Annotated in this window: 185 protein-coding genes, 2 pseudogenes and 3 riboswitches (1 of these 190 cut by a window edge); of the genes and pseudogenes, 72 read left to right on the top strand and 115 right to left on the bottom strand. The window is 63.0% G+C overall.

What is annotated here, in order from left to right; genetic code table 11:
• Positions 1 to 131: 131 nt before the first annotated feature.
• Both HV796_RS08500 and HV796_RS08495 read right to left on the bottom strand, forming a co-directional pair.
• Entirely contained in the window at positions 132 to 1,208 is a 1,077-nt protein-coding gene (locus tag HV796_RS08500) for an acyltransferase family protein (RefSeq protein ID WP_175226013.1), read from the bottom strand.
• 340 nt (positions 1,209 to 1,548) lie between these two features.
• A complete protein-coding gene (locus HV796_RS08495; RefSeq protein WP_175226012.1) occupies positions 1,549 to 2,523 on the bottom strand; it encodes a helix-turn-helix domain-containing protein in 975 nt (324 codons plus the stop codon).
• A 187-nt stretch (positions 2,524 to 2,710) separates the two neighbouring features.
• Here HV796_RS08495 and HV796_RS43360 point away from each other — a divergent pair, with 187 nt between their 5' ends.
• Complete coding sequence (locus HV796_RS43360; RefSeq protein WP_217477862.1) at positions 2,711 to 2,968, top strand: hypothetical protein; 258 nt, start codon at positions 2,711 to 2,713, stop codon at positions 2,966 to 2,968.
• Here HV796_RS43360 and HV796_RS08490 read toward each other — a convergent pair.
• Positions 2,929 to 4,200 (bottom strand): hypothetical protein, encoded by a 1,272-nt coding sequence (locus HV796_RS08490; RefSeq protein ID WP_175226011.1) that lies wholly within the window; start codon positions 4,198 to 4,200, stop codon positions 2,929 to 2,931. The two genes, HV796_RS43360 and HV796_RS08490, sit on opposite strands and share 40 nt — an antisense overlap.
• 224 nt (positions 4,201 to 4,424) lie before the next feature.
• On the opposite strand from HV796_RS08490, the gene HV796_RS08485 reads away from it, so the two are divergent.
• A complete protein-coding gene (locus HV796_RS08485; RefSeq protein ID WP_175226010.1) occupies positions 4,425 to 5,873 on the top strand; it encodes a flagellin N-terminal helical domain-containing protein in 1,449 nt (482 codons plus the stop codon).
• A 156-nt stretch (positions 5,874 to 6,029) separates the two neighbouring features.
• Here HV796_RS08485 and HV796_RS08480 read toward each other — a convergent pair whose 3' ends face one another.
• Entirely contained in the window at positions 6,030 to 6,851 is an 822-nt protein-coding gene (locus tag HV796_RS08480) for a class I SAM-dependent methyltransferase (RefSeq protein WP_175226009.1), read from the bottom strand.
• Positions 6,852 to 7,261: 410 nt separating this feature from the next.
• Here HV796_RS08480 and HV796_RS08475 point away from each other — a divergent pair, with 410 nt between their 5' ends.
• Positions 7,262 to 7,735, top strand: a complete 474-nt coding sequence (locus tag HV796_RS08475) for a hypothetical protein (protein WP_175226008.1) — start codon at positions 7,262 to 7,264, stop codon at positions 7,733 to 7,735.
• A 12-nt stretch (positions 7,736 to 7,747) separates the two neighbouring features.
• Here the strand turns inward: HV796_RS08475 and HV796_RS08470 are convergent, their stop codons facing one another.
• The 3 genes from HV796_RS08470 to HV796_RS08460 form a co-directional block, all read right to left on the bottom strand.
• Positions 7,748 to 9,220, bottom strand: coding sequence for an alpha/beta hydrolase (locus HV796_RS08470; RefSeq protein WP_246355760.1), 1,473 nt, complete (start codon positions 9,218 to 9,220; stop codon positions 7,748 to 7,750).
• Between the two features lie 44 nt (positions 9,221 to 9,264).
• Positions 9,265 to 11,097: an SLC13 family permease gene (locus tag HV796_RS08465; RefSeq protein WP_175226007.1), complete on the bottom strand. Its 1,833-nt coding sequence runs from the start codon at positions 11,095 to 11,097 to the stop codon at positions 9,265 to 9,267.
• 232 nt (positions 11,098 to 11,329) lie between these two features.
• On the bottom strand, positions 11,330 to 12,085 hold the full coding sequence (locus tag HV796_RS08460) for an aldolase (RefSeq protein WP_175226006.1): 756 nt from the start codon (positions 12,083 to 12,085) through the stop codon (positions 11,330 to 11,332).
• A 348-nt stretch (positions 12,086 to 12,433) separates the two neighbouring features.
• On the opposite strand from HV796_RS08460, the gene hpxZ reads away from it, so the two are divergent.
• The 5 genes from hpxZ to HV796_RS08435 all read left to right on the top strand — a co-directional run bounded on the left by hpxZ (position 12,434) and on the right by HV796_RS08435 (position 16,986).
• The gene (gene hpxZ / locus HV796_RS08455; protein ID WP_175226005.1) at positions 12,434 to 12,844 is read left to right on the top strand and encodes an oxalurate catabolism protein HpxZ; all 411 of its coding nucleotides are present in this window, start codon (positions 12,434 to 12,436) and stop codon (positions 12,842 to 12,844) included.
• Between the two features lie 298 nt (positions 12,845 to 13,142).
• Positions 13,143 to 13,562 (top strand): DUF4148 domain-containing protein, encoded by a 420-nt coding sequence (locus HV796_RS08450; RefSeq protein ID WP_246355759.1) that lies wholly within the window; start codon positions 13,143 to 13,145, stop codon positions 13,560 to 13,562.
• A gap of 516 nt (positions 13,563 to 14,078) precedes the next feature.
• Complete coding sequence (locus tag HV796_RS08445) at positions 14,079 to 15,005, top strand: pirin family protein (protein WP_246355758.1); 927 nt, start codon at positions 14,079 to 14,081, stop codon at positions 15,003 to 15,005.
• Between the two features lie 152 nt (positions 15,006 to 15,157).
• Complete coding sequence (locus HV796_RS08440; protein ID WP_175226003.1) at positions 15,158 to 15,862, top strand: HAD hydrolase-like protein; 705 nt, start codon at positions 15,158 to 15,160, stop codon at positions 15,860 to 15,862.
• A gap of 188 nt (positions 15,863 to 16,050) precedes the next feature.
• Complete coding sequence (locus HV796_RS08435) at positions 16,051 to 16,986, top strand: LysR family transcriptional regulator (RefSeq protein WP_175226002.1); 936 nt, start codon at positions 16,051 to 16,053, stop codon at positions 16,984 to 16,986.
• Positions 16,987 to 17,011: 25 nt separating this feature from the next.
• On the opposite strand, the gene HV796_RS08430 is transcribed toward HV796_RS08435, so the two are convergent.
• The 3 genes from HV796_RS08430 to HV796_RS08420 are packed head-to-tail and all read right to left on the bottom strand — an operon-like array spanning position 17,012 to position 20,963.
• Complete coding sequence (locus tag HV796_RS08430) at positions 17,012 to 19,255, bottom strand: xanthine dehydrogenase family protein molybdopterin-binding subunit (protein WP_175226001.1); 2,244 nt, start codon at positions 19,253 to 19,255, stop codon at positions 17,012 to 17,014.
• Positions 19,256 to 19,288: 33 nt separating this feature from the next.
• Entirely contained in the window at positions 19,289 to 20,269 is a 981-nt protein-coding gene (locus HV796_RS08425; RefSeq protein WP_175226000.1) for an FAD binding domain-containing protein, read from the bottom strand.
• Position 20,270: 1 nt separating this feature from the next.
• Positions 20,271 to 20,963 (bottom strand): (2Fe-2S)-binding protein, encoded by a 693-nt coding sequence (locus HV796_RS08420; RefSeq protein ID WP_175225999.1) that lies wholly within the window; start codon positions 20,961 to 20,963, stop codon positions 20,271 to 20,273.
• 301 nt (positions 20,964 to 21,264) lie between these two features.
• On the opposite strand from HV796_RS08420, the gene HV796_RS08415 reads away from it, so the two are divergent.
• Positions 21,265 to 21,972 (top strand): glutathione S-transferase family protein, encoded by a 708-nt coding sequence (locus HV796_RS08415; protein ID WP_175225998.1) that lies wholly within the window; start codon positions 21,265 to 21,267, stop codon positions 21,970 to 21,972.
• 104 nt (positions 21,973 to 22,076) lie between these two features.
• On the opposite strand, the gene HV796_RS08410 is transcribed toward HV796_RS08415, so the two are convergent.
• A complete protein-coding gene (locus HV796_RS08410) occupies positions 22,077 to 22,781 on the bottom strand; it encodes a helix-turn-helix transcriptional regulator (RefSeq protein ID WP_175225997.1) in 705 nt (234 codons plus the stop codon).
• Between the two features lie 40 nt (positions 22,782 to 22,821).
• Entirely contained in the window at positions 22,822 to 23,760 is a 939-nt protein-coding gene (locus tag HV796_RS08405) for a S1C family serine protease (protein ID WP_175225996.1), read from the bottom strand.
• Positions 23,761 to 23,960: 200 nt separating this feature from the next.
• Between HV796_RS08405 and HV796_RS08400 the strand changes: the two genes are divergently transcribed.
• Entirely contained in the window at positions 23,961 to 24,455 is a 495-nt protein-coding gene (locus HV796_RS08400; protein WP_175225995.1) for a hypothetical protein, read from the top strand.
• A gap of 52 nt (positions 24,456 to 24,507) precedes the next feature.
• On the opposite strand, the gene HV796_RS08395 is transcribed toward HV796_RS08400, so the two are convergent.
• Both HV796_RS08395 and HV796_RS08390 read right to left on the bottom strand, forming a co-directional pair.
• Positions 24,508 to 25,512: a PTS sugar transporter subunit IIA gene (locus HV796_RS08395; RefSeq protein WP_246355757.1), complete on the bottom strand. Its 1,005-nt coding sequence runs from the start codon at positions 25,510 to 25,512 to the stop codon at positions 24,508 to 24,510.
• A gap of 126 nt (positions 25,513 to 25,638) precedes the next feature.
• Positions 25,639 to 26,055: a universal stress protein gene (locus HV796_RS08390; protein WP_175225994.1), complete on the bottom strand. Its 417-nt coding sequence runs from the start codon at positions 26,053 to 26,055 to the stop codon at positions 25,639 to 25,641.
• Positions 26,056 to 26,420: 365 nt separating this feature from the next.
• Here HV796_RS08390 and HV796_RS08385 point away from each other — a divergent pair, with 365 nt between their 5' ends.
• The gene (locus HV796_RS08385; protein ID WP_175225993.1) at positions 26,421 to 27,413 is read left to right on the top strand and encodes a zinc-dependent alcohol dehydrogenase family protein; all 993 of its coding nucleotides are present in this window, start codon (positions 26,421 to 26,423) and stop codon (positions 27,411 to 27,413) included.
• Between the two features lie 24 nt (positions 27,414 to 27,437).
• Here HV796_RS08385 and HV796_RS08380 read toward each other — a convergent pair whose 3' ends face one another.
• The 7 genes from HV796_RS08380 to HV796_RS08350 all read right to left on the bottom strand — a co-directional run bounded on the left by HV796_RS08380 (position 27,438) and on the right by HV796_RS08350 (position 35,328).
• On the bottom strand, positions 27,438 to 28,292 hold the full coding sequence (locus tag HV796_RS08380; protein WP_175225992.1) for an oxidoreductase: 855 nt from the start codon (positions 28,290 to 28,292) through the stop codon (positions 27,438 to 27,440).
• A gap of 198 nt (positions 28,293 to 28,490) precedes the next feature.
• The gene (locus HV796_RS08375) at positions 28,491 to 29,558 is read right to left on the bottom strand and encodes a hypothetical protein (protein WP_246355756.1); all 1,068 of its coding nucleotides are present in this window, start codon (positions 29,556 to 29,558) and stop codon (positions 28,491 to 28,493) included.
• 18 nt (positions 29,559 to 29,576) lie between these two features.
• Positions 29,577 to 29,834: an RNA recognition motif domain-containing protein gene (locus HV796_RS08370; RefSeq protein WP_175225991.1), complete on the bottom strand. Its 258-nt coding sequence runs from the start codon at positions 29,832 to 29,834 to the stop codon at positions 29,577 to 29,579.
• 38 nt (positions 29,835 to 29,872) lie between these two features.
• Positions 29,873 to 30,655, bottom strand: a complete 783-nt coding sequence (fabI, locus tag HV796_RS08365) for an enoyl-ACP reductase FabI (RefSeq protein ID WP_175225990.1) — start codon at positions 30,653 to 30,655, stop codon at positions 29,873 to 29,875.
• 25 nt (positions 30,656 to 30,680) lie between these two features.
• Positions 30,681 to 31,865: an acetate/propionate family kinase gene (locus HV796_RS08360; RefSeq protein WP_175225989.1), complete on the bottom strand. Its 1,185-nt coding sequence runs from the start codon at positions 31,863 to 31,865 to the stop codon at positions 30,681 to 30,683.
• Positions 31,866 to 31,869: 4 nt separating this feature from the next.
• Positions 31,870 to 32,808, bottom strand: a complete 939-nt coding sequence (locus tag HV796_RS08355; protein ID WP_175225988.1) for a phosphate acetyltransferase — start codon at positions 32,806 to 32,808, stop codon at positions 31,870 to 31,872.
• An 84-nt stretch (positions 32,809 to 32,892) separates the two neighbouring features.
• Positions 32,893 to 35,328: a DUF3141 domain-containing protein gene (locus tag HV796_RS08350; protein WP_175225987.1), complete on the bottom strand. Its 2,436-nt coding sequence runs from the start codon at positions 35,326 to 35,328 to the stop codon at positions 32,893 to 32,895.
• 723 nt (positions 35,329 to 36,051) lie between these two features.
• Here HV796_RS08350 and ppk2 point away from each other — a divergent pair.
• Together ppk2 and HV796_RS08340 are read left to right on the top strand one after the other, a co-directional pair.
• Positions 36,052 to 36,897, top strand: a complete 846-nt coding sequence (gene ppk2 / locus HV796_RS08345) for a polyphosphate kinase 2 (protein WP_175225986.1) — start codon at positions 36,052 to 36,054, stop codon at positions 36,895 to 36,897.
• 88 nt (positions 36,898 to 36,985) lie between these two features.
• On the top strand, positions 36,986 to 38,725 hold the full coding sequence (locus HV796_RS08340; protein WP_175225985.1) for a SulP family inorganic anion transporter: 1,740 nt from the start codon (positions 36,986 to 36,988) through the stop codon (positions 38,723 to 38,725).
• Between the two features lie 45 nt (positions 38,726 to 38,770).
• Here the strand turns inward: HV796_RS08340 and HV796_RS08335 are convergent, their stop codons facing one another.
• From HV796_RS08335 to HV796_RS08265, 15 genes are all read right to left on the bottom strand, one after another.
• Complete coding sequence (locus HV796_RS08335) at positions 38,771 to 39,472, bottom strand: response regulator (RefSeq protein WP_175225984.1); 702 nt, start codon at positions 39,470 to 39,472, stop codon at positions 38,771 to 38,773.
• Entirely contained in the window at positions 39,469 to 42,147 is a 2,679-nt protein-coding gene (locus HV796_RS08330; protein WP_175225983.1) for a sensor histidine kinase, read from the bottom strand. The genes HV796_RS08335 and HV796_RS08330 overlap by 4 nt, the downstream gene beginning before the upstream one ends.
• A gap of 72 nt (positions 42,148 to 42,219) precedes the next feature.
• Positions 42,220 to 44,259 carry a potassium-transporting ATPase subunit KdpB gene (gene kdpB / locus HV796_RS08325; RefSeq protein WP_175226037.1) on the bottom strand — a complete coding sequence of 680 codons (2,040 nt, stop codon included), beginning with the start codon at positions 44,257 to 44,259 and terminating at the stop codon, positions 42,220 to 42,222.
• A gap of 83 nt (positions 44,260 to 44,342) precedes the next feature.
• Positions 44,343 to 45,041, bottom strand: a complete 699-nt coding sequence (kdpC, locus tag HV796_RS08320) for a potassium-transporting ATPase subunit KdpC (RefSeq protein ID WP_175225982.1) — start codon at positions 45,039 to 45,041, stop codon at positions 44,343 to 44,345.
• A gap of 12 nt (positions 45,042 to 45,053) precedes the next feature.
• Complete coding sequence (gene kdpA, locus HV796_RS08315; RefSeq protein WP_175225981.1) at positions 45,054 to 46,760, bottom strand: potassium-transporting ATPase subunit KdpA; 1,707 nt, start codon at positions 46,758 to 46,760, stop codon at positions 45,054 to 45,056.
• Between the two features lie 138 nt (positions 46,761 to 46,898).
• Positions 46,899 to 47,027, bottom strand: a complete 129-nt coding sequence (kdpF, locus tag HV796_RS43355) for a K(+)-transporting ATPase subunit F (protein WP_217477861.1) — start codon at positions 47,025 to 47,027, stop codon at positions 46,899 to 46,901.
• Positions 47,028 to 47,216: 189 nt separating this feature from the next.
• Positions 47,217 to 47,951: an SGNH/GDSL hydrolase family protein gene (locus tag HV796_RS08305; RefSeq protein WP_175225980.1), complete on the bottom strand. Its 735-nt coding sequence runs from the start codon at positions 47,949 to 47,951 to the stop codon at positions 47,217 to 47,219.
• A gap of 150 nt (positions 47,952 to 48,101) precedes the next feature.
• Complete coding sequence (locus HV796_RS08300) at positions 48,102 to 48,530, bottom strand: pyridoxal-phosphate dependent enzyme (protein ID WP_175225979.1); 429 nt, start codon at positions 48,528 to 48,530, stop codon at positions 48,102 to 48,104.
• Positions 48,416 to 49,372: an MFS transporter gene (locus HV796_RS08295; RefSeq protein ID WP_175225809.1), complete on the bottom strand. Its 957-nt coding sequence runs from the start codon at positions 49,370 to 49,372 to the stop codon at positions 48,416 to 48,418. Before HV796_RS08295 ends, HV796_RS08300 begins: the two co-directional genes overlap by 115 nt.
• Positions 49,373 to 49,376: 4 nt before the next feature.
• Entirely contained in the window at positions 49,377 to 50,195 is an 819-nt protein-coding gene (locus tag HV796_RS08290; protein WP_246355755.1) for an alanyl-tRNA editing protein, read from the bottom strand.
• The gene (locus HV796_RS08285; protein WP_246355754.1) at positions 50,155 to 50,517 is read right to left on the bottom strand and encodes a serine O-acetyltransferase; all 363 of its coding nucleotides are present in this window, start codon (positions 50,515 to 50,517) and stop codon (positions 50,155 to 50,157) included. Before HV796_RS08285 ends, HV796_RS08290 begins: the two co-directional genes overlap by 41 nt.
• Before the next feature lie 279 nt (positions 50,518 to 50,796).
• Positions 50,797 to 50,934, bottom strand: a complete 138-nt coding sequence (locus HV796_RS08280; RefSeq protein ID WP_175225977.1) for a hypothetical protein — start codon at positions 50,932 to 50,934, stop codon at positions 50,797 to 50,799.
• A gap of 15 nt (positions 50,935 to 50,949) precedes the next feature.
• Positions 50,950 to 51,858 carry an NUDIX domain-containing protein gene (locus HV796_RS08275; RefSeq protein WP_175225976.1) on the bottom strand — a complete coding sequence of 303 codons (909 nt, stop codon included), beginning with the start codon at positions 51,856 to 51,858 and terminating at the stop codon, positions 50,950 to 50,952.
• A gap of 83 nt (positions 51,859 to 51,941) precedes the next feature.
• Entirely contained in the window at positions 51,942 to 54,296 is a 2,355-nt protein-coding gene (locus HV796_RS08270) for a putative bifunctional diguanylate cyclase/phosphodiesterase (protein WP_175225975.1), read from the bottom strand.
• 101 nt (positions 54,297 to 54,397) lie between these two features.
• Positions 54,398 to 55,069 (bottom strand): MarC family protein, encoded by a 672-nt coding sequence (locus HV796_RS08265; protein ID WP_175225974.1) that lies wholly within the window; start codon positions 55,067 to 55,069, stop codon positions 54,398 to 54,400.
• A 330-nt stretch (positions 55,070 to 55,399) separates the two neighbouring features.
• On the opposite strand from HV796_RS08265, the gene HV796_RS08260 reads away from it, so the two are divergent.
• The 3 genes from HV796_RS08260 to HV796_RS08250 all read left to right on the top strand — a co-directional run bounded on the left by HV796_RS08260 (position 55,400) and on the right by HV796_RS08250 (position 57,812).
• Positions 55,400 to 55,627 carry a DUF3311 domain-containing protein gene (locus HV796_RS08260; RefSeq protein ID WP_175225973.1) on the top strand — a complete coding sequence of 76 codons (228 nt, stop codon included), beginning with the start codon at positions 55,400 to 55,402 and terminating at the stop codon, positions 55,625 to 55,627.
• The gene (locus HV796_RS08255) at positions 55,624 to 57,108 is read left to right on the top strand and encodes a sodium:solute symporter family protein (RefSeq protein ID WP_175225972.1); all 1,485 of its coding nucleotides are present in this window, start codon (positions 55,624 to 55,626) and stop codon (positions 57,106 to 57,108) included. Before HV796_RS08260 ends, HV796_RS08255 begins: the two co-directional genes overlap by 4 nt.
• 347 nt (positions 57,109 to 57,455) lie before the next feature.
• Entirely contained in the window at positions 57,456 to 57,812 is a 357-nt protein-coding gene (locus HV796_RS08250; RefSeq protein WP_175225971.1) for a hypothetical protein, read from the top strand.
• A 167-nt stretch (positions 57,813 to 57,979) separates the two neighbouring features.
• On the opposite strand, the gene cobM is transcribed toward HV796_RS08250, so the two are convergent.
• The 5 genes from cobM to HV796_RS08225 all read right to left on the bottom strand — a co-directional run bounded on the left by cobM (position 57,980) and on the right by HV796_RS08225 (position 62,890).
• Positions 57,980 to 58,723 (bottom strand): precorrin-4 C(11)-methyltransferase, encoded by a 744-nt coding sequence (gene cobM / locus HV796_RS08245; RefSeq protein ID WP_175225970.1) that lies wholly within the window; start codon positions 58,721 to 58,723, stop codon positions 57,980 to 57,982.
• A 77-nt stretch (positions 58,724 to 58,800) separates the two neighbouring features.
• On the bottom strand, positions 58,801 to 59,544 hold the full coding sequence (locus HV796_RS08240) for a cobalt-precorrin-6A reductase (RefSeq protein WP_175225969.1): 744 nt from the start codon (positions 59,542 to 59,544) through the stop codon (positions 58,801 to 58,803).
• A complete protein-coding gene (locus HV796_RS08235; protein WP_175226034.1) occupies positions 59,541 to 60,629 on the bottom strand; it encodes a cobalt-precorrin-5B (C(1))-methyltransferase in 1,089 nt (362 codons plus the stop codon). The genes HV796_RS08240 and HV796_RS08235 overlap by 4 nt, the downstream gene beginning before the upstream one ends.
• Positions 60,629 to 62,020, bottom strand: coding sequence for a precorrin-6y C5,15-methyltransferase (decarboxylating) subunit CbiE (cbiE, locus tag HV796_RS08230; RefSeq protein ID WP_281369765.1), 1,392 nt, complete (start codon positions 62,018 to 62,020; stop codon positions 60,629 to 60,631). The genes HV796_RS08235 and cbiE overlap by 1 nt, the downstream gene beginning before the upstream one ends.
• 78 nt (positions 62,021 to 62,098) lie before the next feature.
• Positions 62,099 to 62,890 carry a hypothetical protein gene (locus tag HV796_RS08225; RefSeq protein WP_175225967.1) on the bottom strand — a complete coding sequence of 264 codons (792 nt, stop codon included), beginning with the start codon at positions 62,888 to 62,890 and terminating at the stop codon, positions 62,099 to 62,101.
• Between the two features lie 194 nt (positions 62,891 to 63,084).
• Positions 63,085 to 63,262: riboswitch (cobalamin riboswitch) on the top strand.
• A gap of 98 nt (positions 63,263 to 63,360) precedes the next feature.
• Between HV796_RS08225 and cobG the strand changes: the two genes are divergently transcribed.
• From cobG to HV796_RS08195, 6 genes and pseudogenes are all read left to right on the top strand, one after another.
• Positions 63,361 to 64,794, top strand: a complete 1,434-nt coding sequence (gene cobG, locus HV796_RS08220) for a precorrin-3B synthase (protein ID WP_175225966.1) — start codon at positions 63,361 to 63,363, stop codon at positions 64,792 to 64,794.
• Complete coding sequence (locus tag HV796_RS08215; RefSeq protein ID WP_175225965.1) at positions 64,787 to 65,413, top strand: precorrin-8X methylmutase; 627 nt, start codon at positions 64,787 to 64,789, stop codon at positions 65,411 to 65,413. The genes cobG and HV796_RS08215 overlap by 8 nt, the downstream gene beginning before the upstream one ends.
• Positions 65,414 to 66,160 carry a precorrin-2 C(20)-methyltransferase gene (locus tag HV796_RS08210; RefSeq protein WP_175225964.1) on the top strand — a complete coding sequence of 249 codons (747 nt, stop codon included), beginning with the start codon at positions 65,414 to 65,416 and terminating at the stop codon, positions 66,158 to 66,160.
• Positions 66,148 to 67,884 carry a precorrin-3B C(17)-methyltransferase gene (gene cobJ, locus HV796_RS08205; protein WP_175225963.1) on the top strand — a complete coding sequence of 579 codons (1,737 nt, stop codon included), beginning with the start codon at positions 66,148 to 66,150 and terminating at the stop codon, positions 67,882 to 67,884. Before HV796_RS08210 ends, cobJ begins: the two co-directional genes overlap by 13 nt.
• Positions 67,885 to 68,043: 159 nt before the next feature.
• Positions 68,044 to 68,985, top strand: a complete 942-nt coding sequence (locus tag HV796_RS08200; protein WP_175225962.1) for a flagellar brake protein — start codon at positions 68,044 to 68,046, stop codon at positions 68,983 to 68,985.
• 165 nt (positions 68,986 to 69,150) lie between these two features.
• A pseudogene (locus HV796_RS08195) lies at positions 69,151 to 69,258 on the top strand (helix-turn-helix domain-containing protein); the annotation flags it as partial.
• A gap of 49 nt (positions 69,259 to 69,307) precedes the next feature.
• Here HV796_RS08195 and HV796_RS08190 read toward each other — a convergent pair.
• The 6 genes from HV796_RS08190 to HV796_RS44070 all read right to left on the bottom strand — a co-directional run bounded on the left by HV796_RS08190 (position 69,308) and on the right by HV796_RS44070 (position 77,206).
• Positions 69,308 to 69,952 carry a vWA domain-containing protein gene (locus tag HV796_RS08190; RefSeq protein ID WP_175225960.1) on the bottom strand — a complete coding sequence of 215 codons (645 nt, stop codon included), beginning with the start codon at positions 69,950 to 69,952 and terminating at the stop codon, positions 69,308 to 69,310.
• 26 nt (positions 69,953 to 69,978) lie between these two features.
• Positions 69,979 to 71,037 carry a magnesium chelatase ATPase subunit I gene (locus HV796_RS08185; RefSeq protein WP_175226033.1) on the bottom strand — a complete coding sequence of 353 codons (1,059 nt, stop codon included), beginning with the start codon at positions 71,035 to 71,037 and terminating at the stop codon, positions 69,979 to 69,981.
• Between the two features lie 20 nt (positions 71,038 to 71,057).
• Positions 71,058 to 74,873 (bottom strand): cobaltochelatase subunit CobN, encoded by a 3,816-nt coding sequence (gene cobN, locus HV796_RS08180; protein WP_175225959.1) that lies wholly within the window; start codon positions 74,871 to 74,873, stop codon positions 71,058 to 71,060.
• 61 nt (positions 74,874 to 74,934) lie between these two features.
• Positions 74,935 to 76,044, bottom strand: coding sequence for a cobalamin biosynthesis protein CobW (gene cobW / locus HV796_RS08175; protein WP_175225958.1), 1,110 nt, complete (start codon positions 76,042 to 76,044; stop codon positions 74,935 to 74,937).
• Positions 76,045 to 76,106: 62 nt separating this feature from the next.
• Positions 76,107 to 76,413, bottom strand: a riboswitch (cobalamin riboswitch).
• A gap of 20 nt (positions 76,414 to 76,433) precedes the next feature.
• Positions 76,434 to 76,880: a Fic family protein gene (locus HV796_RS44075; RefSeq protein WP_246355753.1), complete on the bottom strand. Its 447-nt coding sequence runs from the start codon at positions 76,878 to 76,880 to the stop codon at positions 76,434 to 76,436.
• Positions 76,823 to 77,206, bottom strand: a complete 384-nt coding sequence (locus tag HV796_RS44070) for a Fic family protein (protein WP_246355752.1) — start codon at positions 77,204 to 77,206, stop codon at positions 76,823 to 76,825. The genes HV796_RS44075 and HV796_RS44070 overlap by 58 nt, the downstream gene beginning before the upstream one ends.
• A gap of 77 nt (positions 77,207 to 77,283) precedes the next feature.
• Positions 77,284 to 77,519: riboswitch (cobalamin riboswitch) on the top strand.
• 161 nt (positions 77,520 to 77,680) lie between these two features.
• On the opposite strand from HV796_RS44070, the gene HV796_RS08165 reads away from it, so the two are divergent.
• The 4 genes from HV796_RS08165 to bluB are packed head-to-tail and all read left to right on the top strand — an operon-like array spanning position 77,681 to position 80,752.
• Positions 77,681 to 78,112, top strand: a complete 432-nt coding sequence (locus HV796_RS08165) for a cobalamin biosynthesis protein (RefSeq protein ID WP_175225957.1) — start codon at positions 77,681 to 77,683, stop codon at positions 78,110 to 78,112.
• The gene (gene cobO / locus HV796_RS08160; RefSeq protein WP_175225956.1) at positions 78,109 to 78,711 is read left to right on the top strand and encodes a cob(I)yrinic acid a,c-diamide adenosyltransferase; all 603 of its coding nucleotides are present in this window, start codon (positions 78,109 to 78,111) and stop codon (positions 78,709 to 78,711) included. The genes HV796_RS08165 and cobO overlap by 4 nt, the downstream gene beginning before the upstream one ends.
• A 3-nt stretch (positions 78,712 to 78,714) precedes the next feature.
• On the top strand, positions 78,715 to 80,028 hold the full coding sequence (locus HV796_RS08155) for a cobyrinic acid a,c-diamide synthase CobB (RefSeq protein WP_175225955.1): 1,314 nt from the start codon (positions 78,715 to 78,717) through the stop codon (positions 80,026 to 80,028).
• Entirely contained in the window at positions 80,012 to 80,752 is a 741-nt protein-coding gene (gene bluB, locus HV796_RS08150; protein ID WP_175225954.1) for a 5,6-dimethylbenzimidazole synthase, read from the top strand. The genes HV796_RS08155 and bluB overlap by 17 nt, the downstream gene beginning before the upstream one ends.
• Before the next feature lie 378 nt (positions 80,753 to 81,130).
• On the opposite strand, the gene HV796_RS08145 is transcribed toward bluB, so the two are convergent.
• Positions 81,131 to 82,063, bottom strand: a complete 933-nt coding sequence (locus HV796_RS08145) for an RHS repeat-associated core domain-containing protein (protein ID WP_175225953.1) — start codon at positions 82,061 to 82,063, stop codon at positions 81,131 to 81,133.
• Between the two features lie 169 nt (positions 82,064 to 82,232).
• Positions 82,233 to 82,880 (bottom strand): GTP cyclohydrolase II, encoded by a 648-nt coding sequence (gene ribA, locus HV796_RS08140; RefSeq protein WP_175225952.1) that lies wholly within the window; start codon positions 82,878 to 82,880, stop codon positions 82,233 to 82,235.
• Positions 82,881 to 83,112: 232 nt separating this feature from the next.
• Between ribA and HV796_RS08135 the strand changes: the two genes are divergently transcribed.
• Positions 83,113 to 83,550, top strand: coding sequence for a CBS domain-containing protein (locus HV796_RS08135; RefSeq protein WP_175225951.1), 438 nt, complete (start codon positions 83,113 to 83,115; stop codon positions 83,548 to 83,550).
• Positions 83,551 to 83,819: 269 nt separating this feature from the next.
• On the opposite strand, the gene HV796_RS08130 is transcribed toward HV796_RS08135, so the two are convergent.
• On the bottom strand, positions 83,820 to 84,158 hold the full coding sequence (locus tag HV796_RS08130; protein WP_175225950.1) for a DUF4148 domain-containing protein: 339 nt from the start codon (positions 84,156 to 84,158) through the stop codon (positions 83,820 to 83,822).
• A 185-nt stretch (positions 84,159 to 84,343) separates the two neighbouring features.
• A complete protein-coding gene (locus HV796_RS08125) occupies positions 84,344 to 84,994 on the bottom strand; it encodes a DNA-3-methyladenine glycosylase (protein WP_175225949.1) in 651 nt (216 codons plus the stop codon).
• Positions 84,995 to 85,333: 339 nt separating this feature from the next.
• Between HV796_RS08125 and HV796_RS08120 the strand changes: the two genes are divergently transcribed.
• Positions 85,334 to 85,705, top strand: a complete 372-nt coding sequence (locus tag HV796_RS08120; RefSeq protein ID WP_175225948.1) for a BON domain-containing protein — start codon at positions 85,334 to 85,336, stop codon at positions 85,703 to 85,705.
• A gap of 106 nt (positions 85,706 to 85,811) precedes the next feature.
• Here the strand turns inward: HV796_RS08120 and HV796_RS08115 are convergent, their stop codons facing one another.
• Entirely contained in the window at positions 85,812 to 86,966 is a 1,155-nt protein-coding gene (locus tag HV796_RS08115; protein ID WP_175225947.1) for an acyl-CoA dehydrogenase family protein, read from the bottom strand.
• 131 nt (positions 86,967 to 87,097) lie between these two features.
• On the opposite strand from HV796_RS08115, the gene HV796_RS08110 reads away from it, so the two are divergent.
• Positions 87,098 to 88,180: a calcium:cation antiporter gene (locus HV796_RS08110; protein ID WP_175225946.1), complete on the top strand. Its 1,083-nt coding sequence runs from the start codon at positions 87,098 to 87,100 to the stop codon at positions 88,178 to 88,180.
• A gap of 84 nt (positions 88,181 to 88,264) precedes the next feature.
• On the opposite strand, the gene HV796_RS08105 is transcribed toward HV796_RS08110, so the two are convergent.
• From HV796_RS08105 to bcsD, 8 genes are all read right to left on the bottom strand, one after another.
• Positions 88,265 to 89,143, bottom strand: a complete 879-nt coding sequence (locus HV796_RS08105; protein ID WP_175225945.1) for a LysR substrate-binding domain-containing protein — start codon at positions 89,141 to 89,143, stop codon at positions 88,265 to 88,267.
• 153 nt (positions 89,144 to 89,296) lie between these two features.
• Positions 89,297 to 94,153: a cellulose synthase subunit BcsC-related outer membrane protein gene (locus HV796_RS08100; protein ID WP_175225944.1), complete on the bottom strand. Its 4,857-nt coding sequence runs from the start codon at positions 94,151 to 94,153 to the stop codon at positions 89,297 to 89,299.
• On the bottom strand, positions 94,126 to 95,391 hold the full coding sequence (gene bcsZ / locus HV796_RS08095) for a cellulose synthase complex periplasmic endoglucanase BcsZ (RefSeq protein WP_175225943.1): 1,266 nt from the start codon (positions 95,389 to 95,391) through the stop codon (positions 94,126 to 94,128). Before bcsZ ends, HV796_RS08100 begins: the two co-directional genes overlap by 28 nt.
• A gap of 1 nt (position 95,392) precedes the next feature.
• Positions 95,393 to 98,077 carry a cellulose biosynthesis cyclic di-GMP-binding regulatory protein BcsB gene (gene bcsB / locus HV796_RS08090; protein WP_246355751.1) on the bottom strand — a complete coding sequence of 895 codons (2,685 nt, stop codon included), beginning with the start codon at positions 98,075 to 98,077 and terminating at the stop codon, positions 95,393 to 95,395.
• A 4-nt stretch (positions 98,078 to 98,081) separates the two neighbouring features.
• Positions 98,082 to 100,316, bottom strand: coding sequence for a UDP-forming cellulose synthase catalytic subunit (gene bcsA / locus HV796_RS08085; protein WP_175225942.1), 2,235 nt, complete (start codon positions 100,314 to 100,316; stop codon positions 98,082 to 98,084).
• A complete protein-coding gene (gene bcsQ / locus HV796_RS08080; RefSeq protein WP_175225941.1) occupies positions 100,313 to 101,101 on the bottom strand; it encodes a cellulose biosynthesis protein BcsQ in 789 nt (262 codons plus the stop codon). Before bcsQ ends, bcsA begins: the two co-directional genes overlap by 4 nt.
• Positions 101,098 to 101,916, bottom strand: a complete 819-nt coding sequence (bcsP, locus tag HV796_RS08075; RefSeq protein WP_175225940.1) for a cellulose biosynthesis protein BcsP — start codon at positions 101,914 to 101,916, stop codon at positions 101,098 to 101,100. The genes bcsQ and bcsP overlap by 4 nt, the downstream gene beginning before the upstream one ends.
• 109 nt (positions 101,917 to 102,025) lie before the next feature.
• Positions 102,026 to 102,490 carry a cellulose biosynthesis protein BcsD gene (bcsD, locus tag HV796_RS08070; protein WP_175225939.1) on the bottom strand — a complete coding sequence of 155 codons (465 nt, stop codon included), beginning with the start codon at positions 102,488 to 102,490 and terminating at the stop codon, positions 102,026 to 102,028.
• A gap of 280 nt (positions 102,491 to 102,770) precedes the next feature.
• On the opposite strand from bcsD, the gene HV796_RS08065 reads away from it, so the two are divergent.
• The gene (locus tag HV796_RS08065; protein ID WP_175226031.1) at positions 102,771 to 103,166 is read left to right on the top strand and encodes a hypothetical protein; all 396 of its coding nucleotides are present in this window, start codon (positions 102,771 to 102,773) and stop codon (positions 103,164 to 103,166) included.
• A gap of 248 nt (positions 103,167 to 103,414) precedes the next feature.
• On the opposite strand, the gene prpR is transcribed toward HV796_RS08065, so the two are convergent.
• The 3 genes from prpR to HV796_RS08050 form a co-directional block, all read right to left on the bottom strand.
• On the bottom strand, positions 103,415 to 105,367 hold the full coding sequence (prpR, locus tag HV796_RS08060) for a propionate catabolism operon regulatory protein PrpR (protein ID WP_175225938.1): 1,953 nt from the start codon (positions 105,365 to 105,367) through the stop codon (positions 103,415 to 103,417).
• A gap of 137 nt (positions 105,368 to 105,504) precedes the next feature.
• On the bottom strand, positions 105,505 to 106,440 hold the full coding sequence (locus HV796_RS08055; RefSeq protein WP_175225937.1) for a peptidoglycan DD-metalloendopeptidase family protein: 936 nt from the start codon (positions 106,438 to 106,440) through the stop codon (positions 105,505 to 105,507).
• Positions 106,441 to 106,904: 464 nt separating this feature from the next.
• A complete protein-coding gene (locus HV796_RS08050) occupies positions 106,905 to 107,909 on the bottom strand; it encodes an aldo/keto reductase (RefSeq protein WP_175226030.1) in 1,005 nt (334 codons plus the stop codon).
• 154 nt (positions 107,910 to 108,063) lie between these two features.
• On the opposite strand from HV796_RS08050, the gene HV796_RS08045 reads away from it, so the two are divergent.
• The 3 genes from HV796_RS08045 to HV796_RS08035 all read left to right on the top strand — a co-directional run bounded on the left by HV796_RS08045 (position 108,064) and on the right by HV796_RS08035 (position 111,740).
• Complete coding sequence (locus HV796_RS08045) at positions 108,064 to 108,993, top strand: LysR family transcriptional regulator (protein WP_175225936.1); 930 nt, start codon at positions 108,064 to 108,066, stop codon at positions 108,991 to 108,993.
• A gap of 331 nt (positions 108,994 to 109,324) precedes the next feature.
• Positions 109,325 to 110,248, top strand: a complete 924-nt coding sequence (locus HV796_RS08040; protein WP_175225935.1) for a GlxA family transcriptional regulator — start codon at positions 109,325 to 109,327, stop codon at positions 110,246 to 110,248.
• A 121-nt stretch (positions 110,249 to 110,369) separates the two neighbouring features.
• Positions 110,370 to 111,740, top strand: coding sequence for an undecaprenyl-phosphate glucose phosphotransferase (locus tag HV796_RS08035; RefSeq protein ID WP_175225934.1), 1,371 nt, complete (start codon positions 110,370 to 110,372; stop codon positions 111,738 to 111,740).
• A gap of 42 nt (positions 111,741 to 111,782) precedes the next feature.
• On the opposite strand, the gene HV796_RS08030 is transcribed toward HV796_RS08035, so the two are convergent.
• The 11 genes from HV796_RS08030 to HV796_RS07980 are packed head-to-tail and all read right to left on the bottom strand — an operon-like array spanning position 111,783 to position 123,852.
• Positions 111,783 to 112,217: a serine O-acetyltransferase gene (locus tag HV796_RS08030; RefSeq protein ID WP_175225933.1), complete on the bottom strand. Its 435-nt coding sequence runs from the start codon at positions 112,215 to 112,217 to the stop codon at positions 111,783 to 111,785.
• A 7-nt stretch (positions 112,218 to 112,224) separates the two neighbouring features.
• Positions 112,225 to 113,436 (bottom strand): oligosaccharide repeat unit polymerase, encoded by a 1,212-nt coding sequence (locus HV796_RS08025; RefSeq protein WP_175225932.1) that lies wholly within the window; start codon positions 113,434 to 113,436, stop codon positions 112,225 to 112,227.
• 11 nt (positions 113,437 to 113,447) lie between these two features.
• Positions 113,448 to 114,188: a WecB/TagA/CpsF family glycosyltransferase gene (locus HV796_RS08020; protein ID WP_175225931.1), complete on the bottom strand. Its 741-nt coding sequence runs from the start codon at positions 114,186 to 114,188 to the stop codon at positions 113,448 to 113,450.
• A gap of 60 nt (positions 114,189 to 114,248) precedes the next feature.
• Positions 114,249 to 115,049 (bottom strand): heparin lyase I family protein, encoded by an 801-nt coding sequence (locus HV796_RS08015; protein WP_246355750.1) that lies wholly within the window; start codon positions 115,047 to 115,049, stop codon positions 114,249 to 114,251.
• Positions 115,046 to 116,215, bottom strand: coding sequence for a glycosyltransferase family 4 protein (locus tag HV796_RS08010; RefSeq protein ID WP_246355749.1), 1,170 nt, complete (start codon positions 116,213 to 116,215; stop codon positions 115,046 to 115,048). The genes HV796_RS08015 and HV796_RS08010 overlap by 4 nt, the downstream gene beginning before the upstream one ends.
• Entirely contained in the window at positions 116,215 to 117,552 is a 1,338-nt protein-coding gene (locus HV796_RS08005; protein WP_246355748.1) for a flippase, read from the bottom strand. The genes HV796_RS08010 and HV796_RS08005 overlap by 1 nt, the downstream gene beginning before the upstream one ends.
• The gene (wecC, locus tag HV796_RS08000) at positions 117,545 to 118,789 is read right to left on the bottom strand and encodes a UDP-N-acetyl-D-mannosamine dehydrogenase (RefSeq protein WP_175225930.1); all 1,245 of its coding nucleotides are present in this window, start codon (positions 118,787 to 118,789) and stop codon (positions 117,545 to 117,547) included. Before wecC ends, HV796_RS08005 begins: the two co-directional genes overlap by 8 nt.
• A 59-nt stretch (positions 118,790 to 118,848) precedes the next feature.
• A complete protein-coding gene (gene wecB, locus HV796_RS07995; protein ID WP_175225929.1) occupies positions 118,849 to 120,006 on the bottom strand; it encodes a non-hydrolyzing UDP-N-acetylglucosamine 2-epimerase in 1,158 nt (385 codons plus the stop codon).
• Positions 120,007 to 120,034: 28 nt separating this feature from the next.
• Positions 120,035 to 122,239 carry a polysaccharide biosynthesis tyrosine autokinase gene (locus tag HV796_RS07990; RefSeq protein WP_175225928.1) on the bottom strand — a complete coding sequence of 735 codons (2,205 nt, stop codon included), beginning with the start codon at positions 122,237 to 122,239 and terminating at the stop codon, positions 120,035 to 120,037.
• A 3-nt stretch (positions 122,240 to 122,242) separates the two neighbouring features.
• Positions 122,243 to 122,683: an arsenate reductase/protein-tyrosine-phosphatase family protein gene (locus HV796_RS07985; RefSeq protein ID WP_175225927.1), complete on the bottom strand. Its 441-nt coding sequence runs from the start codon at positions 122,681 to 122,683 to the stop codon at positions 122,243 to 122,245.
• Positions 122,680 to 123,852 (bottom strand): polysaccharide biosynthesis/export family protein, encoded by a 1,173-nt coding sequence (locus tag HV796_RS07980; RefSeq protein ID WP_175225926.1) that lies wholly within the window; start codon positions 123,850 to 123,852, stop codon positions 122,680 to 122,682. The genes HV796_RS07985 and HV796_RS07980 overlap by 4 nt, the downstream gene beginning before the upstream one ends.
• Before the next feature lie 378 nt (positions 123,853 to 124,230).
• Here HV796_RS07980 and HV796_RS07975 point away from each other — a divergent pair, with 378 nt between their 5' ends.
• A complete protein-coding gene (locus HV796_RS07975) occupies positions 124,231 to 125,331 on the top strand; it encodes an OpgC domain-containing protein (protein ID WP_175225925.1) in 1,101 nt (366 codons plus the stop codon).
• Positions 125,332 to 125,376: 45 nt separating this feature from the next.
• Entirely contained in the window at positions 125,377 to 126,279 is a 903-nt protein-coding gene (locus HV796_RS07970; RefSeq protein ID WP_175225924.1) for an alpha/beta hydrolase, read from the top strand.
• 44 nt (positions 126,280 to 126,323) lie between these two features.
• Here the strand turns inward: HV796_RS07970 and HV796_RS07965 are convergent, their stop codons facing one another.
• The gene (locus HV796_RS07965) at positions 126,324 to 127,430 is read right to left on the bottom strand and encodes an AI-2E family transporter (protein WP_175225923.1); all 1,107 of its coding nucleotides are present in this window, start codon (positions 127,428 to 127,430) and stop codon (positions 126,324 to 126,326) included.
• 331 nt (positions 127,431 to 127,761) lie between these two features.
• Between HV796_RS07965 and HV796_RS07960 the strand changes: the two genes are divergently transcribed.
• From HV796_RS07960 to HV796_RS07915, 10 genes are all read left to right on the top strand, one after another.
• Positions 127,762 to 128,052, top strand: coding sequence for a DUF3331 domain-containing protein (locus tag HV796_RS07960; RefSeq protein ID WP_175225922.1), 291 nt, complete (start codon positions 127,762 to 127,764; stop codon positions 128,050 to 128,052).
• Between the two features lie 612 nt (positions 128,053 to 128,664).
• Positions 128,665 to 129,879, top strand: coding sequence for a sulfotransferase family protein (locus tag HV796_RS07955; protein ID WP_175225921.1), 1,215 nt, complete (start codon positions 128,665 to 128,667; stop codon positions 129,877 to 129,879).
• 440 nt (positions 129,880 to 130,319) lie between these two features.
• Positions 130,320 to 130,652: a DUF4148 domain-containing protein gene (locus HV796_RS07950; RefSeq protein WP_175225920.1), complete on the top strand. Its 333-nt coding sequence runs from the start codon at positions 130,320 to 130,322 to the stop codon at positions 130,650 to 130,652.
• A gap of 293 nt (positions 130,653 to 130,945) precedes the next feature.
• Positions 130,946 to 133,492 carry an adenosylcobalamin-dependent ribonucleoside-diphosphate reductase gene (locus HV796_RS07945; RefSeq protein WP_175225919.1) on the top strand — a complete coding sequence of 849 codons (2,547 nt, stop codon included), beginning with the start codon at positions 130,946 to 130,948 and terminating at the stop codon, positions 133,490 to 133,492.
• A gap of 457 nt (positions 133,493 to 133,949) precedes the next feature.
• Positions 133,950 to 134,909 (top strand): AraC family transcriptional regulator, encoded by a 960-nt coding sequence (locus HV796_RS07940; RefSeq protein WP_175225918.1) that lies wholly within the window; start codon positions 133,950 to 133,952, stop codon positions 134,907 to 134,909.
• Positions 134,910 to 135,048: 139 nt separating this feature from the next.
• The gene (locus tag HV796_RS07935; RefSeq protein WP_175225917.1) at positions 135,049 to 135,516 is read left to right on the top strand and encodes a DUF4440 domain-containing protein; all 468 of its coding nucleotides are present in this window, start codon (positions 135,049 to 135,051) and stop codon (positions 135,514 to 135,516) included.
• Between the two features lie 527 nt (positions 135,517 to 136,043).
• Positions 136,044 to 136,382, top strand: a complete 339-nt coding sequence (locus HV796_RS07930) for a copper-binding protein (protein WP_175225916.1) — start codon at positions 136,044 to 136,046, stop codon at positions 136,380 to 136,382.
• A 136-nt stretch (positions 136,383 to 136,518) separates the two neighbouring features.
• A complete protein-coding gene (locus tag HV796_RS07925; RefSeq protein WP_175225915.1) occupies positions 136,519 to 137,418 on the top strand; it encodes an aldehyde dehydrogenase family protein in 900 nt (299 codons plus the stop codon).
• A 148-nt stretch (positions 137,419 to 137,566) separates the two neighbouring features.
• On the top strand, positions 137,567 to 139,186 hold the full coding sequence (locus tag HV796_RS07920) for an EAL domain-containing protein (protein ID WP_175225914.1): 1,620 nt from the start codon (positions 137,567 to 137,569) through the stop codon (positions 139,184 to 139,186).
• A 126-nt stretch (positions 139,187 to 139,312) separates the two neighbouring features.
• On the top strand, positions 139,313 to 140,284 hold the full coding sequence (locus tag HV796_RS07915; protein ID WP_175225913.1) for an alpha/beta fold hydrolase: 972 nt from the start codon (positions 139,313 to 139,315) through the stop codon (positions 140,282 to 140,284).
• A 78-nt stretch (positions 140,285 to 140,362) separates the two neighbouring features.
• On the opposite strand, the gene HV796_RS07910 is transcribed toward HV796_RS07915, so the two are convergent.
• Positions 140,363 to 140,692: a DUF4148 domain-containing protein gene (locus HV796_RS07910; protein ID WP_175225912.1), complete on the bottom strand. Its 330-nt coding sequence runs from the start codon at positions 140,690 to 140,692 to the stop codon at positions 140,363 to 140,365.
• A 297-nt stretch (positions 140,693 to 140,989) separates the two neighbouring features.
• Here HV796_RS07910 and HV796_RS07905 point away from each other — a divergent pair, with 297 nt between their 5' ends.
• Entirely contained in the window at positions 140,990 to 141,568 is a 579-nt protein-coding gene (locus HV796_RS07905) for a DUF4337 domain-containing protein (RefSeq protein ID WP_175225911.1), read from the top strand.
• A gap of 21 nt (positions 141,569 to 141,589) precedes the next feature.
• Here HV796_RS07905 and treF read toward each other — a convergent pair whose 3' ends face one another.
• Entirely contained in the window at positions 141,590 to 143,470 is a 1,881-nt protein-coding gene (treF, locus tag HV796_RS07900; RefSeq protein ID WP_246355747.1) for an alpha,alpha-trehalase TreF, read from the bottom strand.
• A 251-nt stretch (positions 143,471 to 143,721) separates the two neighbouring features.
• On the opposite strand from treF, the gene HV796_RS07895 reads away from it, so the two are divergent.
• Entirely contained in the window at positions 143,722 to 144,840 is a 1,119-nt protein-coding gene (locus tag HV796_RS07895; RefSeq protein ID WP_175225910.1) for an aromatic ring-hydroxylating oxygenase subunit alpha, read from the top strand.
• A gap of 47 nt (positions 144,841 to 144,887) precedes the next feature.
• Here HV796_RS07895 and hyi read toward each other — a convergent pair whose 3' ends face one another.
• The 4 genes from hyi to HV796_RS07875 form a co-directional block, all read right to left on the bottom strand.
• Complete coding sequence (hyi, locus tag HV796_RS07890) at positions 144,888 to 145,655, bottom strand: hydroxypyruvate isomerase (protein ID WP_175225909.1); 768 nt, start codon at positions 145,653 to 145,655, stop codon at positions 144,888 to 144,890.
• A gap of 69 nt (positions 145,656 to 145,724) precedes the next feature.
• Entirely contained in the window at positions 145,725 to 147,800 is a 2,076-nt protein-coding gene (locus tag HV796_RS07885; RefSeq protein ID WP_175225908.1) for a M3 family metallopeptidase, read from the bottom strand.
• Positions 147,801 to 147,991: 191 nt separating this feature from the next.
• The gene (locus HV796_RS07880) at positions 147,992 to 149,560 is read right to left on the bottom strand and encodes a serine hydrolase (protein ID WP_175225907.1); all 1,569 of its coding nucleotides are present in this window, start codon (positions 149,558 to 149,560) and stop codon (positions 147,992 to 147,994) included.
• A gap of 119 nt (positions 149,561 to 149,679) precedes the next feature.
• The gene (locus tag HV796_RS07875; RefSeq protein ID WP_175225906.1) at positions 149,680 to 150,474 is read right to left on the bottom strand and encodes a GNAT family N-acetyltransferase; all 795 of its coding nucleotides are present in this window, start codon (positions 150,472 to 150,474) and stop codon (positions 149,680 to 149,682) included.
• A 393-nt stretch (positions 150,475 to 150,867) separates the two neighbouring features.
• Here HV796_RS07875 and HV796_RS07870 point away from each other — a divergent pair, with 393 nt between their 5' ends.
• On the top strand, positions 150,868 to 151,503 hold the full coding sequence (locus tag HV796_RS07870; protein ID WP_175225905.1) for a LysE family transporter: 636 nt from the start codon (positions 150,868 to 150,870) through the stop codon (positions 151,501 to 151,503).
• Positions 151,504 to 151,566: 63 nt separating this feature from the next.
• Here HV796_RS07870 and HV796_RS45380 read toward each other — a convergent pair whose 3' ends face one another.
• Complete coding sequence (locus HV796_RS45380; protein WP_175225904.1) at positions 151,567 to 153,243, bottom strand: sigma-54 interaction domain-containing protein; 1,677 nt, start codon at positions 153,241 to 153,243, stop codon at positions 151,567 to 151,569.
• A 262-nt stretch (positions 153,244 to 153,505) separates the two neighbouring features.
• On the opposite strand from HV796_RS45380, the gene HV796_RS07860 reads away from it, so the two are divergent.
• Both HV796_RS07860 and HV796_RS07855 read left to right on the top strand, forming a co-directional pair.
• A complete protein-coding gene (locus HV796_RS07860) occupies positions 153,506 to 154,189 on the top strand; it encodes a haloacid dehalogenase type II (protein ID WP_175225903.1) in 684 nt (227 codons plus the stop codon).
• Between the two features lie 115 nt (positions 154,190 to 154,304).
• Positions 154,305 to 156,170 (top strand): PAS domain-containing sensor histidine kinase, encoded by a 1,866-nt coding sequence (locus HV796_RS07855; RefSeq protein ID WP_175225902.1) that lies wholly within the window; start codon positions 154,305 to 154,307, stop codon positions 156,168 to 156,170.
• A 54-nt stretch (positions 156,171 to 156,224) separates the two neighbouring features.
• On the opposite strand, the gene HV796_RS07850 is transcribed toward HV796_RS07855, so the two are convergent.
• From HV796_RS07850 to HV796_RS07840, 3 genes are all read right to left on the bottom strand, one after another.
• Positions 156,225 to 156,647 carry a hypothetical protein gene (locus HV796_RS07850; RefSeq protein WP_246355746.1) on the bottom strand — a complete coding sequence of 141 codons (423 nt, stop codon included), beginning with the start codon at positions 156,645 to 156,647 and terminating at the stop codon, positions 156,225 to 156,227.
• Positions 156,648 to 156,774: 127 nt separating this feature from the next.
• Positions 156,775 to 157,971 (bottom strand): cytochrome P450, encoded by a 1,197-nt coding sequence (locus tag HV796_RS07845; protein ID WP_175225901.1) that lies wholly within the window; start codon positions 157,969 to 157,971, stop codon positions 156,775 to 156,777.
• 122 nt (positions 157,972 to 158,093) lie between these two features.
• Complete coding sequence (locus tag HV796_RS07840) at positions 158,094 to 159,029, bottom strand: 2-hydroxyacid dehydrogenase (protein ID WP_175225900.1); 936 nt, start codon at positions 159,027 to 159,029, stop codon at positions 158,094 to 158,096.
• Positions 159,030 to 159,420: 391 nt separating this feature from the next.
• Between HV796_RS07840 and HV796_RS07835 the strand changes: the two genes are divergently transcribed.
• The 8 genes from HV796_RS07835 to HV796_RS07800 all read left to right on the top strand — a co-directional run bounded on the left by HV796_RS07835 (position 159,421) and on the right by HV796_RS07800 (position 166,325).
• Positions 159,421 to 160,308 carry an isocitrate lyase/PEP mutase family protein gene (locus tag HV796_RS07835; protein WP_175225899.1) on the top strand — a complete coding sequence of 296 codons (888 nt, stop codon included), beginning with the start codon at positions 159,421 to 159,423 and terminating at the stop codon, positions 160,306 to 160,308.
• 246 nt (positions 160,309 to 160,554) lie between these two features.
• Positions 160,555 to 161,469, top strand: a complete 915-nt coding sequence (locus HV796_RS07830) for an ABC transporter ATP-binding protein (protein ID WP_246355745.1) — start codon at positions 160,555 to 160,557, stop codon at positions 161,467 to 161,469.
• Positions 161,466 to 162,281: an ABC transporter permease gene (locus HV796_RS07825; RefSeq protein ID WP_175225898.1), complete on the top strand. Its 816-nt coding sequence runs from the start codon at positions 161,466 to 161,468 to the stop codon at positions 162,279 to 162,281. Before HV796_RS07830 ends, HV796_RS07825 begins: the two co-directional genes overlap by 4 nt.
• Positions 162,263 to 163,246 (top strand): ABC transporter substrate-binding protein, encoded by a 984-nt coding sequence (locus tag HV796_RS07820; protein WP_175225897.1) that lies wholly within the window; start codon positions 162,263 to 162,265, stop codon positions 163,244 to 163,246. Before HV796_RS07825 ends, HV796_RS07820 begins: the two co-directional genes overlap by 19 nt.
• Before the next feature lie 98 nt (positions 163,247 to 163,344).
• The gene (locus HV796_RS07815; protein WP_175225896.1) at positions 163,345 to 164,637 is read left to right on the top strand and encodes an amidase; all 1,293 of its coding nucleotides are present in this window, start codon (positions 163,345 to 163,347) and stop codon (positions 164,635 to 164,637) included.
• A gap of 26 nt (positions 164,638 to 164,663) precedes the next feature.
• The gene (locus HV796_RS07810; protein ID WP_175225895.1) at positions 164,664 to 165,332 is read left to right on the top strand and encodes a GntR family transcriptional regulator; all 669 of its coding nucleotides are present in this window, start codon (positions 164,664 to 164,666) and stop codon (positions 165,330 to 165,332) included.
• Between the two features lie 351 nt (positions 165,333 to 165,683).
• Positions 165,684 to 166,016 carry a hypothetical protein gene (locus HV796_RS07805; protein WP_175225894.1) on the top strand — a complete coding sequence of 111 codons (333 nt, stop codon included), beginning with the start codon at positions 165,684 to 165,686 and terminating at the stop codon, positions 166,014 to 166,016.
• Between the two features lie 42 nt (positions 166,017 to 166,058).
• Positions 166,059 to 166,325, top strand: coding sequence for a hypothetical protein (locus HV796_RS07800; protein ID WP_175225893.1), 267 nt, complete (start codon positions 166,059 to 166,061; stop codon positions 166,323 to 166,325).
• Positions 166,326 to 166,337: 12 nt separating this feature from the next.
• On the opposite strand, the pseudogene HV796_RS07795 reads toward HV796_RS07800, so the two are convergent.
• The 5 genes and pseudogenes from HV796_RS07795 to HV796_RS07775 all read right to left on the bottom strand — a co-directional run bounded on the left by HV796_RS07795 (position 166,338) and on the right by HV796_RS07775 (position 177,752).
• Positions 166,338 to 168,092: pseudogene (locus HV796_RS07795) on the bottom strand (ShlB/FhaC/HecB family hemolysin secretion/activation protein).
• A 113-nt stretch (positions 168,093 to 168,205) separates the two neighbouring features.
• Positions 168,206 to 168,520: an outer membrane protein assembly factor BamE domain-containing protein gene (bamE, locus tag HV796_RS07790; protein ID WP_246355744.1), complete on the bottom strand. Its 315-nt coding sequence runs from the start codon at positions 168,518 to 168,520 to the stop codon at positions 168,206 to 168,208.
• A gap of 263 nt (positions 168,521 to 168,783) precedes the next feature.
• A complete protein-coding gene (locus HV796_RS07785; RefSeq protein ID WP_246355743.1) occupies positions 168,784 to 169,047 on the bottom strand; it encodes a colicin immunity protein in 264 nt (87 codons plus the stop codon).
• Between the two features lie 181 nt (positions 169,048 to 169,228).
• Positions 169,229 to 169,519 carry a hypothetical protein gene (locus tag HV796_RS07780; RefSeq protein WP_175225891.1) on the bottom strand — a complete coding sequence of 97 codons (291 nt, stop codon included), beginning with the start codon at positions 169,517 to 169,519 and terminating at the stop codon, positions 169,229 to 169,231.
• Between the two features lies 1 nt (position 169,520).
• Positions 169,521 to 177,752: a hemagglutinin repeat-containing protein gene (locus tag HV796_RS07775; protein ID WP_175225890.1), complete on the bottom strand. Its 8,232-nt coding sequence runs from the start codon at positions 177,750 to 177,752 to the stop codon at positions 169,521 to 169,523.
• Positions 177,753 to 178,105: 353 nt separating this feature from the next.
• Here HV796_RS07775 and HV796_RS07770 point away from each other — a divergent pair, with 353 nt between their 5' ends.
• Together HV796_RS07770 and HV796_RS07765 are read left to right on the top strand one after the other, a co-directional pair.
• Positions 178,106 to 178,498, top strand: a complete 393-nt coding sequence (locus HV796_RS07770) for a hypothetical protein (protein ID WP_175225889.1) — start codon at positions 178,106 to 178,108, stop codon at positions 178,496 to 178,498.
• Positions 178,499 to 178,641: 143 nt separating this feature from the next.
• Positions 178,642 to 179,697: a hypothetical protein gene (locus tag HV796_RS07765; RefSeq protein WP_175225888.1), complete on the top strand. Its 1,056-nt coding sequence runs from the start codon at positions 178,642 to 178,644 to the stop codon at positions 179,695 to 179,697.
• A 95-nt stretch (positions 179,698 to 179,792) separates the two neighbouring features.
• On the opposite strand, the gene HV796_RS07760 is transcribed toward HV796_RS07765, so the two are convergent.
• Genes HV796_RS07760 through HV796_RS07745 form a run of 4 tightly spaced genes read right to left on the bottom strand, consistent with a single transcriptional unit; the run spans position 179,793 to position 183,740 of the window.
• On the bottom strand, positions 179,793 to 180,896 hold the full coding sequence (locus HV796_RS07760) for a pyridoxal-phosphate-dependent aminotransferase family protein (protein WP_175225887.1): 1,104 nt from the start codon (positions 180,894 to 180,896) through the stop codon (positions 179,793 to 179,795).
• Positions 180,897 to 180,922: 26 nt separating this feature from the next.
• Entirely contained in the window at positions 180,923 to 181,792 is an 870-nt protein-coding gene (locus HV796_RS07755) for an ABC transporter permease (RefSeq protein ID WP_175225886.1), read from the bottom strand.
• Positions 181,789 to 182,628 carry an ABC transporter permease gene (locus HV796_RS07750; protein WP_175225885.1) on the bottom strand — a complete coding sequence of 280 codons (840 nt, stop codon included), beginning with the start codon at positions 182,626 to 182,628 and terminating at the stop codon, positions 181,789 to 181,791. The genes HV796_RS07755 and HV796_RS07750 overlap by 4 nt, the downstream gene beginning before the upstream one ends.
• 14 nt (positions 182,629 to 182,642) lie before the next feature.
• Entirely contained in the window at positions 182,643 to 183,740 is a 1,098-nt protein-coding gene (locus HV796_RS07745) for an ABC transporter substrate-binding protein (protein WP_175225884.1), read from the bottom strand.
• A gap of 223 nt (positions 183,741 to 183,963) precedes the next feature.
• Here HV796_RS07745 and HV796_RS07740 point away from each other — a divergent pair, with 223 nt between their 5' ends.
• Positions 183,964 to 184,905, top strand: coding sequence for a LysR substrate-binding domain-containing protein (locus HV796_RS07740; RefSeq protein WP_175225883.1), 942 nt, complete (start codon positions 183,964 to 183,966; stop codon positions 184,903 to 184,905).
• Positions 184,906 to 185,003: 98 nt separating this feature from the next.
• The gene (locus tag HV796_RS07735; RefSeq protein WP_175225882.1) at positions 185,004 to 186,275 is read left to right on the top strand and encodes an MFS transporter; all 1,272 of its coding nucleotides are present in this window, start codon (positions 185,004 to 185,006) and stop codon (positions 186,273 to 186,275) included.
• Positions 186,276 to 186,301: 26 nt separating this feature from the next.
• On the opposite strand, the gene HV796_RS07730 is transcribed toward HV796_RS07735, so the two are convergent.
• Complete coding sequence (locus tag HV796_RS07730) at positions 186,302 to 187,036, bottom strand: amino acid ABC transporter ATP-binding protein (RefSeq protein ID WP_175225881.1); 735 nt, start codon at positions 187,034 to 187,036, stop codon at positions 186,302 to 186,304.
• 74 nt (positions 187,037 to 187,110) lie between these two features.
• On the bottom strand, positions 187,111 to 188,499 hold the full coding sequence (locus HV796_RS07725; RefSeq protein WP_175225880.1) for an FAD-binding oxidoreductase: 1,389 nt from the start codon (positions 188,497 to 188,499) through the stop codon (positions 187,111 to 187,113).
• Positions 188,500 to 188,948: 449 nt separating this feature from the next.
• Between HV796_RS07725 and HV796_RS07720 the strand changes: the two genes are divergently transcribed.
• Positions 188,949 to 190,553, top strand: coding sequence for an FAD-dependent monooxygenase (locus tag HV796_RS07720; protein ID WP_175225879.1), 1,605 nt, complete (start codon positions 188,949 to 188,951; stop codon positions 190,551 to 190,553).
• Positions 190,554 to 190,674: 121 nt separating this feature from the next.
• Here the strand turns inward: HV796_RS07720 and HV796_RS07715 are convergent, their stop codons facing one another.
• Both HV796_RS07715 and HV796_RS07710 read right to left on the bottom strand, forming a co-directional pair.
• Entirely contained in the window at positions 190,675 to 191,025 is a 351-nt protein-coding gene (locus HV796_RS07715; RefSeq protein ID WP_175225878.1) for a hypothetical protein, read from the bottom strand.
• Positions 191,026 to 191,034: 9 nt separating this feature from the next.
• On the bottom strand, positions 191,035 to 191,628 hold the full coding sequence (locus HV796_RS07710; RefSeq protein ID WP_246355742.1) for a hypothetical protein: 594 nt from the start codon (positions 191,626 to 191,628) through the stop codon (positions 191,035 to 191,037).
• Positions 191,629 to 192,252: 624 nt separating this feature from the next.
• On the opposite strand from HV796_RS07710, the gene HV796_RS07705 reads away from it, so the two are divergent.
• Positions 192,253 to 193,059, top strand: coding sequence for a hypothetical protein (locus HV796_RS07705; protein WP_175225876.1), 807 nt, complete (start codon positions 192,253 to 192,255; stop codon positions 193,057 to 193,059).
• A 24-nt stretch (positions 193,060 to 193,083) separates the two neighbouring features.
• Here the strand turns inward: HV796_RS07705 and HV796_RS07700 are convergent, their stop codons facing one another.
• From HV796_RS07700 to HV796_RS07675, 6 genes are all read right to left on the bottom strand, one after another.
• The gene (locus tag HV796_RS07700) at positions 193,084 to 194,109 is read right to left on the bottom strand and encodes a substrate-binding domain-containing protein (protein WP_175225875.1); all 1,026 of its coding nucleotides are present in this window, start codon (positions 194,107 to 194,109) and stop codon (positions 193,084 to 193,086) included.
• A 26-nt stretch (positions 194,110 to 194,135) separates the two neighbouring features.
• Entirely contained in the window at positions 194,136 to 195,257 is a 1,122-nt protein-coding gene (locus tag HV796_RS07695; RefSeq protein ID WP_175225874.1) for an ABC transporter ATP-binding protein, read from the bottom strand.
• Positions 195,258 to 195,259: 2 nt separating this feature from the next.
• Positions 195,260 to 196,216 carry a carbohydrate ABC transporter permease gene (locus HV796_RS07690; RefSeq protein WP_175225873.1) on the bottom strand — a complete coding sequence of 319 codons (957 nt, stop codon included), beginning with the start codon at positions 196,214 to 196,216 and terminating at the stop codon, positions 195,260 to 195,262.
• Complete coding sequence (locus HV796_RS07685) at positions 196,216 to 197,049, bottom strand: carbohydrate ABC transporter permease (RefSeq protein WP_377692050.1); 834 nt, start codon at positions 197,047 to 197,049, stop codon at positions 196,216 to 196,218. The genes HV796_RS07690 and HV796_RS07685 overlap by 1 nt, the downstream gene beginning before the upstream one ends.
• Positions 197,050 to 197,200: 151 nt before the next feature.
• A complete protein-coding gene (locus HV796_RS07680; RefSeq protein ID WP_175225871.1) occupies positions 197,201 to 198,457 on the bottom strand; it encodes an ABC transporter substrate-binding protein in 1,257 nt (418 codons plus the stop codon).
• 101 nt (positions 198,458 to 198,558) lie between these two features.
• Entirely contained in the window at positions 198,559 to 199,962 is a 1,404-nt protein-coding gene (locus tag HV796_RS07675) for a GH1 family beta-glucosidase (RefSeq protein WP_175225870.1), read from the bottom strand.
• Between the two features lie 523 nt (positions 199,963 to 200,485).
• Here HV796_RS07675 and HV796_RS07670 point away from each other — a divergent pair.
• Complete coding sequence (locus HV796_RS07670; RefSeq protein ID WP_175225869.1) at positions 200,486 to 201,478, top strand: AraC family transcriptional regulator; 993 nt, start codon at positions 200,486 to 200,488, stop codon at positions 201,476 to 201,478.
• A 111-nt stretch (positions 201,479 to 201,589) separates the two neighbouring features.
• Here HV796_RS07670 and HV796_RS07665 read toward each other — a convergent pair whose 3' ends face one another.
• Together HV796_RS07665 and HV796_RS07660 are read right to left on the bottom strand one after the other, a co-directional pair.
• A complete protein-coding gene (locus HV796_RS07665; protein WP_175225868.1) occupies positions 201,590 to 202,270 on the bottom strand; it encodes an alpha/beta hydrolase in 681 nt (226 codons plus the stop codon).
• A 32-nt stretch (positions 202,271 to 202,302) separates the two neighbouring features.
• Positions 202,303 to 202,692 (bottom strand): MAPEG family protein, encoded by a 390-nt coding sequence (locus tag HV796_RS07660; protein WP_175225867.1) that lies wholly within the window; start codon positions 202,690 to 202,692, stop codon positions 202,303 to 202,305.
• A gap of 146 nt (positions 202,693 to 202,838) precedes the next feature.
• On the opposite strand from HV796_RS07660, the gene HV796_RS07655 reads away from it, so the two are divergent.
• Positions 202,839 to 204,329 (top strand): sensor domain-containing diguanylate cyclase, encoded by a 1,491-nt coding sequence (locus tag HV796_RS07655; RefSeq protein ID WP_246355741.1) that lies wholly within the window; start codon positions 202,839 to 202,841, stop codon positions 204,327 to 204,329.
• An 18-nt stretch (positions 204,330 to 204,347) separates the two neighbouring features.
• On the opposite strand, the gene HV796_RS07650 is transcribed toward HV796_RS07655, so the two are convergent.
• From HV796_RS07650 to HV796_RS07640, 3 genes are all read right to left on the bottom strand, one after another.
• Positions 204,348 to 204,650, bottom strand: a complete 303-nt coding sequence (locus HV796_RS07650) for a putative quinol monooxygenase (RefSeq protein WP_175226023.1) — start codon at positions 204,648 to 204,650, stop codon at positions 204,348 to 204,350.
• 108 nt (positions 204,651 to 204,758) lie between these two features.
• Positions 204,759 to 205,073, bottom strand: coding sequence for a VOC family protein (locus HV796_RS07645; protein ID WP_175225866.1), 315 nt, complete (start codon positions 205,071 to 205,073; stop codon positions 204,759 to 204,761).
• Between the two features lie 165 nt (positions 205,074 to 205,238).
• A complete protein-coding gene (locus HV796_RS07640) occupies positions 205,239 to 206,153 on the bottom strand; it encodes an AraC family transcriptional regulator (protein WP_175226021.1) in 915 nt (304 codons plus the stop codon).
• Between the two features lie 614 nt (positions 206,154 to 206,767).
• Here HV796_RS07640 and HV796_RS07635 point away from each other — a divergent pair.
• A complete protein-coding gene (locus HV796_RS07635) occupies positions 206,768 to 207,730 on the top strand; it encodes a LysR substrate-binding domain-containing protein (RefSeq protein WP_175225865.1) in 963 nt (320 codons plus the stop codon).
• Between the two features lie 92 nt (positions 207,731 to 207,822).
• Here the strand turns inward: HV796_RS07635 and HV796_RS07630 are convergent, their stop codons facing one another.
• From HV796_RS07630 to HV796_RS07620, 3 genes are all read right to left on the bottom strand, one after another.
• A complete protein-coding gene (locus HV796_RS07630; RefSeq protein WP_217477859.1) occupies positions 207,823 to 208,605 on the bottom strand; it encodes an STAS-like domain-containing protein in 783 nt (260 codons plus the stop codon).
• Positions 208,606 to 209,003: 398 nt separating this feature from the next.
• Positions 209,004 to 210,488, bottom strand: coding sequence for a glucose-6-phosphate dehydrogenase (gene zwf, locus HV796_RS07625; RefSeq protein ID WP_175225864.1), 1,485 nt, complete (start codon positions 210,486 to 210,488; stop codon positions 209,004 to 209,006).
• Positions 210,489 to 210,500: 12 nt separating this feature from the next.
• Positions 210,501 to 210,713 (bottom strand): hypothetical protein, encoded by a 213-nt coding sequence (locus tag HV796_RS07620; protein ID WP_175225863.1) that lies wholly within the window; start codon positions 210,711 to 210,713, stop codon positions 210,501 to 210,503.
• A 309-nt stretch (positions 210,714 to 211,022) separates the two neighbouring features.
• On the opposite strand from HV796_RS07620, the gene HV796_RS07615 reads away from it, so the two are divergent.
• The 3 genes from HV796_RS07615 (at position 211,023) to HV796_RS07605 (ending at position 218,527) form a co-directional block, all read left to right on the top strand.
• Positions 211,023 to 213,572, top strand: coding sequence for a hypothetical protein (locus HV796_RS07615; RefSeq protein ID WP_175225862.1), 2,550 nt, complete (start codon positions 211,023 to 211,025; stop codon positions 213,570 to 213,572).
• A 54-nt stretch (positions 213,573 to 213,626) separates the two neighbouring features.
• Entirely contained in the window at positions 213,627 to 217,439 is a 3,813-nt protein-coding gene (locus HV796_RS07610) for an RHS repeat domain-containing protein (RefSeq protein WP_175225861.1), read from the top strand.
• Positions 217,440 to 217,510: 71 nt separating this feature from the next.
• Complete coding sequence (locus HV796_RS07605; protein WP_175225860.1) at positions 217,511 to 218,527, top strand: RHS repeat-associated core domain-containing protein; 1,017 nt, start codon at positions 217,511 to 217,513, stop codon at positions 218,525 to 218,527.
• Between the two features lie 63 nt (positions 218,528 to 218,590).
• Here HV796_RS07605 and lhpI read toward each other — a convergent pair whose 3' ends face one another.
• On the bottom strand, positions 218,591 to 219,511 hold the full coding sequence (lhpI, locus tag HV796_RS07600) for a bifunctional Delta(1)-pyrroline-2-carboxylate/Delta(1)-piperideine-2-carboxylate reductase (RefSeq protein WP_175225859.1): 921 nt from the start codon (positions 219,509 to 219,511) through the stop codon (positions 218,591 to 218,593).
• An 86-nt stretch (positions 219,512 to 219,597) separates the two neighbouring features.
• On the bottom strand, positions 219,598 to 220,605 hold the full coding sequence (gene lhpH, locus HV796_RS07595) for a trans-3-hydroxy-L-proline dehydratase (protein WP_175225858.1): 1,008 nt from the start codon (positions 220,603 to 220,605) through the stop codon (positions 219,598 to 219,600).
• A 195-nt stretch (positions 220,606 to 220,800) separates the two neighbouring features.
• Between lhpH and HV796_RS07590 the strand changes: the two genes are divergently transcribed.
• Together HV796_RS07590 and HV796_RS07585 are read left to right on the top strand one after the other, a co-directional pair.
• A complete protein-coding gene (locus HV796_RS07590; RefSeq protein ID WP_175225857.1) occupies positions 220,801 to 221,532 on the top strand; it encodes a FadR/GntR family transcriptional regulator in 732 nt (243 codons plus the stop codon).
• A gap of 215 nt (positions 221,533 to 221,747) precedes the next feature.
• Positions 221,748 to 222,602 carry a helix-turn-helix domain-containing protein gene (locus tag HV796_RS07585; RefSeq protein ID WP_175225856.1) on the top strand — a complete coding sequence of 285 codons (855 nt, stop codon included), beginning with the start codon at positions 221,748 to 221,750 and terminating at the stop codon, positions 222,600 to 222,602.
• A 20-nt stretch (positions 222,603 to 222,622) separates the two neighbouring features.
• On the opposite strand, the gene HV796_RS07580 is transcribed toward HV796_RS07585, so the two are convergent.
• Positions 222,623 to 224,172: the 3' portion of an ATP-binding response regulator gene (locus HV796_RS07580; protein WP_175225855.1), read on the bottom strand. Its footprint extends 388 nt past the window's final position; only the last 1,550 of its 1,938 coding nucleotides appear in the window; its start codon lies off the right edge, out of view; the stop codon is at positions 222,623 to 222,625.

Genomic DNA, 224,172 nt, shown 5'->3' with positions numbered 1-224,172 from the left:
ACCGTCGCTCGCAACAAGCTCAAAAGCGCTCAGCACCGACCTTCGATCATCGCCGCGTGCTGGATTCAGGCAACCTTGTGGTGACGTCATGATTTATGGAAAGGTCAATAATGCGACGTCACGCACGCAAATTATGTACCGGACGAGAGTCCTGTTCTCGTCGTTCTGTTCTTCAATCCTGCAAGCAGGTTTGAAAGAACCCGTCTAGCTGGTTCGTCGTAGTACCTGTCAAGAATTGACACAAAGACCAGCATCGCAGCGAGAAAGATCAAGAGAGCGACAGCTCCATGTACATGTCCTGCATTGATGGGCAATTTGGCGATCGTCAACAAAACCGGCACATGGATGATGTAAAGCCCGTAGGAAATCCGCCCGAGCTGCTCGAATGCGGGTGCGATGAAGGACGGAGGTTCAAATGAAGTCGCCAAGTAGACGACTGACGGAACGACCAGGATAACCTCTACGGCAGTGACGATGCCCGCCCAGCCGACGGGGACCTGAACGCAAAGCAGGAGGATGACGGCAGTCAACGTCAAGACGGACCGCGCGGCACTTTCACGTCGGGCCGACACCCTTGCACGATAAAGAAGGATACCGATGGAAAAAGAAAACGTCACGCGTCCAAGTGCAACATACCAGACGGAAAGGTTCCAGCCGGCGTCTATACCGTTGTGAGTCACTGAGTATAGGGTAATGACAACGGCCGAGATGGAAATAGCTGCGACCCAACAGCCGATAGACCTGTTTTTAACGGCTTTCGCGTACACGGAATTGGCAATGATCTCGTAGAACAGAGACCATGCGGGGTTGTTGACCGGATACAAAGGTTTGGCTCTCGACGGCAACATCAGCAGTGGCAGCAGCGCAAATGATGCCGTGCCGATGGCTGATCGCAGGTTCTCGTGGTCGGAGGCGGCTTCTAACACGAAATGTTCAAAGATGCCAACGAGAGCCCCCAACAGGTACAGAGGGAACAGCCGAATTAGCCTGAGTTTCAGGAAAGACCAGAAGGAAAGCGCCCCGGATAACAGCCTCTCTTCATAAGCATTCGCCACCACGAAGCCGCTCATCGTAAAAAAAAGGTCAACGGCAAGATAACTCTGCGCGAATTGCGGCGAAATAAACAGAACCGGAGCGTGACGAAAAAAAATCAAAATCGCTGCTATGCCCCGAATTGCATCCAGGTTGGCGTACTTGCGTTTGCTCATGTGGAATCGTTTATGTCCGTAACGGCTTCTTGCCGGCAGCCATTCTGCAAGAGGCGTGATCCGTGACGCCCGTTTAAGCCGCTCGCCGCTAAGGCCTGTCTTCAGCGTGGCAGGCACGTGTGAAGCAGGTGGTGTGGGCGCAAGGGACTAAATGATTTTTAAGGCAACTTATCGTGAAGTCCGGCTCCCCCGGTCACGCACTTGAGTGTCATTGGTGTCCGGGGGGATCATGCGGCTCGGGATTACTACCGGCGAACTGTTGTGGGAGTGGCGCGAGCGCAGGTAGAGCCCGCTCATACCCAACCGGTAACGAAGCTGGGCTTCATTTGCGCCGGCGCACTCATCGATTCTGCCTGCCGTCGACCGGCTCAACGTGCCCTGCTCCCCCCGTCGCCGGATAGAGACAGGTCTCACGTTCCTCCGCGGGGGATGTTTGACGATCCATTCCCTCGTCAGTATCGCCCGTGCCGCCATTCTGAAAAATCGTCGGGCTTCTGCCGTATTGCTTCTTGAAGGCCCGACTGAAGTGCGCCGCGCTGACAAACCCGCATTGCCACGCGACATCGCTTACCCGAATGCGATCGCCGCCGCCCGTCAACATCTTCTTCGCCCTTTCGAGCCGCTTTTGCAACAGATAGCGCATCACTGACGACCCATCACGTTCAAACAACCTCGTCAGATAGCGCCTTGAAATCCCCATCGCGCTAGCGATCATGTCGGGGCCGAGATCCTCATTCCCAACGTTACGCTCGATGAAGCGTTTGACTTTTCTCAGCGTCACATCGGAACTCAGCACGCGTTTCGGTGCCGTCAGATCGTCGGTGATGATCTCCATCAGGTCAGTCAGATGCTCGGCCACGAGCGTGGCGCCGTATGAACTGCACCGCTCGCCATTGGCTGCCGCAGCAGCCAGCAGCGATCTCAGCAACGCGACGTCAGGCGAAGTCGAATCCAGAACGAACATCTCGCGACCCGACAACGCCTTCGCTCTCCCCTCAAGGGAAGACTTCGGCACACGTAAGATCATCCCTCGGGCATGTTCAGCCGACGTCTGCGTATAGGGAATGCTAGCGTCGAAAAGAAGCATTGAAGCTTCGTTAAGCCGCACGCTCGCGCCCTCCTGCTCTATCTCAATGGCGCCGCTCTCGATCATAAAAATGACGAGTGTGTTCTTCCGCCAATTGTCGAGTCCTGGGCCGGGACGCCAGGTCCATCGCTGTCGAGAAAGATCCGTGGTTTCAAACCTCAGATCGCCCATGAACCACGAAGTCGTGAGAAGCTCGCGCCCATCGCCGCCGGCGAATTCGCATTCCATACTCCAGTTACTTCTTACCAGTTCGCGCCATTCCTCCTCGGTTCTGGCGTTCTTAAGTCTGAGAGCGTACGTGGCGAAATGCATAAGTTTTGATAACGGCTGGCGTATCCCTCACATAACACGGAACAGATATCAGGCTAAAGGTTGTTTGCAAGGACATCCCCGTGGAAGTGCTATGCAATCCTAGATGATGCACCCGCTGATGGCCGTTTATAAACGGACGCGTCTGCAACCCTTCGCTTTCTCCAACGCGCGTTCGTCCGTCGTGCTGGCGCCCGATGTTCACGCGCACTTTTTGCACAATGGAAAACAACAGACGAATGACAAGCTTGAGATTGCGTTGGCGAGATTGCATCAAACGCGTGACAACGGACCTGAATTTCATTGGGCTTCTTTGACGTGCGCTCAAGCCGTCAATGAAACGGGTGTCTTCACATTGACGTGACCAAGGACGCTCCGACGGTCTTGCAATAGCTGGTCAAGACTCGCCCTCGCACGGTCGCAGACATGCTGCGAACCCCACGCAGAGAGAGCCGTTGAACATTTAATGACCTGCTGATCATCGAGACTGTCGCATAGTGCCTTGTCCGTGAGAATTCGCTGTGAAATCCGTATCACCGCGGGCCGACAGGCACTTTCACCGGTTAGCTTGCTCAACGCTTCAAGGCAGTTTGCAACGTGCTTTGCGGTAAGTCGATCGCAAATCGACGAATCTGACGCGAGTCGCCTGGCCAAATGAGCGGCCGCTTTTCTGCACATTTCATTCGTATGCCAATTGGCTAAAGCATCGAGGCAGACAGCCACGTGCCGTCCATTGAGATGATGTCGTAACGGGCCGTCGTCCGAAATTCGCTTCGCGAGCCTTAAGGCTGCGGCGCGACATGACTCGTCAGCGCTCCATTGTCCTAATGCACCAAGACAGTTCGCGACACGCACGCCATTCAGCTGCTTCACGAGCATGTCATCTGTTGCGATGCGACTCGACAGGCGCCTTCCCGCATCTGAACATATGGGTGCATGACTCCATTTTCCGAGTGCACTCAGACAATGTGCAACCGCGTGCCCGTTGAGGCCGTAAAGCAAATTCTGATCGGCAACGAGCCGTCGCGCCAATTGCATGCCCGCTTTTGCGCATTCACTCTCTTCATGCCATCTGCCTAGCGCGTTCAGACAGCCCGGAATGACTTCGCTATTCAGTTCATCCGTCAGTACCGGGTCACTCGCGATTCTGTTCGCAAGGCGTATGCCTGCGGCCCGGCACAAGGGTTCTCTATCCCACTTCGACAGCGCAGTTAAACAGATACCGATGTGTTGGGCATCGAGCGACTCGACCAACTGTTCGTCGTTCGCAAGTCGCGCGGCCAGAGCAAGTGCGGCATTCCGACAAGCTTCGTCCTTGTCGTATTTCGCCAGTACGTTCAGACAGTCCGTTACCTGCTGGCGTTTCAGTGCATCGCATAGCGTCTTATCGAGCGCGAGTTCCTTAACAAAGACCTGGGCGTCGTGCGGGAGGCCGTTTTCGGCGCTAAGGCGAGTAAATGCCGTTAGGAACACTTCCAAATCGCGGCGAAACACACCCGACCCGCGATGCGTTAGCGATTCTCGGGCTATACCAGTAGGTGCGTTGCGATATTCCGGGGACGACATTTGAAGAAGAGTTTGGGCGCCGTCATTCATCCAATACCTCTGCAAGGTGTGGCGACGGTATCTTGTGCCAACGTATTGGACGCCGCTTGACTGCCACTCCACATTCTCTTGTCCTGGCGGGCCAACAGGTCATTCGTGCCTTAATCAATTCCCGTCACTGCCGTCAACGTGGCTGAGGCGGCCAGCAATGAACGAGTGTCACGCCGATCTCTACACTTCGATGTTCCGAGCTTAACGCGTCTACGGAGAACCTCATGCTCAGCATTAACACCAATCTTGCGTCACAGATCGCTCAAGACAACCTGCTTCAATCCAGCAATGCGCTGTCGCAGGCAATCACCCGTCTGTCGTCGGGTAAGCGCATCAACAGCGCGGCCGACGACGCAGCCGGTCTCGCCGTCTCGACCACCCTGCAAACGCAGATCACCGGCCTGACTCAAGGTGTTGCGAACGCCAACGACGGCGTGTCGCTGGTGCAAACGGCCGGCTCGGCCCTGTCGCAGATCACGAACAACCTGCAGCGTATTCGCCAGTTGGCTGGCCAGGCGGCCGGCGGCACGCTGACGCCGGAAAACCAGGCGGCACTGCAACAGGAAGTGGCGCAGCGAATTCAGGAAGTGAACCGTATTGCTTCGCAGACACAGTTCAACGGCCTCAACCTGCTGGATGGTTCGGCTGGGATGATCAACGTTCAGGTTGGCGCAAACGTCGGTCAGACCGTTTCACTCGATCTGAGCCAGGGCGTTTCGGCGGCTTCGCTTGGCAGCGGCTTCGTTCAGGCAGGTAATACGCTTGGCACGATCACGGGCCTGAACCTGAATGCGGACGGCACCGAAGCGACCACGGCAAACGGCGCGATCAAGCAGATCAACGTCGTCTCGAACGGCACCGGTGGCTTCACGTTCACCGACCAGAACGGCATCGCGATCTCAACGGCCGCATCGTCTGCCCTCTTCTCGATCACGACGACCAATGGTGTCTCGTCGCTGTCGCTGAGCAGCAGCGGAAACAGCGCGCTGGACCCGGCGAACCAACTGGCTGCGATTGCGGGCGCATTTAGCACTGGCGCGGCCGCCGGTACGGTGTTCGGCGTGATCTCGGGCATCAACGTTGATAGCGCGACGGGCGTGGACGCTACCGCGGGCACCCCGAACACAGTTACGTCGATCAGGATCGAAGCGGACGGCAAGGGCGGTGTGCAGTACGTCGACCAGAACAACGTCGCGCTCAGCGCAACTGCGCAAACGGCGTTGTTCGGCGCGGCGAGCAACACCACGGTACCGGCCACGTTCGCCGGCGCCGCACCGGCCAGCACGATTGGTTCGAGCGCCGCAGGCACGCAGCCGGCAGGCAGCGCGCTGGCAAGCATCAACACGCTGAACCAGCCGACCTCGGTTGCACAGATCGATATCAGCACGACGCAAGGCGCGAACAACGCGATGGAATCGATCGACATCGCGCTAAGCAAGATCTCCAGCATCCAGGCTACGCTCGGCGCCGCGCAAAACCGCTTCACGGGAATCGTGCAGTCGCAGCAGAACGAGTCGACCAACCTGACGGCCGCGCAATCGCAAATCACGGACGCTGATTTTGCCGCGGAAACGGCGAACCTGAGCAACGCGCAAGTGCTGCAACAAGCGGGTATCTCGGTGATCGCACAAGCGAACTCGCAACCCCAGCAAGTGCTGAAGCTTCTGCAGTAAGTTCGGAAGTCAACCGGTAGCGGGTCAAATTCCGCTACCGGTTTTTTAGTCTCTTCAGAAGCCCATCCAGGCGGATCCGCGCAAACAGGCTAGTACCAGGACCGCGTCACTACCCGACCCAGTGCCCGCACTACGCTGCTAACAAAGATCGATACCTCACGGCTTTATAGCAGACGCCAGCACACAAGGCATTGGCACCCGAATCTCATCCCCATCCCGATACGGCGCACAATCCGCGAGCACCGACTTCTCGATCGAGTCCCGAGCCTGCGGCGTCTGTGCCCGCAACAATGCGCTAATTCGCACCGCGCCGTGCAACATCACGTGGAAGGACGTTTCTGGCGCGCGTGTATGAAGCGTCTGCCCGACCTCGACGACTTGAGGTTCAATGAATCCGGCCGCGCGCAACGTACGTTCGCACTCGCTCCAGTCGCTAAAGCGCGTAAACGGTGGGCCGGGCGGCAGCGGTACGTCCATGCGTCCATAGGTCTCGACAGCCTTCAGAACGATGCCGAAACCCACCGCTCGCTCAGGCGTCGCCCACACAGTGAAAGCGACCTTTCCGCCGCTTCGCAGCACGCGAAATACTTCGGCCAATGCCTTTTCCGGCTGCGCGAAATGCAGGATTCCAAAGCTGATGCCTACCGCGTCGAAGCTCCCATCCGGAAATGGCAACGCTTCCGCGCTGCCGTGGTGGAACTCGATGTCGGAATAGGTGCGCCTGGCCTCGTCGACCATACCTTGCGCAAAATCAATCCCTGCTGAGTGTGCGCCGCGACGCGCGGCAACGGCCGCGACATAGCCGGGGCCGGTCGCCACATCGAGAAATCGTGTGCCTGCACCAACTCCGAGCACATCGAGCAACGCGTCATTGGACTGCTGCGTTAGTTCACCGAACTTCGCTTTGTAGGAGGAGACGATTCTCTCCCATGCTTCATGCTCGAAGGCTGTGAAGCCATCTTGTTGAACTGAGGTCATACCCTTGGGTCATTTGTTTCATGGTTAGGTGGAACACCCGAAGGCGTCCCGCGGCGCGCCAAATGTCATCGATGGAGAACACAGGCCGCACTGCGTTATTCTACTTTTTCGTGCTTGTCGTTTTTGCAGGCCGATTTGCGTGAAGAACGAATACCTTTACGCGATACGCGAATTTCGATGGTTGATGTCGGCAAATCTTTCCAGCCGTGTTAACGAGGATCGGAATTCCTTTCTAGCGCGTGACCGTGCGGGCCGCCGAAAGCGCTGATGGACGGAACCCGATCCGCGCGCACGTGTCGCACTAAACGCCTGCGCAGGTCGTTTCGCGTTTCGCGCATGACGCATTCACGAGACACCGGCCCGTTTATCCACCTGCAATGAAAATGCGCTCATCGCCCGCGGGAGCATGCATGCGACGCCTGACGTTTCCCTTTGTCCTTCTTTTAACAACGTTAACAGCCTGTGGCGAGTTCAGAACTCACGAAGCGCGTGATCCGCAAGGCGCGTTGATCGGCTCGAACATTCTCGATCTGGTGCAGTCCGTTGGCATTCCCGACAAAACCATGAAGCTTGTCGACACCGGCGGTCCGAATGACCGCATGGAAGCGCAATGGAATTTTTCCAATTCCGATGCCGCGCTGGATATGAACGCACTGGTGCTCGACGTGAAAATAGGCGGCGCGGGCAAATGCAGCATGACGGCGACGGTCGAACGCTGGGGCGGCAAGGTGCTGGCCGTGAACTTCCCGCAAGCGCATAGCGACAGCGTCGGTTCCGACTATGGCGCGTGTGAGCCGCTGGTCGAAGAAGCGCTGACGCACAACCCGCACACGCCGGCCGATCCGAAGTGGGATGCGTTCGCGCTGGTCGGCGCCGCCAAGTGACCCGTGTGTCGATTACTGCGGTGCACCCGTCAACTGGTCGATGCGCGCAGCGATATACGGATAGAACGGGTTCCACGACAGTCGCGTCAAGACGCCTGCCCCCACGATAAGCGCACCCGTTTCGCCCCGTATCGATTGCGCGCCGAGGTGCACGCCGAGGTCATCACTGGGGTCCGGCGTGCGGCCGTACAACGAATCGGTCTCAGGAAACGGCAGCGCCACATGCGACAGCGAGTAAACGTCGGTCGGATAATCAAGACCCGTCGGTGCCACGGTGGCTGTCGTCGCGTTCGCTTCGATCGACCGCTCGACGACCTGCGGTGACGTGGTCGATGCATTGGTGAGCACCGTAAACCGATAGCGCAGCGGCGGCGACGGCGTGAGACGGCGCAACGCATCGCGCATCGCCGCGCGCAGCAGCGGGCTCCATTGCGCGGTCCGGTTGATGTCGAACAGAACGAGCTCGCTGCCGTTGGGCGGCAGTTGCGCATACAGCGAACTGATGATCGCGCTGGTGCTGACGGTGAAATCGATCACGGACTGAAACGTCAATATCGGCGGCAACGATGCGAGTTGTCCGCGGGCGCTCGCTTGTGCCACTTCCTGGCGGATCGTTTGAGTCAAGCGCCACGACTGCCGCGCGCCATTCACCGGGAACGAGTTGTACTTGAACGGATTGAATTCAGGCACGATATCGAGCCACGCGGCTTTCGCGAACGACGGCAGCACCGCGGGCCATGCGGCCACGCCCGCAAAACGCGCGAACTGCGTAATACCGATCATCGGTGAGAGCAGGATAAGACGGTTCGCCTGCGGCAGGCGCGGGTCCTGCAGCGCTTCGAGCGAGTATTCGAGCGCGAGCGCGCCACCGTTGGAAAAGCCCACGAGATGCAGCGGCGCAGGCGCCGGCACGCGGCGGCGCGCTTCGCGCACGGCGAGCCGCGTGGCGGCCTCCCAGTCGTCCGCGGTGACATCGGTCAGGCTTGACGGGACGGTGCCATGTCCCGGCAGACGGATCGCCAGCACGACAAAGCCGGCGCGCTGATAGCGCAGTGCGAGGTGGCGCAAGCTGAACGGGGAATCGGTCAAACCATGGAGCATCACGGCCACGCCACGCGGCGGCCCTTCTGGCGTGAGCGTGTACGACCGGTTCCAGTCCGTCCTGAAGCGCTCCGGAAAGACCGGACTCCCGGCAAAATAGCGATTCGCGGGGACTTGCTCGTTAGGCGGCAACTGGTCGGTAACGTTTTTTCTGACCGCATCGAACAGCCGGTTCTCGTGAGCGATGTAATCATCCCAGCTCGCGCGATCCAGCTCGTGCGCGTGCATTTCCTCCGGCACGTAGGTGTGCCACAAGGACAAAGGCGGCTTGCGCTGCGTGTCCACCATCCGCACGCCGACCACGCTCGCAACGATCAGCAGCATGACAATCGACAGCCGCTTGATCCAGCGTACAACCCATGCTTTCATCGTGATGTTTGTCATGTCCGGTCGTTGCCTCGCGAACGGTTCACCCGCCAGGCGGGAAGCTAGTGGAGATAGGCCGGCCAAAACCACGGCACGAGCACGATGGTGATCACAAGCGCCGCCATCGCTGCCGGCAAGCCGATCTTGAAGAACTCCTGGAATCGATAGCCGCCCGCGGTGTTGACCAGCGCATTCACGGCCGTCGAGATCGGCGACATATAAGCCGCGGATGCCGCGATTGCGGTCGTCATCGCAAACGGATAAGGCGACGCGTGCAGATGTTCGGCAATCGCGATCACCACCGGCGCCATCAGTACCGCCGTCGCCGTGCTGGAAATAACGAGCCCGACGACCAGTGTCATCGCGAACACGGCGGCTAGCAAGCCGTGCGGTCCCCAATCGCCTGCGAGGCGAAGCACCGCATCGGCAACGATGTCGATGCCACCCGTACGCCGCAGCGCGATCGAGAAAGGCAGCATCCCGACGATCAGCACGAGACTGCGCCAATGAATGGCCCGGTATCCGCTATCGAGGCTCACACAACCAAGCAGGCCCATCAAGAGACAGCCAATCAGGCCCGCGAGCACGTTCGGCACTTGCGGGATAAGCATCAGAATAATGACAAGCGCCATGCAGCCGATCGCGTATACAGCCTTATGCGGAACAGGCACGTAAGCTTCACTTTCGATCGGCATCGCGAGGCAAACGATGTCGTGCTCCACCGACTGCATCGTGAAGATATTGATCCATGGACCGACTACGAGCAGCGTATCGCCCACTTTGAGGCGCGTGTTCTGCAAATCGTGCTCGACAGCGGCGTCCGCACGACGCAAGCCCACTACCGTGACGCCGTGGCGTCTCAACGTCACCGAGCTGCGCGCGACGTTGCCGATCAGACTCGAGTCCGGCGGCACGATCACCTCAGCCATGCCCACATCGTGTCGCTGATCGGTGAAGTAAGCCCCCGACATTCTGAGCACAATGAGCGAGAAGCGCTCGCAAAACGATTGCACATTGAAGGCGGTGACGTCCGCGTCGAGCAGCAACACATCGTCGGGCGCAATGTTGCTTTCCGATGTCGCCAGCAGCAGCGTCGTCCCCATACCCGCGCGCCGTTCGATCGCGACCACGTGTGCGTCGGGGTGGTCACCGAGTCCGCCGCGTCCGAGCGTCTTTCCCACGAGCGGAGAATGGCCCGCGACCCGCAGGCGGAACGCGCGGCCCTGCAGCGAATATCGCGCGACCCAATCGTTCACTGAAGGCCGGTTCGATGCCTCGCTGCGCCCCGAGCCCTTCAGGAAGCGGCTCGCGAAAGTCATGTAGACAATGACCATTGCGAGGATCGGCACGCCAATCGGCGTAAACGAAAAAAATGGCAGGCCTCGGAAACCGCGGTAGATCAGCGCGCTGTTGATCACGAGATTCGATGATGTGGCGACCAGCGTCAGCATGCCGCTCGTCAGTGCCGCCATGCTCATCGGCATAAGCAGGCGCGCACGAGGGATGTCGGATTGGCGCGCGATGCGGATCACGATCGGAATGAAGATCGCGACCACGGCGGTCGAACTCATCCACGCCCCCATCATGCCGACAACGGACATGACCAACGTGAGAAGGCGGCGCTCGCTCGAGCCGCCGCGCGCAATCAGATAGTCGCCGACGCGCTGCGCGACCCCCGTGCGCGCGAGCCCATCGCCGAGTACGAACAACGCCGCGATGAGAATGATATTTGCGTCCGAGAAGCCGGCCAACGCTTCCTTGACGGTGATGACACCCGACAACGGCAGCGCAACGATCATGATGAGCGCGACCGCGTCCGCGCGAGGTCGCCCGATCAGAAACATCGCCACCGCGCAGGCCAGGCAGGCAACGGTAATCAGAAGGTCGAAAGACATGATTTCGCTTCGCCATTCGATTGGCCATAGGTGCCACACGTACCGCGGATGCTGCCGGACTTCGAAGACCGAATAATTCGTCTATTTGTAAGTCAATGTTTTTGAAGAGTCTACCAGGACATGCGTGCGGAAGTTCGGAATATTTCATCGGTCACGTCGAGATCGACGCCGATTGGGCTGCAATCGGGCCGTGATCGGGTCGTGAAATGACATGGACAGTAGCCTCCGGCGCTCAAAGCCGATCAGCCTGACGACACCAATAATCGAACGTAGCCCTTACAATAGATGGCTTGAGCAGATAATCATGCGCCTGCGCCGCGAGCGCGTCCGACACGGGAATCATCGGCCCAAACGCTCTTGCCCGCACTTGCATCCGGGCTGCACGTTCGAGGTACACCGCCAGATAAGCCGCCTCCTCGACATATTCGCCCGTGGTCAACTGACCGTGATGCGCGAGCAGAATCGCTCGCCTGTCGCCCAGCGCTTGGGCGATGATCTCGCCTTCCTGGTCCGCAATCGGTACCCCGGGCCAATCCGCGAGAAAGGCACAGTCGTCGTGAAGCGGCGTCATGTCCATCTGTGAAATGATCAGCGGCTGACGGGCCGCGACCAGCGCCGATACGTACGGCGAATGAGTGTGGATAATCGCGTGGCTCTGTGGGCGCGCGTTATACACCCAAAGGTGGAAACGCGTGGCGGGATTCGCCATCCCCTGCCCGCTGATCGTATTCAGGTCTGCGTCGACCTCGATAAGGTCGTCCGGTGTCGCTTCGTCGAAGCCCAATCCAAATCGCAACGTCCAGTAGCACCCCGGCTTGTCCGAACGTGCGCTGATCTGCCCCGCAAGCCCTGCCTCCTGGCCGGTCATCGCGAGAATCCGGCATGCATACGCAAGCGTTTCGCGTAGCGTCCGCTCCTTCGGCTTCAGATTTTCCTGCATTTCCCGCGTGGCGCGATCGTCGAAATATTGCCTGGCTCGCAACTTCATCTTAGCCTCCATTTCCAATGAACAACCCACGCTGGCGTAAGCGCTGCACTGACTCGACATACAACGGGTCGCGCATCGCGTGGGGTTACTGGAAGTATTGGCAACCTGGTGTGCTCAAGCCATCAAGCGTGGTTCATAGCTGTTATGCGCTATCGGGATCGACCGGCGCGCCGTCTTCGCAAAACGCGAACTCGCTTCGCATCGGTCAAATGGCCGTTTGCGCCGATTGCAGGGCGACGGGACACCCGGATCCGGAATAAACAACCTTCACCAACTGTCATCACGATCAACCGCCAGCGCGCTGCGCGGTACGCCGGTATGCCCTTCAATCCGTGAGGACCCTTCGCGATGCAACTCAATCTCCCCCATGTCGTAGCAGAGGTTTCCGCTGCTTTTAGCGCGTATGAACGCGCGCTTGCCGATCACGACAACTTCATGATCAACGCGCTGTTCTGGCAGCGTCCCGAGACCGTGCGTTATGGCGTTGGCGACATCCAGCACGGTTGCGACCAGATCCGCGCTTTTCGCAAAACCTGTCCGCCGGTGCCGCAATCGCGCCGGCTGCAACGCACGGTGATCACGACGTTCGGCACGGATTTCGCGACTGTCAGCACTGAATTCATCAGCATGGAGACCGATCAGATCGGCCGCCAGATGCAAACCTGGGCGAAGGTCGGCCCCGATTCGCAGCCGGAAGCCGGCCTGCACGGCGGATGGCGCATCGTCGCCGCGCACGTGAGCCAGATCGACAAGCCGTAAACGCCCGTTGCGCCGCGCCGGCCGCGCCGCCCTCAGCGGAACCGGCGGGCGCACAAGAAACCGTTACGGCCCCGCCACCTGTTGCGCATGCAACGATTTGATGGATGACGGCAAGCGCGCAACTGCCTTTGATGCAAGTGGCCCGACTCGAACCGATTGCGCGTCCGCAACGGACTATTGCAGTTTCAATAATAGAGATTCACAGGAATAGGTAGAAATTATCAGGTGTTCTAGTAATCGAATACATTGCGATCCGCACGGTCATCGATGCCCGCGCGTCAACAATGCAATGACATCGATGTCATCGATCAACGTGTCTGTGGCGAGTAGTCTGATTCACAAGGTGACGCTGCATCATTTTGATTCGACGCATCCCAATCAGGAGAACACCACCATGAAGTTCGCTCGCTCAACTGCCCTTGTTGCCGCCCTTTTCGCCGTTTGTGCGCCGCTTGCGGCGCAAGCGCAATCGTCCAATGCACCGGTGACGCGTGCAGAAGTGCAAGCCGACCTCGTCCGCGTGGAACAGGCCGGCTACGATCCGCACAAAGTCGGCCCGAACTATCCGGCGGACATAGAGGCTGCGGAAAACAGGCTGCATCCTCAAGACGCGAACATCAGCAGCGACTACGGCCCGGGCGTGGGCGGCACCGCGGCAAGCGGCAACCGCGCAATGCCGATCTCAGTGCAGAACAACGGCATCTATCAGCATCATTGATTGCCACGCTTGACAAGAAACCGGCGTGCAGACGCCGGTTTCGCGTCCTCCCCGTTCTACCTTCTGCATACCGAAACAGCGCACATGGCATCATTGCGCAGATCGAAACCCTCCGCCCGCCCGCGTTTATTTGCCTGTAAGCGACGTTTTATTGCCTGACACGGTCGTCAGGAAGCATCGGCTTGACGCATGGTGAAGCCCGGCGCGGCTCGCGCCGATTGGGCGCCGCGCCCCATTTCCTGCTTTGCGTGACCGCCAACGCCTTCGTACGCAAGGCGCGAAGCCTTGGCCGCTTGCGGCCGGGCATTCAGCACGATCTGTGAATGATCCCGCGCTACGCTTATCGAATGCGATTCAAGCCAATCCGACGAGATTCATCGTGTTTTTCACAGAATAGAACGCTCCGATCAAGTGTTTTGATTCTCAACTGACTCTCACATGGGTCCGTCGTGCCGCGCGATTCTCCAAGGACCTCGCCGCGGAACCATTCGTTAAACGTTTCGAACTGGAGGGCTTATGGGGGCAACACCCAAAAGGGCCATGATGGATGCGCAGACAACAACAACAACAACCGGCCGACAAGCGGCCCGCACGATCTTTCTGCGGACGAAAGGTCGGACCGACGGCCCGTCGACGCGGCTCGCGAGTCCATCCGACATCGGCCAGTCAATCAAGCCATTCGTGCTGGTCGATCGCATCGAGCTGAACTCGCTGACGCCGCTCAATTTCCAGCCGCATCCGCATTCGGGCATCGCTACGTTGACCGCGCTGCTCGACGGCGGTCTGCAAATCGTAAACAGCAAAGGCAAACCGCAGATGTTGACGCCCGGCGCGATCGAATGGATGCAGGCGGGCCGCGGCACCTGGCACGGCGGGCCGGTCACGCCGACGGGCGTTGTGCGCGGCTACCAGCTGTGGATCGCGCTGCCGCCGGAGCTGGAGCTGTCTGAACCGTATGAGACGTTTTTGCCCGCTGACCAGATACCGCTCGAAGGTCCCGCGCGCGTGCTGCTCGGGCAATACAACGGCGTCGAAAGCCCGCTACCCATCTCGATGCCGATGACCTATCTGCACGTCGAGTTGAACGCCGGCGAACACTGGCGTTACGATCCGCCGCAAGGGCATGACGTGCTGTGGATCGCGGTCTATTCGGGCGCGCTCCACGCCGGCGAACGCGTTGAAGCGGGCGAAATGATCGTCTTTAGCGCATCGGAACACGGCGTCGACTTTGTCGCCGACGACAACTGCGGGTTTATGCTCGGATCGGCGCAACGCAGCCCGTTCGACGTCGTCGAGGGCTACTACTCCGTGCACACGAACGCCGCCGCGCTTCAGTTCGGCGAACTCGAGATCGCGCGCGTTGGGGCGCAAATGCGCATCGAGGGCCGGCTCGATGCGGAACAGGCGTCCTGCATCGCGCGAAAGATGCGCTCGGGCGTCTGAACGATGCGCCGGCACCGCGCCAGCAGCGGTCGCCGGCTTCCTCCGGTTCACGCGCCGGTTCACTGGTCGCGCGATACCGGATGGCCTCGCTCCGACCCCGTCATAATGGCGGACCTTGCTCCCTTGGCGCCCGGCATGACCCGCACAGAACGATGACGATCAAACTCGCAATCTTCGATTTCGACGGAACGCTGGCCAATACATTTGCGGTATTCGGCGAGTCGCTGAATACGCTCGCGCTCAAACACCGGTTTCGCCAGGTCATGCCGGAAGACGAATCGCGCATGCGCTCGATGAGCGCGGCGGAAATATTGCGCGAGCTCCGCCTGCCGTTGTGGCGCGTGCCTGCGGTCCTGTCCGACTACCGGAAGATGATGCGCAAGCGTATCGATGAGGTCCAGCCGTTCCCCGGCATCGTCACGCAGCTGGAAGCGCTGCTCGATAACGGCGTCGCGCTCGCGGTCGCCACATCCAATACGGCCGATAACGTGCACGCGGTGCTCGGCCACGAACGGGTCGAGCGGTTTGCGGCGCTCGAATGCGGGTCGACGCTGTTCGGCAAGTCGCACCGCTTGCGCCGTATCCTCAATCAGACCTCGATCGCCCCCGAGCATGCGATCTACATCGGCGACGAGTTGCGTGACGCAGAAGCCGCGCAACGCGTCGGCGTGAAGTTCGGCGCCGTCGCGTGGGGCTACACGCGCTTTGACGCACTGCTGCAAAAGAATCCTGACATGGGCTTTCGCGCACCCTCCGAGCTGGCGATGTTGCATGCGACGGCTGCTGACACGCTGCCGCCAACTGATCTCGCCGTCGCCGAACCCGTCCCGCTGCTGCGCAGGAACGACCCGAACTGACCGCCGCATGCGGTCACCCATGGCAGACGGGGTGCCACGCGTCATCCCTGCGTTCGATGGATCGACCGGCGGCGCTGGTCAGGACGCCGCGAGCCATTTCATGCCCAGCCTGGTATGATCCGTCCTTGGCAGTGGAATAGCGGTGTCGCACCCCGCGCGCGCTGCCGCATGCCTGGAGGAATCAACGCTTGCGTCAGGACCAACTGGACGGCATCGTCACGTTCATCATCGTCGCGGAGGAACAGGGCTTTTCCGCGGCTGCGGTGCGGCTGGGCGTCTCGCCATCGGCGGTCAGCCAGACGATCCGCAATCTCGAGGCCCGCGTCGGCCTCGCGCTTTTCAACCGCAACACGCGTGGCGTGAGCCTCACCGAAGCGGGCGCGACCTATTTCGACCGCGTGCTGCCGGCGGTGCGCGAGTTAACGGCCGCATCGGAAGAACTGGGCGCGGCGCTCGACCGGCCGGCTGGCGTGCTGCGCATCAGCGTCGCGCGCGCGGGCTACCTGACGGTGCTGCAGCCGATCATGCGCCGCTTTCTCGACGCTTACCCGGATATCCGGCTCGACGTGTCGATCGAACCGGGGCTCACCGATATCGTCGGCGAGCGTTACGACGCGGGCATCCGCTTCGGCGATATGGTCGAGCGGGATATGGTCGCGGTGAACATCGGTCCGCCGATCACCGCGCAGATTGTCGCATCGGCGGATTACCTTGCGATGCATGGCAGCCCGCAGCATCCGCGCGATCTGCTGTCACATGCTTGCGTGTGCTTCCGGCGCCCGACCAGCGGGCAGATCGAGCGATGGCTGTTTTCCAAAGGCGGGGAAACGCTGGAACTCGCGGTCAACGGCCGGTTGATTGTCAACGACTCGTCTGCCGCGGTGCAGGCGGCGCTCGACGGCATCGGCATCGTATACATGATCAACGGCTTTATCGACCCGCTGCTCGAGTCCGGCCGCCTGGTGCGTGTGCTCGCCGACTGGAGCCCCGCGCTGCCGGGTTTCGCGCTCTACTACACCGACCGCAAGCGCGTGCCGCCGAAGCTGCGCGCGCTGATCGATTTCCTGAAGGAAGAGCAGGCAGCCGGCATGCCGGCGCCGCGGACCGACGCGATTTTGCGCTAGGCGCCGCGGCGCCGGCTACCGTCCATTACGCGTTGAGTGGCGCCGACGGCGAGGTGGACGGCTCCATCAACTTGTCCATCGTGATCGGCAACTCGCGCACCCGCTTGCCGATCGCGTGATACGTCGCGTTCGCCACCGCCGCCGCGAGCCCCGTCACACCGATTTCGCCAATCCCGCGCACGCCGAACTCATTGAGCTCATAGTCCGGGTAGTCGAGCAGGATCACGTCGATCTGCGGCTGGTCCGCATGCACGGGCACCACGTACTCCGCGTAGTTGTTGTTCGACGGCAAGCCGCTGCGCGCGTCGTACTCGGTCCCTTCGAAGAGCGCCATGCCGATGCCCATCACAATCGCGCCTTCCACCTGGTTGCGCGCGGTCATCGGATTGACCACGCGGCCGACGTCGATCGCGCTGACCACACGCGCGACGCGCAGATGCGAAATGCCCGGGTCCCAGCGCACTTCGACGTAATGCACGCCAAACGAACGGAACGAGAACTTGCCGGACGGCGCGCCCGGCGTATGCGCCTGCCCTTCCGCGCTCGCGAGGCGCTGCGCCTTGAGCACCGTCGCGAAGTCGACCGAGCGCTCGCCGTTCACCAGCTTGCCGTTCTCGAACTTCAGCGCATCGGGCTTGGCGCCGTCGAAAATCGCGCCGTTCTGTGTCGCGAACCCCTTCAGCTGCGCGATCGCATTGCGCGTCGCTTCGGCGATCGCCGGCATCACGCTCGCGGTCGCCCACGAGCCGCCCGACACCGGCGCATCCGGGAAAGACGAGTCGCCGAGCTTCACGTCGATACGCTCGACCGGCACGCCGGTGATGCTGCTGACCGTCTGCGCGGCAATCGTATACGTGCCGGTGCCGATATCCTGCACCGCGCAAATCACGCACACGGAGCCGTCCGCGCGCAGCTCGACGCGCGCCTGCGCGGGCGTGCGGTAAGCGTCCCAGTTGCAGGCGGCCATCCCGTAGCCGATGATCTCGTGCCCGTCGCGCATCGAGCCGACGCCCGGCGTGCGTTGCTGCCAGCCGAAGCGGTCGCCCGCCTTGAGGATCGCCTCACGCAGGTGATTGCTCGACCACGGCAAGTCCACGCTTTCATCACGCGTCGAAAGATTGCGCAGACGGAATTCGCGCGGGTCCATATTCGCTTGCAGCGCGAGTTCGTCGATCGCCGATTCGAGCGCGAACAGGCCGGGCGCCGCACCGGGCGCGCGCATCGACGTCGGTGAGCCTTGATTCACGCGTGTCACCGCGTGACTCACGAGCACGTTCGGACACGAGTAAAGACTCTTCGACACGCCGCCGCAGTTCTCGACGTACTGATCGGTCAACGACGTCGTATTCACCGATTCGTGCCGCAGCGACATCAGCTGTCCGCTTGCGTCCGCGGCAAGACGCACGTGCTGCCGTGTTTCCGGCCGATGGCCGGTGGTCGTGAACATCTGCGCGCGCGGCACGACCAGCTTGACCGGCCGCCCGACCGCGCGCGACGCGGCACTTGCCGCAACCGAATGCGGCCACATCCACAACTTGCTGCCAAAGCCCGAACCGATAAACGGCGCTTCGACTGTCACCTGGTCCGGCGACAGCCCGAACACACGTGCAATCGTGTTCCGATGCACGGTGACGCCCTGCGACGCCTCGAACAGATGCAACTCATCGCCCTCCCAATGCGCGACCGTGGCGTGCATTTCCATCGGGTTATGCGTCTCGACCGGCGTGCGATACACCGCGTCGATCTGATGCGGCGCGCGCTCGAACGCCGCCGCCGCGTCGCCGCGCGTATGGCCGCGGCCGCCGTCGTGCGTGCCGCCGGCGGCGACGCCCTGCTCAAGGCTCGCGATCGGCTTGTTGGTCGCATACGTCACGTTGACCTTGTACGCGGCTTCACGCGCATGCTCGAACGTGTCGGCCACGACCAGCGCGACGAATTGCCCCGCGTAGTTCACGGTCGCGTCTTCGAACGGCAGACGGCGTTCGTCAGTCACCGACGCGCTCAGGATGTCGTTGAACGAGCTGATCGTGCGCGGCGCGCGGTACAGACGCGGAAACTGCTCGTGACTGAAGATCTCGAGCACGCCCGGCGTGCGGCGCGCATCGGCGGTGTCGATGCGCAGCACGCGACCGCTCGAAATCGTACTGAAGACGCCGTACGCGTAGACCATGCCCGGCAGGCTCTGATCGGCCGTGTAATGCGCGGCGCCGGTCACTTTCAGGCGCCCGTCCACCCGGCGCATCGAGTCGCCGATGATGTCATTGTTCATTCGTTCCTCACAATCGGATAGGCAAGCCGCGCTTTATGCGACGAGGGTGCTCAGATTACGGACGATCGCCTGCTGACCGAGCATGATCTTGAAGCCGTTCTGCCCATATGAGCGCGCGCCCTGCATCGCGGCGGCCGCCGCTTGCTGAAAGGTTGCCAGCGTCGCGGGCTGCCCCTTGAGCAGGGTTTCCGCGTGCTGTGCGCGCCACGGCTTCGTGCCGACGCCGCCCAGCGCAATCCGCGCGTCGCGAATCGTATGACCGTCGAGCACGACGATCACCGCGCTCGACGCGAGCGCGAACTGATACGACGCGCGATCGCGCAGTTTCAGATACGCGGAGCGGCTGTGCGGCAGCGGCGCATCGAGCGTCACGTGCGTGATCATTTCGCCGTCGTTGAGCGCATGTTCTTTCCACGGCGTGTCGCCCGGCAGCAGATGAAAATCGACGAAGTCGATGTCGCGCGCGCCGTTGGGCCCCTGCACGTGGACCGTTGCGCCGATCGCAGCCATCGCGACGCACATGTCGGACGGATGCGCGGCGATGCACTGGTCACTGCCGCCCAGCACCGCATGCACATTACGGTTGTTGCCGGCGATCGCCGCGCAGCCCGACCCCGGTTCGCGCTTGTTGCACGCGGACACGCCGTCGCGGAAATACCCGCAGCGCACGCGCTGCATCACGTTGCCGGCGGTGGTCGCCTTGTTACGCAGTTGCGTGCTCGCGCCCGACAACAGGGCCTGCGACAGCACCGGGTAGCGCGTACGGATCACCTCATGGCGCGCGAGATCGGTGTTGCTGACCATTGCGCCGACGCGCACGCGACCGTCGTCCAGCACGTCGATCTGCGTCAGCGCAAGCTTGTGAATATCGACGACGCGCGCCGGGCGCATCACATCGAGCTTCATCAGATCGAGCAGCGTCGTGCCGCCGGCGAGAAAGACGGTATTCGTCTGCGCGCGTGCCGCAATCGCATCGTCGACATTCGCAGCGCGGGTGTAGTCGAATGAGCGCATCTCAGGCCCTCCGCAGCTTGCCGCGCGCGTCCTGGATCGCGGCGACGATGTTCTTGTAGGCGCCGCAGCGGCAGATATTGCCGCTCATCGCTTCACGCAGCGAATGATCGTCGGCCGGCACGCGTGCGTCGTGCAGCAGCGCGACCGCGCTCATCATCTGCCCCGACGTGCAGTAACCGCATTGATACGCATCGTGATCCCAGAACGCCTGCTGCACCGGATGCAGTGTGCCGTTCTTCGCGATGCCTTCGACGGTCGTGATCTGATCGCCGTCGTGCATCACCGCGAGCGACAGGCACGAGTTGACCGACACGCCGTTCACATGCACCGTGCACGCGCCGCATTGACCGTGATCGCAGCCCTTCTTCGTGCCGGTCAACTGCAGCCGGTCGCGCAGCACGTCGAGCAGCACGGCGTTCGATTCGACGTTCAGCTGGTGCGCGACGCCGTTCACCGTGAACTGCACCGTGTACGGACCGCCGTCGGGTCCCGTGGCCGGCGCCGGCACAGCAGCGGGGGCTTCGTCGGCGAGCACCGCGACCGAGACCATCGACGTGCCCGCGGCGGCGAGACCCGATGCGCCGACCGATTTCAGAAAGCCGCGGCGTGTCACGCCGGCAGGACCTGGCGCACCGCTGCCCGCCTCGCCCGAAAGCGGATCGCGATGCGTGGCGTCCTCGTTATACGCTGTCATTTGCATTCCCCGGTTGCTGATGGATCAGAGATTCAGTGAGGACCTGACAAACCATCCGATGGCTTATCGTGCGTCATCATCGAGCCAGACATTGCCATAGTGGTTTTCACTAGGCCATTGGTCAGCGCTTCATACCGCTTGAACCAAAACTGAACAATGCTCACCCGTTTGCCGGCGAGCGGGCGGTGTGCGGGACGCGTGCGCACCGCCGTGAGGTGCCGAATACGAGCCTGCGCGGCATAGAATTCTGTTTGCCGCAGCACGACCGGTCGTGCTGCCTCCAGGCGTGAGGAGCACACGGATGATCACCCTGTATTCGTATCCGCAGCTGTACGGCCTCGAAGACAACAACCCCTACGGGCTGAAAGTGTTCGCGTTCCTGCGGCTATGCGGACTGTCGTTCGACCATCGGCACGTGCTCGATACGAAAGCCGCGCCGCGCGGTCAGCTACCGTATTTAGTCGACGATGGGCAAACAATCGGCGATAGCGACGCGATTCTGTGTTACCTGAAACGCCAATACGCGCTGCCGATCGATGCCGCGCTGACCGATGCGCAGCGCGATCTCGATCTGATGCTGCGGCGTACGCTCGACGACCTGTACTGGGTGATGTCGTATTCGCGCTGGCGCGACGAACGCTTCTGGCCGACCTTTCGCGCGGCGCTGCTCGCGCAGCATCCGGAGCTGAACGCAGAAGCGCTGGAAGCCGCGCGCGAGTACAACTTCAACCGTTATCACTTTCAGGGCATCGGCCGCTATGAGCCGGACCAGGTCTATGCGCGCGGGATGGCGGACCTGCAGGTGATCACGAATCTGATTCACGACGACGGTTTTCTGTTCGGCGAGCGGCCGTCGAGTATCGATGCAGCCGTGTACGGCTTTGTCGCGAACATCTATTTCTATGACATCGATACGCCGCTCAAGCAGTTCGTCGTGTCGCGGCCGCACCTGGTGGCGTACTGCGTCGCGTTGCGAGAGGCGGTCGCGCGAGGCGGCGCGGCAAGCTAACCGATCGATGACGATAGCCGCCGAGGCCCGCTGGGTCCCGTTAAGTCCCGCCGAGGTCCGTTGATGCCTGTTAATGCCGGTTAATGCGGGCCCGTCACACCCTGTCATACCATCACGTAGCCGCGCCGCATGCCCAGCATCACCGCCTCGGTGCGGCTCGTCGCGCCAAGCTTGCCGAAAATCGACGACAGGTGAAACTTCACGGTGTTGTCCGAGATGTCGAGCCGGCGCGCGATGTCCTTGTTGCCGAGGCCTTCGGCAAGCATCGACAGCACGTCGATTTCACGGGACGTGAGCGCATCGGGCGGATTGCGCGGAGGGTGCGCATCGTCCGCTCTCGACGCGAGTCCCGATGCGCGCGGGTGCGGTGTGGACCGTCCATCCGGTGTCCGTGCAGCCCATTCCGGCGCGAGCACGCACAATCCCGCCGCGACGGCTTCGACTGCCGCGGCAATCTGCTGCGCAGGGGCATCGTGCGGCAGCAGTGCAATCGCAACCGCCGTAGCAAAGTCTCCCAGCGCACCCGCGACACGTTCGCCGTCCGCATCGTCGACCAGCAACACCAGCGGCGGCGCAAACCCTTCCGCCAGACTCGCGAGCACCTCGCGGGCCGCATCCGGTGCGATATCGGCGACGATCACGTCCGGTGCGTCGTCGGCGCAGCTATCGGCGAGCGCGTCGGCATCGGCCGCGCTGCCGGCGAACCGCCATGTCGGATGCGCATCGACGATCGCTTGCAGGCTCGCACGCACATCCGGCTGATCGGCGATCACCGCGACCGCGATGCCGATGCCGTCCGTCGCGCACATGGCGGCCGCCGTGGCGCCTGGCGGCAACGCGCGGGGCTGTTCAGCGGCACCCATGCTGCTGCGGCCGCTCAGCGACGACCACCGTGCATTCGCTGCGCGCGCCGCCGCGGATCAGGTCGAGCTTGAGCGGCTGTCCGACGCGCGCCGTGCTGAGTGCCGCGTGCAGATCGTCCACGTCGCGGCAAGGCTGGCCATCCAGCGCGGTCACGATATCGCCGACGAACACGCCCGCCTGTTCGGCCGGCCCGCCGCGCGCGAGCGACACGACGAGCAGCCCGCGATCCGTCGAAAGCTTCAGTGCGTCGATCCAGGTGTCGCGCAAGCTCACCTGTTGCGTGCCGATACCGACGTACGCACGCGACACGCGTCCTTTCGCCAGCAACTCGTCGGCGACACGCGTGACGGTCGATGCGGGAATCACCATCCCGGCGCCGCGCGCGAGCGCCGACGTGCATAGGCCGACGACCGTGCCGCGCATATCGGCGAGCGGCGCGCCCGAGAAGCCCGGATACAGGCCGCCGTCGAGCCGCACGAACGCGTCGAGCTGGCCGCCCCGCCACGTGCGCCAAGGTCCGCCGACGCCACCGATAACGCCGAAATCCGCACTGGCGCCGAGGCTGTCGAGCCGCGCGACCGCGAGCACCAGGTGGCCCGGCTTCAGTGCGCTTGCGTCGCCGGTGGCGACTGCGGGGAGTGACGCGCCGTCGAGCTTGAGCACCGCGACGTCGGTCCCCGGATCGCGGCCCGCGAAGTTTGCCGCGACTGTGCTGCCATCCGGCAAGGTCACATCGATGCCGTCGTCGCGCCGCAGCGTATGCGCGGCCGTCACCACCACGCCATCACGCCATATCACGCCACTCGACGCGACGCGTTGCCGCCCGTGCACCGCGACCACGCTCTGCGCGATCTGCCCGACGATCTGCGCCATCTGATCGGACAGCGCCTGCAACGGCTGTCCATTTGAAGTTGAGAGTTCCATCTGCGTCGCCTCCCGCGGTTCGAATTCGAACTCAGCATGACAGAGGCAACGCATGCGTGCACCACCCGAACAGGTGGTATTGCGTGCGACGAGGTAACCCTGCACCACCCTGCCTCGGCCGGCAGACAGTGAAATTGACGCGCAGACCGAACCATCGTGTTCGAGCGCTGCGCCGTCTTTCATTCACTGGGAGAACCGACATGTTTGCTCGCTCTGCACACGTTTCTACCTTCGTCGCGCCGAATCCCTCGGTCATTCGATGGGGAGGGTTTCACACGGAACCCGGACATTTCACGCCGGAGCGCACGACGCCGTTCACGCCAGCCGACGTGCCGCGACCCGAACACGATCAACCAGTCCAACACGCCGGCGCGGTGATACGAGACGGTCTGCCGCGCTCCGGCGCGCGGAGCCTCATCGGTCTGAGGGGCGGCGGCGGAGATGCGGGAGCGAGCGGCAATGTACGTGAACTGCAGGCAGATCGGCGGCGCGAACTGGAGGGCAAGCGCAACTCATTACGCTCACGTGAAAGTGAACTGCTGCAGCGGATAAATCAGTTTCCTCAGCCGGCATTGGACGCGCAGCATCCGCCCGTGGCGCACGTGTATTTGCGGAACATCGCCGAAAATGAACTGCGGCACGTCCGCCATCTGCTTCAGTCCGTCGAGCAGGAACTGCGGCACTTGCCCCAATAAAGGAGTTTGCGCGGCCAACGCGTTTATACGATGCGCCACTGCGACCGCGCGCTCAGGTCAGGCGCCGGTCACCCCGTGCAGCGTGCTCCAGCGTTGCGCGGCCGTTGAACAGCCGGCACACGGCGTCGGCGTCCGCGCACTCGTGCAGGCGGTCGCGGAACTGATGGTCGCAGAAGCATTCCGCGACCTCCGCGAGCAGATGCAGATGCGCACTATCGGCCCATTGCGGCACCAGCAGCGCGACGATGTCGCTAACCGGCTGCCCGTCGGGCGCGTCGAACGCGATCGGTTCGGCGAGGCGCGCATAGATCGCGACGGGCCGTGCAAGGTCTTCGATGTGTCCGTGCGGCACCGCCACGCCTTGCCCCAGTCCGGTCGACCCAAGCGCTTCGCGCGACGTAAGCCCGGCGGTCACGGTGCCCGCCGGCACGTCGCACAGCGTTTCAAATGTATGACTCAATTGGGTGAATAACTGCTCGCGGTCGTCGACACGCAAGCTGAGCAGCACGTGGCTCGCCGGCAGGAGTTGCGCGAGACTCGGCTGTGCGGGGATGAGGGTTTCGATCGAGGGTTCGGCCGCCGCGCCGGCTTGCGCAGCGGTTACGCGCGAGCCACCGTTGCGTTGACCTGCGGGCGCATCGGCGCGACGTGTGGCCGCCTGCTTCGGCCGGGACCCATTGCCTTGCGCGTCCGCTTGCATCAGGCTGCGCCACGCGTCGCTCGGCGCATCGGGAATCTCGACCACCTGCCCCACTTCGGCGTCAGGCGTCAGTTGCGACAGACGGTGCATCGCGTCACCGACATCCGCTTTCGGCAGGTAGAGCGACAGTCGCACGCGTCCGCTATCGCGTAGCGGCGCGACACGCAGTGTCCATTGCTGGTTGCCGCAATCGCGAATCAGTGCTTCGCGAAATGGCGTCGTATGCTGCGCATCGACGGTCACATGCAGCATCACATTGCGCCCGGGCTCCCGGCCCGATCGTGTGAGATGTTCCGCGCGGTTTTCCGCCCTGCTGCGCTTGATCAGCGCTCGCAGGCCCGCCAATGGGTGCGCCATGTCGCCCTCACGGTTCGTTGCTTGCTGAAAGGATATCCGACGCCGTGCAAAAGCCGCGTAAAAGCCGCTTTCACGGGCATAAAAAGGAGATCGTAAAGAATCAGGGTATGCGTGGGCGTCGCGCCGTTAGTGCAGCATCGTGACGGGCGCTCGGGTGAGCCGCCATAGCCTCGCGATGATCCACCAGCGGGTCAGGAACCCGAGCTGGCTTGCGTCGACGATCACCGCATCGGACTGCTGCAATGCCGCACGCGCGGCGATTGTCTCCGCGACCGGGCCGAATGCGCGGCTCCAGCGGTACGGCACGCCCGCGTCGTCCAGAATCGCGCGCGTATTCATCAGCGCACTCAGCATCACACGCTTTTCGTGCAGCCGCAGCGCGCTCTGCGAATGGAAGGCAGCAGTGCGTCCCCAGTCCAGCGGCTCGAGCACTTCGACAATCTCGACTTCGGACACGCAACGCTCCGCGTGCAGAAACGCCGCGTGGCGCGCCGCTTGCAGCGCGCCATCGTGATGGATCACAGGAATCAGCAGCCGTAGCATGGGACATCCGTTCGACAGTGAAAAACCTACAACTGTATTTGAGCAACTGGCGCGTCAACGCACAGCAAAATATCGGCGTCGAGATATATAAATCCCATTAATTTTGTCGCGTACAGTCAGGCGTCGGCGCGCGGTTCCAACGTCAGTCGGGCGAACGTGCGCGGCGCGTCGCCTATCGCGGGGCATGCCGCGCTGTGTGCCATTAAGGCAGCGTTAATTCCGGATCGGCGCAGTGCTGCGTCGGAGGAAAGCCGATGAACTATCTGAAGAATGAAGAAACACCTGGTATTGCGCGACGTAGCGTTGGCACAGACAATGGCGCCAATGCTCGGCCATACGGCCTGAGCCCCTCCCAGGAAGGTTATATGACCCGTGTTGTGCGCTTTCATGAATATGGCGACGCGAACGTGCTGCGTATCGAAAACGTGGTTGTTCCGGCACCTGCCGCGGACGAAGTGCAAATCGCTGTGAAGGCAATTGGCCTGAATCGCGCCGAGGTGATGTTTCGCACGGGCCGCTATCTTCAGGAAGCGGTATTCCCTTCGCAGCTTGGTTATGAGGCCGCGGGCCTTGTCAGGACGCTGGGCGCAAACGTGACGGGCTTCGCTGAAAACGATGCGGTTAGCGTCATTCCGACCCTGGACATGGCGCGTTGGCCCACTTACGGCGAACTCATCAACATTCCCGCCCGATACGTCGTCAAGCACCCGAAGCGGCTGACGTTCGAACAGGCCGCCGCAGCGTGGATGCAATATGTGACCGCGTGGGGTGCGCTGATCGCGCAGGCGAAGCTCAGCGCCGACGATTGTGTGATCGTTTCAGCGGCCTCGAGCAGTGTTGGCATCGCCGCGATTCAAATTGCACGAAGCGTCGGCGCGACCGTTATCGCAACCACCCGCACAAGCGCGAAGGCCCAACCGCTGCGCGATGCCGGCGCCCATCATGTGATCGCCACGGCCGAAGACGACCTCGCGGCCCGGGTGAAGGCGATCACGCAAGGCAACGGGGCTCGCGTGGTGTTCGATCCCATCGGCGGGCCTGCCATCGCGCAACTCGCCCAGTGCATGTCGTTTGGCGGCATCCTGCTCGAGTATGGCGCGCTCAGCCCGGACGAAGGGACATTCCCGCAGTTTGCGCTACTCGGTAAGTGCCTGACCTTCAAAGGTTATCTCTACATCGAGATCACGGACAACGACGCACTTCTCGAACGCGCCAAGGCGTTCATTAACGAAGGTCTCGAATCGGGTGCGCTTGTGCCGCTTATCTCGCGGACTTTCGAATTCGATCAGATTCAGGAAGCCACGCGCTTTCTCGAATCCAACGAGCAAGTCGGCAAGATCGTCGTCACGGTTGGCTAAACGAGGCCCCGGCAGCCGTTCGCGCTATTTCCCGCTCGCCGGAAAATCCGCCCCGAGGGTCACGTCGCGCCACTTTTCCATATCGGCCAGCAACGCGCGCAGCCGTTCGGTGCCGCCATTGAGCGCTGCCGCACCCAGCACCAGATTGCGCGGCGGATCGCTCACTTCGGTAATCTTCAGCATCGCCTGCGCGGCGCGCACTGGGTCGCCCTGTTGCCCACCGCTGCTTTGCGCGGTGGACTGCATCCGCTTGCCGGCTGTTTCCGCGTAGTCCGCGATCCGGTTCGGCGTCTGCTTGAGCGAGCGGCCGGCCCAGTCGGTGCGGAACGGCCCCGGCTCGATGCAGATGACCTTGATGCCGAGCGGCCCGACTTCCACCGCCAGCGAATCCGACCAGCCTTCGACCGCGTGCTTGCTCGCCGCGTAATAACCGGACCCCGCGTAGCCCGCCAGGCCCGCGAGCGACGTGATATTCAGCACATGGCCCTTGCGGCGCGCGCGCATCGTCGGCAACACGGCCCGCGTCATCGCGAACAGGCCGAACACGTTCACGTCGAACTGCGCGCGAATCTCGGCCTCGACGCCCTCCTCGATAGCCGTCTGATACCCATAGCCCGCACTGTTGACCAGCACGTCGATCGCGCCAAACCGCTTGAGCGCCGCGTCGACACTGGCGCCAATCTGCATCGCGTCGGTTACGTCGAGATCGAGCGTCAACAGCCTGTCGCTCGCATCGTCCGCAAGATCCGCAAGCGAAGCCTTGTTACGCGCAGTCGCCACGCAACGCCAGCCACGCGCGAGCACCGCGCGCGCCAGTTCGCGGCCGAACCCGGTTGAACAACCGGTGATGAACCAGACAGGCGTCGTGGATGAAGTCATGATGAGGTCTCCGGAAATGAAGGAAGGCAAGCCAGGGAAGCGATATTACCTAAGCCTGCGACCTTTCTTCAAATCGTAAGCCTATGCGGAACGATTAGCGAAAAGCGTTCCCGGCTTGCGCGGTTTGGCCTGTTTACGTTCATCGAATCGATTCGGCCACGCGTGCGTCGCGTTGCAGGCTTCGCGCCAATCGACGCGTCAGACGATCACCCGGTTCGTATCGCCGAACAGACCGCCTGCGGGCGGCAGGTCCGCGCGCTTGAAGCGCACGATCGCGAACGCACGCATTTCGGACGGGCTCGCGGGAATGCGCGCGATACGCAGTTCGAGATCCGCGGCCGGCCGCGCGGACGGCGCGTCGACGACCACATTCATGCGGTCGAGTCGCAACTGTTTGACCGTCACGTAGGTGTGCGCCGCCGGGTCTGCGTAGATGCCCTGAACCTTATCGAACTGACGTTCGATCGCCTCGGTCTTAAAGCCCAGTTCAGCCAGATTGCGTTCGTTTTCCTCGATCTCCCGCTGAAGGCGGGCGACCTCGGCCAGTTCGACCGGCGCGGACCCGGCCACCGCGTGCATCCCGGCGCCCTGGCGCTGAAACAACTGGAGCCGCGTCTTCAGCAACGCACGCTCCTGTTCGAGTGCGTCCCGGCGCGACTTGTCGTCCGCGATCTGCTCGAGCGCTTCAAGCGCCAGTTGATCGACCAGACGCCGCACGATCTCGTCGTGCAGATCCGCTTCGCTGCGCCCGCAGATTCGCACCCGATGATCGCTAAAGCTGATGGTTATCTGCCGCACGTCGGTGCGCGTTTTGCCGTCCTGCTGAGCAACTCCGAGCACACTGCGCTCAGTCATGTCCATGCCGAGCACCGCGTACACTTCGCCGCAATCGATATGATCGTCGAACCATTCGCGCAATTCGTGCGAACGGCCGAACGCGACGCATACATCGTCGGAGGTCGCGAAGAATGCGTGAATATATGGGTCGCTCGACCACGTGCTCGCGGCCGCATCGCGCGGCGCAGGCAGCGCCGCGACGATATCGCTCGCGTAGTCGAGCGTGCGGCGCACCGCCGGTGCAAGACGCGACTCGTATTGCCGCGCGAGTTGCAGTTGCGGAATCGCGCCTGTGATGCGCGCGATCGTTTGCGTCACTTCGGCTGCGCTATGTTTCGATTTCTGTGAATCGCCGCGCTCGGTCCCGCTGGCGCGGCGCCAGAGCCGGCTTAAAAAGCCCATGTCGGCCTCCCCGCCCGTCGAGCTCATTTGTCGCTCATTTGTCGCTCAGTTATCGCTGCGTTCCTGCATGATCACAACGTTGATCCGGCGATTTTTCCAGAACAGATTGTGAATCCGCGGTTGCAGCATCCGCAAAGCAGCCGGTTCGGTCCCTTCGAAACTCAGCAGCACCGCCGGGCGCGAGCCGTCGCCGGGCACATGTTGAATCTGGTCATAGACCGGAAAGCCATATTTGACGAGCAACGCCTGAATTTCTTCATCCGACGTGCCGTCTTCGATATTGCCAATCACCATGTCAGCCATTGCCGATCTCCTTCTTTAAAACAACGACGCTCGCCCCACTAACCCATGATGTGCACGCCGCCGTCGACGTACACTGTCTCGCCCGACAGGCGCCGCGCATACGGCGTCGCAAGAAACGCGCACGTGAAGCCGACGTCCATGATGTCGACGAGCTCGCCAAGCGGCGCGCGCTCGGCGGCTTCGGTCAGCAGCAGATCGAAGTCCTTGAGGCCCGACGCCGCACGCGTCTTGAGCGGCCCCGGCGAAATCGGATGCACGCGAATGCGCTGCGGACCCAGTTCGTAGGCGAGATATCGTGCGCTCGCCTCGAGCGCGGCCTTGACCGGGCCCATCACGTTGTAGTTCGGCACGACCTTGTTCGCACCGTAGTAGCTCATCGTGAATATCGAGCCGCCGTCTTTCATCAACGGTGCCGCAAGGCGGGCCATCCGGATAAACGAATGGCACGAGATATTCATGGCGGCCGAAAAGCCCTCCGCGGAACAGTTGAGCAGGCCGCCCTGCAGATCGTCCTTCGGCGCCCATGCGATCGAATGCACGAGGATGTCGAGCTTGCCCCATTCAGATCGAATGCGCGAGAAAACCGCGTCGAAATCGTCCTCTTTGGTGGCGTTGAGCGGCATGAAAATCGGCGCCTCCAATTCGCGCGCAACCGGCTCGACATAGGGCTTGGCCTTGTCGTCCGGATAGGTGATCGCAAGTTCGGCGCCCAATTCGCGAAACGCTTTTGCGCATCCATATGCGATCGAATGCTCGTTGGCGATGCCGGTGACGAGCGCCTTCATGTCCTTCAGGATCGGGCGTGAAGCGTCTTGCGTCATGGTCGAGCTCCTTTTGTCCGCGAGGTCACAATGCATCGACGACCGCGCGCGTGTGACGCGCGATCATCAGTTCTTCATCGGTGGGAATGGTCCACACTTCGACCTTGCTCGACGGCGTGCTGATGCACGGCCCGCCGGCCTCGTTCGCGGCCGCGTCCAGCTCGATGCCGAGCCACGCGGCCTGTTCAGCCGCACGCCGACGGATTTCGGCAGAGTTCTCGCCGATGCCCGCCGTCAACACGAGCGCATCGAGGCCCTGCAACGAGGCCGCGAGCGAACCGATCTCGCGTCCGATCCGGTACGTGTACAGATCGATCGCGAAACGTGCGCGCGGCGCGGCGCTCGCCAGCAGCTTGCGCATATCGCCCGACACACCGGACACGCCGAGCAACCCCGATTCCTTGTAGATCAGGTCTTCGATTGCCTGTGGGGTCATCTTCAGCTCTTCGAGCAGATAGAGGATCACGCCCGGATCGAGACTGCCGCAGCGGGTGCCCATCGGCAAGCCGTCGACCGCGGTGAAGCCCATCGTGCTAGCAACGCTGCGCCCCGCGTGCATCGCGCACAGACTCGCGCCATTGCCGAGATGCGCGACGATCGTGCGTCCTTGCGCGGCGCGCTTCGAGAAGTTCGGCAGTGCCTGCGCGATATATTCGTACGACAGCCCGTGGAAACCGTAGCGCCGCACGCCGCGCGCGGTGATCGATTCGGGCAGCGCGAACGCTTGCGCGAGTTCGGTTTGCGAGCGATGAAACGCGGTGTCGAAGCACGCGACCTGCGGCAGATGCGGATGCATCGCCGCGACTATCCGGATCGGCTTCAGATTGTGCGGCTGATGCAGCGGCGCGAGCGGCGTCAGCTTGTCGAGCTCGTCGACGACGTCGGGTGTCGCAAGCACCGCTTTCGCAAACTTCTCGCCACCATGCACGACACGATGGCCGACCGCGACCAGACGGTTGTCGCCGCGATGGCTGGTCAGAAACTGCGAGATAAACTGAATGCCTTCTTCATGCGACAGTTTGGCGCCGTCTCCCCAGCGCTTCTCGCCGGCTGCTTCGCCATGGCGGTCATGGGCAATAAAGTGCGGCGCACTGAAAAGCCCTTCGACCTGCCCATGCAACCCGAGGCCCAGTTCGCCGCCTTCGATATAGTAAGCACGGAACTTGATGCTCGACGAGCCGGCGTTCAATACGAGAATGACATCGGTCATTGCGTTACCCCATCACTTTCGTCGTCTGAGCGCGCGCCTGGGCAACCAGCGCCGCGACCGCGCACGACGCAAGCCGCGTCATCACGGAATCGGCGCGACTCGTCAGGATGATCGGCACGCGTGCGCCCAGCACGACGCCTGCCGCATCCGCGCCGGCGAGAAACGACAGGCTCTTCGCGAGCATATTGCCCGCTTCGAGGTCCGGCACCATCAGCACGTTCGCACGGCCCGCCACCGGTGAATCGATCTTCTTGATGCGTGCGGCTTCGAGATCGATCGCGTTATCGAGCGCAAGCGGTCCATCGACCAGCGCGCCGGTGATCTGATGGCGGTCCACCATCTTGCACAGCGCGGCCGCCTCGATCGTCGATGGCACCTTCGGGTTGACCGTCTCCATCGCGGACAGGATCGCCACGCGCACCTGCTCGAACTTCAGCGCATGGCCTAGATCGATCGCGTTCTGCAGGATGTCGATTTTCGCTTCGAGGGTCGGCGCAATATTGACCGCCGCATCGGTAATGATCAGCGGATCGGCGTAGCCCGGCACGTCCATGATGAAGCAATGGCTTACGCGCCGCGCGGTGCGCAGCCCTGCGTCGCGACTCACCACCGCGCTCATCAGTTCGTCGGTATGCAGGCTGCCCTTCATTAGCGCGTGCGCACCGCCCTCGCGCACCACCTGAACCGCGGCGGTTGCGGCCGCATGACTGAACGGTGCATCGACAATCGGATACGCCGCGATGTCGATGCCGTGCTCGTCGGCGACGGCAATGATCCGCTCGCGCGGGCCGACCAGAATGGGCGCGATCAGACCCATCTGCGCCGCTTCGACCGCGCCCTGCAGCGAACTTTGATCGCATGGGTGAGCGACGGCGGTCGGCGTCGGCGACAGCGATTTGCAATAGCTGATCAGCCGTTCATATTTTTCGTGCTGGCGTTCCATAAGCCTATCCTCGCAGGCGGCCGGCGCAGCGTGCCGGCATGTCGATCCGGTCAAAATCCCGATGCACGGACTTCGCGCCCTGACTCAATGCACCGACGATGACGCCGGTCGTGCGCCGCGACTCGCCTTCACCGGCAGCAGCGAGCGGATACGCTCGACCATCTCGAGCTGCGCGGCGCTGGGCGCGAGACCCTGCACGCGCTCGTCTTCCGCGAGTTTCTCGACGAGCGTGAGGAAACGCTTGCGGTCGCCGGGTTCGGCGAGCAGCGTCGGCAGCGACGCGAGCGCGCGCTCGGGCTCATAACGCACGATGATTTCCTGCTCCCCGCGAATACGGCGCCACTGGTCGTGTTCGAGCGCGGGCAGATAGTCCGCGTATTCTTCCGCGAGCTCTTTGCGTATCGCGAGGCGCGTAAGCGGCAGCGGCTCGCCGTGACGCGCGAGCAGGCACGCAGTGCGCGCAATCGCTTCGGTATAGCCGCCTTCCGCAATCGACGAAAGCGCCGCTTTGACGAACGGCAACTCTTTCGGGTCCGCGACGGGCACGGCCAGCGGTCCGTCCAGATCGACCTTCTGCGTCGAATGCGCGGTAAACAGGTTGCCGTAGATGCCGAAAAAGAGGCTCTCGGTCGCCGCATCGCGCATCGCGCGGTAAAAATCGAGCGACGCGCTGACCAGTTCCGCGCCACGCCGCTCCGCTTGACGCAGCGGATTCGGGCCGTCCTTGTCACCGTGCACGCGGTTCGCTTTCACCGCGCTCGCCGCCGGTCCGAGCCACGCGAGCCACGGATTCAGATCGGAAAACATCCAGCGCTGCGCACGCAATGGATGAAACTGGCGCAACAGGCCGCCCGTCGCTTCGTTCGAGCATGCTTGCACGAACGGTTGTGCGAATAGTTCGTACGCGCGCTGATTGAACTCTGACACCTGTTCGACCGCCTTGAACGGCAGCTCGTCGACACGCTTGAAGCGGTTGAACTTCGCCGCGATATCTTCGAGACGGTGCTCGTGAAAGTTCACCTCGTATTCAGGCTTGCCGTCCGCGCCCTTGTGCTCGGTGATTTCCATCCCATAGAGGCCCGGCGGAAACGCTTCGATCGCTTCGAGCACCGAGACGATCTGCGTATGTTCCTTCTTCGCAACCTTGCCCGACACGAAAATGCCCAGATGGCCGATGCTCTGATGCATCAGGCCGATAATCACCTGCCCGCGCGCCTTGATTTCCGCGGTGCTGCCGTAGATATCCGCGACCCAGTTGAACGCCTGCTGCGGCGGCGTGATGTTGTCGCCGAGCGACGCGAACAGGATGATCGGCGACTTGATGTCGCGCAGGTCGAACGCGGCGCCGCCGGCGCCACGCACTTCGCCGGCCCATAGCTTGTTGCCGACAAACAGGTTGCGCGTGATCCATTCGATCTCGTCGCGGTTCATCAGGTAGTAGCCACCCCACCAGCGTTCGAAATCGAGAAAGCGCGGCGGTTCGGTGTCGACGTTGTCGAACACGTGGTAGTACTTGTCCCACAGGCTGTTCGCAGGGTTCAGGTTCTCGAAGTTCTGAACGAGGTGTGCGCCGTCGAACTTGCCGTTGCCGAGGTCTGCCGCAAACGACGCGAGCCACGTGCCGCCGAGCATGCCACCCGCATAGCGCATCGGGTTGTCACCCTCGCCCTCGCTCCATGCGCCGCTCCAGTACGACATCGGTGCGCCGTTGATCACGATCGGTCCGGTGTCGTCCGGGTCGGATGTCGCCAGCATCATCGCGGCCCAGCCGCCCTGGCAATTGCCGACGATCGCCGGCTTCGGACTGTCCGCGTGCAGTTCGCGCACCTTCCTGACGAAACACTGTTCGGCCGCGCAGACGTCAAGCATCGTCTGGCCCGGCTCCGGGTCGCGGAAAAACACCACGAAATACACCGGGCTTCCGGCTCGCAATGCGACGCCGACCTGCGAATCGTCCTTGAAACCACCAATGCCGGGACCGTGCCCGGCGCGCGGATCGATGACCACGTACGGACGCTTGCGCGCATCGATCGTCACGCCCTCCGGCGGACGAATGCGCAACAACGCGTAGTTCACCGGATGGTCGAACGTGCGGCCATCGAGCACCGTTTCATAGTCGAAATGCAGCACCGGCTTCAGACCCTGGGCGGTCTGATCGACGAACTGGTTGCCGCGCTGGCGCAGCGTGTCCCAGAAGAGCACGGTGCGCTGCGCGAGATCGGTTGCATACCGGAAGGCAGAAAGCGGGTCGAACGCCGCCGCGCTGGCAACGCCGGAGAAAGGTGCAGTGAATGGCGCGGTAAAGGGGGGTGTCCATGCGGCGGTAAATGGGCCGGAAAGCGGCGTGCCCGATGCCTGCGGTGCCGTGCCGGGCGCGGCGCTGTTGTCGTTTTGGGTGTTGAGTGCTTCATGCACCCGTTCGTTGAAGTTCTGCTGCGCGATCTGCGCGCGCTTCTGGAAAATCCGGGCGACCTTTGCGCCAATCTGTTGACTCTGCGCGAACTGGGTACCTGCGTTCATAACGTGGACCTCATAGTCGAAGAACGGCATGGCCGTGGGCGACGGCAAACCGAGGCCGGCTCGTGACCGACGCCTCGTTTGGAAACACGCATAACCGCATATGTGAACGTATAAGACGCGGGTGTCGTCGCGATGTCAATCGAGAAACAATTGGGCATCGCGCGGGAGAGACGCACTGCGTTGACGCACAGCGCCCGTCCGGTGCTTACGCATTCTGGCGAGCCGGCGCCGCTTGCGTCAATTGGACCAAGGTCTCACACCGGCGAGCAATGACGCCGCGGTTGCGCCGCGGTTCCGCGTTCGCATGCAGTATTTCATGGGGTAAGGTATGACGCACCGAAAATCTCCGGAAAAATAGTGGAAAAACGGGTATTCGTTGACGTAAGTCGAACTAAGCGTCACGCTTTCAAAATGGAGTAATCGATAACCGTTTCCTATATGCCCGGTATGCGGCCCAAACGTGCGCTATGCGTGCCCTGTACATGCCCAATACGCTTTTCATTTAGCTGATCCACGCCGTCACACACCAGCGCCGTGCGGCCCTATGCATAACGCGTTGCGCATGCATGGACGGGTGTTCTTCCGGCTTTTCCATTGCCGTTCCAGGCGGGCGACAGCAAGCGCCTGCATTGGACCAAAGTCCAGTTGCGACGCGGTCGGCGCGCGACCATACTCGATATGGCACTTCATTGTGCGTCCGTATGACCGTGCGAGGACCCAGCCATGGCTCAGAGCAAAAAGGCCGCGAAAGAGGCGGACAAAGTTAGCAGCGACCCCAGCGTCGCCAGCCCACCCGCGAAGCTCGCGAACAAGGAATACGAAAAGGAGCTCGCCCGCCTGCACATCGAACTGGTCAAGCTGCAGGAGTGGGCCGTGCAGACCGGCGCGAAAATCTGCATCGTCTTCGAAGGGCGCGACGGCGCAGGCAAAGGCGGCACGATCAAGGCCATCACCGAGCGTGTGAGCCCGCGCGTATTTCGCGTGGTCGCGCTGCCCGCGCCAACCGATCGCGAAAAATCGCAGATGTACCTGCAGCGCTATCTGCCGTACTTACCCGCGGCCGGCGAAATCGTGATATTCGACCGCAGCTGGTACAACCGCGCGGGCGTCGAGCGCGTGATGGGTTTTTGCACTGACGAGCAGTCGCGGCAGTTTCTGAAAAGCGTGCCGCTCGTCGAACGCGCGATTATCCAGTCCGGTGTGATTCTTCTGAAATACTGGCTCGAAGTCAGCGAGGAGGAGCAGACGCGCCGGCTCGAAGCGCGCATCCACGACGGCCGCAAGCTGTGGAAGCTGTCACCGATGGACTTGCGCTCGTATGAGCGCTGGTACGACTATTCGCGCGCCCGCGACGAGATGTTCATCGAAACGGACACCGGCGTCGCGCCGTGGCACGTGGTTCGCTCGGACGACAAAAAGCGCGCGCGGCTCAACCTGATCAGCCATCTGCTGTCGACCATCCCATACAAAGAGATGCCGCGTGCGAAAATCACGCTGCCGAAACGGCAGAAGCGCGGCGACTATCGCGAGCCCGACTATTCTTTCAAATACGTGCCCGAGAAGTTCTGAAGCAAGCGCCGCGCGCTGCACTGACCGGCATTGGTGCCGCGCGCGCGACTGGCGCGCGGCTGCTCGGCTTTCTTTTCTCCCGCTCCCCATGCCGCCGTCCGATCCGCCTTCCGCACAGCCTCCCCGACACGCCCGCCAAAGCGCAATACCCCTGCCGGAATGGCTGCTCCACTATCGTACGCATTGGGTCAAAGGCGATCTGATCGCCGGCCTGACGTCGGCGGCGGTGGTCATTCCGAACGCGCTTGCCTACGCGACGCTCGCCGGGCTGCCCGTCGAAGCCGGCCTCTATACCGCATTCTTCCCGATGATGATCTATGCACTCTTCGGCACATCGCGGGTGCTTAGCGTCAGCACGACCACCACGCTGGCGATCCTGACCACGTCGGCGCTCGCGCGCGTCGCGCCCGGCAGCGGCCAGACGGAGCTGCTCACCGCCGCGGCAACGCTCGGCGTGCTGGTCGGCGCCATGCTGATGATCGCGTCGCTGCTGCGTCTGGGCTTCGTCGCGAACTTCATTTCCGCGCCGGTGCTGGTCGGCTTCAAGGCTGGCATCGCGGTCGTGATCTTCGTCGACCAGTTGCCGAAGCTGCTTGGCATTCACGTCGTCAAGGGCGAGTTCTTTTACAACGTGCTGCGGATTATCGAGGGCATTCCGCGAGCGACGCCGCCGACCGTTGTCGTCGCGGCGGTCGCGCTCGTGGCGCTGGTCCTGCTGCGGCGCTTCGTGCCGCGTGTGCCGGCGCCGCTTATCGTCGTGGCTTGCGCAATCGTCGCGTCGAAGCTGCTCGACCTGCATGCGCTCGGCGTGGATACGGTCGGCACGGTGCCAGCCGGCCTGCCCGCACCGAGGCTGCCGGTGCTGGCGCTGGTGGATACCCTGTGGCCGATCGCGCTCGGCATGGCGCTGATGAGCTTCACCGAAACGGTCGCGGCGGGCCGCGCGTTCGCGCGCCACGGCGAGCCGGTGCCGCGCGCGAACCGCGAGCTGTTCGCGACCGGCCTTGCGAATCTGGTCGGCGCGCTGTTCGGCGCGATGCCAGGCGGCGGCGGCACCACGCAGACGGCGGTGAATCGCCGTGCCGGCGCGTGCAGCCAGGCGGCGGCGCTCGTGACCGCGGCGGTCGCGCTCGCGGCGATGCTGCTGCTGTCGCCGCTGATCGGGCCGATCCCGCAAGCGGTGCTGGCCGCCGTCGTCATCGTGTATTCGATTGGATTGTTCGATCCGATCGAATTTCGCGCGATCGCGCGCGTGCGGCGCATGGAATTCGTCTGGGCCCTCGTCGCGCTGGCCGGCGTGGTCGTGGTCGGCACGCTGCAAGGCATTCTGGTCGCGATTGTCGTGTCGCTCGCGGCGCTCGCGCATCAGCTGTCCGATCCGCCGGTCTATGTGCTTGCGCGCAAGCGCAACACCGATGTGTTCCGGCCGGTGTCCCATGCGCATCCGAACGACGAAACGTGGCCGGGCCTGCTGATGCTGCTGCCGGAAGGACGCATCTACTTCGCGAACGTCGAGCAGATCGGACAGAAGATACTCAGGCTGATCGCGGCGGCCGCGCCGCAAACAGTGATTGTCGACCTGAGCGGCGTATTCGACATCGAATACACCGCGCTTAAGATGTTCGCCGATTCCGAACAGCGTTTGCGTGCGCGCGGCATCACGCTATGGCTCGCCGCCATGAATCCGGAAGTGCTCGCACTCGTGCAGCGCTCGCCGCTTGGCGAAGCGCTCGGCCGCGAGCGGATGTTCCACAATCTCGAACAGGCGGTCAGCCACTATCGGACCGCAGTGCTTGGCGAGACGAGCGAGACAGGCAGCGCACGTTGAATGCACGCGGTTGTGCCTATACGTGGCGGGCCGGGTCGCGCAGGCTCACGTCGCGAGCCCGGCAAGACGGTAGCCGACCTGCAGTTCGGTCATCAAATGCCGCGGTTGCGTCGGATCGTCCTCGAGCTTCTGCCGTAAGGTCACCATATACACGCGCAGATACTGCGGACGGTCCGCGTATCCGGGTCCCCACACGTCGAGCAACAACTGCCGGTAGGTGATCACCTTGCCGTAACCCCGAATCAACGCAGCGAGCAACCGGAACTCGGTCGGCGTCAAATGGACCGGCGTGCCGTTGCGGGTCACTTCGTAGGTCGCGAGGTCGACGCACACATCGCCGAAATGCACGGTCGACGCAGTCGGCCCGTCGTTCGCGACGAGACTCGCGCGGCGCAGTTGCGCGCGCACGCGCGCGATCAGTTCGGGCACTCCGAATGGCTTGGTCAGGTAATCGTCGGCGCCGATGTTCAGCGCTTCCACTTTTTCCGTCTCACGGTCGCGCGCCGACAACACCAGCACCGGCGCACGCGACCAGCTACGCAAGTCGCGAATCAGCACCTTGCCGTCTTCGTCCGGCAGGCCCAGATCGACAATCAGCAATTCCGGCTGCCGGCTCGCGCTTTCGATGCGCGCCTGCGCAGCCGTATTGGCTTCGAAGACAGTCATCCCGTCACGCTCGAGCGCCATCCGGATAAAACGCCGGATGTCGGACTCGTCCTCGACCAGCAGAATGCGCGGCTTCTTCATGAGGCCCTCTCCTCTTCGATAACAGGCGGCGCGCCGAGCGGCAGACGGATCTCGAAACGCGTGCCCTGCGGCAGACGCCGCTCGACGTCGATCGCGCCTTCATGCGCATCGACAATCGTGCGGCATAGCGCGAGTCCGAGGCCGACCCCGGAAATCGCGGACTCACGCACGCCGCGCGTGAATGCTTCAAAGATGAGCTCGGGGTTCACGTTCGGCAGGCCGGGGCCATCGTCCTCGATAAACAGATGCATCGTGTCTCCCACCGCACGCGCGCGTATCTGGATCGTCGAACCGGGCGGCGTATATTTGACCGCGTTGTCGATCAGATTGACGAGCACGCGCTCGAATGCGATTGCGTCGATCTCGATCAGCGGCAAATCGGCCGGCAACTCGGTACGCACACGATGCGCGGCAAGCGTGGTGCCCAGACGCGCCAGCGCGCTGCCGGCAATCTCGCCGAACGCGTGCCATTCCTTGTTGAGCCGCACGCCTTCGCTTTGCATGCGCGCGAGATCGAGCAGATTCGTCACGAGCCGGTGCAGCTCTTCGGTTTGCAGACGGATCGAGCGCGATACGGCCGTGCGCTCGGTATCGGGCAGATCGCCGACCTGCTCGAGTGTTTCCGCCAGGCCGCGAATCGCGGTGAGCGGCGTCTTCAGGTCATGCGACACCGCGGCAAGCAGCGCATTGCGCAGCCGTTCGCCTTCCATGCGGACCTGCGTGTCCTGCGCGATCTCGATGAAATGCGTGCGTTCGAGTGCAAGCGCAATCAGCACACAGCACGCATCCAGCAGACGCCGGTCGTCCGCGTTGTTCGAGAGCTCGCCCTGCTGCGCGCAGATCGCGAGCACGCCGCGCGTGCAGATCGGCCCTTTCAACGGCAGATACAGCGCGCGCGTGCCGCTTAGCGTCTGCGTGCCGGCACCCGCGGCTTCCGCGTGGTCGTAGGTCCACTGCGCGACCGACGTATCGACGAATTCATCGGACGCATCTCGCAGCGTCGTCTCTTTGGGATCGGGTAGCACGAGCGCGACTTGCGCGTCGAACAGCGGCGCGATGGTCTGCCGGCACACCGCGGCGATCTGGGCCGGGCGAATCGCGCTCGACAGATCGCGTGCGACGCGCGCGACCGCGGTCGCGCGGCGCTCGCCGGCCGTCGCGACTCTCGCCTTGTAGCGCAGCCGCGACGCGAGCTGGCTTGTGACCAGCGCAACCGTCAGCATCAGCACGAACGTGAACAGATATTGCGTATCGGACACGGCGAACGAAAAGCGTGGTTCGACGAAAAAGAAATCGAAGCTACCGACCGAGAGCAGCGCCGCCCACGCGCCCGCCAGACGCCCCAGCCGCAGCGATAGCAGGACGACGTTCAGCATGAACAGCATCACGACGTTCGGGGTTGCGAAGAAATGCAGCAGCACGCTCGCGATCAGCGTGGTGAATGCACAGGCGATCACCGCGAGGATCAGGCCGTTCAACGGTGTTTCGGCGGTGCGCTGCGCCTGCGCCTTCGCAGGTGCTGCGTGCACGTCGGCTGTACCGACCACGACAAGTCCGAGCCGCGGATGCGCCCGGACGACCCGTTCGGCAATGCGTGCTCCCCAACACGCGGCACTGAGTGCGCGCCAGCGCGCGCGCGGCGGATCGCTGCCCAGCACGAGCCGGGTTGCGCTGCGCTCATGCGCATAGCCGACGAGTGTGGCCGCGACGTCTTCGCCGGGCAGATTCGCAAACTCGGCGCCGAGGCTATCGGCGAGGTTCGCGAGCGCGAGCAACGTCTCCCGTCCATGCGGGTCGCGCGCGTCGGCGGACTGGTCGACATGCACGACGATCCATTCCGCGCGCAGATGCTGGGCCAGACGCGCGCCCTCGTGTATCAGCCGTTCGTGCGATGCTTCGGCGCGGATGCCGACGAGAATCCGCTCACGCGTCGCACCTGCGGTACGCAAACGTCCTTTCAGACGCTGCCCATGCACGTCCGCATTCGCGCGATCGGCGACGCAGCGCAACGCCAGTTCGCGCAACGCGAGCAGATTCGCGCGCACGAGGTAGCTGCGCGCGCTCTCGGCGGCGGCCGTGAGGCGCGCGCTACCCGACAGCAGCCGCGCGAGCAGATCGTCGGGCGGCAGATCGATCAGCACAACATCGGCCGCATCGAAAAAGAACCGGTCGGGCACGCTCTCGCGCACGCGTAGGCCGATCATATTGCTGACCGTGTCACCGAGGCTTTCGAGTTGCGCGACGTCCAGCGTCGCATAGACATCGATACCGGCCGCGAGCAGTTCGTCGACATCCTGCCAGCGTTTCGCGTGGCGCCCGCCCGGCACGTTAGCGCAGGCCAGTTCGTCCACCGCGATCAGTCGCGGGCGCGCCGCGAGTGCCCCGTCGATATCGAACGCGCGCAACATCCGTTCATGATGATGCACATGCTTCGGCGGCAGCGCCGGCAATCCTTCGATTAGCCGGCGCAGCGTTTCACTGCCGTGCGTGTCGATCTCGCCGATCGCGACGTCGACGCCGCCGTCGCGCTGCCGACGGACCGCCTGCAGCATCGCCCATGTCTTGCCGACGCCGGGACAGGCGCCGAAGAAAATTTTTAGCCTGCCCCGTTCAACATCGGTCGATTGATATTGCTTTTCCGTTCCCTGAACGCTGGGCTCGGAAGTGGTTTCCATTACCTTCACAACGGTCCATAAAAATGCTGTAAAGACTTTCGCCAGAACCGTAAAAAGGACATGCCGAAAGCTCTACAAAAGCAGTGTGATGACCAGATCGATCAGCTTGATCCCAATGAATGGCGCGATCACACCTCCCACCCCGTAGATTAACAAGTTACGCGACAAGAGGCGCGACGCCGGTTCGGCGCGATAACGCACTCCCTTCAGCGCGAGCGGGATCAACGCGATGATGATGAGCGCATTGAAAATCACCGCCGACAGGATAGCCGTTTGCGGGCTATGCAGATGCATCACGTTCAGCGCGGCAAGCGCGGGCCACGTACTGACGAACGCGGCGGGAATGATCGCGAAGTACTTCGCCAGATCGTTCGCCACACTAAACGTAGTCAGCGCGCCGCGCGTCATGATCATCTGCTTGCCCACTTCGACCACGCGCAGCAGCTTGGTCGGATTGCTGTCGAGATCGACCATGTTGCCGGCTTCCTTCGCCGCCTGCGTGCCGCTGTTCATCGCAACCGCGACGTCGGCCTGCGCGAGTGCCGGCGCATCGTTGGTGCCGTCGCCGGTCATCGCGACGAGCCGGCCTTCCGCCTGGTAACGGCGGATCAGCGTGAGCTTGTCCTCGGGCGTGGCTTCCGCGAGATAGTCGTCGACGCCTGCTTCAGCCGCGATGGCCGCGGCCGTGAGCCGGTTGTCGCCGGTCACCATCACGGTCTTGATGCCCATGCGGCGCAGTTCCGCGAAGCGCTCGTTGATGCCGCCCTTCACAATGTCCTTCAGCTCGATCACACCCATCACCCGCTCGCCGTCGGCGACCACGAGCGGTGTGCCACCGTGCCGCGCGATCTCTTCGACCGCGCGCTCGGTGCCGGCCGGAAACACGCCGCCCAGTTCGCGCACGTGCGCACGAATGGCCTGCGCGGAGCCTTTGCGGATTTGCCGTGCGCCGAGATCGACGCCGCTCATCCGTGTTTGCGCGCTGAACGGCACCGGTTTGCTGTGGTGCAGATCGCGGCCGCGCAGACTGAAACGTAGCTTCGCGAGCACGACGATCGAGCGCCCTTCCGGCGTTTCGTCGGCCAGCGACGCGAGCTGCGCGACATCGGCAAGCGTGCGTTCGTCGACGCCTTCGGCCGGCACGAAGCGGCTCGCCTGGCGATTGCCGAGCGTGATCGTGCCGGTCTTGTCGAGCAGCAGGACGTCGACGTCACCGGCCGCTTCGATCGCGCGCCCGGACATCGCGATTACATTCGCGCGCAGCATACGGCTCATGCCGGCCACGCCGATCGCGGAAAGCAACGCGCCAATCGTGGTCGGAATCAGGCAGACGAGCAGCGCGATCAGTACGGTAAGACTCACCTCGTGACCGCTTTGGGTCAGCATCACGCTAAAGGCCGAGTACGGCAGCAGCGTCACGCAGACAAGCAGGAACACGATGGTCAACGCGACGAGCAGAATGATCAGCGCGACTTCGTTCGGCGTCTTGCCGCGCTTCGCGCCTTCGATCATCGCGATCATCCGGTCGAGAAACGCTTCGCCCGGGTTGGCGGTGACCCGCATGATCAGCCAGTCCGACAGCACGCGCGTGCCGCCGGTCACCGACGAAAAATCGCCGCCCGATTCGCGGATGACCGGCGCGGACTCGCCGGTAATCGACGATTCGTCGACCGACGCGACGCCTTCGATCACTTCGCCGTCGGCCGGAATCATATCGCCGGCTTCGACGAGCACGTACTTGCCGGCCATCAGCTCATCGCTCGGCAGCGGGTAGACCGCGGCGCCGTACCGCGGCACGTCGAGCACCTTCGCGAACACGCGTCGGCGCGCACCGCGCAGCGCCGCCGCCTGCGCCTTGCCGCGCCCTTCGGCGAGCGCTTCGGCGCCGTTCGCGAACAGCACCGTGAACCACAACCACACTGCAATCGCGAAGATAAAACCCGCGGGCGCCTCGCCTTGGGAAAAGACGGCCTGCAGCCACAACAAGGTCGTCACGATGCTGCCGATATAGACGACGAACATCACCGGGTTCTGCCATTGCGCGCGCGGCGACAGCTTGCGCAACGCATCCGCGATCACCATTCGCCAGACCACTTGCGCCGCGCGCGACATCGGCGCGGCGGACGCCGCGGTACCGGCGGGCGTCAACGACTCGTTTTGAACATTCATGAAGCTTCTCGCAAAGAACTTTGCTATCAGTGAGTTTCGCGCGCCGACGCGGGCTGCGACGGCCTGTTGGCCGCGGCTGCGGCCGCATCGAGCGCGAGGTTCAGTTTCAGCACATCGACGCGCGCATCGCCGAGCACGCCGAACTGCCGGGGCGTCGTGTTCTGTGCGATCAACGCGCGCATCGCATGGGTCGACATGCGACGCGCCTGCGCGACGCGGGCGGCTTGCAGCAGCGCGTTACCAAGCGAGATGTCCGGGTCGAGTCCGGAGCCGGACGCGGTGACCGCATCGACCGGCACAGGCGCATCCGGCGCGAGACCGTTTTCATTGCGATACGCGATCGCGCGTGCCTTCACCTGATCGATCAGCGACTTGCTGGTCGGCCCGAGATTACTCGCGCCACTCGATTCCGCGTTGTACGGCTGCGCGATCGTTTGATCCGGATGGGCCGGGTCGGTGCCCGTCGTCGCGCTCGGGCGTGGGTGAAAGTACCGCGGCTGCGTGACGTTCTGGCCGATCAGCAGCGAGCCGACCGGCACGCCGCCGCGTTCGACGATGCTGCCATTCGCTCGCGCCGGCATCGCGAGTTGCGCGACGCCCGTCGTGACAAGCGGGTACACCAGCCCGGTGACCAGCATAAAGAACACCGCGGACGCGACCGCCGAGCGTGCGACGCCATGCAGCAGCGGTACGCTGTGCGGCTGGGATTGACTGATTGTGCTCATGACTGTCGATCCTTAGAACAGTTGACCGCTCGCGAGCATCAGGTGCTCGACGATCGGGCCCAGCGCAAGCGCCGGGAAGAAGGTCAGCCCGCCGACCAGAAGCACGACGAACACCAGCAGCGCGGTAAACAGCGGCGTAGCGGTCGGCAGCGTGCCCGGACCTTCGGGCACGCTTTTCTTCGCGGCGAGCGATCCCGCGGCAGCAAGCATCGGTAGCAGCGTGAAGAAGCGGCCGAACAGCATCGCAAAGCCGATCGTGGTGTTGAAGAACGGCGTGTTCGCATTGAGGCCGGCGAATGCGGAGCCGTTGTTCGCGGTGCCGGACGTGTACGCGTACAGCACTTCGCTAAAGCCGTGCGGGCCGAGATTGTTGAGGCTCGCGGGCGTCGCGGGCCACGCGACGGCCAGCGCGGTCAGGCCGAGAATGCAGAGCGGATGGGCGAGCACCGCGAGCATCACGAATTTCATTTCACGCGCTTCGATCTTCTTGCCGAGAAACTCCGGCGTGCGCCCAATCATCATGCCGACGATAAACACGGTCAGAATCGCGAACGTGACCAGGTTGATAAAGCCGACGCCATCGCCGCCGAACACGTTGTTCAGCATCATCTCGCCGATCGGCACGAAGCCGCCCATCGGCGTCAGCGAGTCGTGCATCGCGTCGACCGAACCGGTGGTCGCGGCGGTCGTCACCGCGATAAACAGGCTCGTCTGGCCGATGCCGAAGCGCGTTTCCTTACCTTCCATATTGCCGCCCGCCTGCAGTGCGGACGGCTGCTGGTCGATATGCAGCGACGCAAAATTCACGTTGCCATGCTGCTCGGCCGTGTAGACGATCGCGAGCGCGCCGACAAACATGACCAGGAACGCGGCGAAAAACGCCCAACCCTGGCGGCGGCGCATCAGCATGCTGCCTGCCGTGTAGGTGAGCGCCGCGGGAATCAGCAGCATGCTCAGGATGTGCAGCGTGTTCGTGAACGGCGTCGGGTTCTCGTACGGATGCGCGGCGTTCATGCTGAAGAAGCCGCCGCCGTTGGTGCCCAGGTGCTTGATCGATTCCATGCTCGCGACCGGACCCAGCACGATGGGCTGCTTGAGCCCTTCGAGCGTGGTCGCGACCGTCTCGCTCGTGAGCGTCTGCGGCATGCCCTGCCACACGTAGACGAGCGCCATCACGAACGACAGCGGCAGCAGCACGCGATACATCACACGCGTAAAGTCGACCCAATAGTTGCCGATGTCGTGCGCGCTCTTGCGGCACAACGCGCGGATAAAGCCGCCGCACGCCGCCACGCCGGTCGCGGCGCTCACCATCATCAGAAACGTGATGACGGCCATCTGCGAGAAATTGGACAGACTCGATTCGCCTGAGTACGACTGCCAGTTCGTATTGGTGACGAACGACGCCGCCGTGTTGAAGGCGAGGTCAGGCGTTTGCGCGGCACGTTGCAGCGAGTCGAACGCCGGCAGCAGCCCTTGCACACGTAACAGCAGATAACCGAGCAGCATCATCGCCGCGTTGCCGAGGACGAGCACCATCGCATAGCGGGTCCACGGCATGCGTTCAGCCGGGTCCGCACCGAGCACCGAATAGGTCCAGCGCTCGATGCGCAAGTGCCGTTCATCGGTGAAAACGTGGGCGAGCCACTTGCCCATCGCGACCGTCAAACCGGTCATGGCGATGAGTACCAGCGCAAATTGAACAAGATCGTCGAACATGATGGGCTCCCTGTCAGATCCGGTTCAGTCCGACAATGAAGCCTGCGCCAAGCGCGAAAAAGGCTACCGATACGACTACGAATAACAGGTCGTTCATGATGGGGATGAGTGAGTAAAATAACGCGCGGCGGCGCCGAATCAGAACCGTTCGGGCTTGATCAGCGCGTAGAACAGGTAGACGAACAGTGCGGCGGCAAGCAGACCGGCGAGCGCGATCATGACTGCGCTCCGGTTGTTGAACGGCACGAGCGCGTGAGAACCGCGCATTGCGCAATCGCTGCGCCGGCGCGTTGAAAAGCGGAGTGGTCGGAGACGGGAAACGGTGGCTGCATATCGACAGACTCAGTGGTGGAAATCTGTCGGTACTGTAGATAAAGCGGCGTCAAAAGCGTGCTGAGTTTCGCAGGCCGATGTAAAGGTCGGGTTAAGGCTGGCGGACGTTTCCTGCTACGACGATCAGATGCGCTCACCCTCGCGCGCTAATAGCGCCACGATTCGTTCGGCGACAAGCTCGGCCCAGAAGCGATATTGTCCGTGCCCTGGGTGAAAGCGGTCTCGCGCCATCTCGTTGGGCTTCGCGGCCCATTCCAGCGATACATAACGGGCCGACGCGTCCAGACCGACCCACGTTTCCAGCAGGCGGTCCAGGCGGGCGGCATAGCGGCCGAGATACCAGCGCAAAGGATGAGGCGCGGCAGGCAGGATACGCAGTGGCGGCAACCCCGTGACCACCAGGCCGAGCGCACCGGTGCGGCGGCGTAGATCCTCTACCAGGCGGACGTAGTCCGCGAGGAACCGCGCCGGTGCTCGTTGGGAGGTGACGTCGTTGGTTCCCAACGCTGTCACCAGAAAGTCAGCCGAGCCGAGCTCTGCGTGGGACAGAAGGTCCAGCGCCTCACTCGTATTGATGCCCGACTTCGCGACCAGTTGCCAGGCCACCGGGCGGCCCGTACGCATTGCCAGTAGCCGTGCGACGGGCTGTGCCAGTGCCTCGCTCTGCTCGTCCACCCCAACGCCTGCCGCGGACGAATCGCCGACCACAAGAATTCGTAACGGAGGAGACTGTGCCGCCCCTGCCTCTATCCCGCTGCGCGGGCCGGCCGCTTCCGGAAGACGCAACGCAGTGCGTCTTAACCAGCGGGCCTGGAGCAGAAGAACAGGGCTAAGAAGAACTTTGTACAGCGTGAGCATCAGGGGTTGGTGATGGGTTCAGGGTTGTGCCGAAAGCGCCTTGGATTCGCTCAGGAAGGCAACCGCTGCGCTGATCCCGCTCTTGTCGCGCAGGATTTTGCGGTGGCCCAGACCCTTTCCCACTGTCGGCGTTAGACGCGGTCGCTCCTGTCATCGCCGCGATGTGAGGGAGAAGTACCATAGGCCGTGGTCATATAGCAGTACGAGAATCTTCGTCGCGTCTCCGGCCTTTGCCATCTGCGCTCCGACGCACAAGCATGCGGCAGCCGTATTGCCCACGAAGTGGCCATGGCTGCGGGCAAATTCGCGCTGACATTCGACGACGTCGTCATAGCTGACTCGCCTGACCGCCGAGACCGTGGTCCAGTCGACGAACGGCGGGCGGACACCGACCGCCATGCCTTCCAGCCGGTGATTTACAAATACGCCATTTTGGCTGTCGCATCCCTCCGGCTCCACGAGGATCACACGCACGTCGTAACCCGCTTTCCGGAGCGATCTGGCCACACCCGTGAGCGTCGCGCCAGTGCCCGTGCACGAAACGAACACGAGTTCCTTGACGTCCGGCCACGCCGACAACTGCGCAACAATCTCGGGTCCAGTTTCGGTTTCGTGAGCGACGGTGCAAACATGGCGAGAACGTGTGCCTGAATCGCCCGAGACGAAGCCTCGAAGCTGCAAAGGCTCGCCATCACCAGTGAGGCCTGGACCATTAACAGATTCATTGCGAAGTAGCCGCAGGCCGACGCGGCAATCGCGGCGGGGATCGCCCAGTTGAGCCGCTCGTTCGACCGATTGACGATCACGCCGCTCGGTACGCGTGAGTCGAACGTTCTCCTGGGACGCCAGATTGCAATCAGGGAAAGTGTAAGGACGCCGAGCAAAGACAGGATGCCGTAGAAAAGCGAAAAATCCGCGAAACCTCGAACATGCCTCAACCCGTCGGCAACCGCGGGACCCAATACGGCTGCGAGTACGCCACCCGCGACGACAAGCGAGATTGCCTTTGCCCTGGAGGACGAGGGTAGACCGTCGATTGCCGCAAAGCGATAGAAATTGGCACAAGCGACGAAGCAACCAAGCAGCACGTGCGCAAGAATGAGCAGACCGAAGCTTTCCCGGGAAATCGCGAGATAACCGGACGCACCCGCGGCGACCAGCATCATCCCTCCGACGCCAAAGACCAGCCGTCGGCCGATTTTGCGCATTAGCATCGAGACGGGATAGGTGCATAACATCACCGACGCGAACTGCGCGCCATAGGGGACGGTTCCGAGTGCTGGTGAACGCGCGAGGCGTGTCCCGACCAATGCAGCAATCGCAACCGATATCACCGCTGCCGTGAGGTTGATCGCTTGTGCGAGCGACAGAATGTATGTGCTGGGCGGCAGCTTGTCGAGCTTACCTTTGTCCAATCGCATGGCGTTATTCGTGATATAGGTCTGTCTGGACGTGTGCGTGAGGGAAATCACACGAAATGCGTTCCTTGCCGATCCCGAGACTCTTTCTTCGAACCGTGACTTGGCCGATCAAGCCCGTGCGTTCGATATGCGTACCCCCGCACGGAATCGCGTAATCTTCGCAGTGCCAACTCCGCGCGTCGGGAACGTCTGGATGGGCGCGGAGATGGATCGCGAGATCGCGCAGCACCCGTTCGTTCACTGTCTCCTGGATCTTGCTCAGGTCCTCCGCAGTGAAGCGTTGGTCGACCCCGAAGTCAAATCGCGCCCCACCGATTTTAATGTGGCAGCCCAACGTGCTCGCGACCGCATCTGGCCGGTGCAAACCGACCGCGAGATAAAGCAGATGCGACGCCGAATGGCTGAGAGACAGTGCCGCTCGACGCATAACGTCGATTGAGACAGTCACGCCCGCTTCGGGTACCAGGTGCTCGAGCAGGAGCTGATCGTCCGCGTGAATCCGATGCAGCACGATGCCATCTACCTGGATATCGGGGAAGCCGGGTATGCCGGCCGTGTGTCCGTACATTTTCTTGACGTCAATGAATCTCAGCGCCCTCCCGTCTTGCAAGGTGAGCCGGCCGTGGTCCGCATCCTGTCCGCCGCCTTCCGGATACGCGACAGTGTCCGCCAGCTCCACCCAATCTCCATCGATCTTGATTACGACCGTCTCGCAGGCAGCAAGGTAGGGATCGCGGTAGAAGAGCTTTGTCGTGCGTCGATTAAGCTTCATGCTTAAATCCTCAAAAACGTTCCGCCGACGTCGCAACGGCTTCGATGCCACGCGTGATCTGAACGGACGTCCGTACAGTCACGATGCTTCCTGATGGAACATCCTGGGTGATAACGCAATGTGGTCCAATGAAAACTTCATCGCCGATTTCGACACGCCCCAGGATTCGTGTAAACGCGCCCACTTCGACCCGATCGCCAAGGACCGGGTGGCGCTTTCCCGGCGGATTGCCCGCAATCCCCACAGCACCTAACGTGACCCCGCCAAGAATGTAGCAATCGTCACCGATAACGGCGGTTTCGCCGACAACGGTTCCTACACCGTGATCCAGGATGAAACGCTTACCGATCGTGCACCGGCTATTGGTCGCCAAACGCGGAATCGGTCCTCGGCATGCTTTAGGAGCCACGGCCGAGGCTCATTCGCCGCTCATACAAAGGACGCAATGTTACTTCGGTTTTTCCAAATTATCTTTAATTTAGATATGCTATCTAAATAGGTTGTAAAGAGATATCAATGTGTTAAGGCGGAATAGACACACTGCCCGCTCGATGAGGTGCACGTGCTGCCGCTGACCGTTCAGACGCGACCGACAACGATCTCACCCATGCGCGGTTGGACTGGTTACCTGACAAATGGGAGAAAGCGTCTTTCAGGACGGGAGCGATAAGCCGCCGTGCTGCATCGACGATTCTTCGGCCTGTGCGTGTTCCGCCAGATCATGCGCGAGTCCCATTCGGGCAATCTCTATGTAAAGGGCAGCGATCGCTTCGACGATTACCGTATCCATCGGATATCGCCCCTTTCAACGAATAAAGACACCCCGATTCTCGCGCCACGCAAGCACATCCTGTATCCGGCGCACCTGTGAAGCGACCATCGGCAAGCGCATAACCTCTTCGAGCTCGACCCACTGCACGTCGGTGGATTCATCGTCATGCGAAAGATTTTCGCTCGTCGCCGATGCCGCAAGCAGAATCGAGAATTCGCGTCGCACTTCGCCGTCCGAATACGCGATGATCGTCTCCGGGTCCGTATACGTGCCGACCATCCCGGCGATCATGATTTCGATGCCGGTTTCCTCGCGCACCTCGCGGCGCGCGCAGCCTTCGAGTGAGTCGGTCACTTCCATCGTGCCGCCGGGCATGGCCCAATAGCCGCTATCGCGCCGCTTGACGAGCAGCAGCCGGTGCGCCGCATCGAACACCGCGACCGCTACCGCGGGCTTCAGCGAATTCGCGGCCGGCACCGGCTGCGCGCCGCGCCCTTCCCGTGCGTTCAGATCGAGTCGCGTAACGTGCAGCGTTTCACGCGCCCACGTGCCGACGGCCTGCGTCATCGGCACGCTTTCCTTGTCATTGCCACCCGGATATTTGAAAAACAGAATACGTGTGTCGCGCTTGATGCGCTGAACGTAGGCGGTGCCCGGGTCGATCACATAGAAGTCGCCGGCGCGAAAACGGTGGATCTCGCCGGTATCGAGGTCCTGGTATTCCGTCATGCCGCGCAGCACGTACTGGTATTCTTTCGCGCGCGCATGACGATGCGCCGGTTCGAACCCGCTTTGCGGATAATCGGATAGCCCGACCTCGATATCCGCGTCGTGAATATGAGAAAGCGGCTGCGGCTGCTTCAGCGCGCCAGTCAGATACTGACGGGTCTGCCCGCTCAGCGATGCTTCGATTGCGGCGGCGTCCAGCGATTTGAACGGCATGTCGTGCTCCGCTCCGGTGTGGGTCGAACCCTACGCATGTTACGACACACCGCCAGCACCACGGACACATTCGCCCTAAAACGCTAAACCGGCGCGGCATTCCCACCGCGCCCGACCACTTCGGTCAGACGCCGCGTGTATTCGCCAGGCGCCACCGGCCGGCCGAACAGGTAGCCCTGTTGCCGGTCGCATCCTATCGAGCGCAGGAACGCCGACTGCGCCGACGTTTCAACACCCTCGGCCGTGACATTCATCCCAAGCGAATGCGCCATCGCGACCACCGCGTGCGTAATCGCGACCGCGTCGCGATGATCGGGCAAGCCAGCGACGAAGGAGCGATCAACCTTCAGGTTATGCAGCGGAAAGCGCTTCAGATACGACAGCGACGAGTAGCCGGTGCCGAAGTCGTCCACGGAAATACGCACGCCCATCCGCGACAATGAATTGAGCATCGGCATCACCGGCGCGCGCTCGCTCATCAGCAGGCCCTCGGTAATCTCGAGTTCGAGCGCGGCAGGGTCGAGCCCGGCCGTCGCGAGACACTGCGCGACCTCCTGCACAAGTCCATCGTTGAACTGGCGCGGCGACAGGTTCACCGCGATCGTCAGATCCGGCGCGATCGTCTTGCGCCATTCGGCCGCCTGCGCGCATGCGCGCTCGAGCAGCCAGCGGCCCAGCGTGACAATCAGGCCGGTATCCTCAGCGACCGGAATGAATTCGATCGGCGAGACATCGCCAAGCGCCTCGTTGTGCCAGCGCATCAGCGCTTCCGCGCCGATCGTGCGGCCGCTCACGCCATCGACGATCGGCTGGTACACGAGGCGCAGCTCGTCGGCGGCCAATGCACGCCGCAGCGATTGCTCGATCGAGAAGCGCCGCTGCAATTGCCGGCTCAGCTCCTTCGTGAAGAATTCGAAGCCGTTGCGGCCGCGCTGCTTCGCCTGATACATCGCCGAATCCGCATTGCGCATCAGCGTCGTCGCATCGCGGCCGTCTTCCGGGCATACGCTGATGCCAATCGACGCGCCCAGATAGTATTCGTTGTCCGCGACCGCAAACGGCATCGCAATTGTTTCCAGCACCTGGCGCGCGAGCGCGGTCAGGTGCGCAGCACTCTCATAGCCGCTCACGACGATCACAAACTCGTCGCCGCCGACGCGCGCGAGCGTATCGCCCTTGTGCACGCATGTGGCCAGGCGCCGCGCGACGCTGCACAGCAGCGCGTCACCGGCTTCGTGGCCGGCCGTATCGTTGACCTTCTTGAAGCCGTCGAGATCGACGAACAGCACCGCGACACGCGGCACTTCGCGCGCGCGGCCGCCTCCCGCGGCCGGTTCCAGCAGCTCGCGCATCCGGTCGGACAGATACGCGCGGTTATACAGCCCCGTCAGCGGATCGCGTGTCGCCAGATACTTCAGCTGCCGCTGTGCGGCACGGACCGGACCGATATCGTTGAACGAGACCAGCACCGCGGTCGGCTCGGGTTCGCCGGGCTTGAAGATCGGCACGAAGTTCGCAATGACCCAGATCGTTTCGCCGATCGCCAGCTCGACCGACATCGTGACGCCGAGCACCGGCTTGCCGGTGGACAGCACCTTGAGCGTCGGCCGGTCCGGCGTTTCGATTACCGAACCGTCGTCTCGCCGTGCATGCACCATCACGGTATAGATGTTGGCGCCGATAATCCCCGGCGTCGCGCGCAGCATACGCATCGCGCTCGGATTGCACGCGAGCACTTCGCCGTCGCGCGATTGCACGACGATGCCTTCATTCAGGTGATCGACGACCAGCCGGTGATGCTCCTCGCTTTGCGCAAGGCGCTGGCGAATCCGGTCCTGGTGAATCGCCAGCCCGACGCAGCGGCCGATGTCGCGCAGAACGGTTTCCTCGACGTCGGTCGGCCGGCGCGGCACGGTGTGATAAACCGCGAACGCCCCTAACACGCCGCCGGTTTCGTCCTCGAACGGAATTGACCAGCAGGCACGTAGCCCATACGGCGTGGCGAGATGCTTGTAATCGGCCCACAGCGGATCGCTTTCGATATCTTCCGCGACCACCATGCGCCGCTCGAACATCGCGGTGCCGCATGACCCCGCGCGCGGGCCGATTTCAAATCCGGCGAGCGCGTCGCAATACGCCTGTGGCAGCGACGGCGCGGCGCCGACTTTCGCGTGCCGCCCGTCGGCGTCGAGCACCAGCACCGAGCAGGCCGCGCCGTCGCCAAGCAACGCCTCGGCGCGGCGGCACACCTCGGCCAGCAGTTCGGGCAGCGGCGCGCTGCGGGTAAGCAGGCGCAGCACGGCGCGCTCCGACTCGAGCACCTGCGCCGCGACGGTCGGCCGATAGCCGCCGTTGCCATGCGCGGAGTCGGCCTCGCGGTCGGACCTGCTGTCAGGCTGGCTGTCGGTCATCCGGTCTGCGGTATCCTGGCGGTTCATCGATCTTTGCGCTCCCCAACGCGACAACGGCAAACGAACGCGATTCGAACACCCGGGTTTACGCTAACGACGATGCGGATTGAATATCGGCAACACGCCGCTCATGGAGCAGGCGTATTTCCCGCAAGCGGCGCGAGAAACTCGGAAAACCCGGTCAACATGATCTGTACACCAATGCAAAGCAGCAGGAAGGCCGACACGCGCAGCGCAACCTTGGTGCCCTCCTTGCCGAGAAAGTGCGCGATATACGCAGAGCGACTGTACGTGAAATAGATGACCAGCACGACAAGGACGGAGATCGCCACCGACGCGATCGACGACAGCAGGAACTCGGACAGCTTGTGCGTGCGGTTTGCATTGAGCGCAATCGCGGTCGCGATCGTGCCGGGGCCGGTGGTGAGCGGCATCGTCAATGGAAAGAAGGCCTTGGAGGTCGCATGGTCCGGATCGACCGGCTTCGCGGTCGTGACGTCGGTGCGCGTTTCGGGCGCATTCAGCATGTTCCACGCGCTCACCGCGACGGCGAGTCCGCCGCCGATGCGCAGCGCCTCGATCGAAATGCCGAAGAAATGCAGCACCGGCGTGCCGACAAAGAACACGACGATCAGCACGAAGAACGCGTTGATCGACACGCGCTTGGCGAGCGCCGCGCGCTCTTCGACGGTGAGCGTCTCGGTGCGGTCGAGAAACACGAACGCAATGGCAAACGGATTGATGATGCTGATCAACCCGGTGAAGCCGAACAGGATTTCGGAGACGAGGCCGCCTATCATTTTTTTCAGCTCCGTGTTCAGTGCGCATGCGGTTCACGTCCGGTGGTCCGCGCGCACGCGCCGCGCACAGTGTAACCTCAGCTGGACCGCATCGACCCCGCAGCGCGGCATCGCAGGGTTACCCCGCGAGCGCATGAATGCGTCATCGCACGCGCGATCGGTGCAGGCATCGGGTATGCGCACCTTCATCTGCGTCGCATAGCTTTCAATTTTCATTCATATTTTTGATCGCTTGGCTTAAGCGAACAAGGCGGCATACAGTCGGACCCGCAGGCCCGCCTTCCGAAGACGTATCGACCCGCAACGCACTTATCGTTCGTGGAGATGCCTATGTCCTTTCGTCTGCTCGCTGTGCTGCCGTTTATCGGCATTCTGCTCGGCGTTCCGTTCGTCAACCGTGTCGAACCGCTGGTGCTCGGCATGCCGCTGGTGCTGGCGTGGATCGTGATGTGGGTAGTGCTAAGCGCGGTGATCATGGCAATCATCTACCGGCTCGACCCGGTCAACCGTGAGCCGGTCGAGCACGGCACGGCCTCCGCCGCGGAGGATCGCCGATGAGCACGGCCCTGGTGATCATTGCCGCGGTGACGCTGTTTGCGCTGTATCTGGGCGTGCGGGCACGCCACGGCCACGATATGAACCTCGAGCAGTGGACGGTCGGCGGACGCAGCTTCGGCACCGCGTTCGTGTTCCTGCTGATGGCCGGCGAGATCTACACCACGTTCACGTTCCTTGGCGGCAGCGGATTCGCGTATGGCAAGGGTGCGCCTGTCTATTACATCCTTGCGTATGCAACGCTCGCGTATGTGCTGTCGTACTGGCTTCTACCGCCTGTATGGCGCTTTGCGAAAACGCACAGGCTCGTGTCGCAGCCCCACTTTTTCGCGCGCAAATACGATAGCCACGCGCTCGGCGTGCTGGTCGCGGTCGTCGACGTTGCAGCGCTGATTCCGTACCTCGTGCTGCAGCTAAAGGGTCTCGGCATTATTGTTGCGACCACATCCTATGGCGCGATATCGTCGACGACCGCAATCTGGATCGGCGCGGTGGTCGTCGCGATCTATGTGATCGCATCGGGGGTGCGCGGCTCCGCGTGGAACTCGGTAATGAAAGATCTGCTGATTCTCGGGGTGGTGCTGTTTCTCGGCATCTATCTGCCGATCCATCATTACGGCGGCCTCGGCGAGATGTTCCGTGCGATCGATGCGGCGCGGCCCGGCTTCCTGACGCTCGCGGACAAGGGCGCAGGCACGAGCCTCGTGTGGTTCCAGTCGACCGTGCTGCTCACCGCGCTCGGCTTTTTCATGTGGCCGCATACGTTCGGCTCCGTATTCACCGCGAAGAACGAACGGATCTTCCGGCGCAACGCGATGGTGCTGCCGATCTATCAGCTGATTCTGCTGTTCGTGTTTTTTGTCGGCTTCGCCGCGACGCTCAGGGTGCCGGGGCTCAAAGGCGGCGATATCGACCTGTCGCTGTTCCGGCTGACGCTTCAGACCTTCGACCCGTGGTTCGTCGGCGTGGTCGGCGCGGCCGGCGTGCTGACCGCGCTCGTGCCCGGCTCGATGATTCTGACCACCGCGTCGACTTTGCTTGCCAACGATATCTACCGCGGCGCGCTCGCACGCCATGCGTCGGATGCGGTCGTCGCCAGGCTCGCACGGTTCATGGTGCCGGTGGTCGCGCTCGTCGCGGTGCTGTTCACGCTGCACGGCGGCGAGACGATCGTCGCACTGCTGCTGATGGGGTACAACTTCGTCACGCAGTTGTTCCCGGCCCTGGTGTGCAGCCTCGCGCCGCGCAACCGGGTGACGAAACAAGGGGCGTTTTGCGGGATCGCAGTCGGTGTGCTGGTCGTGACCGTGACGACGGTGATGCATCTGAGTGTCGGCCAGTTGCTGCCGTTCCTGCCGGATACGTTAAAGGATGTGAATATCGGCTTTGTCGCGCTCACGTTGAATGTGATCGTGCTGGCGATCGTCAGCGCGGTGACGCAACCGCATCTGCGCGCGGAGCAGTCCGGCGCGCAAACGCACTAACCTCCGCGGTCTTCGCCGACCCGCTTCTTCTTTGCGCTTCATGCGCCCGCTTGCTTGCGGACGCGTGAAGTGCAGGGTCAGTCGTTCTTTCCGTTCTGACTGGCAACGACCATAACCGGCTCGAATGGCGTCGGCCGTACGATGGTTTACGGTCCCAAGTGAGCGTGTCCTGATACCACCTGTTGCGCGGTTGCCGGATAAAGAATGGAAACGCGTCGATAAACTGGAGAGCCCATCTCGCGTTAGACGATCGATCGGTTTCTGATCGCCGCAGTTTCCTGAATCCGGATTTATTGCCCTTCTATGAGGATGCAAACATGCAAGTGACTTCGCAATCGAACCATGCAATGCGGGTGGGTACGCAATTCAAGGACGCCGGCGCGTTATTCAATTCGCGGATTTCCGAATCGCCCGACGAAGCTTTCAGGCTCGAAAAAGCGCGGCTCCACGCGGAGGATTCAACATGGAGCGGAGCATCCGATCGGGCAAAGGTGCGTGACGTAATCCGGCTCAAATCACACAACGAAGTCTTCGATAGCCGGGACGACACCCGGGTCACCATCAACGGAAACAGAGCCACGGTTGACATCAATCGGGACGGCAAGCATTGGCACCTCACCGGTTACTCCACCCGTGACGGCGATGCGGACTACCGTCCCCGCTTCGGGCACGTCGGCCGTTTCGATCTCACTCACATGGCGTAAATCGGACGACATCTGGCGCCTCAAACTGAACCCGTTGATCGATTGCGGCCACACGATCGCTCCGGGCGCTACGCAGTAGAGGCAAGTCGCCGGCATCCGACTCAGGCGCCGGCATCCTGTTGCCGGCCAGGTGTCGGCCATCGCGAGACAGCCCGTTCCGAACCCGATCACTCGTCAGGTGCAGCCGGCCCCTTCGCGTAAAGCGTCGAGTCCGCGAAGTGCGTGGCGGTCAGCACATGTCCCACGAGAATCAGCGCGGTCCGCTCGATATCGGTGTCCTGCACCCTGGCGGCGATATCGGCCAGGGTGCCGGCGATTTTCTCCTCGTCGGGCCAACTGGCGCGATACACGACCGCCACCGGGCAATCCGCTCCGTAGTGCGGAATCAGTTCTTCGGCGATGCGCGCGATATGCCGCACCCCGAGGTGAATCGCCATCGTCGCGCGGTGCCGCGCCAGATCGGCCAGTTCCTCGCCTTCCGGCATCGATGTCTTGCGCGCATAGCGTGTCAGGATCAGCGTCTGCGAAACATCGGGTAGCGTCAGTTCACAGCCTAGCGTGGCCGCGCAGGCGGCAGTCGCCGTCACGCCGGGCACGATCTCATACGGAATGCCCAACTCGCGCAGACGCCGGATCTGCTCGCCGATCGCGCCGTATAACGACGGATCGCCCGAATGCACGCGTGCGACATCCTCGCCTCTCGCATGTGCGTCAGCGAGCAGCGCGACGATCTCGTCGAGGTCGAGCTCGGCGGTGTTCACGATCACTTCAGCCACGTTTCCCTCGAGCACCGCGTCTGGCACCAGCGACCCCGCATAGAGAATCACCCGGCACGTTCGCACAAGGCGCTGCCCCTTGACCGTGATCAATTCGGGGTCGCCCGGCCCCGCGCCGATAAAAAATACTGTCATGAATCTGAACTCCAGAAGTGTCGTTCCAACTGCGATGGCCTCGCTGCGTGGTCCGCTATCAACGACGCTCGGGCCGACTAGCGCGCGGCTCGGTAATGCGGCTTCAGCTCCCGCAATACCTGCAATAGCGCGGCTGGACCGTCGAATTCGCGGTCGGCTGGCGGCAATTCCGGGCGCCGCGTCATCACGACCGGCAAGCCGCGTTCGCGCGCGACGTCGAGCTTGGCCGCCGTCGCGCTGCCACCGCTGTTTTTCGTGACAATGACATCGATGTCATACCTGTCAAACAACGCGCGCTCGCCGTCGATCGTAAACGGCCCGCGCGCGCCGATCACCGATGCGCGCGCATCGCCCGCGTGGGCTTCGAGGCAACGCACAACCCAGTATTGATCAGAGGGAATCTCGTCGAGATGCGCGAGCGGCTCGCGGCCAAGCGTGAAGAGCGGACGCCGGTACAACGTCAGCGCCGCGACGATCTGCTGCCAGCTATCGACCATCTGCCAGCGGTCGTCCGCCTGCGGCTGCCACGGCGCGCGTCGCAGCGCCCAATAGGGTATCGCCGCATCGCGACAGGCCTGCGCGGCGTTCGCGCTGATGCGTGCCGCGAACGGGTGCGTCGCGTCGATCAGCAACCCGATGCGCTGATGCGCAAGGTACGCCTGCAGCCCTTGCGCGCCGCCGAAACCGCCGACACGCACCGCACAAGTCAGATCGACCGGCACCTTGCCGATGCCTGCGAGACTGTATACATCGACGGCGTGAAGCGCACGCGCAACCTGCAACGCGTCCCCCGTCCCGCCTAGCAGCAGAATGCGCGTCATCGTGCGGTCCCGACGAGGTGTCCCACGCGATCGATCGCGAACACTTCCACGCTAACCTCGTTCGGCACGATCTCGCGCGCCACCCCGAGCGCACGAGCGCAAACGATGTCGCCGAGCGGCACGCCGGCTTCGTGCGCGAGCGCGAGTGCCTGCTGGCTGGTGTTCGCGTCGCGCATCGCCTGTTGCAAAGCCGGTGTTGCGCCCTGCCCGGTCGCCCAGCTCGCGAGTTGCGATAAATCGATGCTCGAATTCCGGCTATGCAGATCCAGATGTCCGGCGGCCAGCTTGCTGAGTTTTCCGAAACCACCGCACAGGCTAAGGCGTTCGACCGGCGCGCGTCGTAGATGCTTGAGCACCGCGCCGGCGAAATCACCCATTTCGATCAGCGCGATATCCGGCAAGCCATAGTGTTTGCGCATCGCATCCTCGCTCGCATTGCCCGTACAGGCCGCGATATGGCGGTAGCCATTTGCGCGCGCGACGTCGATGCCCTGATGAATCGAGGCGATATAGGCGGAGCACGAAAACGGCCGCACGATGCCCGTGGTACCGAGAATCGATAATCCGCCGACGATGCCAAGCCGCGGGTTCATCGTCTTCAATGCGAGCGCCTCGCCGCCTTCGACGCCAATGGCCACGTCGAAGCCGCCCGCATAACCGTGCTCCGCGGCGAGCGCGGCCAGGTGGTCGGTGATCATCCGGCGCGGCACGGGGTTGATCGCCGGTTCACCGACCGGCAGTGTCAAACCCGCGCGCGTGACGGTGCCGACCCCCGGCCCCGCATGAAAAACGACACCGGGTTGCGCCCGCAACGTCACGCGCGCGAACACGACGGCGCCATGCGTCACGTCCGGGTCGTCGCCTGCGTCCTTGGTCGTGCCGGCCTGCGCACCCTCGCCACTCAGGTGGCAGAACGTCAGCGCCATCGCGACGCGCTGTCCTTTCGGCAACACGATGTCGACCACGTCGCTCGTCGTGCCGGTGAGCAGCAGCCGCGCGGCCGCCAGCGACGTTGCCGTCGCGCAACTGCCGGTGGTGTAGCCGCTGCGCAGTGGCGCCGGCCGTTCGGGCGTTTCGTCGCGCATCACGATTTGACGGTTTCGTACAACGTGATCGGCAAGGCCGGGCGCCACGTTTCGAAGCCGCCCAATGGTTGCGCATCGGCAAGCGCGATGCGTGTGAGTGTGCCGCCATGCCGCTTGCGGCATTCGGCAAGCACGGCCTCGCCCTCTAGCGTCACGGCATTCGCGATCAGCCGGCCGCCGCATCTCAACGCGCTCCAGCACGCGTCGAATACGCCCGGCACGGTCACGCCGCCGCCGATAAAGACCGCATCGGGTAAGGTCAGGCCCGCCAGCGCCGCAGGCGCCGCACCTGCGACGAGCTGCAACGCGGGCACGCCGAGCGCGTCGCGATTGCGCTCGATAAAACGCTGGCGCTCAGCGTGTGCTTCGATCGCAATCGCCCGACATGATGGATGCGCGCGCATCCATTCGATGCCGATCGAGCCGCAACCCGCGCCGACATCCCATAACAGTTCGCGCGGCGCGGGAGCGAGCCGCGCGAGCGTCAGCGCGCGCACATCGCGTTTGGTCAACTGGCCGTCGTGGAGGAACGCATCGTCGGGTAAGCCTGGCGTCAACGCGACGCGCGGTCCGTCGCCGCTCGTCTTGCAATCGAGCGCGATCAGATTCAGTGCGGCGCATTGTGCGGTATGCCACGCATAGGCGAGCCCATCGATACGGCGTTCGAGCGAGCCACCGAGATGCTCGAAGACCGTCATCTTCGTTGCGCCGAACCCTCGCGCGGTAACGCACGCGGCAATCGCGGCCGGCGTCGCGCCGTCGTTGCTCAACACCAGCAGTCGCGCACCATCGTGCAGTGAGGCGAGAATTGCGGCAAGCGGACGGCCGACCACAGACACTGCCACCACGTCCTGCAGCGGCCAGCCCAGCCGGGCGGCGGCAAGCGAAAGCGAAGATGGCGCGGGCAGCACGCGCATCCGCTCCGCGCCGATATGGCGTGCCAGCGTTGCGCCGATGCCGAACTGCATCGGGTCGCCGCTCGCCAGCACACAGACCGGTGCGTCTTGTTCGCGCAGCAGCGGTTCAATATCGAACGGGGTCGGCCAGCGCTCCCGGCGCGCGCGCAGCCGGGCCGGCAGCATGGCCAGATGACGCGCTCCGCCGTAGATTACCGACGCGTCGAAAAGCGCGCGGCGCGCGGCGCGCGTGAGGCCGGCAAAGCCATCGTCGCCGATGCCCACGACGGTGAGCCAGACCGGCGCGCGGCCGTTTGGGTCGCAAGGAATCAATTCCGGATCGGGTTGCTGCAATGAATTCGTCGACATCGAAACGAAGCGAAACCGCCTGTAGAACAGCAATGATACAGCGCTAGCGGCACGCGCCGGTTGCGCTTCGACGGCAGGCGCCGTGGCTGTCGACGCAAGCGCGGCCGCGCAAGCCGCGGATTTCAAGCAGCGGTCGAAGGGCTGCTAGCGGCCGCCTGCGGGCGCAAACGTGCGCCCGCGCGTTGCTTCCGTCGAAAAGGCCGGTTATGCGGTCACAGGTGCCGGCCGGGTCGCGTTTGTCGTAGCGCCCGGATTCGCACTGTGCCTGCTGCCGCAGCATTCCTGAACCGCGGTGTCGATCTTGTCGAGCCTCGTGCCGATGCCGGCCAGCGCCTGCTGGCCCTGCCCGGCCTGGTTCTCCAGCGTATCGATGTTCTTGTTGATCTGTCCGATGTCTTTGGCCACACCGGCGAATTTGCCTTCGATATTGGTCACACCGCCGCGCACGTCCGCGACCTGCGCCGACACATTCGCGACGTCATCCTTCACGCCGCTCACGTCCGCCGCGACATTGGTCACACCGCCGCGCACGTCCGCGACCTGCGCCGACACATTCGCGACGTCATCCTTCACGCCGTTCACGTCCGCCGCGACATTGGTCACACCGTTGCGCACGTCCGCGACCTGCGACGACACATTCGCGACGTCATCCTTCACGCCCTTCACGTCCGCTGCGACATTGGTCACACCGGTGCGTACGTCGGCGACCTGCGCCGACACGTTCGCGACGTCGCCTTTCACGCCATTCACCGCCGCCGCGACACCGGATATCTGCCCGGATAGCGCGTTGTACCGGTTCAGGAGACGGGTTGGAGAAGAAAAATCCTTGAGGATTCGGGATTGGTCGCCGTCATCGCGCTGTACGCCGCCGGACACGGGATTGCGGGCAATCGTCGTCCCATTCTGCGGCGCCTGCGCGACCTGACCTGCGCCGGCATCGTTGTTGTAGTTGTAAAACTGAACTTGCTGATTGCTATAGGCGTTAAAGGTTTGCATGTTCGATTCCTTCAAAGTTCAAATCGTTCGGTGAACAGACACTTGATACTGAAGACGCAATCGAATATCCGGGTGGATGCACCTCCTTGCGAATGGACGATGAGCACATTCTCGTCGTGCATCCGTCGTGCAGGCGCTATCCGCGTACTACACCGCCCGTGCCGTTGGCGTGATTGCGCGTACCGAATCAGGGCATAATACGGAGCGTCGCCGGTGCCCTTCGGGGCCGAACAGGGAACACGCTTCACACCGTGGCTGCCCCCGCAACTGTATGCAGCGAGTCCGCATCTCACCCGCCACTGGATCAACCGGGAAGGCCGATGCGGACAGCGACCTGCGAGCCAGGAGACCTGCCGGCCAGACTGTTCGTGCCAGCCAACATCGGGCGGGGTGTACCGATGCCGAGCTCGCTCCCGCTTCCGCGGCGAGAGACGCCCGGGCCGTCGCGCGACGCTAACCCGGTGATCGATTTGAACCACGCCCCCGCCGTTACCGCGAACTCCGCCAGCCAGCCGCCGCGCGGGTCCGCCTGCCCGGGCCTGCTGCGGATCGTCGCGGCTCGTGATGGCGGTATCTGCCGCGTCAAACTGCCGGGCGGCGCGCTGAGCGCCGCTCACGCGCACGCGATCGCCGATGCGGCCGAAACGCACGCGTGCGGCGTCATTGAAATGACGAACCGCGCGAACCTGCAAATACGCGGTGTACGCGCGGGCGAAGAACATGCGTTGATCGAGCGTCTGCTCGCGGCCGGTTTGGGCCCGCATGCGCCAGCGGCGGAAGGAACAAGCGCCGCGCGATTTGCCAACCCGGCAGCCGACGACGTGCGCAATCTGATGATCAGTCCCACCGCCGGCCGCGACCCCGCCGCGCTGATCGACACCAGCGGTCTCGCCGCACAGATTCTCACGTTGCTGCAAAGCGAAGCGCGCTTCGCCGCGCTCTCGCCGAAATTCGCCTTGCTGCTCGACGGCGGCGAACAGCTGGCGATGCTGACCCATCCGCATGACATCTGGCTCGCCGCGCTGCAAGACGAGGTTGGCGACGGCGTGCGTTTCGCGTTCGGCCTGGCGGGCTGTCCACCGGTCGCGCCGAACGATCCGGCCGCGCTGGCGGCGGTGCGGCCCGAGCACGTCGTCGCGCTGATCGACGCGCTATTGCACACCTTTCTCGATCTTGCCGCGCCGGATGAAATGCGCATGCGCGATCTGCTCGCGCGGCAATCGGCCGCCTCGGTGCTCGCGCGGATCGACGCGCGTGCAGGTTTTCCGCTGCTGCGCGATGCGCAAATCAGTGCGTGGCGCCGCCCGCGCGCGCAACCTGCGCTGCGCTTCGGCGTCCGTCCGCAGCGCGAGCCCGGTATGTCGCATGTCGGCGGCTCACCGCCGCTCGGACGTATCGACGCGCCGACGTTGCGCGCGCTCGCCGCGCTGTCGCAAGAGGCCGGCAAGGGGATACTGCGCATGACCCCATGGCAAAGCGTGCTGTTGCCCGACGTCCCAGCGCAAGCCGCGCCGGCCGCCCTCGCGCGCCTCACGTCGCTCGGCTTCGCCTGCGACCGCGCGCAGCCGTTCGCGCGGCTGATCGCGTGCGCGGGTTCGCCCGGCTGCGCGAAGGCGCACGCCGATACGAAGGCCGATGCGCAGCAGCTTGCGCGGCGGCTGCCAGCCGATGCCGAAGTCCATCTGAGCGGCTGCACGCGCTCATGCGCGGCCGCGCATCCGGTGCCGTTTACGCTGCTCGCGGTTGCGCCCGGCCGCTACGACCTGTACCAGCACGACCCGGCGAACGCCGTCGCCGTCGCCGACCTCGCCCCCCGATTTGGCCACTGCATCGCCCAACATCTGACCATCGAACACGCAGCCGATCGACTCGATCGACTGTCGAGGAGTGCCCCTGATGCTTGACTACACCCGCGACGGCAACGAGATTTACCGCCAGTCGTTCGCGACGATTCGCGCGGAGGCCGACTTGTCGTCCATCCCTGCTGACCTGGAAAAACTCGCGGTCCGCGTGATTCACGCATCCGGTATGGTCGACGTCGCCGACAGCCTGCGCTTCTCGGACGGTGCGGGCCGCGCGGGGCGTGACGCGTTGAGAAACGGCGCGCCGGTTCTGTGCGACGCGCGGATGGTCGCCGAAGGCATCACGCGCGCGAGGCTGCCCGCCGCGAACGACGTGATCTGCACGCTCGGCGACGCCGCTGTGCCGACGCTGGCGCGCGAACTCCGCAACACGCGCTCGGCGGCTGCGCTCGAGTTATGGCGACCGCGCCTTGCGGGCAGCGTGGTCGCGATCGGCAACGCGCCGACTGCGCTGTTCTACCTGCTCGAAATGCTGGATGCGGGCGCACCCCGTCCCGCGCTGATTCTCGGCTTCCCGGTCGGCTTCGTCGGTGCCGCGGAATCGAAAGCGGCGCTGGCCGCCGACAGCCGCGGCGTGCCGTACGTGGTGGTCGACGGCAGACGCGGCGGCAGCGCGATGGCCGCCGCCGCGGTCAATGCGCTCGCCTCGGAGGAAGAATAAATGGCCGATCGACCCACCGCTGCGCGCGGCCGGCTGCTCGGTCTCGGCGTCGGGCCCGGCGACCCCGAACTGATCACCGTGAAAGCGCTACGCCTGCTGAAGTCGGCGCCGGTGGTAGCGTACTTTGTCGCGAAAGGGAAAAAGGGCAACGCGTTCGGCATCATTGAAGGGCATCTGTCGGACGCGCAGGTGCGCCTGCCGCTGGTCTACCCGGTGACGACCGAGGCGCTCGAGCCTCCGCTGTCGTACGAAGCGATCATCGCGGACTTCTACGACACCGCGGCCGAAGTCATCGCCAGCCATCTGGATGCGGGCCGCGACGTCGCGGTGATCTGCGAAGGCGACCCGTTCTTCTACGGGTCGTATATGTATCTGCATGACCGCCTTGCGCCGCGCTTCGAAGCCGAGGTCGTACCCGGCGTGTGCTCGATGCTCGGCGGCGCCGCGGTGCTCGGCGCCCCGCTCGTCTATCGCAATCAGACGCTGTCGGTGCTGTCGGGCGTATTGCCCGAAGCCGAATTGAAACGGCGCCTCGCGGATGCCGACGCCGCGGTCATCATGAAGCTCGGCCGCAATTTCGACAAGGTGCGCCGCGTGCTCGACGCGCTCGGCCTCGCGAAGCGCGCGCTCTACGTCGAACGCGCGACGATGACGAATCAGCGGATCGTCCCGCTCGCCGACGTGGATCCGATGGCGTCGCCCTATTTTTCGCTGCTCGTCGTGCCGGGGGAAAAATGGCAAGGCTAACGCCGCCCGCGCTTGTGATGCTCGGCAGCGGCGCGCTGGCAACCGCGCGCCGCTTGCAGGCGTGCTATCCCGATGCGCGCGTGCATGGGCTGCGCGGCCGCGTCGAAGCGCAAGCGTGCAACATCGTCTACGACGAACTTGGCGCGCATCTGCGCGAGCTCTATACGAGCGGCACACCGATCATCGCGCTATGCGCGGCGGGCATCGTGATCCGCTGCGTCGCGCCGCTGCTCGCGAACAAAGGCGCGGAGCCGCCGGTGCTGGCGGTGGCCGAGGACGGCAGCGCGGTGGTGCCGCTGCTCGGCGGCCTCACCGGCGTGAACGTCATGGCCCGCGAGATCGCGGCGGCGCTCGGCGTGCCGCCCGCGATCACGACCAGCGGCGAGCTGCGCTTTGGCACCTGTGTGCTGAATCCGCCGGAAGGCTATGCGCTGGCGAGTCTCGCGCAAGGCAAGCGCTTCGTGTCCGATCTGCTGGCCGGTGAAAGCACACGGGTCGAAGGCGACGCCCATTGGCTCGACGACGCGCAACTGCCACGTGCGGAGCATGCGCAGCGCGCGATCCGCATCACGCCACGCGTATGGAACGGTAATACCGATGAACTGGTGATTCATCCGCGCAGCGTCGTCGTTGCGCTGGCCGACGGCGAAGATACGGTGCAACGCGTGCGCGAAGCGCTCGCAGCACACGGGCTGTCGCCCCTGGCACTCGCGGCGATCGTTGCACCCGCCACCTGCATAGGCGACGAAACGTTGGCCCACGCCGCCGAAACGCTAGACGCGCCGTTACGCTTTGCACCGGTCGTACCCGGCGGCGACGACCTCCCGGCTCGGCCAACCCCGCGCGCGCTGCTAGGTGCCGCGTTGCAGTCGAACTGCGCGATCGTCGATGCCGCATCGGGCCTCGCACTGGCGATCGCGGACCAGCCCATCGATGCGCACACCGTCGGCCGCGCGCGCGGCCAGCTGACCGTGATCGGACTGGGCCCCGGCAGCGCGGACCTGATGGTGCCAGCTGCGCGCGCCGCGCTGGCGCAAGCGACCGACATCCTCGGCTACGCGACCTACGTCGAGATGGCGGGCCCGTTCCGCGCCGACCAGCGGGTCCATCCGACCGACAATCGCGAGGAGATGCAGCGCGCCCGCCACGCGTTCGAGCTCGCCAGCGGCGGGCGGCGCGTGGTGATGGTGTCGTCCGGCGACCCCGGCGTGTTCGCGATGGCGTCCGCAGTGCTCGAAGCGCTCGAGACATCCGACGGGCGGGACTGGGCCGACGTCGAACTCGCTATCGTGCCAGGCGTGTCCGCGGCGCTGGCGACCGCCGCGCAAGCCGGCGCGCCGCTTGGTCACGACTTCTGCGTGCTGTCGCTATCGGACAATCTGAAGCCGTGGTCGATCATCGAAACACGCATCGCGCACGCGGCACAGGCCGATCTGGTGATGGCCTTTTATAACCCGGTGTCACGCGCGCGGCCCTGGCAGCTCGACAAGGCGCTCGATATCGTGCGTACAGCGCGGGCACCGGAAACGAAAGTCGTGTTGGGACGCGATATCGGCCGGCCCGGGGCGTCGCTTGTCACAACGACGCTCGGCGAACTCCGGTCCGCCGATGTCGATATGCGCACGATGGTGATCATCGGTTCTTCGACTACGCGTGGCTTTGCACGCCCGTCCGCACGCGGCACGCAGCGGGAATGGGTTTATACGCCGCGCTGGTATCGATAACGCTTGATCGCGGTGCGCGGCATTGACCGCCGTCCTTGCAGGCCCCCCGCTGCAAAACCATTGCGCGCGCAATCAGCCAGGGATTCCCCCTACCTCAACTTTATCCAGTGAAGGACGTTAACCACGGATAACCGTTGATCCTTGGGTATTCATGCCGCCATGCAAACTGACGAACACGTCGCCGCGCCGGCTATAGCCGTACCGTCCGCCATCCTGAACGCCGAAGCCGTGCCGATCGGCACGCCGCTCGAGTGGCCAATCGTGGATGCCGACGGCTCGCTGCTGTTCGAGCGCGGCGCGGTCGTGATCGGTCCCGAAGAGCGCCGCTTTCTGTTCGAGCACTTCAAGCCGCGCCGCGGCGATCTCGCCGAAGCGGCGGATGCGTTGTGCGCCGCGGCCGAAGCGGGCAGCGGCGATGGCGAAGATGCGCCGCTGTCGCTGAAAGACACGCATCTGTCGATCGGCGCGTTGATCGGCGTGCGCCCGCAAAACGCGAGCGGCCCGATGCAGCCGAGCCGGATCATCGGCTTTGCGCCGAATCAGTCGGTGTTCGTGATGCCGCCGCTCGTCGACGGCCGCCCGTTATCGCTGACGGTTGGCGAAAACGTCGAGATCGTCGCGATTGCGAGCCAGGCGGTGTTCCGTTTCGTTTGTACGGTCGACGCGGTCTGCCACCTGCCGTTCGATTACGTCGTGCTGTCCAGGCCGGGCGTGATCCGGCGGCTGCGCGAACGCAAGTCGATTCGCGTGCGCGCGCGGTTTCCGGTGCGCTTCGGGCTGAACCCGGACGGCAATGGGTATGAGGGCCTCGGTCTGATGCAGACGATCAGCGCGCTGGGCATGTCGTTCGGCACGCCGTGGCTGGTCGGCAAGGTCGGGCAGCGGGTGCGGCTGTCATTCCGGCTGCAATCGAAAGACAGCGATACGCTGATCGAAACCATCGCGATTGTTCGTAACGCACAGGCCGCATTGGCGGAGGACGGTCTCGCGTCGCATGGGCTGGAGTTCGAACATCTCGACGCGGCGCAGCAGCTTGCGTTGAAATCGTTCGTGTTCGACCGGATCGACGATATTTCGCACTGGTCGAATGGCGTGCGCTAACGCGCCTGCCCATGTTGGGGTCGCCCCGGAAAATCGGATCGTAAAGTACGCTGAGCCGGTTGCGGCGGGCGTAGCGGCTTGAACTCGCGCGCGCCGATCCGGCCGCGACCTTGTTCAGACGCTACTCGGCGTCCACGTCGATCTACTGACCCCGGCCGATCTGCCGCCAAGCAGCTGCTGGCCAGCGGCGTCCCGCCCAAGGACGTGGCCAGAAACCTTGGCGTGTCCGTCCCTACGCTGTATCGCTGGGTGCCCGCTTCAGCGCAGGCTTAGCGCACTTTGCGATCCGTTTCCGCGACGCTCCGATGTTCTGTCCAACCGGTTACGAACGCGCGATCAGTTGAGCAGGCGTCACACATTCGCCGCCCCAGGTTTGGGCAAGCTGCTCGCATCGGTTCAGCGGCACTGCGTGGCTTTCGAAGTCGACAACGACGACGCGGTCCACCTTGTCAGGCCGCGCCGGCGTACCGCCGCTGCGCCCATCCGACAACACCCATAACCAGCGCTCCTGTGCCGGCTTGCGCGTCGCGGCGTGCGCGAGCAACTGCGTCGCGCGTTCGATCGCGGGTATGAACGGCGTTCCTCCGCCACCGCCGATCGGCTGCAGCCAGCGTTCGCTCCAGCCGCGCGGGATGGCCGGGCCGAAGCGCAGATCGGCGCTGACACCGCCGAAACAGATCAACGCGATCTCGTGCCGGTCCGCACGCGCGCGCCCGAACAGCGCGGCGAGCAGGCCTTTCGCCAGCGCGAGCTGCGCGCCGGCCAGCATCGAAGCGGAGCAATCCAGCACGAAACAGTGCAGTACGCCGCGCGGCTGCGCGGCACGCGCGACGCGCAGATGCTCGGCACGCAGCCGTTGCGGGCCTTTAGCCGCAAGCGTGCGCGGCCATTCGATGCGCGCGCCCGATTGGCCGCGGGCCGCGGTCGCGCCGTTGCCTGCCGGCCATCGAAAACCGCTGCGCGACACGCCAGCGGCGGCGTTCTTTCGATGGCTCAGCGTTTTTTTGACGGCAGTCGGATCACGTCCTTCACGTGCTCGGTGCCGGTCGGCTCGGGCGGCAGATAACCCCAGTCGGATTCGGATTCGCTGGACGCCTCGCGTTGCTGCGTGCCAGCGGCTGCAGCCGCCGCGCCGCGAGGCTGCGCGTGGCTTGCCGGCTGCTCGCCGGGTTGCGCGAGCGCACCGCCATCACGCTGCCGATGCAGCAACACCGCTTGCACGACACGATCGACATGCGCGATCGTCACCGCGCTCGCCGCTTCCAGAGCGGCAAGCGCTCGCGCGGCGCGCAGCATCACGAGGTCGGCACGCATTCCATCGACGTGCGCCGCGATGCACAGCGCGCTGACGTGCCGATGCACCGCATCGTCGAACGCGAGCTGGGGCACCACAGCCCGCGCGGCGAGGATGCGACGCATCTGGTCGTCCTGCTGCTGCGCATGGCTCGCGCGAAACGCCTGCGGGTCGGTATCGAACGCGAGCCGTGCCTTGACGATCTGCTGCCGCACCTGCGGATCGAAGCAGTTCTGCAGCGCGACCATCAGGCCGAAGCGGTCCGTCAGTTGCGGGCGCAGTTCGCCCTCTTCCGGGTTCATCGTGCCAATCAGCACGAAGCTGGCCGCGTGGCTGTGCGACACGCCATCGCGTTCAACCGTGTTGACGCCGCTCGCCGCCGCATCGAGTAACGCATCGACGAGCGCATCCGGCAGCAGGTTCACTTCGTCGACGTACAGCACGCCGCGATGCGCATTTGCGAGCAGACCCGGTGAAAAGCGCACCGCACCGTGGCGCAGCACGGTTTCGATATCGAGCGTGCCGACGAGCCGCTCTTCGCTCGCGTTCAGCGGCAGCGTCACGAACTGGCCATCCGGCAGGAGTTCGGCGAGCGCGCGGGCCGCCGTCGACTTCGCGGTGCCGCGCGGGCCGCTCACCAGCACGCCGCCGATGCCCGGATCGACCGCGGCCAGCAATAGCGCCTGCTGTAATTCGCTTTGGCCAAGCAACGCCGCGAACGGAAACACCGGAGCGCGGCCGGCTGCGGCAATATCCATCGTCGCGTGGTGGGTTGCATTCATCGTCGCGTTCCTTCGATCTGTTGTTCGCTCGCCAGCAGGTGCTGCTCGATCTGTTCGCGATAACCGCCCGGCTCCTGCCACAGGCCACGCTGCATCGCTTCCAGCAGCCGCTCGCAGATTCCATGCAGCGCGTGCGGGTTGTGCGCTTGCAGGAACGCGCGCGTGTCCGCGTCGTTCAGGTACGCATCCGCAACGAGCGCGTATTGGTGATCGGCAATCACTCGCGCGGTCGCATCGTAGCCGTACAGATAGTCAACCGTCGCGGCGATCTCGGCCGCGCCTTTGTAGCCGTGTCGCTTCACACCGTCGAGCCATTTCGGGTTGACCACCCGCGAACGGATCACACGCGCAATCTCTTCGTTCAGCGTGCGCACGCGTGGCGCGTTCGGATTGCTGTGATCGGCGTGATACAGCTGAGGCTGGCCGCCGGACAGATGCCGGACCGCCGCGGCCATGCCACCCTGGAACTGGTAGTAATCGTTCGAGTCGAGCACGTCGTGTTCGCGATTGTCCTGGTTCTGCAGCACCACGTCGAGCGTCGCAAGCCGCGTGCCGAATGCGTGGCGGGCGTCCTCGCCGTCGCGCTTCTGCGAGTACGCGTAGCCACCGTGCGCCAGATACGCATTCGCGAGGTCGGCGTCGGTCTGCCATTGGCGCGTATCGATCATTTCCTGTAAGCCTGCGCCATAGGCGCCGGGCCGCGAGCTGAACACGCGCCAGCCGGCGCGCCTGCGCGCTTCCTGTGCATCGAGCCCGCGCGCGATCCATGCGTCGCGCTCACGCAGCACGCGCGCGCGGATCGGATTCAGATGCTCGGGTTCGTCTTCGAGCTCGGCCACCGCCTGCACGGCCGCATCGAACAGATGCATCACGTTCGGAAAGGCATCGCGGAAAAAACCCGACACGCGCAGCGTCACGTCGATGCGCGGCCGGTCGAACGCGGCGATCGGCATGATCTCGAAGTCGGTCACGCGATGACTGCCCGGCGCCCACTTCGGGCGCACACCGATTAACGCCAGCGCCTGCGCAATATCGTCGCCGCCGGTGCGCATCGTCGCGGTGCCCCACACCGACAGGCCGATCGCACGCGGATAATCGCCGTGCTCCTGCAGATGACGTTCGAGCAATTGCTGCGCCGATTTCAGTCCAAGCGCCCATGCCGCTTGTGTCGGAATCGCGCGCGTGTCGATCGAGTAGAAATTGCGGCCGGTCGGCAGCACGTCCGGCCGTCCGCGCGACGGCGATCCGCTCGGCCCCGGCGGCACAAAACGTCCTTCGAGGCCGCGCCGCAATTGCCGCATTTCCTGCTCGCCGCATGCATCGAGCCGCGGTAACACGTCGTCACGCAGTCGCTGCAATACCTGTTCGGTCTGCGGCAATTCGTCGGCGCGCGGCAGCGGCATGGCCGGCGCGGCCGCGCGAACATCGCAGAGGTCGGCGATCAGCGCGCCCGCGAGCAATTCGAGACGTTCGCGCGCATCGCCGTTATGCCGCCACGGCTCATCACTCACCTGCTGCAACCACGCAGGCCGTGCGCCTTGCCACGGCGCGGACCAATCCGCGGTCAGCGGATCGAACAGATGATCGATGCGCAGGTCGCGCGCGAGCGCGTCGATCAGCCCGGCATGCGCGCCCTGCCCACCGCCGACCGGATAGCGGCCGAGCGCAAGCAGCGTATCGCGCCGCTGCACGCCGCGTGGCGACTGGCCGAACGTGTGCAATCCGTCGCGAATCTGCGCTTCCTTCAACTCGCACAACCACGCATCGACGCGTGTGAGCAGCGCGTCTTCCGCATCCTGGCCAGCCGGCTTCGCGATGCTCAATTCGTCGTGCAGCCGGTGTTCGATGATCGTCGCCAGGATCGTGCGCCTTAGCAGCTTCGATCGGCGTGGATCGACCATCAGCGCTTCGTAGTATTCGTCGACCTGCCGCTCGAGGTCTTGCAGCGGCCCATACGTTTCGGCGCGCGTGAGCGGCGGCATCAGATGATCGACGATCACCGCCTGCGCGCGCCGCTTCGCCTGGCTGCCTTCGCCGGGATCGTTGACGATGAACGGGTAGAGATGCGGCATCGGCCCCAGGATCGCATCGGGCCAGCAGGCATCGCTGAGCGCGACGCTCTTGCCCGGCAGCCACTCGAGATTGCCGTGCTTGCCGACATGCACGACCGCATCGATACCGAACTGATCGCGCAGCCAGAAGTAGAACGCGAGATACGCGTGCGGCGGCACGAGTTCCGCGTCGTGATAGCTCGCATAGTCGTTCTGCTCGCGGGAGCGCGACGGCTGAATGCCGACGAACACATTGCCGCAGCGCCAGCCGGCGATCATGAAGCGGCCGCGTCGCACCGTTGGGTCTTGCTCAGGCGCGCCCCAGCGCGCGTTCAATGCATCGCGCAATGAAGCGGGCAAGCGCGCGAAGCGCTGTTCATAGTCGGCGACGGCAAGGCTTTGCAGCGCCGGCCTCAGGTCGCGCACCATCGGGTCGTTCGTCACACCTTGGGTGAGCAGGTCCAGCAGCGCGTCGCCGTTGGCGGGCAAGTCCGCCGCGACACGATAACCTTCGTCGCGCAGCATGTTCAGAATGCCGACCACCGACGCCGGTGTATCGAGCCCGACGCCGTTGCCGATACGCCCCTCGCTGACCGGATAATTCGCGAGAATCAGCGCGAGCCGCTTGTCCGCATTGCCGACGCGGCGCAGCCGGCACCAGCGTTCACTCAGTTCCGCGACGAATGCGACACGCTCCGGGTCCGGCTGATAGCGAACCACGTCCACTTCGGTATGCGGACAGCGATACGCAAGCCCTTTGAAGCTGATTGCACGCGTGATGATGCGGCCGTCGACTTCCGGCAGCGCGACGTGCATCGCGATGTCGCGCGAGTTGAGGCCGTGATTGTCTTTCAGCCAGTCTTCGCGGTTGCCGCCGCTCAGGATCACCTGCAGCACCGGCGCGTCGCCGGCCACCGCGAGCGGCGCGGGGTCGTCGATCGCACTGGCCGCGAACGCGGTCGTGTTCAGCACCAGCGCGGCATGATGTTGCTCGCACAACGTTTCGACGACGTCGCGACTCAGCGCGTCTTTCAACGATGTGATCGCGATCGGCAGCGGATTCATCTGCCGTGCTTCGAGCGCGTCGATCAGCGCATCGAACACCGCCGTGTTCGCGGCCTGCAGATGCGCCTTATAGAACAGGATCGCGACCACCGGCGCAGCGGCGCGCCAGCGGGCTTGCCAGTCGGCAATGGTCGGTGTGTCGCAGGTCGGGTGATAAAGCGCGGCGGCGGGCAGCGGCACCGGTAACGCCGGCTCATGCCCAAAGCCGAGCGCGCGCCACGCGATGCAGCGCAGAAATGCCTCGGCGTTTTGCGGGCCGCCTTCGCGCAGATAGCGCCACAGCTGATGGCACAGTGGCGCGTCCGCGGTGCTGCGCGCGGTGAGGTTCGGGTCTTCCTGCAGGTCGCCGGAGAACATCGCGAGCGTCTGCTGCTTGCGCTCCGCCAGCGCGACCACCTGTTCGATGCCATACGGCCAGTACGCTTCGCCACCCAGATGATCGACGACGACGACGCGTGCATGCTGCAGCACGTCTTCGATATAAAAGTCGACCGATGCGGGCTGCCGCAGATACGTGACGTTAGCAAGGCGCACACTCGGAAAACCTGCAGGCAGGCGCGACACGACGCTCGCGAGCAGCGACAGCGTCGTATCGGCGGAGCTCAGCACGACGATATCCGCGGGACGCTGGTCGATCCGGATCACGCCCTTCGTATCGTCGACGAAGCCGCCCGGCGTGGTGCGCAGCAAATGCATGGTTGTGCCGCCTTTGGGTGGGGGCGCTCGAGCGTCGTGCTCGGGCTGGTCTATCGCCGTTTCAGGTCCGTTGCGCGTGCGCGCGCAGCGCTTCGTCCAGCGCGCGCTGCAGAACCGGTTGTTCGAGGTCCTCGCCGATCATCACGAAGCGGCTCGCCCGCGCTTCGCGCTGCTGTTCGTCCGCACGCCAGCGCCGATCGAAGTAGCTGTCGAAGCGCCGTCCTACGCCCTGGATGACCAGACGCATCGGCGCGTCAGGCAATGCCGCGAAGCCTTTGACGCGATAGATCGTGTGCTGTTCGACCACCCGTTGCAGCGCCGCGATCATCGCTTCACGCGACGGCGCCTGCGCGGTCACCACGACGGAATCGAAATCATCGTGGTGGTGATCGTGATGGTCGGGATCGTCGGAACCCTCGGCCGAGCCGTGGTGATCGTGGCGCAGGTGAATCGTTTCTTCCGACGCGGACTCGAGGCCCAGCAGCGCGTGCAGATCGAGCCGCGCATTCTGGGCACGCACCACCTTCACCTGAGCCGGAATGTCTTCGCGGATTGTCGCTTCGACCGCAGCCTGACGTGCGTCGTCGAGCAAATCGGTCTTGTTCAGAATAACGAGATCCGCCGCCGACAGCTGATCTTCGAACAGTTCGTGCAGCGGCGACTCATGATCGAGGTTGGGATCGGCCTTGCGCATCGCGTCGACCGCGACGGGGTTTTCAGCGAACTGCCCGCTGGCGACTGCCGGGCCATCGACGACGGTCACCACCGCGTCGACGGTAAAGCTGTTCTTGATCGCCGGCCAGTTGAACGCCTGCACGAGCGGCTTCGGCAAAGCAAGGCCGGAGGTTTCGATCAGTACGTGGTCGATCTGCTCGCGCCGTTCGACCAGCGCTTCCATCACAGGAAAGAACTCCTCCTGCACGGTGCAGCACAGACACCCGTTCGAGAGTTCGTACAGTTGGCCTTCGGTTTCGCGGCCTTCGTCGTCGCAGCCGATCCCGCAGCCTTTGAGGATTTCGCCGTCAATGCCGAGTTCACCGAACTCGTTGACGATCACCGCGACCCGCAAGCCGCCGGCGTGCTGAAGAATGTGGCGCAACAGAGTGGTCTTGCCGCTGCCGAGAAAGCCCGTGACGACCGTCACCGGGATCTTGCGCATCTGGGTTTGCATGACGAATGAGCGCGATATCAGGCGCGCGAAGGAGTGGTGGACGGAACGCCGCGCCCCGCGGCGTCAACCCTGCTCTTCTGGCCGGTATCCGGGCTGGCGAGAGCGCCGCTTCACCTTCCCACACGAGTGAACGATTTCCCGTGCAGTGGTTAGTGACCCGCGCGGCCTTGCGCGCGGACCTCGAAGCCGGCTCTGCATCGCGATCACCGCGATGCGCTCGCCTTCCGTTGCGGGGGCAGCACAGGTTGACCCGAAGCCTTCATCCGGCGGCATTGAATGGCCGAATGTCGGGGCTTGCGAGCCCGCTGTTTCCCGTTTAACTGCGCACGCGGGAACGCGCGCGCGAGCACCAGAAGTGGGTGCGAGTGTAGGCGCGGGGCGCGGGGGCGTCAAGGCCGCGCCGCTCCTCCCAGGCCGCCGGTGATCAGGCCGAGATACAACGCGAGGGTGCGTTGCACGGCTTGCGCGACCAGCATGCTGATACCGTCGTATAGACCCGTTACGCGGGCTTCGTCGAGAACACGGTAGTAGGTCTGCCGGTCTTGCGTCCGAATAACGGCCGGCGGATACCCGGACTTCATTAATTCGAAGTTCAACAGTAACCGGCCGGTGCGGCCATTGCCGTCGATAAACGGGAGAATTTTCACGAAGCGCGTATGCGGTTCAGCCGCCCGTTCGACGGGATGCATGTCGCCGGAACGCTCGTACCATTCGATCAGTGCGTGCATTTCTTGCGGCAGATGAACGGCATCCGGCGCAATGGTGCTCGCGCCGCCGATCAGCACGTTTCCTTGCCGGTACCGGCCTGCGTCCTTATCCGAGATTCCCCGCAGCACAAGCGAATGGATGTTCTTGATCTGCCATTCCGTGAGCGGCTCCCGCGTCGCGACGACCTCCTCGACGTATCCGATTGCATCGCGGTGTTCGTCGCCTCCAGATGCTCGCGCAGGGTCTTGCCGCCGACGGTGATGCCTTCGAGCAGCACCTTCGTCTCCTGCAACGTTAGCGTGTTGCCCTCGATCGCGTTTGAGTTGTAGGTCCAGTCGAGCGTGAGGACCTCGCGCAATGATGCGACGGTTTCTTCCGGAAGCGGTCGCGCGGCATCGAGCTGCGCCTTCTGGCGGTCGATCGCGGCGAGGAGGTTCGAAAGCGTTGGGTTCACTGGCGTGTGAGCATTGGGCGGCGATCGGTCAAATATACAGATGGGCCAGTCGTCTGGCGACGACCGGCGCGTATGCTATCGTATCCCCCGCGTCCGGTGCCGCATTGGCGTGTTGTGCATGCCCATGCGGTTAAACGGGAAACAGGAAGCGCGGCCACCCGCGCCCAACCTGTGCTGTCCCCGCCAACGGTAAGCGGCCCGCGGGCATGTTGTCCGCGCATGCCTTTCGATGCCACTGTCGGCCATCCGCCGATGGGAAGGCGAAGCGCATGTGGCCGTCAGCCCGGATACCGGCCGGACGCGAGGGGGCGAACGTCACGGTCGCCAGTCGCCGGTTCCGCGGGGGACGGACACGGGCGCCCACGCATGACGCGCGGAGCTTGCCGCGGTCGCGCACGCTATGTGGCATCGCATGACACGTCTTTACTCCGCGCCCGCCGGCGCGGCTTCCCCCGCGTTTCGCGGCGGCCTGCGATGAAGCGGCTCGCCGTCGGCATCGGCTGCCGGCGCGGCGCGAGCGTCGAACAGATCGACGCGGCGGTACGCGACGCGCTCCGCCCGCATTCGATCGACGAAGTCCGCGCGGTCGCCACGATCGACATCAAGGCGAACGAACCCGGCATCGTCGAGTTCTGCGCGCGCTACGCGCTGCCGCTGCACACTTTTTCGCGCGAACAGATAGCAGCCGTCGCCATTGCCGCACGGACGACGCCTTCGGCCGCCGTCCGCGCGCATCTCGGCGTCGACGGCGTGTGCGAACCCTGCGCGCTGCTTGCCGCGCCCGATGGCCGGCTCGTGATACCGAAACACACCTTCAACGGCGTCGCTGTCGCGCTCGCCGATACCGTTGCGCCTGCAACCGTCGCGCACGTACCACCGTTACCTCACCAACAGGACCCTCAATGAAAACCGATCCCGAATCGCATCTGCGCATGACCCAGCGCCGTCGCGAAGGCCATGAGAAAAAACAGGCGGAAGCCACCCTCGAAAAGGGCCTGCTGATTGTCAACACCGGCACCGGCAAAGGCAAGAGCACCGCCGCGTTCGGCATGGCCGTACGCGTGCTGGGCCATGGCCTGCGCCTTGGCGTCGTGCAATTCATCAAGGGCGCGCTGCATACGGCGGAGCGCGATTTCCTCGGCGGCCAGCCGAACTGTGAGTTCGTCACGATGGGCGACGGCTACACGTGGAACACGCAGAATCGCGACGCGGACATCGCGACTGCGCGCAAAGGCTGGGCCGAAGCGCAGCGGATGATCGAAAGCGGCGACTATCAGATGGTGATTCTCGACGAACTGAACACCGTACTGAAGTACGAATACCTGCCGCTCGACGAAGTGCTGTCGGTGCTCACCGCGCGGCCCGACATGCTGCATGTGGTCATCACGGGCCGTCACGCGCCCGATGCGCTCGTCGATGCAGCCGATCTCGTCACCGAAATGCGCGTGGTCAAGCATCCTTACCGCGAGCAGCATGTGAAGGCGCAGCGCGGCGTGGAGTTCTGAACGATGCCGGATTGCCCCGCCCAGTTCATCAGCGCACCCGCGTCCGGACAAGGCAAAACCACGATCACCGCGGGCCTCGCGCGCCATCACCGGCGGCAAGGCCGGCGTGTGCGTGTGTTCAAGACCGGCCCGGACTTTCTCGACCCGATGATTCTCGAGCGCGCGAGCGGCGCGCCGGTGCTGTCGCTCGACCTGTGGATGGTCGGCGAGTCGGCGTGCCGCGAACTGCTCGCGCAGGCCGCGCAGCAAGCGGATCTAATCCTGATCGAAGGCGTGATGGGCCTCTACGACGGTACGCCAAGCAGCGCCGATCTCGCGGCCGCGTTCGGTGTGCCGGTGGTCGCGGTGATTTCCGCGAAAGCCATGGCGCAGACGTTCGGCGCGGTTGCATTCGGCCTCGCGCACTACCGTGCGGACGTGCCGGTGCGAGGCGTGTTCGCGAACCGCGTCGGTTCCACGCGGCATGCGCGGATGCTCGAAGAAGCGCTGCCGCCGGAATTGAAGTGGATGGGCTCGATTGCGAGCACGGCGGACATCGAATTGCCGGACCGGCATCTCGGTCTTCATCAGGCTGCGGAAATTGCGGACCTCGACCGGCGTCTCGAGCGGGCCGCCGACGCGCTCGCCTCGACGCCGCTCGCCGAATTGCCGCCGACAGTACGGTTCCTGCCATCATCGAGCTCGTCGAAATCCGCCGCACCGCTGCCGCGCCTGCTTGACGGCGCGCACATCGCGGTCGCGCGCGATGCCGCGTTCTCGTTCATCTACCCGGCGAATCTCGCGTTGCTCGACGCGCTCGGCGCGCGCGTCAGTTTCTTCTCGCCGCTCGCGGACGAACCCGTGCCGGATGCCGCGACGGCGCTTTACTTACCGGGCGGCTATCCGGAATTGCATGCGGCGGCGCTCGCGCGCCATGCACGCGCGGCCGCGTCGGTGCGCGCGCATGCGGCCGCGGGCAAGCCGGTCTTCGCCGAATGCGGCGGCATGCTGTACCTGCTCGACAGCCTGACGACAACCGACGGCACCACCACGCCGATGCTGGGCCTGTTGCCTGGCCAGGTGCGCATGCAGACGCGCTTCGCGGCACTCGGCATGCAGCAGCTCGACGGCCCGCTCGGCACCTTGACCGGCCACACGTTCCACTACTCGCACGTGAGCACACCGCTCACGCCCGTGCTGCACGCGACGCGCGCGCAATCGGAAGCCGCCGGCGAAGCGGTCTACCGTTGCGGCTCGATCGTCGCGACTTATATGCACAGTTACTGGCCGTCGAATCCGGCCTTCACCGCGGCTCTCTTCCATGGCAACGCCTTTTAACGATGCCGATCGCGCGGCGGTCTACCGCGCCATTTACGAACGCCGCGATATGCGTCATTTCGTGCGCGGCCCCGTCGACGAGGCGGTGTTGCGACGGCTGCTCGACGCCGCGCATCATGCGCCGAGCGTCGGCTATATGCAGCCGTGGCGCATTGCGCGCATCACCGATCCGGCGCTGCGCACCGCGTTGCATGAGGCGGTCGAGCGCGAGCGGCTGCAGACCGCCGACGCGCTCGGCAAGCGGCGCGACGAGTTTATGAAGCTGAAGGTCGAAGGGATGCGCGATTGCGCGGAGGTGCTGGTCGTCGCGCTGATGGATGGACGGGAAGCGCATATTTTCGGCCGCCGCACATTGCCCGAGATGGACCTCGCGTCCGTCGCCTGCGCGATCCAGAACATGTGGCTGGCGGCACGCGCGGAAGGGATCGGCATCGGCTGGGTGTCGCTGTTCGATCCCGCAGAGGTGCGCGCGCTGCTGCACATGCCTGACGGCGCACAGCCAGTTGCGATACTCTGCGTGGGGCAGATCGACGACTACTATCCGGAACCGATGCTTGAAACGGAACGTTGGGCCGCGCGCGCGCCGCTGGAAGGTTGCGTATTTGAAAACCGGTGGCCGGCTGGGCAGTCGGGGGAAACGTCTGCGCCCTCGCTGGACTCAACGTCGCTGCATGACACGGACGCACTTCAACCGCCGTCGGTAAAGACAAGACCATCGGAATAACGAAGATGAAAGAGCCGCGAAAGATATCGGCAGCACAATTAATCTGGCTGGTCTGCTTTTTGTTGCTGTGTCTCTACCCGCCGACCTTGTTCGGGAAAGTGCTGGGATTAGTCATCTGTGCGGTACTGGTGAAGTGGTATCTGTGCGGCCCGCCGCGTCCGTAGCCCGTTGCGAGGACTCGATTACAGGCGAGGGAGGGTTTGGTGGTCGCCAGGACATGATGTTCGCGCCCACCGGACCTGATTATGTTAGGTGCTCCCGCTCCGGCTAGCCCGTTTCGCGCAGAAGCGCGGGTGATCCATCAGCGTGGACATGGAGATACAGCGCATGCACGGCACGGAGAAAGTCGCCTCGACACCAAGGGCGAGTCGCCCGATGTCAGGGTCTCTCCTTGGGGAAGGGTAACCACGCGCCCTCACCTTTGCGGTAGGACACAATGTAATCCCTTTCAATTGGAGTCCCAAACGTAACCTCCAGTTTGCTTTTTGCGGCACGCACAGTCGACTCCGATGCAGTTGGAGCATTTAAGATCAGTTTTGGAGTAAACGCATTGACCTTTTTTGGTTTAACACCCAAAACCTCCTCAGACGGCATAACCTGCCGAACATTAGGGATTACCATTTTGTACATGAATTTTTTAACGAATCCTCCCGTTTCTTCCGTTATACCCGTTGAAACCAGACGGCGATTCGGTGAACGAATGTGGCTTTCGATAAATGTGAAAGAGTCCGCCATGTTCTTAATAAAGTCAGGAGACGTCGGCGACCGTGGGAAAAATCCCCCCGCGTCAAATATTGTCCTTGGGGATCGATCGTCGGAGCGATAAACGGTCAAACTGGAACCCGCCTCATCGTCTACCGTTGTTGAAGACGCTTTGGATGCCGCCTCGGCCTCCTTGGCTGCCTTGGAAGCAGCACGTTCCATCTCAGCCGCTTCTTCGGTGCGTCGAATCTCCCGCGCTGCAATCGTGCTTCCGACAATCGCCTTGATTCCAAACATGTGGCCATCCGGGTCGACGGAATTTACCGGATCGTTCCCACAATATGCATAGCAATTTATTCCCCCAACTCCAAATGGGCTTTCACTGTCGGGACACATAAAACGCATCAATACCGGACTAAATGCTCGATAACCATTGCCCAGATGAAATACCGCTGTCAGTGGATCCGGCCGCTCACCATTGAAGCCAAGGGACGTACCTTGATCGAGCGTTGCACCGAACGGCGAATAGCTGAAAAGCTGTGGTGTCGTTCCGGTAAAAGAATACCGCAAGCTGCCGGAAGAATCGACACCTGTGAGTTGCAGTCCCATTATTGCATCCCATCAAGACGATTCACAACTTCAACGATCTGTCGAAACGATCGCCTCCGGCTTTATTAAAGGATAAAACGTATTTATTTCAAATTTAAACGCACCTTGAATCGCCCGCGCATCCTAAATACTCTTGCCGGAAGTTAAGCATCAACCCCTTTCCGACCGGTTACTCATTTTCGTCGAAATAGTGCCCAAACTTCGACTGCTTGGTGCGGATATATCGTTCGTTTTCTTCACGCATCGGAATCGCCAGCCCGACGCGTTCGCATACCGGAATGCCATGGTTGGCGAGCGAGTCGAACTTCTTCGGGTTGTTGCTCATCAACCGCACCGACGTCACCTTCAGCACGCGCAAAATGCCCGCGGCCGAATCGTATTCCCGTGAATCATCGGGCAAGCCGAGATCGAGATTCGCCTCCACCGTGTCGCGCCCCTGCTCCTGCAGCGCATACGCGCGAATCTTGTTCGTCAGGCCAATGCCGCGCCCTTCGTGACCCCGAAGATAAAGCAGCACACCACACCCTTCGGCAGCGATATAGCGCAACGCCAGGTCCAGCTGTTCGCCGCAATCGCAGCGGTACGAACCGAGCACGTCGCCGGTCAGACACTCGGAATGCAAGCGGGTCAGCACCGACTGTTTGTTCGCGACATCGCCCATCACGAGCGCGACGTGTTCGGCATCGCCATCGGCCACCCGGAAAACATACGCGGTAAACGTGCCGTAGCGGGTGGGAAGCGTGGCTTGCGCGTCGAGCACGACGCATTCTCGGGTGGGCTGACCGACGGCTAGCGACGGATCGTGAGGCGTGGGCATGGCGTTAAGCGGATGGCAGACATGAGCCGGTGAACAACCGGGGATAAAGTTCGGAACTGGAGTTTACCGCTAAACGTGATCGCCCATCTGTCGCCCAATCAGGATGGACGGTTGCGCGCGGTGCCGCACCGAGCCTGCGTCGCCGCGTTCGCCGGCGCCGCCTATACTGCATTGACCAGTCCCCGACGACGGCATGCCGCCCGGCGTGCTGCACTGCGAAAGGAGCCGCTCTATGACCAGCGTTGCACAGGTACTCAAATCGAAACAGGACCAGACGGTCTATACGATCACTGCGTCGGATTCGGTCTACAACGCACTCAAACTGATGGCCGACAAGCAGATCGGCGCATTGCTCGTCACCGAGGGGGACGCGATCGCCGGCATCGTGACCGAGCGCGACTATGCGCGCAAGGTGGTGCTGATGGATCGTTCATCGAAGTCGACACCGGTGCGCGACATCATGAGCAAGGCCGTCCGCTTCGTTCGCCCTGAGCAGACGACCGACGAGTGCATGGCGTTGATGACCGAGCGCCGCATGCGGCACCTGCCTGTGCTCGATCACGACAAGCTGATCGGCATGGTGTCGATCGGGGATCTTGTGAAGAACATCATCGCCGAGCAGCAGTTCACCATCCAGCAACTCGAACACTACATCACAGGAGCGGGTTGACCCCGGCATCCTGCAATACGCATGCGGAAGCCGAAAAAGAGCCCAGTCCGATCGGCTTGGGCGAAAGCCGCCAATCCGGCGGCGGAGGTTTCCTTCGGGTTCTCAACGGAAAGCCGGCCCGCGTCCTTGTACGACGCAGGCCGGCTTGTCTTCTTGCGCGACCGCTTGGTGATCGGACTCAGTGGTCAAACTTAGTGGTCAAACTTAGTGGTCAAACTTAGTGGTCAAACCTAGTGGCCTAACTTAGTGGCCTAACTTAGTGGCCAAACTCAGTGCCCAAAATAAACCGATTGCGACCGGTCGATCTGCACCGGCGCGCCAGCTTGCGAAGTACCACCCGCCACCGCGCCGTAGCCGGTATCCGCAGTCGCCTGCTGCGCCACGCCTTGCGCGGCGTTTTCCGCCTGCACACGGCGTTCCGCGGCCTGGATATCAGCCGGATACGTCGCGTCGTTCGACATCGCCGGGTTGTAACCCGCCTTTTCCAACTGGACCAGTTCGGCGCGAACCTGAGCGCGCGTGACGGGCGACTGGTTCGACTGCGCAAACGACACAATCGGAGCAGCCAGCACAGCAGCAATAGCAACAGCCTTGATGAGCGATTTCATGACCTGTACCTCCAACATTTTTTTTGCTTGACTTCTCGCCCTATGCGAGAGCCAGTGATTGCAGTCTACGCAGCCGCTTCCCAAGGGAAAACCCCTATTAGGAAGATTCTTAATTGCAGTTCCTGCAAAGATACGGACTCCGGCACGAGCGCGCCGCGCGTCATTTGATCAATCAATCGCATCGCTTATTTTTCGCTATCGATATCGATGGCCAACCCACCCGGCATCAACAGCTTGCGCGGACCGCTGACGAACGCGCTATCCGGCTCGTAGAAGCGCAACGGCCGATGCATCTCGCGCGACAGCCCGATACGCGTCGTGGTCGCGACCGGCACAGCCTTCGCGCGCGCGATCGCGCCGAGCCAAAGCCCGCTGCCGGTGCATAGATCCACGCCATTGAGCGACGGCCCGACGCCAAAGGCGAGCGTCAGCCGTCCGGGCCCACGAGCGAGATCGCGCAGCTTGATGCCGGGCCGGCGCACCTGCATCCGCGCGATCCCTTCAAGCGGCTCGATCGCGCGCAACAGCACACCGGCGCCGGTGCCTTCCGCCTCACTCGACACGTTCAACATGTAGGACAGGCCATAGGTAAGCCGCACATACGCATGCCCGCGCGCGAGAAAGAGCGATTCGTTGTAGTGGCGACGCCCGATAAATGCATACCCGGTCGAGTCGCCGACCGGATAGGCCTCCGTCTCGACGATACGGCCGCTGATGCGCCCTTCCGGCAGGTCGTGCACGAGACACTTGCCGATCAGATAGCGCGCCAGTTCGATCGTGTCGACGGGCAACGCGGCGCGCGCGAGCGAAACGATGCGGGGTTGTTTGTCACTCATTGGACTGCCTCTCGAGGCGAACCGCGTGAACCGTCTGGCGCGTCCGAAAGCAAGGCAGATCGCGCGTCTACGCCAAATCCGTTGTGCCAAAACCTCATTCGCTTTCCTTAAGCGATCACTGTGGAACCAATTGCGGTATCTTTACACTCCGACAGACATTCGCATGGCCGCCGTAACAGCTGGCCTTCACGGGTTGTCGTCAGGTCGCGTTCGGGGTTTACACCGTAAGACCTCAGCACCGTTCCACGCGTTTTCATCCCAGAAGTACAGAAGTTGGCAGTGCAGTGGTCCCCATTCAGGGGCTGACCGTCGCTTAAGCATGACAACAGGAGAAAGTGAATGAAGGCGATCCAGGCAGTCAAGGTGGTAGGTGGCGCACTTATCGTGCTCGCGTCGATCAATGCGTACGCCCAGGCGAGCGATGCCGCGAGTGCGGATTTGAGCACGCAGCCGAGCGCGAAGCAGCAGCACAAGGCCATGAAGAAAGCGGACCGTGCGCTCGCTCACAAGGTGCGCGCCAAGCTTGCGAAGGCGGAGGGTATCAGTGCCGCGAACATCGTCGTCCGTGCGAACGCAAACACCGGCGACGTATGGCTGGAAGGTTCGGTGCCGGAGCAACCGCAGGTCGACAAGGCCACGCAACTTGCGCAGGGCGTGTCCGGCGTGAAGAACGTCAAGAACGACTTGACGATTCGCCCGGTCGGTCAGTAACGCGTCCGGTATCAAGGCACGCGCCGCTCTTCTTCGGGAAGAGCGGTGCCAACACCGATAGGCCGCGTCCGCGGTCTCTTCCGGTGCCATCCGTTTCATCCCCGCCTCAGTTTTCAAACTCCCGCCGCATCTCGCGCGCAATCACGATCTGCTGGATCTGCGTCGTTCCTTCGTAGATGCGAAAAAGCCGCACGTCGCGATAGAAGCGCTCGATCCCGTACTCGGCCATATAGCCCGCGCCACCGAAAATCTGTACCGCGCGGTCCGCGACCCGGCCGCACATCTCCGTCGCGAACATCTTCGCGCATGACGCCTCGATCGTGACCCGATCGCCAGCATCGCGCCGCCGCGCCGCATCGACGATCATGCAACGCGACGCATAGATATCCGCGCGGCTGTCGGCGAGCATCGCCTGAATCAGCTGGAACTCGACAATCGGCTTGCCGAACTGCTTGCGCTCGATCGCATAACGCAGCGCGTCGGCCAGCATGCGCTCGGCGGCGCCCGTCGCAATCGCGGCAATGTGCAACCGCCCTTTGTCGAGGACCTTCATCGCGGTCTTGAAGCCGACCCCCTCGCGCTCGCCGATCAGATTCGCGGCGCTCACGCGGCAATTGTCGAAGATCACATCGCAGGTATGCGCGCCCTTCTGTCCCATCTTCTGATCGATCTTGCCGAGCGACAGCCCGGGCGTGCCCGCCTCGACGACAAACGCCGAGATCGCGCCCGCGCCTTTCGCCGCTGGATCGGTGCGCGCCATCACCGTGAAGAGACCGGCTTCAGGCGCATTCGTGATAAAGCGTTTGGTGCCGTTGAGCACATAGTGATCACCGTCACGCACGGCGGTCGTGCGCAGCGAAGCCGCATCGGAACCCGCTTCCGGCTCGGTCAGACAGAACGAGCCGATCAGTTCGCCACTCGCAAGACGCGGCAAATACTTCTGCTTCTGCGTAGGCGTGCCGTCGAGCACGAGGCCGGTCGAGCCGATCCCATTGTTGCTGCCGATCGCCGAGCGAAACGCCGGCGAGGTTTTACCGAGTTCGAATGCGACGCGCACTTCCTCTTCCGTCGTCAGGCCCAAGCCGCCGTATGCTTCGGGAAGGCACAGGCCGAACAGCCCGAGCGCCTTCATTTCCTGCAGCAACCCGGCCGGAATCTGATCGGTCTGCGCGACGATTTCCTCATTCGGCACGAGCCGTTCACGAACGAAGCGTGTAATGCTGTCGAGCAGCAGGTTCAATGTTTCCTGGTTTCTGATCATCTTGAGGCGCCTCTGGAAAGCCGTTTCAATACCACAGAATTTCCTTACAGTTTAGTAGGTTACAGCATATTCTTAAACTAATATGTGAACCGTCGTGTGCCGACTCGCTGCATAACAAAAGGAATGAACGAATGGCCACCTCTTCGTCCGTGCTGCCCCGTTGGACCATTGGCACCCCGTTTGCCGCCTGGGTCGTGTTCGTCGCAGGGCTGATGCTGCCCGGACATCCGGTACTGATCGCGCTGACCGGCATCGCGCTGGCCGGCTCCGTGTTCGCGGGCGTCCACCATGCGGAGGTCGTCGCGCACAAGGTCGGTGAGCCATTCGGCACGCTCGTGCTGGCGGTCGCGGTGACCGTCATCGAAGTGGCGCTGATCGTCTCGGTGATGCTGTCATCCGGCCCGGAAAAAGCAGGGCTCGCGCGCGATACCGTGTTCGCCGCGGTGATGCTCGTCTGCAACGGCATTGTCGGCCTTTGTCTACTGGTGGGCGGGCTGCGGCATCGCGAGCAGGATTTCCAGACCCGCGGCGCGAGTGCGACGCTCGCGGTGCTCGCGTCGCTGTCGGTGCTCTCGCTGGTAATCCCGAACTACACGCGCACCGTTCCCGGCCCGGTGCTGTCCACGTCGCAGCTCGCGTTTGCCGGCGTCTCGTCGCTGGTGTTATACGGCGTGTTCGTGTTCGTGCAGACCATCCGGCATCGCGACTATTTCCTCGCGAACACGCACGATGAAGACGTCCATGCGGCGCCGCCAAGCGTCCCGATCGCGCTGCTGAGCCTGTTGCTGCTGTTCGTGTCGCTGGTTGCGGTCGTGCTGCTCGCCAAGCAGATGTCGCCGTCGATCGAACGCGCAGTGGCCGGCGCTGGCGCGCCGCCGGCCGCGGTGGGCGTCGTGATCGCCGCGCTCGTGCTGCTGCCGGAAGGCTTTGCCGCGGTACGCGCCGCGCGTGCAGACCGCCTGCAGACCAGTCTGAACCTCGCGCTCGGTTCGGCGCTTGCCAGTATCGGCCTGACCATTCCGACGGTCGCGGTCGTGATTCTGTGGACGGGCCAGTCGCTTATGCTCGGCCTCGACGGCAAGGACTCGGTACTGCTGTTCCTGACGCTGATCGTCTGTACGCTGACGCTCAGCACCGGGCGCACGACGATCCTGCAAGGCGCGGTGCATCTGTCGCTGCTCGCCGCGTATCTGTTTCTGTCGGTCGTGCCTTGACGACAGGCCAGGCCGCGACAGGCCGGGCCGCACACGGTTACGCGTGCGGCTGCGTCCGCCAGAACGCGGCGCCGCCAATCCGCGCTATGACGCGCCATGCGTTGCAAGCCACGCGCGAAACAGTTCGACCTTCTGCTGGTGCGCGACGCTGTCCGGGAACACGAAGTAATAGCGCGCGCCGGTCGTGAGGACCGCGTCGAACGGCCGCACGAGCCGCTGCGCCGCGACGTCTTCCTCGATCAGCACGAGGTCGCTGATCGCCACGCCGAAACCTTGCAGTGCCGCGTTGGTCGCGAGATCGAGCGTATCGAAGCTCGGCCCGCGCGCCGCGTCGACGTCGCGTGCCGCATCGACGTGTTCGAGCCACCTCGTCCAGTCGCGGTGATCGCGTGTCGGATGCAGCAGCGTGTGCCGCGCGAGATCGGCGGCGTGCGCGAGCGGCTTGTCGTTGAGCAACTGCGGGGCACACACCGGCGTCAAGCGTTCGTCGAACAGCGGCAACGATTGCACGCCGGCGCCCGGCGACATGCCGTAGACGATCGCCGCATCGAACGGCTCGGCCTCGAAATCGACGTCGTGTTGCCAGGTCGTCGTGATCTGCACGTGCAGATCCGCATACTCGGTCTGGAACTGCATGATCTTCGGCAGCATCCAGCGCATCACACAGGTCGGGACTTTCAACGCGAGGTCGGTTCGCTGGCGCGTGAGCCGCAGCGACACTTCCTCGATGCGCGCAAAGCTTTCCTTGACCGCCGGCAGCAACTGCTCGGCCTCGGCGGTCAGCGTGAGCCCCTTCGCATGCCGCTTGAAGAGCGCAAACCGGTAGTACTCCTCGAGCGCGAGGATCTGCCGGCTCACCGCGCCTTGCGTGAGGCACAGGTGGTCCGCGGCCCGCGTGAAGCTGCGATAGCGCGCCACGGTCTCGAAAATTTGCAGCGCGTTGAGCGGCGGAAGTCGGCGCATGGTCGGACGGCGGAGCGAGGGGTGGCGGGAGCGGGGTCGGGCGCCGGACCGCATGACGGCATCGCAACGGCCATCGCGGCGACCCGGCCACGCAAGGATACGCGTTTCCGTCATCGCCTGAGCGCGTCGCGGTTGCGCGAAGCGCGACGCCGCTCAGTAGTTCGTCGGCAAATACGGCGACGTCAATGGTGTCGGCGGGAACGTCGTTGCGAAGCCGGTCTGCTTCGTGAACGCGTAGCGCACGTAGACGGCGGCGAGGAACTCGCGATACTGGTACGCGTTGCTGAACGACGCCGACGCCCCCACCGTCAACTGCGGTGCGAGCTGATACTCGCCGACCGCATCGAACGAGTACGACACACCGGTGTGGCTTTGCGACGGATACACGGCGCCCGGGTCCGGCGCGAGATTCTGGCTCGCGGCCGATGCCTGCTCGCCGGCGTTCGTCGGGTAATACAGCGAGCTGTCCTGCCGATAGTGCTGCACGCCCAGCGAACCGCCGAGGTCGTATGAGAAGTGGCCGTTCTTGCCGGTCCAGCGGATCGGCACATTCAGAATCACATACTGCTGCGGACTGAAGTAGCCGCCCTGACCGAGCGTGAAGAACGACAGGTTGTTCGCATAGTGCATCAGCGTCGTGTTGACGCCGGCGGTCAAAGTCTGGTCTTCGTCCTTGTAGACGCGCGTATAGAACCCGCCGCCGCCCTTGCCCGCGGTGTTGCTCTTCACATTGGTGCCTTCCAGATACTGGAACTCGCCATTCAGATAGACGCCGCTCGTGCCATCGTCCCACGCGAGATCGCCGCGCACCCCATTCGATGTCACGCCCCCCCACTCCTGCCCGGTCGCGTCGTCCTTCGTGCCGGCATACGACAGCAGACTATCAGTGACCGGACGCCGCCCGGCGGTCAGCTTGTAGGTCACCTTATCGCTCAAGCCGCCGCTGTATTGCAGCCCGCCAACGACGTTCTGCTCGCGAAAGCCGAATGGCGTCGCGCCGACGTCCGCTGTCAGGCCGCCGATCTCGTAGCCGATCGACGCGCCGACACCGGCCGCGTGCTGCGAGCCCGACGGCGTGGTGTTGCGCTGGAATGCGCCGGAGCCGAAGCGCGCGAGGGTGTTCGGGGACGCGTCCGACGTGCCGGCATCGAGCAGCACTGGCGTCGCGGTGATCACCACGTGACCGTCGCCGGCGTGAATTCGTCCTTGCAGCGGCGCTTCGATGTCGTTCAGATTCGACAGTCCGTCTTCGCCGTTGCGATTGCGAAACAGAATGCCGCCACTGATCGTGCTGGTCTGCTCGCGGTTGATCTGCGCCAGTTCCTCCTCGACCGTCATGGTCTGTTGCGCGGCCGCTGACGGCGGTTGAGCCGCGGCGCCCTGCGGCTGGTACGGCGCGTACGGGTTCTGCGCGCTCATGCGCGGCGCCGGTGGCTGCGGCACATATGGCACGAGGCCGTAGCCCTGGTTCGTATAGCCCTGCGGTCCCGGCGGTGGCGGCGCGTACGGTTGCGGTTGATAGCCTTGAGCCGCGTACTGCGGCTGATACGGCTGCTGCGGATAGCCCTGCTGTGCGTAAGTTTGCTGCTGCGGTGGATAAGCCGGTTGCGGATAGGCCTGCTGCTGCGGATTACGCTGAGCGTAGCCAGCCGCGTATCCCGCCGCATACGCGTCCTGCGCCTGCGTCGTCTGCGTCGTACCGCGTGCGTTCTTGCCAGAGGTCCGCCGCTTCGCGGCGCCAGCGTTATTCTGGGCATAGGCGCCGGTTTGCGCGGCTTGCGTCGCTTGAGCCGCCTGCGGCGACATCGGCCACGGCGTGCTGACGTACGCATCGGCCGGTTGCGGTGCATAAGCGCCAGCCTGCGCATACCCGGCAGGCGGCTGCGCGTAGGGCTGCGCATACCCGGCAGGCGGCTGCGCGTAGGGCTGCGTCGGCGGAGTACCGCCCTGCGGATACACCGGCTGCGTGGGATACGCCGGCTGCACGGGATACGGTTGCCCCGCATCCGCACTGGCCGGATAAGGCTGCGCCGGATACGCTTGCCCCGGCGCCAGCCCGCTGCCGGCCTGTATCGAGCCGTACTGATCTGGGCCATATCCTCCGGCATCCGCGGGTGCGGCGTACCGCGGGTCCGCATACGCGGCACCGCCCGCACCGCCCGAAGGCGCCGCCGGCAGCGCAGGCGCGAGCGAATTCATCGGCATGCCAGGCCCGGGAGCGACATACGGCACCGCTTGGGCCGGCGGCATCGGCGGTAGATAAGCAGGCATGTCAGGCATCGGATCCGGTTGAGACACAGCGAGACGGACGGGCGCACTGCGTGGCATGCTGCTCGCCGCGCGGTACGCCGGGTCGAACGAGCCCGCAACGGGCATCGCCGGAAAACCACTCGTGCCGCCCGTTACCTTGTTCGAAAAAGGATTCATACCGGGTGGCGGAATCGGCCCCGACGGGCGCGGCGGTACATTCCAGCCGCTCGCCGCGTTCGGTCGGCCCAACGCGCCAGCGGGCGCAAGCGCCGCGTTCTGCGCATACAGCGCGCGCTGCAGGTACTGCGCGGCAAGGGTGTTTTTGCCTTGTGCACGATACATCCGGCCGGCCGTGGCCAGCACGTCCGGATCGTTCGGCGCCGCGGCAAGCGCCTGGGTGATGGTCGCCTCGGCAAAACTGAAGTCGCGCGTCGACGTTGCGGCGCCGGCCGCCGCGGTCAGCAAACCGACGTCGGCTGGCTTTTGCGCCAGCGCGAGACGGTAAGTCGCGAGCGCGTTCGCGTTGTCCTTCGCCGCGGTATAAAGGCGCGCGAGCGCCGCGAGAATGTCCGGGTCGTCGGGACGCGCGGCGAGCCACGGCCCGAGCACGTCATAGGCGCTCGCGAGATCACCCGCCTGGCGCAACGTGTCAGTGCGCTTCACGACGATCGCCACGTTGAGCCGCTCGAAATCCTGCCTCTGCTGCGCCGAGAGAGGCGTCGACGCAAGCCGGCGCATCACGGCGCCCAGTTCCGCGTCCTGGCCGGTGTTCAACAGAATGCCGGCAGCCGTGAGCTGCAGACCCACATCGCCCGGTGCGCGAGCAAGCGCGTTGCGCACGATCATCAGCGCGCGGCCCGGGTCGCCGGTGTTCACGTAGCCCGTTGCGATCACACCGATCAGTTCGGGATCCTGTCCCGCGATCGGCTCAGCCGCCTGTAACAGCGCGCGTCCCTGCGCGGCACGCCCGGCGCGCGCGAGCGCGGTCGCATCATCAGCCTGCTGATGCACCCATAGCCGGTGCTGCAGCACCGTCATCGGCTGCGTGCGTTTGTCGGCGGGAATCCGGTCGAGCTGGCTGAGCCCATAACGCCAGTCCTGCATGTCGGCGGCCAGCAGCGCACTGGCGTACAGGGCATCCGGCATATCCGGATGCAGCGCGACGAGGCCGTCCATCATGCTCTTCGCAGTCGCGTACGCGCCCTGCTTCGCGTAGATGCGCGCCAGGTCGAGCCGCAGCCACGGATCGTCCGGGTCGTTCTGCAATGCGTCTTCGAACAGCGTGCGTGCGCTGCCGAGATCGCCGCGCGCTTCAGCCGCGCGCGCCTGCGCCGCCTGCGCGGCGCCGCGCAGCTTGTCCGCGCCGCCCACTTTGGCGCGCTGCTCATCGGTCAACTGGTTCGCGAAGGCGAGCGCTTCGTCGCCGCGCCCTTGCGCGGCCAGCGCGCCGACCAGCCCGCGAATCGCGTCCGGATTGTCCGCCTGGCGCCGCAGCGCCATCCGGAAGGCCGCTTCGGCGCCACGTGGGTCACCGGTTTGCAGCAGCAGATCGCCGAGCGCCGCCTGCGCGGTCACATCGCCGGGACTCACGGTAATCGCACGCTCGAATGACGCGCGTGCCTGCGCGTAGTTGCCGTTGCTCTGCGCGCCGAGCCCTTCGCTCGTGTACATCCAGTAGGTCGCGCTATTGAGCGCCTCGCGCCAGCGCGCGGCGTCGCCCGCCTGCGACGCACGCTCCAGGTAATCGTGCGCTTCCTTGAACTGCTCCTGCTTCAGATACGCGACGCCCATGCCGCCCAACGCGTCCGCATCGTTCGGCGAACTGGCCAGCACCGACGAAAAGCGCGCCTTGGCGACGACCAGATCGCCGCGGTCGAGTGCGGCAAAGCCTTCAGCGATGGTTCGGCCGCGCGCATCGACTTCCGCATTCTGCTGCGCGCGCTCGCGCGCCCGGCGGTCCTGATCGGCAATCGAGTCGGCGCGCGCCTTGACCGCCGCGTCGTCGGGCACGACGTTCAGATACGCCTGGAAAAGCGCGGTATCCGATGAGCGCACGCCGAGCCATAGCAGCGCCTGCCGCCAGCTCGCCTTCGCCTGCGCGCCGACCGTCGGATCGTTCGCGAGTTGCGCGAGCCGGTTGATGCCGTCACGCCGGTTCGCTTCGCGGTAAGTCAGATGCTGTGCGTACGCAAGCGCGTAGCGGGGGTCTTGCGGATGCTCGCGCGCGAGCTGCTCAAGCCCGCGGCGCGCTTCATCCCACCCTTGCTCCGTACCGCCGAGCGTCTGGTAATACTCCATCGCGAGCTGCGGGTCGGTCGGCTTCGAGCCGAGCGCCTGCCGGTAAACCTGCGCGGCGGACGCGGCCTGGCCGCCTTGCGCGAGCTGCCGCGCCTGGTTGACCGCCTGATCGGTCGGACTCGTCTCGCCCAGGCGGCGCGCGAGTTCGCCGATCGATGGGTAGTTCGGCGCCACTTCGCGCAGACGCGCGAGATATTGCTGCGCACCGTTGCGGTCCTTGCGGTCGGCCAGCACGATGCCCATCCCATACAGCGCGTCGGGCTGCTTCGGATCGACGCGCAGCACCTTCTGCCATGACTGCTCGGCCAGATCGCCGCGCCGGTGCGCCTGCCAGTACTTGCCCTCTTCGATCAGCACCTTGAGCGCGTCGTTCGCGGGCGCTTGCGCGTCGACCGCAACGGGAACCGCTGCGCTAAACGCGAGCAGAACACCGACTACGAGTGCGCGTGGGCAGGTTCGCATAGCTTTCCCCAACGCGGCACGAGCTGGCCGGTTGCGTCGAAACGGTAGCGGCCATCGGCGGAGCCGGTGCCGAAGAGCATCAGAACCTCGTCGTAGTAGACAGGCGGGGGGGTGCTGTTGCCGGGCGTCGTTGAACCGGACGCCGCGTTTTGCTGTGCGGCAGCGGCCCACGCCGCCAGGTGCGTTTGCGCGAGATTCGCCGCGCGCGCGTCGTTGAGCGCACGAAAGTACGGCAGCAGCGCGCCCCAGAAGCCGATCGGCGCTTCGCCCTGCGCAACGCCGCTGGTGGTCGCGACGCGCTCCGGCGGTACACCCGTCTGCGCGACCCGCTCACGCATCCCGCCGATCGCATCGAGCCAGGGTTTCGCGAGTGGATCGGTCGGGTCGGTCAGACCGGCCCACAGGTACACGCGAATCGCGTCGTAACTGCCGACATCGCCTTTTTTCGGATCGACGATAAAACGGCCGTCGCGCCACGCCGCCCAATCGGGCGAGAAACCGAGCGGCGCGGTGGTTTTCACGAGCGTGTACGCATTCGCAGCGAGGCTCGCCCACGGTCCTGACGGCGCTTGCGCGGCAAGCGCGCGCAGCACCGGCAACGGCAGATAGCTCGGATTCACACGCGTCGTGCCACCGGTCTGGAAACCTTGCGGGCCAGGCAGCAACATCGGCCCTAAACCGGCGAGCGTCGCCACTTCCTGTTTCTCGATCTGCGTCACGAGCGCCCAGGCGAGTTTCGCGTACGACGGCTCGTGCCACAAGCGGGTGGCCTCGAACAGGTCGTAGGCAATCCACAGGTCCGAATCGGACGCGGAGTTCGCATCGAGCACGCCATAGGAACCGTCCGGCTTACGGCCCCATTGCCATGCCGGGAGCTTCAGGTCGGCAGCGTCGAAGCGGCCGGCGGACAGGTTCGCGCGAGTCCACGCGAGCAACTTGTCGAAGGTCGCGCGGTCATTGGCAACCAGCGCGAAAAACATCCCGTATGACTGCCCTTCGGACGTGCTTTGCTGCACCGCCGTCGAAAAATCGACGATGCGGCCGTCCTGCTGCATGAAGTGCGCGATGAATTGCCGGTATGCACTCCAGTCGTCGCAACGCGCGGGCTGCGCCGCCTGCGCGGCGCACCCGATGCACGCGAGCGCGCCGGTCAGCGTCAGCCTTAGCGCCGACGCCCACGCGAACCGGAGCGTCAGTCGCGCGGCCGCGCGGAGACTGGGGTCATGGGCGGCCCGCATGTCAGTCCAGCAGCCGGCGCGCCGCGATCGCGCGCAGCAGCCGGTAGAAGAGTGCCGCGATAATCAGCGCCGCGATCACGCCGCCGAATAGCAGCAGCAACGGATGCTCGGACAGCGCCCAGTGCAGGTATTGAATCGGCGACAAACGGCCGACGTAGTACACGTCGCCGTTCGACACCACTTCGAGCGCGCGGCCGCGCACGACGGTCAGACCGCCCTGAATCTGACTAACGAGGTCCGGATCGAGCAGCGCGCTCATCAGGTCGGCATCCGACTGGCCCGGCGCGGCAATCAGCGCGACCACGCTGCGCCCGTTGCGCAACGGCGACGCGAACCCGGTCAGAATCGCGTCCCCCGACGCGTTGACCAGCGACAGGTCCGCGCGGCCCGCGGTCCGCACGCCGCCGCGATTGCCGTACCACCAGTCGGCAATCCGGAACGACGCATTCGACAGTTGCCAGCGACGGGCATCTTTATCGGATGAGAACGGCATCGACTTTTCCCACGTCGTCAGCAACGGTTGCTGGGCCGGCGCGCCGAGTATCAGCAGATCCTTGTCCGCGAAACGGGAAATATCGTCCGGTGCGCCGACCGTCACGCCCGTGACCGGATAGCCGGTGGACGCGCCCATGCGTCCCATCACCATCAGATACAGGCTGACGTCGGCGAGGCCCGGCTGGGCCGGCAGAATGACCGCGGTCTCCGACAGGTCCGCCAGCCGTGTGAACGGGAAACCGCTGTTCGCGAACGCGGCGAGATTCGGCAGCGCCATGAAATGCGGGAACGACGACAGGTCGATGGTCGAGTTCGGATCGATCTCGCCGCGCACGTTGTCGATCACCTGTCCCTGGCATTCGCCGGTCTTCGGCATGTCGTAGTAGAAATGGAAGCGCAACTGCGCCTGCGAGGTGAGCAGATGCGACGGGATATAGATCTCCCGCTCTGCGGGCGCGGTGTGATCGGGCAGCAGCCGGTTCAGATAGCGGCCGAGATCGAGCATCGACGACGGCTGCGCCGGAATGCGCAGTGACTGCACGAACGTGTTGTCGACGTTGATATTGAGCGTCGAGCGGTCGGGCGCCGGCCGCGCGGTGAAGCGATAGCGCAGATCGATCGGAATGCCCTTCGAGCGCCACGTGAACAGGTCCGGCGCGACGCGCAGGTTCACGCGTATCACGTCCGGGTTATAGCCGGACACCGAGAGTTCGCCGGGCTGCGTCAGTTCGCCGAAGCTCACGGGCCGGTCGGTCGGCAGCCAGGCCGGCGCGTCGTACGGCTCGCGGGCGCGCGGCGCATCGATGTGCGTGATGGTCTGCACGGCGCCGGCCAGCGCCGTTTCGCCGAGCGCCAGCGCGGTCGCGGCGATCTTCAGCTCGCGCGTATCGCGGCCCAGCACAAGCAGCAGCTTGCCGCGCGCCGGCGCCGCGCGCTCGACAATGGCGAGCATCGGGCCGTCGATGGTCGGCAGCGTGACGCCGGCCGGGTGTTCATCACTGGTGGCAAACACCACCGCATTGCCCGACTGCGGCGGATTATCGATCTGCGCGGGGAACAGCGCGCCGCGATAGCGCGCGAGCGAGCCGAACCACGACGCGACGATGCCGGCCGCCTCGAGCGTCTGCGCATTCGGTTTCGCGGCGAACACAAACGGCAGTTCGAGCCGGCGGATATCGCGGCGGTCGAAGAACGGCAACGGTAGCAGACCCAGGTCGGGCGGCGTGGCAAGCGGGCTGAACGTGAGATCGAGCGTGCTCGCGTTGCTGACGGTGCCCCACAATGCGCTGCTCGCCGGGTCTTCACAGCCTTGTGTGTAATGCGCGATCAGCTGCACGTTCAGGTTGTTGAACTCGGTAATCAGCCGCGGGTCGAGCGGGATGTCGCGCGCGACCAGCATGCCGGCCTGCTCGCGCGGCAACGGCAGCGTCGCGGCGACTTCGCCGTTCACCAGCACTTTCAGATGCGACAGGTTCGTGAGCAGCGACGGTGAATAGCTGTAGATCAGATGCAGCGTCGCGGCGGTCACCACTTCGTCGGCGCGCACCGAGAACGGCACACCGTTCTGGCTGTCGACGCCGTGCAGTTGCAGCGGGTCCAGCGCGCCCAATTGCTCGAACGTGAACACCTGGCGGCGCACGCCGTTCGTCAGCGTGCCGTTATCGGCGGTGGTCGACATCGTGTCGCGCCCGGCGCGCACGGCGCCCAAGCTTGGCGCGACCGGTTCCGCGAGCGGCGGCTGCGCAGTGGCGCCGGGAAGCGGCGCGGGTGCGGCGCTCGCCGCATTCACGCTCGCCGCCCCGGACGAGCGGCCAGCCGATTGCGTGGCGGACGACGTCGAACCGGTCGACGAACCTGGTGGCGTACCGGTCGGCAGCGCGGTGACCGGCGCCTCTTGCCGCACGCCCGCCTGGGCACCGAGCGGTGCGGCCGCCGCCTGCTGCGCTTCGGGCTGCGCGGCCGGACCCGCAGCCTGCGCCACGGACAATGCGCCGCCCAGACCGAGTATCGCGAAGCTGCTCAGCAGCGCGCGCCACGCGCCTGCCGCACGCGACACGCGGCATGGCGCATGGCGCCGCAAGCCTGACGCCGTGCTCTCGAACCCGCCGCACCGTCTGCTGTCGCGCGAGCCATGTCGTATCGATTCAAACGAGTCACTGCGCGCGTCGTCGTCACGTCGCATGTTCCTCATAGGCTTATTTTCCGGTCCTGGGGTCGTGTGTCACCGTCTTGTGTTTGCCCGCGATCAGCGCGCGCAAGTCGCCGCGGAGATGCTCGAAAAGCCCGGCAATGCCGCTTACGCCGACACTCATCACATGCCCGAGGCTGCGCAGCGGCGTATCGACTTCGCGCCCTTCCGCCCAGCCGGTCCACGCATCGGCGCGCGCAAACGTGCTCTCCACGAATTCGAGTTCCTGCGCGCGCGTGAGCGGCTCGAACTGCAAGCCGACGCGGCCCGGCACCGAGTACGTGACGTCCGCGGGAAACACGAACTCATCATTGCCGCGAAAGAGCGACACGACGACGCTCTCGTGCAACGGCACATGGACTTCGCTGGGCAGCTTCAACGCGACGCCGCCCTCCCCATAGTCGACGGTCTCGCACGCGAGCGTGCGGCCGGTCGCGAAACGCAGCGATGCCGGGAAGCGCATCGCGACGCGCGGCGTGCTGCGCACCTGCCGCTGCTCGCGCGCGGCGGCGACGCTCGCACCGAGAATCAGCATGTTGTAGCCGGTCCACGCGAGGTTCAGGATGGTCGTTTCGACTTCGCTGTGCGAGTTCCAGTTCGTTGCGATATGCCAGCCGCCGGCCACAAAACCAAGCAGGTTCAGGATCAGCAGGATCAGATAAGGCCGCGAGATGCTCCAGTCGAAGTACTGCTCCTCGATGCGCCCGCCTTTTGCGGTCACGTTGAACTTGCCGAGCTTCGGGTTGATCAGCGCAAGCAAGGTCGGTGCGGTGATATAAGACGCGAGCACCGACTCGTACACCTCGGACCAGAACGAATGGCGGAACTGCCGCTGCATCCGCGAGTTCGTGATGCTCGCGTGGAACATGTGCGGCAGCGCGTAGACCGCGATCGTGCCGGCCAGCGCCTCGATGATGTGCGCATTGAAGAACAGATACGCGAGCGGAGCGGTCAGAAACACGAGCCGCGGGACGCCGTAAAAGAAGTGCATCATCGCGTTCAGATAACAGAGCCGCTGCCCGAGCGACAGCCCGTGCCCGGACAACGGATTGTCGATGCGGAAAATCTGCGTCATCCCGCGCGCCCAGCGGATGCGCTGGCCGATGTGACCGCCGAGGTTCTCGGTTGCGAGGCCCGCGGCCTGCGGAATCGCGAGGTACGCGGTGGTGTAGCCGCGCCGGTGCAGTTTCAATGCGGTATGTGCATCCTCGGTCACGGTTTCCACCGCGATACCGCCGATCTCCTCGACCATCGAGCGGCGCAACAGCGCGCACGAGCCGCAGAAGAACGTCGCGTTCCACAGGTCGTTGCCGTCCTGTACGAGCCCATAGAACAGCTCGCCTTCGTTCGGCACCTTGCGGAAGGTGCCGAGATTTTTCTCGAACGGGTCCGCCGAGAAGAAATGGTGCGGCGTCTGCAGCATCGACAAGCGCTTGTCGCGCAGGAACCAGCCGAGTCCGATCTGCAGGAACGAGCGCGTCGGAATGTGGTCGCAGTCGAAGATCGCAAGATACTCGCCATCGGTAATCTTCAACGCCTCGTTGATGTTGCCCGCCTTCGCATGGAGGTTGTTCGAACGAGTGGTCCAGGCCACGCCCACTTCTTCGCAGAACGCCTTGAATTCGGGACGGCGGCCGTCGTCGAGCACGTGGATCGACAGCTTGTCTTTCGGATAGTCGAGCGCGAGCGCCGCATAGACGGTCGGCTTCACCACCGACAGCGGCTCGTTGTACGTCGGAATAAACACGTCGACGGTCGGCCATTCGCTGCGGTCCACGGGCAGTGGCAGCGGCTTGCGCTTTAGCGGCCACGCGGTCTGGAAGTAGCCAAGCAGTAGCACGAGCGCCGCATACACTTCGGCGCTGACGAGCAGCAAGCCCCATGCCGCATCGAGCGGATGCTGCCAGTGCGTCGTCTCGGTCAGGCGCCAGTACATATAGCGGCCCGTCGCGATCACCGACAGCATGATCATCACGAGCGTCACGTAGTGCCCTTCCGCGCGGCGGAACAACAACGCGCAGATGAAACAGCAGACGGCGAACACCAGCTGCTGGACGGGCTCGAGCGGCACCGTCCACACGAAGTACAGCACGGCGAGCGCGAAGATCCCGAGCAGGACCGCCACCACCCGGGTGCCGAGCATGCGACCGTCGATCAGAGGCGACGCGAAGCGGTCGAAGCGCGAACGGCGCTGCGCTTGCGCGTTGGTGTCGACCAGCGGGTCTTCAGGGGTGGTGCTCATGCGACGCTCCTTGGCAGCGTGGCCCGCCCGTTCAGCCTCGTGTCGAGCCAGTCGCCGCACGCGCGCAGGTCGGCGCACGCCTGCGACAGCGGGTCGTAGTGAATCACCGTGGTGTCGTACGCGAGCGCCTCGCTGACGCCCTGGTCCAGATGCACGACACCCGGAAACAGCTTGGGCGCAAGCGCGTCGCGCAGCACCTTCAGCACATCCTTGGTCAGATCGCGCCCGACGTCGACCTGATTGATCACGTAGCCTTCGCCGAGAAAATCGGCGCGCGGCGTCGCGTAGGTCTGGACAAGCCTTTCCATATGCGGGATCGCCGCATACGACGCGGCATCCGCAATCACGACGTTGAGCACGAAGCTGGCGGCGATCAACGCCGCGCGCGTATACGCGGTCGCGCCCGGCGGCGTGTCGATCAGCACGATGTCGGACGGCCCGAGCGCCAGCGCTTCGAGCGACTCACGCACGAGATGCGGGTCCTTGTCGAGGCGCGCTTCGAACGCGCGGCGGTCGTCTTCATTCAACGCGCCGTGCGGCAGCACGGTGACGCCATCGATACCGTCGAACATCACGCTGCGCCATGCGTTGCCGCTGACTGTCGCGCGCGCGATGCCGTCGAAATCGTCGACCGGCACGCCGAAATGGAGGCGCAATGCATTTTGCGGATCGAAGTCGACCGCAATCACACGATGCCCGGTCGAGCCGAGCACCGACGCGAGATTCGCGGCCAGCGTCGTCTTGCCGACGCCGCCCTTGGCGGACACCACAGCGATGACTTTCATGGCTGCCCACCGCCTGTTTTTTTCCGGTCGGCGCCCGGCACGCCGGCCAGTCTGGCGAACACGCTCGCGAGCTCGCGCGGCGCAGGCTGCGCGGACGGCTCACGCGCCGCTATCGCGAACATGCCCGACAGAATCGAGTCCGTGGCCGCCGCGCGCGGAGCCGGTTGCGGCTGCGCGGCAGGCACAGCGCCTGGACCCGGCGCTTGGGCAAACGTTTGCTTTCGACCGGTAAGGATGCCTGGTTGAAGCTGACGTGACTCGTCACGGATCGGCGCCGCAGTTGCTGGCACGTCGGTAATCGGTGCAGCAGGCGAAGGCCCTCCCTGCGGGGCGCTCGTCATCGACGCAGGCACGGTGCCAGCTCGCACCGAACCCGACGCGGCTTCAGTGCCGCTTGCGGCGGCCCGCGCGTCACGCGCTGTACTGAAACGCGCCGATGCCGCTCGCGCGGGTTCGACCGGCGGCGGCGTCGTCGCAAACAGGTGACCGCGCGCGAAGAACGGCCCGCGCGACGCATCGAGCGTTGCACGGTTAGCCGCGACGGCACCCGCCGTGGGCGCGTTCGCGGCCGGCGCTCCGGCCAGCGGCTGCGTGGAGGACTTTGCCTGCGCGGACTTTGCCTGCACGGCCGATGGGCGCGACAACGGCTGTCCCGCACCCGGCACCGGTGCCGGGTGCGCGATGTCGAGTGCCGTCAGCAGCGGCCAGCGCGAAGCGGCATACTTCACGTCGTCGTCGCGTGAGACTTCCTGATAGCGATCGGGGTCGCCACCGAATCGCTGGAACAGATTGCCGATGTCGTCTGAAACACTCATGTTCGTCTACCTCCAGGTCCTGCCAGACCTGCTCACCCATTCATTCTGGCTGGCTTGATCGTCGCCCGGATCTCGACCCACGCAGAGGACACTACGCGGATCGTTTTGCTCACGCGGTCCTGACGAGCCGGAATTCCAATGCGTGGCGATCGCCGCTTTCGACGTGTTGCAAAGCCAGCGCGCCCGCCCCGAGTCCCTGCAGCCAATGCCGGTATGCGCCTTCGAGAAACGCGGGCGCCCACGTTCCGGCCGCCTCGCCGAATGCGCCAAGCGGCGCACCGAAATGTTCGATTGCCAGGTAGTCGTCCTGCTCGACGAGATTCACAAAGCCCCAGTCGAGGGAAGACCATGTGTTGTTGAAGAAGGACGTGAGATCGTCAAGCGTCGCGCACGCACCCGCTGGATGCGCATCGGCAAATCTGACACCGATACGCGCCATCAGCTCGCGCAATTGCGCCGTTTCCAGTTGCGTTTCGAATTCTTCGGCGAGCGCGGTCAGGAAAGCGCGCCATTGCGTTGAAGCATGATGTCTCGTGTAATAGTCGAGCAAGGTGGCCGTGTGTTCGTCTCGCATGTCCGGAAAATTCTTCAGGTTTCGTTGACTGCACTGGCACCGGCTGACGCCGGCTTGAGGCGGCGTTGAACAGCTTTCGCGAACGCCCAAAACGGCGTTGCAAGCATAGCATCGTTCGCTACGCGCAAAAATGCAAACATCGATGCGAAGCGCATCTTGCCTGCGTGGTGTTTGCGATGAACGACCTTGTGTTTCGCAGTTCAAGCGAGCCTTGACTTTGTTTTTGCGCGTTGTTACGGACGCGCTTTCACCTGATCGACAGGATGACCGGAGCCGCATGATGAACGATCACGAAGCCACTCAATTCCTTGCTGATGTTCGCAAACCGCTGCTCGCGTTGCACAAGGCGATCCTTGAACATGAGCGCGCCGCGTATGAAAAGGAGTTCGGCGCCGTCACGCCCGCTGCGTTTTTGCAAGCGTTGATCAATAGCCCGGACTTCAGGTGGCTTGCCCCCTTGTCGACAATCATCGCGAACGTCGACGAGATGCTCGATGCCGATGACGCGACACCGCAGGAGCGGATCGGCGCCGCACAAGGTGTCGTTGCGCTGTTCTCGCAAGACAGGCCGGACAATGGATTCCTGCCGCGCTATCGGCAACTTTTACAGTCGAGCGCCGACGTATTGCACGAACATGGACGGGTCGCGCAGGTGTTGCGGCAAGGCCAGACGTAACCCGGCAATGCGCGTTTTACCTGTGGCGTGTCCTGAACTTCCTCACCTTCGGGAGCAACGGCGTTCGCCGCGGAACATGCAGGCGCAAGCCATCCGGACACCGGCGACGCACCGTGGCACCGCGGTGACGCCGCATCATCCATTACCTGGCAATGCTTTCTATTGAATGCGGTGTCGTTCAAAGGTGAGACTTTGCGGGATGCCTTTTGCGCCCTTCGATGCGTCCTTCTTCGCCCCCCTTTGATGCACTACGCCGCCGCATTCAGCTTGCGCCATAGCGTCGTCTTGCTGATGCCGAGCATCTTGCATACGCGGTCGCGATCGCCGCCGCAGGCTTCGAGCGCCGCGCGTATCTCGTCGGCTTCGACCCGGCGGCTGCGCTGACGCAAGGTCAATGCGCGTGCAACAGGCGTTGCATCGTCGAACACTTCCGGCGCGATCGTCCGCAACACGTCGACCGTCAGCACCGGTGCGCCGCGCGCGCCGCTCTCGCCGCTGTCCGCCAGTTCGACCGCGACCCGCTCGATCACGTTCTGCACTTCACGCACATTGCCCGGCCACGCGTGCCGGCAAAGCGGCTCGCGCACGCCGGCCAGCACACGCGCGGCCTGATCCACCGTGCCGACATGCGCAGCCAGACGCGGCTCGCGCCGCGCGGCCTGATACAGCAGTTCCGCGGCAAGCGGCACGATGTCCGCTTGCCGCTCGCGCAGCGGCGGCAATGCGATATTCAGGATATTGAGCCGGTAGAACAGATCCGCGCGAAATTCCGCAGTGTCGACCGCTTCGGTCAGCGAACGATGCGTTGCAGCGACGATCCGCACGTCGATGCGGGTGGGCTCGGTTGAGCCGAGCCGCACCACCTCGCGCTCCTGCAACACGCGCAGCAGCCGGCTTTGCAGCGGCAGCGGCATCTCGCCGATCTCGTCGAGGAACAGCGTGCCGCGATGCGCGGCTTCGATCAGCCCCGCCTTGCCGCCGCGCCGCGCGCCGGTAAAAGCGCCCTCTTCGTAGCCGAACAGTTCGCTTTCCAGCAACGCCTCGGGAAACGCACCGCAGTTGATCGCGACAAACGGAAAGTCGCGCCGCGCACTAAGCTGATGCAGACTCTGCGCGATCATTTCCTTGCCGGTGCCGCTCTCGCCGCGGACCAGCACGGTCGCATCCGACTTTGCATAGCGGCGCACCAGCTTGCGCACATGATCGATCGCGTCGCACTCGCCGATCAGATCATCGAGCCGGTAACGCGCGGTAAATTGCTGCGCGCGCTGGCGCGAACGCAAGGTTCGATCGAGCCGTTCGACCGCACGCGATTCCTGAAACGTCAACACCATGCCGCTTGTCACGCCGCGCTCGACGAGCGGCCCACGATGCACCACGTAGCTGACGCCGCGCACGCTTTCGAGCGATTCGCCTTCGGTATCGAGCGCGCTTTGTGCGAGGTCCGGCGCAAGTTCCGCGAGCGGCCGGCCGACCGCCGCGGCCGGCTCAATGCCGAGCGCCGCCGCCAGACGCTGATTGATCGCTTCGACGCGCCCTTGCGCATCGAGCGCCGCCACACCGTCGCGCAAATGCTGCAGCACGTTGTCAACACGTTGCCGGCGCGAGATCTCGCTCCATGTGGCCTGCGCGACTTCGAGCGCGGTATCGACCGCGGCCCGCACCGATGCGCGCGAGTAAAGAAATACGGCTGCCATGCCGACGCGCGCCGCAATATCGGTGACAAGCCCGGGACCCACGACCGCATCGACGCCACGATCGCGCAGATCGAGCACACAGGCTTCCGCGTCCTGGGCGGAACGGTACGACGCGAATAGCAGGTCAAGACCAAATGCGGCGGCGAAACGGCGCGCCTCGGGCGGCGTTTCGCCGTAGGTCACGAGGGCGACCGACGCCGCATCGCGCCGGGCGCGCGCGAGCGCATGCATCACGTCGAAGCCGGTCGGGCTGACCAGCACCACGGGTACGTCGACGCGCGCCTTCAGATAGGTGCCGTTCGAGCCAGCGGCGACCACCACGTCCGGCCGCTGCGGGCCGGCGGCCTGGAGCTCGCGGACGGCGTCCTCATAACCCAGCGACACCAGTTGCAGATCGGCGCGGCCGTCGTATTCACCGACGATGTCGCGAAACAGGTCGCGCAACTTGCTGATGCCGATGGCCCAGACGCGTGGACGGGAATGCGGATCGGGAAGGCGGTTCATAGGCGCAAGCGGGCAACAGACAGGCTGATGGGCTCGATTATGCGCGCGATTCCGATTCTGAAATGAAATCGTTCGAAATTGAGATGCCACCGCGAACCACCGCGAATCACCACTATCACACCGCTATTCGGCGCGATTTATCCCCGATCGCTAGGCAAATAAGGCATGGGGTCGACTGGCTTGCCGTCGCGCCGAACCTCGAAGCCCACCGACACTCGCGTGTTGTTTTCGCTGCCCATCTCCGCGATCTGCTGCCCTTTGCGGACGATGTCGCCCGTCCTCACCAGCAGCTTGCGGTTGTGCGAATACGCGGTCAGGAAGTCCTTGTTGTGCTGCACGATGATCAGGCTGCCGTACTCATTCAGACCGGTGCCCGCGTACATCACCTTGCCGTCGGCCGCCGCGCGCACCGGGTCGCCGGGCTTGCCGCCGATCTCGATGCCGCGCGTTTCGCCGGGCTGGAAGGTCTCGACGACGCTACCCTGCGCCGGCCATGCGAGCGACACACCGTTCGCGTGGCGCGACAACGCGGTGGCCACATCACGCGCTTGCGCGGGCGTGGGCGGCTCGACGGTTGAATCATCGGTCGGCGTTTGCTGCGCGTCGGCAGACGCTGTATCCGCAGCCGGCGCGGTCGCGGCCTCGGTGGTCGCATTGCGTGCTGCGTCGGGCGACGAAACGATCAGCGTCTGCCCCGGCTTCACGCGCGCCGACGCCTTCAACCGGTTCCACGCGAGCAGTTGCTTGACGGTGATGTGGTGCTTCTGCGCGATCCGTTTGACTGTATCGCCGCGGCGCACCTTGTAGCTAGCGGGCTTCACGGCCTGAGGCGGCACGGCCGCTTTCGCGGCGGCCGCTGGCGCGGACGCGGCCTGCGCAACGACGACCGTAGTGCCAGAGGCTGCGGCGGCCGGCGCGGACGCGACCGGCACACCCGAGGCCGGCGCATCCGCACCGACGCCCTGCTGGGCCACGTTCACACAGCCACCGAGCGCGATGGCGAGCGTCAGTGCAGCCAGCCCCGCCCGTGCTGCCGGGACCGCGACGCTTCTGTCGAAACGACGATTCGACATGTTTTACTCCAGGTTCGTCGGCCGACGCGACGTCCGCGGCGATGCCAGCGTGACCATCGGCGTCTGCCGTGCTTGACAAAGCCGCGGCGCGATGCAGCGATCCTTCGTCAAAGGGCCAGATTGGCGATGAAAATTCAAGCAGAATTGTAAAGGCAGCGCACGGCCAAACTGGCCTTTGCCGAACAATTCGATACAACTGTTTAATCGATGTATTGTTGGGCGCCGGTGGCGCCAACACGGTCGGCGGACCGATGCGCAGCGGCGGCGCAACGGCGCCGCGCCGCTGCTTGACGTTCCTAACGGCAAATCGCCGTAAAACTTAAGCGGCAAGCGGGTTTCGGACCGATGGCGAGGCGCAGGTCGCCGGAAGGAAAGAAGGATGGGCGGATCGTGGAGCGGCAGGCCGACGTGCAGCCCGCCGTCAATGCAGAGGTCGCGAGCGCGGCGCGGCGGCCGCACACTATCTAGTGAGCCGGGTGCGGCTCGCTGTCGAGATGCCGCATGCCGATTTCGTTGTAGCGCTGGCCCGCGACCGCCCCGGCCGGCACGGCCGCCTCGATCTGCGCGAGCTCATCGGCGCTCAGCGCGACATTGAGCGCGGATACCGCATCGTCCAACTGCGGGCGGCGCCGCGCGCCGATCAGCGGCACAATATCGTCGCCGCGCGTGAGCACCCATGCGAGCGCCAGCTGCGCCGGGCTGCTGCGATGCGCGTGCGCCACTTCGCGCAGTTGCTCGACCAGTTGCAGATTGCGCTCGAGGTTCTCGCCCTGGAAGCGCGGGCTGGTACTGCGGAAATCGCGCTCGAGCTTACGGTCCTTCGACCAGCTGCCGCTCAGCAGCCCGCGCGACAGCACGCCGTACGCGGTCACGCCGATGCCGAGCTCGCGGCAGGTCTGCAGGATGCCGCGCTCGATGCCGCGCGACATCAACGAATACTCGATCTGCAAGTCGCTGATGGGTGTAACCGCGTGGGCGCGGCGCAGCGTCTCTTCGCCCACTTCGGACAAGCCGACATGCCGCACATACCCCTGCTGGACGAGATCCGCGATTGCGCCGACGGTGTCCTCGATCGGCACCGCCGGGTCCAGTCGCGAAGGACGATAGATGTCGATATAGTCGGTTCCCAACCGCTTCAGCGAATACGCGAGAAAATTGCGCACCGACGCCGGCCGGCCGTCGTTGCCGATCCAATTGCCGCTGGGATCGCGCAGCGCGCCGAACTTCACGCTGACCAGCACGTTTTCGCGTTGACGGCCGCGTAGCGCATCGCCAATCAGCATTTCGTTGTGGCCCATGCCGTAGAAGTCGCCCGTGTCGAGCAAGGTGACGCCGGAATCGAGCGCGGCGTGCAGCGTCGCGATGCTTTCGTCGCGATCGGAGGGGCCGTACAGGTCGGACATGCCCATGCAGCCGAGACCGATGGTGGATACTTGCGGGCCTTGCCGGCCGAGTCGACGGGTGTTCATCATGTGTGCTCCGAAAGAATGGCTTGCGGTGGTGTCGTAGCGAATTCTGCAGCGCGCCCGCCCGGTAATAAACGCCGTGCACTCGACCAGTCTGGTCGAAGCGCGCTAACAATCAAGCTGTAAAGCAAGCTGTGAACTCAAAGGAGTCCCGGTGATGGACCACTTGCAGGCGATGCGAATGTTCGTGCGCGTTGCGCAGCTTGGCAGCTTCACGAAAGCCGCCGAGCAGATGCAATCACCGCGCCCGACGGTCAGCAATGCGATTCAATATCTCGAAACGCATCTGCGGGTGCGCTTGCTGCAACGCACGACGCGGCGCGTCGCACTGACCGCAGAAGGCGCCGCCTACCATGCACGCTGCATGCAGGTGCTCGCCGATATCGACGATGCCGAGTCGCTATTCGCCGACGCCTCGGCTGGCCCGCGTGGCGCGGTGCGGGTCGACCTGCCCGAGCGGATCGCGCTGCATACGGTAATTCCCGCGCTCCCCGATTTCTTCGCGCGCTACCCGGATATCCGCATCGTGCTGAGCGTGACTGACCGGATGGTCGACCTGATCGACGACGGTATCGATTGCGCACTGCGCATCGGCATGCCGCGCGATCAATCGCTGGTGGCGCGGCGCGTCGGCGAGTTCGAGCAGTTGCACTGCGCGTCGCCGCGCTATCTTGAACGGCACGGTGTACCGCGCTCGCTCGATGAGCTCGCGGACCATGTCGCGGTCGGCTTCTTTTCGAACCGCACTGGCCGCGATCTCGATTGGGAGTTCGACGAAGACGGCGAACTGCGCACCCTCAGCATGCGTAGCGCCGTATCGGTGAACAGTGCGCACGCGTATCTGGGCTGCTGCCTCGCCGGCCTGGGCCTGATTCAGTCGCCGCGCGCGAGCCTCGAGCCGCTGCTCGCGTCGGGCGAACTGGTCGAGGTGCTGCAAACGTGGAAGGCGCCGCCGTTGCCCGCGTCGATCGTATTCCCGCAAGGCCGGCACCTCGCGCCACGCGTGCGCATCGTTATCGACTGGATCGCGGAACTGCTCGGTGCCGCGTACGCGCAAACGTCCCAAGCAGCTCAGCAGGTCATCTGAGGCACGCGCGCGCGGATGATCCTGACACGCGTCGGCGCACACCGCGTTTTGCGACGCGACAAGTGGAGTTCACACCAGGATGACGCGTCGCGAGCCGCATTACCAGGTGCCGCCCACATTGATTCCCGTCAACGATTGATCCCACTCAGATTTTTCTTCATATCAAATCGGAGTGATCCTATATTCGCTTCGTAGCGCGCTCTTTTATGCTCCACGATCGACGACGTTGGGGATGGCGGTTCGCACTGCGTAACGCACCTGCCATCACGCTGCATGCGCACTGCCGGCGGCCAGCCCACCCTATCTGATGCCATGTGGAGATGTACCGAAGATGAGCTTGGTCGACCATGCTTTTACGCCCGCAAGGCGGCTACCAGGCACTGCGCCGCACCTGATCGGCATCGTGCTGTTCGACCAGTTCTCGTTGTGGCAGGCGGCCGAGGTCGCCGACGTATTCGAAAAGGCCAACCGGCTCAATGCCGGTGCATGGGAACCGCGCTACAAAACGGTCTTGCTATCGACAAACGGCGAGCATGTGACCAGTTCACTGCGCATTGCCGTGCTGACACAAAAGCTTCCTGAACAGACAGCCGGACAGCGCCGCTTTCGCGCATTGTTCATCGCCGGCGGTGACGGTGTGACGCTAGCGATCCACGATGCGCGGCTTGTCGCGTGGCTACGCGAAGCGAGCGCGGCCGTCGATACCGTATGTGCGATCCGCGAAGGCAGCACAATCCTTGAAGCCGCTCTCGCACCTCACCCCGATACGCCGCACTGCGCGTCCACGATGTCAGCGGTGCAGACGGCACTCGAGACCGTACGCCGCGATCTCGGTGCCGACGCAGCACGCGGTGTCGCGACACAGCTGTCGTGGGCGAGCCTGCCGAAGCCCGTATCGTTCGTGCTGGACAGCCACGAACCCACCCGGCGGAAAATCCGCGACAGCGCGCAGTGGATCGCGCGTAACTGCGACAAACGCATTTCGATCACGACGGCCGCACAACAGGCCGGCATGAGCGAGCGATCGTATCTGCGGCACTTTCGTGCGGAGATGGGCATCAAGCCGTCCGAGCATCTGCGCCGCATGCGCGTCGAACTCGCGTCGTCGCTGCTCGCGCAAAGCGACTTGCCGGTCGACAAGATCGCGCGCCGTTGTGGGCTGACGAGCGGCGAGTGTCTTGCGCGCCTGTTCCGACAGGTCATCCAGTTATCGCCGACCGAGTATCGCAGCCGCGTGCGCCGCGAGCTTGCGTGAGTGCGTTGTGATTGCGTTGTGACCACGCGTCATCGCGCTTGACCGATGCCTCGGCCGGATCGCGCCGTCGCGTCGCCCCACCTGATCCTTCCCCCTTCACCCCTCTTTGCTTCGCGCCCCCATGTTTTCTCTTGTCTTGCAAGTCGCCGATCTGCTGATGATCGTGGCCAGCGCGTCGATCGCGCAATCGCTCGTCTACGGCGACGCCACGGCGCCGTCGCACATCGACGATCTGTTCGGTCTGCTTGCCCTGGTGCTCGCGCTGCTTGCATTCCGGCTGTTTGGCGTCTATCGGTCGCGCGACATCGGCAACGCTGTGCGTTCGACCTCGCGCGCGTTATGCAGCTGGCTCGCCGCACAACTGGCGATCGGTCTCATTTCGAGCGCCTATCCCAATGCGCACCTGCGCGGCAACTGGATCGCCAGCTGGACCGTAGTCGCCGCTGGCCTGATCCTGATGACGCGATACTCGCTGTACGCCGCCCTGCGCGCGCTACGCAGCCGCGGTTATGGACGCATACCGGTCGCGATCGTCGCGCCTGCTGAAGAAGGACACGAACTGGCCACCCGACTCGAATCGAAACACGACGCGGCGTTCTCACTCGAATTGATCTTCGATACCGCACTGGACCGCGATACGCTGGTCGCCGATATTCCCGCTGTGCGACAGCTTGAATCGTTTACGCAACTGGTGCGTGCGCATCGCATCAGCGAACTGTGGATCGTCGACGCGCGCGACGAGCGTCGCTGCATCGAACGGATCGTCGAGGCGTTTCGCGACGACTTCGTCAATATCCGGATCGTTCCGGCGTTGAAAGGGCACCTGCTGCCGGAACCGGCCATCGTCGATTGCCTCGGCATGCCGGTGCTCAATGTGGTCGCGGCGCCCGCACGGGGACTGCGGACACTGCCCAAAGCGGTGTTCGACCGGCTTTTCGCGCTCGGCGCGCTGATCGCGCTTGCGCCGCTGATGACGGCAATCGCCGTCACCGTGAAATGTTCGTCACCGGGGCCGGTGTTCTTCCGCCAATACCGCAAGGGTATGAACGGCGAGGTGTTTTCGATCTACAAATTCCGCACGATGTACCAGGGCGCGGACCGGCCCGGCGAGATCACCCAGGCCAGTCGCAACGATACGCGCATCACCCGCATCGGGCGTTTTCTGCGCAGGTCGAGTCTCGACGAGTTGCCGCAATTCATCAATGTGCTCAAGGGCGATATGTCGGTCGTCGGCCCGCGGCCGCATGCGGTCGAGCATGACGAGTACTACAAGAACCTGGTCCAGCACTATATGTACCGCTATCGGATCAAGCCTGGCATCACCGGATGGGCGCAAGTCAACGGCTATCGAGGAGAAACCGAAAGAGTCGAGAAAATGGCCGCGCGGGTGAGGTTCGACATTCACTACATCCAGCACTGGACGCTGGGCTTCGATCTGAAAATTATCGGCATGACACTGGTGCGCGGATTCGTTGGCAGCAACGCGTATTAGATGGGCCGCCCTTCTCACGTTCCTTCTTCAGTTCCACGAGATTCATCCGGACGCCGGCTTGCGTGCCCGCGATGCACGCAGGATGCGCGCGGGCACCCCCACCGCCGTCGCCCCGGCCGGCACATCGACCATGACCACCGCATTCGCACCGATCCGCGCCCCCCGGCCGATCGTAACCGGTCCGAGCACGCATGCGCCGGCGCCGATCAGCACGTCGTCTTCGATGACCGGCGCACCGGCGCGCCCGCGTCCGCCGATCACGACATTCGGCGCGACGATTACGTTACTGCCGATCACGGCATGCCGATGGACCACGATACCAAGCCCCTGATAACCGAATGTGACGTTGCGCCCGACACGCACAGACGGTGGCAGCGACACGGAAAAGAGCACGCGGTTGAGCACCTTCAGCAACCAGGGCAGGCACGGGATACGCAGCCGATACAGCAGACGGGACAGGCGAAAAATAGGGAGCACGGCTCACTCACGAACGGTAGGACAACGATTTCAAATGGTCGAAGACTCGGATGACGATCAGGAACAGCAGGAAAAACACGAAGTTCACATCCCAGTACCCGGAGTGAATCGACATCAGCACGAGCGCCAGCAAATAGCAGAAGCTGAAACGTGCGAGCACGCCGTTTCGCCATGCATACGCATGAAGCCGCACGACACAGAACGCAATGCCGAAGAAACCGGCGAATACGCCCGTGTAACCGAAATCGGCATACAGCGCGCCTTGCAGGGTCGGCGTGATGCTCATCGGCCTTCCTGCGATCCAGCGCGCGCCCACAAGGTCGCCGATGATATTGCGCGCGCCCCAGTGCTTGCCCGGCAGAAAGGTTTCGAAGTTGCTGAGCAGCAGGCTGCCGTACAGATGTTCGCGCATCGCATCGCCGAGCGTGGCGATCGTATTCTGGCTCGCATCGAGCATCGATAGCACCGGCACAAACGGCAGCAGATAGCGATGCTCGCCGATAAACCGGAAGTCGATATTGGTGAAGAAGCGTTCCACGTCGTAACTCTGCGCGACCCGGAACAGCGCAAACGTCGCGGCAAACCCCACCAGTGCGCAGGCGGCGACAAGACTTAGCAACAGCGCCTTGCGCCCCGACAGTCTGAACACAACGAAATAGACATAACAGACCGTGACGAACGCCAGCACAGGCGACCGGTAACCGAGCAGCAGAACGCCCGCGAGATAGATCACCGGTTGGACCAGGTCCGGCTTGCGGCCCGTCTCGACATCGGAGATCGTGCGAATCAGCAGCCAGAAGCCGTAAAGCGGAGCGAGGTTCGACACCAGCGCTGAATTGCCGAAGCGTGATTCGCCCATCAGCAGCGGAACGCCGCGGTTCGCAGCAATCTCGAACACGACGCAACCGGCAAAGAGTGCGAAAAACAGGCAGGTCAACTGCTTCGACGTGCGGGGTTGAATTGACTGCGCGCGATGGGATGCCCGGTTGCGCGACGTGATACCGGCGAGCAGACACCCGAGCAGCAGACCCAGCAGGCCGATCGCGAACAACTTCCAGCACAGGTCCTTGCGATACGCGTCCGGCAGCGACCACGGCATATCGATCAACCCGGGCAGGTTGTAACCGGTATAGACGCACAACACGAGCGTCCACGGATTCATATGCCGCACGGCGGTGCGGTATGTTCCGCTCGCGCCCGCTCCCAACCAGTGTTCCACTGAGCCCCCCTTCAATCGCGAGGCGCAGTCAGCCACGCCTTGCCGAGCATCAGCGCAAAGCGGCCGTTGGTGCGGAGATAGCGCCGCCACATCCGACGCGGCTCCTGCAGCACGCGAAACAGCCACTCGAGACCGCCGCGCTGCATCCACCGCGGCGCGCGCCGCACCTTGCCGGCGATCACATCGAAGGTGCCGCCGACGCCCATCACGAAGTCGACACCCAATTCGTGCTTCCAGCGGTTGATGAAAGTCTCTTTGCTGGGCGATGTAATTGCGACAAACAGCAAACGCGCGCCCGATGTGCGGATCGCTTCGACCACGGCCGCTTCGTCGTCCCAGAAGTAGCCGTGGTGATAGCCGGCAAGCGTCAGCCCCGTTAGGCGCTCACGGCAAACGGCCGCCGTGCGCTCGACGACGTCCGCGGTGCCGCCTAGCAGAAATACCGGGTAATCTCGCGCCACCGCATGCTCAAGTAGCTCATTGAACAGATCAATCCCCGCCACACGCTCCGGCACCGAATGACCGAGCAACCGCGCACCCCATACCACACCCATGCCGTCGATATTGACGATATCGCACGCACGCACGGATGCCGCGAGCTCCACATCGGTCTGCAAATGCACGAGCTTCGCGACGTTGACGACGACGTGCTGTGTGAACTGCCGTGCGGCAATGCGCTGCCCGATCCACGCGACGGTTTCAGCCATCGTCGCGCTATCCATCGGGCAGCCGAAGAGTTCGATACGTTGCATAAGCGGGCTCGCGAGAGTGACGATGCAGATCTGTCCAGGGTCGGCGGGAACGAAGCGCAATCAGCGCCGCAACACGGATAGCGGCCCATAGAGCACGGTACTCGTCGCGACGTCCGACGGCGCGACGTCCCAATTGGGTTTGTAGAGACCCAGCTTCAGGTACGCATCCTGAACGCCCGGATAGGCATTCGGTACCTCCCGCGCCGCGAATACCCTGGAGCCGTCCTTGTACAGTTCGGTGAGCGCGTGCCGCCCGGTTTCATCGGGCACGTAACGGATGACCCAATGCACCCACCGCCCACGGTCGCGCTCAGCGCAACACAGCCATTTGCCGGCCGACACTTTGTCGTGTCGCGCACCACCGTGCACGGATATCGCGTAGCGACGGCCGAGCAGCGCGAGCGCAAGCGTCGGCGCACCCGTCCACTTGCCCTGATTGATCTGCGTGATGATCACCAGCTGACGCGAGTCGAAACCAAGGTCCTTGGGTAACCAGGTGCTCCACCGGATCAGATAGTCGCGCCCTTGCTCGAACCGCACCGGCGCAGGGAATAGCAGTTCGGCTCGGGGCACGCCGTTCGCCACGTTTGCAAAGCGTTCACTGCGATCGATATGCGCGCGCAGCACCTTGCGCGCGGAGTCGGCCGGGTCCGCCACCACGCCGATGCCGCCCGGATTGGCCTGGAGACCGATGTGCGGATCGAGCCCCCGCCCCCAGTCGGTTTCGTAGAGCGTCACGTATGCATCCGCATCGACACCGGTGTGCGCGGTCGCTTCGACCGCGTGCAACGGCATGGTCAGGGTCGATGCGAGCACGCCTGCGGCCCATGCGGCAATCAGACACCGGCGGCCAGCCTTCATGATTCGCCCCGCCGCGCGCGCGCCGCCGCCGCAATCACGGATCGATAGCACTGAACATAACGCTCGACAATCGCTTCGCACGAATAGCGCTGCTGCGCCCTCACAAGCGCCGCGCGTCCCATGGACGCAGCCGCCTGCGCGTCGCCCATCAGCAGTTTCAGACGCAACGCGAGCGCATGCGGGTCCGACGGCTCGACGAGAAAACCGGACACGCCGTCTTCGACCAGATCGACAAACCCGCCGACACGCGTGCCCACGACCGGCACGCACGAAAACATTGCCTCGAGCGTCGCAATGCCAAACGACTCGTAGTGGCTCGGCATGCAGAACACGCGCGCGCCGCGATAGAACGCGAGCTTCGCGTCGCCTTCGAGCCAGCCGACGAACTGCACGCGATCGTCGATCCGGTAATCGCGCGCGAGTCGTTCCCAGCGAGCCATGTCGCCCACGCCCGCAAAGCGCACGGGCACGCAATAGCCATCGTCGGCAAGCAATGCGATGGCGGTCAGCAGATCATCGACGCCTTTCTGCTTCGTTAACCGGCCGGCGAACGCGACATAGGCCGGTGCAGCACGATCTGGCCGCTCCTTGACGACTGGGTGCCGATGGGCTGCGGCTTCGGCATCGCAGGCGGTATTGCCGATCACGTGCAGTGTGCGACGGTCCGTGCCCAGTTGGCGCATCTCGACGGCAATCGGGCTGGATACCGCGACGGACGCGTCCACCCCGCGCACGAACCATGCAATCGCATGGCGCGTGAATGGGCCTGCTTGCATCGCAAAGGACTCGAAATTGCCCGCATGGAGATGGAAAACCGTTCTCCTGCCGCGCAGTTTTGCGATCGCCCACAGCACCAGCTTGCGATAGAACGACCCGCGCACCGACACATGAAAATGCACGATATCGGCTTTTTGCAGCACGCCGAACGTAAAACGCGGCAGATCCACACACACGAATGCGGCGAGCGCCGCGGCACTTTTGAAGCCGCGCGTCTCGAAGAACGACAGCTCGATCGCTGTATCGGCAAAGCGCGCCCGTTGCGTACCGAGTTCCGCGAGCACCGATGCGATGCCGCCCCGCTGGCCGCGGCCCGGCCCGACATGCAGCACGCGAATCGGGTCGCGTGCGCCGGTCGCTTCCGCGGACATGCCCACCGGCTCGTTCATCAGCGCCTCCACAATGCGCCGAAATACGCGCGCCGCTCCGCGCCGGCCAGAATCGACCCGACGCAAAGTGTCAGCAGCGCCGCTTGCGCGATCAGAAACGCAGTCGCGGCGCCTTGCGCGCCATAGCGCGGCACCAGCACAAACGCGAGCGCGATATTGAGCAACCCGGTCGCGAGCATCATCCGCGAACGGCTACGGCCCTCGCCGAACGGCATCAACACCTGAAGACCCAGGAAATACGCCAGATTGCCGAACAGCGTCGATCCGCACAGCAGCGCAAGCACTGGCGCGACGCCACCGAATTGGCCACCGAGTACGAAATGCGCGAGCGGTTCGGACCAGCCGATAAAAAACGCTGCACCCGCCGCGGACAGCGCCGCCGTAACCGCCGCGCCGCGCGCGGTCAGCTTCGCGGCAGATAGACGATCGCGCACGAACAGAGCGGTCACGCGCGGATACAGCACCGCGCAAAGCTGCGCGGGTATCAGATTGCCGACGGTGCGCAACTTGTCGGCCGCCGCATAGAGGCCCGCCTGAAGCGGCCCCGCCGACGCGTTGAGCAGGATCGTGTTCGCCGCGCCGAACAGACTGACCGATGCGCTCGCAACAAACGAGTCGGTACCATCCGCCAGTTGCCGACGGACCGCACGCCACGACAGAGCGGGCCTACGCAGCCAGCGCAGACGCCACGCGATACCGATCGACAGCATCGCCGCCACCACCGGCCCCGCCGACTGGATCGCCGTGGCCAGCGCGACGTCTTGCGGACGCTTCACCAGCCAGAACGTGAGCGGCAGCGTCACGCCACGATTGATCATCACCATCGCGGCAATCAGACCAAAACGCTCGATCCCCTGGAAAAGCCAGAACAGCGTGAATACGTTGCCGATCACGCCGAGCCACGCCAGCAGAATCACGGTACGCGAGGTCGGATCGTGCGGCGTCCAGGCGAGCACGACGGCCAGCGCCGCAAACGATGCGACGCACAGACAACCCTTCGCGGCCGTCACCGACCAGATCAGCTCATTGAGCGCGGCCGCGCGCCCAACCCGTTCGATTGCGTCTTTCGGGCCGGTCAGGCCGAAGCCCCATTCCGTCAGCAACGTGCCGTATGTCGCTAGCGCCATTCCGTAGGCGAGCACGCCGAACTGGGCCGGCCCAAGCACGCGCGTCAGATAAGGAAACGTCGCGAACGAGGCGAGGTAATTCGCCACGAACGACACGCTCATGATCGCGACGTTGCGGCTAACGCGCGCGCCGCCGCGTGCGCCGCTCCAGGTGACAGCCGCGGCACGCGCGCCGCAGCGCGCCGTGCCGCCGTGCCGCGGGTTACCCATGCGACAGCAAACCGCGTGTATCAATCACGACCTTCGCCTGCAGTCGCACCGGATCAATACGCCTGAACGGCGTGTGATCGACGAGAATCGCGACGACGTCGGCTAGCGCGATCGCATCGTGAAGCCCGCACAGCTCCGCCTTGCCGGCAAGCGCGGGCGGCAGCGCGCCAATGTTCGGCTCGACCACCAGCACGCGCGCGATACCACGCTCCGCCAGTTCGCGAACGATGTCGAGCGCGGGGCTTTCGCGCAAATCATCGATATCCGCCTTGAACGACAGCCCGAGGCACGCGATCACCGGCTCCTTGAAACGCGTCGTGGCCCGCTCGATCCGTCCGAGCACATGGCGTGGCTTGTCATCGTTGACGATGCGCGCCGTGCGAATCAGACGCGCCGTATCGGGCGCCGCATCGACGATGAACCACGGGTCGACCGCAATGCAATGCCCACCGACGCCGGGCCCCGGTTGCAGGATGTTCACGCGCGGGTGGCGGTTCGCAAGCCTGATCAGTTCCCACACGTTGATATCGAGTTGCTCGCAGATCAACGACAGTTCGTTCGCAAACGCGATATTGACGTCACGAAACGCGTTTTCGGTCAGCTTGCACATCTCCGCGGTGCGCGCGTCGGTAAGAATGCAGTTACCGCTGACAAAGATCTGGTACAGCGCGCGCGCCGCTTCGCCGCAGCGCGGCGTCATGCCGCCGATCACCCGGTCGTTCTCGACCAGTTCGCGAATCACGTGGCCCGGCAACACCCGTTCCGGACAATGGCCGACGCGAATGTCGGAGGCTTCGCCGGCCTGTTGCGGGAAGCTCAGGTCCGGCCGCATGTCCGCCATCCAGCGGGCCATCTGCTCGGTTGCGCCGACCGGCGACGTCGATTCGAGCACCACCAGATCGCCCTTCTTCAGCACCGGCGCGATCGCGCGGCTCGCCGCCTCGATGTACGCCAGATCGGGCTTATGTCCTTCGGTGAACGGCGTCGGCACCGCGATCAGAAACGCATCGGCAGGCTCCGGCGTCACCGATGCACGCAGATAGCCTTGCGACACCACCGCATGCACCAGCATGTCGAGTTCCGGCTCGACGATATGAATCGCGCCGCGATTGATCGTGTCGACCGCATGCGGGTTCACATCGACGCCGATCACGCGTTTGCGCCGCGCGGCGAACGCGGCAGCGGTCGGCAAACCAATGTAGCCGAGCCCGACGACTGAAATGACTTCGAATTCCATACGGTACCTTTCGTGGTTGACCTACGTGACCAGCCATGACAGCCGGCATGAGCGTTGATCTATGTCGCGGCGCACCAATGCACGTCGCCGCGCCAGACAGCCTGCAGCGCCTCGACGATGCGATCCGCCGCACGGCCGTCGCCATACGGATTCGCGATACGCGTCATCGCCGCACAAGCTTGCGGATCGTCGAGCAGTGCAATCACGCCGGCGACGATCGCGGCGTCGTCCGTGCCGACCAGCCGGACCACGCCCGCGTCGACCGCTTCCTGGCGCTCGGTGGTATCGCGCATCACGAGCACCGGTTTGCCCAACGACGGGGCCTCTTCCTGCACGCCGCCGGAATCGGTCAGAATCAGGTCCGCGCGATCCATCAGGCGTACGAACGGCAAGTACTGAAGCGGCTCGATCAGATGCACGTTCGCAATCCCGCCGAGCAGCCGGTTCACCGGTTCGCGGACCGCCGGGTTCAGATGAACCGGGTAGACAATGTCGACGTCTCGCCGGGCTTGCGCGATGCGGGCGAGCGCCGTGCAAATCCGCTCAAAGCCCGCACCGAAGCTTTCGCGACGGTGGCCGGTGACCAGCAGCGTGCGCCGTAGCGGCGCGCGACAGGGCAGATGCGTGTCCGCCGCGGCGGCGATCTCAGGGTCCCGCGCGAGCAGCGCGCGCACGTCGAGCAACGCGTCGATCACCGTATTGCCGGTCACGACAATGCGCGCATCGTCGACCCCTTCCGCGCGCAGGTTCTGCCGCGCGCGTTCGGTCGGCGCGAAATGCAGCGCGGCCAGCGCGCCCGTCAGCTTGCGATTCGCCTCTTCCGGCCATGGCGATAACAGGTCGCCGGTGCGCAGCCCAGCCTCGACGTGTCCGACCGGCACGCGCTGATAAAACGCCGCGAGCGACGCCGCGAGCGTCGTCGTCGTATCGCCGTGCACAAGCACAAGGTCCGGGCGGCAATCGCGAATCACATCACGCATGCCGAGCATGATCGACGCGGTGACGTCGTACAGATCTTGGCCGCGCTTCATCACGTTCAGGTCGAAATGCGTGCGGATGCGGAACAGTTCGAGAACCTGATCCAGCATCTCGCGGTGCTGTCCAGTCACGCAGACAAAGCAGTCGACGCCGGACGTGCCGTTCAGCCGCTTCACGAGCGGCGCCATCTTGATCGCCTCGGGTCGCGTGCCGAAGACCAGCAGCATTCTCTTGTTCATATCCGTTCCACCGCGATTGACAGTCCGTTCATTGCGCAACGCTCTCGTAAGGTGAGAACCCGCCATACCCCGTCGCCCGTTGCGGTACGTCACACAGCACGATGCCGCTGACGGCGACGCCGGCGCTGCCGAGCAGGCGCATCGCGTGACGCAGTTCGGCAGCCGAATGACGGCCATGGCGCATCGCTAGCAACGTGGTGCCCGCGTGCTTGCCGATCAGCATCGAATCGGTCACCGCGAGCACCGGCGGCGTATCGACGATCACAACGTCGTATGCGCCCGAGAATCGTTCGATCGCCTGCGTGAAGCGCTCGCCCATCAGCAGTTCCGCGGGCGTCGCCGTGCTCGTGCCGCGTGACAGCACGTCGAGCCCCGGCAGCACCTGCTGTTGCACGACGCTTTGCGCGGCGTCGCCTGCCAGCAGGTCCGCGAGTCCCGGCGTGCGGGCGACGCCGACATACGATTCGATGCTGCCGCGCCGCAGATCCGCATCGATCAGCAGCACCTGCTTGCCCGCCGCCGCAAGGACCGCGGCGAGATTCACCGACAGGAACGATTTGCCGACGCCCGGCCGCGGGCCGGTGACCATCACGATGTTGTTGATCGCATCGCCACCCATGCGGAACTGCAGCGCGGTGCGCAGGCTGCGAATGCCCTCGACCGCGACGTCTTGCGGCGCACTCATCGCGAGCACCGCCATTGCGTCGCGCCCCCCACGCTGCGTGCGCTGCAATTTGGCCTGGCGCGTGCTGTGCGAAATCGATGCGTAGACCGGTACGCCGGCCGCGTGCTCGATATCGATCGTGTGTTCGAGCCCGCGCGTGAGCGAACGCCGCGTGAATGCCGCACTGATACCGAGCGCAAGACCGAGCAGAGACGCCGCGCCGATCACGAGCGCCTTGCGCGGCTTGACCGGCTGTTCGGCCGTCACCGCGTAGTCGACGACGCGCGCGCTACCCTGCTGCCCCGCGCGCAGCACGCGCAATTGCTGCGCGCTGTCCATCAGCTTGGTGTACAGCACCGTGTTCACTTCGACGTCGCGCTGCAGACCGAGCGCGACCTGTTGCGTATCCGGCAATGCCTTCACCTGCTGCGCGAGCTGGTCCTGCTCGCGCAGCAAGCCCGCGAGCTGAGCGTCGAGCGCGGCGAGCGATGGATGACCGGGTGCAAAGCGTGGCGCGAGTTCGTCGCGCTGCTGCTGCAGCGTGATGATTTTTTCCTTGCCGTCGACGATCGAACGCAACAGCAGCCGCGTTTCTTCCGCGAGATCAACGGTGCCATGCTGATTGCGAAACGCGTTATAGCGCTGCTCGGCCCGATCCAGATCCGCACGCAGCCGCGGCAACTGGAGATCGAGAAAATCAAGCATCTGCTGCGCCTGGCCGGACTTCAGGTCGACGTTGCGCTGCACGTAGCGCTGCGCGATCGTATTGACCGTCTGCGCGGTGCGCTCGCTGTCCTTGCCTTCCAGCACGATCGAAATGACGCCGGATTGCCGCGCCTTTTCTTTTACGTCCAGTGCGTCTTGCAGCGCTTCGGTTGTCAGTTGCCGTGACGCGCGCGCCAGCGTGAACTCGGTGCCCTCATGCGCCACAAACGCTTCGACGTAAAGGCGCAGCGGCCCGTATCGCGTCTGCCCGTTGACGGTCTCGCCGGTCTGGCCAAGCGCGATGACCGCGCCATCCCGGTCGATCAGCGTGAACGAACGCCCCGCGCCCACGCGCAGCGTGAAGCGCGTGTCGTACAGGCGCGGTGGCACGTCGAATTCCTTGACGCGCAGCACCTCGCCCCCCCATGCGAAGCGTCCGAGCCCCAACACCGGCGTGCCCGGCTGACCCGGTGTCGCGCCGCGCGCGAGCCAGGCGCCGATCAGCGGGAAGTAGCGCGGCCGCGCATCGATCTCCAGATGTAACGTGCGCACCGCGTAGTCAACCACTTGCCGCGAGCGGATCAGCTCGATTTCGGCTTCGGTGGTCGCCTTGCCGTCGAACAGCGCGGCAAGATCGCCAAGTTTGTCGTTGACAAGACTCGTGCTGTCGTCGACCTGCACCATTGCGTCGGCGCGATACTTCGGCGGCGCGATAAACGCATAGGCCACACCGAGCAGAAGCGTCGCGGCGGTGATCAGCGCGATCAGCACGGCGTTCTCGCGAACGACCGCTGCGACCATCGACAGGTCGACCTCATCTGGCGCGCCGTGCGCGTCGGAACTGTAATGGGTTTGCGTTGACATGAATCAGCGGCTCAGTTGACCGATGGCGTGCCGCCAGTCGGCGAGCCCTTGCTCGATCTGTGCGATCGCCAGCTCGAAGATGAACGGATTGCGCCGGTACGGATCGACGACATCGAAGCCGCCGGCTTCGCCCAGCCGTTGAACCTTGCCTTGCGCATGGGGCCACGCACGAACCAGCGCATCGCGTTGCTCGCGCGTCATGGTCAGAATGAGCGCGGCATCACGTACGTGCCGCTCCGCGAGCGGGGTCGCCGCATGCGTGCTCAAATCGAGGCCACGTGTTGCCATCAGCCGCACCGCGAGCGCGTCCGCAGCGCGGCCGGCAAACGCGCGCACGCCAGCCGAGGCCACCGCGACGCCCGGCATGCGGCTCGCGAGCAGCACTTGCGCAACCGGGCTGCGGCACACGTTCGCCGTGCACACCATCAGGACCCCGCCGCTCATTTACTCACCACCGCGGCAGTCAGGCCGGCATTGATCGCTGGCAGCAACTGGCTCAGCACGCGGCTAAAGCGCGCCAGTCTGGTGCTATCGACATAGACCACGTCCTTCGGTTGCAGCTCGAACTGGTTGGCGAGCAGCATCGCGACCGGTGAACGTGCGTCGAGGTGATACACACCTGGCGCGCCCGACAGCGCCCCGCGAATCACATACATTTGTGCCGCATCGGCCGTGGTCGGGTTCAGGCTGCCTGCCTGCGACAACGCATCGCTCAGCGTGAGCCGGCCGTTCTTCATGGGAACCGCGGTCGCCGGATGGTTGATCTCGCCCATCACGAATACGCCATTTTCATCGCGCGAAACGACCCGCAGCAGGTCGCCGTCGCGCAGCACGATCTTCGCCGGGTTCTTCTGCTGCTCGAAAAGCTGCGACAGGTCGACCGGATACGAACGGCCGTCACGGACCAGTACCATGCGGCTCTGGTCGGCAGCGGCCGTGAAGCCGCCGGCGCGGCTCACTGCTTCATAAAGCGTCATCGGAATATCGTTGATCGGCTGCACGCCGGGCGTATGCACTTCGCCATCGACATAAACTTGCGCGGAACGGAATGACGCGACGCGCACAGTCACCTGCGGATTGCGGAAGACGTTCGCGAGACGACGCGTCAGCAGATCGCGCGCTTCGTCAGTCTTCAGACCGGCGACGCGTACGCTGCCCGCATACGGAAACTGAATGCAGCCCGAATCGTCGACGACGAATCCGGCGGGCGCATCCGCGGCGCGCACCTGGGTCGGGTTCTGCGCACCTTGCGCAGCCGCGAGTTCGGGGTGATCCCACACGGTGATCTGCAGCACATCGCCGACGCCGAGCGTGTACGGACGGGCGGTCGAAAACAGGTCGAGTGCCGCTGTGTTCGCAACGCCGCTGCGCATCTGCGCGAGCAACGCCGCGTCGATTTCGTGGATGGGTACGCCGTTCGCACTGCTCGCGCTACCCTTATCGGCACGCACCGCAGCACTGCCCGCCTCACCCGGTCCGGTGGACGCGTCGCGCTCCACACGCATGCCCGGCGCGACGGTGCACGCGCACAGCACGGCCGACGCGGCCACCCACAATAGTGCGCAACGGACCACAGCCGTTGCGCGTGCACCTTTCGATATCCTGCACAACATGAAATGAATTCAGCCGGCTTTTCGCTGCTTGCATGTCCGTCGGGCTGATATCGATTCGACTGCGCATCACCGGACACCACGCAAAGGAAAAACTGAAAACCTCGGTTTTGAAGAGCCGCCCATCGTAAAAGCGCGATTCAATCAAGTTCGGCCAATCTCCGAACCGTTTTCGCCATGCGCTCATCTCTTTTTTGTCAACGGTGACGACGTGCCCCCTGCGAGCCTGCAACGCGCCTTCACTGCGCACGCCCCGTAATGTCGTGAAACACTTTTCAGCCGTGAAACCGGTGCGTAGCGGGAACCGCGTTCGGCGCGACGCAGTCTGTCCGAGGGTCGCTCGTCGCGAGCCTCGTTGCGGCTTTGTCCCCCGCGCACACCATGCCCCCAAAGTCACCCCGTCTTGTCGAACTGGATTTTTTTCGCGGACTCGTGCTGCTCGTGATCGTCGTTGATCACATCGGCGGCAGCATCCTGTCGCGCTTCACGCTGCATGCGTACGCGCTGTGCGATGCCGCCGAGGTGTTCGTATTCCTTGGTGGCTTCGCGACGGCAACCGCGTATTGTTCGCTCGCCGACCGCCACACCGAAGCGATCGCGCGACAACGCTTCCTGCACCGCGCACTTGAGCTGTATCGCGCGTTTCTGGTCACCGCGGTACTGATGCTGGTCGTCACCGCCGCGCTCACCGCGTTGCACGTCGACGCGCCGAATCTCGCGACCACCGATCTCGACGATCTGCTCGACACCCCTGCACCGGTACTCGGCGACCTTCTGCTGTTCCGGCGTCAGCCCTATCTCGCATCGGTGCTGCCGATGTATGCGCTCTTCGCGTTGTCCGTGCCGGCCATTCTGCCGCTCGCACGCAGCAAGCCGTGGCGCCTGCTGGCGGGCAGCGTCGCGCTGTGGGCGGTGGCGCCCGCAATCGAAGGCATGCTGCCCCTTGCGGACGGTGCGCAATGGGACTTCAACCCGTGCGCGTGGCAATTGATGTTCGTGCTCGGTGTGCTCGCGCGCTGCCAGCCGGTGTATGAACGCGTGAACATGCATCGTCTCGGTTGGCTCGCCACGGCCATCGCGGTTTGTGTTGTCGCAACGGGCGCGTACTACAAGCTGTTCATCGAAACCACGCCACTGGATGGCAGCTTCAAACAGAATCTGTCGTGGCTGCGCCTATCGAACTTCATCGCGATCGCGTGGCTCGCCGCGCACCTGGTTCGCGTGGGCTGGGCCAAAGCGCTCGCGCAGCGGCTACCGTGGATCGCCCACGTCGGACGTCAAGGGCTGCTATGCTTCGTCGCGGGCACGGTGATTTCCCTCGTCGTCGATTCGCTGCTGTTCAAGGCGACCAACGGTTATCTCGACGTGCCGCTCGGCCTCGTGGCGGACGCGGTGGCGATCGGCGCGCTGATCGCGGTCGCAAAGGCTGCGGCGCCGATTTCGCGGGCCTTCGCGCCGCGCTTCGGCAACTCGTCGAACTAGGCGTGCGCGGGCCCTTCGCTTTGGCTCCCGTCGTTTTCATCGTCCATGCGCAGACTGTTCCGCCCGCTGATCGCCTTCCTGTATTGCGCGGCGACGCTTGCCGTCGCCCCGCGCGCGGCGGCCGCGGTGGGCAATGGCGCGACGGCGGGCGTGACCACGGCGGGCGGCAGCATGGTCCAGAGCCGCTCGTTGCGTTCGAATGCGCTGCAGCGCGACTGGTCGTACGTGGTCTACCTGCCGCCGGGTTATCGCGCGGATGGCCCGCGCTATCCGGTGCTGTATCTGCTGCACGGTAACAACGACGACGCCATGCACTGGGTAACGCAGGGCCGTCTGCAAACCACCGCCGACACGTTGATCGCGCACAAGGACATTCCGCCCGTGGTCATCGTGATGCCACAAGGCGGCACGGACTGGTACGTCGATCGCAAGGAAAAGATCGAAACCGCGTTCTTCACCGAATTGCTGCCGACCATCGAAACGCACTATGCGGTATCCGGCGACCGCAAGAACCGCGTGATCGGCGGCGTATCGATGGGTGGATTCGGCGCGCTGCGCTACGCGATGCTGCAACCCGAGCGCTTTTGCGGTGCGCTGCTGCTGAGCCCCGCGATCTATTCGACCGAACCGCCGCCGCAGTCCGCCGCGCGCCACGTCGGCGTGTTCGGCGAGCGCCAGTTCGAGCCGGATGTCTGGCACGCGCTGAACTACCCGGCGCTGTGGCAGCGCTACCTGAGCCAGCCGTACCGCCTGCCCATCTTTATCGCCGCCGGCGACGACGACCTCGTGATCCAGGCCGAAGCGTCGACGCTATACACGCACTTGCGCGCAGCGGGCAACCCGGCCGCGCTGCGCATTATTGGCGGCGGGCATAACTGGGACGTTTGGGCGGCGTTACTGCCCGCCGCACTCAAATATGCACTGGCGTGCACCCAAGCGGGGGGATGACGTCAAGGCCCGCTCAACCGCGAACGGTCTTGGCTCGATTACACTCATCGAACGAAATCGGTCCACAACACCATCAGAATGGTCATCAGCGCGGGCCCGATAAACACGCCGAGCAATCCGAAGGTTTCCGCGCCGCCCAGGATGCCGAACAGAACAAGCAGAAACGGCAGCCGCGTCGAATTGCCGATCAGCACCGGGCGCACAAAATGTTCCGCGATAAATACGACCGCAAAGCCGAACACGACGAGGCCGATCGCGCCCGCGGTGCCGCCTTGCAGGAACAGCCATAAGCCCGCGCCGCAGAAGACGATCGGCGCGCAGAACGGCAGCATCGCGGCAATCGCGGTGATCAGCCCGAGCAGCGTCGCGTGCGGCACGCCGGTCACCGCGTAGGCAATGCCGAGCAACACCCCTTCACCGATCCCGACCACGACCAGGCCCGACACCGTGCCGCGCACGGCCGCGGCCATGCGCTCGGCGAGCTGCGCGCTCTCCGCGCCGAACGCACGGCGCATGCCCTTGAGCACCGCACCCGACAGGCTCGGCCCTGCCTGAAAAATCACGAACAGCGTAACCAGCGTGAAGGCAAACACCATCAACGCGTGGACCGCCCGGATGCCGAAATTCCGGCCGAACATGACCACCTCATGTCCATGCAGCCCCTTCATGGCGGGCGACGCCTTTAACGGCTGTCCTAAGTTCGTATTCCACCAGTGGGTGACCGGCTCTGACCCAAACGGCAGATTCGCAATGAAGTCCGGGATCGGCACGCCGTTCTGTTCGACGCTGTGCAACCAGATGGCGAGGTCGTGCGCCTCGGCGGCCGCCTGCGCGATGCCGATGCCGACCGGCAGCACAAGCAGCAGCGCGATCACGATCGTCAGGAGCGTGGCGATGATCGTGGTGCGGCCGTTCAGCCCGGGCTGCCGCTCGAGCTTGCGAAAGAGCGGCCACAACGAGGTCGCGATCACGCAGGCCCACGCGACGGCCGGGATGAAATCGCGCACCACCCATAACGCGAGCAGGACAAGTCCGGTATAGAGCGCGACCGACGCGAAGCGCTGCATCCTGCGGCGACTGTGCATGTCGGCGCCGGGTGGCGGCACGCGTGGCGAGGGCCCCGGAGGAACAGCGGGTGGGCGTGGAATCATATGGCCTCTTCATGTGTTATTGGGGGGCGAGGGCTGTTTGCCGGCGCGCACGGGAAGTCCCGCGCACGCCGGACAGTCCGCCGGTCTGCACATCTTAAAGGACGGGAGCGCCCCGCCTGGCGGCCTGTGCCGGCCCGCACCAGGTACAAGAGCTTGTTGCGGTAATAGGATCGATCGGGCGCTGCGCGGCGCCCAGCCCCATAGCGCCGTACGGTTAAAAGCTTTCATCCTAATTATTTCGGATCAGGCAACAGTATTTCAACGCCCGCACAATGGCGCTGGCGCGCCGACGGGACTACATTCGGGCACACCCGAATTTACGGAGCCGACCATGACGACGTTAGAGTGCGTACCACTGATCGGTGCCAACGGTTTGCGCATCGAAATTCTCGAGCGCTCCGAAAACACGCTGGTGATCCGCTGGGTTGAACCCGGCAAATGCCACTATGGCGAACAGCGTTGGCGCCGCCGCTCGGCACACACTTCAGGCACGTGCGCGGTATCGCGCCGCAAGATTCGCCGTGGCGACGCGGTGTTCAAACCGGCCGAGCGGCCCGCCCCGCTCAACGCAGCCGCGATGATCGCCGCAGACATCCTCACGAATCTGATCAACGGCCTCTAGGCTGCCGCCGCGCCGCGCGAGACAACCCGGACGCGCGCCGAGTTATTACCATTCGTTACGGGCGACTCTCTTCCGTTCGCGCAGTCAGTGGCCGTCATCTTGCGGTCACACAGATGTGCGCGTGTGTCCTTTTACCTCAGCGCCGTTCGCCGCCGGCGAAGGATCGCCCCCTCACTTGCTCCACACATCGGCGCTCGCGGCATGCGCAGGCCAATGCGTCAGCGCACTCGTGCGCGATGCAAGTGCCCGTGCCCATTATCCGAATGGCGCGTGGGTCGACACCCATCGTCCCCAACCGCTCGGTTCGATAGTGCCTGGGTATCCCGAATGGATCACATGTTTGACTGCTTTGGTCAGCGTGCTGGGCAATCCGCCTGCGCGTACGCCGCGTCGTTGATCGCGATGCCGCGTCGCGCAAGCGAATTCGCCCGATGCTGAGTTGAAACGACTCGATGAATTAGAATGATCGCGGCGCTGCACCGTTCAGCGGATGGGCTTGCGATCGACAGGATCGCAAACGAGTCAGCCCGATTCGTCGACGCTTGCAATCGACTTGCATAAACAGTCCTGACGCACGTCGCACTACAACCCGGCAGCATGCGGGAGGGTATCTTGTTCAAGCAATGGATACACAACGCAAACAGCATCTCGCGAGTCGCACTCAGCAGCGCCCCGCTTTGCGCAGCCGAACTGCTATCGAGTGCACGCGCGAGGACCGGACTGCACGATTTCGGTCCCGAGCCGATCGAAGACGCGCTGAACCAGTTGCAGACGGCGGTCCATGAGGAAGCCGACCTGAACCTGTTCGGCCGCGTATCGACACACTGGGACAACCTGCGGCTGCTGACGAATCTGCTGATTTTGCGCGACCGTGAGCTCGACGATCCGACCATCCTGCAGCGGCCGATCACCCAGCCGATCTTCGTGCTCGGCATGCCGCGCAGCGGCTCGTCGTTTCTCCACTCGCTGCTCGCCGAAGACGACGCCAGTTTCACGCCGCGGTGCTGGCAGGCAATCTACCCGTATCCCGACCATCCCGCAGCCGGGCGCCGCGCCGGCCCGAACAAGGTGCAGCGCCAGTTCGACTTCTTTCACCGGCTTGCGCCGGATCTGCGCAACGTTCATCCGTTCGATGCGCTGACACCGCAGGAATGCACCGAGTTCACCGCGCACAGCTTCCGCAGCCTGCGCTTCGAGACGATCTACCACGTGCCGTCGTACAAGCGTTGGGTGCAACAGGCCGGCCACGTGCAGGGTTACCGTACGCACCGGCGATTCCTGCAGCACCTGCAAGGCTCACGCGCGACGCGTTGCGTGCTGAAGTGCCCTGACCACGTGTTCGCGATGGAAGCGCTGCGTGAGGTGTACCCGGATGCGCGCGTGATCTTCACGCATCGCGATCCGCTCAAGGTGCTGCCGTCGGTCGCGCGGCTCACGGAAGTGCTGCGCCGGCCGTTTGCGAAGCGTATCGACCAGCATGCGATCGGCCATCAGGTGAGTTCCGACTGGGCGAACGGCGCGCAGCAAATCGTCGCCGCGGACAAGCAGGATCTGTGGCCAGACAAGCATGTGTTCCACGTTCACTACAAGGCGCTCACCGCCGCGCCGCTCGACACGGTACAGCAGATTTACGACCACTTCGGACTCGAATTCACGCCGTCGTTCCGCGAGCGGCTGCGGGAGCATATCGCGCGCAAACCAACCGGCGGCTACGGCAGAAACGTCTACCGCTTCGCGGACTTCGGCTTGCGGCCGGACGAGGAGCGCGGGCGATACCGTGACTATATGGCGCACTTCGGCATCGATCAGGAAGTCGTCGTCCAGTAATTCTCCGGTAAGCCCGTCACGTTGACGGGCTCTTTCGCTTCCGCTGCTGGCCGCACCGATCGCTCGCGCAATGTCGAGTGGTGCAAGCGGCTTGTGCGAAAGGATAGTTTTCCGGCCATGCCGGTTATCCGATGGGATCGGCCGCCGCACGCCGCCGTATCAACCCCCTCCTTTCACTGACACCGAGGTGTCGGAACACTCGACGATCGTCGCGCGGGCGCGTTCGATCGTATGTCTTTACGCATGTCCCCTGCAAAACTACATTTCCCCCAGCGCAAACGCGTTGGCGCCGCCAGGTCAGCGCGAGGCCATCGCTGATGGGCCAGTCCAATGGTCGGCGTTGAATGGTTCAGCACATTTGCGTTGAGCAGTGTGTAGCGTTGTGGCCGGCTCGACGGCCAGCTTCCGATTTCATATTCAACTGTTAAGGAGTGCAAGTCATGAACAGGTTCACTATCGCAGCGATCCTCGCCGCAGGTCTGCTTGCCGGTCCGATCGCGTGTTACGCGCAAGCCAATGATCCGATTACCCGTGCCGATGTGCGCGCCGATCTGACCAGCGTCGAGAAAGCGGGTTACCACCCGTCGGTCGGCGAAGACGTCCACTATCCCGCGGACATCCAGGCGGCCGATGCGAAAGTCGCCGCCTCGGAGGACGGCGCGTATGGCGGCGTTGCGCAAGGCACGTCGGCATCCGGCATGAAGCAGGGTCCGTCGATGCACTCAAGCTGTGTCGGGCCGGTCAGCTTCTGCAACATCTCCTTCGGCAGCTAGGCGTTCGATGTGAGCGTCCTGTGCGTCGCGCACGGCACCGGACGCTTCTGTTCCTGCCAGCGCCCCCGTCAGGTTCGCGGCGGTATCAGACGCACCCCGACGGGCTGCCGTTCAATCCTCGCCGTCGATGCCTGACGGCATCGATTCCCTGCGCTACCCGAACACCCCGCATTGCGGCGGCCGGCCGCATGCGTTAATGTGATCCTCAGCGCGCCGCATTGGCGCGCGGTCCACAACAGTACCCTCACCCGCCGCTCCCCTTATTTGCGCCCATTTGCGTCCGGAGACTGCTCATGGCCGACACCGACAACGAAATCCCCCCGCTCGCGCACGCCATTGCGCCCCAACAGTTCTCACTCGACGTGCTGCTCGAGAAATACGCGAAAGGCGACGAACGCACCGCCGACGACGTGTATCGCCGCGTCGCGCGCGGCGTGGCCATGGCCGAACCCGAAGCGCTACGCGCGCAGGTGGAGGAACGTTTCGTCGACAACCTGCGGCACGGCGCGCTCGGCGCGGGCCGCATCATGAGCGCAGCAGGCGCCGATATCGCGGCAACGCTGATCAACTGTTTCGTGCAACCGGTCGGCGACAGCATTCAGGGCGTCGACGAAGAAGGACTGCCCGGCATCTATGTCGCGCTGCTGCAGGCGGCCGAAACGATGCGGCGCGGCGGCGGTGTCGGCTATAACTTTTCGGCGATCCGCCCGCACGGTGCGCGCGTGCATACCACCAGTTCGTCCGCGTCGGGCCCCTGCAGCTATATCGACGTATTCGACGCTTCATGCCGCACCGTCGAAAGCGCCGGCTCGCGGCGCGGCGCGCAGATGGCCGTCCTCGACTGCACACATCCGGATCTGCTCGAATTCATCGAGGCGAAGCATTCGAAGGGCCGCTGGAACAACTTCAACGTGTCGGTGGCCGTGACCGACGAATTCATGCAAGCGGTCGAAAACGATCTGCCGTGGCCGCTCGTGCATCGCGCCGAACCGTCACCATCGATGCGCGCGGCAGGTGGGCTGCACCAGCGCGACGACGGCCTGTGGGTCTATAGCGAGCGCCGCGCGCGCGACATCTGGGACAGGATCATGCGCTCGACCTACGATGTCGCCGAGCCCGGCATCGTGTTTGTGTCGCGCATGAACGAAGACAACAATCTGCGCGCGGTCGAAATCATCCGCGCGACCAACCCGTGCGGCGAACAGCCGCTGCCGTCATATGGGTGCTGCAACCTCGGGCCGCTGAATCTGACGCGCTTCGTCATCGCCCCCTTCGCGCAGATGAAGGGTGGCGCCGCGTCGTTCGACTGGGACGCGCTCGGCGCACGCACACGCACCCAGGTGCGCTTCCTCGACAACGTGCTCGACGTCACGCTCTGGCCGCTTGCCGAGCAATATGACGAGTCGCGCGCGAAGCGGCGCATCGGGGTCGGTTTCACCGGCCTCGGCGACACGCTCGTGATGCTCGGGCTGCGCTACAACGACGCGCAGGGCCGCGACTTCGCCGCACGGGTCGCGCGCGTGATGCGCGACGAAGCGTACCGCGCATCGGTCGAGCTCGCGCGTGAGCGCGGCGCGTTCCCGCTCTTTAACGCGGCGCAGTATCTCGAAGCGGGCACGTTCGCCTCGCGCCTGCCCGAAGACATCCAGGATGCGATCCGCCAGCACGGCATCCGCAATAGCCACCTGTTGTCGATCGCACCGACCGGCACGGTGAGTCTTGCGTTCGCCGACAACGCGTCGAACGGCATCGAGCCCGCGTTTTCCTGGACCTACTCGCGCATGAAGGTGATGGCCGACGGTAGCCGCGCATCGTTCGCGGTCGAAGACCACGCGTATCGGCTCTATCGCGAACTGGGCGGCGACGTCGAGCGTTTGCCCGACTATTTCATCAGCGCGCTCGAGATGTCCGCCCGCGACCACCTCGATATGATGGCAGCGGTACAGCCGTATATCGACACATCGATTTCGAAAACCGTCAACGTGCCGGCCGACTACCCGTTCGACGCATTCGAAAGCCTGTACTTCGACGCGTGGAAAAGCGGGTTGAAGGGTCTCGCGACCTATCGCCCGAACGAGACGCTCGGCGCCGTGCTAAGCGTCGACACGCCGCAGGCGTCGGACGCCCTGAGCGGAACCGACATCGATCTCGACCCGCTGCGCATCGCGATCGACCATCGGCCCAGCGGCGAAATGCCCGCGATCATCGAGAAGGTTGAATATCTGACGCAGGCCGGCAAGAAGTCGCTTTACCTCGCGGTGTCGTTCATGCAGGTGACCGGACGTATCGGCGGCGAGGACGTCACCATCGAGCGGCCGATCGAGTTCTTTATCCCGGCCGGGCAACGCGACGAGTCGCAGCAATGGATCACCGCGACGATGCGTTCGCTGTCGCTTGCCGCGCGCGGCGGCTTTGTCGCACGCAATCTGCAGGACTTGCGCAAGGTGTCGTGGGACCGCGGCCAGGTGCGTCTGGGCGACGTGCAGCGCCTCGACGGCACACGCTCGCCGCGCTGGCATGATTCCGAGGTCGCGGCGCTTGCGTATGCGCTACAGCAGATCCTGCACCGGCGTGGCTTTCTCGACGCCGAAGGCAATCAGGTGCCGTCGCGGATGCTCGCGCGGCTGCCGCATACGCACGCGCTCACACTGCCGATTTCCACCAACCTGAACGCACAGCAAGCCACGGCATCCGACGACGCAGCGCAAGACGAGCCCGCATCGCACGTATTGCGCACGATGCATGGGCGCAAGTGCGGAACGTGCGGTGCGAATGCCGTCATCCGCAAGGACGGTTGCGATTTCTGCACGGCGTGCGGCGAGATCGGTGCATGCGGATAGAGGCCCGGTAAAACGTTCGATCACGCGCCGTACGTCTCCTCTCGAAAAATCGTGCCGTCGTCGGCAGTTCGCCGCACCGCTTGCAATGGAGCAGCGGCGGACGGCGACTGGCACCGCCTCTTTGATCAGGATGCCATCGCACTTCCGGATCGGCCTCGCCCGTATCACCTGACTTGAACCATGCCCACGCGGCTGCTCTTCAACGATGCCCCAACCCAACTCGTGCCAATGTCAGGCAAAACCGAAGGGCATCGACAACACGATCGCACGGTGACTCGCCTCGCGCATCCGGAATAGCCGCTGCCGCCAGTTGTTCTCTTCCTTGTTCGGATAGCGAGCGCCGCTTCACCGTCGCTGCCTCGGACTGAATCGGACAAGCGCATCGTCCGCGACAACTCGACGCAAAACATCGCTATCTAGAAGACAACTGCACCCCTTTAGAAAGGACACGACAGGAGTGAATACCAGTCTATGCGACAAAAGATGGAATGGCAGGCCCACAGACAATCACGGATGGATCAACGCGGTATCGACGCAGGGTTGGGCGTGCCGGCTCGACGCGGATCGTTCCGGCCCGTCCACTATCGATATCGTGCACGCCGGTCAGACTGAGATTGCGAGCGTCAGTGCCGCGTGGCAATCGTTGTCGCCGATCCTGCATCGCGTCAGTGCCCCATGGAACGGCGAGCATGTGCTGGTGAAGATCGTGCAGAGTGGCTTGATGTCAATCGAACAGCGCCAGCAAACGACGACGTTCGGACCCGGCGATATAGCCGTGCTGGACCCGCAGCATATGTTCAACCAGTCGATCGGCGAACGGACCCGCGTGTTGGCACTATGCATTCCCAAGTCGGCCCTGCGAGAGCGTGGACTGCGGCACCGCTTTCCGACGGTCTCTTGCCCCAACCCCGAGTCACCGGATGTCGGTGTAGTGCGTGAATTCGTGCTGTATATGGCCTCACAGGCACGCAAGGCAAGCGAGCCGTTGCTTGCGCGACTAGGCGACCAGTGCCTCGATCTGCTGGACGTGCTGGTCAATCACCGCGACCGCTCTGGCCCGGTCCGCTCGAGCGCTGTGACGGCACTGCGCGCAAAACAGGTGATCGCGCGCAGCCTGGGCGACCCTGAACTGTGCATTGCGCGCATTGCTGCCGAACTGAACATGTCGCCCCGTAGTCTCGCGCGCGCGCTGCAAGCCGACGGACTCTCGGCAATGCGCTATGCGTGGTCGCTGCGCCTTGAGCACGCGGCCCGACTGCTCCCCGGCGCAACGCAAGGCGAGATCAAGACAATTGCACATCAGTGCGGCTTTGCCAGTCCAGCCCATTTCAGCCGTGCATTCAAGGAACGCTACGGCATGACACCGCGTGAGTACGCGGCGAACCACAAGACGACAAGCGTCGACGGGCCCCAATAGCCAAAGCGTGTGAAACGGAGTGCCGGAATAAGAGCGAATCGGAAGCTGTTATCTGTAGACGATATTAATTCCAACCATGATCGTATGTTCGGGAGGAATTGTCCATTTATCGCCAACATCGAGAAAACGAGCCACTATCATGATCCATCGAATCATTCGGATTTTTCTTCTTATAAACATTTTTTTATGCGCTCCTGCGTATGCTTCCGATAAAGCAGATATCGTTCATCGCATGCAGCAAACGATTGATGCAGCAAACAGAAACATCGATCCCGCGTCGCTAGCCGCGAACTTCGCACCATCCGTTGTGCTTGTGGATGACCTCGCCCCGTTCGTTTTCGAGGGCCCGGCCTCCGGCGCATTGAATGCCTGGTTCACCGCCTATTCCGCGGATGCCGACAAAAACCAGGTGACCGATTTCTCGATGCGCCTGTTCAAACCCAGGCAAGTCCAGGTGACCGATGACCACGCCTATGTCATTCTCCCCGCGGTCTACCGTTTCAAACAGCACAACAAGCCCGCACACGTGCGGGGGGTTATCACTGCGACGCTCGTGAGAATCGACAGCAAGTGGCTCATCTCGACATGGTCCTGGGCGGCCGAATAACAATCGGCAGGCGCACTCGGGGAAATTATCCTGTCGACACCGGCTGTATTGGGCTCCCGATACGCGTCCACGGCGATGCGCAGCGTTGCACCGGTTCAGGGCTCGCGCCATTCGCAGTTTGAAGGCGCGACTGAAACGCGCGAATTCGCGAAACGACATCGACAACGCAGCGCTTCATGCCTGAGCGATGGCGGCGCCATTCAGACGAACCGCTCTTCCAGCCGGGCGAAAACTTCATTCTCTTCCTGCGAAAACCTGTTGAGAGACACTGTCAAAAAACAATAGTCTGGCTCTAGCAGTCAACTCTCAATCGTGGAATTAATGTTTTCCCATTTTTTTTAAATCTAGTCTAGGCACTGAGCTACACGTTAAATCGCTTTGTTTGGCATTCGAATCAATCTAACGTTTGCTCTTTTTAATTCGATGAATCTGTCGGAACAGATTATCGGTAAATACCATAAGTGGTGAATATTTTTACTGAACCGCCCGTTCCAGCGGAACGGACTAACCAGACACTGGGAAAGCGTATGAACAGATTGTCAGACCTGCTTGTCGTGTTCGCGTTCCTCTTTGCTCCGCTTGCCTTTGGTTTCGAAGGGATGCCGCAGGAGACGTATCCATCAAGAGTCCCCGCGGAGATCTATGGTCAAGCCATGAGCATTGATCGAGCGGCAGACCTTGTTTCGATCAGACAGGTCATGCCGAAAAACGTCGGTATGGCGCCGATCACAACAACATTCACGGCAACCAACGGTACGTCGCTTAGCCAGATTCACGAAGGGGATAAGGTCAAGGCTCTTGTTGAGAGTATCAATGGACACCCCGTCGTTCTCGACATTTCCCGCCGCCCGTGGCCGATCCAATAAGCACAAGGTTTGACGAAGCGCGTCTGACGCGCGAAATCGAAACCCTTTCCAGGAAAGTTCCTCGTTGCCATGGCGATACCGTCCCGAATCATCAAGGCGACGGTTTCGACATTGCGATAATTTCGTCAGGAGCAAGATGACCGTTCCCGCCGAACCCATTCAAACTATCGACGCAGCAGATTTGCTGGCGCGACAACGGAGTGCATTCCTCAGGGAGGGGCCACCGGCTCTCGCTCAGCGCAAGGCACGGCTCGCCCGTCTGCGCACCGCGGTTCTGGCCTACCGTAGCGAACTGAAAGAGGCCATCAGCGCTGATTTTGGGCATCGCTCGCACCACGAAATGGACCTCATGGAACGGGTCTATGCGCTCGTCCACGAAGACGATCTCGACGCCTTTGTCACACAGTTCGATGCGATGGTGACCCGCTCCTATCCCGAAGGACCGACCAGCAACGACTACACCTCGATCGTTAGCGACCGACATTACGACCGGCTGGTCGCCCTCGTCGACGATGCCAGGCGCCGGGGCGCGCGCATCGTCGAGGCGGGAGTGAGACCGGGGACCGCCACCACCCGCGCGCGCACGCTCGCCCCCACGCTGGTCGTCGGCGCCGCCGATGAAAGCGCGATCATGCAGGAAGAGATCTTCGGTCCGATCCTGGCAGTACGCACCTATCGCCACATGGACGAGGTCATCGACTATGTGAACGCGCGTCCTCGTCCACTTGCGCTCTACTACTTCGGCAATGAGGATGGCGAATGCGAGACGCTGCTTAAGCGGACGATCTCCGGCAATACGGGCATTACCAACACGCTGATGCACGTGGCCCAGGACGACCTGCCTTTCGGCGGAGTCGGGTCGAGTGGCATGGGGGCCTACCAAGGCATCGAAGGCTTTCGCGCGATGAGCCACGCAAAGAGGGTCTTCGTTCAGGGCCGCTGGAATCTTCCCAGCCTGCTGCGAGCCCCTTTCGGCAAGGTCGTCGACCTTGCTTTGACCGTCACGCTCGGAACAGGCCGCAAACGACCCCATTGAAAGTCGCACCCACCGCAACGCCCGACATGGCCAGGCATGCGCCGCGCGGCGTTGCCGTCAGATTGCGCGAGTACAATACCGCGTCGTCTCCACTCAACGGACAGCACCAGTCGTCATTGTTGAGGGTAAGCCTTCTCGTCAAGCGTTCATGTACGATCCGTCGAACTCCGCTGCGGGGAAATTTTCGGCTTTGCGCGATCTGGCAACGCCGGGGCGCAGCATCGCGCCGCGTCTCACCCTGGCCATCGCCGCGCTATGCTGCATCGCTGTGGCGGTGGTCGCCGTGCTGTGGGGCGAACGGTTTGCGAGCGAGGAAGTTCACGCGCGCGAAACGCTGATCGGCCACGACATGGTCGAGTCGCTCGACCGCATGCTGACCACCGTGCGCACCCAGCGCCGCGACGCACTACGCGAACTGGTCGGCCAGAGCTGCACGAGCATCGCGCTGCAGCTTTCCGAACTGGAAACCTACGTGCAATATGTACGCAGCATCAACCTGGTCTACGACGATCGGCTCTACTGCTCGTCGGCACTCGGTCCGATGGACGTGCCGTTATCCGCGTATGCGCCGCCGCACGGCACACCCGACACGCGCGACATCATGGTCAACCTGCTCGCTGGAACGCCGTTTCAGCCTGGCACGCCCGTCATTTCGATATTCGAACCCACGGGCATCGGCAAGGGCGTGCAGTACACGGTGGAAGGTGTCTATGTCGCGGATGCGCTCGCACACGGCATCCGCTATGGCGCGCAGCAGGTCATTCTATTGATGCCCGGTTCGGGCGTGCTCAACGACAACGGCGAGTTCATTACGGCGATCAAGGCGCCGGACCATATCGGTACGCGCGTGCGCTCGACGCAATGGCCATTTTCAATTGCCGTACTCGCGTCGGACACGCTCGTCACTGAGATGCGCTGGAAATACGGGCTGCTGTTCGCCGCCGGTGCGATCCTCGTCGACCTGCTGATCGCCGCCGTCACCCTGCTTGCGCTCGCGCCCCATCGGCAATTGCTGGCCGCCGTGCGGCGCGGACTGCGGCTCGGACAGCTGCACGTGGTCTATCAGCCGGTGGTCGAGATGGCGACGCGGAAAATCGTCGCCGTCGAAGCGCTGATTCGCTGGACTCACCCGCGCTGGGGCGCGGTGAACCCATCCGTATTCATGGCGCAGGTCGAACGCAGTCCGCTGCTGTCACGCGTCACGCGTTTTGCGTTGCGCACCGCGGCTGCCGACATCGCGCAGCGTACCGATATCCGCCCGCTCCGCGTCGCGGTCAATATCGCACCGATGGATCTGCAACGTAAGGACTTCGTCGCGGACGTGTTAGCCGTCAACAACGCGCTGGCGCCCGATGTCACACTCGTGCTCGAAGTCACCGAGCGCTTTCTGCTGGAAAAGCAGTCGCGCACGCAAGCCGTTTTCGACACGCTCAAGGCGCACGGCGTGCAATTCGCAATCGACGACTTCGGCACACAGCACAGCAATCTCGATCTGCTGGGACGTTTTCCCTTCGACTACGTCAAGATCGACGGCCAGTTCGTGCGACAAGTCGATAAAGGCGGCGCCGCGCTGATCAAGGCGATTGCCGCGGTCGCGAAGCATTACGGTATGGAAGTCATCGCGGAAGGCGTCGAGACCGAGGCGCAGCATGCGGCGCTGCGCGAAGTCGGCGTGCCGTTTGCTCAGGGCTATCTGTATCAACGTCCGGTGAGTGCAAGCGAACTCTTCGTCGAACCGGAACCTCGCATGAGCACGACGCGGCTGTAACACCCCGTTCAACAGTGCGCAAGCCAATCGGCCCAACCGCGCAACACGCACAACTAGCCGATCAACGCGACACGCACAGATATGGTATTCATGCAGCACACGCACCCTGCCCGAGCGCGCCACGCCATGACCGCCCGCACGACCCGCCTCCGCCCGCCGACCAGGCCAATCAAACGCCACACGTTGCGCACACGTGACGGACATCGCATCGCCTTTGCCGTCGCGGGAGCGGACAACGGGACGCCGGTCGTCGTGCTGCACGGCGGACCCGGCGGCGGCACGAACCGCAGCGTGCTCGAGCTGTTCGACCTGAGCCGGTTTCGCGTGATCATGATGGATCAGCGCGGCGCCGGCGCGTCCCGTCCCACAGGCGGCCTGCGGCGCAATAACACACGATGTCTGATCGACGATATCGAAGCGGTGCGCGAACGACTGCGCATCGAGCGTTGGGGGGTGCTCGGCGGCTCATGGGGCGCGGCGCTCGCGCTTGCGTATGCGGGCAGCCAACCGCAGTCGGTGCTGGGCGTCGTGCTGCGCGGGATGTTTCTGACGTCGGCGCGCGAAGTCGACGGCCTCTTTCTCGCTTCACGCAAGCGTGCGCCGCGCGAATGGCAGGCGCTCGTGAAGGCCGCACGCTGCACGCATCGGCAGCGGCTCTTCGACGCATGCGCAACGATCCTGCTCAGGTCGCGTGGCATTGCGTCGCAACAGGCCGTCGCGCTGGCGTGGTCACGCTACGAATATGCGGTGCTCTCTTCCGCCCATCGCCGGCGCCGCACTCGCGCGGCGCGCCACAAGACCGCCGCGGTGCGCAGGCAGATCGCGATGTACCGGGTGCAGTCGCACTTTCTGTTGCGACGATGCTGGCTGGGCGAACCGCGGCTGATGTCGCTGGCGCGGCGCGTTGCGCAAGCGGGCGTACCGGTCGCAGGCGCGCACGGCACGCGCGATCCGGTGTGCCCGGTCGGCAACGTCGCGCGCTTGGTTCGCGCAGTGCCGCAAGCGCGTATCGAACGGGTCGCCGCGGCGGGACATCTCGGCAGCGAACCCGCGTTGCGCGACGCCTTGAAGCGTGCGATCGAATCGCTATGGCCCTGAGGCTAACAAGACCGCAACATGAGTGACCGTAACCTTAACGCCTTTGCGGTCTTCGTGATCATCACGTGCACGAAGTCCTTACGGATGCGAGTACCCGGGGTCAACCGAGTTGTTATGCGCAGGCGCAGCGGCCTGGCCTGATTGTGACGTGCCATTTGTTGCGGGACCATAGCCGGTGTTTTGAGCCGCGCTGTTTTGCGCAGCCACAATCGCCTCAGTGCTCAACATACCTGACGGGTAATGAGCGTCCCCCTGGTCGTAAAGGCTTTCGTTTCGCTGTGCCTGCTGGAACTGAGCCAGTTCAGCGCGTACCTGAGCACGCGTGACCGGACCATTCGACTGCGCGAAAGAAACAACCGGGGTGGCGAGCACCGCGGCGAGCGCGATTGCCTTGATGAAAGATTTCATGGCGGATACCTCCCTAAGCCGTTGACCCAGCAACAGACAGACTTGTCTGTAGTGGTTGAAAAGAGTCTAACGGCCAGAAGGTATAGGGTAAACCCTTAATATGGAGAAATGACCTTTGCCATTTTCGAAGCGAATTATTCTGTGTTTCGACTGTGCATCGCCGGTGCTCCCAAAGGGTAACGCATCGCGAGTTCCGGATGTTTCGAACGATACGAACCTGCTTTCTATTGCGGCTGATGCGGTATGCTGGCGGCGTTTTTCGCGCCCTCTCCCCACTTTTCAACCTGACAGGTGACGATGTCCGACGAATATGAAATACACGGCCCGCACGATCACGCGGTCGAGCACGCGGGCGCGCATTCCGCCGGCCCCAGCGCGTCGCGCATCGCGGTGATGACCGCGATCCTCGCCAGTATCGGTGCAATCGCGTCTTACCAGAGCGGCGCGAACGAGAATCTCGCGCTCTTCTACAAGAACGAAGCGGCCATCCGGAAAACGGAAGCGTCGGACCAATGGGCGTACTACCAGGCCAAAGGCGAGAAACAGAACCTCGCCGAACTGGGCGCCGCGTTAAGCGATCCGGCGTCCGCCGCGCATGCGAAGTTCGTCGCTGACATCGTGCGCTATAACGCGGAGAAGGAACCGATTCGCGCCAAAGCGGACGCGCTCGAAAACGAATCGAAAAAAGACAATGACGTGAGCGAGTCGCTTCAGCACCAGCATCATCGCTGGGCACAAGCGACGACGCTGATCCAGATTTCGATTGCGCTTGCCGCGATCACGTTGCTGACCAGGAAAAAATGGCTGCAGACGGTGACCGCCGGCATCGCGTTGATCGGTATCGGTTTCTTTGTCGCGGCATGGTTCGGCGTATAGCACCGCGCTGACGATACCGCGCTACTTCGACGGCGTTTCGCGCAGCCGATGCGTCGTTTGCGGCGCGGCCGCGGCCGACGCCGCCGCTTCGGACACGCCGCGCGGCCCCTCGGGCACGTCGGCAGGCCGCGTCGAGCCGCCGGCCACCGCCGGATACATCGCCATCAACGTGCGCAGCACGCCGTTGGTCCAACCGAACCCGTCTTGCAGCGGATATTCGCCGCCACCCGCGGCCATCGCGCCCGCCTTCGCGTCGACGTCGTACTTCTCGACCAGCTTGCCGGTGCGTTGGTAGTACGCGACATTCGTTTGAATCCAGCGTGTCGCGATGTCGCTTGCCAGCCCCGCCTGGCCATAACGTCGCAAGCCCGCCACCGCGAGATATTGCAGCGGCGCCCACCCATTCGGCTCGTCCCACTGCTGCCCCGTGCGCACCGTGGTCGTCGCGAGCCCGCCGCTGCGCAGCAGCCGCGCGCGCACCGTCGCGCCGATCGCGGTGGCCTGCGCCTTGTCCGCAAGACCGAAATAAAGCGGATACACGGTCGCCGCGCTCAGCCGGTGAGTGAGTCTGCGCGCAACGAAGTCATAGTCGCCGAATGCATTCATCTGCGGATCCCACAATATGCGGCGAATCGCCGCCGCGCGCGTGGACGCGCGCCGCTCGAAGCGCTGCGCCTCTGCCGCATCGCCTTTCAGCCGGTACGCATGCGCGAGCGTGCGTTCGAGATCGGTCAACAGGCAGTTCAGATCGACGGGAACGAGCGACGTGACCTCGACCGTGCCGAGCGTCTTGCCATCCGCGAACCAGCGCGAGCTGAAATCCCAGCCGGTCTCGCCTCCCGCGCGCAGGTTGCGCCACAGGTCGGGCGCGTTACGCTGCGGTGTCTGCGCGGCCGTCTCAACGTCCTCCCGGTACGATTCGTCGCGCGGCGTATCGCGCGCGTCCCAGTAGCGATTGAGCAGCGTACCGTCCGGCAGCCGCACGAGGTGCCGGTAAGCGCTGCCCGCCGCGATACGGTCTTCGCCATCCATCCAGTAACGGTATTCGGCAAGCAGCTCCGGCAGATAGCGCAGATAGACGCGCTCGCCTTCGCGCTCGGCGGCGAGCTGTACCATCTGCGCGAAAAACGGCGGCTGCGAGCGGCTCAGATAGTACGTGCGGTTTCCGTTCGGAATATGCCCGTAACGATCGATCAGCGTGGAAAAATTGTTGAGCTCGTCGTCGAGCAGATCCTCGCGGCCGCTTTGCTCGAGTCCGAGCATGATAAAGAACGAATCCCAGTAGTAGATTTCGTCGAAGCGATCGCCGGGCACGATATACGGGTACGGCAGCGGCAACAGCGACGACCACGGGCTCGCACTTCGATCAGGGTCGCGCTTGAGCACGTTCCATAGCGTATCGATGTGCGCGGTGACACCTTGATTCGGATCGGACACGTAGCGCTTCGTTTCGCGTGCGGGCAGCGTGAAGTGCGATTCGACGAACTGTTTGAGATCGAACCCCGGTTGCGATTTCTGTTGCGCATACAGCACGACAACGCGCGATGGCGTGTCGTCGGGAATCATATCCGCGAAGGTCTTGCTGTCGGGAAAGAGATGCGCAAGCTCGGCGTCGCGATACAGCGCGCCATAGAGCTCCGAAGGCGGCACGGGCACCACCGGCGACGGACTGCTGCGGCCAGCGGTGCCGCTCGCCGCATCGACCGCGCTAGCGCCATTTGCAGAAGGACTCGTCGGCGCGGCGGCAGCGGCGTCGGCCGTTGCATGTGCATCGATCGCGGTGCTTTGTGCAGCGGTAGCGACCGGCGCGGTCGCGAGCGCGATACAACCGGATGCGACGAGTACGGAACACAGTGACGCGGTGGTAGCCCACGCGCGGCGAGACATGTCTTGCGGCAGCATCTATAAAAGTCCTCGGGGTGGTGTTCATGCTGAAGAAAGACGCTGCGCGGCAAGCAATGTTCCCCAAATTCGAGCACTTTCGGCCCTGCAAAAAAGCACGACGAAGGCACGACGCGCGCCAGTCGCAGGTTTCGTGCCGACACTCGCCGCTTATGCCGGCGGCAATAGCACGCATAGGGCTCCCCCGTTCGTTGCACGACTCGCCGACATGTGGACATAATCGGTAGACGTCGCAAGTCGAGGTGATCACCATGCAAGAGTCTGGTTCATCCGAATGCAGCGTGGTCCGCGCTGTGAGCGAAGCCCCTGTGCGCGATTTACGTCGCGTGCCGATTCATCCGGATCATTGGTATCCGCTCGCGTTGTCTCGCGAAGTGAAACGCGGCTGCGCGCACGGGGTGCGCTTTGCGGGCGAGCCGGTCGTGCTGGTGCGCGCCGCATCCGGCACCGTGTTCGCGCTTGAAGACCGTTGCGCGCACCGGCAGATCCCACTGCACGATGGTGTGGTGGACGGCGAAACGATCCGCTGCTGTTACCACGGCTGGACCTATGACTGCTCGGGCCAGTGCGTGAACATTCCCTATCTCGGCCGCGAACGCCTGCCCAACGGCGTGCGTGCGTATCCATGCCGTGAGCTCGATGGCCTGGTGTTCGTCTTTCCAGGCAATCCGGCACTGGCCGAATCGACCCCGTTGCCATCGCTCGGCTCAGTCGCGAGCGACGCGTACAAGACGCGCCGCTACGCGCGCGAAGTCGCCTGTCACTACTCGTTCATGCATGAAAACCTGATGGACATGAACCATCAGTTCCTGCATCGGCGTGTGATGGGACAGATGACGGCCCATACAATCGGCCGGCGTCATGGCGACGACTGGGTCGAAGTCGACTACAAACTTGCGCGCGAGACCGGCCGCCGGCCACTCGGCGAGGCCGTGGTGCTCGGCGCGGCGACCGAACCCACCGAGACCAACGAAGATGTGATGACGATCCGCACGAGTTACCCGTATCAAACGCTGCAGATCCGCAATCCGGATGCGACGCTCATGCTCGATCTGTGGGCGGTTTACGTGCCGCTCGATCGCGAACAGCGCCGTACGCGCGCGTACGGCCTTGTGTCGATCAGGCGGCCACGCACGCGCGTGCTGCTCGATATCGTATGGCCGCTACTGATCTGGTTCACCGAACGCATCTTCAAGGAAGATCGCTGGGCCGTCGAGCGTGAACAGGAAGCACACGATGCACAGGGCGGCGACTGGAACCATGAGGTTTTTCCGGTGATCAACGAATTGCGCGAACTGCTGCGCCGCTGCGGCGGTTCATCGGCGCGGCGCGTGATTCCACTCGACACACCCGCGGCCTCAGCGGATTGACCGCGTCGCGCGTTCGCCGGGCTCAGGCTATCGCGCGGCGACCGATATCACCGGCACCAGTCGAGGCCGCTTTCCGTCGCCCCTTCCGGGTTGTACTCACCGGCCACCCAGCCGTCGTAGCCGAGGCGGTCGAGCGTGCGGAACAGGAACGGAAAGTTGATCTCGCCGGTACCCGGCTGATGCCGGCCCGGGTTGTCGGCGACCTGAATGTGCCCGATCCGCGGCAGCAGCCGTTCGATGGTCGCGGCCAGTTCGCCTTCACTGCGCTGCATATGGTAGATGTCGTATTGCAGCCAGAGATTGCTCTTGCCTGCGTCGTCGAGCGCGCGAATCGTAACCGCGGACGTGTTCAGCATGAAACCCGGAATGTCATAGCGATTGCACGCTTCGACCATCAGGCGAATACCGGCCTTCGCGGTTTCGTCGGCGGCATAGCGCAGATTGCCGGTCAGCGTGCGCCAGACCCGGTCCGGGTCTTCGTTCACAGGCGCGATACCGGCAAGGCAATTCAGACGCTCGACACCCAGCGTGCGCGCATACTCGATCGCCTTCGCCACGCCTGCGCGAAACTCGTCGGCGCGTGCCGGCAGACACGCCAGTCCACGTTCGCCGGCGTTCCAGTCGCCCGCCGGCAGATTGTGCAGCAGCGGCGTCAGATGGTTTTCGTCGATGCGCCGTTTGATTTCGTGCACATCGAAGGCATACGGAAACTGGAACTCGACGGCCTTGAAGCCCGCTTTCGCGGCGGCCGCGAAGCGATCGAGGAACGGCACTTCGGGGAACATCATGGTCAGATTGGCGGCAAAGCGTGGCATGGCTCTTCCTTGGTTTGAATCGGACACAACATCTGAAACCGCAAACAGTCGCTAAACAGGCCGCCGATGTCAGGCGGCCAGCAAGCCGCGCTTGCGCAGCATCGGCGCCGCCTGCGGATCGCGCCCGCGAAATTCGCGGAATGCGGCGCGCTCGTCGCGGCTGTCGCCCGCACTGTACACATATCGTTTGAGCTTGTCCGCTAGCGCCGGATCGAACGGGTCGCCGGCTTCTTCGAACGCTTCGAACGCTTCGGCCTCGAGCACTTCGGCCCACATGTAGACGTAGTAACCGGCCGCATAGTGAGCACCGCTGAAAATATGCGAAAAGTGCGGCAGACGGTGACGCATCCCGACTTCGCGCGGCACGCCCAGACGCTCGCGTTGCTGCGCTTCGAAGCGCGCGATATCGATACTGTCGGCCTCCTTCTGCAGATGCAATGCCATATCGATCAGCGCGGACGACGCATACGACACTGTTTCGAACCCCTGATTGAACGTCTGCGACGCGCGGATGCGCTCGATCAGCGCAGCCGGTATCGGCGCGCCGGTATCCACGTGGCGCGCGTGCTTCGAGAGCACCTCGGCCACGGTCGCCCAGTTCTCCATCAGTTGCGAAGGCAATTCGACATAGTCTTGCGGCACATGGGTACCGGACAGGCGCCCATAGGTGACGTCCGACAGCAGGCCGTGCAGCCCGTGCCCGAACTCGTGAAACAGCGTGCGCACGTCGTCGAAGCTGAGCAGCGTCGGGCCGTCGCTGTTGCGCGCGAAGTTGTTGTTGTTCACGACAATCGGCCGTGAATCCCCGTCGGTGTGGTTGTCGATGCGACGGTCACTGCCGCGGCCATTGCGCGTCTGCCTGCGGTAAATATGCATCCACGCGCCGCCCTGCTTGTTCGGCCGCGCGTAATTGTCGGCGAGGAATACGCCCACCGGTGCGCCACCGCGCTGAACTTCCCAGATACGGACGTCCGGGTGATACAGCGCAATGCCGGTCTGTTCGATGAACTGCACGCCGAACAGGCGCTCAGCGCAATCGAACATTGCATTGACCATCGCATCGAGACTGAAATACGGCTTGATCTCCGCGTCGTCGAGCGCGTAGCGGGCGATGCGCACCTTTTCCGCGAGGTAATACCAGTCCCACGGTTCGATATCGGTCGGCTCGCCCAGCGCGGTGGCCTGCTCGACCAGCGCCGCGCGTTCGCGCGCGACGCTCGCTTTCGCCGGTTCCCAGACCTGGTCGAGCAACGCGTAGACGGCGCGCGCATGGCCCGCCATCCGATCGGACAGCGCGTAGTCCGCGAAACTCTCGTAGCCGAGCAGGCGCGCCTGCTCGGCGCGCAGCGCGAGAATTTCGCGTGCAATCGGCCGGTTGTCACGTCCTGCCGTTTCGCCGCGCGTGGTCCACGCCCGCCACGCCGTTTCGCGCAGGTCGCGGCGCGCCGAAAAGGTCAGGAACGGTTGCACGAGCGAGCGGGCGAGCGTGATCACGTAGCCGTCGACGTCGCGTTCGCGCGCGGCGCCGCGCGCGGCCGCGCGCAGGAACTCCGGCAGCCCGGCAAGATCCGCGTCGGACATCAACCGTAACTGGTATGCGGACTCGTCGGCGAGAACGTTTTGCGCAAACTGCGTCTGCAGATTCGCAAGCTGTACGGCGATCGCCGTGAACCGCTCACGCGCGACGCCCTGCAGCGCGGCGCCGGTGCGCACGAAATCGGTATGGATTCGCGCAAGCAGCCGCTGCTGTTCTTCGCTCAGCGGCAACGTTGGCGCCTGCCGGGCCACTGCATCGAGTCTCGCGAAAAAGCCGGCGTGCATCGCGACCTTGCTATCGTGCGCCGCGAGACGCGGCGCCATCTCGCGTTCCACTGCCTGCAGTTCGGGTGGCGCTTCGGACGCGCAAAGATTCTCGAAGGTCAACCGCACACGGTCGAGGTCGGCGCCGGCGGCATCGAACGCGGCTACCGTATTGTCGAAGGTGGGTGCCTGCGGATGGGTTGCCAGCGCATCGATCTCCGCGAGATGCCGATCGAACAGTACCGCGAATGCCGGTGCGAAGTGTTCGGCGCGGATCTGCGCGAACGGCGGCAGCTGGTAACGGGTCTGCCAGTCCTGCAACAGCGGGTTTGCTGGTTCGGTCATATCGATCATCTCCTGGGTCGCCTGCCGCGTTTGCGCTTGCGGCTGTTTTGCCGCTGCGCTACCAGTCCCGGTTGCGCGTGGCTTTCATCATGCACGTGCGGCGATGCGCGGATGGACGCGTAGCGGCGTAGAACCGCCATGATATGACAACGACTGAAAGCGTGAGCCCGGGACGATACGCGCGCGCAGGCTTACCGCACGAACGTGCCCAACCCCGCTTCGTCGTAGTACTCGAGCGTCACACGATCGCTGAGGAAGCTCGCCTTCGAAATCGTGCCCGGCGCGGCGTTCTCGTTGACCAGCGAGAACGTGAACACATCGCCATCCCAATGAGTAAGCGGCAGGATAGTCGGCACCGGCCCGATCGCAAGCGCAAGCGCGCCGTTCTGTTCACTCACCTGCAACGGCCCGTAGTAGTCATTGTGGTAAGTGCCGATGTACGTCGACAGCGCACGCGCAGGCAATGGCGCCGCGGGCGGCCGCGCGCCGACCAGCGACCCTTCCGGCTTCAGCATCGGCAAGAGCGCCGCTGCATAGAGCGCCGCCCAGTCGCGCTGGATCGAGCCGAACTGGACGAGGTCGAAAAATTGCGCGGTGATCGTCTCCGGCACGCCGATCGGATAGCCGTTGGTCAGCACGACGATCGCGACGCCGGTCGACGGCACCGCGACAAAGTTGGTCGCCGCGCCGAGGGCGAATGCGCCCGAGTGGCTGTAGCTTGCGCGTCCGGCGGCGGTCGTGCCGACGTTAAACCCATAGCCGTAGTGCCCGGCGGGCCGCCCATTGCCCGGCGGCGAAGTCTGCATCTGTGCGGATATCGCGGCATTCAGCGCAGCCGCGTCGACAATACGCCGGCCGTTGAACATGCCAAGCCCCAGCATCATCGCGAGCCATTTGGCCATGTCGTTGACCGACGCGCTGACGCCACCCGCGGGCGCTTGCGCATCCGGCCTGGTGCCGGGCCCGAGCACCCACCGGTCGCCGGTCTTCACATGACCGGCCGCGCGGTTCGCGCGTGACGCGAAATCCGCATAGCGCGAACTCGTGCGGCTCATCCCGAGCGGACGGTAAATGGCCTGCTCGGATAGCGACGCCCAGTCGGTGCCGGCTGCGGCGGCAACCGATTCCGCCGCCGCGGTCAGCCCGAAATTCGTATAGAAGTACACGTTGCGAAACGGGTGCAGCGGCAGATAGCGCAGTCTTTGCAGGATCTCGGTCTGGCCATAGCCCAGGTCTTCGAGCCGATCGCCCGCATGGTCAGGCAGACCGGAGCGGTGTGCGTACAGGTCGGCAATCGTGACCTCGTTGCTCACGTCGGGATCGGACAGCGTGAACCACGGCAAATGCGCGCGCACTGTCGTGTCCCAGGTCACGCTGCCGAGCCCGACCTGTCGCGCGACGACGCTCGCACCGATCGGTTTCGACAACGATGCCAGCTGGAACACCGTATCCGCATCGACCGGCTGACCGGAGCCCACCTGCCGCGTGCCGAAGCCTTTTTCGTACACGGTCCGCGCATCGCGCACCACGGCGACGGCCAGCCCCGGCACGCCCGTGCGCGTCATCTGGGCGGTCACGAGGGGATCGAGCTGGGCGATCGCATCGTCGATTTGCGCGGCGGGAATCGGCGGCGGTTGAGTGCCGTGAGGTGACTTGCCGCGTGCAGCCAACGGTGCAAAAAGCGGTGCAAAAAGCGGCGCGGAAATCGGCGAAAGAAGCGCGGTGCGAAGCAATCGTCGCCGTTGTTCAAAGCGTGTCATCACGCATCTCCTGGGAGGCGATCGCGATAGTCTGATCACATCCCGCGCGGATGCATAGTGCTGTGCCCCTCATAGCGCAGCCGAATCGCACCGATTCGGGCCACGCATGACAGAATGCGTCAGCCAGCGAGTTTGTACGTCATGAACAGCGTCGTGCGGTGATATCCAACGCGCTGGTAAACCGGAAACCCGGCCTGGGTCGCATGCAGCGTGGTGCGCGTCAAACCGGTTGCTTCGTAGGCCGCCTGCAGCGCATGCCGCACGGTAGCGAGGCCGTACCCTTTCCGTTGCGCATGCGGCCGTGTCGCGACCAGCGCAAGGTAAATCTGCCCTTCGTTGACGATTGCCGCCGCGGTCGACACCGGCTGTCCGCCTTCGTAGCCGATAAAGCTATACGCGGTCGCTTTCCAGAACGTCGACCCGCTTAGCGCGCCACGGCCCGCCTCCAGCGGGAAACCATACCCTTGCGCGTTAATTTCGCCGTACACCTGCAACGCGTCCTCGTCGGTCACGCGGACGAATTCGAGCGGCGTCCGGGGCATCGGTGACTCGCGACGCACGTCGCCCACCATGCCGAATACATCAATCGCGTAATCGAGGCCAGCGTCCTTCGCAAGCGCATCGATATGGCTGCGCACCGTCGGGCTCAGAAAATCTTCGCATACGTAGACAAGCCCCGCATGCCGCTTCGCGCGCATGTAGTCCGCGCCTTCGCGCAGTCGCGTCGCCAGTTCGTCCGCATTTCCGATTCGCTCGGAAAGAAACAGCGCGTTCCAGAACGGAAACGGACTATCGGCCCAGCACACCGATATGCCGGGGCGGTCGGCAAGGTCCACGCCCGGCCGGTCGCCGGATAGCACCTTCCACATCGACACGTACTGAAAATTCGATTCAACCGCTTCGGGATTCACCATGTATCAGGCCCTTCAAGGTTCAGTTTTGGGTTCAAACGTCGAGCCGCGCGTCCGCACTGCCGCGCGATTTCATGAATGAATAGTAAGCAATGCCAACGCATAGCCATACGACAAGATGAACGTCTGATCCGGACATTTATTCCACGGTGTTTATCTCGCCGGCCAACATTGATCTGACCACCGGACGCGGCCACAAGCAGCACGTGACGCCACTCGCGACGCGAAAAAATAGTCAGCCAAACGAAACAGAGACCCCATCAGGACAGACGATTCCACGCACGGTGCAATCGTTTCTTTTTCATGTTGTAGACTCGCCCGGAGATTGCCGAGAACCGCCATGCCGGTTCCGCGGCGAAGTGCTTCGTTTGCTCATCTGGAATCTGGAATCAGCCTTTGGAACTTCATATCTGGATTACCTACGCACTGACGTGCTGCGCGATCGCGCTGTCGCCTGGGCCCGGCGCGGTACTCGCGATGAGTCATGGCCTGTCGTATGGCGGCCGAAAAGCGACCGCGACGATCATCGGCCAGGAGTTGGGTCTCGCATTTATTTTGATCGTGGCCGGTGCGGGTGTCGGCTCCCTGCTGACGGCGTCGATGTGGGCTTTTGTCGCGGTCAAGTTTTGCGGCGCGGCGTATCTGATCTATCTGGGTCTTGCGCAATGGCGCTCGAAGCACGGCCCCGCCGAAACGGGCACACTGGCCGCGCCGCCCGCATCGTGGAGAAAGCGATTCATGACCGGACTGCTAACCAACGCGACCAACCCGAAAGGCATCGTGATCATGGTGGCTGTACTGCCGCAATTTATCAACGCCCATGCGCCGCTCGTGCCCCAACTGGTCGTCATGGCGCTCACGATGAGCATCGTCGATACGATCATCATGCATGGCTATGCGTATGGCGCGAGTGCGTTCCGGCGCATCCTGCGCAGCGAGCGAGCGCGACGCATCCAGAACCGTTTCTTCGGCGGTCTGTTGATGGCGCTTGGCGCCGCGCTCTTTTTCGCACGCCGCGCGCCGCCGGTCTGAGCCTCGATACGGTGTCAGCCGCCTGCGGCAACGCGCACGAGCCCATCCAGCCACCCCGCTACATCAGCCTTTTAACCGCAGCTTGCGCACCACGCTGGACTGGCTCAACCCGAGCGCCTTCGCGACATCGCGTGTGCTGCCGTACTCGCGCATCGCGTCCTCGACGAGACGGCGCTCGAAACGCTCGACCTGCTCGCGAAATGTGCCCGGCTGGTTTTCCGCCACCTCGGGCGGCAGCATGCAATCGAGAAATTCCGGGGCGATCACATCGCAATCGCAGGTGACGATCACCCGCTCGATCACATTGCGCAACTCCCGCACGTTGCCCGGCCAGTCGCAAGCGATAAGCAGCGCCATCGCCTGTTCCGACATCGTGCGGGACACGCCGTATTTCCGGTTGAACTCGTTGACGAAATGCAGCGCGAGCGGCGCAATGTCGTCCCTGCGCTCGGTGAGCGGCGCAATTTCAATCGGTACGACGTTGAGCCGGTAGAACAGATCGTCGCGAAACGTGCGATCGGCGACCATCGCTCTCAGGTCGCGGTTGGTTGCCGCGATCACGCGCACATCGACCGGAATCGTACTCGTGCCGCCCAGCCGCACAATGACCCGATCCTGCAGCACTTGCAGCAGCTTGACCTGCAGGTCGAGCGGCATGTCGCCGATTTCGTCGAGAAATAGCGTTCCGCGCGACGCAATCTCGATCAGCCCAGTCTTGCCCTGGCGCTGCGCACCGGTGAACGCGCCCGGCTCATATCCGAACAGCTCAGACTCGAGCAGTTCGCGCGGCAGCGCGCCACAATTGATCTTGATCAGCGGACCTTGCGCACGCGCGCTTTCCTTGTGGATCAGTTGCGCGATCACGTCCTTGCCAACACCCGACTGGCCAGTGATCAACACTGTCGCATCCACTTTCGCGACGCGTGCCGCCAGCGTCGCGATGCGCCGCATCGCTTCACTGCGCAGCACAATGCCGTCGACCTGAAGGTTCTGCAGCCGCAGCACTTCGATTTCCTGATCGACGCGCCGCAAGTCCGCGCGCGCCCGGGCGAGCGCATCCTGCAACTGGAGCAGCTCGGTCGTGTCGCGCGAATTGATGATGACCTTACGCACGCTGCCGCGCTCATCAAAGAGCGGAATACCGGTCGTAAAGATCGTCTTGCCGGTGTGCGTCTCCTGTGTGGTTGAAATCCGTTGGCCGGTGCGCGCGACCTGTGCGGCGATGACCGGCCGGATCCAGCCTTTCTTTTCGAACTCGACGACATCCCGGCCGATCAGTTCGGATGCCTTCAGGCCAAATATCCGTTCGCATCCCGGGTTGACCATCAATGTCTTTCCGTTGCCGTCGGTGACAAAGATGCCGTCGTACGAATGCCGGAAGATTTCTTCGAAGTCGAGTGCCGCCTGCCGCAGCCGCCTGATCGAAGGAAAAAACGCTGCATGCTCGCCTGCAGGCAACATCAATACGAGCGTATGCTCGCGGGTCCGATGCACGCCGACGTGAAATTCGCGGCCGTTCGCGCGGAAGCTTTCGTTGGCGGGCCCCACGGCGTGCGTGGCAGCTTCGTCTCCCCCGCGGCGTTGCGCGATTTCCGCAACCAGGGCCTGCAGCGCCTGCGGGTCGTGCGCATCGATGCATTCGCGCACAAACGCGTTGCGCCAGATGAGCTGCGACTGCGCAAACCAGGCAATGCCAACCGGTAAACCATCAAGCAGTGCTCGCAATCCGATGGCATCCATGAAAAAGTCGTCTCCGCGGTCGTCTTTTTCCAGTCGGCAGAATACAACGGCCCACCGATCGGCGTGCGCAGGCGCCGCTTACCCCATTCAAATCTGACTCGCGGCGATGCACCAGCGGTTCGAAGACGCTATGCGGTACGCTATTTATCCGTACCGCCGTGGCTTGCCGCAACGCGGCGACTCACTTCATGCAGCTTGGCGCGTACCTTGCTACATCGGTTCCCAAATCCATCGTCACGTCAGAACTTTTCCGGTCAAATCCATGAATCCGATTAAAGGCGTTGTTTTCGATCTATACGGCACGCTGTACGACGTGCACTCGGTCGCGAGTTTGTGCAGTCAGTTCTATCCCGGCCGCGGCCTCGAAATCAGCATGCTATGGCGGCAAAAACAGCTCGAATACACGTGGCTGCGCAGCCTGATGGGAAGCTATGCACCGTTCGAGCAGGTCACCGACGACGCGCTTGGCTTCATCGGCAAGCAGTTGAAGCTGAACCTCACCTCGGGCACGCACGAAGCGCTATGCAACGAGTATCTGCAGATCAAACCGTATCCGGAGGTGCCCGCCGCGCTCGCGAAGCTTCGCGCCCAAGGCCTGCCGCTCGCGATTCTGTCGAATGGATCACGACACTCGATCCGCAGCGTCGTGAATCATTCGGGTCTGGAGCCGCAATTCGACTACCTGTTGAGCGTCGACGACGTGCAGGTGTTCAAGCCGCACAACGCCGCGTATGAGCTTGCTGAAAAACGGATGGGCATCGCGCGTGATGACCTGTTATTCGTTTCTTCGAATGCATGGGACGCGTCCGGCGCGCACCATTTCGGCTTCACGGTGTGCTGGGTCAACCGTACCAGCAACACATTCGACGAACTCGGACAGCGTCCCGACCACGTGATTGCCGGCCTCGACGAGTTGCCGGCGCTGGTCGGCGGCGCCTCCGCATAGGGCTTATCGCCACGCAGCACGCGTGGGCGCGTTGATTGCGCGCTCACCCAAACAGAAGGCCCGTCTGGAATTGGGTAGTCACCAGGCAGCTACATAGCAATTGGCATCACTGCAGATGGCATTCGAAGAACATCCTCCTATCCCTATCCTCGACGCCGTACCCGCACTCGTGTGGAGCGGCGGACCCGACGGCCGCGCCGATTACGTCAATCCGTCGTGGTCCCGTTTTACCGGCCGTGAGCGTTGCGACCTGATCGGCTCGGGCTGGCACAGCGCGTTACACCCGGACGATTTACGCCGCGTGCTCGACGCGCTAACGCCGGCCCACGGCGAAACGCACGAGTTCCAGATGGCCGTGCGTGTGCGCAATTCGGGTGAGCGCTACCAAGCCTTCCTGATCAGCATCAGCACCAACCCCGAGCCGCGCGACGGATCGGTATCGTTTTGCGCAGCCGCGATCAAGACGTGCAATGGCGACGAGGCGCGTGATGCGAGCGACGCACCGAGTCCCGATCGGGATTCACCGTGGACCCGGGCGCCGATGATGGTATGGAGCGCTCGCGCGGACGGCTACCTGGATTTCGTCAACGACCGCTGGATGAACCACACCGGACTCACGCTTGACGAAGCACGTGGCAGTGGATGGCAGTCGGCGATTCACCCGGACGACTTGAACGGGGCGTTGCTCGCATGGCGAAAGCTGATCGACAGCCGCGCCGAAGGGGCATGCGAGTGCAGGATGGGCAGCAAGGCGCGCGGCTATCGCTGGAGCGTGTCCGTCGCCAATCCGCTGTGTGACGTATCCGGCAGTGTGATCCGCTGGTACGGCGCACTGCTCGACATCGAAGACCGCAAGCGCGCCGAAGATAAATTGGGTCTAAGCCAGGACTGTCTGGACGACGCTCAGCGCTTGACCCGCACCGGCAGCTTTGCATTCGATCCGCGCACTGGTGCACTCTGCTGGTCGAGGGAAATGTACCGGATCTACGGTTACGAAGAGAGCGCAAAGCCAAGCCTCGACCGGATCCTTGCGCGCACGCATCATGAAGACGTCGGCAACGTCGCGCGCGTATTCGATCAGATCGCGGTGGAACGGCACGATGTCGATACCGAGCATCGTCTGCTGATGCCCGACGGCACGATCAAGGAGATCCGCATGCTCGCGCATCCGGTCATCCATCGAGGCAATCTGTATCGATATGCAGGCACGGTGATCGACGTGACCGAAGCGAGAGCATCGGCGCGACGGCTTCAGGAAGCTCACGCGGAACTCGCGCACGCGACGCGGATCGCGACACTCGGCGAGCTGACCGCATCGATCGCGCATGAAGTGAGTCAGCCGCTTACCGCAATTGAGACCAATGGCGCGGCGAGCCTGCGCTGGCTGCGGCGCGACACACCCGATCTGCAGGAAGTGACGCTCGCGATCGAGCGGATCAGACGCGACGCGAGACGGGCGAACGACGTGATCCGTCAGTTGCGCGCGCTGGCGCGCAAGGACGTGTCGGCACGCAAGCCCGGCAGCATCAACGCGGTGATTCGCGACGCGCTGCCGCTTGCGCAATCGCAATTGATGCGTGATCACGTGACGCTCGAACTCGATCTGGACGTCGGATTGCCGCGCATCGAACTCGATGTCGTGCAAATGCAGCAGGTCATCATCAACCTGGTCACCAACGCGAGCCAGGCGATGAGCGGCATCGTCGATCGTGCACGTAAATTGACGATGCGCACCCTGCCGAACGACCGCGGCGGCGTGCGCGTGATCGTGCGCGACGCGGGCACCGGCTTTCCCGACAACCACAACGAAACGATGTTCACGCCATTTTTCACGACCAAGCCGAACGGAATGGGCATGGGGCTATCGATCAGCCGTACGATTATCGAAAGCCATGGCGGCACGATCTGGATGCTGAACAATGCGGGTCCGGGTGCGCAGGTGATTTTCGATCTGCCAGGTCTCGATGACCGCGTCGCGTAGTCGCGTAGCCCGGATTGCCAGACCGGTCGATACCAGCCCAGGGTGCGCCTGGGGTCAACGTCGCTCGGTAATCGGCCCATCGACGTCGATCCGGCCGACGGCGCCAGCCGGCCCTTTGACGACCAGCGGACCGCGTACTTCGAGATCGCCGTGCACGACAAGCGGACCGTGCACGGTAAGCGGACCGTAATAGTTGTTGTCGCCCGCGCGGCGGTCGGCATCGTCGGGCTCGAGTTGCGCGACGCGCTCCGCGGTGAGCGGGCCATGCACCGCGAGATTTCCTCCGACTTTAAGCGGCCCGTCCACGGTCACGGGCCCGCGCACGACCGCGGAACCAATAATGCTAAGCGGCCCGGTCGTCACGGGTTCCGCGGCGACCGGGCCGCACACGACGACCGCAATCAATCCGCACGCGGCGCTGCACAGGCATGCGCGTGCAAGCGCGCGCGGCGCGCCATCGGCGATAGAGTGAGTCACGATGCCTCCCATGCAACCGTGTTGCTTGAGGCCGTGCCGCAATTGGCCGGCGTCTGTTGTTTTGTCGTCCGTTCAGTCTAGTTGGGTGAACGACGAATGACAAACCGGCTTGCGTTGCGAGTGTCGTCTACCAGCGCGCGACCAGCGAAGTCACGCCGCGCAGATTGCCGTGCTGATTCCAGCTCAGACGGTCGAGCTCCGTCAGTTCGAGAGCGGGCAAACGTTCGAATAGCACGCGGAGCGCCGTTTCGAGCTCGATCAGCGCGAGCCGGTATCCGATGCAGTGGTGAATGCCCGCACCGAACGACTGCACCCGCCCTTCGTCGCGATCAATATCGAGGCGCTCAGGATGCGTGAATTTCGCGGGATCGCGATTCGCGGAACCCATCATCACGAAGACTGCCGTGCCACTCGGCATCTCGACGCCGTCAATTTCCGTCTCTTCCAGCAGCGTACGTACCGTCGACTGCACCGAGCTGTCGTAGCGCAGGCACTCGAGCACGGCTTGGGGCATCCGCGCCGGATCGCGCTTGAGCAGTGCGAGCTGTTCCGGATGACGATGCAGCGCGATCAGTGAATTGCCGATCATGTTCGATGTCGTTTCGTGTCCGGCAACAAACAGCAGAATCACATTCGACACGATTTCGTCTTGCGACAGCTTCTCGCCGTTTTCTTCGACGGTGAGCAACCGCGATATCAGATCGTCGCCCAGCCGCGCGCGACGCGCATCGATCACGTCGATGAAATAGCGCTCCAACTCCTCATAGGCGGCAGTCGCTCGCACCAGGTCATCCGGGCTCAACGGCGCGAGATCGAATGTCTTCGCCACCACACTCGCCCCGACGCCCAGCCTCGTCGCCTCTTCGACAGGAATATCCAGCATCCGGCCAATGATGCTGACCGGCAGATGAAACGCAAACTGCCTGGTGATATCGGCCGTTGCTTCGTGCTCGAATGCATCGATCAGTTCATGGCAGGCGCGCTGGGCGACGTCCTTCATGGCTTCGACCTGCCGCGCATTGAATGCTTTCATCATCAGGCTGCGCAGGCGCGTATGAACGGGCGGGTTCAACACGAGGAACATGCGACTGAACCCTTGAAACAGCTTCATCTGGGGCGCGTCGTCGCCATACCGCACGCGGATACTTTCGAGGTAACGCTTGCCGAAGCGGCGATCGTGCAATATCGAATCGACAACCTCGTAGTGTCCGGACATCACCGCCGTCGGACCCACGCGGACAACACGCCCTTCAGCGCGAAGTTTTTCATAGAGCGGGTACGGATTGTCGAAATACTCACGTGTCGCGAGGTCGGCCAGTTTCATTATCGGTTCCGGGAAAAGGAGGGCATAACCTCATGACAGCCAGGCTCAGCCCTTTATTCCCCTTCCGTACCGATTGCACCGCACGCGGCGCGCGTTTGTTCACCCGCCATTAGCCGTTCGCGTCAGATCGGCGTCAGTACCGCTTCGCCCGCGAAATGACGCATTGCATTGTCGATGAAGTGGCTCACGGACGCCGCGATCGACTCCGGCGACGTGCCGGCCACATGCGGCGTCAGCACGACATTACGCAGAGGCAGCAGTGCCTGCGGCGGTTCGGGTTCCCCTTCGTAGACGTCAAGGCCCGCGCCTGCGATTGTCCCGTTTGCGAGCGCGTCCGCAAGCGCCGCCGTATCGACCACGCTGCCGCGCGCGACGTTGACGAGAAAGCCGCGCGGCCCGAGCGCTTCGAGCACCGTGCGTCCGACCATATGATGCGTGGCCTGACCGCCGGGCGTCGCGATGATCAGATAATCGCTCCAGCGCGCAAGTTCGACAACGCTGTCGAAATAGCGAAACGTGGTATCGGTGCGCGGCTTGCGGTTGTGATAGGCCGTTTCGATATCGAAACCCGCCGCACGGCGCGCGACCTTCATACCGATATGACCCAGGCCCACCACGCCCAGGCGCTTGCCCGATACCGTCGGGCACATCGGCAACTGGTCGCGCCACACGCCGTTGCGCGCCGCATGGTCGCGGTAAGCGATGTCGCGCACTGCGGCAAGCAGCAACGCGAACGCATGATCGGCCACGCAATCGTCGTTGGTGCCCGCGCCGTTGCACAGCACGATGCCACGTGAGCGCGCAGGTTCGATCGCAATGTTCTCGTAGCCCGCACCGAGCGCGCTGACGAACTCCACCTCCGGCAGACGGTCGAGTTCCGCGGCCGTGAGACCTGTCGTGCCGTTCGTCAGTACCGCGCGTATCGCGGCACCGTGCGATTCGATAGCCGCAATGCGTTCAGCGGGCGTAGGCGCATAAACAACCTCGAAACGGGCTGCGACATGCGCATAGCTGTCGTCTTTAAGCGGGATCAGCACAAGCAGTGAAGGCTTATTCATAACCGGATACAAGCTTATGGCGAGAAATGGAAAAGGGATAGAGGAAAACGGCTAACGAACCTTCATCCGCTAACGGAACATTTGTCGGATTCAAGACATTCTGGACACACGAAGTTTAGCAGCGTGCGCTCCGACATCGCACGTTCATCTACCTTGCGAAAGCACGACATCCGATCGGGCACGCGCCCCGGCGATGCGACATCGCGCCTACGCGGCGGGGCGCGCCGTAACAATTTGTCGCCAATCGAATCTCACAAAACCATCTCAATCGGGATATCGCCGCGTGGCTGTGTTGTCCAAACTCGACGCATCGAAGCGACCGGGCTCAGGTATTGCGTTGGTTATGTCCGTTGCTTCCCGATTGTGCTGTATCGATCCATCAAGGTGTCATATGCCAGCCTTCCTCTCCAACCCGGGCAATCCACGTCGACGTCTGCGCGAACTGCTCGATCACAACCGGCCGCTGCTTGCGCCAGGCAGTCACGATGCGCTTTCCGCGCGCCTCGTCGAGCAGGCCGGTTTCGATGCGGTTTACATGGGTGGCTTCGCAACCACCGCATCGCTGCTCGGCAGACCGGACATCGGTTTGCTCGGCGAATCCGAGATGATCGATAACGCCCGCCGCATTGTGCAAACGGTCGGCTTGCCGGTGATCGCCGATGCGGATACCGGTTATGGCAATCCTTTGAACGTGATTCGCACCGTGCGCGATTACGAGCAGGCCGGCGTGGCCGCAATTCATCTCGAAGATCAGGTCAGCCCGAAGCGCTGTGGCCATATGTCAGGCAAGAGCGTGATTCCGGTCGAGGACATGGTGGCCAAGCTGCGCGCGGCCGTCGACGCCCGTACCGATCCCGATTTCGTGCTGATCGCGCGCACCGACGCGCTCGCGGTCGAAGGTGTCGATGCAGCCATTGAACGTGCAAGGCGTTATGCGCAGGCCGGTGCGGACATCCTGTGGATCGAAGCACCGGACACCGAACAGGAACTCGAAAAAATTGCCGATGAACTCGATGGCCATACGCTGCTGTTGAACTGGCTCGAAGGCGGCCGCACGCCCGCGATCGACATCGATCGCATCCGCAAGATGAAATTCGCGCTGGTGCTATTCCCGATCGGCTCGGTGCTCGCGATGGCGTCCGCCCTGCGCGAGCATCTCGCGCATGTGAAAGCGCACGGCACACCGGCGGGGCGTCTCGACCAACTGCCGAGCTTTGACGATTTCACCGATACGGTCGGCCTGTGCGAAATCGGCGCGCTCGATCAACGCTACCGATAGCGGGGCGCGAGCGTTTCATTCGTCACCTGATCGTGAAGCTTTACAACCACGCTTCACGAACAATTCTCTCGCCTTTCACGCGTCACGCTTCGCGCGAGCGACACGTTTCACATTCTTTTTTGATCAGCTTGCCCGGTTATTTTGAGCCGTGCATTGTGCATTGTGCATCGCGTCATCCACATAGCGGAGACGCCGTTGCTGCGGCCGCCTGCGCATGTGCGCTTGCGGAATCGATGAACCCGTTCGATGCCGATCACGATGCCGATCAACGCCCATGCCCCTTCCCCGCCCGCGGTCGCGCGCGATGCGGCCGCATCGCCCGCGCGGCTGCACGTCACGGAGCTGACTCACACCTTCGAAGCCGAAGACGGCTCGCCCGTGCCGATTTTTGCCGGACTCGATTTCAGCGTCGGCAGCGGCGAGATCGTATCGATCGTCGGCCGCAGCGGCGCCGGTAAAAGCACGCTGTTCAATCTGATCTCGGGGCTTTTGCCGCCTCAGTCGGGCCGCATCGCGATTGGTCCGCGCGCCGATGGATCGCCCGGCCGTATCGCGTACATGTTGCAGAAAGACCTGCTGCTGCCGTGGCGTTCGGTGCTCGAAAACGCGGTGCTCGGCATCGAACTGTTTCGCAAGGTCACCGCTCACGATCTCGAACGCGCGCGGCACATGCTCGCGCGCTATGGCCTGGGCGCTGTCGCCGATGCGTATCCGCATGCGTTGTCGGGCGGCATGCGTCAGCGTGTCGCACTGACGCGCACGCTGCTGGTCGACCCGACTCTGGTGCTGCTCGACGAGCCGTTCTCGGCGCTCGACTACGAAACGCGCCTTGCACTCGAAGACGACGTGATGGCACTGCGCGAGACGAGCGGCACCAGTGTTGTGCTCGTCACGCACGACATCGAGGAAGCGATCGCGATGAGCGACCGCGTGATCATTCTCGGCGGCCGGCCCGCGCGCATCGAACAGGCGCTCGACATCGAGCTGACCGTCGACGGCGCGCGTAACGCGATCACCGCTCGCGAAGCGCCCGAATTTCGCACATGGCATGCGCGCATCTGGGGCGCACTGCGCGGACCCACGGGCCAGCCCGGTAGCCGTGAGCGCAGCAGTCAAAACAGCAGCCCGAACCCTGACCCATACCGAGGACTAGCGGCATGAGCGATGCGATTCTTTCCAACCCGCCGGCGCCCGTGCGCGCGAAGCGCCGCGCGTCACGCGATCTGACCGGCGCCGCCGCGGTCAGCGCGATCATGCTCGCGCTGGTCGCGCTGTGGCAGGTTGCCGCCGCGCGCGGATGGATCAACGGCCAACTGTTCGGCTCGCCGGCAGGCATCTACAAGACCGCGCAGATCGGCCTGACGCAAGGCACGCTGATACCCGACACGCTGACCACGCTGTATGAAACGGTCGTCGGGCTGGTGGTCGGCAGCGGCCTTGGCATCGGTCTCGGCCTGCTGCTGTGGTTCGTGCCGCGCGTGTCCGGCATCGCCGAAGGCTTCTCGGTGTTGCTCAACAGTATCCCGAAGATCGCGCTCGGGCCGCTGATCGTGATCTGGTTCGGCTCGGACATGACATCGAAGGTGTGGCTCGCCGGCATCTCGACGTTCGCCGTCGCGATGATCTCGTCATGCGCGGCGGCGCGCGAAGTCGACCGCGACCTGTTGAACCTGTTCCGCTCGTTCAATGCGAAGCCATCGATGATTTTCCGCAAGCTGATCGTGCCCGGTGCGCTGCCGTGGATCTTCTCGACGCTGCGCGTGAACATCGGCTTCGCGCTGATCGGCGCGGTGGTCGGCGAATACATCGCATCACAGGCGGGTCTCGGCCATGAAGTCTTTGTCGCAGGTTCGCTGTTCGACCTCAATACCGTCTGGCTCGGCATCATCGTGCTGACGTTGATGGCCACGCTGCTCACGTGGATCGTTCAATTCGCTGAAAAAAGGATCATCACATGGAAAACAAAACGATGAAGCGGCTCGCCGTGATCGCCCTCTCGCTCGCTACGGGACTCGGATTGCAAAGCGCCTATGCGGCGGCGCCTGAAAAAGTGGTGGTCTATCAGGCGTTCCAGTCGATCCAGTATCTGCCGCTTTATGTGGGCATCGACAAAGGCCTGTTCGCGAAGCACGGTCTCGACGTGCAGAAAGTGACGGCTGGCGGCGGCGCGGCCGGCGTCGCCGCGGTGATCGGCGGCCATGCGGACTTTTCGCTGCAGGACCCGATGACGGCGATCCTCGCGAATCTCAAAGGCGCGTCGCTCGTGAACGTCGCGAACGTGGTCGCGGGCGTGCCGGTCTGGGTGATCGCGCCGGGCAGTTCGCCGCTGAAGAGTCCGACCGACCTTGCCGGCAAGAACGTATCGACCGCGCTGCCGCCGACCACCAGTACCTATCTTCTGCAACGCCTGATCAAGGAACAGAAGATCAACGACGTGAAGCTCGATACCGTGCAGATCGGCACCGAACTGTCGCCGGTCACCGCCGGGCGCGCGGACGCCGCCGCGCTTTACGAACCGCAGGTCGATGAAGGGCTCGCGCAGGGCTACAAGATCGTTTACGGGTTCCCGAAAGCTTATCCGGGCGGCTATGCGTTCTCGACGATCGACACGCTCGCGTCGACAATCAAGGACAAGCCGCAAATGGTTACGGCATTTGTCAAAGCGCTCGGCGAAGCGGAAGCGCTGATCCAGTCATCGCCGGAAACCGCGAAGGCAGTGGCCGCGGCGGAGTTCCCGACGCTGTCGAAAGCAGTGGTCGATAATGCGGTCGAGCGCCTGATCGGCCAGAAAATCTACGCACAAACGCCGGAGATTTCCGAACAGGCGTTCCGTAACGCGCTCGACTTGCAGGAATACATTGGCAACATCAAGCCGGGCTCGGTGACATACGCAAGCGCGGTCGACAATTCATTTGCGAAGGCGACCGCCGGAAAATAGGCGCGCAAGATCGGCGATGCGGGCGCGCCGGTCCGACTGCCGTCGCGGACCCACACCGCGCGGCCCTGCCCTTCGTTCAACTCCGTCAACCCACCTCCATGAAACTCGACAACCAGCCTTGGGCCACGACCCTGATCGCGAGCCGCGGCGATGCGCAAGCGTGCGCGTCGCGGCTCGCTCAGGCTCGCGCGCGCGCCGACGAGCGTGACCCGCAGTTGAAGGCTTTTACCTTCCGGCCCGATCACTACGATGGCGTCGACCACGCGGCCAGCAAGCCGCTCGCGGGCATGCCGATCGCCGTGAAGGACCTGATCGCAACCGCCGACATGCCGACCACCTACGGCTCGCCGGTCTATGCAGGCCACCTGCCGGCTGAAGACGCGGCGATCGTCGCGCGCATTCGCGAGTTCGGCGGCATCGTGTTTGGCAAGACCGTGACCACCGAATTCGCATGGCGCCAGCCGGGGCCGACTGTCAATCCGTGGAACCCGCTGCATACGCCGGGCGGCTCGTCGAGCGGATCGGCCGCCGCGGTCGGCGCGGGTATCGTGCCGCTTGCGGTCGGCACACAGACACTCGGTTCGGTGATCCGTCCGGCGGCTTATTGCGGCGTGGTCGGCTACAAGCCGACGCACGGGCGCGTGCCGACCACGGGCGCCCATCCGCTGTCGCAATCGCTCGACCATATCGGTTTCTTTGCCAATCGCGTCGATGATGTGGCGCTGGCGCACGCGCTCTTCGTTGATGGCAATCCCGACGCGCTCGCCTCTGTCGATGCATGGCAGGCCGCTTTTACGCCGCGCCGCCCGATCTCGGTCGGCATTATCCGCACGTCGCTCTGGTCGCGCGCCGACGACGAACAGAAGGCGAATTTCGAAGCATCGATCGAACGGCTGCATGCCGCTGGCGTGCAGCCGTTCGAATTCGAATTGCATGTGGATTTGCCGGTGATCGTCGATGCACTGCATACGATTCTGCAAGTCGAAGCGCATCGCAACATCGGCCCGGTTGCGGCGACCCATCCGGACAAGGTCAGCGACCGGATGAAGGCGCTGGTCGAAGCCGGCGCCGCGGTGCCGGCCGCAAAGTACGACGAAGCGCGCACGCTGCAAAAGGAGCTTTCCGCGCAATCGGCGGCATTTGTCGGTGGCTGCGACGTGCTCGTGTCGCCGCCGGCGACAGGCGGCGCGCCGCGCGGGCTTGACGATACCGGCGACGCGACGTTCTGTGTCCCGTGGAGTTTTCTCGGTATGCCGGCCGTGACGATTCCTTCGGGGCGCACGGCGAATGGGTTGCCGCTTGGGCTGCAACTGATCGGCGCGCGCGACGCGGACCGCAGCGTGCTGGAGTTCGCCGCGTGGGCGCAGGCGGTGTTGCCGGCGTTCGGCTAACGTTTATCGACAAAAAAAGGCGCGCCTTGACCCGACACTTCCAGACCGCCCAGCAATACGTGCTCAACACACTGCGTGCGGAGATCCTCAGCGGGCTTCATCCGGCGAACACGCGGCTGCGGCAGGAAGAAGTCGCCGCGCGGCTCAACGTCAGCACGACGCCGGTACGCGAGGCGTTTCGCGATCTACGCGCCGAAGGGCTCGTGTCGATCGGTCCGAACAGGGGCGTCGTCACGCGCGGGCTGACCGCGATCGATGTCGATGAGATCTACGAACTGCGGATGGTGCTCGAACCGATGCTCGCTCAAAAGGCCTGCGTGCGTGCGAGCGCCGCGCAGCTCGATGCGGCGCAAGCGTGTCATCGGACGATGCTCGCGACGGATTCGCCGGAAGCCTGGTCGATGCTCAACGAGACGTTCCACGAGCATCTGGTCGCATGCGAAGCCGATACGCGGCTCTTTGCGATGGTGGGTGCGCTGTTTAGCGTCGCGAGGCCGTATGTGGCGCTCGCGATGCATGTGCGGCGGGACATGATGGCTAGCAATAACGATGAGCACGCGGCGTTGCTCGCGGCTTATCGGGCGCGAGATGAGAAGGTCGTGTATGAGCGAACGCGCGAGCATTTGAAAAATACGCTTGCGGCGGTGGTGCGGTGTGTGAGTGGGGGGACGGAGGGGGTGACTGCGGTCGCATAGGGTGTGTCTTTCCGAAGGTCGGAATTTGTACGGTCGACATTATCCGTCGCGCGACGATCATAGCTTGTGCGGTTGATCTTTGAGCATATGTGTCGCCCTATACTTCGGACGCCGTCGTAACCTCGACGGTTTGGGCTTGGCAGCCTGACCGCTTCGAGACCGGCACGCCCGTATATATGCGGGCCGTGCTCTGCCTCTGTACGTCCGTTGTCAATGGGCGGGCCGTGGCAGGGAGACCTTCGGGGTCTGCCGGTTTTGGTCTCGGCGCCGGTCTGCCAACCCTGCCATCGTGCCCGCTCACCATCCTTTCCAGGTCGGTCGCGGGCTTTCTCTGACAGAGGAGGACGCACAGTGACCAACACCCCCAAAGCAGTTTCATTTGACAACGGTCAATGCTTTCCGTCGAAGCAGCATAGAAAGCGCTATGCCCACCTCGAGCGATTCAGCCTCGCCGCCGTTACCCATGCTGTTCGCACCAGTCATCAACTGACGCAAATCAGCGCAATGCTAAGCGCGATCGCGCGCAATGACGCGTCGCCTGATGAACGGAAAGCATTGCTCCTGGGACTTGAAACGCTGGCACAAGGCTATGCGTCCGAAGCGCGCATGGACATGGAACATATGTCGATCGCGCAAATGAGATATACGCCGCGCTGGAAAGCGTTCAAGAAGTGCAAACAGTAAACTCGTGGTGACTTGTCGGAGAAGTAACGGGAGGAATGGATTATGAGCACAAAAGCAAGCATCAAATGGCGCGACAGAACGGCGAGTCAGCCGGGGTTTCATCTTTATTTCGATGTGCTCGACGATCTTGTTGATGGTCGGAACGAAACTGCGGTCTATCTGCGTCTCGATGGCGTAGCGGTTCACCTGGAGACCACGCGCGACGGCGATGCGTCCGTGACGGTCGAGCTGCCACAGGAGACCGCACGCGCGCTTGGACTTATTCCCGATGCGGGCATCGGGAGTGAAAGCCCCACTCCGCCCCGATAGTCGAGAGTGCCCTCAGAACCGTGCTGTGACTGCAACGCCCACCGTCACACGCGCGGTTGGGAACCCAGCCGGTTTATAAAGCGGCCTCCCAGCGAACAGGTCGTATGACACGCCGACGAATTTCGCGGGGATGCCGCCACGCATGCCAATCACCGCGCCAGCCAGTTGGGTCCCGGCCAGAAATGCGGTGTTGGGTCCGAACACTTGTCCGTAATCGATCCCAGCGTACAGCGTCTGCCCTGTTTGCAAGATCGGCCATTGCAGTTCGTTGCGCCAATAGAACCCTTTCTCGGCTGCGAGCATGGTTTCGCCATCGAAGCCGCGCACGGTGTAGCGGCTGCCAATCGTCAGGTCGTCGAGATAGAACAGTGTGTCGCTCGTGAATTGTCCGTGAACGGTCATCACGTAACGGAAGTTCTGTTTCGCGACCGCAAATGGAACGGACAGGTTCGCATCGAGCACGGCCATGTGATAGCGGTAAGTGGGTCCGACCGGATACGGATCGGGCGTCGCACCGAGCCCGCCGATGCCCTGACGGTATGCAAGGGTCCCGTCGAACTGCGATGCGCCGAAGTAATGCCGGTCCGTCAGGCCTGCTTCCATGAACGTGTTGTTGCGCTTTTGCTACGGAATCGTCGTATCGTCGATGAAGCTTTCACCGAAGCGCTTCGAAAGCTGGAAGTACCCTCCCAATACGTCGTTCTGGCTGCGTGTCAGCGCGCGCGCGATGCGCAGAGCCGCGGTTTGTGAATTGCCACTGGAGACGAACGTCTGGTTGACGCCCGCAATGTTCTGATAGTAGGTGTTCGTGTTGCCGGAAAGCGTTGCTGTCCAGTAGCCGAACGGCACAGAGTACGAACCGTTGAAGCCGTGCGAGCCGAGCGATTTGTTGCCGAACGATAGGTCCTGATTGGCGCCGGCCATCAATATGTCATTCAGCCCGAGCGGGTTGTCGATGCCGAGGCTGAGGTTGCCTTGCCATTTGCCCGTCGCCTCAGTGCCGGCGTTGTCGATTGAAGCGACGAAGGTCCAGGGTTTCGAGCGGTTGACGTTCAGCACGACATCGCTTTCACCGGGCGTGTCGGTCGGTTCGATCTTCATGTCGACGTCCTGCGATGCGACGCGCTTCATCTGCTCCAAGCCTTGTTCGAGATCGCGAAGGTTTAGCAGGTCGCCATCGCCAAGCGGGAACGCCGACTTCCACGTGCCCCGCGTGCGTGGATCGGCGAAGCGCATCTGGTGTACGACTCCGGGTATGAGCGCGAACTCGAGCCTGCCCTCCGATAGGTCCTGCTGTGGTACAAGCACGCGCGTCGTCACGTAGCCGCGACTCAGTATGGTCTGCTGCAAACCCTTGGTGAGCGTGTCGATGCCTTCCTTGCCGATGCATTGGTGTTTGTAGTGGTCGAGCCATTCGCGTGCGAAAGCGAACGGGTCGAGTGGTCGTGCTGACGCTCCCCTGCTTCGCGCGGCGTCGGATAGCGCCGCGGGGACAGTGAGCGCGAACGAGCTGATACTAAAGCACGGCGACTCTTGTGGAAGTGCGGGATAGCCGGCGATTGTCGAGATCGTCGAGCGTACGACGGGCGTTTGAGTTGCTGCGGCGCGCTGCTGTGCTTCGCGCTGCTGCTGTAGTTGCTGACTCTGCTCTGCATTGGCGCGCGCTGCTGCGGCGTCATCGGCTGGCGTCGGTGCTTGCTGTGCATTTGAGGCGAATGTTACCAGGGCTGTGAGCGGCAAAGCCGCTAGCCTGCTTGTGACTTTCATGGACTGCAACGGATGTGATTGACGTGCGTACCGAGGCGAACTGCGGATTTTCTTATCCGCCTCGGTCTATGTGGGACTGGAAAAGTCTCGAATTTTGCTTCCAGGACTATCCGCTATTGCGGAAGGATTCCGTTCCTGACTTCTTCCTTGCTCGCCTGCATCGAATAGTTTCTTACGACGCCCTTGTCGTCAAAGAAGACCACCAGTTCCTTTTTGTCCACATCCGCGCCGGAGGTGAAAATATTGGCGAAAGGGACAAAATTGATCGCTTTTGCTGTGGAGTACGTGTAACGATAGCGCCATAGTTCGTTGCCGCTATCGGTGAATGACGTTTCCGTAGGGTCCCCAAACGCTGATCGAATGTCGTCCTTCGTACTCTTGCCCTTGGTGATTTTTTCTCCGACGGTGGCCTGGTTTTCCTTCTTCAATTGCTGGACTCCCTGACTTGCGCAGCCTCCCAGTACTACTAATGATAGTACCGTAACAAAAACGCTTTTTCTTAACATCTCATCCTTCCCTGTATAACTTCATCGGCACAGTAATACTTTTCGTGACACGCCGATGTTGTGACACGAAAATTTCTAGTTTGGCTACCGCCGCTCGCCAACGTTGCCGTATCTGGCACGTACCCCGTTGTGATCAATCATGCATCTTGCTTGGTCGTAGGATGCAAGTAAGATGCCGATTGTCATCACGCACGACCCGTTATTGGCAGCATAGTGATGATGAACGTATCGTGTTCCGGAAACTCGGATCGGATGAATTCGATCGCAATTAAGTTGTTTTCGTGTGCAGCCTTCGCGTCTAAGGGCGGCTCTGCGCCATCCCATATGCAGTCAATACGTGCTTCGAATCCTGGATTCCTCCATATTCCTCCTTCGATACGAGAAACGAGCAAGCCTCTTTTCGCAGCGCGTTCGCAGACCTCAATCGCCGCCTCTGGGGTGAGCTTCATGACAATATTGCCATGAAGAGAAAAAAATCTTCTGCGTCAGCGTAGCGTTTCCAAGGGTCAATACGTTCATTCGCGTTACTCATTTACTTTCCCTTTACATCGTTCCACTGAATTCGACCGTCAACAATCCAGGCCGGATCTTTCTTATTGCTGACTTGAACCATTTCACCGGTTCTTGTTACTACGATTGAAGCAATACCGCGCACAGGTTAGCGATTAATTCTTCAGCATCCCTCTTATAGCGTTCGTTCCACGTTGCGGCCCAATCGCTCGGCTTGCCGTCGGATTCCCACTCGTCTAGTGCCAAGGCATTAACTATTTCGAGCTCAAACCAACAGGCGTGGTATGCAGATCTCCGTTTCTCATCTTGAAGAGCATCGTGCAATGTTTCCGCATCCTGCACGAATCGAGCATACTCAAGATGATCCTTTGCAGCTGTCCGGGCACGCTCAACTACGTCCTCAGCTTTCATATCATTTCCCATACTTGACCGTAATCACCTTGCCTTCACTATTCGTAACCACTGAAACGTTATTTTTAGGATCATAAAATACCGTCGTACCGCCACGGCTTGGCGTTGGCACACCATTATCGATCGTATTCTTGATAACTGAAGGTGTTAGTCCTCGATCCTGCATTCGATCAAGCGCGTGCCCCGCATAGTCTGTTCCATCAATATTGGCTGGTGTGTTACGAGTTGGTTGATATGCCGGATTCTTTGGTTGGTTGAATTGATTGGCCTTGCTACCCGTGGGAAGGGATGCATCAGACTGGCCACCACTCGGCGCCTGTCCGTTACCGGTGTCGTTTCCGTTATTAAAAATGACATTCCCGGGCACAGACCCCGGCGTCGCCACCGCCCCCATCGCCATTGAAGCACACGCGCCCGCATTACCCTCCGCACATGCCGCTGCGACGATTCCGGCCAGCACGGGTGTCACAACCGCCCCCGCCGTGCCAGTCGGTGGCTTACCGCCATTCATTGCGTCCGCCAGCGGGTCCGCATCTGCCGGCGGCGTTTGCCCATTATTGCTTGCCACCTGCCCCGCAAACTCTTTGGCCCAGCGCGCAAGGTCCTCGACCGGGCTTCCATACGTGCGCTTCGCCCAATCGCCGATGGAAACCTGATTATTCTCCACTTCAATCCGCGCCGCGCCAGTCGCCGTCGCCGCATTCGTCCCGGTCGCCGTTGCAATCCCCGCAACGAGACTATTCACCAGGTTCTCACGCGCCACGCGATCGACAGCCGACATATTCTCCGTCGGCTTGAGCAGCGACCCGATCACCGAGCTCGCCGCCGCGCCCATCGCACCCGCGCCGCACCCCTGACTACTTGCCGCAGCGCCAGCACAACCGACAATCGCGTGCAACGCCGCGCGCGCTGACTCACTGTCGAGCGAATCAGCAATCTTCTTAACCTGATACGTGCCGAGCTCCTGAAAATACGCCACCGTTGCAGCCTGCGCGTACTGCCCGATGCCGCCCGTCACATTCCCGCCAGCGGCCACCGTCAACGCCGTCAACACCTGACGATACGAACCCTTCGGCCCCCATTCATCGTTCAGTTGATCGGCCTGCTGTTGTGCCGCTGCCCGCTGTTCCGGCGTCAGGTTCGGATCGCTGGCGGCGGCCTTCGCCGCATCGGCTTCCCTCGCCCGATTGTTCACGAACACGCCCGCCTGCGCGACAAACTGGCTCGCGATATCAAAGCCCGCCTCGATCTTCTCCTTATCGAAGATCGGCGCAATCGTCGCCTGCGTGCCTGACGTATCGCGGCTGATGCTGGCGACCGCTTCGTCAGCGCTCTGCCCGCTCAACGCGCGCTGTTTCGCATCGTCTGTGATGCGAATCGCACCGTCGCTGATCGCGCTTCGCGTCGTCGAACGAGCGTCGTCCGAAGCCGACAGCGCCACGGGCGGCGCGAGCGATACGCCGTCCGCCCCCGGAAGCGTCGAGCCCGGAATCGGGTTGACGTTGGTCGCTTTACCTTTCTGGTCCGTGCCCATGCTGCCGCCGTACCCGCCGCCGACGCCCACCGACGAACCGCTATACGCAGCCCAATTTTCGATATCACTATGCGTAAGCGTCGTCGTACTCAAGCTGTTCGCGCCGCTCGCGACCGCCGCATCGCTGCTCGCAATCACGCCGCCTTTCAGATCGGTGTTCCCCTTCACGTCAATCTGGAAACCTCGATCACCCGCACGGATGCCCGACTGTTCGGTCACGCTCGCGTAGTCGCTGTTCAGTTTTTCCTGACTGAGGTTGCCTGACACGCTCGATGCACCGTAGCAAATCGGCGGCACGCATACGCTCACCGACACACCACCGCTCGTCTGCTTCGAGTCGTAGTGGCTGGTGTCCTGCAAGCTCTCGATGTTCAGGTTTCCGCCGATGTTCGCAACGACCTGCTGTGCGTCGGCTGTCGCGCCCCTGAGCGTCGTGTCGCCGCCGGAATGCAGCGCGAGCGTGTCACCAGCGGCGACGTGCGTGTTGGTCCATGCGGTGTCTGCACCGCTGCCATGACCCTTCGCGCCCGATACACCAACCTCGAACGAGATACCGTTGCTTTGACCGAAGCCGAACGTCACGCCAATCGCGCCGCTGGTGCTGCTGTTTTCGCCGCGCGTGACATCGCTGTTCTGTGCGACTTGCAACACGATATTGCCTTGCGCGTCGAGCGTCGCATTGCGCCCCGCGGTCATGTCGCTGCCGGTCACCGTGACATTGCTGTTCGCACCAGCACCCGCAGCGGATATATTGACGTCACGTCCACCGCTGACGCTGCTGCCCACCACCGTCGTCACAGACTCGGATGTGTTGCTATGACTGTGGCTCGTCCCAAGCGAAACGTTTACGCCAATGCCTCCAAGATGCGATGGATCAGCGGCAACGGCATCGAAGGCGTTCTTCACCGCAAGTCCTGTGGTCGCGGCCGCGAGTGCATTCAGACGCACATCGCCCTTTGTGTGCTGGACATCCTTGCGCATCTGGTTCGCGGTCTGCGCTGCTGCGATAACCGGATTGCTCAGTCCAGCGGTAATTCCCGTCTGGCCAAACGACTGCTGCTCGTCGAATGTCGCCGTATTCCGGGCAGCATCGATCGTCACCGTCTTGCCGCTCAGATTCACGTCATGGCCAGCGTGCAGCGTGCTGCCGGTCACATGCAGGTCGTTGCCCGACGACACGCTCAGATTGCCGTTCAACGAGCCGACCATGCTTGCGTTGTTTGTCACCTGTGTCGATTGCTGCGCATCGGTTGTCTTGCGCACACCGATCGAATAGCCTTGCAGCCCACCGTCGAGCTGATTCAGCAGATTAAGTCCCGACAGGAACCCATACTCACGCTTCTGATAGTCGCTCTGCGTGCTCTGCGCGTCCTGCGATGTGGTGATGGTTACGTTACCGGCCGCGGCCATTTTCACGTCGTACGTACCCACCACGTTACTGCCCCGAACCGTCAGGTCCTTGCCTGAGCCGATCGTGACCGTCTCCCCCGATACCGTACTGGCAACGCCTACGTTCGTTTGCGACGCGTGCATTTCATCCGTTGTCGAGCCATGCACGAAGCTGCCGCGTCTGGACGTTGTCGCCGAAAAGCTGTCATGTTCTTCGCGCGCCTCGATGAGGTCGACGTTGCCGGATGCCGCGATGTTGGCCGCAGCGGTCCCGGCAGAAAGGGTCGAGCCTGTCAGCGCGACATTGCCTTTAGTGTTATCCGCACTCAACGCCGCCAGCGTGCCGCTACCGCCGGCCGTGAACGAAGTACCGACCGCCTGTTCGTCGTAACTTCGATCTTCTCCGCTGCGAGTCTTGTCGCCGCGCGTGACATCGTCACGACTAGCCGAATTCGTGACCGTCGTAGCTGTCAGGTTGCCGCCCGCGACCGCCGCCAGATCGCGTCCCGCGCTGACCGTCGCACCGTTGAACGTCATGTCGTTGCCGCTTTGCATCGCGAGGCTGCCGTCCGCGCTGATGCCGCTCGTCTGGTGCTGCGTCGTATCCGTGCGTACAAAGTTGTCAGCGTTCCTCGTGACCGACTGCGAGGTATGCGATTCGACCGTATCGACCCTGAGGTCATGACCCGCCGCGATCTGCGCATCGCCGCCTGCCGCGATGCTCGCACCGCGCACCGTCAGGTCATGGCCGGCCGCTATCACCATGTCGCCCGTCGACACTATCGCGCCTTGCGCGCCGAGCAGGGTCTGGTTGACCGCGCTGTTGCCCGTTGTAGAACGGATACCCGTGTTATCGACGAGCGTGGTGTTGACGATGTCATGGCCAGCCAGCACGGCAACCCGGTTGCCTGTGATGCGCCCCGAAGCGTTGACTACATCGTTTATCGCTGAGACAACGGTCGTTCCATTCTGCGTACTGCTGCCAATCACGCCGCCGCGATTCAGAACACTGGTGGCGCTCACAACAGTCCGCGTGCCGCCTTTGACCACGCCCGAATTGTTCGCGCTGCCGGTTGCATGAATCGCGATATCGTCGGCCGCAATCAGCGCGCCGGTTGGTTGCAGGTCGTTTGCGCGCGTGTGTGCAAGATAGACAACCGGGGCAAGCACGGTTTGCGTCGAACCATCCGGCAACGTGACCGTCTGGTTGACGAGCCACACGATGTCGCTGGTCAGCGCGTCCATCTGTGCGGCCGTCAGTGCCACACCGGGAACAAGACTGAACGCCTGCGCGACATGTGCGCCGTCGTTCATCAGCGCGCGATATTCGTCTTCATTGCTCGCGTAGCCTTGCAGGTAGGTTCGGCCGGTCAGTTGCGTGATCTGGTTGCGCACGAGTTGCTGTTCGTACACGCCATCGCCCAGGCGCTTGATGGTCCTTGAAGGATCAATGCCAAGCTGACCGAGCATATAGTCGCTCGAAATAAAACTCGCGTAACCCGTCAGGCGCGGGTCGGTCACGACGAGGTAGGACGCATCGCGCGCGGTGTTGTACGTGAACAGGCCGCCTTTCGGCAACGTGATCGCGAGCGCGCCGTTCGGCCCTGTGATGGACTGCGGCGCATTGACGGTGTCGCTCACCCGCCCGTTCGCGCCGAGCGTCCCGCCTGTCGCGCCGGTGGCCGAGTTCGCCGCCGCGACATTCGTGTTGCTGATGTCGGTTGCACTGATCTGCACCGCGTTGTTCGCGATGATCGTGCCGCCGATCCCACCGATTGCGACCGGTGTCAGAATGATGGACGGCTGCGCGACCGCGCCCCGGTCGCGGCCGATGTCCTCGTTCCATGCGTACGTCGAGACGATGTCCTGCCGCTGGTACTGGTACAGGGTCTGTCCGGTGTTATCGACAAGCGTTGCCCCATAACCGTTGCTGCCGATCGCAATGTCTGCCCCCGCGGCAATCGCGCTGTATGCGTTGTTGACCGTACCGACATTGGCAAGCGTCACGTTGCCGCCCGCGATCAATTGTGCCTGCTGAGCCTGCGGGCCAGTGACCCGATCCTGCTGCGTGGTTATCGTCGTGTCGCGCGCGACTTCGACGCGCTGGTAATGGTGGTGCGCCTGGTTATCGCCAGGATATTCCGTCGCCGGGTCGAAGTTGACATGCGGGTCGTAGTCATCCCAATAGGTGACCGTGATCGTGCCGTTCCTGTTGGCCGTGATGGTGTTGTAGTAGATCGTCTGCGGCTGCCCGTTGACGTTCACCACCAGCATGCGGTCCACGGCATTCGGGCCGTCCGCTGTCGAGACGACGTCCGCGCTGTTGTACGTGACGTTGAGCAGATTCAGATAACCGTAGTCCCATACGTCCTGCGTACACGACGAATGCGAATTCGCGTTCGTGAGCGTACATGCCATGTACTTGTCGCGCTTGGTCTCGTGAGTCGTTTCGACGCCTGTCGTCACGGTCTCGACTGTCGGCGCCGGGCGCGTGTTGGTCAGCGTGTCTGCCGCGATTTCAATGTTGCCTTGCGCTTCAATCGTCGACTGGTCGTTCGTCACCGTATTCACGCGGTTCGCGAGCAGGCCGTTTGCATCGCGTGTGCCGTCCGCCGCGATGTTGATGTCGCCAAGACTGAAGATGCTCGCGCCGCCCGTGTTCGCGATGCCACCTGATGCGTACAGATTGACGGCCGACGCTGCCGCAACGGCCGCCGCGGCGCCCGAATTGGTGATCGACCCGGCGTTCAGCGTGACCGTATTCCCGACGATCGTCGCGATGTTTGACAGGGACGTGCTGTGCGTCGTCACGCTGTCGCCTTCAATGCGGCCAGCGTTGCTGATCGCGCCCGCGGCATTGACCGTGGTATCGATCGCATTGATCTTCGCGCCAGCCTGGTTTTCGACGTTCGCTGCGCTCACCGTCAGCGCATTCACTGCGCCGAGCGTGCCCTGATTGGTGAACGTACCGGCTGTCGTGAATGTCAGGTCGTGATTCGCCTGAATGTTGTTCGCACCGTCCAGCGTGTAGTCGCCGCCGATCGTCACCGCGCCATCGTTGCCCGCGATGATCGTGCCGTCGCCCGTCAGCGTGCCGGTCACGACACTCAGGTTCTGGTCGCTGCCGATCGCCCCGGCCTGGTTGGCCAGCGCGCCGGTACTGATTGCGACCGAGCCGCCGCTACCTGCTTCGTTACCAATGCGCCCGCTGCTGTTATCGAGCGAAGCGGTGTTGAGCACAACCGCGCCGTTGCCGTAGATCGTACCGCCCGCATTGACCAGCTCCGCGGCCGGTCCGTTGAGCGTCACATGGTTCGCGCCCGATAGCGTCGCGTTCGTGTTGTCTGCGAGTTGCGTAATGTTCAGCGTCAGGTCATGGCCTGCGACGAGCTGCGCGCGGTTCGTATTCGACAGCGATTGCGCGTTGACCGTCACGTCGCCGTTCCCGCCGATCGTGCCCGCATTGCGGTTGATGATGCCGGCCGCACTGACAGTCGTTGCGCCGGTTCCCGTGTTGGCGATACGGCCGTTTGTGTTGTCGAGCATCGCGCCGGTGACCGCGAGCGTTGCCGCGTCGCCGTCCGCCTCGATCTGCCCACTGGAATTGTCGATTGAGCCTTGCGCCGACACCGACACATCGCGCGCACCAACATATCCTCCCGCGCTGTTGTCGAGCGAAGCAACGTTGAGCGTCGCCGCTGTCCGTGCCGCGAGCGCACCGCCGCGATTCGCGACCGCGCCTGCGCTCACGTTGAGCGCGCCGCTGGTTGCGATCGTGCCACCGTTGTTCGACAGCGCGCCCGCATTGACCACGAGCGCCCCGTTGTCCGAACTCGCGAGCGTCCCGTCATCGTTCGTGAGCGTCCCGGTTGCGCTCACGTGGAGCGGGCCGCCCGCTGTGGTCGTCGCACCCGCCAGGTTCAGGTCGCCGCCCGTCGCTGCAAGGCTCATTGCGCCGTTCGCCGACGTCCTGCTGCCCGCAAGACTGAGCGCCCCACCCTGTACCGTCGCGTTGCCGCCCGCCACGTTACGCCCACTGGCAACAAGCGCGCCGGTCGACGTCAGCGACAGGTTGCCCGAACCCGCAATCGTGCCGTCGCGATTCACACCCGCACCGAACGTACCCGACGACGCGACGCTGCCCGCGCTGACAGTCGCGTCCCGCTGCGCTGCGAGCACGCCGCTACTGGTGAACGCGCCCGCCGTGTTCGCACTGACGTTCTGCTGTGCATAGCTGACACCACTGTTGTCGATGCCATCGCGCGCGCTCGCCGAGATATCGCCCGTCGCGGTCGTCTGCCCCGAGAGCTCGAGCTTGCCCTGTGCCGTCAGAATCAGGTCGCCGGCCTGCGCGGCCAGCACACCTCGGGTCGACACGCCGACGCCCTTCTCGGTGCCGACGAGGACGATGCGGTTCGCGTACATGCCCCCAAGTTGACTCACATCGATCGACACGCCCGGTGCAGAGCCATCACCGGTGATCGGCGTAGCGTTGAGTGAGCCATGATCGACGGCATTCGCGCCGGTCACGACGTTCAGGTCCTTCGCGTAAATCGCGGCATTTGCCTGCACGGCGCGGGCGAGCAGATCGACCTGGTCAGCCTCCGAACCATTCAGCCCCGCGCCCTGAATGCTGATCGTGCCGCGCGAGACGTTGAAGCCGGCAAGGGAACCGTCCGCCGCAAAGTTCGGCGTGCCTGTCGTGAGAATCGCGCGCGAAGTATTGATAAATCCGCCACCGTTGACGGAAATTCCGCTCCCGTTGGCAATGACCACCTCCGCGCGCCGCCCCGCGACCTCCAGATACCCGTTGATCTGGCTGGCCGCGCTGCTGTTTACCTGATTGACAATCACGCGCGCCGCGTCACTACCGCCGAAGTCCGGATTGCCGTTGATCAGGCCCGCCTGCTGCGTCCGTACAACCGTCGGAGAGTTGTTCAGGATCGCGCCACGCTGCGGTACGTCGAACTGCCCGTATGTGTTCATCGAGACGCCCGCGCTCGACGGGCGATGAATATTCACCTGTGGGAGCCCGTTCTGCGTCTGGATCACGGTGGGACCGTTCGGACCGGCCGGAACAATCGTTTCAGGCGTCTGTGCGCGGGACCATGACGGCACGCCCCCCAACATCACAAGGATCGCGAATGCGATCGGCCTGAGAGCGGGCGCTACGGCGCGATGTGTCGCGGCGCCCACGGTCGGAATGCGGATATGACTTGATTCGTTACTCGAAGCAGTCGCGGTTTCCGCGACTGCAACGAGCATTTCTCTCAGCCGGCTGTATGCCAGCCGGTAATTGTTTTTGTTCATCGACGTCGTTATGGAATGCTAATTTGCGACGCTGCGTAATCTATCTTCACACGACAGACCGCGTCCCCACCAACGCGCCAGTGGTGAGCGAGACGCAACACATTTTGCTAAATCGGAGTTCTCTTATCGAGCGTGCGCACCAAACACGGTAGCTCGGATCGCCAGAAATGGTCAGAAATCTTGAGTGGCTTTGCGCCAGGATGATCAGACGCAATAAGTACGTAAGGTGATCAGGCCGCCGGATATATCGCGAAACATCTCAAACCCTAATCTTTTTTGCATCGATAAAACGCACATCTGAACTGCTGCCATTTACGGCAACAGATTGAACGAACTCATCAGGAGACTGAATAATGACCCTTCACGTATTCAAGCGAGACGACACGTCCGACGTCCGGTATCTCGTGGTGGATGATCACCTGTGCCTTCTTACTCCGCTGTTTTCAGACGGAACCGGACTGGGAAAATTCAAGGAGCAGTTCGCGAACGCTCTCAACCTGACAGACGAGAACGTGCCCAGTGACGCCGCAGTGCACGCGCAATATCACGACGCGATTGAAGCCCAGATTCTCACGGAATTCGGCGACGACCTTCGCGGCAAGACGATCAACGCCAATCACGGCCACTTCCCATTGCCGGGCACCAAGGACGCATTCACGGCGCGGGTCTTCGAAGTCGCACCCAAGCTTCAGATCTTCACACGGCAGGAGCGACAGACGCTCATCGGCCTGACCAACTGGGGATAACCCGCTCATTCCCGCTCATGCGGCCGGAGCGCTGCGCGTCAGGCCGTTTCTGCACCCATCACTGCTGCACCAACTTACGGAGTCGTCTGCGGCCATCCTGGCCGCGGGGCTTCGTATTGTCTTCAACCTGCGAGGAGAAAACCATGAACTGGAATCGCGCATTCACCGATCTGATCCGCAATGGTCGTCCGTCCTACTGGGGCAACTGGACGCTTTCACCGAAACTCACGCCGGGCGCCGTCGGCATTATTACGCCGGACACCGGCGACTTCACGCTCGTCAAGGAAGCGACGCCTGGGGTTGTCGTCAGCAGCCGAACCGTTCCGAATCAATGGAAACTGTCTTCGAACAATGTTCACCGCACGGAAGCCAACGTGAATCTCGATGGATCGGGAACCGATCCGGATACCGGAACGAAGGTCAAGGCGGGTGTCGAGGTGAAGTGGGAATTCGCGTCGGTGGGCTCGATCGCGTCGGAGTTCGGTATCGCGTCGGAAGCCTACATCAACGATCTGACGGTGCTGTCGAAACCTGACACGCTGAAGTGGCTGGCCGAGCAGGCGCAATTGGTCAGCATGGGCTCGGACGGAAAGATCTCGCAAGGCTTCGGCGTGGTCACCAGCGCAATCTTCGCGCATAGTGGGCTGAACGTCGGCTCGCAGGACAACAGTTCGTCATTCGCGCTGACCGGGTCGGCCAGCGCGATTCATGACATGCTGGGCGGGATCAACGGCAAGGGTTCGTTTCTGTCGGCCACGCAGAACAAAAGCGTCGATCAGCATATGTGGCCGTTCAAGGCGGAAGAACTCGCCACCAGCCCCATCCCGATCGCGTATACGGTCGCATCGTTCGACGGCACGCTGCTGATTCCGAACTGGATCACCCGCCTTGGCGCATTCGAGATCTTCTTCAATAACAAGCCCGGTTGCACCTACGTGACGCAAATCAAGCTCGCGTACGACACGCCGCAGGGCCCGCGAAACGACGCGTTTTCGCTGTCCGGTGGCATTTCGAAGACGGTCGGCAACATTCCGCTGAACGCGACGAACATCCATGTCGAAGTGAAATTCAAGGGCGTGATGAACGACGACAACTACACGTTCAATTGGCCCAGCCCGTTGGGGCAATGGCTGACGGGTCGTCGTGAAATCGAAATGACCGGCGTCTGGCCCGGCTCCACCCACGCTACCGAGCAGTAACCGGTTGCGTGATTGCGACGTAGCATTCGCACTTGAAGGGTCCTCCGGAAGCTGGGCTCATCCTTTCCGGGGGACCCAAACGGGCGATGCGAGATTCAGCGAGCCGCATACACATCGTTCACCGCGCGCGCCGCCGCTCCGATATCCACGTCGACGCGCTGGCGTTCAAGCGCCGTGCCATACGCGGTCACATTCGCGAGCACCGCATCGAACTTCGCACGCGTGCCGGTGTGGTCGAGCCGCACGAGCCGCCCTTCGATCTCTCCATAGCCCGGCGCGAGTTCGACACCCATCCGCGCTGCGTCCGCGATCAGCGTATGCGCATCAACCCCGGTCGGCACCGGCGCGGACGTGACGAGCGCGGACGCCGCCTCGTCACGCGCAATCCACGGTTCGATACCGAGCGCACGCAGCCCGGCACGGCTGGCACGCGCCGCTTGCCGATGGCGTGCAATCACGTGCTCGATGCCTTCCGCTTCGACCCGATCGAGCGCTGCTTCAAGCGCCCAGAATTCGAGCGGCGGCGGCATGCCCGGCAACGCGAGCCGGCCGCGCTCGAGCCAGTTGCGTTTAAGGTCCATTAGCGACAGGCTCGACGGCGCAACATCCGGCGATGCCGCGATATGCGCCCACGCGCGCGCACTGACCGCGACCCCCGACACGCCGGCGGGCCCCGCGAGCGCCTTTTGCGCGCCGATCACCGCAATGTCGATCCCATGCTGATCGAAGTCGATCGGATGGCCACCAACCGAAGCGACCGCATCGACGACGAATAGCGCGTCGCGCGATCGTGCGAGCGCCGCCAGTTCCGCAAGCGGATTGAGCGCGCCATTTGACGATTCCGCATGCACCGCCGCGATGATATCGACCTGCGGTAACCGCTCCAGACACGCGGACACCGCAGCCGCATCGATTGGCTGCCCCGGCGCCGCGCTCACCTGATGAACGCCGGCGCCGCCCCGGCTCAGCCACGTGCCGAACCACGCGCCATACGGGCTCGTCACCACATTGACCGCGACCCGACCCGGCCGCGCGATACTGATCGCAACCGCCTCCAGCGCGAGAATCGCCTCGGCCTGGACGAACACAACATTGGCGTGCGTCGCCAGCAAGCGCTTGATACGATCCGCGAGCGGCGCATAACGGTTGGCGGGATAACGCGGCGGATCGAGCAGCAAGCGAAGATCGAAGGAGGACATTCAATGGCCTTTGCGCTTTGGGCATTTCATGCAGAAACGGGCTCGCGTGTCGAACGTTGCAATGCGTAGTAGAACGCCACCGCAAGCGCGAGCATCAGCACCGTGAACACGAACACCGCCGACGCGGCCGCATAGACGGCCGGCGACGGACCGTACTGGAGACTGCCGTACAGATAAACCGGCAGCGTGCCGGTTTGCGGCGTCGTCAGAAACGCGGATACGACGAGATTATCGAACGAGAACGTATACGCCATCACGCCGCCCGCCACAACCGCCGGCACCAGTTGCGGCCAGACGATCAAGCGCAGCGTCGCGGTGCGCGTACAGCCCAGATCAGCGGCGGCGTCTTCGAGATCACCATCGAGCGTCAGCATGCGGGCGCGCACTACTAGCGCAACGACGGCAATCGCGATCGGCGCGATGCCGGCGACCAGCGTCACGCTCCCAAGCGGCACACCTGTCACCGCATAAAACAGCAGCAATGAAATGCCGATGACGGACTCCGGCACGATCAGCAGCAACAAGGTGAGCCCGCTCAGCAAGCGCCGCACGCGTTGCGCGGGATGCCGCACGATCACAAACCCGAGCATCGTGCCGAGTAACACCGACAGCAGTGCGCACCACGCGGCGACGATCACGCTTTGCGCAACCGCGTGCCGCAACGACAGATCGTTCCACGCCGCCGCATACCACTGCAACGTCCAGCCGGTCAGCGTCGCGGTCTGCCTGTTATCGACGCCCATATTGAAGGAGTACACGAGGCCGACGGCAATCGGCACGAACAGAAAGAGCACGACCAGCGCATACCAGAGCCTGAGTCCGGTATCCGCGTAGCGCGAACCGGACTCACGATACGCCGCGCGATGAGTGTCCACCGCGGCGCCCTGCCCGCTCATCGCCCGGTCTCCGCCCATCCCGCCGTGACGCGCGCGAGTGCCGCGACCAGCAGCGCGACGGCCGCGAGCACGGTCATCGCCATCGCCGAACCGAGCGCATAGTTCTGCGCATCGAGATACTGCCCGGCAATCGCCTGCCCCATCAGCACGCCGCGACCGCCACCGAGCAGCGTTGGAATCACCATCTCGCCGAGCATCGGCACCGCGGTGAGCAACAACGCGGTCGCGATACCGGGGCGGCTCAACGGCAGAATCACTGCGGAAAACGTGCGCCAGCGGGTCGCACCCAGGTCTTCGCTCGCATCGATCAGTTCGCGAGGGATGCGTTCGAGCACGATGGCGAGCGGAACGATCGCGATCGGCAGGTAGACATAGACCATACCGATAAAGACTGCAATCGGTGTGTCGAGCACGTCGAGCGCACCCGCATGCAGGCCGACTGCATTCAGTGCGGTTTCAGCGATGCCATGTCGCGCGAGCACGATGCGTAGCGACATCACGCGAATCAGGAAGCTCGAGAAGTACGGCACGAGAATCACGATCAACGCGAAGAGCCGCCGTCGCGCATGAAACGCGATGAAGTACGCAGCCGGATACGCGACACACACGCACAGCAGCGACGCCGTCGCGGCGAAGCGCAGCGTTCTCGCGAACGTCTCGCCGTAAAAGCCGGTCAGTGCCGCCGCGTAGTTGTCGAGAGTGAAACCCGGCTGCACGCCACCGAACGTCGCGTGTCCAAACGAAAACACGGCCGTGAAGCCAAGCGGCACCAGAAAAAACACCGTGAGCCACGACGCGGGCAGCACCGCGAGCAGGTGATCGGGCATCTCGCGCATACGCGTGCCCCGCGTCAACCCGCGGCAGCGCGAATTTCCGTCTGCATCTGCAGATAGACGCCAATCGTATCCGGATTGACCACAAACGATGTCAGCTTGCTGAAGTCGAGCCCTTTGCCGCCGAAGATCAGATCGGCGTCGTGCACATCCGGGCCGATTTTCTCGCGCAGGCCCGCCAACGCCGCCGGAAAACCGAGGTAGCGCGTCTCGGCCGCCTGCACATCGGCACGCAGTTGATAGGCAAGAAAGTCATACGCATCGTTGACATCCGGCGCGTGCCTGGCGATTGCGTAGTTGTCGACCCATAGCTCGCTCAGCGGCCCGGGCACGACCCACTTCAGCCGCGGGTTCAGCGCTATCGCGGCACGCGCGCCCGCCTGGTGGGTCTGCGCGAGCACGATCGAGCCGTTCGCGGCCGCGTCGGGTTCGAGTGTCGCAAAGGTCTTCACGTGCTTCGCGAAGCGCTTGACCGGCTCGGCTGCCGCGCGAATCCGCGCGGCGCTTGCGTGGTTCCAGTCCTGGCCGCGCATCCACAGTTCGGGCCCGATCGTCTCCCAGCCCGACACCGACAGACGCACCTTGCCGGACACACCCGGCTTCTCGCCGGCCTTGAAAAAGTCTTCCCACGTGACGATCTCGCCGGTCGCCTGCGGGTCGTAGAGCACACCGAGCAGCCCCCAGTCCTTCGGCAACGAATAGCGGTTGCCTGGGTCGTACTCACGGTTCAGCAGCTTGGGGTCGAGCGACGCGAGATTGAGCCGGCTGTGATCGAGTTCCTGCAATAGCCCGCGTTGCGCAAACTGCGCAATCCAGCTCGACGACGGGATCACGATATCGAACCCCACGCCCGCTGGGCTATTGAGCTTCGCAAATAGCGTCTCGTTCGAATTGAACGTCGATATCGTCGGCGTGACACCTGACTGCTGCGCATAAGCGCGCAGATCGGCGCTCGAGAAATAGTCGGGCCAGCTATAGATGTTCAGCTGTTTGCCAGCCGCGGCGCGAGCGCTGCGCGGACCGGCGAACGGCGCCAGCGCGGCCGCCGCGCCGATCATGCGGAGAACGGTGCGCCGGCGCGCCGCGCGGCCGGCAAGGCGTGCGTGTTCTGTCACGGTGGGTTCGAGCCTCATGCGCAGTGGACAGGCATGCGACCGGTCACGCACAGTACGAGCAGGTCCACGCGCATCGCAGAACGCCCGCTCCCGGCCGCCATTCTGGAGACAACACCCGACGCGCCGGCTTATTCCGTCGATTTGCTATCTTTCAGGTTCGGGGCCGCATCGCGCGCGTCCCGATACCTCTTTCATCGACCCACGCCACCTACGGGAATGCCTGATGCCGCTTCGCCTTCCGCCCTTGTCGTCACTGCGCTTTTTCGAAGCGGCCGCGCGGCATCTCAGCTTCAAGCTCGCTGCGGCGGAGCTGAATGTGACGCCGAGCGCGGTCAGTCACGGCATCGTCGGCCTCGAACAGGCGCTCGGCGTCGAGCTGTTCGTGCGCGAACCGCGCGGGCTGTCGCTGACGCCGGAGGGCAAACAGTATCTCCCGTATATCTCCGAGGCGTTCGCGCTGATCGCGATCGGCACACAGCGGCTGCCCGACCGACGCGCAAACCGCACGATCGCCGTCAGTTGCGCGCCGACGCTGGCGATGCGCTGGTTCGTGCCACGCCTCGCACGCTTTCGCGACAGCTGGCCGAACGTCAATGTGACGGTCGACACGTCGCGCCGGCTGATGGGCTTTCCGGCCGACGGTTTCGATTTCGCGCTGCGTTTAAGCCGAGGGCCCGTCGCGGGCGCATCATGCGACCGGCTCTTCGGCGAGCGGCTCGTGCCCGTTTGCAGCCCCGCGTACCTCGATACCTTGACCGCGTCGAGCACCGGATCGGCCGACGGCGCCTGCGTTGCTCAACCCGACCTGAGCCGCGCCACGCTGATCCACGTCGATACTGCGAGCGCCGACTGGCAGGTGTGGCTCGACGGCGCCGGTTATACCGGCATCGACGCGTCCCGCAGCCTGCACTTCGATACCGTGCAGCTCGCGCTCGAGGCCGCGGCCGGCGGTCTTGGCATCGCGATCGGCCGGCTGCCGCTTGCCGATGCGGACCTCGCCGCGGGCACGCTCGTCGCCGCGAGCGACCGGATCGTCGTCGCTGAGCCGGCCTACTGGCTGGTCAGCGCACACGCGGCTGACGCGCGGCCCGATCTGCTCGCGTTCAGGCAGTGGCTGCTCGCGGAAGCGGTACTCGTCGAACCGGTTACGTCCGCGACTGAATAAGGTCGGGTTCGGGTGAAAATTTCTCACCTGCCGTCGAAATCTTTTCCTTTGCCGCCGCTTCTCATCGCTGCCACTATCGCCGCGAGGAGGAAACCACCATGTCGACGGCAATCCGCGGTCATTCGCTATCCTTGAAAACCCACCTGACGCTCGTGATCGTCGCGGCGGCGCTCATTCTGAGCGCGGCGATGGGCGTGCGGCAAACCTTCGGTCTCTTGATCGGCCCGTTCTCGTTCGATCGCGGCGTACCCGTCACGCTGATCGCGTTCGCAATCGCTCTGCACAACCTGGTGTGGGGCTTCGCGCAGCCATTCGCCGGTGCGGCGGCCGACCGGCATGGCGCCGCGCCGGTGGTCGCATTCGGCGCGGCGGCGTTCGCGGCAGGTCTCGCGATCGCCGCGGCCGCGTCGTCCGGCTGGGCGCTCGTGGTCGGCCTTGGCGTGCTGGTCGGTATCGGCATCAGCTGCACGAGCTTTGGCGTCGTGCTGAGCGCGGTGGGCCGCATTGCATCGGCGCAACAGCGCAGTCTCGCGATGGGTATCGCAAGCGCCGGCGGGTCGGTCGGTCAGGTGCTGATGGTGCCGCTCGCTCAAACCGTCCGCTTGAGCTCGGGCGTGAGCATGTCGCTCTTCGTGCTCGCCTTCGTGATGCTGCTCGCGGCGCCGCTTGGCATCGTGCTTGATCGCCGCACGCGCGGTGCGACCGCTGCACATACGGTCGCGGCCACGTCGCATGACGCGCGGCCCACTTCTTTACGCGACGCGCTCGCGCAGGCGTCGCGACATCGCGGCTATCGGCTGCTGACACTCGGCTTTTTCACGTGCGGCTTCCAGCTCGCGTTCATTGCGACGCATCTGCCCGGCTATCTGTTTCTGTGCCATATGCCGCTCGGACTCGGCGCGACCGCGCTATCGCTGATCGGGCTCTTCAATATGGCCGGCAGCTGGGCATGCGGATGGCTCGGTGGCCGCTACCGTCAGCAGACCGTGCTCGGCTGGCTCTATCTGATCCGCGGCGCGGCGATTGCGGCGTTTTTCCTGTTGCCGAAGTCGACGGTGTCCGTCGTGCTATTCGCGGCGGTGATGGGCCTTACGTGGCTCGGCACCGTACCGCTGACAAGCGGACTCGTCGCGAAGGTGTTCGGCACGCGGCACCTGGGCACTCTGTTCGGTGTGTGCTTTCTGAGCCATCAGCTCGGTTCGTTTCTCGGTGCTTGGCTAGGCGGCTTCGTCTTCGATGTGACCGGCTCGTATTCGCTGATCTGGGGCGCGACAGCACTAGCCGGCGTGTTCGCGGCGCTGCTGCACTTTCCGATCGACGATACCGTGGTCGACGGCACGCGGCCGCCGGTCAAGGCGGCGCGTGCGTGAGTCGTGCGTCGCTCAGCGCGTCGCCGTCAATGGACGAGCGTCTGCGCGAGAAACCCTTGCATGCGCGCATGCTTGCGTCGCGCGGCGTCGAAGAACTGCTCGGGCGGACGGTCATCGAGAATGCGCCCGCCGGCCATAAACAGCACACGGTCGGCGACGGATCGCGCAAAGTCATACTCGTGGGTCACGACGAGCATCGTCATGCCTTCCTGCGCAAGCTCCGCGAGAATGCCGAGCACGCTGCCGACCTGCTCCGCTTCGAGTCCCGCGGTCGGATCGTCGAACAGCATCACCTCGGGGTCGAGCACCAGCGAGCGCACAATGCCCGCGCATTCCTGTTGCGCGCGCGACAGTTCGTGCGGAAATTTCGCTTCGACCGCGCGCAGCCCGACACGCCCAAGCAGCGCGCGGCTGCGAAAGCTCGCCTCGTCCCGTGAACGATGCAACACCTGGGTCTGCGCGAGATCGAGATTCTGCAGAATAGTGAGGTGCGAAAAGAGCTGCACGCCCTGCAACACCACGCCGACGCTCACCCGATGCTCGGGCGCCGCGCGACGGCCCGGCTGCAAGGTCCGCGCCCCGACGGTGATCTCGCCGCGCTGAAACGCTTCGATCCCGTTAATGGTCTTGATAAACGTCGACTTGCCGGCGCCGGCCGGCCCGCACAACACCGCAACGTCGCCCTTGTCGAGCGACATGCAGCAGTCGTCGAGCACCTGGACATCGCCATACCACTTCGACAGATGATCAATTCGAATCATGATTCGGCTCCCGCCCAGCGCGTGGCCCCCCACCACGTGCGAGGCATCACACAACAAGTCACACAGGGGATGCTTCAACGCATCGGTTTGATGTTCTGGTTGAGGCTGAAAAAATTCGTCGGATCGTACTTCGCCTTCAGTTCGGCGAGCCGCGCGTAGTTGCCGCCGAACGCCACCTTCGCCTGATCGGGCACTTCGTCACTAAAGAAGTTCGGCAGATACGCGCCGGTCGACTGAGGCCGCAGCGCGTCGAATAGCGTGCGCGTCCAGCCGATATGCTGGTCGCTGTGCGCCGGGTCGAGCCACTGGGCCGAGAGATTGATGTTGTACAGCGGGTCGCGATGCGCAAACGCGGTCTGTGCGTGCCCGACGCGGGTCGGCGCGCCGGCGTAGTACTCGACGATCACCGCGGTCAGCGGCGACGTCGAGCGCTCCATATGGTCGATCAGCAAATCGATCACGTCGTCGTCGAACGCTTTGACGAAGGTCGATTTCCAATAGTTGTACGACTTGTCCGGGAACGACTGTTCGACGAGCGACTGCATCACCGGAAACGGCATCGGCTCGATGCCGTCGAACACCGGCGTGCCGAACTGGCGCATCGGCGCGAGCACACGCTCGCCCTCGGCCAGCTCGCCGCAATAGCAGACGATCATCCCCACCACCGGAACAGCGTCCGGCGTCGACAGCAGGCCCGCGTACGCGGTCAGCTCTTCAGGCGCGGTCTTCATGAATTCGCGGTAGTGGCGCAGCACGGCGCGCGCGTCCGCACGCGGATACAGCAGCAGGCCGCCCAACACGGTCTTCACCGGATGGGCGCGAAACACGAACGACGTGACGATGCCGAAATTTCCGCCGCCGCCGCGCAAGCCCCAGAACAGATCCGCATTCGAATCGGCACTCGCGGTGATCAGGTCGCCATTCGCGGTCACGACTTCGCACGACAGCAGATTGTCGATCGTCATCCCATACTTGCGCACCAGAAAGCCGACGCCGCCGCCGAGCGTGAGCCCCGCGATGCCGGTTCTCGACACGACGCCCGTCGGCACCGCGAGCCCATGCAGATGCGTTTCGCGGTCGATGTCCGCGAGCAGCGCGCCACCTTGCACGTGCACCGTGCGCGTTTCCGGATCGACCGACACACGCTTCATCAGCGACAGATCGATCACGATGCCGTCATCGCACAACGAACGGCCCGCGACGTTGTGACCCCCGCTCTTCACTGCGACGAGCAGATCGTTCGTGCGCGCGAACTTGACTGCGCGAATCACGTCGGATGCGCTCGCGCACCGTGCGATCAGTCCGGGATGTTTATCAATGCTCGCATTCCAGATGGTGCGCGCCGCTTCATAGCCTTCGTCAGCGGGCAACAGGACGTGCCCTTTGAAGTCGCTGCGGAAAGCCGAAATGGCTGCGGAGTCGACGTGCTTGCCGTCGCGCTGCTTGAGCGTGGCCAGATGCATTGATTTCCTCCTCGGAAATGCCGGCATGAGTTTGGATGTAACCGGACTGACATATTTTTGCTGTTCGTCAAAAAAGTGCCGGTAACGAAACCAGAACACTCGACCTGTCGGCGTTATTCCATGTGCGATCGGCACGGTTGTGCCGCACCGCCGCGCCCATGGTGGGTGCACGTGGCTGGGCGCCGTTCGCGCAACGGATCATGTCACCTGGATCGCGCTGACCAGGTATGCATGCGTGAAAAGGTTAGCGATCCTAACTTCATCGCTCCATCGCGTGTGTGCATCGACGAGGGTCATCGTGACAGCCGTATGACGTGTGCCGAACTGGGTTTTCGCGAACGGATCGCCTATCATCATCGCGACCGGTGGCAATGCGCGGCGCGCCGTCTCGCCGACTGGTCCGCGTCGCGCTGGCCCGCCAACGTATACCAAACGGAGGTCGACGGATCATGCAGGACACCACAGATGTGCTGATCGTCGGTGCGGGCCCGGTCGGCCTGCTGCTTGCAGCCGAGTTGCGCCGTGACCGCGTCGACGTATGCGTGATCGACCAGCAAGCCGCCCGCGCGTTCTTCTGCAAGGCGCTTGGCGTCACCGCGCGCACGCTCGAGGTGTTCGACGATATCGGTATCGCCGATGCCGCGATCGACGCGGGCGTCTGGCTTACCGGTATCGAAACGTGGCAGGACGGCGCGCCGGCGGGTGGCATGCAGTTGCCGACGCAAGGGTTCCCGTACGGCGCGCTGTCGCTCGCGCAATTCGACACCGAACGGCTGCTCGAAGCCGCGCTGCAGCGGCACGGCGGGCAAGTCGAATACGGATGGACACTCGAAGGCTTCACCGACACCGCCGACGGTGTAGAGGCGCAGTTGCGCGGTCCGCACCGCGAAGCGCATACGCTGCGCTGCCGGTGGCTCGCCGGTTGCGACGGTTCGCACAGCACGGTGCGCACGCAACTGAATCTGCCGTTTGAAGGCGAACGCTATCCGCAGACGTTTGCACTGGCTGACGTCGAGGTCGACTGGGCGTTGCCGCGTGGGCCGATGTACCGCTTCAACTGGTCGGACACAACACGCACGGTATCGTCGCTCGCCGCCGTGCCGGTGCGCGGTTCCGTGCGGCGCTACCGGCTGTCGGTGATCGTTTCGTCAGAGGAACTGGCCGGGCGGCTCGCCGCGCTGCAAGCGCCCGACCTCGACGAGATGCGCGCGCTGATGCTGCCCGCGTTGCCGGACGGCACGCAATTGTCGAATCAGCGCTGGTCGTCGGTCTACCGCGTCAGCCACCGGATCGTGCCCGCGTACGGCAAGGGGCGCGTCCTGGTGGCGGGCGATGCCGCGCATATTCATCCGCCGGTCGGCGGCCAGGGGATGAACACCGGCTTGCAGGATGCGCACAATCTCGCATGGAAACTGTCGCTTGCCGCACGCGGTCTCGCGCAGCCCGCGCTGCTCGACAGCTATTCCGACGAGCGGCGGCCGGTCGGCCTCGACGTGGTCGAATCGACCACGCGCGCGATGAACCATGTGCTCGCGCAACAGGCTGCGTTGCCCGGCATGCGTGAAACACAACTGCTGATCAGCTATCGCGACAGCCGGATCGTCGCCGACGAATGTCCTCACTTGACCGCCGGCTTGCCTGCCCCTGGCGACCGCGTACCGGATGCGGGGGGCCTCACGCAGGCCTACGTCGGTCATCCGGTGCGGCTTCATGAACGGATGGGCCGCGGCCGGCACACGCTTGTCGGCTATATCGATGCACAAGATGCTCAACGGGATGCGCAGGTGGCCGCGTTTGCCGACGGCTGTCGCTCACTGCGTGCCGCGCTCGGTGACGCGGGCGCAGCGCTGCTGATTGCCGCGCCCGGTTGCGCGCCGCCGTACGATGAGACGATCCCCGTTTTGACCGATAACGCCGGCGCGTTTGCTGCCACGTTCGGCGCACCTGGCGGCACCGCATGGATCATGCGGCCGGATGGCTATATCGGCTGGCGCAGCGGGCAGGTGTCGGCGCAGGCTATCGACACGTGGCTGCGGCATGCGCAGATCGGGTGATATTCGCGTCGCGGTGCGCAGGTCCCGAGCGGCGCGATAAGTTTCAATCCGCCGGCGCAGGCAACCGGCGCAGGCAACCGGCTCAGGCAACCGGCTCAAAAAGCCGGTTCAATGCGCCGCGTCAAACCGGCAACGGCAACGCGGCCCCGGCAATCGTGTTGATCGACTGGTAGATCGCCGTGATGATCGCGTTGAATAGTTTTTCGACCTCCACGACAACAATTCCGATCAACGTTTGCGCGAATCCCATCGCCATCTGCTTGAGGCCGATCAGATAGAAGTCGCGCTCATCATCCGTAAACTCATTCGCCTCGATCATGCCGGTGATCAACGCGGACTGCTGCGCGAGCGATTGCAGCTGGGTCTGCGAAAATCCTTCGACCGTCGTCACATCCTGCCCTGCGACGTTCCTGACCGCGGAAGCGATGTTGTTGACGAACAGGTCCGCCGTATCCGTGAGATTCAGTGCCATGGCCGCTCCTTACTTTCCCTGCCCTTGCCGGTCGAGAAAATCTTCGTACGCCAGCGCCTCGTACATAAAGTGTTGCACCTGCCCTTTGTTCAACAGCACATCGTCGGCGCGCAATCCTTGAGCGCAATCCATGCTTTTTAAATACGCCAACGTGCGCGACGCCTGCATCAGCGCCATTGCACTCGGGATGACATCCGCGGGACCCGCGTCAGGCATCGATACCGCACTCTGCTTCGGCGGAGTGAGCTTGAGTTTGGCGGCGCAACGGCTTGCCATGCGCGCCTCGATAGCCGCGAGATTGTTTGCATCGGCATCCGCCAGCTGGGTTGGATACGCGTTGCGGTCTTTCAGGTATTGCTCGATCTTGCCGCGCAACGCATCGTCGGGAACAGGGCGGCTTTGCGATTGCAGCGCCAGCGCATCGAGGGTCCCGATAATCTGGTCGTAGCGGTCGGCACGCTGGGCGAACGTATCGGCGGAAGTGCCCATGCTCGTTGACGCGTAGAGACTCATGATGTCGCCATTGACGTTACGGATGCCGCTCGACAAGGCCGGGTCGTAGTCCGGCGCGAGTTGTATCGTGCATGCCGCGATCGACAACACGCTCACCACAATAAGGATGCCAAAACGATATAGTCTGCGAATGGAGCAAACGGAGCACAGTGCGCTCATATCGGACTCCCATAGCCTCTATGCTTTATCGTTCCAAATCCAATTTGGATCGAAATTGAAGCTGATTTCGAGAATTTATTAAAGCGATTTCAGAATTCACCCATCAGGCTTATTCGCTGACACGATACATCGGTGACACGAATATCTTTTGACCATTCCTTTTGTCTGTGTGCGCTATCACACAGTTCACGGCTGCCCCTCACGATAACGTCTGCGGCAGCGATGACGCCGGCACCTGAAGCGAGAGGTTCGTGACCGCAGTTCACCTGGCCTTCGTGCAGCAACGATTCCAAACATCAAATTGACAACCGCCGACTGCACAATTCCGGCGAATGCTTCGTTATCGGAGATTCGATTGATGGGCGCAGGCGATGTGGTGGTTTTTCTCGATGATTTTTCGTATGCGGCAGCGCTCAAGCGAGAATCAAATCCATCGCCGAAAGCACGGATACACAAACCCATTTTCAATTCCACGTAAAGGCAGGACCAGGCAGTCAAGCTGCTATGCGCCGAGAGTTGATCCGTCCGCCGCCTTCCTCGACCTTGGAGGTCAACATGAATGTTCCGCAAAACTGGATTCAACTCGCTTTGTCCACGACCGGGCACTTCGAGGACGCGACGCATCCGTTCAGCGCGGTAACCGGCAACTTCGACGGCATGGGCATCTCCGTGGGCGTGCTGCAATGGAACATCGGCTCCGGTTCGCTGCAACCGCTTGTGCTGGGTATGAACCCCAACGACGTCAAGGCCATGTGCCCGAATTGCGGCGACGATCTGCTGCGCGCATGCGAAGCACGCCCGTCCGATGGATTGGCGATCGTCAGTGCGTGGCAAATCGGGAGTCAACTCAAGCCGCCCGTCCTTGCCGATCTGAAGGCGCTTGCGCAAAGTAGCAACTTCGTCGCGCAGCAGGTCAAAGCGGCGACCCATGTCGCGCAAAACGCGTACGACACCGCGTCATCGTGGTATCAGAGCTGGGCGCTTCAACTGGACCCGCAGGCGTTCTGCTGGTTCTTCGACGTTTACACGCAAAACGGCGGTCTCGCCGATGTCACGCCCGCACAAGTCGACAGCTTTATTGGCGGGGATAGTGCGCACGCAGTGAACACGGTATGCACATGGCTGTCCGCCCGTCAGGCATTCGAACACGGAGCCAAAGACTCGATCCGGAACGCCACGCAGTGGAAGAACGTTTCCGGACCGCCGACGCGCCTCTTCATCGCGTCATACCTGCGCTCGCAGAAGTCGAAGCTCGAATGGCGAGCCGACGTGCTCAATCGCAAAGCCACGATCGCGGTGGGGAACGGCTGGGTGCATGGCGAAAATGTGAATCTGTCCTTTAACCTGGCCGCATCCACCTGACTCGCCCGCACAACGGCCCGCGCATTACGCATTGAACGCACTGCGCGGCGCCGGGCCCACCGACGCGCGCATCGTGACCGACACCGGAAACTCGCGCACGATATCCCACGACGTGCGATAGCAGCGGTTGACCAGCCATCGCACCGCATTCTGTGTGAGCTCGGCCGTCGGAATATGCACCGATGTCAGCGCCGGCGCCGCGTAGGCGGCGGCATAGTCGTCGTCGTAGCCGATCACGGAGACATCGCGCGGCACGACAATCCCCGCCTGCTGGAAGCGCGCGAGCACGCTGATCGCCATCGTATCGTTCGCGCAGAAGAGCGCGGTAAAGGGCCGCTTCATGTCGAGCAGCATTTGCGCCGAGGCGTAGCCGCCTTCCGGCGAGAAGTCCGACTCGACCAGCGGCACGGTTTCACGCGCAATGCCATGGCGCGCGAGTTCATCGAAGAAACCGGCAAGCCGCTCGATATTGTCCGACGCGGTAAAGGGGCCGGAGATCACCGCGATCTGCCGGTGCCCGTGCGCAAGCAGCGTCGCCGCGGCCAGTTCACCGCCGCGGCGATGGTCCGCGCAGAACGATGCCTCCGGCAGCGCATCGAACGCGCGATTCAGGAACACGACGCGCGGGTGCATCCGGTGCAACGCGTGCAGATCTTCGTCGTGCAGGTCGTGGCTGATCACCACCACCCCGTCGCAATCGCGGCCGATCAGAAAGCGCACCGCTTCCATCGCCTGGTCACGCGGCGAGGCCTCGCCGCAACCCGTCGCGACCACCACGTGCCGGTGCACCGCGCGCAACTGCGTATCGGTTTCCTTCAGGATCGTGCCGTAGTACGAACCGAAAAATGTCGGTACGAACAGGCCGATGATGCCAAGCGACTGCGTCGCCATCGCGCGCCCGATCGACGAAGGCCGGAAATTCAGCTCCGCGATCGCGGCGTGCACGCGCGCCGCCGCGTCGGCCGACACCGGCCCTTTACCGGAAATCGCGCGCGAAGCGGTCGATAGCCCCACGCCCGCACGCCGCGCCACGTCTTTCAGAGTTGCCACGCACTGTCTCCGTCAGCCGGTGCTGGTCAGAGGCGCGTGCCGCTTGCCTCGTCGAACAGCGAAATGTGTGCGCCGTCGACCGTAAACGCTGCCGTGTCGCCCACCGCGACCGGGGTCTTTTTCTGATCGATCGACGCAACCTGCGCGCCATGATAATCGAGCCAGATGACCCGGTGGTTGCCCATCGGTTCGACGAGCGACACTTTCGCGCGCTCGCCGGCATCCGCGGCGATTTCGCCGTCCAGATGCACCCGTACGTCTTCGGGTCGCACACCCAGCACGCAGCGCAACCCCGCCGCAGGCGCGGCGCGGAACGCATAGCGCGATACCTCGAGCGTGAAATGCGCCCCTTGAAAGCGCACGTGGTCGCCATCCACCGTGAGCGTGCCGTTTATCAGGTTCATCGCCGGCGAGCCAAGAAAGGTCGCGACGAACAGGTTTTCCGGCCGCGCGTAGACCTCCGCCGGCGTGCCGAACTGCTGGATCACGCCGCTCTTCATCACCGCCATGCGCGTCGCGAGCGTCATCGCTTCGACCTGGTCGTGCGTCACGTAGATCATCGTCGCGTTCAGGCGCTGGTGCAGTTGCTTCAGCTCCCGGCGCAGTTCGGTGCGCAGCTTCGCGTCGAGGTTCGACAGCGGCTCATCGAACAGGAACACGTCCGCTTCACGCACGATCGCCCGGCCGATCGCGACGCGCTGGCGCTGTCCGCCGGACAGTTGCGCAGGCTTGCGCTTGAGCAGCGGCCCGAGCTGCAGCATGTCCGAGGCACGCGTGACGCGCCGCTCGATCTCCGCCTTCGGCGTGCCGTTGATCCGCAGCGCAAAGGAGAGGTTGCGCTCCACGCTCATCGTCGGATAAAGCGCATACGACTGGAACACCAGCGCGACGCGGCGGTCTTTGGGGTCCGCCCAGGTCATATCTTCGCCGCCGATCTCGATGCTGCCGTCGCTCACGTCGATCAGGCCGGCAATGCTATGCAAAAGCGTCGACTTGCCGCAGCCCGACGGGCCGAGCAACACGACGAATTCGCCGCCGCGTACATCGAGGTCGAGCGCGTCGATGACCGTGTTTGCGCCCAGTTGCACCTTCAGGTCGCGCACCGAGACGTTCGCGAGGCCCGCCGGATTCGCTGCTACTGTTGCCATGTTCACCCCTTCACCGCGCCGGACGCGATACCGCGCACGAACCAGCGCCCCGATATGAAGTAGACCGCGAGCGGCACCAGCGACGTCAACAGCGTTGCGGCCATGTTCACGTTGTAGAAGCGCTCGCCAGTCGTCGTATTGATGATGTTGTTCAGCTGCACGGTCATCGGCAGATTCTTTGTGCCGGCAAACACGAGGCCGAGCAGATAGTCGTTCCAGATATTGGTCACCTGCAGGATCATCGCGACCACGATGATCGGCAGCGACATCGGCAGCATCAGTTGCAGGAAGATGCGCCAGAAGCCGCCGCCGTCGATTCGCGCGGCCTTGAAAAGCTCAAGCGGAATGCCTGCATAGTAATTGCGGAACAGCAGCGTCATCACCGGCATGCCGAAAATCGTATGGATCAGCACGATGCCGGGCAGCGAGCTAAACAGGTGCACGCTCGCGAGCACACGCACCATCGGGTAGATCATCACCTGGTACGGAATAAACGCACCGACCAGAAGCACGCCGAACAGCCACCCTGCGCCGCGCGGCCGCCAGAACGACAGCGCATAGCCGTTCACCGCGCCGACCGCGATCGACAACACGGTGCTCGGCACGACGATGCGCACCGAGTTCCAGAAGCCAACCTGAATGCCGTTGCAGTCGAGCCCGGTACAGGCGGCCTCCCATGCGTCGACCCATGGCCGCAGCGTGGCCTGCGCAGGCCACGCGAGCAGGTTGCCCAGACGGATCTCGGCCATCGGCTTCACCGACGTCACGAGCATCACGTACAGCGGCAACAGGAAAAACAGCGCGGCGATGATCAGGAATGCGTAGACGCCGACGCGCGCCGGCGAGAAGCGCGGCCGGCGTGGACGTGGCCGCCGCGTGCTCGCAGTGGCGGCCGCGTGCTGCGCGCGGCGGGCGGGCGGCAAAGAGGCGGCGCCTTCGACCGGATCGAGCGTGCTCATCACACGTCCCTTCGCGTTGCGGCTCGGCTACGCGCGTAGAAGAATGGCGCGAGAATCGCGAGCACGGTCAGCAGCATCACGACCGACGCCGCCGATGCAAGCCCGATATTCGCGCGGCCGAACAGATAATCCATGATGAACTTCGCGGGCACTTCGCTCGCGGTACCGGGACCGCCCTGCGTCATCGCGACCACCGCGTCGTACAGCTTCACGACCATCACGAACAGCAGCACGAACGCGGTCGACAGCGAAGGCCCGAGCATCGGAATGACGATGCTCATGTATACGCGCCAGCGCGGAATGCCGTCGAGGCGCGCGGCCTTCCACAGTTCGTCGTCGATGCCGCGCAGCCCGGCGAGCATCAGCGCCATCACGAGACCCGATGCCTGCCAGACCGTCGCGATCACGATCGTATAGACGACCCAGTCCTGATCGACGATCCAGTCGAAACGCGCATGCTCAAAGCCGATCCTCCGCAACACCGCCTGCGCGCCGAGCGATGGATTGAGAATCCACTGCCAGACAAGACCGGTTGCGACAAACGACATCGCATACGGATACAGGAAAATCGTGCGCAACACGCCTTCCGCCGCAACACGCTGATCGATAAAAATCGCCAGCAACATGCCGATCACGATGCACGCGACGATAAAGCACGCGCCGTACAGCACGATATGCTGCAGCGACACGAGCCAGCGGTCGTTGTGAAAGAGCCGCACGTACTGCGTGAGGCCGACGAAATCGTTCGACGGAAAGGTGCGCGAGTTGCTCAGCGAGACGCGCGCGGTCCACACCATCGTGCCGAGATACGCGAACACGACGGTCAGCGCCATCGGCACCAGCGCGATCCACGCGGCCAGCGGCCAGCGCTTGCGCAGCGGCCGGCCGCGCCGCGCCGCGCCTGCCACGGCCCCCCCGCCCGCGTGCCGCGCCTTGCCCGCGACGTCCGGCAGCGCGTGCGACTTCAACGCACCCATCGTTCGCTCAACCCTTTAGCGCGCCGGCGAATGCCTTTTGCGCATCGTCGACCGACTGGTTCTTGTTCCAGAAGTTCGTGATCACGTCGGTCAATGCGCCCTGCACGTCCGGCGTAATCAGCATTTCCGGATTCGGCAACTGCCGCGACTTGTCTTTCATGATCGCAATCCCCTCTTTCGCGCACATATCGAGCTGGCTCGCATCCACATCCGGACGAATCGGAATCGAGCCCTTGCGCGCGCTGAACGCCACCTGCGCGGACGGCGAGGTCATCACCGTCGCAAGCAGATTCTGGGCCTTGATCGCGTTCGGGTTATCGGTCTTCGGAAACACGAACACGTCGCCCGCCACCAGATACGGCGAATGCGGACCAAAGCCCGGGAAACAGCCGAAGTCCTTGCCCGCCGATTGCTTCGCCGCCGAGAACTCGCCCTTCGCCCAGTCGCCCATGATCTGCACGCCGGCCTTGCCCGAGATGACGAGCGCGGTCGCGTCGTTCCAGTTGCGGCCCGGCGAACCGGGATCGACATAATCGTGCAGTTTCTTGAACGACGCGAGCACCTTCCTGAATGCATCGGACTTCACCGCGTTCACGTCGCGATCGCGGTAGACCTTAAGATACAGGTCCTGCCCGCCGACGTCCGCGAAAATCGCGTCGAACGTGATTTTCTCCTGCCACGGTTGCCCGCCTAACGCGAGCGGAATCACGCCGGTTTTCTTCAGCTTGTCGAGGTCGCTGACGAATTCGTCGAAATTCTGCGGTTCGTTCGCGATGCCCGCTTTCTGGAATAGCGGCTTCGAATAGAAGAACCAGCCCTGCATGTGGATGTCGACTGGCGTCGCGTAGTAGTGGCCGTTCACGCGGATGCTATCGAGAATCGACTGTGGGAAGATGGCCGCCCAGTTTTCCTTCGCGGCCACGGTATCGACGTTATTGAGCAGGCCCTGGTCGATCAGGTCGTGAAACTGCTTCGATGTATTGAACTGCGCGGCGGTCGGCGGATCGCCGCCGACAATCCGGTTGATCGCGGTCGCGCGCGCCTGGTCGGCGCCGGCCACGGCGTTGTCGATCCACTGGCCGCCGGCCTTGTCGTACGCTTCGGCAAACTGGCGGATCGCCGCGGATTCGCCGCCCGACGTCCACCAGTGAATCACGTTCGCCTTCAGCGGCTCGGCCGCGTGCGCAAGCGCGCCGCATAGCGTCAACGCGGACACGAGGGCCACGGCGACGCCGGCCGACGCGCGGGGTCTTCTGCTCTTCATTCCGTCTCCTTCAGGCTTCGCGCCTGCTTTTTTGCAAGTCGGCTGCACGCATGCCGGCAGCGCCGGCATGCTCGATGAAATGTAGGACGAAAGACGCGGGTTCAGGCGCGCGCGGCACGTTCCTGCAGGAACCGGGCGATCAGCTGCGCGCTGCGTTTGACCGTGCGCTGCTGGGTCTGATAGTCGACATGCACGACGCCAAAGCGCCGCTCATAGCCGAACGCCCATTCGAAGTTGTCGAGCAGCGACCACACGAAATAGCCACGCACATCGACGCCTTGCGCGATCGCCTGATCGACGGCCGCGAGGTGGCGCTTGAGGAACGTAATGCGCTGCGCATCGTCGACGCGGCCGTCGCTGACCTTGTCGTCGGACGCCATGCCGTTTTCGGTGATGTAGATCGGCGGCAGCGCCGGATAATTGCGGTGAAAACCAACCAGCAGGTCGCGCAGCCCATCCGGATACACCTCCCAGCCCATCTGCGTGCGCTCGACGCCGGCCAGCGGCACCTCGGTATAGCCATGCGCGCCATCGCTTTGCACGTTGGTGCGGAAGTAATAGTTGATGCCGAGGAAATCGAGCGGCGCATGGATGGTCCGCATATCACCGTCGAGGACGAGCGGCTCGCTGCCCGGCCAAAGCGACCAGAGGTCGTCCGGATACTCGCCTTTGAGCAGCGGATCGAGAATCCATCCGTTGTGCTGCACCTCGAACAGATGCGCGGCGCGCCGGTCCGCGTCGCTCGACGAATTCGCGGAACCCTTGCCGACGTTCGCGACGATACCCTTTTTCGAAGCCGGGTCGTTCTCGCGCAATACCGCGAGCGCATGGCCGTGCGCGAGCAGCAGATGATGCATCGCTTGCGTCGCATAGCGCGGGTTGGCAAGGCCTGGCGCATGATGGCCATTGCCATAGCCGAGAAATGCCGAACACCACGGTTCGTTGAGCGTCATCCACGCGTCGACCTGGCCGCCGAGTTCGCGGCTCATCAGGTCGGCGTAATCGGCGAAGCGATAGACGGTGTCGCGATTGAGCCAGCCGCCGCGATCTTCGAGATGCTGCGGCAAGTCCCAGTGATAAAGCGTGACGAAGGTCTGCAAGCCCTTGTCCTTCAGCTTGCCAAGCAGGCGCTTGTAGAAATCGAGGCCCTTGCGATTCGGCCGGCCCGCTTCGTCCATCACGCGCGGCCATGCGATCGATAGCCGGTACGCTTCGAAGTTCAGCGACGTGAGCAGTTCAATGTCGCTTTCCCATCGATGGTAGTGGTCGCACGCGACCGCGCCCGTGTCGCCATGCAGCACCTTGCCGGGCGTCGCGGAGAACGTGTCCCAGATCGACGGCAGGCGGCCGTCTTCATTGACCGCGCCTTCGATCTGATACGACGCGGTCGCCGCGCCGAGCAGGAAATGCTTGCGCCAGAGCGCGGAACCTGCGGGCGGCGTGAACGGATCGCCACCCGCTTCGCTGCGTGCGGCATCGGGAGATTCAACTGCGTCGTGAGCCACGGATACTCCTGTTGGAAAGTTAAGCCACAGGGTCGTTGCACCAGCTGGAATCCAGTTGGAATGGAAGCGCTTCCATCCGTCCGTTGCGCACGATATCAGCGGGGCTTTCGGCACAGCAATCCGGGTTTCTCTGGAGAGAACAAAGCGGATGCGGCAATGCGCGCAGGCCTGCATGCGCAGCGCATCGGCGCGTTCGCGATTCGCGAACGCTACGGGTCGGCACGCGTTGCAAGGAGGCCAGTCGAAGCGCACACCGTGAGCGCCCCATCCTCGCGCGATATTGACTGTGCATGGCCGCCATGCTTGACAGCACGGTAACGCTGCGCCCGCAAGCCAATTGACACGAGACATACGGAATATTTCTGGCCTTCGGATGTTTTTCGTGTTGAAAGAGTCAGCGCGTACTGTCCTCGCCACCGCCCCGCGGAATCAGGCGAGCGCACAACCGCGAGAAAGGCCTGCCGCAGAGCAGCGTTCGCATTTCGAAAGGCTTCGCGCCCAGTTCAGAAAGGAGGGGGCGGTCATGGACACCGGGTTTGACGAAAAGAGTTGGGATGGCGCGCCGGTAGGCCGGCATGCATGGATCAACACGATCTCGATGCACGGCATGCTGTGCCGGCTCGACGCTTACCGGTCCGGCGCATCAGCGTTCAACACGGCGCGCGCTGGCCAGACCGACATCATGAACGGCGACTTCGCCTGGCAATCGGTATCGCCGATCACGCATCGCGACACCCCCCGCTGGAATGGCGAGCATCTGTTCGTGAAGGTCGTCAAAAGCGGCGTGATGTCGGTCGAACAACGCGGACAGACGACGCGGTTCGGCCCCGGCCACATCGCCGTGATCGATCCGCTGCATACGTTCAACGAATCGTTTTGCGAACCGACGCGCTTGACGATACTCCGCATTCCGAAGTCGGCCCTGCGTGAGCGCGGACTGCGCTACCGCTTCCCGATGGCCTGCTGCCCGGACCCGGCGTCACCGGATGTCGCCGCGGTGCGCGAATTCGTGCTGCACCTGGGGTCGCAAACCGGCAAGGCAAGCGACGCGCTACTCGTGCGGCTTGGCGACCAGTGTCTCGACCTGATGGACGTGCTGGTCAACAACCGCCACGGGGCGGCAAACGGCCGCGCCAGCGCTGCGACCGTACTGCGGGCGAAACAGCTCATTGCGCGCCGGATCGGCGACCCTGAACTGAGCGTGATACGCATCGCGGCCGAGTTGAACATTTCGATTAGTTGCCTGACGCGCGCGTTGAAAGCCAGCGGCGTGTCGCCGATGCGCTATGCGTGGTCAATGCGCCTCGAACACGCGACGCGGCTGCTCGCCGGCGCGCCACAAGGTGCCATCCAGGAAGTCGCGTACCAGTGCGGCTTCGCAAGCGCGGCCCACTTCAGCCGCGCATTCAAGGAACGCTACGGGATGACGCCGCGCGAGTACGCGGCACACCAGAGGACCGCGCACGGTGACGCGCCCGAACCGATGCAGGACGCGCAACGGACGGAAACAGCGTAAGCACGCTGGGCCGCGCGGCGCTGACCCGGTCATCGCCGGTTAGCGCCGCTGTCCCGTTCTATTCCGTTCGACGGCTTACCCTAAACGTGCTGCAGGTTCCTTTACGTTTATTCAGGCCTTTTGCGCGAGCTGTGTCAGCAGCCACGTACGCAGCGCGACAATCTCCTCCGCACAGACCGAGTGCGGCATCGGGTACGCATGCCATTCGACGTCGCTACCGCGCGCGCGAGCGAAGTCACGCGCGGTTTCGCCCAGGCTCACCGGCAACACGTCGTCCTGCGTGCCATGCGCGGCAAAGATCGGCGTATCGCGGTTCGCTTCGGTCGCGTGGCTTTCAATATACGGTTGCGACGGCACGTAGCCCGACAGCACGATCAGGCCAGCGAGGGGCTGCGGATGCGTCAGCCCGGCCGAATACGTCATCGCCCCACCCTGCGAAAAGCCGGCGAGAAAGAGCTTCGACGTCACGATGCCGCGTGCATTCTGCGCGCCGATCAGCTGCCGCACGGTGGCGCATGACGCATCGATGCCTGCCTCGTCGACTTGCCGGTTGATGCCCTGAAACGACAGGATGTCGTACCACGCGCGCATCACGTAACCGTTGTTCGCCGTCACCGGAATCTCCGGCGCATTCGGGAAGACGAAGCGCACCGCGGGCGCTCCGGCAAGGCGCAGTTCGGGGATCAGCGGGACGAAATCGTTCGCATCGGCGCCGAGGCCATGCATCAGGATCACCGCGAACTCGGGGTTCGGCGCGGTTTCGATTTCGATCGTCGACGTCGGGTCATTCATGTTTTACGGCTCCTCGTAAGCAAAAACCGGCCTCAGATCAGCCGGGACAGAATCAGCAGGATACCCGCGAGCGACACGACCCACACGAGCGAGCGCAGATACGGAACGCCAGCCGCATAGAGCGGCACGTACACGATGCGGGCGGCCAGATAGAGCCACGCGCCCAATTGGGTTTGCGCGCTGTCGCGGCCCGCGACGTGTGCAATCAGGACCGCGGCGGCGAACACCGGCAGCGTCTCGAACAGGTTGCTCTGCGCGCGCATCAGCCGCGCGGTGATCGTGCCGACCGGCGCGCCCGGCTCGTCACGCGCGCTGGCGTTGTAGGGGATACCGGTTTCGCGGTTGCGCAGCAACGCCGGCAATACCACTTGAATCAGCGCGAGGACGAGCGTCCACGCGAGCAATGTCAGTTCGATGGTCATCGTTTCCTCTTCTCGTGGCAGCCGTTACTGCGGGCCGATCATACCGATGCCGGCGCTGTCGGCCACTTTATGCCCCAGACTTACCCTGCTTTCTGGCATGGGCTTGCGCATCTTAAAATAGCGCCTTCGCCGTTGACGAAACGACCATGCCTTATACCGCCCCTGCCCATCACGCCCCGTTGGACCTCGCGACGCCGAGCGACGACGCCGATATGTTCGAGCTCGCCCCGGTGTCGCTGTGGCTGGAAGACTTTAGCGGCGTGCGCGCGCTGTTCGACGAATGGCGCGCGCAAGGCGTCAGCGATTTGCGCACGTTCCTGCAGTCGAACCCGCCGCGGGTGGCCGAATGCGCGAGCCGCATTCGCGTGATCAAGGTCAACCGCAAGACGCTCGCGCTGTTCGACGCCACCGATTTCGCCGAACTCACCGCTAACCTCGCGGAGGTGTTCCGCGACGATATGCTGAAAACGCATCTCGAAGAGCTGTGCCAGCTATGGTCCGGGCAGAGCCACTTTATGAGCCAGACGGTCAACTACACGCTCGGCGGCCGGCGCCTCGATGTATTGCTTAAGGGTCAGGTGCTGCCGGGGCACGAAGCGCGCTGGGATCGCGTACTGGTGTCGGTCGAGGACGTCACCGAACTCGAACGCACGCGGCTGCGTATCGCGCACGCCGAACAATACGCGCGCGGGCTTTTCGAGCATTCGCCGGTGTCGTTGTGGGTCGAGGATTTCACCGCGGTCAAGCGGCTACTGGATGAAGTGCGCGCGCAAGGCATCGTCGATTTCCGCGTGTTCACCGACGTGCACCCGGAGTTTGTCGAGCGCTGCATGCAGGAAATCCATGTGCTCGACGTGAACCAGCACACGCTCGAGATGTTCGCCGCGCCTGACAAACACACACTGCTCGCGCGCCTGCCCGAGGTATTCCGCGACGATATGCGTCCGCATTTTCGCGAGCAACTGATCGACCTGTGGGAAGGCAAACTCTTTCAGCAGCGCGAAGTGCTCAACTACTCCCTCGACGCGAACGAGGTGCATGTGCACCTGCAGTTTTCGGTGTTGCCCGGCCATGAACGCGACTGGGACCTGGTGCTCGTCGCGCTCACCGACATCACCGCGCGCAAGAAGGCTGAGGCCTATCTCGAGTATCTCGGCAAACACGACGTGCTGACCAAGCTGCGCAACCGCTCGTTCTATGTCGACGAGTTGAACCGGCTCGAGCGTAAAGGCCCGTATCCGGTGACCGTTGTGATGGCGGATCTCAATGGGCTGAAGCGCGTGAACGACCAGTTGGGGCACGCGGCCGGCGACGCGCTGCTGCGGCGCGCCGGCGAAGTGCTCGCGAAGGCGATGGAAATGCCGTTCGTCGCCGCGCGCATTGGCGGCGACGAGTTCGCGATTCTGATGCCCGGCACCGATGAGCGCGGCGGTGTCGCGATGATCGAAACGCTCCACAAGCTGGTCGAGTTGAACAACCAGTTCTATCCGGGGTCGCCGCTCAGCTTGTCGATGGGCACCGCGACCGTGCAGCGCGGCGAGCGTCTCGAGGCCGGCGTGCTGCGTGCGGACCTGCTGATGTACGAGGACAAACGCGCGATCTATGCGAAAGAAGAGGCGCGTGGGCGGGAGGGGTGACCGCGCGTCGCCTGCCCTTTACCGCGGCAGCTTGGCCGCGAGCACATCAATCTTTTCGATCTCCGGCGGCTCGGCGAGCAAGTCGCCGGCCCTCTCCATCAGCGCGGCGGCCACCTTGCCGGACAGATGCGCGTTGCGCCCGGCCTCATCGTTGAACGCATCGAAAATCGCAAACGTGGACGGGCCGAGCCGTATGCCGAACCATGCAATCGTGCCCGGCTCCACTTCGACGAGCGGCAGGCCACCGCGTAGAAACTGCTCGACGTCCTGCTCCTTGCCGGGCTTCGCTTCGAGGCGGACATACAGTGCCAGCTTGACCATCATGCACCTCCTTTGTCATCCGGAACGTTGGTCAATCCAGTATAGTCGCGCTCCGCGCAGCGCCCCGCCGGCGAGCCTCGCGCCCTGCTTCCGGGCGGTCTACCTGAATCAGGAGCGCACCGGCACCCCATACATCTCGACGATGCGACGATCCTGTTCTTGCGCGGAAAACCGCTCCCATTCGATGCCGTTGACGTCGACGGTGCTTGTAAAGCCTTCCGCATCGTCCTCTTCGAAGCCGACGTGACGCAGTTGCCCCGCGCGTGGCGGGTTCTCGTTGATTGAAAAGTTGAGCAGGTCGGTGCGCCACATCGCATAGCGGCCGGGCACGACCGCGGCGGGCGTTTGCCCGAAGCGGCGGCTGTAGTCCGCGATCGATGCATCGAGGTTGGCGACAGCCAGTGCGATATGAAAGCGTTTCATGGTCCCTCCTTTTATTCAATCAGGACTGCCGGGACCATCGTACGGAACGCGTGAGGGCTTAACCAGTCAAGCGGGCATGCTGGTATAACGATTACCCGCTTTTACGGCGCGGCGCGCACCGTGCGGAATGCGCCGCATGGATGCGAAAGCGCGTGCGCATCTGGCTCAGCGCGCGTCGACCTGATGCCGCGCAGGCGCAATACTGACCGGCGGCGCATCGAGCGCGCCGCGCATGCGCCGCGCTTCGTCGGTTGGCGTCAGGCCGAATAGCCGCTTGAACTCGCGGCTGAACTGCGATGCGCTTTCGTAACCGACCCGCGCCGCCGCCGCGCCCGCATTGAGCCCGTCCTGCAGCATCAGCAGGCGCGCCTGGTGCAGTCGCGTCGTCTTCACGTATTGCATCGGCGAGGTCGACGTCACGATCTTGAACTGCGCGTGAAACACCGCGAGACTCATGCCCGCTTCGCGCGCGAGCGTATCGACGTCCAGTGCGCCGTCGTAATCGCTATGAATGCGCCGCAGCGCCTTCGCGATACGCCCGAAGTGCTGCTGATGTGTGAGCGCCGCGCGGATCGCGTGGCCCTGCACGCCGGTCAGCACGCGGTAGCAGATCTCGCGCACGATCGACGGCGCGAGCACGCGCGCGTCGAGCGGGGTCGCAAGCGCTTCGAGCAGGCGTTCGACCGCGTCGCACAGCGTCGGATCGAGCGGCGTCGAATAGATGCCGCGCGGCTCGTCGTGCGTGCCGGTGCGCCTGTCTTCGACCAGCATCAACAGCTCGGCGACCATCGTCAGATCGATGTCGATCCCGATGCCGAGGAACGGCTCGGCCTGGCTCGCCTCGGTCTCGCATTCGAACGGCATCGGCACCGATGCCACCAGATACTGCTGCGCGTCATACACGTATGACTGGCCGCCCAGATAGCCGCGCTTGCGCCCCTGGCAGACGATCACGATCATCGGGTCGTACATCACGGGGTGGCGCGGCATCGGGCGGCTCGCACGCATCAGCTTGACGCCGGGCACGCACGAATAGGTGAAGCCATCAGTGGGCGCGAGGCGGTCGAACAGGTCGGCCATATGCCGCTGCGCGCGGCTGATCGGACGGGCTTGCGCGCGAACGCTTGACGCGTCGCGCAGTTCGGGGAGATCGGAAAGAAACGTCATCACGGTACCTGTGCGGGAACTGATCAGCACACCTCTCGTGCGCCACAGAATCAGGCTTGAAATCTAGCATTAATTGCACTTCTGCGCGTGACGGTACTAGAAATAGGCAAACCTTCAAGACGTTCAGGTATTCCCTGAGACGATTCTGCTGCCTAATATGGGAACCCTGACGAGAGACCTGCCATTCAACGTCAACCCGCGTTTGCCGTGCCGATTGCGACGACGCTACGCCCGCTTATAGGCCCGATGCCGGAAACGCGCGATGCGAATGGGGTAAGCCCGGCGGTTTGCTGAAGGCGGCGGCTGCAAGGTCTCTTTTGCAGGAATCCACATGACCACGACGGGCGGCAGCGCATTCATCCTCGCTTCCTTTGCCCCTTAACCCCTGTTAACCGCCGCACGCAGTTCAGCGGCATAACCCGAGTTTCGCCCCGCAGTGCCGGCGCGCCTTTCCGACAGGAACGGCGCGCCGGCCGCTCGTCGTTGCTGCATGTTTCATCAGGATGTTTTTCACTGGAGAGAGTCCCGTGATTGACCGTATTCAGGCTATGCGTACTTTTATCCGGATCGTCGATACGAACAGCTTCACGCGCGCCGCGGAATCGCTGAACATGCCGCGCGCGACCGCGACGACGATCGTACAGAACCTTGAGGCCCTGCTCGGCACCGCGTTGCTGATCCGCACGACGCGGCGTCTGTCCGTTACGCCGGAAGGGGCCGCTTATTACGAGCGCTGCGCACAGATTCTCGCCGACATCGACGAGATGGAAGCGAGCTTGCAGCAGACCCTCGCGAACCCCAGTGGACGCCTGCGCGTCGAGATGCCGGGCGCGGTGGCCACCGCGCTCGTGCTGCCCGCGCTCGACGATTTTCACGCGCGCTACCCGCACGTCGAGTTGTCGATCGGCATCAGCAACCGCACGGTGGATCTGGTTGGCGAGGCAGTCGATTGCAGTATCCAGCTGGGCGAGTTGCCGGACTCGGGACTCGCCGCGCGGCGGCTTGGCACGCTCGAGCATGTGACGTGCGCGAGTCCGGCGTATGTCGAACGCTTTGGTATGCCAGAGAGTCTTGACGATCTCGCTCGGCACGTCGCGGTGAACTGCACCACCGGACGGCATGGTGAACGCGCGGACAGCTTCGATTTCGACGTGGACGGCAGCCCGCTTGCGGTGAAGATGGATGGCTTCGTCAATGTGAACGACGAACAGGCGTGCCTGACCTGCGGCCTGCAGGGGCTCGGATTGATTCAGCCGGCAAGGATCGCCGCGCAGCAGTGGCTCGACGCGGGGATGCTATGCGAAGTGCTGCCGCAGTGGCGGCCGCTATCGACAACCGTGTCGATTGCGTATGTGAAAGGGCGACGCGTGTCACCGCGCGTACGGGCTTTCGTCGACTGGCTTGCTGAGTTGTTCGAGAAGGCGGGGCATGTCGAAGCGGATATGTCGCGGGTGCGGGAGTTGATGCGTGGAGGGTTGCATGCGGCGTGATACGGCCTGGTTGGTAAGCGGGCGACGTTGTGCACCAACGTCCTCCGCAAGGGCGGCGCGACTCAAGCCACGCTGCCCGGCTCGCCCCGGCGCTATCCGCCTTGTTCTCGCTGCGCACGTGCACGCGAAATCATTTGCAGCACCGATACATTTGCGTTGACCGGCAGCAACTCCGTTTCCGGGTGCTCGACGGCAAATACACGAAAGATCTGATCGGCAAACGCCTGCCCGATCGCGTCAACGTTCCTGAAGTCGAGCACCACCCTTCTGAACAGATCGAGTCGCGCGAGCAGTCGTTTCGCTTGCGAGCGCGAAATCAATCCGTCGCTGCCGTATCTGGCCAGATCGACTGGAACCACCGTTTTGTCGAACGTGTAGTCGTCGCTTTCGGTGTACTCGTCGAAGACTTCCCTGGTGGTGTGTTTCGCACTGTTACTCAGGGTCATGAAAACGGATGTACCGTTTGCCGCGATCTCGCGTTCCATCACCACGTCTTCATAAGCATCCTTATGGTGATCGAAATAGAGGGCGCCCGACAGAATGCCGAACTGGTCGAACATGCGGGACGTGAAAAAAATCCCCTCACCCGAATGGTTACGGGGATCGGTCGTCAGTTTGCCTTTGGCCAGTTCGAAAATTGCGTGCCGCTCGTCCAGAAGATTCAGTTCCGCTTGAATCTTTCTGAAGATGCCGATGCCGTCGTCAGAAATCATGATTTCCGTGGAAAGCGCGGTTTGGGCAATCTTCACCAGAACCGCATTTCCGTTGGAGTGATCGATTGCGTTGTTGAATATCTCAGTGAAGCCGTGGTGCCAGATATTCACGATATTGGCCGGAAGAGATGCAACACATGGCTTCACCGCGTCGCTCCACACCACGTCTTCTTCTAGCGGCTGTGTGAGCGGATAACGAAAGCCCTTCGAGAAAAGCGGGACCAGCCGGTAGCGCGCGTCCCGTGTATTGCCTTCCTTGACGATCGCGCCCTGCTCCCGCAACACAACGAGGTGCTTATTGACCGCCTGGCGGCTGATCGAGAATTTATCCGCCGCGAGTGCTACGACGTCGCCGACATGCAACTCGATATGCTCGAGCAGGAAGCTTCGCACCTGCTCGCCTTGTGGACGTACCCGGGTAATCAACGCGCGCCCCTTTTGACAACCTTGCGTTCTTTTATTGTCAACTTTAAGGCGATTATTGTCAACCTTAAGTCGCGCTTGACCCGGTTCGATGCTCCAGAGGCCGAGCCTATGCCGCGCTCGGCCTCATCACTAAATCAGGACTCTTCCGACCAGACCATATTCTCCCGCGCCATCAACGCGGTCGACGCACCCGGCCCGAACGTGCCGGCCGTGTAAGGCCGCGGCCGGTCGCCGGCGCGCTTCCAGCCTTCGATGATCGGATCGGCCCACGCCCATGCAGCTTCCAGTTCGTCGCGGCGCATGAAGTGCGTGAGGCGTCCGCGCACGACGTCGATCAGCAGCCGTTCGTACGCTTCCGCGCGCCGGCCCGTGAACGCTTGCTCGAGATCCAGATTCAGATTGACCGGCAGCGTGCGCATGCCGCTGCCCGGTTCTTTCGCGAGCATCTGCAGCTCGATCGACTCGGCCGGTTGCAGTTGAATGACAAGCCGGTTGCCGCAATTGCGCGGGCCGCATGGGCTATTCGGCATGATCGAGAACGGCAGGTCCGCGAACTCGATCACGATCTCCGACAGCTTCTTGCCCATCCGTTTGCCGGTGCGCAGGAAGAACGGCACATGCGCCCAGCGCCAGTTGTTGATATGCGCACGCAGCGCGACGAAGGTTTCCGCGTGGCTGTCCTTCGGCACGTTGTCTTCTTCCAGGTAGCCCTTCACCGGTTCGCCGCCCACCGCGCCCGACGTGTACTGCCCGCGCACTGTGTCGCGCGACAGATCGTCGGCGGTCATCGGGCGTAGCGAGCGCAGCACCTTTAGCTTCTCGTCGCGCACCGCGTCCGGGTCGAGCGATACCGGCGGCTCCATCGCGACGATGCATAGCAGTTGCAGCAGGTGGTTCTGCACCATGTCGCGCATTGCGCCGGTCTGATCATAGAAGCCCGCGCGGCTGCCGACGCCGACCGTCTCCGCGACGGTGATCTGCACGCTGCGGATATACGGTGCCTGCCACAGCGGGCCGAAGATCGCATTGCCAAAGCGCAGCACCATCAGGTTCTGCACGGTCTCCTTGCCCAGATAGTGGTCGATCCGGTAGATCTGCGTTTCGGCGAAGTGCTTGCCGACCGAATTGTTGATCGCCCGCGCCGATTCGAGATCGTGGCCAAGCGGCTTTTCAAGCACGACGCGCGAGTTTGTGTCGATCAGCGCGTGTGCGGCGAGGTTGTCGCAGATCGTCGTGAACAGTTCGGGCGATGTTGCGAGATAGAAGATGCGCTGCACTTCGGGCCGCGATGCCTGTGCGAGGCGTGCGTAGTCTTCGGCGTTATCGACGTCGACGCGTACGTATTCGAACAGCGCGAGGAATCTGTCCCATGCGGGCGCTTCGAGCGCTTTTCGTTCGATGAACGGCTTCGAGTGCTCTTCCATCCAGCCCACGTACTGATCACGCGTCCAGTCGCGGCGGCCGATCGCCAGGATGCGCGTGTCGGCGGGCAGGTTGCCGTGCGAATGCGCCATGAACAGCGCGGGCAGCAGCTTGCGGGCGGATAGGTCGCCGGCGCCGCCGAAGATGATCATGTCGAGGGGGAGGTCCAGCGTAGCGGAAGCGTTGGAGGTTGTCATAGCGCGGTCGCATCAAGTGAAAAGCAGCGGTCGGGGAACTGGATCAAACGAAAAGCGCGACAGATAAGCGGCCATGCAGAGCGGACGACTTGAGCCGGGTTCGGCATCCAGCCGCGACGGTTTTCGTGAGACGCCTATGGTGCAACGTTTTTGCGTTGTTTGCACGTAGGCCTCGGCAAGAAAAATGAACACTGAACGGTCGTGCGTGGAAATGACCGCGGTCATTTCGTGTCTCATACACCACGTTTTAACCCACCAATCGGCATTTATGTTCAGCAGGTCCGATGACTCCTGTGTCGAATGCACGTTGTGAAAGTCGTTATTTATCCTCCTGTAATAAATCAGTGGCACACGCAGCCGCGCTGATTAGTCTAAAACACAAAATCCACAAATAAAAATATGAAACCGTAAATCAACTGTTTGGCACAATTGTTAACATTGTCCTCCAAACATGTCCCGTCTAATATTCCAGTGACGCAAGGTTTTTCATGCCAACTCCCGTGAAACCCGGAAACGTCGGAGCGATTTATCATCATGAAGATAGCTAATTATGCACCTGACACTACGGATAGTGTCACCTGGGATAATTTCGGAAGCTTTGATAAGTTGAATATCAAGTTTACATACGACACAACCAACCCGCCGATGTCCGTAGGTTATTTAACGGCAAACGCAACCAGCCAGTTGAGCGTAACCTTATCAGTTTCCTGTTATGACAAGAATGGAAACCCACTGACTGGATTATCCGGCGACGACCTGTCAAGCGCCCTCTTACCGGTATACAGCGACACCGGGGAACAGCTTGAATTAACGTCTGAGGCATCAAGGAGCAACGCTGGCAACCCACTCGCGTACGTCTGGCACGGAGAATTCAGTTCGGATAACGGTAATTATACGATCAGCTATTTTATCTCTGCTCAACAAACCGCACTTGGAACCAATCCGAAGATTTGTGCGGTGTTTGTACCACCGACAAATGGTGAATCGCCAGACACGCCTTCCCCTGTTTTAACGATCGACGTAATGGATAATGCCTGGATGTATCTGGGTTCATTATCAGCCTTGCATCTTTCTTTCAGCGACTACCCTACAGACGACAGTAGACAAATATGTGCAAACGATCAAAATCAGATTGGTATTACCGTTACCGCCACCTGCCTTGACGCATTGAATAATCCGTTATATCAGATGCTTCCGGACAATCTCCTGGATGTCGTCGAGCTTATTTACTATGATTCAGGTAACGAATTGACGTGGGTCGAAGACCTTGCACCCGACACCGACGGAAATCCATTAACCTATGCCAGGTTTTTGGCTCTGCCGGCCAAAGAGGTGCATCTTACCCAGGGGCAGGTCAGCATTGTTTCAACAATGGATGGAACTTATTCAATAACGTATTATGTTTCGGCTCCTGCTAAATCCGATGGGCAGAATAGCAAGATCGCCGCCAGGTTCAGCTCGGATAGTTCCCACACGTACACGACACAGAGCGGTTCACCCTACGATTGCTCACTAACAGTAATTCCTTGCAGCAGTCCGTGGTGGAATTTGAAGAGCGTATCCGCATTGACCATCGAATTTTCAGACTACCCAAGCTCCACAAGTCGGGTCATAAATGCAAATGATGAATATCAGGTCGCCGTCACAATCACAATGGTGTGTAGCGATCAGGATGGGCAGCCGCTCGAAGGGCCATCATCCAGCGATTTTTTGAATTACATTTCCCTTATATATTTCGACTCTGCCGACCCGGTCGATAAAAGCGGTGGTAATCCTCTCATCTACACGGATACACCGGTTAGTGAGCATCCATTATTCGTCCAAGCCGCGACCATACAAGATTCGCCTGGAACATTCTTAGGGATGTACTACGTGTCCGCGCCATCCGGATCAGATGGTACAACATCTAAAATTTCAGGAAAATTCTCCCCCTCCGTCCAACCCGACACGAAATCATCCAACTACTTGACCATTAAGGCTTTTGCAAGCACGTGGTGGAATATTGGATCGATTTTAGAGCTGGATATTAAATTTAAAGAGAATCCCGACGCGTCAGGTTGCACAATATACGCAAATGGTTTAAATCAGGTTCCCGTTACCGTAAAAATAACGGTTACTGATCAGGATGGCAATCCGATGACCGGAATGGATGATAGTCTGACTGACGCAGTTCGCTTGATCGATTACACGACGGGAGATGAGATTCCATTTACAACCAACCCTTCAGGCGATATTACTGGAAACAGTATCGTTTATTCCAATATTTCGTTAACCTACGCCCACGGCATGTTTGATCAGTCTAATCGTCCAAACTTCGCCCCAAGTATTTCCAAGATCGGAGATTCAAATGGTACTTACACGATCGTCTACTATATTTCAGCACAAACTAGTGCAGCTATTGAATTAGGCAACCCTAATGAATATCCGGTGGCAGCAGAATTCACTGCATGCGGAGTAACCCAAACCACTCAGTCCGGTTCAGGATTCGACAAACACCTTCAAATTGCCGTCGAATCTGCCAAAGTATACAAATCCGCTGATTTTTCATTCAGCCGAGAGGACGCGGCGAATCAGGTCGATGTTACTTTTTTCAATGAAAAGGGTAATGAACACCAGAGCACATGTGACGTTGACAACTGGTATCTATCTCTTACCGATGAAAATTTTTACATCGCTGACGCTGACGTTTCATACCCGGACCAGTCTGGTTGCTTCGGAATATACGATCATCAAGTTGGTGAATTGCGCAATGCTACGTGTGTTGAGACATACAAATATGACCAGACACCAACAACTGCAAACGTAAGTTTCATGGTTTACCATGCGACGACCTACGATTATTCGGTTACGGCAGCGAGTCACGCATTCTCTGTGCCTATCAGCAAATACCCAGAGGCTCTAACATTTACGCGAATCACAGCCTCGACAAACGCATCGTATTACGACGCAGGTGACAATTATTGGAAGCATAGTACATGCTCGATTCACGATCAATACGGCAACCATGGTGAAATATACGTCCACCCCAATAAAGATGAGGATTGTAATAGCCTATATATCAACGATTCACCGACAGATCCTTGATATTTTTGATATGCGTGCACGTGTTCCCTTAAGTGAGAGATTCCCGGAGACGATATGTCCGCCAAATTCTTCAGCCAGGCAGGATCCAACTTTAAGAATCCTGCACAAGGGCGAGTCAACGCAAGGACGGGACAGTTCACAGTCAGTCTGAAAATTGGGGATTTGATCGCAAACAACGGTATGGGGCCCAAACTGCCACTTACCATAGAATACGTTCCCTTCGATAACGACAACGTATATGCGCTGGGAATCGGATGCAGCCTTGGTTTATCACACTACGATCGCGCAAATCTTCTTCTCACAACCAGCTCAGGCGAACAATACAAAACAATCGAATCAGGTGACGGTTCATCCGTAAGCATAAAACAGAGAAATGCGGAGAATTTTTTGTTTCTGAAAATCTCGGACATCGAATATCGCCACATCTCGAAATCAGGCGAAGTCGAGATTCTGAGCTCCCGATCGATGTCGCCCAATTGTTTCGTTCCCATCCAGATTATAACTGACGTGGGTTATCAATTAAATTTGACATGGCAAGCTAATGGAGAGCAAAATCAACTGATTACCGTACGCGACGAAAAGAACACCTTGTGCGAATTCATGTACGATCCAACCTGCAAAATTAGAGTTTTCCCAGATTCGTCGGAAGAATATCAAATCACCCTGGGGACACAAAACAAATATTTATCTGAATATAAGGTCCTTACTGACTCGGATACCTACACCTGGAGCCTCGAATACACCACGGTGGGCGGAGAAACACTGCTGACGCGCATCACCGATCCGTCGGGATACGTGGAGCATGCCGTCTATACAGACGCCGTCATGCAGTTTCCTCCGGGCGCAAATATGCCGGCTTTGCCTGCGGTAACGCAATACGTACAGTCCCCGGGAATGTCACAGCCAGACACGACGGTTACTTACGACTACAGCAACTATAACTACCTCGGGTATGGCATCGCCAATTCTTGGGATGCTGAGAAGGACAATTCTTGCACGGTACTAAGCGATACCGTCTTCTATACGAGCACCGAAACGATATCCGATACGGACGGAACGACCCGCAGCACGATACGCAAATTTAATAACTACCATATGCTGGTTACCGAAACGATTGTGAACGGAAATACCTCGAAAAAAAGGGAGACCAATTTCGTCTATTATGCAAAACCTGGAGTCGAATACGAAGAGCAGCCCCCTCAGTTCCAGCAACCAACGTCACGCACCATGACCTGGACCGAAGGCGATCTGCTTCGTACTGAAACCGTAGATACCACTTACGATGAGTATGGGAATCATCTGACCAAGAAAACAACAGGCAAAGAGTCGACTGAATGGACATATTATTCCGCTGCGGGGGAAGCGGGTAACGAGTACACGGGTTGCCCACCCGACCCATATGGTTTCGTTACCAACGTAAAGACCAAAACGGTCACTCCCGCACCGTCTGAGCTCAATGATTTTTCCGAAGAACAGACGCAATTCAAATACACAAGCTTCAAAACACGCAGTGGCAGTCCCGCAGACAGTTGCCCTTTGCTGAGCATGACGACGAAGTTTCGCGATGGTATCAAGCTGCAATCGAACGGAATCACGTATGACTCCACGGACAGCAGCAACTATGGTCGAGTAGCGAGCGTGGCCAATACGTTAATCAGTGACACCCCCGGTTACACACTTGCGTTGACGTATGAAATCCAACAAGACGCACTGAAGCAGACCGCGATAGTCATTGGTTATGACAATACCCAAAAAACAAAATCGGTCAGCCATTCAGTACTAACTAATAGATTGCTGTCCGAGCAGGACAGTCTTGGCAACACGACCGAATATACCTATGATCATCTGGGACGGCCTGTTTCTCGTGTTCTCAATCCGGGGACGCCCTACGAAAACGAAATAACCATTTCATATGACATAAAAAAAGATCCCACCAATGAAGAAAAAGTAACGGATATTTTGACTACGTACAGAGACTCCTCAGGGAGTACAGAGCAGATTCACTACGACGGACGGCATCGTCCAATCCGGTTGAGTCAAAATTCAATTGACTCGGGTCAGAGTGATACTTTTTTTGATATTGCAATCGCAAACTACAACGCGTTCGGTCACCCAGCCGACCTGACCACGAAGGATTACGCGGATCCACTCAATCTCAGCCCCACGTCCCAGCAACACATCGAATTTCTGTACGACGATTGGGGTAACCGGGAAGGAACCCGATATGACAGTGGGCAAACAAAGTATCAACGCTATGACCCAGTCACGCTGACTCAAACTGAGCAACTGACAGACAACGCAGGAACGCCCTTGCTCGGAGCTCAAGTCACCACATTCGATGTAAACAAAAATCCGCTTAAGGTTGAACGAAAGGATTTGCAGCAAACAACCGTGAGCACAACAACCTATGTCTACGACGGCTCTGGCAGACAACGCCAATACACGGATGAGGTCGGAAATATCACAACGTACGACTATGACGAATTCGATCGCGTGAGCACAGAAACCGCCCCCGACGCGACCGTTGTTGAGAAAACGTACGACGCCCACTCGACAGAGTCCCTCATCGCAACCATCAAGGTTAGCCGGTCCGACAATCAGGTCGAACTGGGCGCTCAAACTTTTGACGGACTCGGACGCACAACTCAAAGTCACACCGGCGGTCGGACTGAAATCAGCTCTTACGAGGCTGGCAATGATGCGCCTGCGACCGTCACCGACAACGCGGGCATTACGCTTTCCTATGACTATGTGCCGGAACTGCAAAGTGCGATAAGGCATGTAGGCGGACCGACGCTACTTCAGGACTTCACATACGACGCCCCGACAGGGCGCCCGCTCGACGCCAGCGAGGCTGGCAGCTATGAACGCTCATCGCAATGGACCTCCGCTGGCCGCCTCTTGCTTGAGCGGTTCACGCCGACAGGTGGGCCACAGCGCGAAGCCAGTTATTCCTGGACACTACGGGGCAAGCTTCTTTCCTACACTGACATCACAGGCAATGTCCAGCAGCTCTCGTATGACGCATATGGCAGGCTCTCGAAGATTGCCGACGAGGCCGTTACCGTTACGTTCGCCTATGATCCGGCGGGACGCCTCTACATGCAAAAAGCAACTGACTCGAGCTCGGGAGCATCGCTCACGACGCAGTTGTCGTACGACGACCTGGGCAGAGAGGTGACTCGCGAACTTGCACCGAGCGGCGGGGCACCCATCGTGACCATCACCCGCACCTACTACACGAACGATCAACTGCAATCGTGCAAAACAGTACAGGGAAGCGAGACGCTGCGAGAGGAGCAGTACACGTACGATAATCGCAATCGCCTGGTCGACTATTCGTGCACGAATGGGAGCCGGCCTCCGGTCGACGGCTACGGTCAGCCAATCGCGTCGCAACACTTCACTTTCGACATGCTCGACAACGTCACGGAGTGCATCACGGCGATTGCGCAAGGCTCTGCAGCGTCGGACACGGCAACCTTCCACTACGACAATCCGTCAGACCCGACTCAGTTGACGTCGGTGACTCACGCTGGGAACAGTTCGTATCCGGCCGTCATCGAACTTGCTTACGACGCGAACGGCCGCATGACGATGGATGAGAGGGGCCGCACGCTTACCTACGACGAGGCCGGGCGGTTGGCTTCGATCGTTTCCCCGGATGGATCGAGCGCCGAGTACCACTATGACGCGAATGACATGCTGGTGATACAGATATTGAACGGAAACGACATGCGGCAGTTGTACTACCGGGGGCAATCGCTCGTGGACGAGGTACGCGCGACGCAGAACGAAGCTAGCCGCTTTATCCAGACGCCCACTGGATGCGCCGCCGTTAGCGACGAGTCGATGACTTCGCCGTAAGGCATCGACGTGTCATCGTGCTATACACGGCAAACTTGGACAGTGCATCGACTACCGAGCGGAGAACGGCCATGACCTCGTACCTAACCGGCACCGACCGATCCGAAAGCTTGCTGCTAGCGATATCAGGCGGGACGTCGCAAGACATTGCTTATTCTCCGTTCGGCAGCGCTCCATCGACCTCTATCGACGAGGTTCCCTTGCCGGGTTTTAACGGTGAACGGCGCGACCCGTTGTGTGGTTTCACCCACCTCGGAAACGGATATCGCGCCTATAACCCGACCTTGATGCGCTTCACGTGCCCCGACAACGAAAGTCCGTTCGGAGTGGGGGGAATCAATGCGTATACGTACTGCGGTAGTGATCCGATCAATAAGGTCGATCCGAGTGGAAAACAGTTCGGAGAGTTTCTGCTTGGAATGTTTGCGTTCACCCGGAGAGTGACAACGGAAGCCGTAGGCGCCGCATCCACTAAGGCAGCCACCGAAACGGGGCGAGTTGTTACCGCCGCAGCCACGACTACATCGGTCGCCATGAATACCGGGGCAGCATTTGCAGAAAACCCCAAGGCACAGAAAGCGCTCGGAACGTTAGGAGCGTTGGCCGGGATCTGGGGGACATTCTCGGTTATAGGTGACGTCTATCATACGATGCGCTTCGCCGCGCATGAGGTACACAGGGCTGAACAAGTTGCCGTCCAGCGAATCAGGATGTTCGATGATGAGGTTGCAACACATTTCGGCGGGCGCCGTCGCGATGCAACATTGCACCGGCAAGGCAGCATTCGACGCCGCAACCTTCCCGATCCGTCCGTAGTCGACGACGATGCCGTTCGAGATAGTTCGTCGTTGCCCAGGAACTCTGCCGTATCCAGTCAATCCTCGTCGGAGACGAGCACACAGGGAACCAGATCGAGAAGCACCCGGAACGCGACGACCCAAACCGAGACTTCGCGAAATGAATCGAATGAGAGTCCTCGCCGTACAACCAGTCAATCGGGTGCTGCGCAATTCGATGAGGGAAGTGGTCCGCAACCCTGGTTATCCAATATCCGCCGCTTATCCAGTTCCGGAGAGATATTCGTATAACGTGCGCCTTGATCGATGCCAATACCGTTCATTGTCCTGGCGTGTAGCCGCGTACGATCATTGTTAGCGTCGATGATGCAAATCGCGCGCTAGTCGACAGGTCGCCAGATCCCAAGCGGCACAGCCTACAGTCTTAAACAGCCGCGCCTTGCTGTCGTCGTAGACAGCGGCGGCGATCCCCGCCACCTTCTCCCAATCCACCCCCGCCTGAATCAAATCCCCCGCTTCATGTTTCGCCCCCGCCGGATCATCAACAAACACCGCACTTCCGTGCAAAGTCCGCGCGCCGATCTCCGCCATATCCGGCTTGAACGCCCCAACACCGACCACAAGCCGCCCTGTTCGCGGCGCTTCGTCATAAACGGGCGTACGGCTCGTGGTCAGCGTGATTACGAGGTCCACCGAATCGGGCACCGCCTCGCCGCCATCGAGCGGCTGCAACCGCCTCACCTTCGCCGCATGTTGTGCGCAGAACGCCTGCGCACGCGCCGGCGCGCTGCCACGCACACGCACTAGCGCATCCGGATACAACTCGCCGAGCGCCTCCAGATGATTCACCGCTTGCGTTCCCGTGCCGATCAGCAGCACATCGCGCGGCGCCGCGCGGCTTAACGTACGCACGCCGAGCATCGTCATCGCAGCGGTGCGGCGGCCGGTCACCGTCGGGCCGTCGAGCATGAATAGCGTCTCGCCGGTATCCGGCTCGATCGCCATCACCTGACCATGAATGGTGGGCAAACCACGCTCACGATTGCGCGGACACACATTCACCAGCTTGTGAATCGCGAGATCAGGCGCAGTCGCCGGCATCGACAACAGCACACCGCCGTCGTTCAGCGGCACAACCAGCCGCTCGGGGCTCGCGATGCGCCCTTCCGTATAGTCGACCACCGCAGTCGCCAGCGCATCGACAAGCTCCGGATAAGGCGTAAGCCGGGCCGTCTCGGCAACATCGAAAAGTAGCATGGCCGGGCTGTGCGACATATCGATAAAGTCTCCGTCGGAGTCGAGTCAGATCGACAGTTGTTTGACTAGTAACAAACACCACGCGCGACGCCAGTCAGCGCTCATCACCGCACCAAAAACCCATACGCCAACGGATCCCGCTCGTCCACAATCCAGTTCGCAAACCCGCAGATGAACGCCTCGCCTTCAATCTCCGGAATCACCGCATCGAACCGATCGAGTTTTGTCTCCCGCAACACGCGCCCGCGAAAAATCGTCCCGATCACCGATTCATTGACAAGCGTCTCCCCTTCCTTCAACTGCCCGCGCAGATAAAGCTGTGCGACACGCCCCGCGGTGCCCGACCCGGTCGGCGACCGGTCGACCTCGCGATCCGCGAAAACGCAGCAATTGGCCTGCGTCGACCCCGGATGGCGTGGCACGTTATCGACAATCGTCCCATACACGTGATTGATTTCCGGAATGAGCGGATGCTGCACCTTGAACGCGTCATTTGCCGCGCGCTTCACTTCCGCGCCGAAGCGGATCAACCGCTCGATCTCCGACTCCCGCACCGCCAGCTCAAACGGGACTCCCGACGTATAGAAATAAAACGCCCCGCCAAACGCGATATCGCCACGCACATCACCGAAGCCAGGCGTACGCACCGTTACATCACGGGCCCAGATAAACGACGGCACATTCACAAACCGCACGCTACCCGCATGCGTGCTGTCCCATTTAACGAACGCTTCGATAAACCCACAAGGCGCATCGATGCCCACCCGCGTTTCCGGCTCCGTCCGCTCGACCCAGCCAAGCGACACCGCCGCGGTCGCAAGCGCAATCACGCCATGGCCGCAATGGTCGCTATACCCCTCGTTGTGGACAAAGATGATGCCGAAGTCCGCACCTTCGCTAACCGGATCGGTCAGATACCCACCGTACATATCGGCATGCCCGCGCGGCTCGAAAATCAATGCCCGACGCAAATGGTCCGCATGCTCCTTGAGCCACATCCGCCGCTCAACGATGGTTTTCCCCGGAATTTTCGGCAGCCCGCTGGTGACGATCCGAAAAGGCTCGCCAGCCGTGTGCACTTCGACCGTGCTGATCACGCGGTTCAGTTTCATGACCCTCCGGCTCCCTGCATTGCTTTTGGCAACGCCGACGAATGATCCTTTATGCAGACCATTGTTGTCTCCAACTCAACCTGTTCTATACTGGTGCAGAATGTAGACCAGCGTTGGTTCTATTTCAACCAATTTCAAAAATACCGCAGCCAAACTGGTCGGATTTCTGATCAGTCATCCGCCGCGCATTCGGTCATGACATTGCTGCCGCCGGACAACCCGTTCCGACCCAAACAGATCTACGAGCAGGTCGCCGAGCGGATGCGTATCGACATCCGCACCGGTCAGTTCTCACCCGAGTCGCGCCTGCCGTCGGAGCGCGAGCTGGCCGCGCGCTTCGGCGTCGGGCGGCCCGCGGTACGCGAGGCGATCGGCGCGCTGCAAAACGAAGGCCTCGTGGTCACGCGGCGCAACTCCGGCACCTACGTGTGCGGGGACGCGCTGCACCGGCTCGCGACCGCGCCGGCTGGCGGCGCTGGGCCGTCCGATGCCGACTTCAGCCCGACCTCCGCCCTCGATGTGCGCGCTGTGCTCGAACCGGCGATCGCGCGGCGCGCGGCCACGCATGCGCAACGTGACGAGATCGCGGAGCACTACCTCGCGCAGATGGATTCGATCACCGACGTGAACGACGCCGCGCAGCGTGCACTGTGGAACGATAGCGACCGGCTGTTTCACCGCCAGCTCGCGGTGATGACCGGCGACGCGCTGTTCGTGAAAATCGCCGACGAAGTCGCGAAGGCGATGAACCAGCCGCTGTGGAAGCGGCTCAAGGACGACGCGATCTACGACATCAGCCGCATTCGCCTCTATGTGTCCGAACACCGGCTGATCTACGAGGCGATCGTCAACGGCGAGGGCGACGCGGCGGCCTTTTACGTCGAGCAGCACATCATGCGCGTGCGCCGCGATATTGCACCCAAATGAGTCCCCCCAATGAGCGCACCGGAATGACCGCACCCCGATGAGCCCCGCCGAAACAGACACATCGAAGTGAAGCAAACGCTACGTACTCACCCGCGTAATGCGTCCCGCGTCAATCCAGTAGTCATCCTGATGCAATTCGCATCCACTTCCTCGGTAGAATACGCGTCAGGCGCCAATGCCAAACGAATAACTCAACGACTGAACAAACATCCAGCATGCCCAACGACGCCCAATCCCCGGACTCCGTCGCAGTCGCAGAACGTGTGCGCGAGCTGATGAGCCGGCACGGCATCGCAAAGCGCCAGCAAACCAGTGAGTTGTGCCGCATTCTGGATCTGAGCTTTTCGCAAGGCCACCGCAAATTGCGCGGCAACAGTCCGTGGACGTTGTCGCAAATCCGCAAAGTCGCCGAAGTGTTCGGCGAACCCGCCGCGCAGCTGTTCGGCGCGCAGACGCTCGACCCTGGCATGGTCGGCGCCACCGCGCAGGAAGCGACGTTCTCCGTCGGCCCGCTCGAACTCGCGTGCACCGCGTGGGTCGGCGCGCCGATCGAGCCCGGCAGCCGGCCCGAGTTCATCGCGTGGGTCAAGCACGACCAGTGGCGCGTCGTGCGCTGCGACGGCGCGCTCTACCAGAACGCGTTCGAGGTGCACAAGATCGAGATCTACCCGCGCCGCGCGGAAAACGACAAGTCCTTGATCGCAGTCGTCGACGACGACCATGCATCCGCCGACAATCTGCGCGATTACCTGGAACGCAGCGGCTTCGCGGCCGTCGCGATCTACGGTCTCGCGGCGTTCAACGAGTCGTTGCAGACGCAGGTATTCGACGGCGTGGTGATCGACTGGCTGTTCGGCAACCAGACGTCCGCGCAGGCCATTCGTGCGGTACGCGCGTCCGAAAACCCGGACGCACCGATTTTCGTGCTGACCGGCGAACTGTTGACCGGCAAGGCAAGCGAATCGGAAATCAGCGAGATGATGCGCACCTTCGATGTCGCATGCTATGAAAAGCCCGCGCGCATGGCGATCCTCGTGGCCGACCTGTCGAAGCGGCTGCGGCGCTTATAGCGCCTATCGCCGACGCGCCGTCACGCGACCGCCGCGGCGCCGCCCTGCCCGCTCAGCGCGTGCTGCACGGCGGCCTGCAGCACATCGTAGCGCACTGGTTTCGTCAAACAGTCGAAGAAAAGACGCGCGGCGTCGTGCGTCTGCGGCAGCTGTCCTTCGGGCGCGTAAGCGGTTACCGCAATCACGCGCACGCTGCGCGCACGCGCATCGCGCGCGGCAAACTCGCTGATAAACGCGTAGCCGTCCTTGTCCGGCATCTGCAGATCGAGCAGGATCAGCTCGCAGTGCCGCGTCGCCAGCCATTCGAGCGCGGCGTCCGCGCTGCCGACCGCCGCGCCGTCGCAACCCATATGCTCGACCATCTCGCATAGCGACTCGCGCACCAGTTCATTGTCGTCGACAACCAGCACGCGCGGTCGCGCGCCGCGCCGCTGCGCATAGGCGGCCACGCGCGCCGCCATCGGCAGCTCGACCGGCTTGACCGGAATCGTCACAGTGAATGTCGTGCCCTCGCCGACCCGGCTGTCCACCGCGATCTCGCCGCCGAACAGATCGACAAGACCCTGCACAATCGCGAGCCCCATGCCCGCGCCGTCGAAGCGCCGCGCGCGCGACTCGTCGAGCCGCGTGAATTCCTTGAAAATCAACGGAATCTGGTCAGCCGGCACGCCCGGCCCGGTATCGCCGACCTCAACCACCAGCGCATCCACACGCTGCTCGAAGCGCAGCGTCACCGTTCCTTTCTCGGTATAGCGGATCGCATTCGTCACCAGATTGGTGACAATCTGCCGGATTCGATGCGGGTCCGATTCGACGAGACCGGCCACGCCGCTCGCGCTGCTCTCGAACGCCAGACCACGCGCCTTCGCGGCCGGTTCGCTTTCATCGACCACCGACGCGAGCAGCTCGCGCGGATCGAACTGCTCGTGCCGCAATTCGAGCTTGCCCGCGCCGAGACGCGCGTAGTCGGTCAGGTCCTTCATCTGGGTTTCGAGCTGGCGCGCGGCGGTCTCGAGGCGCCGGATCACCTTGCGATCGGCGTCGGAATGGAAATTGAAGCCGAGCAGTTCGATCGACGACACGATCGCGTGCAGCGGCGTGCGCAATTCATGGCTGATCATGCCGAGGAATGCGTCCTTGGCGAGACTCGCTTCGCGTGCCGCCCGGGTCGCCTCGTGCTCGGCATCGAGCGCTGCGCGCTGCTGTCTGATCAGCTTGGTGCGGCGCCGCGCGTTCACGACCAGCTGCACGCTCGCCGCCGCCGACAGCATCAGCAGCACGATACCGGCGACGAACAGCAAGCGCCGCTTCGCGATGAAATCCGTGCTCAGCGCCGCCCGGTCCGCGACCTCGGAGACGCGGCGGCTCAGCGCGAGGTCATTGAGTTCTTCCCAGTGGCGGCGCAACTCCAGCACGATCTTGTCCGCGCGCATCGGGTCGCGCGGCAACGCTTCGAGCGTCGGCTCGAGCGTATCGAGCATGTCGGTCAGCTTCTGGATTTCGCGCTGCTGCTGCTCGGCGAGCGCCGCCTGTGCGGCGAGTTGGCGCGTCGAACCGGCCATCACGCGCA

This window comes from Paraburkholderia humisilvae (genome assembly GCF_902859855.1).
GTDB classification, from domain to species: domain Bacteria; phylum Pseudomonadota; class Gammaproteobacteria; order Burkholderiales; family Burkholderiaceae; genus Paraburkholderia; species Paraburkholderia humisilvae.
Note: the sequence above shows the minus strand (reverse complement) of the source record. Positions and strands in the feature narration are given on the sequence as shown.

Bases quoted from the DNA above. Each gene is read 5' to 3' on its own strand.
- HV796_RS08410 (WP_175225997.1), bottom strand. From the start codon at position 22,781: ATGTGCGCGACGGACGGCATCGGCATCGCGGTCGCGGTGATCGCCGAT.
- lhpH (WP_175225858.1), bottom strand. From the start codon at position 220,605: ATGAAACTGAACCGCGTGATCAGCACGGTCGAAGTGCACACGGCTGGC.
- treF (WP_246355747.1), bottom strand. From the start codon at position 143,470: ATGCTGCCGCAAGACATGTCTCGCCGCGCGTGGGCTACCACCGCGTCA.
- HV796_RS07770 (WP_175225889.1), top strand. From the start codon at position 178,106: ATGACCCTTCACGTATTCAAGCGAGACGACACGTCCGACGTCCGGTAT.
- HV796_RS07925 (WP_175225915.1), top strand. From the start codon at position 136,519: ATGACCGTTCCCGCCGAACCCATTCAAACTATCGACGCAGCAGATTTG.
- HV796_RS08420 (WP_175225999.1), bottom strand. From the start codon at position 20,963: ATGACAGCGTATAACGAGGACGCCACGCATCGCGATCCGCTTTCGGGC.
- HV796_RS08370 (WP_175225991.1), bottom strand. From the start codon at position 29,834: ATGGCTGACATGGTGATTGGCAATATCGAAGACGGCACGTCGGATGAA.
- HV796_RS08265 (WP_175225974.1), bottom strand. From the start codon at position 55,069: ATGATAGGCGGCCTCGTCTCCGAAATCCTGTTCGGCTTCACCGGGTTG.
- HV796_RS08115 (WP_175225947.1), bottom strand. From the start codon at position 86,966: ATGATCAGAAACCAGGAAACATTGAACCTGCTGCTCGACAGCATTACA.
- HV796_RS07960 (WP_175225922.1), top strand. From the start codon at position 127,762: ATGACGACGTTAGAGTGCGTACCACTGATCGGTGCCAACGGTTTGCGC.
- cobO (WP_175225956.1), top strand. From the start codon at position 78,109: ATGAAAACCGATCCCGAATCGCATCTGCGCATGACCCAGCGCCGTCGC.
- HV796_RS08045 (WP_175225936.1), top strand. From the start codon at position 108,064: ATGGACCACTTGCAGGCGATGCGAATGTTCGTGCGCGTTGCGCAGCTT.
- HV796_RS08460 (WP_175226006.1), bottom strand. From the start codon at position 12,085: ATGAAGTTGCGAGCCAGGCAATATTTCGACGATCGCGCCACGCGGGAA.
- HV796_RS07685 (WP_377692050.1), bottom strand. From the start codon at position 197,049: ATGGCGCTGACCGTCGTGTTCGCGTATCTCGGCACGATGGTGTGGACC.
- lhpI (WP_175225859.1), bottom strand. From the start codon at position 219,511: ATGTCGCACAGCCCGGCCATGCTACTTTTCGATGTTGCCGAGACGGCC.
- HV796_RS08430 (WP_175226001.1), bottom strand. From the start codon at position 19,255: ATGAACAATGACATCATCGGCGACTCGATGCGCCGGGTGGACGGGCGC.
- HV796_RS07985 (WP_175225927.1), bottom strand. From the start codon at position 122,683: ATGAGCGGCGGGGTCCTGATGGTGTGCACGGCGAACGTGTGCCGCAGC.
- HV796_RS07740 (WP_175225883.1), top strand. From the start codon at position 183,964: ATGCCGCTTCGCCTTCCGCCCTTGTCGTCACTGCGCTTTTTCGAAGCG.
- HV796_RS08350 (WP_175225987.1), bottom strand. From the start codon at position 35,328: ATGAACGCAGGTACCCAGTTCGCGCAGAGTCAACAGATTGGCGCAAAG.
- cobJ (WP_175225963.1), top strand. From the start codon at position 66,148: ATGGCAAGGCTAACGCCGCCCGCGCTTGTGATGCTCGGCAGCGGCGCG.
- HV796_RS07990 (WP_175225928.1), bottom strand. From the start codon at position 122,239: ATGTCAACGCAAACCCATTACAGTTCCGACGCGCACGGCGCGCCAGAT.
- HV796_RS07815 (WP_175225896.1), top strand. From the start codon at position 163,345: ATGAAACTCGACAACCAGCCTTGGGCCACGACCCTGATCGCGAGCCGC.
- HV796_RS07765 (WP_175225888.1), top strand. From the start codon at position 178,642: ATGAACTGGAATCGCGCATTCACCGATCTGATCCGCAATGGTCGTCCG.
- HV796_RS08210 (WP_175225964.1), top strand. From the start codon at position 65,414: ATGGCCGATCGACCCACCGCTGCGCGCGGCCGGCTGCTCGGTCTCGGC.
- cobW (WP_175225958.1), bottom strand. From the start codon at position 76,044: ATGCAAACCCAGATGCGCAAGATCCCGGTGACGGTCGTCACGGGCTTT.
- HV796_RS08400 (WP_175225995.1), top strand. From the start codon at position 23,961: ATGTTTGCTCGCTCTGCACACGTTTCTACCTTCGTCGCGCCGAATCCC.
- HV796_RS08395 (WP_246355757.1), bottom strand. From the start codon at position 25,512: ATGGCGCACCCATTGGCGGGCCTGCGAGCGCTGATCAAGCGCAGCAGG.
- HV796_RS08100 (WP_175225944.1), bottom strand. From the start codon at position 94,153: ATGCGAACCTGCCCACGCGCACTCGTAGTCGGTGTTCTGCTCGCGTTT.
- HV796_RS07830 (WP_246355745.1), top strand. From the start codon at position 160,555: ATGCCGATCACGATGCCGATCAACGCCCATGCCCCTTCCCCGCCCGCG.
- HV796_RS08425 (WP_175226000.1), bottom strand. From the start codon at position 20,269: ATGCGCTCATTCGACTACACCCGCGCTGCGAATGTCGACGATGCGATT.
- bcsB (WP_246355751.1), bottom strand. From the start codon at position 98,077: ATGAGGAACATGCGACGTGACGACGACGCGCGCAGTGACTCGTTTGAA.
- HV796_RS08200 (WP_175225962.1), top strand. From the start codon at position 68,044: ATGCAAACTGACGAACACGTCGCCGCGCCGGCTATAGCCGTACCGTCC.
- HV796_RS07835 (WP_175225899.1), top strand. From the start codon at position 159,421: ATGCCAGCCTTCCTCTCCAACCCGGGCAATCCACGTCGACGTCTGCGC.
- HV796_RS07755 (WP_175225886.1), bottom strand. From the start codon at position 181,792: ATGAGCGGGCAGGGCGCCGCGGTGGACACTCATCGCGCGGCGTATCGT.
- cobN (WP_175225959.1), bottom strand. From the start codon at position 74,873: ATGCATTTGCTGCGCACCACGCCGGGCGGCTTCGTCGACGATACGAAG.
- HV796_RS08470 (WP_246355760.1), bottom strand. From the start codon at position 9,220: ATGACAAACATCACGATGAAAGCATGGGTTGTACGCTGGATCAAGCGG.
- HV796_RS07840 (WP_175225900.1), bottom strand. From the start codon at position 159,029: ATGAATAAGCCTTCACTGCTTGTGCTGATCCCGCTTAAAGACGACAGC.
- HV796_RS07920 (WP_175225914.1), top strand. From the start codon at position 137,567: ATGTACGATCCGTCGAACTCCGCTGCGGGGAAATTTTCGGCTTTGCGC.
- bluB (WP_175225954.1), top strand. From the start codon at position 80,012: ATGGCAACGCCTTTTAACGATGCCGATCGCGCGGCGGTCTACCGCGCC.
- HV796_RS07935 (WP_175225917.1), top strand. From the start codon at position 135,049: ATGATCCATCGAATCATTCGGATTTTTCTTCTTATAAACATTTTTTTA.
- HV796_RS08005 (WP_246355748.1), bottom strand. From the start codon at position 117,552: ATGGGTAACCCGCGGCACGGCGGCACGGCGCGCTGCGGCGCGCGTGCC.
- HV796_RS07655 (WP_246355741.1), top strand. From the start codon at position 202,839: ATGCCTTATACCGCCCCTGCCCATCACGCCCCGTTGGACCTCGCGACG.
- HV796_RS07775 (WP_175225890.1), bottom strand. From the start codon at position 177,752: ATGAACAAAAACAATTACCGGCTGGCATACAGCCGGCTGAGAGAAATG.
- HV796_RS08040 (WP_175225935.1), top strand. From the start codon at position 109,325: ATGAGCTTGGTCGACCATGCTTTTACGCCCGCAAGGCGGCTACCAGGC.
- HV796_RS07725 (WP_175225880.1), bottom strand. From the start codon at position 188,499: ATGCATCTGGCCACGCTCAAGCAGCGCGACGGCAAGCACGTCGACTCC.
- HV796_RS07820 (WP_175225897.1), top strand. From the start codon at position 162,263: ATGGAAAACAAAACGATGAAGCGGCTCGCCGTGATCGCCCTCTCGCTC.
- HV796_RS08020 (WP_175225931.1), bottom strand. From the start codon at position 114,188: ATGCAACGTATCGAACTCTTCGGCTGCCCGATGGATAGCGCGACGATG.
- HV796_RS07750 (WP_175225885.1), bottom strand. From the start codon at position 182,628: ATGCGCGAGATGCCCGATCACCTGCTCGCGGTGCTGCCCGCGTCGTGG.
- HV796_RS07620 (WP_175225863.1), bottom strand. From the start codon at position 210,713: ATGACCGCGGTCATTTCCACGCACGACCGTTCAGTGTTCATTTTTCTT.
- bcsQ (WP_175225941.1), bottom strand. From the start codon at position 101,101: ATGAAAGTCATCGCTGTGGTGTCCGCCAAGGGCGGCGTCGGCAAGACG.
- bcsP (WP_175225940.1), bottom strand. From the start codon at position 101,916: ATGAGTGTTTCAGACGACATCGGCAATCTGTTCCAGCGATTCGGTGGC.
- HV796_RS07915 (WP_175225913.1), top strand. From the start codon at position 139,313: ATGACCGCCCGCACGACCCGCCTCCGCCCGCCGACCAGGCCAATCAAA.
- HV796_RS07695 (WP_175225874.1), bottom strand. From the start codon at position 195,257: ATGGCAACAGTAGCAGCGAATCCGGCGGGCCTCGCGAACGTCTCGGTG.
- ppk2 (WP_175225986.1), top strand. From the start codon at position 36,052: ATGGCTCAGAGCAAAAAGGCCGCGAAAGAGGCGGACAAAGTTAGCAGC.
- HV796_RS08260 (WP_175225973.1), top strand. From the start codon at position 55,400: ATGTCCTTTCGTCTGCTCGCTGTGCTGCCGTTTATCGGCATTCTGCTC.
- HV796_RS08250 (WP_175225971.1), top strand. From the start codon at position 57,456: ATGCGGGTGGGTACGCAATTCAAGGACGCCGGCGCGTTATTCAATTCG.
- HV796_RS08465 (WP_175226007.1), bottom strand. From the start codon at position 11,097: ATGTCTTTCGACCTTCTGATTACCGTTGCCTGCCTGGCCTGCGCGGTG.
- HV796_RS07855 (WP_175225902.1), top strand. From the start codon at position 154,305: ATGGCATTCGAAGAACATCCTCCTATCCCTATCCTCGACGCCGTACCC.
- HV796_RS07895 (WP_175225910.1), top strand. From the start codon at position 143,722: ATGCAAGAGTCTGGTTCATCCGAATGCAGCGTGGTCCGCGCTGTGAGC.
- HV796_RS08110 (WP_175225946.1), top strand. From the start codon at position 87,098: ATGGCCACCTCTTCGTCCGTGCTGCCCCGTTGGACCATTGGCACCCCG.
- HV796_RS07680 (WP_175225871.1), bottom strand. From the start codon at position 198,457: ATGAAGAGCAGAAGACCCCGCGCGTCGGCCGGCGTCGCCGTGGCCCTC.
- HV796_RS07885 (WP_175225908.1), bottom strand. From the start codon at position 147,800: ATGACCGAACCAGCAAACCCGCTGTTGCAGGACTGGCAGACCCGTTAC.
- fabI (WP_175225990.1), bottom strand. From the start codon at position 30,655: ATGACGCAAGACGCTTCACGCCCGATCCTGAAGGACATGAAGGCGCTC.
- HV796_RS08390 (WP_175225994.1), bottom strand. From the start codon at position 26,055: ATGCTACGGCTGCTGATTCCTGTGATCCATCACGATGGCGCGCTGCAA.
- HV796_RS08280 (WP_175225977.1), bottom strand. From the start codon at position 50,934: ATGGATACGGTAATCGTCGAAGCGATCGCTGCCCTTTACATAGAGATT.
- HV796_RS07645 (WP_175225866.1), bottom strand. From the start codon at position 205,073: ATGAAACGCTTTCATATCGCACTGGCTGTCGCCAACCTCGATGCATCG.
- HV796_RS07605 (WP_175225860.1), top strand. From the start codon at position 217,511: ATGACCTCGTACCTAACCGGCACCGACCGATCCGAAAGCTTGCTGCTA.
- HV796_RS08135 (WP_175225951.1), top strand. From the start codon at position 83,113: ATGACCAGCGTTGCACAGGTACTCAAATCGAAACAGGACCAGACGGTC.
- HV796_RS07670 (WP_175225869.1), top strand. From the start codon at position 200,486: ATGGACACCGGGTTTGACGAAAAGAGTTGGGATGGCGCGCCGGTAGGC.
- HV796_RS43360 (WP_217477862.1), top strand. From the start codon at position 2,711: ATGATGCACCCGCTGATGGCCGTTTATAAACGGACGCGTCTGCAACCC.
- bcsD (WP_175225939.1), bottom strand. From the start codon at position 102,490: ATGCGAGACGAACACACGGCCACCTTGCTCGACTATTACACGAGACAT.
- HV796_RS08050 (WP_175226030.1), bottom strand. From the start codon at position 107,909: ATGAACACCCGTCGACTCGGCCGGCAAGGCCCGCAAGTATCCACCATC.
- HV796_RS08475 (WP_175226008.1), top strand. From the start codon at position 7,262: ATGCGACGCCTGACGTTTCCCTTTGTCCTTCTTTTAACAACGTTAACA.
- HV796_RS08440 (WP_175226003.1), top strand. From the start codon at position 15,158: ATGACGATCAAACTCGCAATCTTCGATTTCGACGGAACGCTGGCCAAT.
- HV796_RS08415 (WP_175225998.1), top strand. From the start codon at position 21,265: ATGATCACCCTGTATTCGTATCCGCAGCTGTACGGCCTCGAAGACAAC.
- HV796_RS08355 (WP_175225988.1), bottom strand. From the start codon at position 32,808: ATGGAACGCCAGCACGAAAAATATGAACGGCTGATCAGCTATTGCAAA.
- HV796_RS08065 (WP_175226031.1), top strand. From the start codon at position 102,771: ATGAACGATCACGAAGCCACTCAATTCCTTGCTGATGTTCGCAAACCG.
- HV796_RS08450 (WP_246355759.1), top strand. From the start codon at position 13,143: ATGTCATCGATCAACGTGTCTGTGGCGAGTAGTCTGATTCACAAGGTG.
- HV796_RS07665 (WP_175225868.1), bottom strand. From the start codon at position 202,270: ATGAATGACCCGACGTCGACGATCGAAATCGAAACCGCGCCGAACCCC.
- HV796_RS07930 (WP_175225916.1), top strand. From the start codon at position 136,044: ATGAACAGATTGTCAGACCTGCTTGTCGTGTTCGCGTTCCTCTTTGCT.
- HV796_RS08130 (WP_175225950.1), bottom strand. From the start codon at position 84,158: ATGAAATCGCTCATCAAGGCTGTTGCTATTGCTGCTGTGCTGGCTGCT.
- HV796_RS08155 (WP_175225955.1), top strand. From the start codon at position 78,715: ATGCCGGATTGCCCCGCCCAGTTCATCAGCGCACCCGCGTCCGGACAA.
- HV796_RS08235 (WP_175226034.1), bottom strand. From the start codon at position 60,629: ATGCGCGACGAAACGCCCGAACGGCCGGCGCCACTGCGCAGCGGCTAC.
- HV796_RS08495 (WP_175226012.1), bottom strand. From the start codon at position 2,523: ATGGAATGCGAATTCGCCGGCGGCGATGGGCGCGAGCTTCTCACGACT.
- HV796_RS08375 (WP_246355756.1), bottom strand. From the start codon at position 29,558: ATGAGCTCGACGGGCGGGGAGGCCGACATGGGCTTTTTAAGCCGGCTC.
- HV796_RS08215 (WP_175225965.1), top strand. From the start codon at position 64,787: ATGCTTGACTACACCCGCGACGGCAACGAGATTTACCGCCAGTCGTTC.
- HV796_RS07650 (WP_175226023.1), bottom strand. From the start codon at position 204,650: ATGGTCAAGCTGGCACTGTATGTCCGCCTCGAAGCGAAGCCCGGCAAG.
- HV796_RS07825 (WP_175225898.1), top strand. From the start codon at position 161,466: ATGAGCGATGCGATTCTTTCCAACCCGCCGGCGCCCGTGCGCGCGAAG.
- HV796_RS08405 (WP_175225996.1), bottom strand. From the start codon at position 23,760: ATGGAACTCTCAACTTCAAATGGACAGCCGTTGCAGGCGCTGTCCGAT.
- kdpB (WP_175226037.1), bottom strand. From the start codon at position 44,259: ATGTCGCGCGCGGCGCAAGTGGTCTGGCGAATGGTGATCGCGGATGCG.
- HV796_RS08105 (WP_175225945.1), bottom strand. From the start codon at position 89,143: ATGCGCCGACTTCCGCCGCTCAACGCGCTGCAAATTTTCGAGACCGTG.
- kdpF (WP_217477861.1), bottom strand. From the start codon at position 47,027: ATGCGCGGTTCTCACGCGCTCGTGCCGTTCAACAACCGGAGCGCAGTC.
- HV796_RS08305 (WP_175225980.1), bottom strand. From the start codon at position 47,951: ATGCTCACGCTGTACAAAGTTCTTCTTAGCCCTGTTCTTCTGCTCCAG.
- HV796_RS08295 (WP_175225809.1), bottom strand. From the start codon at position 49,372: ATGCGATTGGACAAAGGTAAGCTCGACAAGCTGCCGCCCAGCACATAC.
- HV796_RS07875 (WP_175225906.1), bottom strand. From the start codon at position 150,474: ATGGTGAATCCCGAAGCGGTTGAATCGAATTTTCAGTACGTGTCGATG.
- HV796_RS08485 (WP_175226010.1), top strand. From the start codon at position 4,425: ATGCTCAGCATTAACACCAATCTTGCGTCACAGATCGCTCAAGACAAC.
- HV796_RS08340 (WP_175225985.1), top strand. From the start codon at position 36,986: ATGCCGCCGTCCGATCCGCCTTCCGCACAGCCTCCCCGACACGCCCGC.
- HV796_RS08335 (WP_175225984.1), bottom strand. From the start codon at position 39,472: ATGAAGAAGCCGCGCATTCTGCTGGTCGAGGACGAGTCCGACATCCGG.
- HV796_RS07980 (WP_175225926.1), bottom strand. From the start codon at position 123,852: ATGTTGTGCAGGATATCGAAAGGTGCACGCGCAACGGCTGTGGTCCGT.
- HV796_RS08380 (WP_175225992.1), bottom strand. From the start codon at position 28,292: ATGACTTCATCCACGACGCCTGTCTGGTTCATCACCGGTTGTTCAACC.
- HV796_RS08500 (WP_175226013.1), bottom strand. From the start codon at position 1,208: ATGAGCAAACGCAAGTACGCCAACCTGGATGCAATTCGGGGCATAGCA.
- HV796_RS07975 (WP_175225925.1), top strand. From the start codon at position 124,231: ATGCCCCCAAAGTCACCCCGTCTTGTCGAACTGGATTTTTTTCGCGGA.
- HV796_RS08120 (WP_175225948.1), top strand. From the start codon at position 85,334: ATGAAGGCGATCCAGGCAGTCAAGGTGGTAGGTGGCGCACTTATCGTG.
- bcsZ (WP_175225943.1), bottom strand. From the start codon at position 95,391: ATGCGGGCCGCCCATGACCCCAGTCTCCGCGCGGCCGCGCGACTGACG.
- HV796_RS07590 (WP_175225857.1), top strand. From the start codon at position 220,801: ATGACATTGCTGCCGCCGGACAACCCGTTCCGACCCAAACAGATCTAC.
- HV796_RS08385 (WP_175225993.1), top strand. From the start codon at position 26,421: ATGACCCGTGTTGTGCGCTTTCATGAATATGGCGACGCGAACGTGCTG.
- HV796_RS07690 (WP_175225873.1), bottom strand. From the start codon at position 196,216: ATGAGCACGCTCGATCCGGTCGAAGGCGCCGCCTCTTTGCCGCCCGCC.
- HV796_RS08445 (WP_246355758.1), top strand. From the start codon at position 14,079: ATGGGGGCAACACCCAAAAGGGCCATGATGGATGCGCAGACAACAACA.
- HV796_RS07880 (WP_175225907.1), bottom strand. From the start codon at position 149,560: ATGACACGCTTTGAACAACGGCGACGATTGCTTCGCACCGCGCTTCTT.
- HV796_RS07735 (WP_175225882.1), top strand. From the start codon at position 185,004: ATGTCGACGGCAATCCGCGGTCATTCGCTATCCTTGAAAACCCACCTG.
- HV796_RS08275 (WP_175225976.1), bottom strand. From the start codon at position 51,858: ATGCCGTTCAAATCGCTGGACGCCGCCGCAATCGAAGCATCGCTGAGC.
- HV796_RS07705 (WP_175225876.1), top strand. From the start codon at position 192,253: ATGAATGTTCCGCAAAACTGGATTCAACTCGCTTTGTCCACGACCGGG.
- HV796_RS08255 (WP_175225972.1), top strand. From the start codon at position 55,624: ATGAGCACGGCCCTGGTGATCATTGCCGCGGTGACGCTGTTTGCGCTG.
- HV796_RS07845 (WP_175225901.1), bottom strand. From the start codon at position 157,971: ATGAAACTGGCCGACCTCGCGACACGTGAGTATTTCGACAATCCGTAC.
- HV796_RS08035 (WP_175225934.1), top strand. From the start codon at position 110,370: ATGTTTTCTCTTGTCTTGCAAGTCGCCGATCTGCTGATGATCGTGGCC.
- HV796_RS08165 (WP_175225957.1), top strand. From the start codon at position 77,681: ATGAAGCGGCTCGCCGTCGGCATCGGCTGCCGGCGCGGCGCGAGCGTC.
- HV796_RS07800 (WP_175225893.1), top strand. From the start codon at position 166,059: ATGAGCACAAAAGCAAGCATCAAATGGCGCGACAGAACGGCGAGTCAG.
- ribA (WP_175225952.1), bottom strand. From the start codon at position 82,880: ATGCCCACGCCTCACGATCCGTCGCTAGCCGTCGGTCAGCCCACCCGA.
- HV796_RS07950 (WP_175225920.1), top strand. From the start codon at position 130,320: ATGAACAGGTTCACTATCGCAGCGATCCTCGCCGCAGGTCTGCTTGCC.
- HV796_RS08240 (WP_175225969.1), bottom strand. From the start codon at position 59,544: ATGACGCGCATTCTGCTGCTAGGCGGGACGGGGGACGCGTTGCAGGTT.
- zwf (WP_175225864.1), bottom strand. From the start codon at position 210,488: ATGACAACCTCCAACGCTTCCGCTACGCTGGACCTCCCCCTCGACATG.
- HV796_RS07860 (WP_175225903.1), top strand. From the start codon at position 153,506: ATGAATCCGATTAAAGGCGTTGTTTTCGATCTATACGGCACGCTGTAC.
- HV796_RS08145 (WP_175225953.1), bottom strand. From the start codon at position 82,063: ATGGGACTGCAACTCACAGGTGTCGATTCTTCCGGCAGCTTGCGGTAT.
- HV796_RS07905 (WP_175225911.1), top strand. From the start codon at position 140,990: ATGTCCGACGAATATGAAATACACGGCCCGCACGATCACGCGGTCGAG.
- HV796_RS08225 (WP_175225967.1), bottom strand. From the start codon at position 62,890: ATGCAAACCTTTAACGCCTATAGCAATCAGCAAGTTCAGTTTTACAAC.
- HV796_RS08015 (WP_246355750.1), bottom strand. From the start codon at position 115,049: ATGAAGGCTGGCCGCCGGTGTCTGATTGCCGCATGGGCCGCAGGCGTG.
- HV796_RS07715 (WP_175225878.1), bottom strand. From the start codon at position 191,025: ATGGCACTGAATCTCACGGATACGGCGGACCTGTTCGTCAACAACATC.
- HV796_RS07615 (WP_175225862.1), top strand. From the start codon at position 211,023: ATGAAGATAGCTAATTATGCACCTGACACTACGGATAGTGTCACCTGG.
- HV796_RS07970 (WP_175225924.1), top strand. From the start codon at position 125,377: ATGCGCAGACTGTTCCGCCCGCTGATCGCCTTCCTGTATTGCGCGGCG.
- HV796_RS07640 (WP_175226021.1), bottom strand. From the start codon at position 206,153: ATGGCCGACCTGTTCGACCGCCTCGCGCCCACTGATGGCTTCACCTAT.
- hyi (WP_175225909.1), bottom strand. From the start codon at position 145,655: ATGCCACGCTTTGCCGCCAATCTGACCATGATGTTCCCCGAAGTGCCG.
- HV796_RS08480 (WP_175226009.1), bottom strand. From the start codon at position 6,851: ATGACCTCAGTTCAACAAGATGGCTTCACAGCCTTCGAGCATGAAGCA.
- HV796_RS08185 (WP_175226033.1), bottom strand. From the start codon at position 71,037: ATGGATATTGCCGCAGCCGGCCGCGCTCCGGTGTTTCCGTTCGCGGCG.
- bcsA (WP_175225942.1), bottom strand. From the start codon at position 100,316: ATGAGCACCACCCCTGAAGACCCGCTGGTCGACACCAACGCGCAAGCG.
- HV796_RS08330 (WP_175225983.1), bottom strand. From the start codon at position 42,147: ATGGAAACCACTTCCGAGCCCAGCGTTCAGGGAACGGAAAAGCAATAT.
- HV796_RS08010 (WP_246355749.1), bottom strand. From the start codon at position 116,215: ATGAACGAGCCGGTGGGCATGTCCGCGGAAGCGACCGGCGCACGCGAC.
- HV796_RS08360 (WP_175225989.1), bottom strand. From the start codon at position 31,865: ATGACCGATGTCATTCTCGTATTGAACGCCGGCTCGTCGAGCATCAAG.
- HV796_RS07760 (WP_175225887.1), bottom strand. From the start codon at position 180,896: ATGTCCTCCTTCGATCTTCGCTTGCTGCTCGATCCGCCGCGTTATCCC.
- HV796_RS07780 (WP_175225891.1), bottom strand. From the start codon at position 169,519: ATGAAAGCTGAGGACGTAGTTGAGCGTGCCCGGACAGCTGCAAAGGAT.
- HV796_RS07945 (WP_175225919.1), top strand. From the start codon at position 130,946: ATGGCCGACACCGACAACGAAATCCCCCCGCTCGCGCACGCCATTGCG.
- HV796_RS08055 (WP_175225937.1), bottom strand. From the start codon at position 106,440: ATGTCGAATCGTCGTTTCGACAGAAGCGTCGCGGTCCCGGCAGCACGG.
- HV796_RS07720 (WP_175225879.1), top strand. From the start codon at position 188,949: ATGCAGGACACCACAGATGTGCTGATCGTCGGTGCGGGCCCGGTCGGC.
- wecC (WP_175225930.1), bottom strand. From the start codon at position 118,789: ATGGAATTCGAAGTCATTTCAGTCGTCGGGCTCGGCTACATTGGTTTG.
- HV796_RS07910 (WP_175225912.1), bottom strand. From the start codon at position 140,692: ATGAAATCTTTCATCAAGGCAATCGCGCTCGCCGCGGTGCTCGCCACC.
- kdpC (WP_175225982.1), bottom strand. From the start codon at position 45,041: ATGAGCACAATCAGTCAATCCCAGCCGCACAGCGTACCGCTGCTGCAT.
- HV796_RS08125 (WP_175225949.1), bottom strand. From the start codon at position 84,994: ATGAGTGACAAACAACCCCGCATCGTTTCGCTCGCGCGCGCCGCGTTG.
- prpR (WP_175225938.1), bottom strand. From the start codon at position 105,367: ATGAACCGCCTTCCCGATCCGCATTCCCGTCCACGCGTCTGGGCCATC.
- HV796_RS08490 (WP_175226011.1), bottom strand. From the start codon at position 4,200: ATGAATGACGGCGCCCAAACTCTTCTTCAAATGTCGTCCCCGGAATAT.
- hpxZ (WP_175226005.1), top strand. From the start codon at position 12,434: ATGCAACTCAATCTCCCCCATGTCGTAGCAGAGGTTTCCGCTGCTTTT.
- HV796_RS07585 (WP_175225856.1), top strand. From the start codon at position 221,748: ATGCCCAACGACGCCCAATCCCCGGACTCCGTCGCAGTCGCAGAACGT.
- HV796_RS07965 (WP_175225923.1), bottom strand. From the start codon at position 127,430: ATGATTCCACGCCCACCCGCTGTTCCTCCGGGGCCCTCGCCACGCGTG.
- cobM (WP_175225970.1), bottom strand. From the start codon at position 58,723: ATGACAGTATTTTTTATCGGCGCGGGGCCGGGCGACCCCGAATTGATC.
- HV796_RS07730 (WP_175225881.1), bottom strand. From the start codon at position 187,036: ATGATTCGAATTGATCATCTGTCGAAGTGGTATGGCGATGTCCAGGTG.
- HV796_RS07785 (WP_246355743.1), bottom strand. From the start codon at position 169,047: ATGAAGCTCACCCCAGAGGCGGCGATTGAGGTCTGCGAACGCGCTGCG.
- HV796_RS08270 (WP_175225975.1), bottom strand. From the start codon at position 54,296: ATGAACCGCCAGGATACCGCAGACCGGATGACCGACAGCCAGCCTGAC.
- kdpA (WP_175225981.1), bottom strand. From the start codon at position 46,760: ATGTTCGACGATCTTGTTCAATTTGCGCTGGTACTCATCGCCATGACC.
- HV796_RS45380 (WP_175225904.1), bottom strand. From the start codon at position 153,243: ATGGATGCCATCGGATTGCGAGCACTGCTTGATGGTTTACCGGTTGGC.
- wecB (WP_175225929.1), bottom strand. From the start codon at position 120,006: ATGAACAAGAGAATGCTGCTGGTCTTCGGCACGCGACCCGAGGCGATC.
- HV796_RS07660 (WP_175225867.1), bottom strand. From the start codon at position 202,692: ATGACCATCGAACTGACATTGCTCGCGTGGACGCTCGTCCTCGCGCTG.
- HV796_RS07610 (WP_175225861.1), top strand. From the start codon at position 213,627: ATGTCCGCCAAATTCTTCAGCCAGGCAGGATCCAACTTTAAGAATCCT.